General features: G+C 51.5%; 219 protein-coding genes, 2 pseudogenes, 1 CRISPR repeat array, 4 riboswitches and 1 other annotated feature (2 of these 227 running past the window's edge). Of the genes and pseudogenes, 73 read left to right on the top strand and 148 right to left on the bottom strand.

The features are described 5' to 3' along the window. Positions 1-187: the end of a YgzB family protein gene (locus AAFJ72_RS04595; RefSeq protein ID WP_432776234.1), read on the top strand. The gene continues 188 nt to the left of window position 1, outside the view; only the last 187 of its 375 coding nucleotides appear in the window; the start codon falls outside the window, past its left edge; it ends in the stop codon at positions 185-187. Positions 188-264: 77 nt separating this feature from the next. Here the strand turns inward: AAFJ72_RS04595 and AAFJ72_RS04590 are convergent, their stop codons facing one another. From AAFJ72_RS04590 to nth, 3 genes are all read right to left on the bottom strand, one after another. Continuing rightward, entirely contained in the window at positions 265-2,016 is a 1,752-nt protein-coding gene (locus AAFJ72_RS04590; RefSeq protein ID WP_122906719.1) for a glycosyl hydrolase family 18 protein, read from the bottom strand. A 257-nt stretch (positions 2,017-2,273) separates the two neighbouring features. Continuing rightward, complete coding sequence (gene perR, locus AAFJ72_RS04585; RefSeq protein ID WP_122906720.1) at positions 2,274-2,708, bottom strand: peroxide-responsive transcriptional repressor PerR; 435 nt, start codon at positions 2,706-2,708, stop codon at positions 2,274-2,276. 144 nt (positions 2,709-2,852) lie between these two features. Then, entirely contained in the window at positions 2,853-3,578 is a 726-nt protein-coding gene (gene nth, locus AAFJ72_RS04580; RefSeq protein ID WP_122906721.1) for an endonuclease III, read from the bottom strand. A gap of 127 nt (positions 3,579-3,705) precedes the next feature. On the opposite strand from nth, the gene AAFJ72_RS04575 reads away from it, so the two are divergent. Then, positions 3,706-4,611 (top strand): complex I NDUFA9 subunit family protein, encoded by a 906-nt coding sequence (locus AAFJ72_RS04575; protein WP_432776233.1) that lies wholly within the window; start codon positions 3,706-3,708, stop codon positions 4,609-4,611. A gap of 89 nt (positions 4,612-4,700) precedes the next feature. Here the strand turns inward: AAFJ72_RS04575 and AAFJ72_RS04570 are convergent, their stop codons facing one another. Genes AAFJ72_RS04570 through bcp form a run of 4 tightly spaced genes read right to left on the bottom strand, consistent with a single transcriptional unit; the run spans position 4,701 to position 7,619 of the window. Then, positions 4,701-5,249 (bottom strand): cob(I)yrinic acid a,c-diamide adenosyltransferase, encoded by a 549-nt coding sequence (locus AAFJ72_RS04570; RefSeq protein WP_432776232.1) that lies wholly within the window; start codon positions 5,247-5,249, stop codon positions 4,701-4,703. A 36-nt stretch (positions 5,250-5,285) separates the two neighbouring features. Next, positions 5,286-6,047: a class I SAM-dependent methyltransferase gene (locus tag AAFJ72_RS04565; protein ID WP_432776231.1), complete on the bottom strand. Its 762-nt coding sequence runs from the start codon at positions 6,045-6,047 to the stop codon at positions 5,286-5,288. Positions 6,048-6,056: 9 nt separating this feature from the next. Further along, complete coding sequence (locus tag AAFJ72_RS04560) at positions 6,057-7,109, bottom strand: M42 family metallopeptidase (RefSeq protein ID WP_432776230.1); 1,053 nt, start codon at positions 7,107-7,109, stop codon at positions 6,057-6,059. 39 nt (positions 7,110-7,148) lie between these two features. After that, positions 7,149-7,619 (bottom strand): thioredoxin-dependent thiol peroxidase, encoded by a 471-nt coding sequence (gene bcp / locus AAFJ72_RS04555; RefSeq protein ID WP_122906726.1) that lies wholly within the window; start codon positions 7,617-7,619, stop codon positions 7,149-7,151. 148 nt (positions 7,620-7,767) lie between these two features. On the opposite strand from bcp, the gene AAFJ72_RS04550 reads away from it, so the two are divergent. Then, positions 7,768-8,400, top strand: coding sequence for a winged helix-turn-helix domain-containing protein (locus tag AAFJ72_RS04550; RefSeq protein ID WP_122906727.1), 633 nt, complete (start codon positions 7,768-7,770; stop codon positions 8,398-8,400). A 138-nt stretch (positions 8,401-8,538) separates the two neighbouring features. Here AAFJ72_RS04550 and proS read toward each other — a convergent pair whose 3' ends face one another. Both proS and AAFJ72_RS04540 read right to left on the bottom strand, forming a co-directional pair. Continuing rightward, positions 8,539-10,005, bottom strand: a complete 1,467-nt coding sequence (gene proS, locus AAFJ72_RS04545) for a proline--tRNA ligase (RefSeq protein WP_432776229.1) — start codon at positions 10,003-10,005, stop codon at positions 8,539-8,541. Between the two features lie 317 nt (positions 10,006-10,322). Continuing rightward, the gene (locus AAFJ72_RS04540; RefSeq protein WP_432776228.1) at positions 10,323-10,931 is read right to left on the bottom strand and encodes an ECF transporter S component; all 609 of its coding nucleotides are present in this window, start codon (positions 10,929-10,931) and stop codon (positions 10,323-10,325) included. A gap of 255 nt (positions 10,932-11,186) precedes the next feature. After that, positions 11,187-11,343, bottom strand: a riboswitch (FMN riboswitch). Positions 11,344-11,572: 229 nt separating this feature from the next. On the opposite strand from AAFJ72_RS04540, the gene AAFJ72_RS04535 reads away from it, so the two are divergent. Beyond that, positions 11,573-11,668 carry a putative holin-like toxin gene (locus AAFJ72_RS04535; protein WP_246005879.1) on the top strand — a complete coding sequence of 32 codons (96 nt, stop codon included), beginning with the start codon at positions 11,573-11,575 and terminating at the stop codon, positions 11,666-11,668. Between the two features lie 202 nt (positions 11,669-11,870). Here AAFJ72_RS04535 and AAFJ72_RS04530 read toward each other — a convergent pair whose 3' ends face one another. The 3 genes from AAFJ72_RS04530 to AAFJ72_RS04520 are packed head-to-tail and all read right to left on the bottom strand — an operon-like array spanning position 11,871 to position 14,469. Next, positions 11,871-12,668: an ABC transporter permease gene (locus AAFJ72_RS04530; RefSeq protein WP_432776227.1), complete on the bottom strand. Its 798-nt coding sequence runs from the start codon at positions 12,666-12,668 to the stop codon at positions 11,871-11,873. 3 nt (positions 12,669-12,671) lie between these two features. After that, a complete protein-coding gene (locus AAFJ72_RS04525; RefSeq protein WP_432776226.1) occupies positions 12,672-13,466 on the bottom strand; it encodes an ABC transporter permease in 795 nt (264 codons plus the stop codon). Continuing rightward, positions 13,459-14,469 carry an ABC transporter ATP-binding protein gene (locus AAFJ72_RS04520; RefSeq protein ID WP_432776225.1) on the bottom strand — a complete coding sequence of 337 codons (1,011 nt, stop codon included), beginning with the start codon at positions 14,467-14,469 and terminating at the stop codon, positions 13,459-13,461. Before AAFJ72_RS04520 ends, AAFJ72_RS04525 begins: the two co-directional genes overlap by 8 nt. Before the next feature lie 174 nt (positions 14,470-14,643). Here AAFJ72_RS04520 and AAFJ72_RS04515 point away from each other — a divergent pair, with 174 nt between their 5' ends. From AAFJ72_RS04515 to AAFJ72_RS04495, 5 genes are all read left to right on the top strand, one after another. After that, positions 14,644-15,936, top strand: coding sequence for a glutamate-1-semialdehyde 2,1-aminomutase (locus AAFJ72_RS04515; protein WP_432776224.1), 1,293 nt, complete (start codon positions 14,644-14,646; stop codon positions 15,934-15,936). Positions 15,937-16,057: 121 nt separating this feature from the next. Continuing rightward, positions 16,058-16,198: a hypothetical protein gene (locus tag AAFJ72_RS04510; protein WP_170163492.1), complete on the top strand. Its 141-nt coding sequence runs from the start codon at positions 16,058-16,060 to the stop codon at positions 16,196-16,198. Between the two features lie 231 nt (positions 16,199-16,429). Then, entirely contained in the window at positions 16,430-17,110 is a 681-nt protein-coding gene (locus tag AAFJ72_RS04505; RefSeq protein ID WP_432776223.1) for a zinc metallopeptidase, read from the top strand. Positions 17,111-17,210: 100 nt separating this feature from the next. Beyond that, entirely contained in the window at positions 17,211-18,044 is an 834-nt protein-coding gene (locus tag AAFJ72_RS04500; RefSeq protein WP_122906735.1) for a pyrroline-5-carboxylate reductase family protein, read from the top strand. A gap of 6 nt (positions 18,045-18,050) precedes the next feature. Beyond that, positions 18,051-18,914: an NAD(P)-dependent oxidoreductase gene (locus tag AAFJ72_RS04495; RefSeq protein ID WP_432776222.1), complete on the top strand. Its 864-nt coding sequence runs from the start codon at positions 18,051-18,053 to the stop codon at positions 18,912-18,914. A 145-nt stretch (positions 18,915-19,059) separates the two neighbouring features. Here the strand turns inward: AAFJ72_RS04495 and AAFJ72_RS04490 are convergent, their stop codons facing one another. The 6 genes from AAFJ72_RS04490 to AAFJ72_RS04465 form a co-directional block, all read right to left on the bottom strand. Then, a complete protein-coding gene (locus AAFJ72_RS04490) occupies positions 19,060-20,283 on the bottom strand; it encodes an MFS transporter (RefSeq protein ID WP_432776221.1) in 1,224 nt (407 codons plus the stop codon). A 23-nt stretch (positions 20,284-20,306) separates the two neighbouring features. Further along, a complete protein-coding gene (locus AAFJ72_RS04485) occupies positions 20,307-22,094 on the bottom strand; it encodes an ABC transporter ATP-binding protein (protein ID WP_432776220.1) in 1,788 nt (595 codons plus the stop codon). Positions 22,095-22,244: 150 nt separating this feature from the next. Continuing rightward, a complete protein-coding gene (locus AAFJ72_RS04480) occupies positions 22,245-22,781 on the bottom strand; it encodes a DUF402 domain-containing protein (protein WP_122905101.1) in 537 nt (178 codons plus the stop codon). A 49-nt stretch (positions 22,782-22,830) separates the two neighbouring features. Continuing rightward, entirely contained in the window at positions 22,831-23,244 is a 414-nt protein-coding gene (locus tag AAFJ72_RS04475; protein ID WP_432776219.1) for a GNAT family N-acetyltransferase, read from the bottom strand. 110 nt (positions 23,245-23,354) lie between these two features. Beyond that, entirely contained in the window at positions 23,355-24,113 is a 759-nt protein-coding gene (gene fabL / locus AAFJ72_RS04470) for an enoyl-[acyl-carrier-protein] reductase FabL (protein ID WP_122905103.1), read from the bottom strand. A gap of 271 nt (positions 24,114-24,384) precedes the next feature. Then, entirely contained in the window at positions 24,385-26,352 is a 1,968-nt protein-coding gene (locus tag AAFJ72_RS04465) for a methyl-accepting chemotaxis protein (protein ID WP_432776218.1), read from the bottom strand. Between the two features lie 502 nt (positions 26,353-26,854). Between AAFJ72_RS04465 and AAFJ72_RS04460 the strand changes: the two genes are divergently transcribed. Beyond that, a complete protein-coding gene (locus AAFJ72_RS04460; protein WP_432776217.1) occupies positions 26,855-27,007 on the top strand; it encodes a hypothetical protein in 153 nt (50 codons plus the stop codon). A 140-nt stretch (positions 27,008-27,147) separates the two neighbouring features. Next, positions 27,148-27,306 (top strand): YrzI family protein, encoded by a 159-nt coding sequence (locus AAFJ72_RS04455; protein WP_432776216.1) that lies wholly within the window; start codon positions 27,148-27,150, stop codon positions 27,304-27,306. Positions 27,307-27,451: 145 nt separating this feature from the next. On the opposite strand, the gene mutY is transcribed toward AAFJ72_RS04455, so the two are convergent. Both mutY and AAFJ72_RS04445 read right to left on the bottom strand, forming a co-directional pair. Then, a complete protein-coding gene (gene mutY, locus AAFJ72_RS04450; protein WP_432776215.1) occupies positions 27,452-28,567 on the bottom strand; it encodes an A/G-specific adenine glycosylase in 1,116 nt (371 codons plus the stop codon). A gap of 21 nt (positions 28,568-28,588) precedes the next feature. Then, the gene (locus AAFJ72_RS04445) at positions 28,589-28,882 is read right to left on the bottom strand and encodes a hypothetical protein (RefSeq protein ID WP_432776214.1); all 294 of its coding nucleotides are present in this window, start codon (positions 28,880-28,882) and stop codon (positions 28,589-28,591) included. A 156-nt stretch (positions 28,883-29,038) separates the two neighbouring features. Here AAFJ72_RS04445 and AAFJ72_RS04440 point away from each other — a divergent pair, with 156 nt between their 5' ends. Next, entirely contained in the window at positions 29,039-30,034 is a 996-nt protein-coding gene (locus AAFJ72_RS04440; RefSeq protein ID WP_432776213.1) for a metal-dependent hydrolase, read from the top strand. Between the two features lie 160 nt (positions 30,035-30,194). Further along, positions 30,195-30,740, top strand: a complete 546-nt coding sequence (locus tag AAFJ72_RS04435) for a pyridoxamine 5'-phosphate oxidase family protein (RefSeq protein ID WP_432776212.1) — start codon at positions 30,195-30,197, stop codon at positions 30,738-30,740. Positions 30,741-30,841: 101 nt separating this feature from the next. Here AAFJ72_RS04435 and AAFJ72_RS04430 read toward each other — a convergent pair whose 3' ends face one another. The 4 genes from AAFJ72_RS04430 to AAFJ72_RS04415 form a co-directional block, all read right to left on the bottom strand. Further along, complete coding sequence (locus AAFJ72_RS04430) at positions 30,842-31,288, bottom strand: carboxymuconolactone decarboxylase family protein (protein WP_432776211.1); 447 nt, start codon at positions 31,286-31,288, stop codon at positions 30,842-30,844. Between the two features lie 83 nt (positions 31,289-31,371). Next, positions 31,372-32,238: an RNA polymerase sigma-70 factor gene (locus AAFJ72_RS04425; protein WP_432776210.1), complete on the bottom strand. Its 867-nt coding sequence runs from the start codon at positions 32,236-32,238 to the stop codon at positions 31,372-31,374. Positions 32,239-32,250: 12 nt separating this feature from the next. Continuing rightward, on the bottom strand, positions 32,251-33,045 hold the full coding sequence (locus AAFJ72_RS04420) for a dioxygenase family protein (protein WP_432776209.1): 795 nt from the start codon (positions 33,043-33,045) through the stop codon (positions 32,251-32,253). A 221-nt stretch (positions 33,046-33,266) separates the two neighbouring features. Next, the gene (locus AAFJ72_RS04415; RefSeq protein ID WP_122905114.1) at positions 33,267-33,875 is read right to left on the bottom strand and encodes a superoxide dismutase; all 609 of its coding nucleotides are present in this window, start codon (positions 33,873-33,875) and stop codon (positions 33,267-33,269) included. A gap of 192 nt (positions 33,876-34,067) precedes the next feature. Between AAFJ72_RS04415 and AAFJ72_RS04410 the strand changes: the two genes are divergently transcribed. Continuing rightward, the gene (locus AAFJ72_RS04410; protein WP_432777145.1) at positions 34,068-34,838 is read left to right on the top strand and encodes a TSUP family transporter; all 771 of its coding nucleotides are present in this window, start codon (positions 34,068-34,070) and stop codon (positions 34,836-34,838) included. 81 nt (positions 34,839-34,919) lie between these two features. On the opposite strand, the gene AAFJ72_RS04405 is transcribed toward AAFJ72_RS04410, so the two are convergent. Together AAFJ72_RS04405 and AAFJ72_RS04400 are read right to left on the bottom strand one after the other, a co-directional pair. Then, complete coding sequence (locus tag AAFJ72_RS04405; protein WP_122905116.1) at positions 34,920-35,105, bottom strand: hypothetical protein; 186 nt, start codon at positions 35,103-35,105, stop codon at positions 34,920-34,922. An 18-nt stretch (positions 35,106-35,123) separates the two neighbouring features. Further along, entirely contained in the window at positions 35,124-35,354 is a 231-nt protein-coding gene (locus AAFJ72_RS04400) for a YneF family protein (RefSeq protein ID WP_122905117.1), read from the bottom strand. A 153-nt stretch (positions 35,355-35,507) separates the two neighbouring features. On the opposite strand from AAFJ72_RS04400, the gene AAFJ72_RS04395 reads away from it, so the two are divergent. After that, positions 35,508-36,305, top strand: a complete 798-nt coding sequence (locus tag AAFJ72_RS04395; protein ID WP_432776208.1) for an N-acetylmuramoyl-L-alanine amidase family protein — start codon at positions 35,508-35,510, stop codon at positions 36,303-36,305. Between the two features lie 5 nt (positions 36,306-36,310). Here the strand turns inward: AAFJ72_RS04395 and AAFJ72_RS04390 are convergent, their stop codons facing one another. After that, positions 36,311-37,132, bottom strand: a complete 822-nt coding sequence (locus AAFJ72_RS04390) for a metallophosphoesterase (protein WP_432776207.1) — start codon at positions 37,130-37,132, stop codon at positions 36,311-36,313. 414 nt (positions 37,133-37,546) lie between these two features. Between AAFJ72_RS04390 and AAFJ72_RS04385 the strand changes: the two genes are divergently transcribed. Continuing rightward, positions 37,547-39,031: an IS1182 family transposase gene (locus tag AAFJ72_RS04385; RefSeq protein ID WP_432774196.1), complete on the top strand. Its 1,485-nt coding sequence runs from the start codon at positions 37,547-37,549 to the stop codon at positions 39,029-39,031. 126 nt (positions 39,032-39,157) lie between these two features. Here AAFJ72_RS04385 and AAFJ72_RS04380 read toward each other — a convergent pair whose 3' ends face one another. From AAFJ72_RS04380 to AAFJ72_RS04355, 6 genes are all read right to left on the bottom strand, one after another. Further along, positions 39,158-39,787: a response regulator gene (locus tag AAFJ72_RS04380; protein ID WP_122905120.1), complete on the bottom strand. Its 630-nt coding sequence runs from the start codon at positions 39,785-39,787 to the stop codon at positions 39,158-39,160. Between the two features lie 7 nt (positions 39,788-39,794). Beyond that, positions 39,795-40,943, bottom strand: a complete 1,149-nt coding sequence (locus AAFJ72_RS04375; RefSeq protein WP_432776206.1) for a HAMP domain-containing sensor histidine kinase — start codon at positions 40,941-40,943, stop codon at positions 39,795-39,797. Between the two features lie 13 nt (positions 40,944-40,956). Continuing rightward, on the bottom strand, positions 40,957-41,841 hold the full coding sequence (liaF, locus tag AAFJ72_RS04370; RefSeq protein WP_432776205.1) for a cell wall-active antibiotics response protein LiaF: 885 nt from the start codon (positions 41,839-41,841) through the stop codon (positions 40,957-40,959). A 14-nt stretch (positions 41,842-41,855) separates the two neighbouring features. Beyond that, on the bottom strand, positions 41,856-42,434 hold the full coding sequence (locus tag AAFJ72_RS04365; protein WP_432776204.1) for a class I SAM-dependent methyltransferase: 579 nt from the start codon (positions 42,432-42,434) through the stop codon (positions 41,856-41,858). 104 nt (positions 42,435-42,538) lie between these two features. After that, positions 42,539-43,222, bottom strand: coding sequence for a PspA/IM30 family protein (locus AAFJ72_RS04360; RefSeq protein WP_432776203.1), 684 nt, complete (start codon positions 43,220-43,222; stop codon positions 42,539-42,541). Positions 43,223-43,288: 66 nt separating this feature from the next. After that, on the bottom strand, positions 43,289-43,693 hold the full coding sequence (locus tag AAFJ72_RS04355; RefSeq protein ID WP_122905125.1) for a LiaF transmembrane domain-containing protein: 405 nt from the start codon (positions 43,691-43,693) through the stop codon (positions 43,289-43,291). Between the two features lie 307 nt (positions 43,694-44,000). Continuing rightward, positions 44,001-44,139, top strand: a riboswitch (cyclic di-AMP (ydaO/yuaA leader). A gap of 4 nt (positions 44,140-44,143) precedes the next feature. Between AAFJ72_RS04355 and AAFJ72_RS04350 the strand changes: the two genes are divergently transcribed. The 3 genes from AAFJ72_RS04350 (at position 44,144) to AAFJ72_RS04340 (ending at position 46,957) form a co-directional block, all read left to right on the top strand. Then, the gene (locus AAFJ72_RS04350) at positions 44,144-44,662 is read left to right on the top strand and encodes a C40 family peptidase (RefSeq protein WP_122905126.1); all 519 of its coding nucleotides are present in this window, start codon (positions 44,144-44,146) and stop codon (positions 44,660-44,662) included. 207 nt (positions 44,663-44,869) lie between these two features. Further along, on the top strand, positions 44,870-45,589 hold the full coding sequence (locus AAFJ72_RS04345; RefSeq protein WP_122905127.1) for a response regulator transcription factor: 720 nt from the start codon (positions 44,870-44,872) through the stop codon (positions 45,587-45,589). Continuing rightward, on the top strand, positions 45,590-46,957 hold the full coding sequence (locus AAFJ72_RS04340; protein WP_432776202.1) for a sensor histidine kinase: 1,368 nt from the start codon (positions 45,590-45,592) through the stop codon (positions 46,955-46,957). Positions 46,958-47,112: 155 nt separating this feature from the next. Here the strand turns inward: AAFJ72_RS04340 and AAFJ72_RS04335 are convergent, their stop codons facing one another. The 3 genes from AAFJ72_RS04335 to AAFJ72_RS04325 form a co-directional block, all read right to left on the bottom strand. Then, entirely contained in the window at positions 47,113-48,456 is a 1,344-nt protein-coding gene (locus AAFJ72_RS04335; RefSeq protein WP_432776201.1) for a cytochrome P450, read from the bottom strand. 116 nt (positions 48,457-48,572) lie between these two features. Then, positions 48,573-49,136 (bottom strand): biotin transporter BioY, encoded by a 564-nt coding sequence (locus AAFJ72_RS04330; RefSeq protein ID WP_432776200.1) that lies wholly within the window; start codon positions 49,134-49,136, stop codon positions 48,573-48,575. A 79-nt stretch (positions 49,137-49,215) separates the two neighbouring features. Then, the gene (locus AAFJ72_RS04325) at positions 49,216-49,779 is read right to left on the bottom strand and encodes a hypothetical protein (RefSeq protein ID WP_432776199.1); all 564 of its coding nucleotides are present in this window, start codon (positions 49,777-49,779) and stop codon (positions 49,216-49,218) included. A 178-nt stretch (positions 49,780-49,957) separates the two neighbouring features. Between AAFJ72_RS04325 and AAFJ72_RS04320 the strand changes: the two genes are divergently transcribed. Further along, positions 49,958-50,263, top strand: coding sequence for a hypothetical protein (locus AAFJ72_RS04320; RefSeq protein WP_432776198.1), 306 nt, complete (start codon positions 49,958-49,960; stop codon positions 50,261-50,263). A gap of 114 nt (positions 50,264-50,377) precedes the next feature. Here the strand turns inward: AAFJ72_RS04320 and yhfH are convergent, their stop codons facing one another. The 3 genes from yhfH to AAFJ72_RS04305 form a co-directional block, all read right to left on the bottom strand. Beyond that, on the bottom strand, positions 50,378-50,539 hold the full coding sequence (yhfH, locus tag AAFJ72_RS04315) for a protein YhfH (RefSeq protein ID WP_122905133.1): 162 nt from the start codon (positions 50,537-50,539) through the stop codon (positions 50,378-50,380). A 182-nt stretch (positions 50,540-50,721) separates the two neighbouring features. Beyond that, a complete protein-coding gene (ilvA, locus tag AAFJ72_RS04310) occupies positions 50,722-51,969 on the bottom strand; it encodes a threonine ammonia-lyase IlvA (RefSeq protein WP_122905134.1) in 1,248 nt (415 codons plus the stop codon). 89 nt (positions 51,970-52,058) lie between these two features. After that, positions 52,059-52,324, bottom strand: a binding site (T-box leader). A 136-nt stretch (positions 52,325-52,460) separates the two neighbouring features. Continuing rightward, complete coding sequence (locus tag AAFJ72_RS04305) at positions 52,461-52,802, bottom strand: hypothetical protein (protein WP_432776197.1); 342 nt, start codon at positions 52,800-52,802, stop codon at positions 52,461-52,463. A gap of 164 nt (positions 52,803-52,966) precedes the next feature. On the opposite strand from AAFJ72_RS04305, the gene rlmD reads away from it, so the two are divergent. From rlmD to AAFJ72_RS04290, 3 genes are all read left to right on the top strand, one after another. Next, positions 52,967-54,358: a 23S rRNA (uracil(1939)-C(5))-methyltransferase RlmD gene (gene rlmD / locus AAFJ72_RS04300; RefSeq protein WP_432776196.1), complete on the top strand. Its 1,392-nt coding sequence runs from the start codon at positions 52,967-52,969 to the stop codon at positions 54,356-54,358. A 373-nt stretch (positions 54,359-54,731) separates the two neighbouring features. After that, positions 54,732-55,277, top strand: coding sequence for a hypothetical protein (locus tag AAFJ72_RS04295; RefSeq protein ID WP_432776195.1), 546 nt, complete (start codon positions 54,732-54,734; stop codon positions 55,275-55,277). 437 nt (positions 55,278-55,714) lie between these two features. Further along, positions 55,715-56,605 carry an AAA family ATPase gene (locus AAFJ72_RS04290; protein ID WP_432776194.1) on the top strand — a complete coding sequence of 297 codons (891 nt, stop codon included), beginning with the start codon at positions 55,715-55,717 and terminating at the stop codon, positions 56,603-56,605. A gap of 457 nt (positions 56,606-57,062) precedes the next feature. Here the strand turns inward: AAFJ72_RS04290 and AAFJ72_RS04285 are convergent, their stop codons facing one another. After that, entirely contained in the window at positions 57,063-57,623 is a 561-nt protein-coding gene (locus AAFJ72_RS04285; RefSeq protein WP_432776193.1) for a GrpB family protein, read from the bottom strand. Between the two features lie 266 nt (positions 57,624-57,889). On the opposite strand from AAFJ72_RS04285, the gene AAFJ72_RS04280 reads away from it, so the two are divergent. The 3 genes from AAFJ72_RS04280 (at position 57,890) to AAFJ72_RS04270 (ending at position 59,512) form a co-directional block, all read left to right on the top strand. Then, positions 57,890-58,483 carry a YdeI/OmpD-associated family protein gene (locus AAFJ72_RS04280; RefSeq protein ID WP_432776192.1) on the top strand — a complete coding sequence of 198 codons (594 nt, stop codon included), beginning with the start codon at positions 57,890-57,892 and terminating at the stop codon, positions 58,481-58,483. A 390-nt stretch (positions 58,484-58,873) separates the two neighbouring features. Then, a complete protein-coding gene (locus AAFJ72_RS04275) occupies positions 58,874-59,212 on the top strand; it encodes a hypothetical protein (RefSeq protein ID WP_432776191.1) in 339 nt (112 codons plus the stop codon). A gap of 27 nt (positions 59,213-59,239) precedes the next feature. Further along, a complete protein-coding gene (locus AAFJ72_RS04270) occupies positions 59,240-59,512 on the top strand; it encodes a hypothetical protein (RefSeq protein ID WP_432776190.1) in 273 nt (90 codons plus the stop codon). 374 nt (positions 59,513-59,886) lie between these two features. Here the strand turns inward: AAFJ72_RS04270 and AAFJ72_RS04265 are convergent, their stop codons facing one another. Then, positions 59,887-59,973 (bottom strand): putative holin-like toxin, encoded by an 87-nt coding sequence (locus AAFJ72_RS04265; RefSeq protein WP_425455805.1) that lies wholly within the window; start codon positions 59,971-59,973, stop codon positions 59,887-59,889. A 263-nt stretch (positions 59,974-60,236) separates the two neighbouring features. On the opposite strand from AAFJ72_RS04265, the gene AAFJ72_RS04260 reads away from it, so the two are divergent. Both AAFJ72_RS04260 and AAFJ72_RS04255 read left to right on the top strand, forming a co-directional pair. Then, positions 60,237-61,112: a radical SAM/SPASM domain-containing protein gene (locus AAFJ72_RS04260; protein ID WP_122905143.1), complete on the top strand. Its 876-nt coding sequence runs from the start codon at positions 60,237-60,239 to the stop codon at positions 61,110-61,112. 34 nt (positions 61,113-61,146) lie between these two features. After that, the gene (locus tag AAFJ72_RS04255) at positions 61,147-61,674 is read left to right on the top strand and encodes a DinB family protein (RefSeq protein ID WP_432776189.1); all 528 of its coding nucleotides are present in this window, start codon (positions 61,147-61,149) and stop codon (positions 61,672-61,674) included. Between the two features lie 48 nt (positions 61,675-61,722). Here the strand turns inward: AAFJ72_RS04255 and AAFJ72_RS04250 are convergent, their stop codons facing one another. Then, on the bottom strand, positions 61,723-62,646 hold the full coding sequence (locus AAFJ72_RS04250) for a GNAT family N-acetyltransferase (protein ID WP_432776188.1): 924 nt from the start codon (positions 62,644-62,646) through the stop codon (positions 61,723-61,725). A 151-nt stretch (positions 62,647-62,797) separates the two neighbouring features. Between AAFJ72_RS04250 and AAFJ72_RS04245 the strand changes: the two genes are divergently transcribed. Next, a complete protein-coding gene (locus AAFJ72_RS04245) occupies positions 62,798-63,421 on the top strand; it encodes a hypothetical protein (protein WP_432776187.1) in 624 nt (207 codons plus the stop codon). Between the two features lie 71 nt (positions 63,422-63,492). Here the strand turns inward: AAFJ72_RS04245 and AAFJ72_RS04240 are convergent, their stop codons facing one another. From AAFJ72_RS04240 to AAFJ72_RS04210, 7 genes are all read right to left on the bottom strand, one after another. Further along, the gene (locus AAFJ72_RS04240) at positions 63,493-63,978 is read right to left on the bottom strand and encodes an RrF2 family transcriptional regulator (RefSeq protein WP_432776186.1); all 486 of its coding nucleotides are present in this window, start codon (positions 63,976-63,978) and stop codon (positions 63,493-63,495) included. A 19-nt stretch (positions 63,979-63,997) separates the two neighbouring features. Continuing rightward, positions 63,998-64,720, bottom strand: a complete 723-nt coding sequence (locus AAFJ72_RS04235; RefSeq protein WP_432776185.1) for a DsbA family oxidoreductase — start codon at positions 64,718-64,720, stop codon at positions 63,998-64,000. Positions 64,721-64,852: 132 nt separating this feature from the next. Beyond that, complete coding sequence (locus AAFJ72_RS04230) at positions 64,853-65,494, bottom strand: ABC transporter ATP-binding protein (RefSeq protein ID WP_432776184.1); 642 nt, start codon at positions 65,492-65,494, stop codon at positions 64,853-64,855. Continuing rightward, positions 65,491-67,146, bottom strand: a complete 1,656-nt coding sequence (locus AAFJ72_RS04225; RefSeq protein ID WP_432776183.1) for an ABC transporter permease — start codon at positions 67,144-67,146, stop codon at positions 65,491-65,493. Before AAFJ72_RS04225 ends, AAFJ72_RS04230 begins: the two co-directional genes overlap by 4 nt. Before the next feature lie 3 nt (positions 67,147-67,149). Continuing rightward, entirely contained in the window at positions 67,150-68,259 is a 1,110-nt protein-coding gene (locus AAFJ72_RS04220) for a Fe(3+) ABC transporter substrate-binding protein (protein ID WP_432776182.1), read from the bottom strand. 117 nt (positions 68,260-68,376) lie between these two features. Then, the gene (locus AAFJ72_RS04215; RefSeq protein WP_432776181.1) at positions 68,377-69,801 is read right to left on the bottom strand and encodes an ATP-binding protein; all 1,425 of its coding nucleotides are present in this window, start codon (positions 69,799-69,801) and stop codon (positions 68,377-68,379) included. Beyond that, positions 69,798-70,475 (bottom strand): response regulator transcription factor, encoded by a 678-nt coding sequence (locus AAFJ72_RS04210; RefSeq protein WP_432776180.1) that lies wholly within the window; start codon positions 70,473-70,475, stop codon positions 69,798-69,800. Before AAFJ72_RS04210 ends, AAFJ72_RS04215 begins: the two co-directional genes overlap by 4 nt. 160 nt (positions 70,476-70,635) lie before the next feature. On the opposite strand from AAFJ72_RS04210, the gene AAFJ72_RS04205 reads away from it, so the two are divergent. Further along, a complete protein-coding gene (locus AAFJ72_RS04205) occupies positions 70,636-71,160 on the top strand; it encodes a superoxide dismutase family protein (RefSeq protein WP_432776179.1) in 525 nt (174 codons plus the stop codon). A gap of 220 nt (positions 71,161-71,380) precedes the next feature. Here AAFJ72_RS04205 and AAFJ72_RS04200 read toward each other — a convergent pair whose 3' ends face one another. Continuing rightward, positions 71,381-72,226: a 1,4-dihydroxy-6-naphthoate synthase gene (locus AAFJ72_RS04200; RefSeq protein ID WP_432776178.1), complete on the bottom strand. Its 846-nt coding sequence runs from the start codon at positions 72,224-72,226 to the stop codon at positions 71,381-71,383. Between the two features lies 1 nt (position 72,227). Continuing rightward, positions 72,228-72,887, bottom strand: coding sequence for a futalosine hydrolase (locus tag AAFJ72_RS04195; protein WP_432776177.1), 660 nt, complete (start codon positions 72,885-72,887; stop codon positions 72,228-72,230). 225 nt (positions 72,888-73,112) lie between these two features. On the opposite strand from AAFJ72_RS04195, the gene AAFJ72_RS04190 reads away from it, so the two are divergent. From AAFJ72_RS04190 to eutH, 3 genes are all read left to right on the top strand, one after another. Beyond that, on the top strand, positions 73,113-73,712 hold the full coding sequence (locus AAFJ72_RS04190) for a nitroreductase family protein (RefSeq protein ID WP_432776176.1): 600 nt from the start codon (positions 73,113-73,115) through the stop codon (positions 73,710-73,712). A gap of 281 nt (positions 73,713-73,993) precedes the next feature. Next, the gene (locus tag AAFJ72_RS04185) at positions 73,994-74,194 is read left to right on the top strand and encodes a cold-shock protein (protein ID WP_122905157.1); all 201 of its coding nucleotides are present in this window, start codon (positions 73,994-73,996) and stop codon (positions 74,192-74,194) included. A gap of 390 nt (positions 74,195-74,584) precedes the next feature. Further along, positions 74,585-75,865, top strand: a complete 1,281-nt coding sequence (eutH, locus tag AAFJ72_RS04180) for an ethanolamine utilization protein EutH (protein ID WP_122905158.1) — start codon at positions 74,585-74,587, stop codon at positions 75,863-75,865. A gap of 98 nt (positions 75,866-75,963) precedes the next feature. Here the strand turns inward: eutH and AAFJ72_RS04175 are convergent, their stop codons facing one another. Further along, positions 75,964-76,071, bottom strand: a complete 108-nt coding sequence (locus AAFJ72_RS04175) for a hypothetical protein (protein WP_432776175.1) — start codon at positions 76,069-76,071, stop codon at positions 75,964-75,966. Positions 76,072-76,362: 291 nt separating this feature from the next. Between AAFJ72_RS04175 and AAFJ72_RS04170 the strand changes: the two genes are divergently transcribed. After that, on the top strand, positions 76,363-77,244 hold the full coding sequence (locus tag AAFJ72_RS04170) for a YitT family protein (protein WP_432776174.1): 882 nt from the start codon (positions 76,363-76,365) through the stop codon (positions 77,242-77,244). Positions 77,245-77,424: 180 nt separating this feature from the next. Here AAFJ72_RS04170 and AAFJ72_RS04165 read toward each other — a convergent pair whose 3' ends face one another. Continuing rightward, positions 77,425-78,138 (bottom strand): HAD family hydrolase, encoded by a 714-nt coding sequence (locus AAFJ72_RS04165; protein WP_432777144.1) that lies wholly within the window; start codon positions 78,136-78,138, stop codon positions 77,425-77,427. 141 nt (positions 78,139-78,279) lie between these two features. Here AAFJ72_RS04165 and AAFJ72_RS04160 point away from each other — a divergent pair, with 141 nt between their 5' ends. Beyond that, positions 78,280-78,696, top strand: coding sequence for a hypothetical protein (locus AAFJ72_RS04160; protein WP_432776173.1), 417 nt, complete (start codon positions 78,280-78,282; stop codon positions 78,694-78,696). A 31-nt stretch (positions 78,697-78,727) separates the two neighbouring features. Here the strand turns inward: AAFJ72_RS04160 and AAFJ72_RS04155 are convergent, their stop codons facing one another. Further along, positions 78,728-79,159: an acyl-CoA thioesterase gene (locus AAFJ72_RS04155; protein WP_432776172.1), complete on the bottom strand. Its 432-nt coding sequence runs from the start codon at positions 79,157-79,159 to the stop codon at positions 78,728-78,730. A 275-nt stretch (positions 79,160-79,434) separates the two neighbouring features. Between AAFJ72_RS04155 and AAFJ72_RS04150 the strand changes: the two genes are divergently transcribed. Beyond that, positions 79,435-80,343, top strand: coding sequence for a DMT family transporter (locus tag AAFJ72_RS04150; RefSeq protein WP_432776171.1), 909 nt, complete (start codon positions 79,435-79,437; stop codon positions 80,341-80,343). 577 nt (positions 80,344-80,920) lie between these two features. Here the strand turns inward: AAFJ72_RS04150 and AAFJ72_RS04145 are convergent. The 6 genes from AAFJ72_RS04145 to AAFJ72_RS04120 form a co-directional block, all read right to left on the bottom strand. Further along, on the bottom strand, positions 80,921-81,316 hold the full coding sequence (locus AAFJ72_RS04145; protein ID WP_432776170.1) for a hypothetical protein: 396 nt from the start codon (positions 81,314-81,316) through the stop codon (positions 80,921-80,923). Between the two features lie 146 nt (positions 81,317-81,462). Beyond that, positions 81,463-82,914, bottom strand: coding sequence for an ATP-binding protein (locus AAFJ72_RS04140; RefSeq protein ID WP_432776169.1), 1,452 nt, complete (start codon positions 82,912-82,914; stop codon positions 81,463-81,465). Continuing rightward, a complete protein-coding gene (locus AAFJ72_RS04135; protein ID WP_122903308.1) occupies positions 82,914-83,609 on the bottom strand; it encodes a response regulator transcription factor in 696 nt (231 codons plus the stop codon). The genes AAFJ72_RS04140 and AAFJ72_RS04135 overlap by 1 nt, the downstream gene beginning before the upstream one ends. Before the next feature lie 218 nt (positions 83,610-83,827). Continuing rightward, positions 83,828-85,183: a branched-chain amino acid transport system II carrier protein gene (gene brnQ / locus AAFJ72_RS04130; protein ID WP_432776168.1), complete on the bottom strand. Its 1,356-nt coding sequence runs from the start codon at positions 85,181-85,183 to the stop codon at positions 83,828-83,830. A 117-nt stretch (positions 85,184-85,300) separates the two neighbouring features. Next, positions 85,301-86,230, bottom strand: a complete 930-nt coding sequence (locus tag AAFJ72_RS04125) for a DNA-3-methyladenine glycosylase family protein (protein WP_432776167.1) — start codon at positions 86,228-86,230, stop codon at positions 85,301-85,303. Positions 86,231-86,338: 108 nt separating this feature from the next. Continuing rightward, positions 86,339-87,259 carry a proline dehydrogenase family protein gene (locus tag AAFJ72_RS04120; RefSeq protein ID WP_432776166.1) on the bottom strand — a complete coding sequence of 307 codons (921 nt, stop codon included), beginning with the start codon at positions 87,257-87,259 and terminating at the stop codon, positions 86,339-86,341. Between the two features lie 237 nt (positions 87,260-87,496). Between AAFJ72_RS04120 and AAFJ72_RS04115 the strand changes: the two genes are divergently transcribed. Genes AAFJ72_RS04115 through AAFJ72_RS04105 form a run of 3 tightly spaced genes read left to right on the top strand, consistent with a single transcriptional unit; the run spans position 87,497 to position 91,667 of the window. Then, entirely contained in the window at positions 87,497-89,227 is a 1,731-nt protein-coding gene (locus tag AAFJ72_RS04115) for a sigma 54-interacting transcriptional regulator (RefSeq protein WP_432776165.1), read from the top strand. Then, positions 89,218-90,360, top strand: coding sequence for a winged helix-turn-helix domain-containing protein (locus AAFJ72_RS04110; RefSeq protein ID WP_432776164.1), 1,143 nt, complete (start codon positions 89,218-89,220; stop codon positions 90,358-90,360). The genes AAFJ72_RS04115 and AAFJ72_RS04110 overlap by 10 nt, the downstream gene beginning before the upstream one ends. A gap of 59 nt (positions 90,361-90,419) precedes the next feature. Beyond that, the gene (locus tag AAFJ72_RS04105) at positions 90,420-91,667 is read left to right on the top strand and encodes an MFS transporter (RefSeq protein ID WP_432776163.1); all 1,248 of its coding nucleotides are present in this window, start codon (positions 90,420-90,422) and stop codon (positions 91,665-91,667) included. Here the strand turns inward: AAFJ72_RS04105 and AAFJ72_RS04100 are convergent. Both AAFJ72_RS04100 and AAFJ72_RS04095 read right to left on the bottom strand, forming a co-directional pair. Next, positions 91,639-92,772 (bottom strand): PQQ-dependent sugar dehydrogenase, encoded by a 1,134-nt coding sequence (locus tag AAFJ72_RS04100; RefSeq protein WP_432776162.1) that lies wholly within the window; start codon positions 92,770-92,772, stop codon positions 91,639-91,641. The genes AAFJ72_RS04105 and AAFJ72_RS04100 overlap by 29 nt on opposite strands. A 131-nt stretch (positions 92,773-92,903) precedes the next feature. After that, a complete protein-coding gene (locus AAFJ72_RS04095; RefSeq protein ID WP_432776161.1) occupies positions 92,904-93,524 on the bottom strand; it encodes a PilZ domain-containing protein in 621 nt (206 codons plus the stop codon). Positions 93,525-93,642: 118 nt separating this feature from the next. Here AAFJ72_RS04095 and AAFJ72_RS04090 point away from each other — a divergent pair, with 118 nt between their 5' ends. Beyond that, entirely contained in the window at positions 93,643-93,816 is a 174-nt protein-coding gene (locus tag AAFJ72_RS04090) for a DUF5325 family protein (protein ID WP_170163359.1), read from the top strand. A 12-nt stretch (positions 93,817-93,828) separates the two neighbouring features. On the opposite strand, the gene AAFJ72_RS04085 is transcribed toward AAFJ72_RS04090, so the two are convergent. Continuing rightward, complete coding sequence (locus AAFJ72_RS04085) at positions 93,829-94,884, bottom strand: tetraprenyl-beta-curcumene synthase family protein (RefSeq protein ID WP_432776160.1); 1,056 nt, start codon at positions 94,882-94,884, stop codon at positions 93,829-93,831. A 62-nt stretch (positions 94,885-94,946) separates the two neighbouring features. After that, a complete protein-coding gene (locus AAFJ72_RS04080; protein WP_432776159.1) occupies positions 94,947-95,879 on the bottom strand; it encodes a response regulator in 933 nt (310 codons plus the stop codon). Positions 95,880-96,192: 313 nt separating this feature from the next. Between AAFJ72_RS04080 and AAFJ72_RS04075 the strand changes: the two genes are divergently transcribed. Genes AAFJ72_RS04075 through AAFJ72_RS04065 form a run of 3 tightly spaced genes read left to right on the top strand, consistent with a single transcriptional unit; the run spans position 96,193 to position 99,617 of the window. Continuing rightward, the gene (locus tag AAFJ72_RS04075) at positions 96,193-97,137 is read left to right on the top strand and encodes a TAXI family TRAP transporter solute-binding subunit (protein WP_432776158.1); all 945 of its coding nucleotides are present in this window, start codon (positions 96,193-96,195) and stop codon (positions 97,135-97,137) included. Between the two features lie 6 nt (positions 97,138-97,143). After that, complete coding sequence (locus AAFJ72_RS04070; protein WP_432776157.1) at positions 97,144-97,677, top strand: DUF1850 domain-containing protein; 534 nt, start codon at positions 97,144-97,146, stop codon at positions 97,675-97,677. Further along, the gene (locus AAFJ72_RS04065) at positions 97,674-99,617 is read left to right on the top strand and encodes a TRAP transporter permease (protein ID WP_432776156.1); all 1,944 of its coding nucleotides are present in this window, start codon (positions 97,674-97,676) and stop codon (positions 99,615-99,617) included. Before AAFJ72_RS04070 ends, AAFJ72_RS04065 begins: the two co-directional genes overlap by 4 nt. Positions 99,618-99,692: 75 nt before the next feature. Here the strand turns inward: AAFJ72_RS04065 and AAFJ72_RS04060 are convergent, their stop codons facing one another. Further along, positions 99,693-100,604: a CvfB family protein gene (locus AAFJ72_RS04060; RefSeq protein WP_122903295.1), complete on the bottom strand. Its 912-nt coding sequence runs from the start codon at positions 100,602-100,604 to the stop codon at positions 99,693-99,695. A gap of 192 nt (positions 100,605-100,796) precedes the next feature. Here AAFJ72_RS04060 and AAFJ72_RS04055 point away from each other — a divergent pair, with 192 nt between their 5' ends. Continuing rightward, the gene (locus AAFJ72_RS04055; protein ID WP_432776155.1) at positions 100,797-101,576 is read left to right on the top strand and encodes an undecaprenyl-diphosphate phosphatase; all 780 of its coding nucleotides are present in this window, start codon (positions 100,797-100,799) and stop codon (positions 101,574-101,576) included. A gap of 50 nt (positions 101,577-101,626) precedes the next feature. Here the strand turns inward: AAFJ72_RS04055 and AAFJ72_RS04050 are convergent, their stop codons facing one another. Together AAFJ72_RS04050 and AAFJ72_RS04045 are read right to left on the bottom strand one after the other, a co-directional pair. Continuing rightward, positions 101,627-101,833: a hypothetical protein gene (locus AAFJ72_RS04050; protein WP_432776154.1), complete on the bottom strand. Its 207-nt coding sequence runs from the start codon at positions 101,831-101,833 to the stop codon at positions 101,627-101,629. Between the two features lie 81 nt (positions 101,834-101,914). After that, complete coding sequence (locus AAFJ72_RS04045) at positions 101,915-102,253, bottom strand: toprim domain-containing protein (protein ID WP_432776153.1); 339 nt, start codon at positions 102,251-102,253, stop codon at positions 101,915-101,917. 152 nt (positions 102,254-102,405) lie between these two features. On the opposite strand from AAFJ72_RS04045, the gene AAFJ72_RS04040 reads away from it, so the two are divergent. The 4 genes from AAFJ72_RS04040 (at position 102,406) to AAFJ72_RS04025 (ending at position 105,935) form a co-directional block, all read left to right on the top strand. Then, a complete protein-coding gene (locus AAFJ72_RS04040) occupies positions 102,406-102,564 on the top strand; it encodes a hypothetical protein (protein WP_170163358.1) in 159 nt (52 codons plus the stop codon). 244 nt (positions 102,565-102,808) lie between these two features. Beyond that, on the top strand, positions 102,809-104,143 hold the full coding sequence (locus tag AAFJ72_RS04035) for an ammonium transporter (protein ID WP_432776152.1): 1,335 nt from the start codon (positions 102,809-102,811) through the stop codon (positions 104,141-104,143). After that, the gene (locus AAFJ72_RS04030; RefSeq protein WP_432776151.1) at positions 104,037-105,206 is read left to right on the top strand and encodes a DUF294 nucleotidyltransferase-like domain-containing protein; all 1,170 of its coding nucleotides are present in this window, start codon (positions 104,037-104,039) and stop codon (positions 105,204-105,206) included. Before AAFJ72_RS04035 ends, AAFJ72_RS04030 begins: the two co-directional genes overlap by 107 nt. Positions 105,207-105,218: 12 nt before the next feature. Beyond that, the gene (locus AAFJ72_RS04025; RefSeq protein WP_432776150.1) at positions 105,219-105,935 is read left to right on the top strand and encodes an exonuclease domain-containing protein; all 717 of its coding nucleotides are present in this window, start codon (positions 105,219-105,221) and stop codon (positions 105,933-105,935) included. Positions 105,936-106,079: 144 nt separating this feature from the next. Here the strand turns inward: AAFJ72_RS04025 and AAFJ72_RS04020 are convergent, their stop codons facing one another. The 12 genes and pseudogenes from AAFJ72_RS04020 to AAFJ72_RS03965 form a co-directional block, all read right to left on the bottom strand. Further along, complete coding sequence (locus tag AAFJ72_RS04020) at positions 106,080-106,565, bottom strand: YbaK/EbsC family protein (RefSeq protein ID WP_432776149.1); 486 nt, start codon at positions 106,563-106,565, stop codon at positions 106,080-106,082. A 33-nt stretch (positions 106,566-106,598) separates the two neighbouring features. Beyond that, entirely contained in the window at positions 106,599-107,318 is a 720-nt protein-coding gene (locus tag AAFJ72_RS04015) for an MOSC domain-containing protein (protein ID WP_432776148.1), read from the bottom strand. 22 nt (positions 107,319-107,340) lie between these two features. Next, a complete protein-coding gene (locus AAFJ72_RS04010; protein ID WP_122903287.1) occupies positions 107,341-108,138 on the bottom strand; it encodes an NAD kinase in 798 nt (265 codons plus the stop codon). A gap of 34 nt (positions 108,139-108,172) precedes the next feature. Beyond that, positions 108,173-108,355, bottom strand: coding sequence for a hypothetical protein (locus tag AAFJ72_RS04005; RefSeq protein WP_246005724.1), 183 nt, complete (start codon positions 108,353-108,355; stop codon positions 108,173-108,175). 195 nt (positions 108,356-108,550) lie between these two features. After that, positions 108,551-108,949: a YugN family protein gene (locus AAFJ72_RS04000; protein ID WP_122903286.1), complete on the bottom strand. Its 399-nt coding sequence runs from the start codon at positions 108,947-108,949 to the stop codon at positions 108,551-108,553. A gap of 148 nt (positions 108,950-109,097) precedes the next feature. Next, positions 109,098-109,988 (bottom strand): hypothetical protein, encoded by an 891-nt coding sequence (locus AAFJ72_RS03995; protein ID WP_432776147.1) that lies wholly within the window; start codon positions 109,986-109,988, stop codon positions 109,098-109,100. Positions 109,989-110,067: 79 nt separating this feature from the next. Further along, positions 110,068-111,204, bottom strand: coding sequence for a glycine oxidase ThiO (thiO, locus tag AAFJ72_RS03990; RefSeq protein WP_122903285.1), 1,137 nt, complete (start codon positions 111,202-111,204; stop codon positions 110,068-110,070). 122 nt (positions 111,205-111,326) lie between these two features. Then, a riboswitch (TPP riboswitch) is annotated at positions 111,327-111,443 on the bottom strand. A 78-nt stretch (positions 111,444-111,521) separates the two neighbouring features. Beyond that, complete coding sequence (locus tag AAFJ72_RS03985) at positions 111,522-111,740, bottom strand: excisionase family DNA-binding protein (protein ID WP_342771456.1); 219 nt, start codon at positions 111,738-111,740, stop codon at positions 111,522-111,524. Between the two features lie 21 nt (positions 111,741-111,761). Further along, positions 111,762-113,111 (bottom strand): annotated as a pseudogene (locus AAFJ72_RS03980) (glucose-6-phosphate isomerase); the annotation flags it as partial. A 188-nt stretch (positions 113,112-113,299) separates the two neighbouring features. Further along, positions 113,300-113,476, bottom strand: coding sequence for a hypothetical protein (locus tag AAFJ72_RS03975; RefSeq protein ID WP_170163357.1), 177 nt, complete (start codon positions 113,474-113,476; stop codon positions 113,300-113,302). A 50-nt stretch (positions 113,477-113,526) separates the two neighbouring features. Beyond that, complete coding sequence (locus tag AAFJ72_RS03970; RefSeq protein ID WP_170163356.1) at positions 113,527-113,673, bottom strand: hypothetical protein; 147 nt, start codon at positions 113,671-113,673, stop codon at positions 113,527-113,529. Then, complete coding sequence (locus tag AAFJ72_RS03965; protein ID WP_122903283.1) at positions 113,673-113,942, bottom strand: YqkE family protein; 270 nt, start codon at positions 113,940-113,942, stop codon at positions 113,673-113,675. The genes AAFJ72_RS03970 and AAFJ72_RS03965 overlap by 1 nt, the downstream gene beginning before the upstream one ends. A 95-nt stretch (positions 113,943-114,037) precedes the next feature. On the opposite strand from AAFJ72_RS03965, the gene sspK reads away from it, so the two are divergent. The 5 genes from sspK to AAFJ72_RS03940 all read left to right on the top strand — a co-directional run bounded on the left by sspK (position 114,038) and on the right by AAFJ72_RS03940 (position 117,755). Beyond that, entirely contained in the window at positions 114,038-114,169 is a 132-nt protein-coding gene (gene sspK / locus AAFJ72_RS03960) for a small acid-soluble spore protein K (protein WP_007783429.1), read from the top strand. Between the two features lie 71 nt (positions 114,170-114,240). Then, complete coding sequence (locus AAFJ72_RS03955) at positions 114,241-114,594, top strand: DUF3905 domain-containing protein (protein WP_122903282.1); 354 nt, start codon at positions 114,241-114,243, stop codon at positions 114,592-114,594. 104 nt (positions 114,595-114,698) lie between these two features. Then, entirely contained in the window at positions 114,699-115,001 is a 303-nt protein-coding gene (locus AAFJ72_RS03950) for an iron-sulfur cluster biosynthesis family protein (RefSeq protein ID WP_432776144.1), read from the top strand. 61 nt (positions 115,002-115,062) lie between these two features. Beyond that, positions 115,063-116,178: a site-2 protease family protein gene (locus tag AAFJ72_RS03945; protein WP_432776143.1), complete on the top strand. Its 1,116-nt coding sequence runs from the start codon at positions 115,063-115,065 to the stop codon at positions 116,176-116,178. Between the two features lie 236 nt (positions 116,179-116,414). After that, entirely contained in the window at positions 116,415-117,755 is a 1,341-nt protein-coding gene (locus AAFJ72_RS03940; protein WP_432776142.1) for a hemolysin family protein, read from the top strand. Between the two features lie 86 nt (positions 117,756-117,841). Here the strand turns inward: AAFJ72_RS03940 and AAFJ72_RS03935 are convergent, their stop codons facing one another. Both AAFJ72_RS03935 and AAFJ72_RS03930 read right to left on the bottom strand, forming a co-directional pair. After that, entirely contained in the window at positions 117,842-118,156 is a 315-nt protein-coding gene (locus AAFJ72_RS03935) for a DMT family transporter (RefSeq protein ID WP_432776141.1), read from the bottom strand. After that, positions 118,153-118,506 carry a DMT family transporter gene (locus AAFJ72_RS03930; protein ID WP_432776140.1) on the bottom strand — a complete coding sequence of 118 codons (354 nt, stop codon included), beginning with the start codon at positions 118,504-118,506 and terminating at the stop codon, positions 118,153-118,155. Before AAFJ72_RS03930 ends, AAFJ72_RS03935 begins: the two co-directional genes overlap by 4 nt. Before the next feature lie 110 nt (positions 118,507-118,616). Then, positions 118,617-118,719: riboswitch (guanidine-I (ykkC/yxkD leader) on the bottom strand. Between the two features lie 190 nt (positions 118,720-118,909). Between AAFJ72_RS03930 and AAFJ72_RS03925 the strand changes: the two genes are divergently transcribed. Continuing rightward, a complete protein-coding gene (locus AAFJ72_RS03925; RefSeq protein ID WP_432776139.1) occupies positions 118,910-119,371 on the top strand; it encodes a low molecular weight protein-tyrosine-phosphatase in 462 nt (153 codons plus the stop codon). A gap of 36 nt (positions 119,372-119,407) precedes the next feature. On the opposite strand, the gene AAFJ72_RS03920 is transcribed toward AAFJ72_RS03925, so the two are convergent. The 5 genes from AAFJ72_RS03920 to AAFJ72_RS03900 form a co-directional block, all read right to left on the bottom strand. Further along, positions 119,408-120,217 (bottom strand): alpha/beta hydrolase family protein, encoded by an 810-nt coding sequence (locus tag AAFJ72_RS03920; protein WP_432776138.1) that lies wholly within the window; start codon positions 120,215-120,217, stop codon positions 119,408-119,410. Between the two features lie 210 nt (positions 120,218-120,427). After that, a complete protein-coding gene (gene motB / locus AAFJ72_RS03915) occupies positions 120,428-121,234 on the bottom strand; it encodes a flagellar motor protein MotB (RefSeq protein WP_432776137.1) in 807 nt (268 codons plus the stop codon). Next, complete coding sequence (gene motA, locus AAFJ72_RS03910; protein ID WP_432776136.1) at positions 121,227-122,042, bottom strand: flagellar motor stator protein MotA; 816 nt, start codon at positions 122,040-122,042, stop codon at positions 121,227-121,229. Before motA ends, motB begins: the two co-directional genes overlap by 8 nt. 105 nt (positions 122,043-122,147) lie before the next feature. After that, a complete protein-coding gene (locus tag AAFJ72_RS03905) occupies positions 122,148-122,879 on the bottom strand; it encodes a ZIP family metal transporter (RefSeq protein WP_122903272.1) in 732 nt (243 codons plus the stop codon). Positions 122,880-123,036: 157 nt separating this feature from the next. Beyond that, positions 123,037-124,764 carry a methyl-accepting chemotaxis protein gene (locus tag AAFJ72_RS03900; RefSeq protein ID WP_432776135.1) on the bottom strand — a complete coding sequence of 576 codons (1,728 nt, stop codon included), beginning with the start codon at positions 124,762-124,764 and terminating at the stop codon, positions 123,037-123,039. A 277-nt stretch (positions 124,765-125,041) separates the two neighbouring features. On the opposite strand from AAFJ72_RS03900, the gene solA reads away from it, so the two are divergent. Then, positions 125,042-126,175 (top strand): N-methyl-L-tryptophan oxidase, encoded by a 1,134-nt coding sequence (solA, locus tag AAFJ72_RS03895; RefSeq protein ID WP_432777143.1) that lies wholly within the window; start codon positions 125,042-125,044, stop codon positions 126,173-126,175. A 66-nt stretch (positions 126,176-126,241) separates the two neighbouring features. Here the strand turns inward: solA and AAFJ72_RS03890 are convergent, their stop codons facing one another. From AAFJ72_RS03890 to AAFJ72_RS03860, 7 genes are all read right to left on the bottom strand, one after another. Further along, on the bottom strand, positions 126,242-127,072 hold the full coding sequence (locus AAFJ72_RS03890) for a protein-glutamine gamma-glutamyltransferase (RefSeq protein ID WP_432776134.1): 831 nt from the start codon (positions 127,070-127,072) through the stop codon (positions 126,242-126,244). 102 nt (positions 127,073-127,174) lie between these two features. Beyond that, entirely contained in the window at positions 127,175-127,873 is a 699-nt protein-coding gene (locus tag AAFJ72_RS03885) for an LrgB family protein (protein WP_432776133.1), read from the bottom strand. Continuing rightward, positions 127,851-128,240 (bottom strand): CidA/LrgA family protein, encoded by a 390-nt coding sequence (locus AAFJ72_RS03880; protein ID WP_432776132.1) that lies wholly within the window; start codon positions 128,238-128,240, stop codon positions 127,851-127,853. The genes AAFJ72_RS03885 and AAFJ72_RS03880 overlap by 23 nt, the downstream gene beginning before the upstream one ends. A gap of 98 nt (positions 128,241-128,338) precedes the next feature. Then, the gene (locus tag AAFJ72_RS03875; RefSeq protein WP_432776131.1) at positions 128,339-129,223 is read right to left on the bottom strand and encodes a LysR family transcriptional regulator; all 885 of its coding nucleotides are present in this window, start codon (positions 129,221-129,223) and stop codon (positions 128,339-128,341) included. 204 nt (positions 129,224-129,427) lie between these two features. After that, on the bottom strand, positions 129,428-130,342 hold the full coding sequence (metA, locus tag AAFJ72_RS03870; RefSeq protein ID WP_432776130.1) for a homoserine O-acetyltransferase MetA: 915 nt from the start codon (positions 130,340-130,342) through the stop codon (positions 129,428-129,430). Between the two features lie 247 nt (positions 130,343-130,589). Beyond that, positions 130,590-131,849, bottom strand: a complete 1,260-nt coding sequence (locus AAFJ72_RS03865; RefSeq protein ID WP_432776129.1) for a Glu/Leu/Phe/Val family dehydrogenase — start codon at positions 131,847-131,849, stop codon at positions 130,590-130,592. Positions 131,850-132,035: 186 nt separating this feature from the next. Then, complete coding sequence (locus tag AAFJ72_RS03860; protein WP_432776128.1) at positions 132,036-133,484, bottom strand: nicotinate phosphoribosyltransferase; 1,449 nt, start codon at positions 133,482-133,484, stop codon at positions 132,036-132,038. A gap of 141 nt (positions 133,485-133,625) precedes the next feature. On the opposite strand from AAFJ72_RS03860, the gene AAFJ72_RS03855 reads away from it, so the two are divergent. Next, positions 133,626-134,297 carry an MOSC domain-containing protein gene (locus AAFJ72_RS03855; protein WP_432776127.1) on the top strand — a complete coding sequence of 224 codons (672 nt, stop codon included), beginning with the start codon at positions 133,626-133,628 and terminating at the stop codon, positions 134,295-134,297. Next, complete coding sequence (gene rluF / locus AAFJ72_RS03850; RefSeq protein WP_432776126.1) at positions 134,287-134,976, top strand: 23S rRNA pseudouridine(2604) synthase RluF; 690 nt, start codon at positions 134,287-134,289, stop codon at positions 134,974-134,976. The genes AAFJ72_RS03855 and rluF overlap by 11 nt, the downstream gene beginning before the upstream one ends. A gap of 98 nt (positions 134,977-135,074) precedes the next feature. On the opposite strand, the gene AAFJ72_RS03845 is transcribed toward rluF, so the two are convergent. Continuing rightward, entirely contained in the window at positions 135,075-136,499 is a 1,425-nt protein-coding gene (locus tag AAFJ72_RS03845; protein WP_432776125.1) for a PLP-dependent aminotransferase family protein, read from the bottom strand. Between the two features lie 112 nt (positions 136,500-136,611). On the opposite strand from AAFJ72_RS03845, the gene AAFJ72_RS03840 reads away from it, so the two are divergent. Further along, a complete protein-coding gene (locus AAFJ72_RS03840) occupies positions 136,612-137,541 on the top strand; it encodes a DMT family transporter (RefSeq protein WP_432776124.1) in 930 nt (309 codons plus the stop codon). An 84-nt stretch (positions 137,542-137,625) separates the two neighbouring features. Here the strand turns inward: AAFJ72_RS03840 and AAFJ72_RS03835 are convergent, their stop codons facing one another. Further along, on the bottom strand, positions 137,626-137,952 hold the full coding sequence (locus AAFJ72_RS03835; RefSeq protein WP_432776123.1) for a DUF1904 family protein: 327 nt from the start codon (positions 137,950-137,952) through the stop codon (positions 137,626-137,628). A 214-nt stretch (positions 137,953-138,166) separates the two neighbouring features. Here AAFJ72_RS03835 and AAFJ72_RS03830 point away from each other — a divergent pair, with 214 nt between their 5' ends. Beyond that, on the top strand, positions 138,167-138,997 hold the full coding sequence (locus AAFJ72_RS03830; protein WP_122903258.1) for an undecaprenyl-diphosphate phosphatase: 831 nt from the start codon (positions 138,167-138,169) through the stop codon (positions 138,995-138,997). Positions 138,998-139,122: 125 nt separating this feature from the next. Here AAFJ72_RS03830 and AAFJ72_RS03825 read toward each other — a convergent pair whose 3' ends face one another. Then, positions 139,123-141,171, bottom strand: coding sequence for an ABC transporter ATP-binding protein (locus AAFJ72_RS03825; RefSeq protein ID WP_432776122.1), 2,049 nt, complete (start codon positions 141,169-141,171; stop codon positions 139,123-139,125). Between the two features lie 5 nt (positions 141,172-141,176). Next, positions 141,177-142,928, bottom strand: a complete 1,752-nt coding sequence (locus tag AAFJ72_RS03820) for an ABC transporter ATP-binding protein (protein ID WP_432776121.1) — start codon at positions 142,926-142,928, stop codon at positions 141,177-141,179. 523 nt (positions 142,929-143,451) lie between these two features. On the opposite strand from AAFJ72_RS03820, the gene AAFJ72_RS03815 reads away from it, so the two are divergent. Next, positions 143,452-144,810, top strand: a complete 1,359-nt coding sequence (locus tag AAFJ72_RS03815; protein ID WP_122903254.1) for a TrkH family potassium uptake protein — start codon at positions 143,452-143,454, stop codon at positions 144,808-144,810. 64 nt (positions 144,811-144,874) lie between these two features. Here AAFJ72_RS03815 and AAFJ72_RS03810 read toward each other — a convergent pair whose 3' ends face one another. The 3 genes from AAFJ72_RS03810 to AAFJ72_RS03800 form a co-directional block, all read right to left on the bottom strand. Further along, positions 144,875-145,195, bottom strand: coding sequence for a YciI family protein (locus AAFJ72_RS03810; RefSeq protein WP_122903253.1), 321 nt, complete (start codon positions 145,193-145,195; stop codon positions 144,875-144,877). Positions 145,196-145,199: 4 nt separating this feature from the next. Further along, positions 145,200-145,661 carry a DUF6884 domain-containing protein gene (locus tag AAFJ72_RS03805; RefSeq protein WP_122903252.1) on the bottom strand — a complete coding sequence of 154 codons (462 nt, stop codon included), beginning with the start codon at positions 145,659-145,661 and terminating at the stop codon, positions 145,200-145,202. Positions 145,662-145,823: 162 nt separating this feature from the next. Then, positions 145,824-146,801, bottom strand: a complete 978-nt coding sequence (locus AAFJ72_RS03800; protein ID WP_432776120.1) for a LacI family DNA-binding transcriptional regulator — start codon at positions 146,799-146,801, stop codon at positions 145,824-145,826. Between the two features lie 204 nt (positions 146,802-147,005). Here AAFJ72_RS03800 and AAFJ72_RS03795 point away from each other — a divergent pair, with 204 nt between their 5' ends. Next, positions 147,006-147,641 carry a YczE/YyaS/YitT family protein gene (locus AAFJ72_RS03795; RefSeq protein WP_432776119.1) on the top strand — a complete coding sequence of 212 codons (636 nt, stop codon included), beginning with the start codon at positions 147,006-147,008 and terminating at the stop codon, positions 147,639-147,641. A gap of 352 nt (positions 147,642-147,993) precedes the next feature. On the opposite strand, the gene AAFJ72_RS03790 is transcribed toward AAFJ72_RS03795, so the two are convergent. From AAFJ72_RS03790 to AAFJ72_RS03780, 3 genes are all read right to left on the bottom strand, one after another. After that, positions 147,994-148,659: an Imm3 family immunity protein gene (locus tag AAFJ72_RS03790; RefSeq protein ID WP_432776118.1), complete on the bottom strand. Its 666-nt coding sequence runs from the start codon at positions 148,657-148,659 to the stop codon at positions 147,994-147,996. Positions 148,660-148,677: 18 nt separating this feature from the next. Beyond that, entirely contained in the window at positions 148,678-150,267 is a 1,590-nt protein-coding gene (locus tag AAFJ72_RS03785) for a deaminase domain-containing protein (protein WP_432776117.1), read from the bottom strand. Positions 150,268-150,628: 361 nt separating this feature from the next. Continuing rightward, positions 150,629-151,003, bottom strand: coding sequence for a transposase (locus tag AAFJ72_RS03780; RefSeq protein ID WP_432776116.1), 375 nt, complete (start codon positions 151,001-151,003; stop codon positions 150,629-150,631). Positions 151,004-151,140: 137 nt separating this feature from the next. Here AAFJ72_RS03780 and istA (AAFJ72_RS03775) point away from each other — a divergent pair, with 137 nt between their 5' ends. From istA (AAFJ72_RS03775) to istB (AAFJ72_RS03765), 3 genes are read left to right on the top strand one after another with little or no spacing between them, the layout of a single operon-like run. Further along, a complete protein-coding gene (gene istA / locus AAFJ72_RS03775; protein WP_432776072.1) occupies positions 151,141-151,728 on the top strand; it encodes an IS21 family transposase in 588 nt (195 codons plus the stop codon). 20 nt (positions 151,729-151,748) lie between these two features. Further along, positions 151,749-152,648, top strand: coding sequence for a Mu transposase domain-containing protein (locus AAFJ72_RS03770; RefSeq protein ID WP_432776073.1), 900 nt, complete (start codon positions 151,749-151,751; stop codon positions 152,646-152,648). Next, the gene (istB, locus tag AAFJ72_RS03765; RefSeq protein WP_432776074.1) at positions 152,645-153,388 is read left to right on the top strand and encodes an IS21-like element helper ATPase IstB; all 744 of its coding nucleotides are present in this window, start codon (positions 152,645-152,647) and stop codon (positions 153,386-153,388) included. Before AAFJ72_RS03770 ends, istB (AAFJ72_RS03765) begins: the two co-directional genes overlap by 4 nt. On the opposite strand, the gene AAFJ72_RS03760 is transcribed toward istB (AAFJ72_RS03765), so the two are convergent. The 13 genes from AAFJ72_RS03760 to AAFJ72_RS03700 all read right to left on the bottom strand — a co-directional run bounded on the left by AAFJ72_RS03760 (position 153,363) and on the right by AAFJ72_RS03700 (position 163,778). After that, positions 153,363-153,737 (bottom strand): DUF4372 domain-containing protein, encoded by a 375-nt coding sequence (locus AAFJ72_RS03760; protein ID WP_432776115.1) that lies wholly within the window; start codon positions 153,735-153,737, stop codon positions 153,363-153,365. The two genes, istB (AAFJ72_RS03765) and AAFJ72_RS03760, sit on opposite strands and share 26 nt — an antisense overlap. A 115-nt stretch (positions 153,738-153,852) precedes the next feature. Continuing rightward, positions 153,853-154,134, bottom strand: a complete 282-nt coding sequence (locus AAFJ72_RS03755) for an SUKH-3 domain-containing protein (protein WP_432776114.1) — start codon at positions 154,132-154,134, stop codon at positions 153,853-153,855. A gap of 11 nt (positions 154,135-154,145) precedes the next feature. Then, positions 154,146-154,505: a hypothetical protein gene (locus AAFJ72_RS03750; protein ID WP_432776113.1), complete on the bottom strand. Its 360-nt coding sequence runs from the start codon at positions 154,503-154,505 to the stop codon at positions 154,146-154,148. An 81-nt stretch (positions 154,506-154,586) separates the two neighbouring features. Continuing rightward, on the bottom strand, positions 154,587-154,709 hold the full coding sequence (locus tag AAFJ72_RS03745) for a hypothetical protein (protein WP_432776112.1): 123 nt from the start codon (positions 154,707-154,709) through the stop codon (positions 154,587-154,589). Continuing rightward, entirely contained in the window at positions 154,702-155,178 is a 477-nt protein-coding gene (locus AAFJ72_RS03740) for a hypothetical protein (RefSeq protein ID WP_432776111.1), read from the bottom strand. The genes AAFJ72_RS03745 and AAFJ72_RS03740 overlap by 8 nt, the downstream gene beginning before the upstream one ends. A 170-nt stretch (positions 155,179-155,348) precedes the next feature. Then, complete coding sequence (locus AAFJ72_RS03735) at positions 155,349-155,801, bottom strand: SUKH-3 domain-containing protein (protein WP_432776110.1); 453 nt, start codon at positions 155,799-155,801, stop codon at positions 155,349-155,351. Positions 155,802-155,815: 14 nt separating this feature from the next. Next, a complete protein-coding gene (locus AAFJ72_RS03730) occupies positions 155,816-158,302 on the bottom strand; it encodes an HNH endonuclease (protein WP_432776109.1) in 2,487 nt (828 codons plus the stop codon). A 23-nt stretch (positions 158,303-158,325) separates the two neighbouring features. After that, the gene (locus AAFJ72_RS03725) at positions 158,326-158,721 is read right to left on the bottom strand and encodes a DUF4280 domain-containing protein (protein WP_122903010.1); all 396 of its coding nucleotides are present in this window, start codon (positions 158,719-158,721) and stop codon (positions 158,326-158,328) included. A 2-nt stretch (positions 158,722-158,723) separates the two neighbouring features. Then, positions 158,724-159,260 (bottom strand): hypothetical protein, encoded by a 537-nt coding sequence (locus AAFJ72_RS03720; RefSeq protein WP_122903009.1) that lies wholly within the window; start codon positions 159,258-159,260, stop codon positions 158,724-158,726. Positions 159,261-159,262: 2 nt separating this feature from the next. Then, entirely contained in the window at positions 159,263-159,889 is a 627-nt protein-coding gene (locus AAFJ72_RS03715) for a hypothetical protein (RefSeq protein WP_432776108.1), read from the bottom strand. Then, positions 159,886-161,298 (bottom strand): phage tail protein, encoded by a 1,413-nt coding sequence (locus AAFJ72_RS03710; protein WP_432776107.1) that lies wholly within the window; start codon positions 161,296-161,298, stop codon positions 159,886-159,888. The genes AAFJ72_RS03715 and AAFJ72_RS03710 overlap by 4 nt, the downstream gene beginning before the upstream one ends. After that, complete coding sequence (locus AAFJ72_RS03705) at positions 161,295-161,894, bottom strand: hypothetical protein (protein WP_432776106.1); 600 nt, start codon at positions 161,892-161,894, stop codon at positions 161,295-161,297. Before AAFJ72_RS03705 ends, AAFJ72_RS03710 begins: the two co-directional genes overlap by 4 nt. A 300-nt stretch (positions 161,895-162,194) precedes the next feature. Beyond that, on the bottom strand, positions 162,195-163,778 hold the full coding sequence (locus tag AAFJ72_RS03700) for a M4 family metallopeptidase (protein ID WP_432776105.1): 1,584 nt from the start codon (positions 163,776-163,778) through the stop codon (positions 162,195-162,197). Between the two features lie 282 nt (positions 163,779-164,060). Between AAFJ72_RS03700 and AAFJ72_RS03695 the strand changes: the two genes are divergently transcribed. Then, positions 164,061-165,701 carry a peptide ABC transporter substrate-binding protein gene (locus AAFJ72_RS03695; protein WP_432776104.1) on the top strand — a complete coding sequence of 547 codons (1,641 nt, stop codon included), beginning with the start codon at positions 164,061-164,063 and terminating at the stop codon, positions 165,699-165,701. A 156-nt stretch (positions 165,702-165,857) separates the two neighbouring features. Here the strand turns inward: AAFJ72_RS03695 and AAFJ72_RS03690 are convergent, their stop codons facing one another. The 3 genes from AAFJ72_RS03690 to AAFJ72_RS03680 all read right to left on the bottom strand — a co-directional run bounded on the left by AAFJ72_RS03690 (position 165,858) and on the right by AAFJ72_RS03680 (position 168,675). Beyond that, on the bottom strand, positions 165,858-167,246 hold the full coding sequence (locus tag AAFJ72_RS03690; protein WP_432776103.1) for an L-cystine transporter: 1,389 nt from the start codon (positions 167,244-167,246) through the stop codon (positions 165,858-165,860). A gap of 190 nt (positions 167,247-167,436) precedes the next feature. Beyond that, positions 167,437-167,685, bottom strand: a complete 249-nt coding sequence (locus AAFJ72_RS03685) for a hypothetical protein (protein WP_122903002.1) — start codon at positions 167,683-167,685, stop codon at positions 167,437-167,439. A gap of 192 nt (positions 167,686-167,877) precedes the next feature. Then, entirely contained in the window at positions 167,878-168,675 is a 798-nt protein-coding gene (locus AAFJ72_RS03680; protein ID WP_432776102.1) for a carbon-nitrogen hydrolase family protein, read from the bottom strand. 262 nt (positions 168,676-168,937) lie between these two features. Between AAFJ72_RS03680 and AAFJ72_RS03675 the strand changes: the two genes are divergently transcribed. Then, positions 168,938-170,686, top strand: coding sequence for a hypothetical protein (locus tag AAFJ72_RS03675; RefSeq protein WP_432776101.1), 1,749 nt, complete (start codon positions 168,938-168,940; stop codon positions 170,684-170,686). A gap of 93 nt (positions 170,687-170,779) precedes the next feature. Here the strand turns inward: AAFJ72_RS03675 and speD are convergent, their stop codons facing one another. After that, the gene (speD, locus tag AAFJ72_RS03670; RefSeq protein ID WP_432776100.1) at positions 170,780-171,592 is read right to left on the bottom strand and encodes an adenosylmethionine decarboxylase; all 813 of its coding nucleotides are present in this window, start codon (positions 171,590-171,592) and stop codon (positions 170,780-170,782) included. A 252-nt stretch (positions 171,593-171,844) separates the two neighbouring features. Between speD and AAFJ72_RS03665 the strand changes: the two genes are divergently transcribed. Continuing rightward, on the top strand, positions 171,845-172,204 hold the full coding sequence (locus AAFJ72_RS03665; protein WP_122902998.1) for a DUF805 domain-containing protein: 360 nt from the start codon (positions 171,845-171,847) through the stop codon (positions 172,202-172,204). A gap of 58 nt (positions 172,205-172,262) precedes the next feature. Here the strand turns inward: AAFJ72_RS03665 and AAFJ72_RS03660 are convergent, their stop codons facing one another. From AAFJ72_RS03660 to AAFJ72_RS03645, 4 genes are all read right to left on the bottom strand, one after another. Beyond that, positions 172,263-172,862, bottom strand: a complete 600-nt coding sequence (locus AAFJ72_RS03660) for a response regulator (RefSeq protein ID WP_432776099.1) — start codon at positions 172,860-172,862, stop codon at positions 172,263-172,265. Beyond that, entirely contained in the window at positions 172,859-173,995 is a 1,137-nt protein-coding gene (locus tag AAFJ72_RS03655; protein WP_432776098.1) for a histidine kinase, read from the bottom strand. Before AAFJ72_RS03655 ends, AAFJ72_RS03660 begins: the two co-directional genes overlap by 4 nt. Positions 173,996-174,061: 66 nt before the next feature. Next, positions 174,062-175,141 (bottom strand): fatty acid desaturase, encoded by a 1,080-nt coding sequence (locus tag AAFJ72_RS03650; protein WP_432777142.1) that lies wholly within the window; start codon positions 175,139-175,141, stop codon positions 174,062-174,064. 138 nt (positions 175,142-175,279) lie between these two features. After that, a complete protein-coding gene (locus AAFJ72_RS03645; RefSeq protein ID WP_432776097.1) occupies positions 175,280-176,014 on the bottom strand; it encodes a hypothetical protein in 735 nt (244 codons plus the stop codon). A 226-nt stretch (positions 176,015-176,240) separates the two neighbouring features. On the opposite strand from AAFJ72_RS03645, the gene AAFJ72_RS03640 reads away from it, so the two are divergent. Further along, on the top strand, positions 176,241-176,414 hold the full coding sequence (locus tag AAFJ72_RS03640) for a hypothetical protein (protein WP_432776096.1): 174 nt from the start codon (positions 176,241-176,243) through the stop codon (positions 176,412-176,414). Positions 176,415-176,433: 19 nt separating this feature from the next. Beyond that, positions 176,434-176,565 carry a hypothetical protein gene (locus AAFJ72_RS03635; RefSeq protein ID WP_432776095.1) on the top strand — a complete coding sequence of 44 codons (132 nt, stop codon included), beginning with the start codon at positions 176,434-176,436 and terminating at the stop codon, positions 176,563-176,565. 29 nt (positions 176,566-176,594) lie between these two features. Here the strand turns inward: AAFJ72_RS03635 and fhuB are convergent, their stop codons facing one another. From fhuB to AAFJ72_RS03615, 4 genes are all read right to left on the bottom strand, one after another. Further along, positions 176,595-178,619, bottom strand: a complete 2,025-nt coding sequence (gene fhuB, locus AAFJ72_RS03630) for a Fe(3+)-hydroxamate ABC transporter permease FhuB (protein WP_432776094.1) — start codon at positions 178,617-178,619, stop codon at positions 176,595-176,597. A 68-nt stretch (positions 178,620-178,687) separates the two neighbouring features. Beyond that, entirely contained in the window at positions 178,688-179,725 is a 1,038-nt protein-coding gene (locus AAFJ72_RS03625) for an ABC transporter substrate-binding protein (protein ID WP_432776093.1), read from the bottom strand. 179 nt (positions 179,726-179,904) lie between these two features. Further along, positions 179,905-181,782 carry an FtsX-like permease family protein gene (locus AAFJ72_RS03620; protein ID WP_432776092.1) on the bottom strand — a complete coding sequence of 626 codons (1,878 nt, stop codon included), beginning with the start codon at positions 181,780-181,782 and terminating at the stop codon, positions 179,905-179,907. A 12-nt stretch (positions 181,783-181,794) separates the two neighbouring features. Further along, entirely contained in the window at positions 181,795-182,559 is a 765-nt protein-coding gene (locus AAFJ72_RS03615) for an ABC transporter ATP-binding protein (RefSeq protein WP_432776091.1), read from the bottom strand. 346 nt (positions 182,560-182,905) lie between these two features. Here AAFJ72_RS03615 and AAFJ72_RS03610 point away from each other — a divergent pair, with 346 nt between their 5' ends. Next, positions 182,906-183,355: a MarR family winged helix-turn-helix transcriptional regulator gene (locus AAFJ72_RS03610; protein ID WP_432776090.1), complete on the top strand. Its 450-nt coding sequence runs from the start codon at positions 182,906-182,908 to the stop codon at positions 183,353-183,355. Then, complete coding sequence (locus tag AAFJ72_RS03605) at positions 183,352-185,013, top strand: MDR family MFS transporter (protein ID WP_432776089.1); 1,662 nt, start codon at positions 183,352-183,354, stop codon at positions 185,011-185,013. The genes AAFJ72_RS03610 and AAFJ72_RS03605 overlap by 4 nt, the downstream gene beginning before the upstream one ends. Positions 185,014-185,530: 517 nt before the next feature. On the opposite strand, the pseudogene AAFJ72_RS03600 reads toward AAFJ72_RS03605, so the two are convergent. Beyond that, a pseudogene (locus AAFJ72_RS03600) lies at positions 185,531-185,681 on the bottom strand (IS3 family transposase); the annotation flags it as partial. 140 nt (positions 185,682-185,821) lie between these two features. Beyond that, entirely contained in the window at positions 185,822-186,580 is a 759-nt protein-coding gene (locus AAFJ72_RS03595) for a prepilin peptidase (protein WP_432776088.1), read from the bottom strand. Positions 186,581-186,836: 256 nt separating this feature from the next. Here AAFJ72_RS03595 and AAFJ72_RS03590 point away from each other — a divergent pair, with 256 nt between their 5' ends. After that, positions 186,837-187,961 carry an NAD(P)/FAD-dependent oxidoreductase gene (locus AAFJ72_RS03590; protein WP_432776087.1) on the top strand — a complete coding sequence of 375 codons (1,125 nt, stop codon included), beginning with the start codon at positions 186,837-186,839 and terminating at the stop codon, positions 187,959-187,961. A gap of 354 nt (positions 187,962-188,315) precedes the next feature. Here the strand turns inward: AAFJ72_RS03590 and AAFJ72_RS03585 are convergent, their stop codons facing one another. The 11 genes from AAFJ72_RS03585 to AAFJ72_RS03535 form a co-directional block, all read right to left on the bottom strand. Continuing rightward, entirely contained in the window at positions 188,316-188,807 is a 492-nt protein-coding gene (locus tag AAFJ72_RS03585) for a GNAT family N-acetyltransferase (RefSeq protein ID WP_432776086.1), read from the bottom strand. 744 nt (positions 188,808-189,551) lie between these two features. After that, positions 189,552-191,064: a CRISPR direct-repeat array (repeat unit 32 nt; unit sequence ATTTCAATCCACGCATCCGCGTAGGATGCGAC). Positions 191,065-191,231: 167 nt separating this feature from the next. Further along, positions 191,232-191,522: a CRISPR-associated endonuclease Cas2 gene (cas2, locus tag AAFJ72_RS03580; RefSeq protein ID WP_432776085.1), complete on the bottom strand. Its 291-nt coding sequence runs from the start codon at positions 191,520-191,522 to the stop codon at positions 191,232-191,234. Between the two features lie 9 nt (positions 191,523-191,531). Next, a complete protein-coding gene (cas1c, locus tag AAFJ72_RS03575) occupies positions 191,532-192,563 on the bottom strand; it encodes a type I-C CRISPR-associated endonuclease Cas1c (RefSeq protein ID WP_432776084.1) in 1,032 nt (343 codons plus the stop codon). Then, positions 192,560-193,219: a CRISPR-associated protein Cas4 gene (cas4, locus tag AAFJ72_RS03570; RefSeq protein ID WP_432776083.1), complete on the bottom strand. Its 660-nt coding sequence runs from the start codon at positions 193,217-193,219 to the stop codon at positions 192,560-192,562. Before cas4 ends, cas1c begins: the two co-directional genes overlap by 4 nt. Beyond that, a complete protein-coding gene (cas7c, locus tag AAFJ72_RS03565) occupies positions 193,209-194,069 on the bottom strand; it encodes a type I-C CRISPR-associated protein Cas7/Csd2 (RefSeq protein ID WP_432776082.1) in 861 nt (286 codons plus the stop codon). The genes cas4 and cas7c overlap by 11 nt, the downstream gene beginning before the upstream one ends. A gap of 15 nt (positions 194,070-194,084) precedes the next feature. Next, positions 194,085-195,995, bottom strand: coding sequence for a type I-C CRISPR-associated protein Cas8c/Csd1 (gene cas8c, locus AAFJ72_RS03560; RefSeq protein WP_432776081.1), 1,911 nt, complete (start codon positions 195,993-195,995; stop codon positions 194,085-194,087). Further along, complete coding sequence (cas5c, locus tag AAFJ72_RS03555; protein WP_432776080.1) at positions 195,992-196,711, bottom strand: type I-C CRISPR-associated protein Cas5c; 720 nt, start codon at positions 196,709-196,711, stop codon at positions 195,992-195,994. The genes cas8c and cas5c overlap by 4 nt, the downstream gene beginning before the upstream one ends. A 97-nt stretch (positions 196,712-196,808) precedes the next feature. Next, positions 196,809-199,238: a CRISPR-associated helicase Cas3' gene (gene cas3 / locus AAFJ72_RS03550; RefSeq protein ID WP_432776079.1), complete on the bottom strand. Its 2,430-nt coding sequence runs from the start codon at positions 199,236-199,238 to the stop codon at positions 196,809-196,811. A gap of 306 nt (positions 199,239-199,544) precedes the next feature. Then, complete coding sequence (locus tag AAFJ72_RS03545) at positions 199,545-200,579, bottom strand: hypothetical protein (protein WP_432776078.1); 1,035 nt, start codon at positions 200,577-200,579, stop codon at positions 199,545-199,547. Between the two features lie 126 nt (positions 200,580-200,705). Further along, positions 200,706-201,602: a hypothetical protein gene (locus AAFJ72_RS03540; protein WP_432776077.1), complete on the bottom strand. Its 897-nt coding sequence runs from the start codon at positions 201,600-201,602 to the stop codon at positions 200,706-200,708. Between the two features lie 824 nt (positions 201,603-202,426). Further along, complete coding sequence (locus AAFJ72_RS03535; RefSeq protein WP_432776076.1) at positions 202,427-202,837, bottom strand: hypothetical protein; 411 nt, start codon at positions 202,835-202,837, stop codon at positions 202,427-202,429. A 391-nt stretch (positions 202,838-203,228) separates the two neighbouring features. Between AAFJ72_RS03535 and AAFJ72_RS03530 the strand changes: the two genes are divergently transcribed. Then, the gene (locus AAFJ72_RS03530; protein WP_432776075.1) at positions 203,229-203,897 is read left to right on the top strand and encodes a hypothetical protein; all 669 of its coding nucleotides are present in this window, start codon (positions 203,229-203,231) and stop codon (positions 203,895-203,897) included. A gap of 276 nt (positions 203,898-204,173) precedes the next feature. Here AAFJ72_RS03530 and istB (AAFJ72_RS03525) read toward each other — a convergent pair whose 3' ends face one another. The 7 genes from istB (AAFJ72_RS03525) to AAFJ72_RS03495 all read right to left on the bottom strand — a co-directional run. Continuing rightward, entirely contained in the window at positions 204,174-204,917 is a 744-nt protein-coding gene (istB, locus tag AAFJ72_RS03525; protein ID WP_432776074.1) for an IS21-like element helper ATPase IstB, read from the bottom strand. Beyond that, entirely contained in the window at positions 204,914-205,813 is a 900-nt protein-coding gene (locus AAFJ72_RS03520) for a Mu transposase domain-containing protein (protein WP_432776073.1), read from the bottom strand. Before AAFJ72_RS03520 ends, istB (AAFJ72_RS03525) begins: the two co-directional genes overlap by 4 nt. Before the next feature lie 20 nt (positions 205,814-205,833). Beyond that, positions 205,834-206,421, bottom strand: coding sequence for an IS21 family transposase (gene istA / locus AAFJ72_RS03515; RefSeq protein ID WP_432776072.1), 588 nt, complete (start codon positions 206,419-206,421; stop codon positions 205,834-205,836). A gap of 711 nt (positions 206,422-207,132) precedes the next feature. Further along, on the bottom strand, positions 207,133-207,783 hold the full coding sequence (locus AAFJ72_RS03510; protein WP_432776071.1) for a hypothetical protein: 651 nt from the start codon (positions 207,781-207,783) through the stop codon (positions 207,133-207,135). Positions 207,784-207,815: 32 nt separating this feature from the next. Beyond that, positions 207,816-208,763, bottom strand: a complete 948-nt coding sequence (locus AAFJ72_RS03505) for a hypothetical protein (protein WP_432776070.1) — start codon at positions 208,761-208,763, stop codon at positions 207,816-207,818. A 329-nt stretch (positions 208,764-209,092) separates the two neighbouring features. Next, positions 209,093-212,245 (bottom strand): type I restriction endonuclease subunit R, encoded by a 3,153-nt coding sequence (locus AAFJ72_RS03500; protein ID WP_432776069.1) that lies wholly within the window; start codon positions 212,243-212,245, stop codon positions 209,093-209,095. Positions 212,246-212,261: 16 nt separating this feature from the next. Further along, positions 212,262-212,914: the 3' portion of a restriction endonuclease subunit S gene (locus AAFJ72_RS03495; protein ID WP_432777141.1), read on the bottom strand. The gene runs 571 nt beyond the window's last position; 653 of the gene's 1,224 nt are visible here — the last part of the coding sequence; its start codon lies beyond the right edge, outside the window; it ends in the stop codon at positions 212,262-212,264.

The following is a 212,914-nucleotide window of genomic DNA, read 5'->3' as shown; positions in this document are numbered from 1 at the left end:
CTTTATCCTGACGATGGGCAGTACGGTCCTGTTCATGATTTCCGGCATGGTTTCTACCTCGGCTCCCCAGGTGGAGTGCCCTTCATGCCAAAAAGTAACGAAGATGCTCGGAAAAGAAGATGCCTGTATGTTCTGTGGACAGCCGTTGCGTTTGGAAGACGGAGAGCCGCAGCAAAACCAGACATGATCGGTTCCTCGACTTTTCGATACACAAAAAGCCACCTGCACAAAATCCCGTTCTTCGGGCAGCAGGTGGCTTATTTGTTACTGAGCCGTTATAGCGCTTTTCAAGCCTTCTTCGATGGTCGGCCAAATCTGTGGTTCTTCAAATCCGCGCCGCCACGAAGCGACTCCGGCCAGATCGTATTTTTTGACCAGTTCGATCCGCTTTTTCATGGAAGAGACGTCCTCCAGCCACATCTTGTAAACATTTCCGTCTTTCGGATCACGATATTCCACGTAATGCTGGCCGGATGCCTCGTCGAGAACGGGAGTCAGCTTTCGCTCCTGCACCCATTCCTGCGCTCTTGGCATGGACAGCGCCTTGGAGCTTACTTTGACTGTACCGTCAGCCTGCTTCGCTTCCGTCCACAGTCGGGTGTAAAAAGGAACGCCCAGCAGCAGCTTTTCGTTTGGGACTTCCTCAAGCACACCTTGCAAGCCTGCTTCCACCCAAGGCAGCGATGCTACAGAACCTGCTTTTGGACTCGCCGCCCAATGCTCGTCGTACGTCATGACCGCCATGTAGTCAACCACCTGGGCAAGTGCCCTGCGATCCAAAAACATGGACCACGTCTTCGCATTGGACTTGATGGTCACATCCATTGACACGGTCAAGCCTTGCTGGTGCAAATACGGTGTCAGCTCGCGCACAAACTGGACGAGTCGCTCCTTGTCTTCGTAGTACACATTTTCAAAGTCGATATTAATGCCGTCCAGATCGTACAGGTGCGCGTAGTGAATGAGTTGCGCGATCAGCTTGTCTCGTTTGTCGTAGCTGCCGAGCACTGCCTGGGTCCAGTCCGGGTTGAAGCCGTTTGTGACCAGCCCCCACACCTGATAGCCGCGCTTATGCGCCCATTTTACATACGCCGGGTCAGCCCTGTTCAAAAGCGTCCCTTCCGCATCCTTCAGTTCAAACCAGGTGGGCGAGACGACATTGACGCCAGGCAAAGCCCCGATCTGGGCGACATTCGGATTTTTATTGACAACGTGCTCCCAAACGAGGTTTACCTTTTGCCCATTCGGCTTCCACGCAGTTTGCCCCTCGGAAGCAGTGGCGTGCTGCAAGCTGACTTTTCGCTTGCTGGTCATCTCCAGACTCTTCTCCGGGAGATAGCCTGCGATTCCGGAAGCGGTCAGCACGCGGTAATATCCTTCCTGCTGGCCGAGTACATCAACCACCTCTCCAGGGGATAACTCGGCAACGATCGGAGTGCGATGGGAAGCGCCAACGCGAACGGGCTCCTTTTCCTCGTCACTGATAACGTTTGCCTGGCCGATTTCGTATCCTTCCTGCTCCACCGTCAGGACGCCTGTGTCGGCTTTGCGCTCAAAAGCGAAAGGATACAGCTTTTCCAACGGGTCAAGCGGTACGTAGCGAGTATTGCCCACTTCCTTGACGGGAACCTGCAAATTGACTGGCTGCTTGTTCAGATGGGCGACTACCTCGCCGCTCTCCATTCGCAGCACCTTGTCCTTCGTCGTCACGATTACCGACTTGGTAGGCTCATCCCAAAAGATCGCCGGGTCGATTTTTTCCTTGATAAAATCAAAAGGAAGCAAGATTTGCTCAGCCTCAAGCAAATACGAGGCATCCGCCCGCTCTCCTTCAAAAACGATGACTGCTTTGTCGCCGCCGTACGGCTGGACGTGCTCGGTCGAAGCACGGAGCACGAAAAACCAGTAAATCCCGCCAAAAATCGTCAGCAAAAAAAGCGTGAGCGCAAAAAGTCTGCGCAGCGCCCTTCTCCGTCTACGCCTGGGGCGAGGTGCCATTCCAAGCTGCGTGTTCATGGCCTGATCCTCCTCCCAGCCAAACAAGCCCGCATGCGGGCCAGATCATATTCATGTGCCTGTCATTTCGATCGTAACGTGGATACAAACGATTCACAACCTTTTGTATACTGGAAAAACGAGAGACAAGCTCAAGCTCTCCCCCAAAGAAGACGTTTGATCTGTCAAAACGTTACACCTTTCAACAGAAAAACACCTTCCGCCTCAACTCGTCAGCTTTTGTTGAAGCAAAAGGTGTTCGTCCGTACAACTCATGTTTAGTGGGTGCTCTTTTGACAGGACTCGCAGATGCCATATACTTCCATGCGATGTCCGGTGACTTTGAACCCGATGTCTTTCGCGGCAGCTTCTTCCGCCTCCCGCAAATACGGAAAGTGAAAGTCGCGAATCGCTCCGCAACTGGAACAGATCGCGTGGTAATGATCTTCCTCTACATTGGCATCGAAGCGGCTGGACGAGTCCCCGTAGGTAAGCTCAATCACCAGGCCCGCATCTTTAAAAACCCGCAGGTTGTTGTAAATCGTTGCGACGCTCATGTTAGGAAACTTACCTTCGAGAGCTTTGTATATTTCGTCAGCCGTCGGGTGAGTCATCGTCTCCAGCAAGTACGTCAAAATGGCATGGCGCTGAGGTGTCATCCGAACCCCGGTGTTTTTGAGGATTTCTACAGCTTTTTCCACACGCTGTGTCATAATTTCACACCCCACAGTCTTCGCAAGACAAAAGATCAGTCAATCCTGTCTGTCATTGATTAGAATTACTTTAAATAAGTGTACGTCTATTCGGCGAAAACTGTCAATATCCATTACGCTGAATTAAGGAGAAAGAAGTGGAAATCACGTTTCCGCTTTCGTTCTGGCCTTCGCTTTCGGCTTTGCGGCTTGCTTGCCTGCTTGCCTCGCCGTCGTTTTTTTCTCCGCTTTTTTGGCCTCCGCCAAGGCGTACTTGCACATGGATTGCAGCGGACATTGATCGCACTTCGGATTGCGCGCCGTGCAGACTCTTCTGCCGTGCCAGATCAGCCAGTGATGGGCATCCGACCACTTTTCGCGCGGGATGCGCTTCATCAGCTGACGCTCCACTTCGTCTACATTGTCGCTTTTGGCCAGACCGAGGCGGTTCCCCACGCGAAATACGTGCGTATCGACTGCAATCGCCGGAATGCCGAACGCATTGGAGAGGACTACGTTGGCAGTCTTTCTCCCTACACCCGGCAGCGCTTCCAGCTCGGCATGCGTTTGCGGCACCTCCCCGTTGTACTTTTCGTACAAGATTCTACAGGTCTCCAAAATGTTTTTACTCTTATTTTTATACAAGCCCAGACCTTTTATATGCTCTTCCATTTCTTCCTGGGTCAGGTGCAGGTAGTGCTCCGGCCGGTTCAACTGCTTGAACATCGGCTCGGTAATTTCGTTCACCCGCTTATCCGTGCACTGTGCCGAAAGAATGGTTGCAATCAACAGCTCAAACGGGGTTGTATAGTTCAATTCGCAGTGGGCATCCGGGTACATTTGCTGAAGCGTGTCCAAAATGTCTGCGACGGGTACTTTGCGTTGTGCCATAAATATATCCCCCTTTTTCCTACATTATACCGATCCTGATCGGCTCGGCAATTGTCGCAAGCGATAGCAGTGACTGCTATGCTGATGTTAAAATGGGCTTGGAAAGATGTAACGGGGGCGATACATAATGAAAGTTTTCCTGACGGGAGCTACCGGATTTGTCGGAAAAGGCGTGCTGCAGCGGCTGCTTGCAGATGGCCACGATGCTGTTTGCTTGGCACGCCCCGGTTCCAAAGACAAGCTGCGCGCAGAGCGTACCGGGCCGGGACGTGTCTATCTGGCGGAAGGAGACATTTTGGACGTCGAATCGCTGAAAAGCGCCATGGCAGGCTGCGAGGCGGTCATTCATCTGGTCGGAATCATTCGCGAGCAGCCGGGCAAAGGAATTACTTTTTCCAAAATTCATGTCGAAGGGACAAAAAACGTCCTGGAGGCGGCGAAGCAGGCGGGCGTGCGGCGCTTCATCCACATGAGCGCACTCGGCTCCCGGCCAAACGCGACAAGCGCCTACCACCGCACGAAATACGAAGCCGAACAGCTCGTGCGGGCAAGCGGAATCCCTTACGTCATTTTTCAGCCATCGGTCATCTTCGGCCCTGGCGACGAGTTCGTCAACATGCTCGCCGACCTGGTGCGCATGCCGGCCACGCCTGTGATCGGGGACGGCTCCTATCCTTTACAGCCCGTGGCGAGAAAAACAGTAGCGGACGTGTTTGTCCAGGCTTTGAGCCTGCCTGATGCGACGAACCAAACTTTCGAAACAGGCGGCCCTGATCGGCTCACCTACGCGGAAATACTCGATGCCATCGGCGAGGCAATCGGCAAAAAGCGGGTTCGCAAAATTCACATCCCGCTCGCCCTCATGAAGCCTGTCGTCAACATGCTGGGGGGCTTCTCGTTTTTTCCGATCACCAACACGCAGTTGACCATGCTGCTCGAAGGCAATGCCTGCCGCGACGGTCAGCGTCTATACGACACTTTTCCTACCGAAAAAATTCCGTTTCGTTCGGGCATCTCCACCTACCTCCGATAATTTTCGGCGAAGAGCTGGAGACTATTCAAAAGCAAAAAGGGGCGTTCTCCCGGTCGGATCGCCGACTTTTTGGGAAAGCCCCTTTTGCTTTATTCATGCAGCGTTTTTTCCACGCCGCCTGTCTCTTTGTTCACGTGACGGGCGACGACGAAGAGATAGTCAGACAATCGGTTGAGATATTTGACGACCGCCGGGTTGACCTGCTCCTGCTGCGCTACATGGACGGCTTTGCGCTCTGCGCGTCTGACAACCGTGCGGGCGACGTGGAAGGCAGCAGCTGCGGGATGGCCGCCTGGCAAAATGAAGTTGGTCAGCGGTGGCAGCCCTGCATCCAGCTTGTCGATTTGCTCCTCCAGGAAGGTCACGTCCTCTTCCTTGATCGGCCAGCCTACTTTTTTCCCTTCCGGTGTGGCCAGCTCTGCGCCGACATGGAACAGCTTGGTCTGAATGATATGGAACACATCCTGCAGTTCCTGCCAAGCATCCGTCGCGGGGAGAAGAGACAGGGCCAGCCCGATCTGCGAATTGGCCTCGTCGCACGTGCCGTACGCCTCGACGCGATCTGCGAACTTCGGCACGCGCACTCCCGCCACCAGTGAAGTCTCGCCTTTATCCCCTGATTTTGTGTAAATCTTCATCTGTACCCCCGCCTTTTTTCTTTTTCTGAAAAAGTGCTACAACGCCTCGCAAACGACAATCAATTCCGTACTGCTCGCATCAAAAGGCGCTTTGGCAAAGTTTCCGTACCGCCGGGTCACTTTCAGCCCGTTCAGGCGCAACAGATGGTGGAGCTCGGTCGGAAAAATATAGCGCAGCACAAACCGTCCATTCACGCGCTCAACCACAGTACCCCGTGCGTCTGTGCGTTCGTACGTGCGGGTCACTTCGCACAGTTGCTGAAAGTGGTCGTAGCGGGTGTAATCCCACATCAGCACTTCTCCCCCGGACGGCAGTGGGTACGTTCCGCGCAGCGACATCTTTTCATTTTCTTCCTGAAAATGATTGATTTTGGGCACAAACACGTTCAGCGCGAGCTTTCCGCCAGGTGCCAGGTGCTTGCGAATGCACCGCAATGCTTTCATCTGCTCCTGAATGTGCAAAAGGTGCAAAAACGAGCGGAACGGGATCATGATGAGGGAAAAAGTCTCCCCGAGATCGAAGCTGCGCATGTCTCCCTGGAGCAGTGTAAGCCCTGTGGTCACGCCTTGCTCTTTCGCCTTTTTCTGTGCACGCGCCAGCATGTCCGGCGACAAGTCAATGCCCGTCACCTCGATCCCGGCCTGGGCGAGCGGAATCGCGATTCTCCCGGTGCCGCAAGCAAGATCGAGCACTTTGCCGCCAGCCTGCTTCGCTTCTTCCAGGTAAAACTCGACGTCGCCCGCAACCCCGCGCTGTGTCAAGTCGTAATAATCGGCCCATTGATACATATTGCTCATGCCGTCCTCCTATGCTTGCATTTCCTCCGAGGTCAGGTAAGCCATGACGAGTTTCGCCGTATTTTCCAGCGCTTCCTTGTGCGTGCGCTCGTGGGAGTGGGAAGCGTCTACGCCTGGGCCGATCAGCCCGTGGACGATGTCATGGCCTGCGCGCAGCGCCGCGCTCGCGTCTGAGCCGTAATACGGGTAAATGTCTACCGCGTAGTGCAAGTCGTTTTCCTGGGCCAGCCGGGTCAAATGGCTGCGCAGTCCGTAGTGGTACGGCCCGGAGGAATCTTTTGCACAAATGGAGACGCAGTATTCGTCTGTCGTCTGGCCGTCGCCAATTGCGCCCATATCCACCGCCAAATACTCCACGACGTTTGCCGGAATGCTGGAATTGCCGCCGTAGCCGATCTCTTCGTTGTTGCTGATAAAAAAGTGCGTGGTGTAAGGCAGTTGTTGTCCGGTTTCGCGAAGCTCCTTCAGTACGCCGAGCAAAATGGCGACGCTCGCCTTGTCATCAATGTGCCGGGACTTGATGAAGCCGCTGTCGGTTACGGTCACACGCGGGTCGAAGGAGACAAAATCCCCGACGGAAATGCCCAGTTCCTGCACTTGCTCCCTGTTTGTCACTTTTTCATCCAGGCGCACTTCCATGTTGGCGTCTGTTCTTTCTTCCTTGCCTGCACTGCGGCCGTACACGTGGACCGAAGCCTTCGTGGACAAAATCGTTCCGGTGACGAGGCGGCCGCTCGCGGTTTCCACCGTGCAGTGTTCCCCTTCAATTGCATTGAACTCAAAACCGCCGATCAAAGTCAGTTTCAGACGGCCGTTGCTTTTGATTTCCTTGACCATCGCGCCAAGCGTATCGACGTGCGCTGTCAGCAAGCGCGCCTTGTCGTCACGTGCTCCTGGCACGGTTGCGACAATCGCTCCCTTGTTCGTCCGCTTGTACTCGACTCCGAGCTTTTCCAGCTCCTGGGCCACCCACGCCATGACTTTGGCTGTATTGCCGGACGGACTCGGGATGTTCGCCAACTGGCAAAAGGACTGAACCACATACTCTGTAGACACACTCATGGAATGCTCCTCCTCTATGTATCAAACCTGCCTTGCTTGTCAGTCTTGCAGTTCTTCCTTGATGAACTGCAGCACTTCCTGCACGTGCCCTTTCACCTTTACTTTTGGCCAGACCTTCGCGATCTTTCCTTCCTTGTCGATCACAAAGGTCGTCCGCTCGATCCCCATGTACTCGCGGCCATACATTTTTTTCAGTACCCACACTCCGTACGCCTCTGCCACCTTGTGCTCCGGGTCTGCCAAGAGCGGAAACGGCAGTTCGTGCTTGGCGCTAAACTTGTCATGCGATTTGACCGAATCCGGGCTGATCCCGAGAACGACCGTATTTAGCTCGGCGAACTGCGGATGATAGTCCCGAAAATCGCACGCCTCAGTCGTGCAGCCCGGCGTCATGTCCTTCGGATAAAAATAGAGCACCACATTTTTCCCGCGGTATTGGGAAAGCGAGATTGTCTGATCCTGATTGGCCTGCAACGTAAATAACGGCGCGGCCTGTCCGCTTGCGATCATGCTCATCCCTCCGTAAAAATCACTCGTCTCATTTTACCACAAGCGTACAGGCACTTCATCCGCATATACGTTGCGCTTTCAATCAGAAAACGCTAGAATTAATTAAGAAAAATAAAACGGCCTAGTCATTTGGATGGTGAGAATTGGCATGAAAGAGTTTTTTGAAGTAACCGATCCAGAAGCGCTTAAATCCCTTGCCATAGCAGAACGGGTTAAGATTCTTGAACTCTTCGAAGATTTGGAGCCGCGTACGGCCAAACAAATCGCTACGGAACTAGGCGAAAATGCAGCACGCCTTCACTACCACGTGAAGGAGCTCGTGCGTGTCGGTTTGCTCGAACAGGTGGATACCCGCGTCAAAGGGTCCATCGTGGAAAAATATTACGAGCCAGTCGCCAAGGTGATTCAAGTCAAGCTTCAACTTATGATTGAAGAAAACGCACAGCAATTGAGTGAAGTCATGTTCACTCCGTTTCGCACCACGGAAAAGGATCTCATGAGAACACTCAACCGCCTGGTCGCAAGCGACCCGGATGTACGCAAGGAATACCAGAACACGTTTGCCTTTAACCTGACCGAATTTTACTTGAGCCAGGAAGAGCGCAACCAACTGGTCGACGAGATCAGCGATCTTTTGCAAAAGTACAAAGGCCTTAAAAACGAGGCGGGACGACGCAAATTCAAGTTCTTCGACGTTCTGTTCCCGTTGACGCCTGCTGACCCTGCCGACGACTCGGATGAACCGTTTGAGGACACAGACGATCAGGTCAAACCTCTGTAAAAAGCAGAACATCGCACCAGGAAAACCATCAAAAGAGATGGTTTTTCTTAGTTTTTCAGACAAAAAGGGAGTGCCCTCTTCTTTACGCGATGGGCACTCCCTTTTCTTCGTTTCAGCCGTATGCGTTACCAGAACCGCCTAGTACGCCCGCCCGAACCAGACTGTATGCTTCGCCTCTTTGCCACAGCAAATGCAGGCTGCTTTTTGGGCAGGCGGATCGAACGGTATGTTGCGGGACGTGAATTTGGTTTCTTCCTTGACCTTGGCTTCGCAAGCGTCGTCTCCGCACCAGCCGCCCAGCACCCAGCCGCTTGGGCGGTTTTCGCTCTCACAGTTGGCAATGTGCGCAGCCAACTGCTCCATGGTGTCGATGTGCAGATGGGAATGAGCTTCCCGGAAAGCCAGTGCTTTTTGGAACATGTTTTGCTGGATGTCTTCGAGCAGCTTGGCAATCGTCTGCGCAATTCCGGAAAGCGGCACGGTCACTTTTTCGCCCGTATCGCGGCGGGCCAGGATCGCCTGACCGTTCTCCACATCGCGCGGGCCAAGTTCCAGGCGCAGCGGCACCCCGCGCATTTCCCATTCGTTGAACTTCCAGCCCGGCGTCTCTTCACGCAGGTCGGCACGCACGCGAACCCCTGCCGCTTTGATCTCGTCGAAAAGCGGATCGAACGCCTCCATCACTTTTTCGCGCAGCTTCATCGGCCCTACCGGAATCATGATGACTTGCACAGGCGCCACCCGTGGCGGCAAAGCCAGGCCGCGGTCGTCGCCATGCACCATAACCATCGAGCCGATGAGCCGTGTCGAGCTGCCCCACGAGGTCGTATGCACGTACTTGAACTGATTGTCGCGGTCGAGAAACTTGATCTCGAAGCCGCGCGCAAACTTGTCGCCCAAATAGTGCGAGGTGCCGGCCTGCACGGCTTTTCCGTCCTTCATCATCGCCTCGATGGAGTACGTGTCCACCGCACCCGCGAAGCGCTCGCTCGGCGTCTTTTGCCCTTTCCATACCGGAATCGCCAGCTCCTGCTCGACTACTTCGCGATAAATTTCCAGCATCTGCATCGTTTCCTGGCGTGCTTCTTCTTCTGTCGCGTGGGCGGTGTGGCCTTCCTGCCAGAGAAATTCCGAGGTGCGCAAAAACGGCAGCGTGCGCTTTTCCCAGCGGAACACGTTGGCCCACTGGTTAATCAGGATTGGCAAGTCGCGGTAGCTCTGAATCCACTGGCTGTACATGTGGCCGATGATCGTCTCCGAGGTCGGGCGCAGAGCGAGCTTTTCCTCCAGTTGTTCGCCGCCCGCTTCGGTCACCCATGGCAGTTCCGGGTTGAAGCCCTCGATGTGCTCTTTTTCTTTTTGAAAAAACGACTCGGGAATCAGCATCGGGAAGTAGGCGTTGCGATGTCCGGTTTCCTTGAACCGTTTGTCCATCGCCTCCTGAATCCGCTCCCACAGCTCGAAGCCGTCGGGCTTGAAGACGATACAGCCGCGCACCGGGGTGTAGTCCATCAAGTCCGCCTTTTTGATCGCATCAATGTACCAGCGTGAAAAATCTTCCGACTGCGGTGTAATTTCTTTTACAAACGCTTTGTCCTCTTTCATCCTTCTACGCTCCTTTTTCCTTATATGAAAATGCAAAAATCCCCCATCCCACATAGGGACGGAGGATTGACTTCCGCGGTACCACCCTGATTGACCATGGCCTGGGCCACAGTCCTCTTGTTAAACCCGATAACGGCGGGCAACCGGACCAGCTCGTCGCTGGCGGCTTCAGGATGGGGTGCAGGTATGCCTCGTATCAGCCTTCCAGACTCGGGCCGACTCTCTGGAACAAGGGAAATAGCTGCGGGTCCTTTCATCGCCTTTTTGACAAAAATGCTTCGTTTAAGAACATATCTTAGCAACTCGAAAGACTGATGTCAATTTGAGGTACGCAGGGCCAAACGAGCGCCCAGCTTGGCGTATACAGGATAGGCAACCAAGGCGAGCACGACGCCTTTGAAAATGTTGAACGGCACGATACCGGCCAGGACAAGGGACCAAACGCTGGTCGCATGGAACATCGCAAGCAGGTCTGCCATCGGCATCTGGTAAAGCGCAGCGTAAGCCGGGAGCAGGACGTATGCGTTGGCGACAGCCATGACGACCGTCATCAGCAATGTGCCGAGCGCAAGGCCCGTCAAAAAGCCTTTTTTTCCTTGGCCGTTGCGCTGGAGCAGGATAGCCGGCAAGATGAAGCTGGCCCCTGCAATCACGTTGGCAAGCTCGCCAATCAACAGTCCGTCTGTATTTTTCAACAGCATGTGCAATGTATTTTTCAAAACTTCAATGATGATTCCGGCCACCGGACCGTACATGAGTCCGCCGATCAGCGCTGGCAGCGTACTGAAATCAAGCTTCAAAAAGCTCGGCATCAGCGGAACGGGAACCTCCAGATATTGCAGGATAAAGGCAACGGCGGCCAGCATCGGAATCGTCACCATCCGCTGGGTTGCTCTGCGCGAAGAATGCAAGGCTGTTTCTTTCATGTGTACCATCTCCTCTTTGTTCTCCTTCTTTGAGGAATGGCAACAGTGGTCGTGCCACACGTGTTGTTCTCATATGCTTTGCCTGCGCACACGCAAAAATACCCTGAGAAAGATTCTCAGGGCAATTTACAGGCGTATGACAAAGCATGTGCATAAAAACAGGTTCGCGAAACAAAAGGAACTGATCCTGCATGCCCCTTTTGCAGCTATTCCCGTTTGCACAGGCAAACAAGCACGTGTAGAAAACGTACTGTCGTCATCCTTCTCCCATCCAGACTGTACTGTCGGCTCTGGAATCTCACCAGATCCTGCACTCCGTCGCTTGCTTGCAAGCTCAGGAGGCTCGCGGGCTTAACGTACTCGCGGTACGCTCACCGCCGGTCGGGAATTGCACCCTGCCCCGAAGGAATTGTGTAGTTGTATATTGCATATTATACTGCGCTTTTTTGATTTGGCAATAGAGGAAGCGGGTAAACCGACACTTGTGGTGTTTTCCGATGGGCTTAATGCGATTTTGATTTTTCACAAAAAAAGGGCTTCCCAGCCTAAAGTCGCCCTGTGCTATAATCTGCCTGTACAAATGAAAGCTCGGCTCCTCAAGGGTGGTCGCGGCTCATCCCCATTAGAAAGGGGGTGAGGCTATGGTGACGAACGAAACACTCGGACTGCTATTCCAGTTTGGGTTGTTCCTGGTCGCTTTGATCGGGTTGGTAGTTACCTTGACCAAAAAGAGATAGACCGCCCTTGAGTCCCAACTCCAGCGGTCTATTCTTCCAGAATTTTTGAGCCGGCCCCCTTGAGGGAAAGCTTCCATTGTACAGACCGTCCGTTTGCCGCCGGACGGTCTTTTTTAGCTTGTTACCTCTAATGTTACCATATCGGGTCGCAAATAAAAACAATATCCATTCGGTTTCTTCAGCACGAATCACGCCGCAACTGCTACGAGCCTGCTCCCCGATATTTGCGGACTCCCCAGTTCCAGACGAACAGGCCAAGGCCAAAGAAGACGACTGCCACGAGCGGAGTAAACGCGGCGTAGGTGTACCAGACTTCCTTGCGCAAAAAGTAGGCAGCCGGATAGACGCCGACGAAGGCAAACGGCAGTACATAGGTCAACACGATGCGGATCGCTTTGTTGTACACATCCACCGGATAGCGGCCGTACTGCTGAATGTTGTAGATCATCGGGGCAATTCCCGTCCGTGAATCGGAGAAAAAGCTGACCGCCGCAATCGCTGTGTACACTCCACCGTAGATGAGTGCGCCGCTCACGACCAGCACGATGAAGATCAGCGGGTCGTACCAGTGAAACGACAGGTCGAGCTGGATCGCCGCATAGCCCATAATAATCAGACCTGTGATAATGCCGAAAATGCGGTCCGGCGCGATGGATTCCAGACAAACCTGTGCCAGATTGTGAATCGGCCGGGTCAGGATGCGATCCATCTCGCCGCGGATGATGTAGCGTTCGTTGAAGTCCCAAAAGCCGAAAAACATCGAGAACAACGCATACGGCACCAAAAAGAACCCGTAGATGAAAATGATCTCGTCCCGCGTCCAGTCTTTCATCAGCGGGACGTGTGTGAACACGACGATGATAAACACGAGGTTAATCAACTCGGAAACGAGGTTGGACGCAAGCTCCCCGAGAAAATCAGCCCGATAGGCAAGCCGCGTCTTGAAATACTGGCCCAGGTAGTCGGCAAAAATGCCGAAAATATGTTTCATGTTTTGCATACTCTACCCTCCTTGCACGACCAGCCGGTTTCGCGCCATCCGCCACAAAACCAGAATAGGAACCAGAATGACAACCATCCAGATCGCCTGAAAGCCGATCAATTCCCAGGCGCGTCCAGGAGTAATCGCTCCGGTAAAAATCAAGCTTGGATAGTAGTTGACTGCCTGAAACGGCAGAAAGCCCATGACGGTCTGCGCCCAGCCCGGAAAAAAGCTGATCGGCAGCACAAGGCCGGACATCAGATCGACCACGACCCGCTTCGCCCGCATCATCCCGTCGTTGCGGAACAGGAAAAACGTGAACAGACCCGTCAACAGGTTAATCTGCGTATTGATGAGAAAAGCAAACAGCAAACTGAGCAAGTACAGTCCCCAGTCAGTCGCGGTCGCCGGAAAGTGAAAGGGAATAATCAGGCTGATGAGGAAAATCCCCGGCCCCGCGAAAAACAGGAAGCGGAAAATCCCTTCCCCGAACGCCTGCGCCGTTTTTACGGACAAGTAGTTGTAGGGACGGATCATCTCGATGGCGACTTTGCCCTCCCGTACGTCCTGGGCGATCTCCATATCAATGTTGTTAAAGTAAAAAGCACGCGACATCCAGGCGATTGCCACGTAAGAGGTCATCTGCTCGACTGACAGCCCGCCAAGCTGCTGCTGGTCGCCGTAGATCGCTCCCCACAGGAAGTAGTAGGCGCCGATGTTGATCGCGTAGATGATAATGCCGCTGTAGTAGTTCACGCGGTAAGCGAGCATGGTCAAAAAACGCATGCGGATCAGTTCCATGTAGAGCCTATGCATGGTCCCGCACCTCTGTATCAGCCTGGTAAATGTTGCGGACGATGTCCTCTGTGCTCGTCTCCAGCATTTTCACATCGCTGACCTCAAACGACGACATGACGGTAGACAGGACGAACGGCAGCATTTCCTGGCTTTGCTGCACCTGAACGCTGAGTGTGTACTCGTTTTCCTGCGTGATCTTGCATGGCATATCGCCCAGCGCCTGGCGCAGCTCGTCAGCTGTGGTGCGCTTTTTCATCTGGAAGGAAACCTCTGTACCATTGCCCCACTTTTCCTTCAGATCGCTGAGCAGGCCGTCGAAGATCAGCTTGCCTTTGTCCATGACCAGCACCCGTTTACAGAGCGCCTCGATGTCGGAAACGTCGTGGGTCGTAAGCAGAATGGTCATGTTTTCCGTCTCGTTCAGATTGCGCAAAAACTCGCGGATTTTTTGCTTCACCAGCACGTCCAGCCCGACTGTCGGCTCGTCGAGGAACAACAGCCGCGGCTTGTGGATCAAGGACGCCGCTACCTCGCAGCGCATCCGCTGGCCAAGGCTCAGCTTGCGCACCGGCTGGCTGACGAACGAGCTGATTTCCAGCTCCTCGATCAAGCGTGTGAGCCACTTTTCGCCCTCTGCCTCATCGACCTTGTAGACGCTTTTGAGCAGGCGAAACGACTCCAGCGGGGACAAATCCCACCACAGCTGCGAACGCTGCCCGAAGACGACGCCGATGGAGCGCACGTATTCCTCGCGCTGTTTGAACGGAACGTAGCCGTTAATGACGATCTCGCCGTCGCTCGGGGTCAAAATGCCCGTCAGCATCTTGATCGTCGTCGATTTTCCAGCGCCATTTTCCCCGATCAGGGCAAACATTTCCCCCTCTTCCACCGTGAAAGAAAGGTCATCCACCGCTTTTACGGTCTTGTACTCGCGGCTGAACAAGTCACGAAAAGCACCCTCAAGCCCGGATCTGGCCTGGTGGATGCGAAACTCCTTTTGCAAATGGTTCACTTGGATCATGGAAAACCGTCCTTTTTGTCTTGCTTCAAATAACAACTGTTAGTGTATATGAGCTTGTGAAAATGTGCAAAAGGGAAACTGTAGAAAACTGTAGCTCCCCATCCATATTCAGGTGTCTTTGGCTGTGTTAAGATAATGAGGGACTTTTTCGATAAAGAAAAGAGGGAAAAACGCATGAAACGTGAACGATCCGCACAGCTGCACGAACAAGCCATGGATGTCATTCTCGGTGGGGTAAACAGCCCTTCCCGTTCTTTCAAGGCCGTAGGCGGGGGCGCTCCCGTGACGATGGAGCGTGCCCAGGGTGCGTATTTCTGGGACGTGGACGGCAACCGATATATTGACTATTTGGCGGCGTATGGCCCGATCATTACCGGCCACGCCCATCCGCACGTAACCAAAGCGATCTGCGAAGCGGCGGCAAACGGCACGCTGTACGGGACGCCGACTCCGTGGGAAATCACTTTTGCCAACATGATCCGCAAAGCGATTCCTTCGATGGAGCGCATTCGCTTCAACAACTCCGGTACAGAATCTGTCATGACGTGCATTCGCGTAGCTCGCGCCTACACCGGGCGCGTGAAAATCATCAAGTTCGCGGGCTGCTACCACGGACACTCCGATCTCGTGCTCGTCGCGGCAGGCTCCGGCCCCTCGACGCTGGGCATTCCGGACAGCGCCGGCATTCCGCAGAGCATCGCCAACGAAGTGATTACCGTTCCTTACAACGACATCGCAGCGTTTGCCGAAGCGATGAGCAAGTGGGGCAGCGAAACAGCGTGCGTGCTGGTCGAGCCAATCGTCGGCAACTTCGGTATCGTCACGCCGGAGCCAGGCTTTTTGGAAGAAGTGAACCGCATCACGCACGAGGCAGGTGCGCTCGTTGTGTACGACGAGGTCATTACCGCATTCCGCTTCTGCTACGGCGGGGCGCAAAACTTGCTGGGTGTAGCGCCTGACCTGACCGCGCTCGGAAAAATCATCGGCGGCGGCTTGCCGATCGGCGCGTATGGCGGACGCCGCGATATTATGGAACAGGTCGCACCGCTCGGTCCAGCCTACCAGGCAGGGACAATGGCGGGCAATCCCGCTTCCATCCGCGCCGGAATCGCTTGCCTGGAAGTGCTGAAGCAGCCTGGCGTGTACGATGAGTTCGAGCGACTTGGTGCGCTTTTGGAAAAAGGCATTCGCGACGCTGCGAGCAAGCACGGCGTCACCATTCAGCTCAACCGCGTCAAAGGAGCGATGGCTGTTTACTTTACGGACAAGCCTGTCCGCAACTACGAGGACGCGCAAAAAGCCGATGGCGAGCTGTTCGCCCGCTTCTTCCGCCTCCTTTTGGACGAAGGCATCTGCCTCGCCCCATCCAAATACGAGGCGTGGTTCATCACGACCGCGCACACGGAAGACGATATTCGGGAAACAATCGCGGCTGTCGACCGCGCTTTCGCACAGTTGAAGGCGTAACACAGCCGCACGGGTGAGCATGACGCTCTTGCTGCCGAGACAAACATTGCCAAGTCCGCTCCCTTCCTTTTTGGAGATACTAACGATGGCAAGTGAGTATCATCGCGAGGAGGAGATTTTCGTGTCAAAAGGCGAAAAAACGTATCCGCAAGCTCCGGAAAAGACGCTGGATCCCAAAGAGAGCAGCAAAATGATGGAGGTCGTCGGTTTCCAAAACCCGCGCAAAACCGAGCATCACAAAACGCAAAACCACGATCGCTAGACGTGCCACGCAGACACATTCCCGCTAGAGGGTGTGTCTGCTTTTTTGCTTTTGCCCGCGTGGTCCACCACATATAAACCTTTGATGATATTGTCAAGGTTGGTCAGAGATTGTACAATAAAAATAATGAAACTGCCGTGACACTTATTCGTATACATGGATATGGGACAAAATGTATATGGAACTGCTATTGTGCATATTTCGTAGACAAAAACGAGGAGTGAGTGCTCAATGTTTTTTCACCCGATGGACTTTCTGATTTTCATCGCATTCGGACTGTCGCTCTGGGCTCAATTCCGCGTAAAGGGAACCTTTAACAAGTACGCGGAGGTCCCTGCTTCCTCCGGCCTTACCGGGGCCGAAGCGGCGCGGCGGATGCTCGATGCAAACGGCTTGACCAACGTACCAGTCGAACATATCCCAGGCACGCTGACCGACCACTACGATCCGATGGACCGCGTCGTTCGCCTGTCTGATCCTGTTTACTTCGGCAACTCCATTGCATCTTTGTCCGTTGCTTGTCACGAAGTCGGCCACGCCATTCAGCACAAGGTTTCGTATCCGATGCTGGTAGCGCGCCACCGCATTTTCCCGGTCGTCAATCTGGTATCCGGTGTTGCGCCGCTCCTGCTGCTCGCAGGCTTCTTTTTGAAGATGGCGGGTCTTTTGTTGATCGGGATTATTTTCTTCTCCGGCGCTGTTGCCTTCCAGCTCATCACGCTGCCAGTCGAGTTTAACGCGAGCAGCCGTGCCAAAGAGTTGATGCTGAAAATGGGCTTCATCCGCAACGAGGAAGAACAGGGAGCGAGCAAGGTACTGGGTGCTGCCGCTCTGACTTACGTAGCTGCCGCTCTGATTTCTGTTCTGGAGCTGGCCAAATACATCATGATTTTCCGAGAATCTGAAGACTAATCGTCTTTTCACAGCCAAAAGCAAGGTACAGCCTCTTACGCTATGGGGGCTGTACCTTTTTATATGGACTTGCGATACAATGGGACGGGAGGTTGTGTACATGCGCATCGGGATTATCGGATTGGGAAGTATGGGGCAAATGCTCGTGAAGTCGTTTTGCAAAAGCGAAGTGATACTACCGGAAAATGTGCTCGTCTTCAACCGGACGCAAGCAAAGGCAGACAAGCTGCAAGCAGAATACGGCGTGGCCGTCGCGGCAACCACGCAAGCGCTATGCGAGCAGGCTGAGCTGATTTTCCTTTGCACGAAGCCGTTGGACATCTTGCCTGTTTTACGCGGGCTGTCGGTTGCTGCCGACAAGCATATCGTCTCGGTCGCCGCCGGGGTCAGCATTGCCGATTTGGAAACCGTCCACTCCGGGCCGGTCAGCAAAGTGATTCCGACTGTCACTTCCTCAGAGTTGCACGGGGTATCGCTGTTGACAAACAGCAGCAAAGTCAGCGCCAAACAAAGGGAGGATCTGCTGGCGCTGCTGTCTGCCATTGGCGAGGTGCAAGAAGTTACCGAGAGTGAGATCGAGACAGCGACGATTTTGAGCAGCAGTGCGCCTGGACTGATCGCCGGGATTCTCGATGCTTTTGCCCAGGCGGCTGTTCGCAAAACACCGGAATTGGGGATCGAAGCAGCCCGCAGCATTCTGGTGGAGACGATGCTGGGAACGGCTTTGCTTTTGAAAAATGAGCAGCTTGGCTTCGACGAACTGATCGAGCGCGTCGCCACCAAAGGCGGAATTACCGAGGAGGGGCTGCGCGTCCTCGACAAAACCTTGCCGGGCGGCTTTGACGAGCTGTTTGCCATGACAGCGTCCAAGCATGCCGCCTTGAAGGAGCTTGTACAAAAACAGGTCGGAGAACAACAAGACGAAAAGGAGTAATCAGACATGATCGTAGGTTGGATTGGCTTGGGCAATATGGGCGTACCGATGGCAGGCAATCTGCTTGCGGCAGGCTATGACGTGCGCGTCTGGAACCGCACCCCTGACAAGGCGGCTCCGCTGGTCGCGCTCGGTGCGAAACAGGTGACGTCGCTGCCACAGCTCGCAGAGGAATGCGATGTGCTGTTCACAATGGTCAGCGACGACGATGCAGGAAAAGCAGTCTACACAGGAGCAGATGGCGTGCTGTCCGGGCGAGTATCCGGCAAGCTGGCGATTGACATGAGCACAGTTGCCCCGGAGACATCCCGCTTTTTGGCGGAGCAGGCGAAAAAAGCCGGGCTGCGTTTTCTCGACGCCCCGGTTTCAGGCAGTGTCGGTCCGGCAAAAGAAGCTCAACTCGTCATCATGGTCGGCGGCGAAAAAGCGGACTATGACGAAGCGAAACCGCTATTGGACAAGCTCGGCAAAACCGCGATTTACTTGGGGGCAAATGGCGCGGGCACCTCTGCCAAGCTGGCGATCAATCTTTTGCTCGGCATCACGGTGCAAGGCGTCTCGGAAACGCTGCTGTTCGCCCGCTCGCTCGGGATTGAGACGGAGCAAATGCTGGAGATTATTTCGCAAAGCGCTGTAGGCACTCCGCTGATTCGCGGCAAAGCGGCCTCGATTCTCGCAGACGACTATCCTGCAGCCTTTGCCTTGAAGCATATGGCAAAAGACCTGCGCCTGGCCCGCGAGGCCGGCGTGTCTACGCCACTGGCGGAATCGGTGCAGGCAACCTATCGCCAAGCGCTGGAGGAAGGGCTTGGCGAGTTGGATTTGATGGCGATTTTGCGGCATTTGAGAGGGGCTTCTCTTGTAAAATAGCCGTTTTGAGCAGGAGGGGGCGGGTGTGTCCCGTCCTCTCCCATCACTATTCATGCGGGGTCGAGTTAACTTAGTATGCTGCACGTAATCTGGCATCTCCCGATTACGATAGCTTCCACTCCTACACCTCGTTTCGCTAACCATCTTATTCCACTCCAGAAGACCCTGTAGACTGTACAGATTTATTGCGGAAAAAGCTATAGTACACCCACCCCGCGTTGATGAACAAAAAGGCGCTCGTCATGAAAAAGACGCCGTTGATGCTCACATACCCGGCCATAAAGCCGCCGATCATCGGTCCGAGCATGCTCCCGATGCTGACGAAGCTGTTGTTGTAGCCGTAGACCCGGCTGACCATATGCGCAGGTGTTGCGCGGCGCAGCAGCGCGTTGACCGAAGGCAGCAGCCCGCCTAGCGACAGCCCGAGCAGAAAGCGCAAGACGACCAGTTGCCACACCGTCCAGACCAGCCCTTGCGGAATAAAGAGCAAGGCCGCCGCAAGCAAGGCGAACAACAGCACTTTTTGCGAGCCGAAGCGGTCCCCAAGCCGTCCCAACTGCGGAGAGGCAAACACATTCGCTATCCCCATCGCCGCCTGGACTATTCCCGCCCACAGCGCGACCTTTTCCCCTTCCGAGCTTACCAACTGTGAGATGTAGATCGGCAAGACAGGCACGATGCTGAACAGCGCAAACTGGATCATCACGGTTACAAAAAAGAGCGCCGGCAGTTCTTTGGACGAGAAGATCATCTGAAAATCTTCCTTCAAGCTGGAGCGGTCCTTTTTTTCGGGCGGAACAAAATTCTCTTTTACCGTAAACGTAATGACCAAAGTCGCGAGCAGCAGCAGGCTTCCTGTAATGACGAAGATCATGCGGAAGCCGATTCTCTCCGCCAGCACTCCGCCAAAAAGCGGCCCCATGATTGTGCCTGCCGTGACAAACGACTGCAACAATCCTTGTGCCCAGCCGATCTTCTCTTTCGGCACCGAGGAAGCTACGAGGGCCGTGCTGGCCGGGATGATGCCGCCGACAAGCCCGTTAATCAGGCGCAGCGCCAGAAGCTGCCAAAGGCTTCCGGCAAAGCCCGTCAACGCAACGGTGATCGACATGAAGTAGCCGGAGCGCAAAATCATGATTTTGCGCCCGTGCTTGTCAGCCAGATTGCCCCAGATCGGGGACACAAGACCTGCCGTCAAAAAGTTGGCCCCGAAAATAATCCCCGCCCACGCCGTCACCTGATGCGGGTCGTCAATCCCGAAGTCTTGCTGAATGTAGAGCGGCAAAAACGGCATAATCATGCTCATCGCGACCATGACGACAAACAGCGATCCACACAGCACGTATAAATTGCGTCGCCATATCTCCATCAGATTTCCTCCATTCCCCCTGGTCAATCACCTTGCGGGCCTGCCTCTGACGCTGTTCCAAAGTCCTGGACGCTCCACAGGCTATGGTAGACTCCTTTTTGCGCAAGCAGTTCTTCGTGCTTGCCTTGCTCCACAATCTGCCCCTCGCGCATGACGACGATTTTGTCCGCATGGGTTATCGTGGACAGGCGATGCGCCACGATAAGCGTCGTCCGGCCTTTCGTCAGGCGTGCCAGCGACTCCTGAATCATGTGCTCCGACTCCAGGTCAAGCGCAGAGGTCGCCTCATCCAAAATGAGAATCCCCGGATTGCGCAGAAAAACGCGCGCGATGGCAATCCGCTGCTTTTGCCCCCCAGACAGCTTCACGCCCCGTTCGCCCAGCTCTGTGTCGTAGCCCTGGGGCAGTTCGCTAATAAATTCATGCGCGTTGGCAGCGCGTGCCGCTTCCTCGACGGCTTGCTGATCGGCCTCTGGATTCCCCATCAAAATATTTACTTTGGCAGATTCACTAAACAAAATATTGTCTTGCTGAACCAATCCGATATGATGGCGCAAATTTTGCTGCTTCAGATCGCGAATATCAATGCCATCGATTGTAATTCGCCCTTCTGTCACGTCCCAAAAACGCGGCAACAGACTAATCAGGGATGACTTGCCGCCGCCAGACATCCCGACAATGGCCACAGTCTCGCCCGGCTTTATCGTAAGATTGACGTCCTGCAAAACGAGGGGGCCGTCTTCCCGGTAGCGAAACGAAACATTTTCAAAGCGAATTTCCCCCCGGATTCGTCCCGTCGCCGGATCAACGGGCAGTTCGCCAGCGTGGGGGCTGTCCACGATGTCATAGGACTCATCGAGAAACTCGAACATCCTGTCCATCGAGGCGATCGCTTGCGTCAGCACAGTGCTGGAGTTGACCAGACGGCGCAGCGGCGTGTACAGACGCTCCAAATAGGCGTAAAACGCCACCAAAGTCCCTACACTCATGCTGCCGCCGATCACCTGGTAACCGGCATAGGCGATGACGAGCAGCGGCGCAATATCCGTGACTGTATTGACGACAGAAAACGTCCGCGCATTCCAGCGCGTATGCTCCAGCGCTTTGTCCAGAAACTGGTTGTTCTCCTTGGCAAAACCTTTGCTCTCGTGATTTTCCAGCGCAAAGCTGCGGATCAGCGACATGCCGTTCACGCGCTCGTACAAATAGCCTTGCAGCCGGGCCAACGCCGCAGAGCGCTCTTTCGTCAGCTGGCGCAGCCTTTTGTAAAAGTATTTGACGGAAAAACTGTACAACGGAAACACGACGATGGCGACAATGGTCAGCTCTACATCCATGGAAAACATAATCAAAAGCGTCAGCCCGATCGTAATCAAATCGAGCCACAGATTCATCAGCCCGGTTTCCACAAAGCTTTTCGTGGATTCCACATCGTTAATGACCCGGGAAATGACCTCGCCCGTCTTCGTGTTGTTGTAGTAGCGCATCGAAAGACGCTGCAAATGGACATACAGCTGATTGCGAATATCAAACAATATTTTGCTGGCCACCCACTGCGCGAAATACTGGCGTATGTACTCGACAGGCGCACGCACCACTGTAAATAGCAAAAAGGCGGCAAGCATCAGCCAGAAAAGCTGCGTCAGCTTTTCCTCGCGGGGCAACGGGCTGGGCAGCAGGTCGTCAATCACGTATTTGATGAGAAGCGGCAGAACAAGCGGTATGGAAAATTTGATAATGCCTATGAATATGGTGCCCAATATTTGTTTCCAATAAGGCATGACATATGCCAAATAGCGGCGTATGCTCAACCAGCATACCTCCTTTACATAGAAACTTGGCTGTGCCCGATTCGTTCAGGCACAGCCAAATTTGCACGTATGCGATCGTGCTTCGTCTTATTCGATTTTCACACAGTACACAGGACAAGGAAATCCCTCCCCCGAATTACGGGAAAGGGATTATTCCGCATCGTCTCGCACTAAAAGATACCGTTCGTACCAGCGTTGCACAAAGCCGTTCTGAAAAGGGCCGCGGCGCGCTCTTACCCAATCCAGCACTTCTCGCAGCGCTGTCTGTACTTTTTCCACGACAAACGGAGGGTAGTTCATCTGTTTGCTGTGCAACAGAAACTCCTCTTCATCAAGAATCGAGTAAGTCATGTCGGGAAACACCTTTACATCGAGATCATAGTCTATGTAGCTGAGCAGTTGCCCCTTCAGGCTGAATGGCGAACCAATGTTGCAGTAATAGTAAATGCCGTCGTCGCGAATCATGGCAATGGTATTGAACCACTGCCCCCGGCCGAATGTACAAATGGCCGGCTCGCGCGTGCGCCACTCCCGCCCGTCTGCTTCTGTCACTTTGACCCGATCATTTCCCCCAATCACCACCGCATCACTGGTATGAATCAGCGTGGATTTGTCCCAGATACGGTGGAGTGAATGGTCGTGTTTATAGCTTTCAATGCGGATAGTGGAGCCCGGAGTTGGTGACATGACTCTCCCCTTTCTTCTCTTCTCTATTTGAATGGGGACAAGCCTCCTTTTAGGAAGAGAGCTTTTTGGAAAGCGTAACAAATTTTTGTACTTCATAGCCAAGCGAAAGGTAAAACGGAAGGACTTCCGGATTCGCCTGATTTACCATAATCAGGACGTTGTTGACGCCTCGCTGTTTGAAGCGCTTCTCGATGGCAGCCACGAGTTGGCGGCCAATACCGGTGCCTTGCATCTCGGGAAGAACAGCCAGCCGGTAAAAATAGGCGCGTGTCCCGTCGATGGTGCCGACCACGACCCCTACAACTCTGCCGTCTTTTTCTGCCACCATAACCAAATCGCTGTCCCATGCCAACTGTTGGGCCAAATCGTTCAACGACTCCGCGTCCGATTGGTCCAAACCCGTCTGTTGCCAGATACTTGTGATAGCCGAATAGTCACCGAGCCGAAACGGACGAATCAGCATACGTTGCCTCCTTCGTAACCTTCTTCCTCTATTGTACAACACATGGACAACTTTGTCTTGTTTAGTGAGACGTTAAAGTCGCCAACTCCTGGGAACCGCATCCACCCAGACTAGGTCAAAAGAGAAATGCCGCCATCCACAATCAAGGTTTGTCCGCGTACCATCCAGGCTTTGTCGGAGATCAAAAACATAACCGCATTCGCCAAATCTTCCGGCTCGACAATCCGTCCTGCCGGTGTGCGTTGTGCGGAGCTGCTGAGCAACTCTTCGCGATTCGGGAAGTGCTTGAGCGCATCAGTATCGACAGCGCCGCCGGAAACAGCATTGACAACAATATTGTGCGGTGCCAGTTCGACTGCCAGGTAGCGCGTGATCGCTTCTACAGCCGCCTTGGAGACACCAACCGCAGTGTAGTTGTCCAGCACGCGGATGGAACCAAGGCTGGAGAGGCTGACGATTTTCCCGCCGTTTCCGCCTTTTATCATCAGTTTTGCCGCTTCTTGCGCACAGAACAACAGTGCTTTGCTGTTAATTTCCATCGTCCAGTCCCAATGACTTTCTTCCAGTTCCATCAACGGACGCAGAACGCCGGAAGCCGCGTTGTTGACAAGAACGTCCAGACGACCGAATTCCCGGTCGATTTCCGCGAACAGTTCCTTGATTTTCTCTACGTCACCTACGTTTGCTTTGACCAGGTGTACGCGCGCTCCCTTTGCTTCCAGCTCAGCAGCGGTTTCTCGCGCGGCAGAACGGTTGCGCAAATAGTTCAAAACCAGATCGTAGCCTTGTTCAGCCAACTGCAACGCAATCGCTTTGCCGATCCCGCGCGTTCCGCCAGTCACCAACGCCACTTTTTTTGTCGTATTCATAAAAGCAATGCCTCCTACACACCAACTATTAATAGCAGGTACTAATAAGTCAAAATCACTTTTTCATTATACAACTCCCCTCCTGCTTTTGCTACCGGGAGCAAAAATCTCCTTTTGACTTAGCCTTGCCGCAAACAGCCGTACTTAACACGCGAAAGCCTGCCGAGCGGGGCTGGATGATGCCGCCAGGCCGCTTTACACTTGCGCGCATTTTGCAAAAAAACCCGGCTGCAAGGCAGACAAGTAGTCTCTTGCACCGGGTTTTTTGCCTTTAAATCTTGAATTTGCCGATCTGATCCTGAAGACCTTCTGCCAATCGCTCCAGAGACATCGCGGAGGACGCGATTTCTTCCATGGATGCGAGCTGCTCCTCTGCTGCTGCGGATACGCTCTGCGTGCCGTCCGAAGCCTGCATGGTCACATCGGAAATATGGTTGATGAGCTCGACGACAAGCTGGGTCTGCTCGGAAATGTCTTGCGAGGCCTGGGAAACCTGGCCGATTTTAAGTGCCACATCTTCGACCGCAGACTGGATTTGTTCAAACGAATGTCCAGCCTCGTATACTTTTTCGATTCCCTCCGTCACTTCCCGCTTGCTCTTTTCCATGACCTCAACGGCAAGGACTGTCTCCTGCTGGATCGCCGCAATCAATTGGCTGATCTGCTCAGCCGACGCAGAGGACTGCTCAGCCAGCTTTCTCACCTCGTCTGCTACGACCGCAAATCCGCGGCCGGACTCGCCTGCCCGCGCCGCCTCGATGGCCGCGTTCAGCGCCAGCAAATTGGTCTGGCTTGCAATCGTGGTAATGACATCGACAATTTTTCCGATTTCCTGCGAGCGTCCTCCCAGGCTGTCCACGACTTTTGCCAGAGTCAGGATGGATTCGCTGGAAGCATTCATTTGCTGCACCGCCGCTTGTACAGAGCGGTTTCCTTCTGCCGCAACGGCTGCTGTCTCTCTTGCCGTCTCGGATACTTCCTGCGTATAGTTGGCAATTTGGCTGATCCGCTGCGACATTTGTCCGACTGCCTCGGTGCTCTTTTGGGTATGCGACACTTGCTGCTCTGTCCCTGTCGCCATGTCCTGCATCGTCGTTGCAATCTGCTCGGTTGCCTTGCTCGTCTGGTCTGCGCTTGCCGAAAGCTGCTCGGCGGATGCAGCCAGCTGCTGGACAGAATCATTTACAGAGTAAAGCAGGGAACGCAGCGATTGAGCCATATGGTTGAACGAATTGCCCAGCACGCCAAGCTCATCCTGGCTTCTGACTTCCACCTGCTGGGTGACATCACCCTGGCTCATTTTTTCCGACGCAATTGTCAGCTGTCGCAGCGGGCGCAGTAACGAGCGCAAAATGCTGAACACGATACCCGCTCCAACGGCGAGCGTGATCGCAATGACCAGGATCGTTCTGGAAAAGATTGGGCTTGCGGCCATCTCTGCTTCTGTGCGGTACATGACGCCCATCAGCTTCCAGCCTGTCTGCTCATTGGTGACAAAAGTCGCTTTCGCGTCATTTCCGTCATCACTGAAGCCAAATACCCCCACTGCCTGGGCGTAAAGGTCTTCCACCCACGGCAGCGTCACATCAGAACCTGGAGTTCCTGTCGGATGGATCAGCAGCTTGCGGTTTGCATCGAGAATGGACAAGTATCCTTTGCTGCCTATTTTCGCTTGCTTCACGGTTTCATTGAGTGCGGTCAACTGAATGTCGATTCCAAGCACACCAGATCGGTCATTCAACGCTTTGGCCAAACCTACGACGACGTTGCCCGTAACCGCATCAATATACGGTTCCGTAATGATCGTCTCGCCTGGCTTAGCCATTGCTTCCTGGTACCAGGGGCGTTTACGCGGATCGAAGTCGGCAGGCAGCTTGGCGTCTGTCGACATCAACATCTTGCCGTTTTCCTCTCCGATGTACACCTCTCCTATATCCGGATGCAACTTGTGGAAGGTTTGCAGCTTAGTGCGGGTCAGACTTCTCATCTGCTCCGTCAGCTGATCTCTCCCTACCTCTGCGGCAATCAGCTTCAAATCGCGTGATTGAGCCTCCAGCGTGCGATCCAGAAGCTCGTCCACCAAGCGAACGTTCTCGGCGGCTGTCATCAGCAGCTGCTCCTCCAGACGGTCCTTGGCGCTCTGATAGGAGAGCAGGCCAAGTGTGAGCACAGGAATAGTCAAGATGAGTGAGAACGATGCAATCAGCTTTGCTCGAACCGTCAGTCTTGGCAATTTCATCCTAATTCATCACCTTTTCGCATATTTCTCATTGTCTGATATACTTACCCACTATACCACGCTGACTAAACTAATAATCGCACATCACTTTACCTTTTATTATATTTTATTATTTTCAGAATTGACTTACTTCAGAAAATAGGTAAAAAGTGCTTTACAACAAGAAAAAAATGTCATATCCTAAGGCTATGTTTTACGACACTACTACTTTTCAAAGGAAGGAGGCTACAACATGATGACCGCACTTGCTTTTTCAACTGCATTCACTGATCGTCTGTTGTTCGTTGCCAAAACTGCATATCACAACGCCTCCTGGGCCTGCGAATTGTAGATGAATTCGTGTCTTTCGCATTCTCTTTCGTCAATTACCAGACCATGGGCGTTGTAGCTTGTGGTCTTTCGTTTTCTTCGTGACGCCAAAAGACCGCAGGCAGTAAGCCCGTGGTCTTTTTCTTGGCGATGCATATCCATTTTTTTCCATATTGAGAGGAGGTGATTTGACATGGTACTGAACTTCTTGTTTTTCACTGTCAAGATCGAGCGCAAACCGGTTAGCCCCGAACAACGCCAGGCAGCTTATGCCCGCGCCCGCTATCTGGAAGAACGCGCTGAGGCTCACGCTTTTGAAGCCGCACAATTGGTTAGCCGCATCTAGTTTTTGCATGTCACATTCTACACTTGGAGGGATGTTTTTATGAAAAACAGACAAAGACGTCAGATGATGAGATTCACAGGAGTCAAAGCGATAGACGGCGGCTGACTGCACAACAAAAAAGGAATGGGAGGTGGACCTTCATGTACATTCCAATGATTTTCTTCACGATTATCATCGAGAAACGGAAACTGACCCCTGAACAGCGTGAAAAACGGTATTTGCAGCAAAAAGCGATCGCTGAATGGGAAGAGCAGAAGCATCAGATTGCGATGCAGTTTCCGGAATTCCTCTACCGATAAACCAAACGATCACATTCAGGAAGATCATGCCCGATGCGGCGTGGTCTTCATTTTTTGAAAAACATACCAAGCACAAGCCGCCTGCTTGGAAAATGTAGAAAAAAGCTGCCGGGAGAACCTCGACAGCCTTTTCAAAAGTGGGACGTTATTTCGTTTTTTTCCCGAGCAGCTCACGAATTTTGTGGTGGGCCATCGGGAACGTGTACGCATCCAGCTCGCTCCAGGCGGAAAAGCGTGCATGGCCCGGCAGCTCGCCGCCCTCAATCCAGTCGCAGGACCAGACCTGCATGTTCCACTGCAGATGGGAAAAAACGTGCTGCACCGCGCCGAGCGGCTCCAGCACCTCGATGTCGATTCCGAATCGTTCGCTGATTCCACACGCCAGCGCCTCTGCTTTGGCCGTATCGTTTTGCTGCTCTGTTTCCACCATGGGAAACTCCCACATGCCAGCCAAAAGCCCTTGATCGGGGCGTTTGTTAATCAGCACCTTGCCGTCGCGTTCGATGATCGCCACCTGCAGGTCGACAGGACGGGGCGGCTTCGCCTTGCCTTTGATCGGCAGTTCCTCCTGCACGCCTTCCCGCCGGGCGATACAGTAATCGAACACCGGACAGGTCAAGCACTGCGGCGTACGCGGCACGCAGACCATCGCCCCCAGTTCCATCAGCGCCTGGTTGAAATCGCCAGCGCGACCTTCCGGGATCACCTGACGCACGAGATGCTCGATCTTGATGCGGGTAGCGGGCTTCGCGATGTCATCCGTCAAGTACAGCAGACGGGAAAAGACGCGCATGACGTTCCCGTCCACGGCAGGCTCCGGCTTTTCGTAGGCAATGCTTAAAATCGCCCCTGCCGTGTACGGCCCCACGCCTTTTAACGTGGCGATTTCCTCCGGCGTGTCCGGCACGACTCCCCCGTAGCGAACCGTCACCTCGCGCGCTGCCGCCTGCAGATTGCGGGCGCGGGAATAGTAGCCAAGTCCTTCCCACGCTTTTAATACTTCCTCTTCTGGTGCATTTGCCAAATCAACAACCGTCGGAAATTTCTCCATGAAATTCGCATAATAAGGCTTAACGGTCTCTACTCTCGTCTGCTGCAGCATGATTTCCGACACCCAGACCCGATACGGGTCGCGATTGATCCGCCACGGCAGATCGCGCTTTTGCGAGTCGTACCAAGCCAGCAAATCCTGGGAAAAGCCGAAAACGTGAAACTCTTCGGGGAGAGTGTACCGCAAGCCGATTTCTTTTTTCCTTGCCATTTCGTTGTCGTCTTGCTCCTTTTATTGTGGTAGCCCGGCTGGACGAAACGCCCAGACGTGCAGCTTGTCCGCTCCGCCCGCTACGCAGTCGCAAAACGCGCGGTCCGCCAAACGGTGTGCCTTGATTTGCTCGTATTCACGCACGGTCGCAACCTCAAAGGCTTCGACAAACAAGCCCGGCTGATCCAGTCCCTCCATGCAGCGGTACTGGCGCGCGCCCAACGCTTCCATGCTCTCAGCCATGGATGCGATCAGCCGCAGGGCCTGCTCCCGTTTTTCCGGTTGCAGCTTGTATTCGATAAACACGGTTAGCATGCGACATGTCCCTCCTTGATCTTTTCATCATACCCTGTTTGCAAAAGCGGGAACAAGCTCACAATTTTTTTCAGCAGATAAGGGAATTATGTCGCCTCACACGCTATAATAAACAATAACGACAGCCTGGAAGGAAAGGAGGAAGACAACGATTCCATGGATACTGCCACACACTTTGCCATGGGCTTCGGATTGGCCGGGCTCGCCTACCTCGATCCCGTCGTAGCTTCTTCTCCCTCGCTTGCCGAAGCCGTCATGATCGGTACGGTCATCGGTTCGCAAGCACCCGATTTGGATGGGTTGGTCCGCCTCCGCGGCACGGCTGCCTATATACGCAACCATCGGGGCGTTTCTCACTCCGTACCAGCCTTGTTTTTATGGACAGGAGCCATTTTTGTGCTCATTCAGGCATTGATGCCGCAGACCTCCTGGCTGCACCTGCTGGGCTGGATCTTTCTGGCCGTCTGTCTGCACGTTTTCGTCGATTTGTTCAATTCCTATGGGACGAAGGGCTTCTATCCGTTTCGCGATAAATGGGTCGCCCTCAACGCCATTTTCATTTTTGACCCGTTCATTTTTGCCGCACACCTCGTCGGCTTCATGCTCTGGGCAGCGGGCGCACACCCCGGACGAAGCTTTCTCTTGATTTACCTCGTAATCGCCGTGTACTACTACTGGCGCATCCAGGTGCAAAAGCGGACGACAGAGCTGGTGCGCGCACGCATCGGCAAGCCTGGCATGTACACGATCATCCCTACCCTTTCCTGGACGCACTGGACGTTTGTCGCCAAAACCGAGCAGCACTGGTACGTGGGCGAAGTGCACTCCGGCGACGTAGTCATTTTGGACACTTTCACCATCAAGCCTGAAACAGAAGTGATCGCCGCTGCCAAAAAAAGCAGCAAGGTCCAATCCTTCCTCTCCTTCACGCACCACGTTCACGTAGAAACGAAGGAACGCCCCTTCGGCTACGAGGTAAAATGGATTGACCTGCGCTACCGCTCCCGTTTTCAAGGAAAAAGCCACTACATGTTCGTTGCCGTCGTCCATCTGGACTACGAATTGAATATCCGGGACTCCTTTGTCGGCTGGATTCACCGCGGAGAGGAACAGCTCGCCAAAAAGCTGGACTCCAAGCGACAGCCCGGATAGCCCGCAAGACAAGACTGACAACCGCTCTTTTGGGAAAAGGGCGGTTTTTTTGCATCTGACCTGCTCATTTTGCTGTAAATTGCACCTTTTTACCAAGTCAAAAACCGACTACGATCAGGCTACACCAAAAAACGCTGAGCTGTCAGACAGGAGGGTTTACATGATACCGATTCGCTATTCCAAACGCACGATTACGGACCAGGAGCAGATCAATCAGTTTTTGCAGCAGGCCAAAGTCGGTCATCTCGGACTGGCCAATGAACGCGAGCCGTATGTGTTGCCGCTCAATTTTGCCTGGTGGAACGGCTGTATTTACTTTCACGGCGCGGACTCCGGTCGCAAGGTCGAGATGATTAACGCCAACAGCCGGGTCTGCTTCAGCGTCTGCGAAGAGTACGGCACAATCGCAGCACCCGTGCCGGCCCATGTGGATACGGCGTACATGAGCGTCTTTCTGTCGGGGACGATTGAACGGGTGCAGGAGCCGTCCGAAATGCGCGATGCGATGCAGGCGCTGCTGGACAAATACGTGCCCGGCTACTTTTCCGAGCCGCTGTCTATGCAGCACGTGCTCAAATACCGCTCGTCCATGGGCAGCACGACCGCCATTTTCCGCATCACGCCGGAGACTGTCACGGCCAAAGGCAACCCGCTTCCCGAGGAAAAGCTTTTTTATCCGGGACGCAAAGTGGAAATGGACGTATAGCGCCATTAGACGCATTGAGCAAAGCGAAAACGACACGCCCCTTTTCACAGGTACGTGTCGTTTTCGCATTCAGTGGTCGCTCGCCGATCCGGCCGCCTGCCTTAGCGGTTGTACGGAGCAGACATGCCTGTTGCAATCGCAAGCCGGTTCCAGCTATTGATCGTGTTGATCGCCATTAACAGGTTGACGTACTCTTTCTCGTCAAAATGTTTTCGCACTTGCTCGTAGAGGGCATCGGAAACGCCACCCTTCGAAATCTCCGTCACTGCCTCGGTCAAGGCCAGAACCGCACGCTCCGCTTCCGTATAGACAGCAGCTTCGCGCCAGACGTTCAGCAGGTAGATGCGCTGCTCCGTCTCACCGAGCTTGCGCGCATCCTGTGTATGCATATCCAGACAAAAGGCGCATCCGTTGATTTGCGAGGCGCGAATTTTTATCAGCTCGATCAGCTTCTTGTCGAGCCCGCACTCGTGAACGAATTTTTCCAGTTGCAGCATGGTTTGGAACGCTTGGGGGGCGGCTTGGCGGTAGTTGAATCTCGCTTGCATGTTTATCTTTCCTTTCCACTCGAATTTGGTCTTTCAACCTCAAAGACGAGTGGCCTCCCGATTTTGTGACCGATTGCGGCAGGTTATTTTTGCAGATGCGCCAATTTTTCCGGATTGACGATCATGTACATCCGTTCGATCCGGTCTTTCTCCTGACTCAGACGGAGTTGAATGGTCACTTTCAACTCGCCTTGCGAATAAACCGCGATGCCATCCTCCCCGTTGATGGAGCGTATCTCGATCGCGGAATGCTCTGCCCATTTCGGCCAGACGCCGAGCCAGAACGCCGCCACCCGCTTGCCGGAAAAAATCGGACGCAGGGCCGCTCTGGCTTTTCCGCCGCCGTCGCTGATGAGGACGGCATCCTCTGTCAGCAATTGCACCAAAGCTGTAGCGTCCGCTCGGGAAATCGCCTGGATCAGCTGCTCGATGAGCTTGCGCGACCGGGCAGGCACCGTGTTTTGCGGCAAGCCCGATGCTTTCAGCCTTTGCTGGGCGCGACTGTACAGCTTGCGGCAGCTCGCCTCTGTTTTGTCCAGCATCTCCGCAATCGCGCGATACTCCAGGTCGAGCGCCGTCCGAAGCACATAGACGGCTCGCTCTGCTGGAGAGAGCGTGTCCAGCAAGACGAGCAGGCTGTACGATACCGACTCCTCTGCGATGACCGCTTGCAACGGATCATTGGCCCCGCGTTCGTCAAACAGCGGCTCGGGCAGCCATTCTCCCACGTACTGCTCGCGCTTCCAGCGGGCTGATTTCAACGTGTCCAGGCAGCGGTTTGTCACGGCTTTGCACAAATAGCTTTTCACATGCAAAATATCGTTGATGTTGGCATCAGCCAGGGCGACAAACGTTTCCTGCACGATGTCCTCTGCTTCCGCCACAGAGCCCGTCATCTGGTAAGCGAGCGAAAACATCAGGCCTTTGTACTTACGGTAAACTTGCTCCATGCTCTCCTTCATTTATCTGGCTTCACCAAACTTCCAGATCGTATGGCTCAGGCTGCCGTAGCGAAAGCTCATGTGCAGCCGCTGCGCTGTTTGCTCATCGTCTGCTGCTCCCATCACGTACACGAGCGGTACAAAATGCTCGCTTCCGTATACAGGCACCGCTTTTTCCGCATGCGGCGCCAGCTCGCGATAACGCGCCAAATCCTCGACCTTCCACGCGGTCAACGTCTGTTGCAGCCAGTCTTCAAACTGCAAGGCCCAGTCGAAGGCGCCTTCCGATGTCTCGCGCATGTTGAGGTAGGAAAAGTTATGGATCGTGCCGCCAGAGCCGACTATCAGCACGTCTTTTTGCCGCAGAGGGCTGAGTGCCTTGCCGATCATGTACTGCTGCATGACCGTCAGATTCGGATTGACGGACATAGCCACGACAGGCACATCCGCTTGCGGGAAAATGTGGCGCAGCACGACCCAATGTCCGTGATCGAGCCCTCTCGTCGTGTTCAGGCCGACAGGCACGCCTGCGTCGCGCAGCAGTTGCACCGCCTCCCGGGCAATCGCTTCGTCGCCTTTTGCCGGGTACTGAATCTCGTACAGCTCTTGCGGAAAGCCGCCAAAGTCGTGAATCGTCGGAAACGTCTCCATCGTCCCCACCAACTGGTCAAAAGCTTCCCAGTGAGCGGAAAACATCACGATCGCGCGCGGACGGCGCGGCAGTTGGCTGGCCAGTTGATTCAATGCCTGTGTATAGGAATTGTTTTCAATCGCAAGCAGTGGAGCGCCATGGGCAACGAACAAAGATGGCATCATGGGCAAAAACCCCCTCTATATTTTTTAAACCAGGTTACTTTTAGTAAGTATTATAACCGATCTTTGCCCGTATTACTATCCTGTGGAAAAAATTAAGCATGCACACCCGAAGCTTTGCGCGATGCGTCGACACAGTAGCAGTATTGCGCTTTTTGACACGAGAAAAAGGCTTGTCGCCCCCAAAAGATGCAACAAGCCTTTATGATGGCAAAAAGCCAAGATTACTTCGCAGCGGCAAAACGCTTGCTTACTTCATCCCAGTTTACTACGTTCCAGAATGCGTTGATGTAGTCAGGGCGTTTGTTTTGGTAGCGCAGGTAGTAAGCATGCTCCCAAACGTCCAGGCCAAGGATAGGCGTTTTGCCTTCCATGATTGGGCTGTCCTGGTTAGGAGTGGAGGAGATTGCTACCTTGCCGCCTTCAGCAGTCAGCCAAGCCCAGCCGGAGCCGAAACGGGTAGTTGCCGCTTTTGCAAATTCAGCCTTGAAGTTGTCGAAGCTGCCAAAAGCCGCGTTGATCGCGTCAGCCAGTTCACCAGTTGGTTGGCCGCCGCCGTTCGGGCTCAGGATTTCCCAGAACAGGGAGTGGTTTGCATGTCCGCCACCGTTGTTGCGAACTGCAGTGCGGATGGACTCAGGCAAAGCGTCGAGATTGCTAATCAGCTCTTCTACGCTTTTTTGTTGCAGTTCAGGATGTGCTTCCAGAGCTGCGTTCAGGTTGTTCACATAAGTAGCATGGTGGCGTCCGTGGTGGATCTCCATGGTTTGCGCGTCGATATGAGGTTCCAGTGCGTCATGTGCATAAGGCAATGCAGGAAGTTGATGTGCCATTGTAACATTCCTCCTCAAAATATGTATAGGTCAAGCTACGCCCTTATTATACTGCAAGACACCCACTTTTACAACAAATCGGTATGCAAAGTATATTAATCTAGCAACACATTTTCAACGATTTCCAGCTTGCAATCAAAAGGGAGAGTGCTAGACTTGGATTATTACATACTTGGAGAATCAGGTGATTTCATGGAAATGGACTTCGTGACCGTATTATTTCTCGCTTTTTTCGGATTTGTCGCCGCTTTCATCGACAGCACGGTCGGTGGTGGCGGTCTGATCTCCCTGCCTGCCCTGCTCGGTCTGGGCATGCCGCCGTATTTGGCGCTCGGCACCAACAAGCTGGCCGGGACGATCTCTTCTGCGACCAGCTCGTTCACCTTTATCCGCTCAGGCAAATACGACAAGAAGATGATGCTCATTCTCTTCCCGGTTTCGCTCGTGGGCGCTTATTTCGGAGCCAAAACGGTGCTGTTCGTTCCCCAGGAGTTGCTGAAGGTGCTCGTCATCATCATGATGGCGCTGATTTTTGTCTATACCTTGTTCAACAAACGGTTCGGTCAAGACTCGAACTACAAAGGGATGACCAAGTTTACCCTTGGCCTTGGCATTCCTTTTACCTTTTTGATCGGATTTTACGATGGCTTCTTCGGACCGGGTACCGGTTCTTTTTTCGTGTTTTTGATGGTGCTGCTGTTCGGCTATGACTTCGTGATCGCGGCAGGAAACGGCCGGATTTTGAATCTGGCCAGCAACATTTCTGCGCTGTTCGTCTTTTGTGTGGAGGGCAAAGTCATTTTTCTGACCGGGCTTGTCATGGGGGTGGCCATGCTGCTCGGTGCCAGCATCGGTGCCAAGGTCGCCATCAAAACCGGGGTCCGCTACGTCCGACCGCTGTTTTTGATCGTGTCGATTACCCTGATTACCAAAATGATTTACGAACTGATTTTTACCCATTAAAAAAGGGCGACCAGCCGAATTGCTTGCATGGCGATCCGGCTGGTGCCCCAAAACAAAAAGCCTGGCAAAAGCCAAGCTCCCCTACTCTTCTTTTCCTTTTCGTTGCTTCATGCGCAATATGATGCCGTCGATGAGAAGACCGATACCCGCTCCGTAAAAAGGTGCTGCGAATCGGATTCCTTCCCCTATAGGCAAATCTTTCAAATACACGATCAAGACTCCCGCAATAAAACCGATCATCGTGTAGCGCAGACGGGTCGGTCCCATCACGACACCCCCTTCGCACTACTTTCCGAATTTATTTGGCATTTTCATATTTTTCATGGTACGACTCATTTGTTTCAGCTGTTTTTGGTTAAGATTCATCCCCATAGAACGGGCCATGGCTTGCAGCTGTTTTTCGTCCATCTGCATGTTGGACAATTGTTTTTTCAAGTAATAGGTGCCTCCGGCAAAACCGCCCACGAGGCCGAGTAACAGTGTAACGATCGGGATTACCCAGTTGTACCAAGCCATCAATACATTACCATCCTCTTTTTCGTAGTTACGAACTCCTTCATTGTACCATAGATGGGCATTCTGTACATGATAACCCGCGAAATTGATGAGACTGTCCCAAGCCATCTTGGCCAACCTGCGCATATTCTGACAGCAAGAGGTGAAGCACAAATGGCTCCTATTCTGATCGTGGACGCCGGCCACGGTGGATCTGATCCAGGCGGCGGCAACAATACGCAGTTTCTCGAAAAGGATATGACGCTGCAAATTTCTTTGTATCAGTTCAATCGTTTCAAGGAACTGAACATTCCGGTCGCGATGACGCGAACAAACGATACGACGCTTTCCAGCGATGCGCGGGCAGCGCTTGTGCGAAACAGCGGCGCCCGCTACTGCATATCCAACCATATCAACGCAGGTGGCGGCCGAGGCTCCGAGGTCATTTACTCGATCTATGGCTCCGCTACTTTTCCCGGCATCATCCAAAAGGAGCTGGCAGCGGAGGGAATGCCCAATCGCCGGATTTTCACCCGGACGCTCCCGAACAATTCCAATCTGGATTACTACTTCATGCACAGGGAAACCGGCAGTGTCGAAACCGTGATTATTGAGTACGGCTTCGCGGACAACCCGCTGGACGCCGACAAACTCGCCAAGGATTGGAAAAAGCTCGCCGAAGCGGTCGTCCGCGCTTTTTGCGAATACACCAAGCAGCCTTACCGTCCTCCGGCCACACCAACACTTGCTCCGACCCAGGCCCCTACTCCCGCTCCCACCCCTTCGCCAACGGCCAGCCCTGGAAACGGAGGTGGCGGTACGTTGCCGGATTGGAAGCAGGAAGGAATCGACTGGTTGTTTGAGCAGGGGCTTTTAACCAGCGAAGATTGGCGCAGCCAGGCTGACAATCCTTTGCCGCTCTGGGCCGAGGCCATCATCCTGAAGCGCCTGTACGAGTTGTTGAAAAAATAAAATGCTCAATCGGCCTTATAACGAGTCAGCGGCGTATCCGCCAGGCCTGAATAATTTTTCTTGGCCGGCACACTCAACACCTCGTCCTCCGGAAAGCGATAGGCGGTTAGCATTCCGCCAAACACGCAGCCCTGGTCGATGTTGATCGTGCCGTTTTTTCGTTTTGGCTCCGGATGGGGATCGTGCCCCCAGACGATGATCGGGCTTGTCACTTTCCGTTCCTTCGCCCACTCTCTGCGGATCGGACGGCCATCAGGCCCGGTCCCGGCTACGTCCCCGTAACGGCAAAACGTATAGACAGCCGGCGATTCCATCCCGATGTAGTCATCTCTGATTCCGGCGTGAACGGCAACAGCTTCCAGCTTGTCATGGCGGCGGATCAGCATGTGCGAGGGCGAGGAGAACAGCAGGCGTCGACTCTGCTCCCGCAAAAGGGACGTTTTTTTCGGTCCGAACTCTTGCAGGTAGAGCCGCAGTTCCTCCTCCACCTTTTCATCGCCGTGCGCCAGGGTAACAGGCCTTCCGTCCAGCCAGCGAGCAATCTTCCAGCCGTGATTGCTGTCCACCATCTCTGCCAGTCCGGCTGTGACGTGAAGGTGAAAAAATTGCAGCATCTTGATGGAATTCGGCCCGCGACTTGTGATGTCTCCAAGGGAAAGGAGCTTTCGTCCCTGAGGGTGACGATAGGTGCCGTCCTTACTCCGTTCGTACCCCAGAAGCTGGATCAATTCTATAAATTCGTCATAACAGCCGTGGACATCTCCGACAATATCCACGCCATTGTCCGCCGAAAGCACCTTGGAGCGTGTCTGAGGTTTGTGCCTCATAGCCCGTCCCTCCTTTCCCGGTCTATTACTTACTATCTTTACCACATCCGCAAAAAAAACTCAAAAAAAGCTCCCTGTCAGAGAGCACTGCAAAACACTTCCTTTATATGGAAAGTGAAGGCGTTTCTTTGCTTCGCTTCGTTGCCAGCCCACTATGGGGCTTATCTGTCCGTTCCGAGACGTTTCACGGGGCGGGGGCTCAACATCTGGGTTTCACAATGAAGTGAGACTAACGCCCCCTTCATCCCCGTGTCCACGTCTCTACGCTGGAAGGCTGGCAAAGGCGCTCCGCAAATAAAACGCCTCCTATTCCAAACTCCATCAGCTTTTTGGCTTTGAATGATTGCCAGCACCTCGCGGTGCTGGTTTTTCGCTATAATCAATATTAAGAAAATGTTCAAAGGACATGTTGCCATGCTATCTGCTGACAGACAATTGAAAGCCTCATTTCATTCAGAACTTTACAATTTAATTCCCGAAGACCATCTTCTTCGAAAAATCAACGAAGCTGTGGACTTTTCGTTCATTTACGAGTTAGTTCGTCCATCTTATTGTGAATATTACGGAAGACCAGCGAATGAACCGGAACTTCTGTTTCGTCTTTTATTTCTGCAGTATCTTTATGGCTTATCCGATGAGCGAATGATTCAAGAAGCACAAGTAAACCTCGCGTATAAATGGTTCTTGGGGTTGAATCCTGAGGATACTTTGCCCGATCCGTCACAATTATCCCGATTTCGGAATCATCGCTTAGGTGCAAGCCAGATTAACGAAATCTTACAAGTGCTTGTAAAACAGTGCGTAGAAGAAGGCTTGATTAAGTCAAAAACACTCATTGTCGATGCAACACATACTGTTGCTTCCACTCAAAAGAAACGGCCTTTGGACGTGTTGCAGGAAGCCGCCAAACGGCTCGTACGAGCCGTACTTAAAAAGCATCCAAAGCTGGAGAAGAAACTTCCTCGTCCTCCGAAGTGTATGCAAGGCGATGTCGATGCGGCAAAAGTGATGCTACATTACCTCGCTGAACTGGGAGAAACGGTAGAAAATCTCCTTCCTGATCATGAAGGGGCCATCTCCGAAAAACTCAAGCACGCAAAGCAAATCGTGGAAGATGAACGGTTACTAGCAAACAAAGGCATCATGTCTGCGATTGACCCAGACGCGCGTTTTGGCTGGAAAAGCAATACCCTCTCCTTTTTTGGCTACAAAGAGCATGTAGCGATGACAGAAGAAGAGATCATCACTGCGATTGAAGTTACGGGTGGAAGTGAAGATGATGGCAAACAACTGCCAAAGCTATTAGAGCAAACAGAAAAGACAGGTATGAAGATTGAGGAAGTCATCGGAGACACTGCTTACTCTGGAAAAGACAATTTAAATCTCCTTGCCTCAAAAGACATTCAACCGATAGTCCCCTTAAACCCAATTGTCCATTCCGGAGGAATGAAACAGGAAGGCTTTACATACAACAAAGACGCCGACTTTGTCATTTGCCCAACCGGAGAGCACAGTATACGAAAAGCGGTACAAGGGAAGAAAAAATCCGGGCGCAGCCGTTCTCTTGTCTTTTACTTTGATGTGGAGAAGTGCAAGACATGTCCACTTCGCGAAGGATGCTACAAGCCTGGTGCCAAAGCAAAGACTTATTCCATTCGTATGGTGGCGGAGCACTATCAAGAGCACATGAGGTTTGAGGCAAGCACCACCTTCAAAGAGCGATCGAAGCGTCGCCGGATCATTGAGCACAAAAATGCTGAATTAAAAAGATTTCATGGATTGACCAGGGCAAAATACCGTGGTTTATTTGGTATGCGGATACAAGCATACTTAACGGCATTCGTTGTAAACGTAAAGCGAATGGTAAAGCTAATAAAGCAAATGCAGCCAGCTTCGTAAGAAGTAAGGCTGCATTCTTTTTGATGCCGTCGGCATCAATTATTGACATGAACCCATTATTAAAAACCGAGAGAGCACTTTTGCAGTGCTCTCCTGTCACAAGGAGCTTTTCGCTTTTTTACCGTATTAGCCTAGATTGTGCGTGTGTACGTAAATGGCCGCCTGTGTGCGGTCCTCGACATTCAGCTTGGCGAGGATATTGCTGACGTGCGTCTTTACCGTTTTGATCCCGATAATCAGCTCATCGGCAATTTCCTGATTGGACTTGCCCTGACCGATCAGCTTCAAAACCTCCAGCTCGCGCGGGGTCAGCTGCTCATGCGGGTGCGATTCCTGTCCATGCCGGAAACGGGCCATGATTTTTCCTGCCACTCGCGACTCCAGTACAGGCTCTCCGGCTGCAGCCGCGCGAATCGCCCTGGCGATTTCGGCCGCACGCGAGGTCTTTAGCAAATAACTGAAAGCGCCCGCTTCGATGACCGGATATACTTTTTCATCGTCAATAAAGCTGGTGAGGACGATGACCTTGCTTGCCGGGCAAGCTTCGCGAATGCGCCGGGTCGCTTCCACACCGCCTATGCCCTCCATGACCAAATCCATGAGCACGACATCCGGCCGCAGTTCGACTGCCATCCGCACGCCTTCTTCTCCGCTGCCCGCTTCTGCTACCACCTCGATGTCATCCTCGGTCGACAGGTAAGCAGCCAGCCCCATCCGCACCATCTCATGATCGTCTACCAGTAATACGCGAATCACAAAATTTTCACCCTTCCCGTTCCGGCTGTGACATCAGGGGAATCCGCACTTCGATTTGCGTTCCCTTGCCGACTGCTGAATAAATCTCCATCGAGCCGCCTACCTCGGCTACCCGCTCCTGCATGCTGCGCAGGCCGTACGACGTCATTTTTTCTCCGTCCGGATCAAAGCCGACACCGTCATCTGTCACCCGAAGCCGCACCTGCTCCTGCAAGGTAAACAGCTTGACCGCTATCTGGTTGGCTTTGGCGTGCCGCAGCGTATTGGACAACGACTCCTGCAAAATCCGGAACAGATGATCCTCAATGCCGCTCGGCAAGCCTTCGACGTCCTCAATCTCCCACGTCAGCTCCATCGCATTTTTCCGTTCCAGCTCATCCAAAAGTTCGAGGATCGCTTCCTTCAGCGTCTTGTTTTGCAGCGTGGCCGGACGAAGATGCAAGAGCAATGCCCGCATCTCCGCCTGTGCCGCCGCTGCCATTTCCTCTACCAACTCAATCTGCTGGGCAGCGCGCTGCGGATTTTTTTCCACGAGCCGCCGCATCGCCGCCGTCGTCATGGCGATCGCAAACAACTGCTGACTGACCGCATCGTGCAGCTCGCGTGCCAGGCGCTGCCGTTCCTCTGTCACGGCTGCCTGCTTTACTTGCTCAGCCAGGTCCGCATTGTGATTGGACAGACGCTGCAAGGACGCGACCTGTTCCTCCCACTGTGCGGCCAAGCGGTTCAATTGCCAGCCCAGCTCCCCGACTTCATCGACTCCCAAATCCGGTACACGGTAGGAGAGCATTCCCCGTCCGAGCTTCATCGCGGCTTCCCACAGCACACTGAGCCGCTTTTTCAACAGGTTTCCGACAATATAGGATATAATCAGCGCGACCAGCACACCGACCGGAAGCGCGACGACAAAAGCCGCCAGCTGCACCAGCCCGCCAGGCTGTGCAGGCAAGGTCAGCCCCAAATATTGTTCTACCCACAACACTACCTTCGGATTGCCGATCAGGCTGCTATACCAACTATGCACCTCCGGCATATCCTTCCACACGAAATAGAGCCAAAAGAAACAAATAAACGAAACGATCACTGCACTTCCGGCAAGCAGGACGCCGTAGCGCACATATTGCCACTGAATACTCGCCAATCGCTGTCGACGCATCTGCCAGTACCTCCTAGATGTACTTGACTTTTATATCGCCGACTAGCAGCGAGATATGCACATTCACTTTTTGAGCCGCCTCTTCGTATTGATCGGAGCGAATGATGATACTGCGGTTGATTCCTCCCTGGCGGTGGCTCAGCACTTCCAGATCGCCCAGACTCAGCTCGGCGTTCACGGAAACCGGGAGATCGACCGGAACGTAGATCGTGACATCTCCCACCCAGCCTTCCACAATCAGCATCGCTTCATCCTGCGTCAGCACTGCGCGGGAAAGGTCAATGACCACATCCCCGATCCCGTGCCAGACATGCAGGGCGCTCAGCTCAAAACGTCCAGAGGTCAAATGGTAATCCCCGATCAACGAGCTGCGGGAATCTTTGGGCAAAATCCGTTCACGGTAGACAGATGCTCCCTCCTGCCCAGGGAGCTTGCCGCGTGAAGGTTTCCATTTGTTCAAGCTGTCCAGCCATTGGGCAGCTTCCTGACGTATCCCGCCCGATTGATGATCCCTCCCCCTGCCCATGGGGGGAGCGGTCATCTCGTCCTGAGCCGGAAACGGCGGGAGGGGTGGACGGTTGCCTTTTTCTCTGGTCTTGCCGCGAATCAATCGAAAGCCAAAATAAATAAACAGGATGGGCACAGCGAGCCGGAACACATCGTCTACGCCGATGCCAAACCACATATCGAGTGCAATGATAAACCCTAAACAAAACAGAATGCCGCCTCTGATCCGTTTGTTTTTTCCCCACAGGCGAACGCCGAAGTAGACGAGCACCATCGGCCACAGATCAAACAGATCAAACGAAATGATATGCAAACTGTCTAATAACAGGCCGATTCCTGTCAAAATAATCAGGACGCCAGCCAACATTGTGTGCAAGCGGGACAGTTTCACAAAAGTCTCCTCTCTTACGCCCCATGCTGATCGTTTTCACTTCGTCCGTTACGACATGTATAAATGAATGCAGGTGGGATATTCAGCAAGGTGAAGTCTGTCTCTACCAAGGAAAAACGCGCCTGCAGCTCAGCCTGGAGTTGTAACGAATATTGGAATGTAATGAACAGACCGCCTGGCTTCAATGCCTTTTGCACTTCGTCCAGGATCGCTGTTCGCAACTCTGACGGAAAATTGGCAAACGGCAGGCCGGAAATGATGACATCTGCCTTGCCAAGCTCCAGCTCTTCCAAATATTGTCCGAGTCTCGTCGCTTCTTCCCTGACAGGCAGATCAGGAAATCGTGATTGAAGGATGGATCGAAACTGGCTGTCACGCTCCACAAGCACATAGTCGGTACCAGAATTGATATTTTGATAAATGGTTTGGGTAAAAGCGCCCGTGCCAGGTCCCAGTTCCAAAATGACATCTGTTGAATCCCAATTGACGTTCTTCAACATTCGCTCACATAAAAACCGCGAACTGGGGATCACGCTGCCTACACGCCCAGGCTCAGCGATGAACCTTCGCAAAAAGACCATGAAGTCTGCCAAGAATCGTACCTCCTAGGGGAAAAGCAGCCTGCTAAACAGGCTGCCTGATTGACACACTCTATTCTACAACCGCTCCCCCAGTTCCTGTCCAATCAAGATTGTTGCTACTGGGCGGACGCTGTTTTTTTCTCCTGCAGCGATGCCTTGATGCTTGCAAGCTCCGCATCCAGATCGCCTTTTTCCAGCTCAGACAACGCCGTTTCCCAGGCGAGGTTCGTATGGCGCCATTGGCCGCTCATTTGTGCTTCTGCCTCCATGCGCAACACTTTTTCTTCCATCCGGGCGAACCCGCGGCCTGCTGACTGATTGCCAATCCCTGCTACCGCTTGATTTACCTGCTTTTGCGTGCGGGCTACCTGTGCCCGTGCCATCAGCGTGAATTTTTTTGCACGCATTTTATAGAATTCTTCCTTCAGCTCGGCCAGCTTTTCACGCATTTGTGCAGCGGCCTCGGAAGCTGCCAGATAGAGGGTTTCGTACTCGGCTGCACGAGCTTCGAACTGCTTTTTGTCCGCGAGAGCGCGGCGGGCAAGCTCGTCTTCCCCTTCTGTCAACGCGAGCTTCACTTGGCGGTCGCGCTTTTCGATCAAAGCGTTTGCTTCATCCAGTTGCTGGCGGAACTTCTTTTCCAGTGCTACCTGGCGGGCGACAGCCACTTCGACTTGTCCGATTTCCACTTCCATATCCCGCATGTATTGATTCAGCATGACTACCGGATCTTCCATCGAATCCAGAACATCATTCACCGAAGCTACTGTCAGGTCACGCAGACGTTTGAAAATACTCATTTTTAAATTCCTCCTCATCATATCACATCGTGTCATTTCATCCAAAAACTGTTGCGACATGGCTGCTTATGGCTGGCGGCGGGTCACTTCTTTTTCCCACGCGTCCAGCATGTCTTCCTTTAATACCTTTTGTGCCCACTGACGTTCCCAGGCTGGTGGCGCTTCCTTGGGGACATGGCCGGGGCGCAGTAAGCGATACCCCAGATAAATCACACCAATGGCCAGTAAGCCGTGAAACAGCAGATGGAGCTTGCCGATCAGCATCAGGAACCCGAACAGGAAGATCACGATTCCCCAAAAACGCGAACCGGATTGTCCCATGATTTTTCGAGCGCCGTACAGCATGATGACCGCGGGAATCAAAATCCCGATCAGATCACCAAGGTCGATTCCGATTAAATCCAGGAGAACCAACCCGCCGACCAGCAAGAGAACCAGTCCGAGCAAAAACTTTCCAGACCGTTCGCTCATGCTCGCTTACCTCCTATCATCTCTTGCGTGTGGTGCTTGTTGAACCTTATGGCATTATTGTAGCCCCCCGCATAGGCTCCCCATAACGGGCGTGCGGTTGGTTTTTCCCTCCGTCCCTGGACGGAGAGCATTTCCTGCCGTAATCGGACGAGCCTGGTCCCCTCTTTTTCGCCAGCCAGCGCTTGCATTGTCGAAGCAAGACGTTACACCATTTGGCGAAATTTTGTGACAAAAAAGTGAACAAGCGGTCAAAAAAGAGGGAAAACGGGAAAAGCGTAGAATCTTCGTAAGGTGCGTGTAAAAAAACATCGAAAAATAGCCGAATTCCGTATGACGGAAGCGGGGGAACCAGTTTTTTTGGGGTGAATGATTGCCAGCTGGCAGTCTAGGGCGTCCTTTCGACCGAACCCTTCAGCTAACTTCGTAGGCTCACGAAAGGAGCAGTTTCTTTTGCGCAAGGTGGTAATGTCTTTCGTTATGGCTGGAATGCTTGTGATGGGGGCCGGCGCTGCACATGCGGCAGAGAGTGCAACACTCCAAGACGTAGTCAGCGAGCTGTATGGCGTCCCTTACAAAGCATCTGGCACGTCCAAAAAGGGCTTTGACTGCTCCGGTTTCACACGCTACGTATTTGATGCGTTAGGTGTAGACCTGCCTCACAATTCTGCCGCCCAATATGAATTGGGGACAGCGGTTGCCAAGAAAGACCTGCAGCCTGGAGATCTTGTGTTCTTCAATACAAACGGACGCAGCATCTCACACGTAGGCATCTACATCGGGAATGGCACATTCGTGCATTCGGAGACTGGCCGCGGCGTCGTCAACACCAAGTTGAACGACCCATACTACTGGAGCAAGCGTTATGTTGGCGCCAAGCGCATCAGCATACCTGCTTTGGAAGCGGCAGCCCCGAAAAAGGAAAACGCGGTGCAAGCAGCATCGTTGCCGGAAAATCAAGCACAAAAGTAGTAGTTCGGCAAAAATAAGAGCCAGGGACACAGCGTCTCTGGCTTTTTCTGACGAAATTTAGGACCAGGTCTAAAGAGGTGGCCCTACTTATAAGTAATCATGCATGAATAGAAACGGATATTTGCCTTTCTTGCGCGAAAGCATGTTATGATAGACACGATAGTACCTTGTTCACCTATTATATAGAAGTAACTGGGGGTAATTCCGGTGAAAGATCATATTTTAATCGTTGATGACAATCAGGAGATTATTGAGCTGCTTGAAGATATTTTGGAAAACGAAGGCTTCCGGGTTTCTTCGGCGGAAAGTGGCGAGGACGCGCTTGCCCTGCTCAATCAGGGCGAGCGGCCCAATCTCATTTTGCTCGATATTATGATGCCGAACATGAGCGGCTATGAGCTTTGCTCGCAAATTCGCCGCGAGTGGGATTTGCCGATTCTTTTTCTCAGCGCGAAAAGCAAGGCGGTAGACAAAGTCGTCGGCTTCGAAATCGGCGCTGATGATTACATTACGAAGCCGTTTGACACCGAAGAGCTGCTGGCTCGCATCCGCGCCCATCTGCGACGCTACGAGCGCATCCGCAAGCATACCGAGGAGCAGCCGGAAAAAGAGACGTCCAGCTCCCCGATTACCGTCCTGAAGTTCAAGGATTTGGAGATCCACAAGGAAACGTATTCGGTCTACGTCAGCGGCAAAAAAATTGAGCTGTCCACGAAGGAGTTCCAGCTGTTGACGTTCCTCGCAGAAAATGCTGGAATCGTTTTCACGAGAGAACAAATTTACGACCGCGTCTGGGGATACGGCTACGGCTCCCTCAACACGGTGACGGTCCACATCAAAAACTTGCGTGAAAAGCTGGAGACAGAGCGACAGTTCATTAAAACACAATGGGGGACAGGCTACGTATTCATCGGGGAGAAACTGTAGATGAGTCTGCGCAACAAGCTTTTTCTATCCTTTATCGCCCTGATTACCCTCAACATCCTGCTGTTCAAGTTCGTCTTCCAGGACATCATCATCGAGCAGTTGAAAGACGACCGTCACAACCAGTATCAAGCTGAAAAGGACGCGGCAGAAAAGGTCCGGCTCAACCAGTTGCTGCTCTCCGGCAACTTCAGGGACCCGATCGAACGCCAGGAGTTGGAGAGACAGCTTCCAGAAGACGTCATGTACCGGATGGTCGTGACGGACGCGAACGGCAACACGATTTACCACAGACCGTCACATGCCTACTCCTTGAAGCTGTCGCTCCCTTCCAGCACGAAAAGCGACCTGAAAGTCGTGGCAGAGTACCATTTTCAGCAGGAGCCTCCCCGTGAAGGTGAAATCGTCGTCTACTTTTACACGGACGAATACGACATGATGGCTACGAAGGGCGTCTCGATGATGCTCTGGTTTATTTACGGCAGCCTCGTCCTCGTCGGTCTGCTGCTGCTCGCCCTGTTCGTCCGCTGGATTTTGCGCCCGGTCAACGAGCTGGCCCGCGTCACACAGGAAATCCGCGAAGGCAAACGGCTTGTGACGTTTACGTATCGCTCGCATGATGAGTTCGGGCAGTTGTTCCGCTACTTTGGCGACATGGTCGACGAGCTGCGCTTTTCCGAAGAAAGGCAGTCAGAAATGATCGCCTCCATCGCCCATGATTTTCGCACGCCGCTGACCACGATCAAAGGCTACGCTTCCTACATCGGCTCCGGCCGGGTCACAGACTTGGCGCGAATTCAGAAGCAAATGGGCAAGATCGAAGTGAAAGTGAACGATCTGGAAAAGCTGCTGGACGAGTTGCAGGACTTTACCATGCACAACACAGAAGAGGTGCGACTCAACATCAGCCGCATTCATGTGAAAGGATTTTTGAAAGGAATTATCGAGGACTACCTGGCGCGGGTAAAGGAAGCTGGCCTGGCGTTTCAATGGAAGCTGCGCGTGTCCAATGAACTGCACATCGAAGCAGATGAAACGAAGCTGCGCCGCGTCATGGAAAACTTGCTGAACAACGCGATTTATTACAACAAGCCGGATGGCTCCATCCTGGTTACTTGCGACCAGCGGGAAGGACATGTGCTGTTTTCCGTCATAGACAAAGGGGAAGGAATCGCAGCCGAAGATTTGCCCAAAATCTTCAACAAGTTTTACCGTGCGGAGAAGTCCCGCAACCGCAACAACGGCGGCACAGGGCTTGGGCTGACCATCTGCCAGAGCATCGTGCGCCGCCACGGCGGAGAACTCACGGTAATCAGCGAACAGGGAATAGGAAGCAGCTTCTCCTTCACCATTCCCTTTTATCACCGTTAAATTTATATAGGTTTATTCACAGTTAATTTATTTTTTATATTTCTCTGCTAAGGTATTTATCATAAGCATGTTGCTTTCAGTGATAAATAACCCCCAGTTCGGTATCTGAGACATCACGGTGAAACCGTAGTGCAAGGATGCCTCTTTTTTTTGCCTTATTCCCGCTTTTCCAGGCGCATCGGCAGTCCGTTTTTCGGACGCAGTGTAACGAGCGGCTCCGGCTCCACTACTTGTCCAGGCTGTGCCAGACGCAGGCGGTAGCGCTGCGCGATCGTCGCCAAAAGCAGGGCAGCCTCCATCAGGGCGAAGTTGTTCCCGATACAAATCCTTGGCCCTCCCCCAAACGGAAAATAGGCATACGTCGGGATGCGTTTCAACAGATCGCCCGCGAACCGCTCCGGAACAAACTCATCCGGCTGCTCGTAGTAGCGCTCCAGTCGATGCATGACAAACTGGCTCATCATCAGCGTATCGCCGGGCTGGTACGTATACTCGCCGATTGTCACCTCTTTTACCACTTCCCGATTGATCGTCCAGGCTGCCGGGTACAGTCGCAGCGTTTCCGAGATGATGAGGTTCGTGTAGGGGAGCTTTGGCAAATCTTCAACCGTAGGCAGTCTGCCTGCCAATACCGTCGCAAGTTCCTCGTGCAGCTTGGTCTCAACCTGCGGATGAGTCGCCAGCAAGTAGAATATCCATGACATCGTGTTCGCTGTCGTCTCGTGACCCGCCACGAAAATCGTCATGACCTCGTCCCGCACCTGCTCGTCTGTCATCCCTTGGCCGTCGTCCTCATCCCGCGCCGCGAGCAGCATTCCCAACAAATCGTCCTGCCTGCCGTCCTGGCATTTGCGCCGCTCTTCAATCAGGGAAAAAATCGTTTTGTCCAGCGTTTCATTCGACTCCAGAAACTGTCGATTGCTTTTTGTCGGAACCGACAACGGAATGTCGATAAAGGAGGAAGCTTTGTTCGCCACATATTTCAGTCCGACGTCGATCGCATGTCCGATTTTGTCGGCCCCCTCCTTGATGCTTTTGCCAAACATCGTTTCGGTAATGATCGCCAGCGTCACCCGCATCATGTCGTCGTGGATGTCGCGGACTTCTCCTGCTTTCCACTCCTCCATCAACTCGACAGCCTGGCGCACCATCACCTGACCGTAACTGGCGATCCGCTCCCGGTGAAAAGCCGGCTGCATCAGTCTGCGTTGGCGCATGTGTTTCTGGCCTTCGCTGGTAAGTATCCCGTCACCGACTACGGCCCTAGCGACCTGCAAGCCTTTTCCCTTTTTGAAATGGTCTTGCTTGGTTACGAGCACTTCCTTGATCTGGTCGGGATTGGTCAGCAAATAAACATGCCTTTTCGGACCAAAGCGAAAGTGAACGACATCGCCATACTCGGCAACGGCGTTGCGGAGAAACTGCAACGGGTCTTTGCGAAAAGCAAGCATATTGCCGGAGATCGGCAAACCGCGTGGTCCTTGAACTGTCACACTCATGGAACGAACTCCCCCTTATGTGCTTCGATTGGATTACCGATAGTATCCGGCATGAAAAGGAGTTTATGCGAAAAAAGCCACCCGACAGCATCAGGTGGCGAAAAGGTGTACCGTTGTTATCGTGCGACAGGCTGCTCCACGCGCAGCAGGCGAGAGGCGATCAACCGCTCCCGGACTTTGATGCCGATCAGCGCGGCGAGCACCGCCTTGATAACGCCTACGACCAAAAATGGCGTAGCGCCGAAGGCAATCGCTTTGTCCCACGGAATATCCAGCACGTATTTGAGCTGGACACAACCGAAGACGAGCGTCACGAACATGCCGATGATGTTGGCGACGACCGCATGCTTCAACGTAAAGCCGAACTTTTCCAAATAAAGGCCCGTCACAAAGGCAGTAGCGATGAAGCCGAAAATGTAACCGCCTGTTTTGCCGACCAAGACTTGCAGCCCGCCGCTCGCTTCGGAAAAGACAGGCAAGCCAACCGCTCCAAGCAGCACGTAAATCAACAGAGCGAGTGTACCGTAGCGGCTGCCCAGGATCGTCGCGGTCAAGCCAACCGCAAGCGTCTGTCCGGTGATCGGAACGAGCGGCAGCGGAATCGTCACCTGGGAAAGCACAGCCGTGACAGCGGCAAAAATGGCAGAAAGCAAGAGCCATCTCAAACGTTCGTTTCTCATGCGTAATAGCCTCCAATGTTAACTAAAAATATAATAAGGTTAACAAAATGATAATACGCATGAGTCTAAATGTAAATCCCTATGTTTGATCGACGTAGTTTTGCAGACCAGCAAGCGATTGAATCGTGTGCTCAATCAACAGCCGCAGGTCTTCGATGTTTCCTTCGTCGATCTTGCGATGAAAGTCAAGCGTCACACGGTTTTCCCAGCTTTGCGGCGGCCATTCGATCCGATGCTCCGGCAGCTTCGCCGACAGTGTCTGGGTAATGAACGGACGCTGCCCCCAAATGTCGTTGAGAATTGCGGTAATTTCTTTTGCCCTGTCTGGAATGTCGCCGGGACTTTCCAAGTGCATATAAAAATGAATGCAGATCGTGCAGCCGATATGCTCCACGAGCGGCGTTTCCAGTTGTTCTGCGGCTATGTCGCCGAGACTCGTGCGCAATTGCATTTGCGCCCGCACAGCACGTTCGTTTTCCGCCTGCCCGGCCAGCTTGAAGTCAATCTGGAACAAGCGTTGGAACGTCGCCATATCCATGACGTCCGACCGATTGGTAATCGTAATCGCCCCGTCAAAATCGCGGTCGTACACCGCGCCTTCCAGCACCACTCTGATATTGTCAAATACCAGCGGATGAAACATGGGGTGCCCTCCTTTTGTTCTCACTGCCTGAACCTGTGTTATGACAGGCCCCGTTTGGTTTTCTGTCACTAGCATGCCTGCTTTTTTTCGCATTTGCAAGCAAGAACAGACTTCCCCATAGCGAAAAGCGCTCCGGGAGTGGTACCATGGGAAGGAACCAACGTCAGAGGTGACAAACATGTTTCTCATCGGAATTTTAGTCGTGGTTGCGATTTTTGCTGAAATTTTTCACCGCTTGAACCCGTGGAAAAAGCCGGAGCCTGCCTACGAGGAGCTGGTCGCGCAAATCAAGGAAGCGGATTGGTACAGAGAGCTTGCCCGCGACGAAGCATGCCGCCATGTGCTGGAAAACGATCCGCACGTCCAGGCCTACTACGCCAGCACCTACGAAGCCCAGCGCTTGCTGACACAGGAGGGCTTCCAACTCGGCCTGATTGACTACGTCAAGGAACAGGCTGCCAAGTCCCAGGCCAAATCACATTGAACGGCGAAAAGCCGCTGCTTTTCTGGCAACGGCTTTTTTGGTGTGAAAACAAAAAAGGCATACCCACTGGCTGCAACCGTTTTGGTATACCTGTTTCAAACTGTATTCATCTGCTTACCGTTTTTTGTGGTAGTGTTTGTAGGCGTCGTAGGATGCCTGCTCCTGGCAAGTGAAGCATTCGGTCGCGTAAGATTCAGCCTGCTCGTTGATGATCTGGCCGCAGGCAGCGCAGCATTTTGCTTCGAGATTGCGGAAAAAAGTAGTGATTGGCGTCATGATTATAACCCCCCGTGTGTTGTTATCTGTATTGTATTACAACAGAACCTGTTTTATAAAAGTTTGTTATAATACATTACGCCGCACTATCTCCTTCTCTCGCTCAAATGCTCCTGAATGCTCCCTTTTTCGCTGTATTCATACATTTTTGCAAATCCATCATCTGTTGTAACACAACGTTCTTAAATCAACAGGTTAAACAAATACGGATCGTTGGTGATCTCGACATAGCGGATGCCGTGCTGCTTCATCCGGCTAATCAGCGGCTGGTAGTCCTCCTGGCATTTCATTTCGATGCCGACGAGCGCCGGGCCGTTTTCCTTGTTGTTTTTCTTCGTGTACTCAAAGCGCGTGATGTCATCATGCGGGCCGAGCACCTTTTCCATGAACTCGCGCAAAGCTCCGGCGCGCTGCGGGAAATTGATGATGAAATAATGCTTCAAGCCTTCGTGCAGCAAGGAGCGCTCCTTGATTTCCTGCATCCGGTCAATATCGTTGTTTCCGCCGCTAATGATACAGACGACGTTTTTGCCCGCGATCTGCTCCTTGTAGTAGTCGAGCGCGGCAATCGACAGCGCCCCGGCAGGCTCGACCACAATCGCGCTGCTGTTGTACAGCTCCAGAATCGTCGTACATACTTTGCCCTCCGGCACCAGCACGATGTCGCTCAGCACGTCGCGGCAAATGCTCATCGTCAACTGCCCGACTTGCTTGACTGCCGCTCCGTCCACGAACTTGTCGATCTCATCGAGCGTCACCACATCATCATTCTCCAACGCTGCTTTCATCGAGGCTGCTCCCGCTGGCTCCACCCCGATGATCTGCGTGTCCGGGCTGATCCCTTTTACATACGTACCAACCCCTGCCGCCAGACCGCCGCCGCCGATGCTCATGAACACGAAATCGGCAGGCTCCTCCAGATCGTTCATGATTTCCAGCCCTACTGTCCCCTGCCCTGCTACCACCAGCGGATCGTCGAACGGATGGACAAACGTCCGGTCTTCCTGGAGGCAATATTTCATCGCTTCTGCGTAGGAGTCGTCAAATGTATCCCCGATCAGCACGACCTCCACATACGAGCCACCGAAGCGTTTTACCTGGGAAACTTTTTGGCGCGGGGTTGTCGTCGGCATGAAAATCGTGCCCCGGATTTGCAAATGCTGGCACGAATACGCGACCCCTTGCGCGTGGTTGCCCGCACTGGCACACACCACGCCGCGCTCGCGCTCTTCTGCGGACAAGCTGCGGATGAAATGGTACGCCCCGCGAATTTTAAAGGAGCGGACGACCTGCAAATCCTCCCGCTTCAAATAGACGTTGCAGCCGTAGCGCTCGGACAGCACGTTGTTTTTTTGCAGCGGTGTCTTCTCCACTACGTCTTTCAATCCGTGGTTGGCCACCACAATATCTTCTACTCTCACTGTATGCATAGCTCTCTGGCTCCTCCCAAACGTTGGTTGTCTCTTTTTTATGAAAAAAAGCCTCCGCCTCGCCAGCAGCGCTTGGTTTGCGCACGGCTGGCTGAGGCGAAGGCATCGCGGTACCACTCAGCTTCTCTGTCTTCCTCACGAAAAACAGACTTGAGAGAAGTTCCACATGGGAACTCCCGTCCGGTAACGGAGACGAATCCGTTGTCCTCTACTCACAGCCCGGCAATGGGGCGGCTTTCAAGAACACTGCTCCAAGGTGATTTTCAAAACAGGCTGGGCGACCGTTCTTTCAGCACGGGGAACGGCTCTCTGCACGCTGCTCTCTGCTTCTACTCTTCCTTTTCAACGCAATGAATAACAAACTATTCAAATTATTAGTTACAAATTATAATGCGACTCTGTTTTCTTGTCAAACGTACTCTTTTCGCCTAGCAAAAAAGAGAAAGCTCACACTCGGGTGACTTTCTCCTGCTTTTTGCTATGTGGCAGTTTTAAACCGCTTCGTAGATCGCTTCGTAGCGCTTGCCAATCTCTTCGTCGGTCAAACCAGCTTCACGCAGACGGACGATCAGCGCATTTGCCCAAATCTCGGAGCGTTGCGCCATTTTCGCATATTTTTTCGCTTCCTTCAATTTGCGCTTGGCACGATCCTCGCCGTTCGATTTGAGGTTGTCGAGGATAAACAGCATGTGCATCGTGTCATTCTCGTTCAGCTCTTTCCAGTTATCGTTCAGAAACGCGACTACTTTTTTGTAGTAGCCATCAAACTCTTCAAAAGAAATTTCGGTATCCATGTTGAGGTATTCTTTCATTTTGTCAAATAGCTCTTGCATCTAGCGTCACAACTCCCTCAGTATTCTCCGCACTATTATAACAAAAACAAGGCTGCACAGGAAGTTGCCATTATTTGTGAGCGAAAGCACCCGGCCCCCCATGCAACAAGTCTCGCAATCAACTATAATGAAAGGATACTGAAACACCCTGAGGAGAACAAAAGATGCCAACACACAAAAAGGAACAAGAAGCAATGATACGCGTCGGCCAGCAGATGACGCTCACCATAAAAAGTCTGGGAATCAACGGCGAAGGAATCGGCTACTTCAAACGGAAGATCGTCTTCGTCGAAGGCGCTCTCCCCGGCGAGGTCGTCCATGCCGAAGTGACGGAAGCGCGGGAAAAGTATGCAACAGCCCGCCTGCTGCGCGTCGTGGAAAAATCCTCCTCGCGCACCGTCCCGCCCTGTCCGGTCTACAAGGAATGCGGCGGCTGCAGCCTGCAGCACATGGACTATGCGGCACAGCTTGCCAGCAAGCAGGAAATTGTCATTGAGTCTCTGCGCAAATACGCCCGCCTGTCCGATCCCCCCGTCGCCCCGACCATCGGGATGGACAATCCGTGGTCGTACCGCAACAAGGCGCAGTTCCAGGTGGGCAAGCAAAACGGCAAGCTCATCGCCGGACTGTACCAGGCAGGCAGCCACAGGCTCGTCGATCTGGAAGGCTGCCTGGTGCAGCACGAGGCGACGACCAAAATCGTGCAAGCCGCGAAAAAAATTATCGAGGAACTGGGCATCCCTGTTTACGACGAGCGCAAACGTACAGGTGTCATTCGCACAATCGTGGCGCGGGTGGCTTTTGCCACAGGGGAAACACAACTGACACTGGTAACAGCTACCAAGGAAATTCCTCGCGTCAAGGAACTGATTCTGGAACTGCGCACACGCCTGCCGGAGCTTGTCAGCATCGCGCAAAACGTAAATCCGCAAAAAACGTCGATCGTCTTCGGCAACCAGACGATCTCCCTGTGGGGCAGACCTTCCATCGCGGAAAAGCTCGGGGAGCTGTCGTTTGATTTGTCGGCACGCGCCTTTTTTCAACTGAACCCAGAGCAGACGAAAAAGCTGTACGACGAGGTGAAAAAAGCCGCAGCCTTGACGGGCAAGGAGCTCGTCCTCGACCTGTACTGCGGCACGGGCACGATCGGCCTGTGGCTCGCGCCCTACGCCCGCGAAGTACGCGGCATCGAACTGATCCCGGAAGCCGTCGAGGACGCAAACCGCAACGCGGCACGCAACCAGGCGACAAACGCAAGCTTCCACACAGGCCGCGCCGAGGTACTGATGCCAAAATGGGCCAAGCAAGGCACGCGCCCGGATGTCGTCGTCGTCGACCCGCCACGCACCGGGCTGGATGATGCGCTGATTCGGTTGCTTTTGGATGTGCAGCCGAAGCGGATTGTGTATGTGTCGTGTAATCCGTCGACATTGGCGAAGGACGTGGCGAAATTGTTGCAGCGGTATGAGGTGGTTAGTGTGCAGCCGGTGGATATGTTTCCGCATACTCAGCATGTGGAGTGTTGTTCACTGTTGGTGAGGAAGGACCAATTCTGAGATATATTGCGTAATTAACGAATAGAGGGGAATATCCCCTCTATTTCTTTGTCTAGAGATGCAAATCAAAAAATGTCATATCCAATAGACCATTATGACGGGCAGCCATTTACCCTCGGCAGGTTTTCGCATGAAACGGTAGAAGCAATAAACAAACAAGCCATAAAACAGCGGCAAACCACACTTCTTCAAGGCCGGGGGTACGGATACGAAATGGACTCTTTTTTTGGTGCCTTTTAAGAGCAACCTGCCTAAACCGTATTTCATGGCAAATTTCGAGCTTCTTCTGCAACGGGATGGAGGATTTCCCTGTTACACCAAGAATAATGTAACGCTACCATTTGAAAATCTCACCATGAGTATGGAGGTCGCAATGGAGAATCAACTGAATCGAGTGCATTGGTTGGCTGCGGTCGCTGCTTTTTGTTCTTTCTGGTTTTTACTGTGGTTCACTTTGTTCATTATGTTTCTGCTTGAACTTATTACTCTTACTGAGGGACATGAGGACTTGACCTGGTATTCCGTCTGTCTTGTCCTGTTTGGCATTTTTACGCTAATGACAGCTTTCAGGGGATGGAGTCGCCTACAACTGCTTAGGCATGGACGGCGCGTTACAGTGGGTCTTGACACAGAAGAATATGAGGTTTACGACGAACACACAACGATTAGGAACAAAAGATACCATTATCAATTCAAAGCGAAGGGGAAGACGTACAAAAACACGATTTATTTCAGGCCGATACGCAAAGGGGCAATCGAAATAATCTATAACGTAAATAAACCAGAAGACAATGCGCCCATTTTCCATCTCCCCGTTTACTTCAACGCTTCGAAGAATGCATGGTACGCGTCGATATGGCGCGTTGTCTTGCGATTAGCGATTTTAGTTGCCATTTTCGTATATGTTTCAATCGCCTGACTTTGATGAGTTGCTCAATGGCAGGAATAATATTTATTTATTTTTTGAGAAAATGCAAAGAGGGGCTCTCACCCCTCTTTTAATAAGCAATCGCTTGAAATTTTTATCTCAATATTCTTAATTTTATGTTTTATGTAACGTCCCCCGACATATAACTTAACTGTAATCTTCAATTAATGATATTTTACCTTCTTTCAATTCAAATACTGACTTTCCTTTTAATTGCAGTGTATCTCCAGCTTTTAATCCATTTGGCAAATCAACAGCCAATCTGCCTTCATATTCAATTTGTACTTCTACTTTATCACCTAGAGCACTATATCCCGTAATGGTTTGACGACGATTAGAGAAAATTTTTGACGACTTTTCGGCGAGTTCTCTGAACTCTTCTGTTCAATGTTTTTATTGGCGAGAACGGAACAGGAAAAACGCATGTCATGAAAGTATTGTACAGCGCTTGTCAGGCTGTGAGAATTGACGTTTCTTTCAGTCATAAACTTGTGAAAGTATTTAAACCGGATCAATTAAAAATTTCGAGACTAATAAGAAGAAAAAAAGGAAACAACCGCTCCAAAATTGTTGTTGAGTCGGAACAAGCTCAGATTTCTGCCGAGTTCCATCTGAAAACTCAAAAGTGGGACGCTGAAATAAGCGGGGAATTCAAGTGGGAAAGAGAATTATCTTCGTTAACAAGTACTTTTATACCCGCCAAAGAAATATTGTCAAATGCTTGGAATTTGGAAGCAGCGGTAGATAAAAACAATGTTGACTTTGATGATACTTACGTAGATATTATCACTTCTGCCAAGATAGATATTTCAGCCGGAAAAGATAATAGTGAGCGAAAGAAGTATCTTAACATTCTCCAGAAGATAACAACAGGAACCGTGCTCGTTAAAAAAGATAGGTTCTACCTGAAAAACAAAGGTAAAATTGAATTTTCACTTGTAGCCGAGGGTATCCGAAAGATCGCGTTGCTTTGGCAATTAATCAAAAACGGTACTCTTGAAAAGGGCTCCATCCTGTTTTGGGACGAACCGGAGGCCAATATAAATCCTTGCCACATTCCTGTCTTGGTTGAAATGTTGTTGGAGTTGCAGCGTAGCGGCGTACAAATATTTGTATCAACACATGATTACGTATTTTCTAAGTACTTTGAAGTGAAACGTACAGAGAACGATATTGTTACATTCTATTCATTCTATAACACTGATGCAGGAGTGAAGGTGGAAACCAATGCATACTTTAAGGACTTGAAAGAAAACGCTATTGTGAAGACTTATGACCAGCTTCTAGAAGATGTTTTTAATAGAAATTTGGGGGATTAAGTTGTTGTGGAGCGCATATTTGTAGAGGAGAATCGGAACTATCAGTTTAACTTTGTCGCGGCGAAATGGGCAACAGATCATCGAGGAATGGAATAACCACCCTCTATATGGCCAGTTTCCTATTAACAAAATAAAAGGTAGTGAGGATTTATCTTTAACTTCTGAGTAAATAGATTTTCATAGAGTAAATTTTTTGAGTAAATGTTTTTTTACAAGGCTGATGATTTAAGTGGACAGCTTTACATGGAGGAGGGGCGGGCATGATAGACTCGTTTGCCATGCGATGCATGGTCTACTGGCATCACCCCATTGCAAAAAATAATGCCCGCACAGTTCCATGTAAAGTCGCTCCAATTGCTGGGTAATGCGGACAGTTCGCCTTTTAACTGGTCTCCAAAGCAAAATATACGTTCAGTTCAAGCCAGTTGCTTTCCCAAGTGCTTACGTCAATCCTTCGCTAACCATTTCCTCGGGCTCCCTCTTTCTTGTCCCTTCTTCCAGACGCCCATTCCATTGCCTTCCTTACCATTTCGGTGCAAAAAGCTTCTTTTCCATCTTGATAAACATGAACATTGTCCGGTGATTGTTTGGCCAAGTGTAATTTCAATTCCCCGTATGCTTTCGCTTCATCAGGATGATTCATCAGGTATTCTTTGAAGTTCAGATGATACTCGATGTTGATATTTCCGACCTCGTAAATATGTACGTGATGAGTTCTTTGGTCGCCACCTTTTGAAAAATATCGCCGACCAGCAATTCCTTGTTCCCCTCGTGGTTTATAGCCTTTAAGAATCATTTGTTCGTTATACTCGTCTACCTTGAGAATATCCTTGACGACAATGAGCATATCAATAATGGGCTTTGCAAATCCAATCTGAGGAACGGAAGTGCTTCCAATATGATGGATTTCAAGTAACTCGTCCGAAAATATGGATTGTAACAAAACTTTTTCTTTGCGGTATAAATCAAGCCATTTTTCCGTCCAGGGAGCAATCTCAGTTCTTCTCAAAATGAACACCCCACTTCAACCAATTATTGAAAGCAAGAAAAATAACCTCGCATCTTTTGGCACCCTCAAACTCAAGGAATCCGAAAACGCGACGTCGAATAAAAAGTACAAGCACGTCTTGTCTGTGCATACTGTTTTCTGTCAAGGATTACAAATGTAGTCTTCCAAGGATAGCTTACTGCTGAACACAAGTAAAGCCAGATGATTTCAGAAAGAACGGGAGAACAGCTATTCCCGACTGTTACCCGATGAACAATTAGTGAGGAGTGTCCTTGATGACAAAAAGCGAAAAGAACCCCAAGGTCGATGAATTTTTGAGCAAGGCAAAAAAATGGAAAGCAGAATTTGAAAAGCTAAGAGACATTGCTCTGGACTGTGGACTGACCGAAGATTTCAAGTGGATGCATCCTTGTTACACGCTTGACAATAAAAACGTCGTGTTGATCCACGGATTTAAAGAATATTGTGCGCTTCTGTTTCACAAAGGGGCTTTGCTGCAAGATCCTCACGGGATTCTCATCCAACAGACGGAGAACGTACAGGCGGCACGCCAGATTCGTTTTACCCATGTGAATGAAATCGTGGAAATGGAACCCATCCTGAAAGAATACATTCAGGCCGCGATTGAAGTTGAAAAAGCTGGCATGCAAGTAGAATTTAAAAAGAATACGGAAGACATCATTCCGGAAGAGCTCCAAACCAAATTCGCGGAAATCCCTGCCTTGAAAACGGCTTTTGAAGCGCTGACGCCGGGACGGCAACGGGCATACATCCTTTATTTTTCTCAACCCAAGCAAGCCAAAACCCGGGAGTCAAGGATTGCAAAATATACGCAGCACATTCTTGAAGGAAAAGGATTGCATGATTAGTCTATGGTGAGAAGACGCATATATCAAGCTTTACGAGTTTACTCTCTTTGCGTTCATCCTAACTTCTTCCCCCTGGCAACATTCACTCACAAATGTACAAAAGGCTATATCCTAGAAATATACCGGATTTAGCCTTTTTACGTTTGTTTGAGCGGGTAATAATATTGGGCTTGTAATAAGAGAAAAATTGGTCTTAATCCCTACATAATCGGGGAGTAAAAAAATTTTACACAACTTTACTGCAGGTGCAAACATTAGTTACATGCGCAAAAGATTATATGCAAAATATTATTTTTTTACTGAATATAAAATAAATCCCGCAGTATATTTGAAAATATATCCTTTAACGCTAATATTTGTTATGTACCAAATATTAGGGGTGATGGAAACATGTTTAATAAAAGGTCAATTGCCGTTTTATGCGCATTAAGTCTACTGGCTGCAGTGCCATCCGTTTCGTTTGCAAAAGAAAATAGTAAAGAGTCACTGAAACTCCTTGACGCCGAAAATCAAGAGGTCGTTGTAAACATCACCGAAGAAGCCCAAGGCATGGTCGCCCAAGAGGAAATCGAACAAATCGTACAGCAAGCTGGAGACGCTACAAGCATCACTATTCATAAAGTTAGTAAAAAAGCTGATGACAAATTAAAGCCGATGTTCCTCTCTGGTGTGTTAAGCGGATGGAAAGCTTTTTGCATGAATTCATTTGCATCTGTTTGGAAGGAATGATTTGCTTTCATACAAAGGAGGGTATCTATGACCAAGCTGCAAAAAGTTTTGTTGATCGTATCGGCTTTTGTTGCCGGTTCTTTCACTTGGGCAATAATTCCTACAGCCCAAACAAGTGATTCTCTAAAGGACTACAGGATCTTTTTCAGGGATGAAATCGGGAGCGGATTAGTCCACGTCAAAACTACTCCCCAAGGGGACCTCTGGATCTACAACGCAGGTGATCAGTCAATCTACTACATAGAAAATCCGAAAGAATCACAACAGATAAACATCCTAAAGAAGCAAATCCAGCCCTAAATATTTTGACCAATCAGTCGGAATCCTGTACGCGATTCCGTTTTTTCTTTATAGAAAAGTATATTAGAAAATAAATAACCAGCTATCTCTGAACTCTTCCGGCGGATGCCTGTGAAACATGACTCCCCAATAATCTCGTCCAATCTGCCAAGTCAAATCCCCAAGCTCCCTCCCCTCTTTTGGTTTACCATTCAAAAATTGACAAATATCGCAAACTGCACTATCCTAAATTTAACAGTAGATGCATATACTACAAAGAAGACCGTCCCGGCGGCAACCGGAACGGTCTATGCAATAGCTTGAACCCTGAAAAGGGAGCGGCTCCATTCGCTACACTTAGGAGTAACCGCCAGAGTTGGTAGCTCAAGGGGCGGTTACTTCTTCTTTTTGTCGAAGGACAAAATCAACACGATCAACGTTGCGAATGAAATCATCAACGTCAGCGCTTGATATACCTCCATGTTCTCCCTCCTCACTGTTCGGGATAGAAAGTGAGCCGCCGCCCCTTGGGAGCCTATACTGTTGTGTGTAAGGAATATTGTACCATATTTTTTCAGAAAATTCTATTACTAACATTTTATCTCAAAATATGTAAATTTTGTATAAGACAACGGTCATGCAACTGCCGTCCCACTTCATACACCATTACCCTTCCCCCGCCTCCTATGGTACTATGTGAGGTATATTCGCACTTCAAAAGGACATCAGGAATGGGGACAAAATTTTGAAAACGTTTAAAAAAGTTTATATAGAGATTACGAGCATCTGCAATCTCGCCTGTACATTTTGCCCGCCGACAGAGCGCAAGGCTACGTTTATCTCGGTGGAGAGCTTCGCGAAGCGGCTGGATGAGATCAGGCCGCACACCCGGCATATTTATTTGCACGTAAAAGGTGAGCCGCTGCTCCATCCGAAAATCGACGAGCTGCTCGACGTCAGCCATGAAAAAGGGTTCAAGGTCAATATTACGACAAACGGTACATTGATCGCGAAAAATCGACATAAATTGCTGGGGAAGCCAGCGCTGCGGCAGATGAACTTTTCCCTGCACAGCTTTGACGGCCATCTCGGTTCAACCGACCGTGAAGGCTATCTGCGGGACATTCTTTCCTTTGTCCGCGACGCCCAGGAGCACAAGGTCATCTTTTCCTTCCGTTTGTGGAATTTGACGCAGGATAACATTACGAACATTCAACAAAAACGAAACCGCCAAACACTTGCGATTATCGAGAAGGAATTCGCTCTCGATTACCAGATCGAGGAAAAGGTCGTACCTGGCAGCGGCGTGAAGATCGCCGAGCGCGTCTACTTGAACCAGGACCATGAGTTTCAGTGGCCGAGCATGACAGCGCCACGCGACGATGGCCGCGGCTTTTGTCACGCACTGCGCAGCCAGGCTGCGATCCTGGTTGACGGGACAGTCGTTCCGTGCTGTCTGGACGGGGAAGGTGTTATCAACCTGGGCAATATCCAGCAAACGTCGTTTACGGACATTGTGGAAGGCGAACGGGCTAACGCGATCGTCGACGGATTTTCGCGCAGAGAGGCTGTCGAGGAATTGTGCAAAAGGTGCGGGTATCGCCAACGTTTTGGCAAGTAGTCAATCATCTGAATGGAACGAGGGGGCGGTCACAATGAATTTCGCCATGCATGAGGCTGTAGAGGTTTTGGAGCGCACACCATTGCTCCTGCAACATTTTTTATCCGGTCTTGCAACAGGGTGGCTCACCTGTAACGAGGGCGAGGATACGTGGAACGCAGTGGAGGTTGTGGAGCATCTGATCGAGGCGGAGCGAACAAACTGGATACCGCGGCTGGAAATAATTTTGCAGGAAGGCGAAAGCAAGCCGTTCCCTCCTTTTGACCGCTTTGCGCACCTGAATGGACACAAGGAACAGTCGCTGGCGGAGAAGCTGCAAGAGTTTACAGCGATTCGCCAGCAAAATATCGCCAGGCTGAAGGAGTTGATCGACCCGGCGCTGCATCTGGAGCTGACTGGCCTGCATCCGGCATTCGGCTCGGTAAAAGCGCGGGAGCTGATTTCCACCTGGGTCGTCCACGACTTGACGCACATCGCGCAAATCGTGCGAGTCATGGCCAAACGATACAAAACAGATGTCGGGCCGTGGAAAGCGTATTTGGGCATATTGCAAGACAGATGATGCCTTTGGGCAAAAACGTGAGGGGGACGGCCACCCCCTCTTTTTCTTTTAGGGCAGCTCCGTAAAATACCTGACCTCTTCACTCTCCACATAAAAGCCGACCGATTTGTAAAGGGACAAAGCCGACTGATTGGTCGTCAGCACTGTCAGGCAGGTGTACGGCAGTCCATGTGCGTGCAAGTATTGAAGTCCCTGCGTCAGCAAAAACTTTGCGAAGCCGCGCTGTCTCCACGGTTCGCGTACGAACACATCCTCGATTACCCCATGATCCTCTTCCTGCCACGCCATTAACCCGGCTGCGAGCGTACTCTTGTCCCGGATGACGAGCGATGTCCAGAGTGGCTGCTTTTTGTATTCGGCCAGCCTTTCTGCCCCGAGCGGCGTATCCGGCCAAATCTCCGCTTCCACCTGCAAATATTGCCGTTCCTCTTCAAGCGTCTCCATCTGCCACGGCGAAAACTGAAAGGCTTCATCCAAAGCCCTCTCGCCAACGGGCTGATCGAGCTCGCGACGCATCCGAAACAGGCTGTTTAGGTGACGGAAGCCTTTTTCGATAAAAAAGCTGTTGTTGGCCGCTTCCGTCGAGTCGTTGCCCACGCACAAAGTCGTGCCGTACTCCTGCGGCAAATTCTGCTTTAGCTCGCTAGCCTTTTGATAGAGCAGACGGTACAGCTTTTCCAGCAATTCCTCGTCGTGCTCCCGCTCCGGTACGGTTTTCAGGTTGACGTAGATGGCATGCTTGTTTTCCGGTGGCCTGCCGGGTGGTACGACATTGACGACGCTTACCTGTCCCTTGGCAACCATCCTGTCGCCTTCGAATGCGCAGTAAACATTGCCCCAGTTCTCTTCGTCGCCGACCCACCAAAAAGTGGCGTTTTTCTTTGCCGTCACAGACTTGTACAGTTCGCCAAGCGACGGCATGTCTTCCTTTTGAAAATGGCGGATGGTCGTATCCGTGAATGGTTGGCTCAAGTCGGATCACTCGCTTTTCTTTTCATTCCTCCTACTTTACCATAGTTTCCTGAATATTTTCTATTATTTCATGATGCCTTGTGCTGTATGATAAAATGCTATATGCCAAAATGCTTGGCCAAAGCGATTTTCAACTCAAGGAGTGCCGCCTGTGAAAAAACTGGCCCAACTGCAGCTTGAGCATTTTCAACAGATGGAGCAGCTTGAGCTTCAATACTATAGCGCCGACTATATTACGCCCAGCCAGGAAAGCTACAACTGGTACCATTTCCGTCCGGACAGCATCGTCGCGATCGAGGCGGATAACCGCGTCGTCGCCTTTATGAATTTGCTCCCCGTAAAAAGGCATGTCTACGAGCAGATCGTAGCAGGCCGCTTCAACGACAGTCTGATGACGACCGCAGATATTGAAGATTTTAAGCAGCCTCCGGATTGTGCCTATTATTTTTTGTCCTGTGTAGTCGTCGCTGACACGTACCGGAAAAGCGCTGCCCTGCCCACGATGCTCCACCATTATCTCGGTGTGCTGGACAGCGTGGCGAAAAGCGGCATTCGCATCCACTCCATCGTGATGGAGGCGGTGACTGCGGCCGGCAATCGGTTTGCGAAGCGGCTCGGCATGCGGCTTTTGGGTGAAAGCAACCATGATTCACACGTCTACGAATGCGACTACGCGACTTTCAAGCGCCATGTGCTCGTCCGCTATCCGCTGCCTGATGCTCCACTCAAGCAAACGAAGAAAACAGACAGCCATGCTGCCGATGACCCGCAATAGCCAGCCAAGAGACGGCGGGTTGCTGCTACCGCTTGCATACAGCTTGCATCCAAAAAGAAAACCGACTCCTGCTACAAGAGTCGGTTTTCCTGCTTGATCTCCAGCAGTTCCTCGCTGGGGCCGATCTGCCCGATGCCGATGCTGTCCATTACATCCGCAAGTGTGTATTGCCCGAGAAACCGTATCAGTTGCCGCTCAGCCTGATTCATCAACGCCTCCAGATGGCGATCTAACTGTGCGCCGACCTCGCCGCAATCCAGTTCCTCTTGCCTGTCTTCCTCGCGCTCTTCCGGAAGGGCGCGGTAAATGTCGGCGAGCGTCAGCTCTTTCGGGCATCTCGTCATGTAGTAGCCGCCGACGCGTCCTTCCTTCGCCGCGACGATGTCGGCGCGGATCAACTGGGCCATGACCCGGCGCAAAAAAGTGGCATGCGTTTTCACCTGTGCGGCAATGGCGGCGCTGGACAACACGCCGCCGCTTTGCGCCAGCCAGACCAGTACATGCACGGCAATCCGAAAGCGCGGCTTGGCAATCTGATCGATTCGATTCAGCTTCATGCAACCACACCCTCGCCGTTTACAGCTTGCAGGAACCGTCCGCGCAGTTGTCCCCGTCTGTCTGTTCCTTTTCCTCCTGATCGACAAGTGTCAGAGGGGCAGCTGCGTTTTCTTCTTCCCACACTTTTGCCAGCACACTGAAAAACACTTCCCCCGGCTGGGCGCCGGAAACCGCGTATTTGTTGTTGAACACGAAGAACGGCACGCCTTTGATGCCGATTTCCGCAGCTCTGCGCTTGTCTTCCTGTACTTTGTCGCCGTACTCGCCGCTTTTCAGCATGGCGAGCGTCGCCTCGCGATCCAGCCCGACCTCGGAGGCGAGCTGCGCCAGCACCTCGTGATCTCCCAGATGTAGCGACTCGGTGAAGTACGCTTTCAGAAGGCGCTCCTTCATCTCTGTCATTTTGCCATGGGCAGCGGCAAAGTGAGCCAGACGGTGTGCGTCAAACGTATTCGTCGGAATCATCGTGTCGAAATAATAGTCAAGGCCGACGCTTTTTGCCTGCTGGGTCACACGCTCATTCATGCTTTTCGCCTGTTCCAGCGGCATGCCGTATTTGGTAGCAAGCACGGTGTGCATGTCCATATCGGTATCGCGCTCCATGGTCGGATCGAGCTGGAAGCTGCGGTAGACGACCTCTACCTGATCCCTGTGCGGGAATTGCGACAGTGCGCCTTCCAGATGGCGCTTGCCGATATAGCAAAACGGGCAGGCAAAATCAGACCAGACTTCTACTTTCATGTTTGTATCCTCCTCTTGTTCAGCGGTCAAGCCGCAATCGCGCAATCCATAAACTGCAATCGTTGCAAGCACATTATACACGATGCGGGAAAACGTTGCTGAACTTTTCAGGAGGAAACGACACTTTGCCCGTCAGCGAGCCATGCGGATGATGCGGTCACAGATCGTCTCCGCGTCCTCCCTGTCATGAGTGACCAATATCGTCGTAATGTGCGCTGCCCGCAGCAGCGTCTTCAATTCCTCGCGTATTTTCTGTTTCAGATCTGCGTCCAGGTTGCTGAACGGTTCATCCATCAACAGAATGGCGGGACGAGGGGCCAACGCCCTGGCAAACGCCACCCGCTGCTGCTGTCCGCCGCTCAGCTCATGCGGGTAGCGCTTGCCGAAGCCTTCCATTTGCACCAGCGCAAGCATTTCCCGCAGCCGCACTTCCCGTTCTTTTTTCGGCAAGCGATGCAGACCAAACAAAATATTTTGCTCGACCGTCAAATGCGGAAACAGCGCGTAGTCCTGAAAAATCATTCCGACTCCGCGGTGTTCAGGCTCGACGAACTGCCGCTCATCGACCAGCACCCGTTCGCCGATGCGGATTCGTCCGCCTGCGGGAGCCTCCAGTCCTGCGATCAGGCGCAGCAACGTACTTTTTCCACAGCCGCTGCTCCCCAGTATCCCGACGATCTCGCCCTGCTCCATGCGCAGCGAAAAATTGCGCAAGACAGGCCCGCTCCCGGCTCCGTAGCCAAACGTGACGTTCTCCAGTTGAAAAAAGCTCATTTTGCCTGTCTCTCCCCTACCCAGTGATAAAAATAGACGGAAATGATGCCGACTGCGATGATAAACAGCGACGGAATCGACGCTTGCTGGATTTGTTCATCGCTGGCGTACTGGTACGCCTTCGTCGCCAGCGTTTCGAAGTTGAAGGGACGAAGCAGCAAAGTAAGCGGCAGCTCCTTGACAATCTCCATAAACACGAGAATAAATCCGGTGATAACCGCCCCTTTGATAAGCGGCAAATCTACCTTGAAAAAAGTCCGGGTCATCCCCATGCCAAGCATGCGCGCCGCTTCAGCATAACGGTTGCCCGTCTTCTCAAAGCCAGCCTCGACCGCGTTGTAGCCGACGGCCAAAAAGCGGATGATATACGCAAAAACGAGCATGAACAGCGACATGCTAAGCACCAGCTTGCCTTCCGAAAAGCCCAGCCAGACGTACAGCGGGCCAAGCTCTTTGTCCAGCGAAATCATGACCGCGAGCACACCAATCGACAGCACCGCCCCCGGAATGGAGTACCCCATGGAAATCAGCCGCGTCATGACCATGGCGAATACGGAAGTGCGGGAGTAGCGAATGACGTTGGCTACCGTGACCGCAAGCAGCATCAAGAGCGTGATGGACACAACGGAAATCGACAGCGTATTGGTCAAAAGCTGTACGAACCGCTCGTTCAGCACTTCCTCATAGGTCCATGTCGCCCAGACCGAAAGCTGCACCACGGGAATAAAAAAAGAAAAGGAGACGATCAGCATACAAAAGCACAGCGCGGCATACATGGGCAGACCCGTCAGTTTCCTTCTGCGCAGCGGCGTAACCCGGTTCGTCGGCGAGCTGAATTTTTTGCGTTTGCGCACCAGCCGCTCCACGACAAAAATGCCGATAATCAGGCTCATCAGCCAGGCAGCCAGACGAATCGCCGAATCGACGTCGTACATGCCAAACCACGTTTTGAAAATGGCCGTGGTAAACGACTGAATGCCAAAATGGTTGGTCACGCCAAAGTCGTTCAGCACCTCAAAGGCGACCAGGCTCGCCCCTCCGGCGATGGCAGCCTGCGAGAGCGGCAAGACAATGCGAAAAAAGATGTGAACCGAGTTTTTCCCGAGCAAACGGGCATTTTCAATAAACGCCGCACTCTGCTTCTCCAGAAACGTCTTCGTAATCAGGTACACGTACGGAAACAGAAACAGCGTGAAAATAAAAATGGCGCCCTTCATGGACATAATGTCAAAATAGCGCTGATCCAACGTCCAGCCTAAACTGTTTCGCAAAAAGGTTTGAATGCTTCCGGTATAGCTCAGCATGTTGCCATACGTGTACGCCGCAATATACGGCGGAATCGCCAGCGGCAGGACGAAGGCAAACGCGAAAAAACGGCGCAGCGGAAAATCGTAGGCAGCCACCAGCCAGGCGAGCGAAACGCCTACGATGATCGTACAGGCTCCCGTTCCCAGCACGAGCCACAGCGATTGCAGGGCGTAATCGAGCAGCATGTACTCCTGAATGTGCTGCCAGTTTTCATTGGTGTGCGCAAACAGGCCGAGCAAAATATAGAGAGACGGAAGAAGGGCCAAAAAGGCCCCCATCACGCTCAGCGCTACCCACCCGTTCAACTTCCGTTTCAGGTTTCTTAGCAACGCAGCTCCCGTCATCTTTTATTTCCACCCTGCTTTGTTCATCAGCTCAACCGCTTTTTTGTTGTGCTCGCCAAGCTTGGCAAAATCCAGCTGCTGCGTTTTGAACTCGCCCCACTCTTTCAACAGGGCAGGCTTTTCTGCCTCCGCATTCACCGGGAATTCAAAGCTGCCTTGTGTCAGCATTGTTTGCCCTTCCTTGCTGGTGATGTATTCGATCAGCTTGACAGCGTTGTCCTTGTTTTTCGCATGCTTGGTCAAGCCGATTCCGCTAATGTTCACATGCGTACCTGTCGTGGTTTGGTTCGGGAAAAAGACGCCGATGCTTTCTGCGACTTTCACTTCTTCCGCATCTTTGGAATGGAGCATTTGCCCGACGTAGTACGTGTTCATGATCGCGACATCCCCGACTTTGGCAGCGATTGCTTTCGCCTGATCGCGGTCTCCGCCCTCCGGCTTGCGCGCCATGTTTTTCGCGAGTCCCGTTGCCCATTCTTGTGCAGCCTGTTCGCCATTCAGCTCGATAAAGGACGCGACCAAAGACTGGTTGTACAAATTGGAGGAAGAACGGACGAGCACTTTGCCCTTCCATTTGTCTGTCGCCAAATCTTCATACGTGGACAGTTCTTCCGGCTTCACACGGTCTTTCGCGTAGACAATCACGCGCGCGCGGGTCGCCATGCCGATCCAGTGGTTTTCAGGATCGCGCCATTGGCTCGGCACATTTTTTTCCACCTCTGGGGAGGAAACTGGCTGCAGAACGCCGTTTTGCTTGGCATAGTTCAGCACGCCGCCATCCACGGTGATGAACAAATCCGCCTCGGAGCTTTCGCCCTCACGCTTCAGGCGTTCCACCAGTTCCTCGGCTGTGCCTTTTACTTCATTGACCTTGATCCCTGTTTGCTTGGTGAACTCGGCAAACAGCTTGCTGTCGATCTCGTAGTGCCGTGCGGTAAATACGTTGACGACCTGGTCCTTGTCCTTAGCGGCTGTCTCCTCCGCTTTTGGCGCGGCAGTGCCGGCTTGCGGCTGGCTCGCGCTGCTGTCTCCCTGGCCAGCTCCGCAGCCCGCCATGAATGGCACAGTCAGCATCGTAAAGAGCATGAGACTGAGCATGCTTTTTTTTCTCATTCTGAATCTTCCCCTTTTCCTCTCATTGTTTTGATAATGAATATCATTTCCAATCGACAAGGCTTATTCTAGCGAAGCAAAATGAGAAAACGATGAGAAAAATGAAAAAAATATTTGTCAGATGCCCTCCGCGTCAGAGCGGATCGGCAAAAAGACTTTGACCGTGGTGCCTTCATGCTCGACGCTCTCGATAGTCAACGCTCCATGGTAGCGCTCTACAAGCCGCTTGGCGATGGACAGCCCCAGGCCGTTGCCGTCCGCAGCTCCGTTTTTTCTGTTGCGCGCTTTGTCCACCCGGTACAGGCGATCTGTGACATACGGCAAATCTTTTGCCGGGATGCCAATCCCCGCGTCGCTGATTTCCAGACAGACCCGCTCCTCTATAACCGTTGCCCTTACCGCGATTTTTTTTCGTTCCTGCGAATACTTGACCGCGTTGTCCAAAAGAATCAGCAAAATCTGCTCCAGATGCTCAACCGAAATGGCCAGACACACTCCTGAGAGCACCTGCAAATCACGCTCGATATGGAATGCCGGGTGCAGCACTTTGACATTTTTGATCGTTTGCGAAATGACCTGTTCCGGTTCGCATACCGCGACTGCTTCATCCAGTTCCAGGTGCTCTGCCCGCGTCAGCACGAGAAGCTCCTCTACCAGCGCTTTTAGCCTGGACAGCTCCTCCATGGAAATTTGCAGCGATTCCTCCAGGACGGCGGGATCGTGCTTGCCCCAGCGGCGCAGCATGCCCAGGTGGCCTTCGACGATTGCAATCGGGGTGCGCAATTCGTGGGAAGCATCCTCGACGAACTGCCGCTGCTGCTGAAAAGACCGCTCCAGCTTGTCCATCATTTCATTGAACATGTTCATCGTCGTGGCCAGCTCATCGTGATTGTCGTAAAACTCTACCCGCTCGGACAGGCCCTTTTGCTTCACGTTTTTCATCGTCTGGTTCATCGCCTGCAGCGGCTTGACCAGTTGGCGGGCCAGGAGTCTTCCGCCGAGTCCGCTAATGATGACCGCCACAAGACAGCCGACCGCCATGAACCGGAACAGCGCTCCGCTCAACTGCTCGAATTCCTGGATGTTTTTCACGATTTCCACCGTGCCGTCAAACTGAAAAATCGTGATCGGCCGCTCCATCAACAGCAGGTTTCCGCTGATGTGCGCACTCTGCCATGGCTCGCGGGGTACGCTTGTGATCGCGGCAGCCATGCTGTCCCCAATTCCGTCCGACACGGCGGCAACCGGCACGCCTTGTTCGTCAAGGATGCGGATTCGCTGATTGTGCTGATTGATTTTTTGCAAAAAGCTGCGCATTTCGTCGAGATCGTCTCCTGCGAAGGTGCTTTCCCTCTCCAGGGCAAAGTTGAGAATCTCGCGCATCGTCTGCTCGGCGGCTTGCTCCTCCTGGCGCATCATCCACTTTTCTACAAAAAAATATTGCACGGTATTGTAGGCGATGAACACCAAAAAGAGCAGCACCGACGACCAGAGCGTCAGCTTCCATTTGATCGGCAGTCTGGACGGGGCGTATCTTTTCATTTTCGCATCGCGTAGCCGATCCCGCGAACGGACTGAATATAGCTGCGCTCATCGGGCGCATCGATTTTGTTGCGCAAATACCGCACATACACATCCACGACGTTCGTCTCGACGGCAGACTCGTATCCCCACACCGTATCGAGCAGCACGTCGCGCGGCAGGACGCGGTTAATATTTTTCATGAACATCACGAGCAGATCGTACTCCCTTTTGGTCAGTTCGAGGCTCTGCCCCGCTTTTGTCACTGTCCGCGCCTCCAGATCAACGGTCAGCTCGCGAAAACCAAGCTTCGAGCGCAGCGCGTCTGTCTGCTCCTCCTGCCTGCGAAACACGACGCGCATCCGCGCCAGCAATTCCTCAATCGCAAACGGCTTGGGAATGTAGTCGTCCGCCCCGCTGTCCAGACCTGAGACGCGATCATCCACGCTGTCTCTTGCTGTCAGCATGATGATCGGCGTTTTTTTGCGCTCGCGAATTTTGCGGCATACTTCCAGCCCATCCATTTCCGGCAGCATCAAATCCAGCAGGATGAGGTCCCATTCTTCCTTCAAGGCAAGTTCCAGCCCTGCTTTTCCCTCATCGGCAACCGCCACGAAAAACGACTCGTGACGCAGCTCCAGCTCGATGAACCGCGCCATATTTTTTTCATCTTCAATCAGAAGCACTCGTTTCATGTTTCCTCACCTTTTGTCCCAGGGGGAGAAGTCCATCTGATTGTAGATGATAATAATTATCAACGTCAATATAAGCCGCCGCAAGAAAAATGAACCATCCGCCCAGTCGCTACATAGGATGAACATCGTAACGACCACGAAAAGCGAAGGTGGAGTGAACATGAACGGATATTTTCCCTATTTTTACGATGCGCGGATGATTTCTTCCCACTACGTGCACACCCCGACACAGGCTTACGCCCAGATTCAGGGCGGCCCGCTGGCTCCGAATCTGAACGGCTACATCGTCTTTACCGATGTCCCCTACGGAACAGAGGTTTACGTGGAAGTGATCGGCTTGCCTCCTTACAAGCCCGCGACCGGCAATCAGCAGCCGATCGGACCTTTTGGCCTTCACCTGCATGAACACGGCGTCTGCGCCATCGGCAATCCGGACGATCCGTTCACCGCAGCAGGCTCCCACTGGAATCCGACCAACCAGCCGCACGGCAACCACGCTGGCGACTTCCCTGTCCTGTTTTCCAACGACGGATACGCGCGGATGAGCTTTTTCACCAACCAGTTCCAGGCGGCAGATGTCGTCGGCAAATCTGTCATCATCCACCAAAGCCCGGACGACTACCGGACGCAGCCTGCGGGCAACAGCGGCAAGCGGCTGGCCTGCGGGATTATCCATCCTGTGTAGCGACCGCGCCATTTGGCTATGCGCCATGCCAATCCATCAGGCGAGAGCGGGAGACAGCCCGTTCCGCGGGATCGCTTCAACCTCTCCAGTTGGCTGCCGTGGCAACAAAAAAGCACAGCGACGAAAGGCCCCTGTGCTTCCTACGTGTTTTGTTGTGGGCAAAAAGTTGCAACGGCAGCAAAAGTCCGTTCCTTCGCTTGACCGCCCTGCTTGTTGCCCGTTATCCGCGCAAAAGCGACAAGTCGAAGCGTGGGACAAGCCCTTCCTCGGCTGCACGCCCCAGCAAGGCGGTGATGGCAGCGTAGCCTTCCTCGCCGAGATTGCGCGTAAACTCGTTGACGTACAGCGCAATATGTGCCTGGGCAACCTCGAAGGACAGCTCCTGGGCGTGGCTCATGATGTACTCCTGCGAGGCGGCCGGATTGGCCCAGGCGTATTCTACCGACGCGCGCGTCCAGTTCGCCAGCGCTTCGAGATCCATTGATCGTTTCGCAATGATTGCCCCGAGCGGGATCGGCAAATTGGTGTCTGCTTCCCACCAGTTGCCGAGATCGGTCATGAGAGACAGCCCGTAGTTTTGATAAGTAAAACGCGCTTCGTGAATGACCAGTCCTGCGTCGATTTTGCCGTCGCGTACGGCAGGCATGATTTCGTGGAACGGCATCACGACGATCTCTCCTACTCCGCCGGGGACGTTTTGCGCGGCCCACAAACGGAACAGCAGGTAAGCTGTCGAGCGTTCGCTGGGCACGGCCACCCGCTTGCCGGAGAGCCTAGCCGGATCGCTGGCGCTTGCTCCTGCATCGCCCTGTGTCAGCACGAGCGGCCCGCAGCCTCTGCCCAAAGCTCCGCCGCAAGGAAGCAGCGCGTATTTTTCCAGCACCCACGGCAGGGCCGCATACGAAATTTTCATCACTTCCGGCCCCTCCGCACGAGTCGCCAGCGTGTTGGTAATATCAATATCAGCGTACATGACATCCAACTCGGGCGCACCTGGAATCAGCCCGTGCACCCAGGCATGGAAAACAAACGTATCATTTGGACACGGTGAAAACGCCATTTTCATCCTACAGCACCTCCCGCAATACTGTGCTTGCTTTTTGCAACGACTCCAAAGCGTCCTTGATCCGCCACGCCGCTTTGTTGCGCGGACCGATCGCGTTGGAAACGGTTCTGATCTCCAGCACAGGCACGCCAGCCGCTTGCGCTGCGACCGCAACACCGTATCCTTCCATGGCTTCCGCAAGCGCCTCTGGCATCCTGTCGGCCAAAGCCTGCGCCGTTTCTGCCGTTCCCGTCACCGTAGACAGCGTCAGAATCGGCCCGCGGCCAACAGGCAATCCCGCGCTTTGCATGGCGCGCTCCACCTGCTTAGCCAGCTCGCCTGGCACGGGAACACGCGCCGAGCCAAAACCGAGCTCGTCCACGCTGCAAAAGCCATCCGGCGTCTCAGCCCCCAAATCTGCGCACACGATCTCACTTGCAACTGCAATCGAGCCGACCTCAGCCCGTCCGACAAAGCCACCGCAAATTCCCGCGCAAATCACCAGATCATACCGCGACTCTGCCAGCGCCCGCGCCGTACTGGCAGCCGCCGAAGCAGGGCCAACCCCTCCAACGATAACCGTAAACCGTTCATCCGCGCCCAGTCCTTGCAAGACCGCATCCCGCTCCGCCGCAACCGAAGTCACGACCAGAATGCGCTGCTTGTTTTGTCCATCAAGCATTTCCTGCCTGCCCTCCTCTCCTTCTTTTTCGTACAGCTATCCTAAAAGAGTTTCCTCCTCCACGTTATCGTTACTTGTCCTCCGTGTAAAGAGTTTGGGTGTTCGTCAAACAAATCGCCTGCCTGCTGCCATCTGCGCGAACACTTTGGTCAGGTCAATACCCATGCATAAATTTTTCCTTGTACATGCATCCTGTTAAGGAAAAAGTTGCTGGAGGTATGCATCATGGGTAAAGATTTTTTAACAGCCGTAAAAGACAGACGAACCTATTACGGAATCAGCAAGGAAGCCGTAGTCTCTGACGAACGTATTCACGAGCTTGTGGAGGAAGCCGTAAAACATACACCATCTGCTTTCAACTCGCAAAGCGCCCGCGTCGTTGTGCTTCTGGGTGAGCACCACGACAAGCTGTGGAACATCACCAAGGAAACACTGCGCAAAATCGTGCCAGCCGAAAATTTTGCTTCGACCGAAGAGAAAATGAATGCGTTCGGCAATGGCTACGGTACGGTCCTGTTCTTCGAGGATCAAAGCGTCATCAAATCTCTGCAGGAAAAATTCGCTGCCTACAAAGACAACTTCCCGATCTGGTCCGAGCAATCGTCCGGGATGCTGCAATTCGTTGTGTGGACAGCGCTGGAGATCGAAGGCTTTGGCGCATCGCTGCAGCACTACAATCCGCTGATTGACGAAGAGGTTCAAAAAACATGGAACCTCCCCAGCGAGTGGAAGCTGATCGCCCAAATGCCGTTCGGCAAGCCAACGGCGCAGCCAGGCGAAAAACAGTTCCAGCCGCTCGAAGAACGTGTGAAGTTTTTCTCCTGATCTTCCAAGCAAGTTCCTCCATTTTATTAAAAAGGGCGGCGTAAAACCATTTCCGTCTTCTCGCCGCCTTTTTTCTCTTTTGCTGAACAAATGTAAAAGGAATTGATTGCTTTCCGCTCCTGCCTGTGATAGTATTAGTTTAAACAAAAGAAGTTTTTAAAGGTGTTCACATATTGTAAAGGGTTTACAGTTATGTTTGAACCTTTTACAATGTGTGAATTTTTATTTTATCCACAAATAAAAGTTGCATATTCATTTTAATTTTGTTGGAGGTAACACCCATGCAAACAGGTACAGTAAAATGGTTCAACGCTGAAAAAGGTTATGGCTTCATCGCAGTTGAAGGCGGAAACGATGTATTCGTTCACTTCAGCGCAATCGTTGGCGAAGGCTTCAAAACTCTTGAAGAAGGCCAACGCGTTGAGTTCAACGTGGTAGAAGGCAACCGCGGACCACAAGCTGAGAACGTAGTAAAACTGTAATAGACTCACCAAGCTGCCCTTGCTTGATCGCAGGGCAGCTTTTTTTACACGCTCGCTCTGGTCCGCACAGCCATTTTTTGCCAATCATTGTTCATCCATCCGGACTTTGTTCCTAAAAGAGCAGTTGACAACAGGCCAAGCTCCCCCATATAATCACGTTATAATGCAGCGAAAAGCAATGGCGCTTTCGTGCATGAATGTTCACACAGCAAAACAAGCAAAGGCATCTTGTAATCTCGTTTGAAAGCGGTTCCAGACGATTCTCATTTTTCGACCTGTTTCAACAAGTCCATACATGAATAAGCAAAGGCGCTTAGGACAAATTCCTGGTTTGCAGGGAGATCCTGGGCGCTTTTATTGTTTACATCTTTTAAAAAGGTGGGGTTGTCCATGGAGCACATTGGAAGTGTCATCATTTACATCATTATGCTATGCGCAGTCATCGGTGCTGTCGCCGCAATCCGCAACAGCGATGAAGGGCTTGGCAAAGAGTTCATGGAAGGGATTCACTCAACCGGTTACATCTTCGTTCCCGCAGCCGGGATCATGGCCTCCCTCCCTTACATCTCGTGGTTCGTGGAAAAAGCAGTCTCGCCGGTCTTCCACAAAATCGGCGCTGATCCTGCCCTCGCGGCAACGGCCATTTTGGCTTCCGACATGGGTGGCTACCAGTTGGCGAACATCTTGAAAAGCTCGACAGAAGGCTGGGTAATGGCCATGATTGTCGGTCTGATGGCTGGGGCCACGATTGTCTTCTCCATTCCCATGGGACTGGCCATGCTCGACAAGCGCGACCATAAATACATGGCGCTTGGCGTCATGTCCGGGATTTTGACTGTTCCGATTGGCGCTTTTATCACCAGTGCCATTCTCTCTTTGACGAACGCCCAGGTTCGTGCTGAAATCTCGACAAACGGTGACTCTACCTATGCGTTTGCCATCGGAATCGGCCAGGTGCTTTTGAACCTGTCTCCTATCCTGATTTTTGTCGTAGCGATTGCCGCTGGTCTGCGCTTCATGCCTGACCTGATGATTCGCGGTTTCATGATCTTCGGTAAAACAATGGACGCTGGCATCAAGCTCGTTCTCGTGTTCTCGATTGTGGAATACTTTACTGGTCTTTTCTCTACGGTATTTGGCTCGTGGGGATTCGATCCGATCATCGCCGACCCGACAGACCAATACCGCGCGCTGGAAACAGCCGGTTACATCGGTATCATGCTCTGCGGTGCGTTCCCCATGGTTTACCTGCTGCGCAAATACGCGGCAAAACCACTGGAAGCACTGGGCAAAAAGCTGGGCCTGAGCCCTACAGGCAGTGCGGGGCTTTTGGCAACTGTCGCCAACATTTTGGCCATGTTCCGCCTCGTGCGCTCCATGCCGCCAAAAGACAAAGTTATCAACATCTCCTTCGCGGTATGTGCCGCCTTCCTCTTGGGCGACCACTTGTCCTTCTCCGCGAACTTCCAGCCTAACATCATCTTGCCGGTGATGCTTGGCAAACTGGGGGCAGGTGTGATTGCGATCGCTCTCGCCTACTGGCTCTCCGTGCCAAAAGCGCTGGAGCTGGAGAAAAAAGACCGTGAAGCTGGCATCATCGGCCCTGACGAATATTTGGATGCGCATGGTGAGCAAAAAGCTTCTTCTGAAGTAGCGGCTACCAAAGAGTAAGGCGAAGTATCGCATTTACGCAAAACGAAAAGGCTGTTCCTGGTGACAGCCTTTTTGCTTTTGCCCCTATCCTTGTCTGGGTGCCCACAAGATCCCGCTCACGCCAACCAGACAGATGAGCGCTGCGCCTCTCTCAGCCAGACCAGGTATCCTCCGCCGCTCTCGGCCAATCCCGCCAATAGAAACAACACCATAGAAACTGCCATCGCATCCCTTTCCCAGCTGACGTCTAAGTTTTGCCATGCGGCATGAAAACAAGCAACACGTCTCAAAACGCTCTGCGGTACATAAAATTTTTGATAAACGCAACAAGAAGGTCGTTTCCGGATGAATGTCCCTGTCTGTTTGGGGAATAATCGGTTTTTGCTTCCTTTGCCGTATTTCGTTATTCATCTCAGATTTTGCTATTATTTTCGCATAATGTGCAATTAAGCAGTAGCCAATGAAAAATGAGTGTTATAATAAGAGAGTAAAAATTCACAATGGGGAGAGAAAAGATGGAACAACAAAATGCACAAGCCACTCATCAAAAATTACCCATTGGAAAGTTGCTCAAGAGAATTTTCTTTATTCTCGTCGGTGCTTTCCTTGTATCAGTAGCGTTGGAGATTTTCCTTGTACCGAACAAGATCATCGACGGGGGTATTGTAGGTATCTCCATCATCGCCTCACATCTCACCTCTCTATCTCTTGGCATTTTCCTGTTCTTGCTTAATCTGCCTTTTCTCATAATCGGGTATAAGCAAATCGGAAAGACGTTTGCCATTTCCACACTGTTTGGTGTCAGTGTCATGTCCGTAGGTACGTCGCTTTTGCACAAGGTACCTGGCCTGACGGACGATCCGCTGCTGGCAGCCGTGTTCGGCGGCATTATTATGGGGATTGGCGTAGGGCTTGTTCTGCGGTACGGCGGCTCTCTTGATGGTACGGAAATTATTGCGGTCTTGTTTAACAAAAAGACTCCGTTCTCCGTTGGTGAGATCGTCATGTTTATCAACCTATTCATTTTGAGCAGTGCCGGATTCGTATTCGGTTGGGATCGCGCGATGTACTCGCTGATCGCCTATTACATTGCTTTCAAAATGATCGATCTGACCATCGAAGGCTTCCAGGAATCCAAGTCCGTGTGGATTATCAGCGATAATCACAAGGCATTGGGAGACGCCATCGTTGCCCGTCTGGGACGCGGTATCACCTACCTGAAAGGTGAGGGCGGCTACACTGGTGATGACAAGAAAGTCATTTTTTGCATCATCACTCGTCTGGAAGAGGCCAAGCTGAAACTGATCGTGGAAGAAATCGATCCGAATGCCTTCCTGGCTGTCGGCAACATCCACGACGTACGCGGCGGACAGTTCAAGAAAAACGCCATTCACTAGGCAACTCACAAAAAGGTGTCGTCTGCAAAAGCAGCGGCACCTTTTTATGCTTGTTTCTTCGATTGGGGAGACTCGCGGGCGGATGGTTGGCACGCCGGCTGCTTGCAACACACCGTCGCTGCTGCCATACGTTACTACAGGCTGCTTTCGCTTCGACTTGTCGCGATCGTCTGCCCCTTGCTACAAATACGCTGGCAGTTGCTCCAGCCGCTCAATCACAGCCAGCGGCTTGTGGGCAGTCGCAGCCTTTTTCCCACGCGGATTGAGCCAGACAGCGGAAAAGCCCGCATCAATCGGTCCGGCAACATCAGCTTCCCACGTATCGCCAACAAACAGCACCTCGCTATTGGAAACGCCAAAGCGCTCTTGCGCCGCCGCATAAATTCGCGGGTCAGGCTTATGGTAGCCGAGCAGTTCGGAAATCACCACCCGCTCTTGCGGGAAGTAGGCCGACAGCCCCAAACGTTCCAGCTTGATAAAAGCCATATCTACAGGGCCGTTGGTGACGATGCCAAGCTGATACTCTTCTGCCAGCTTCGCGATTACAGTCTGTACGGCCGGATCAGGCTGGACGGCATCGAGGCAGGCTGCCTGGTAAACGCGCTGAAAATCGTCAGCCTCTTCTGCTGCGATCGTGCGGTTGAAGTCGGCCATGGCCCGCTGCAAGCGCAACTGGCGATACTGCGTAAAATCGTACTTTTTCGCTATGACATCTCCCCACAGGTCATCACCGTGGCGACGCAACGCCGCGAGCAACTCTGCGCCATCCAGGCCAGACGTGAGAGCATGGGTGGCAATCGTCTGCTGCATCCCTTTTTCCCAGCAAGCGGAAAAGTCAAACAGCGTATCGTCGAGATCAAACAAAATCGTGCTGAACAAAGACAATATGGTCACTTCCTCTTCCCTTTTTTCCGCCATTTTTCCTCTGAAAAAATATCTGCATAAGTCTCTGTCTTTTGCTAAGATCATTGTAACGGATTATAGGTGCCACCATCACGAATTTGGCACATTTTGCGAAAAAGGAGGCTGGCTTTTATGTCAGAAGCGAAACTTGACCAGCTGCTGGAAGGAATGAACGAGCTTCGTCTGGTTACCAGAGCCATTTTGGACAGGCAGGACGAAACGGACGCCAAGCTGGAAGCTTTAACGCTGGAGGTTCATCAGCTTAAAGGTGAAGTTGCCGAACTGAAGCGCGATGTTGCGGTATTGAAGCAGGATGTCGCCGAACTGAAGCAAGACGTTGCGGTATTGAAGCAGGAAGTTGCCGTGCTAAAGCAAGACGTTGCGGTATTGAAGCAGGAAGTTGCTGAACTGAAGCAAGACGTCGCCCAGCTTAAACAAGACATGGCAGAAGTCAAGGACGGACAGGACCGCCACGAACGCGTACTGGAGACACTGGCCCTGCGAGCACTGGAGTGGAATGCGTTTCGTCTCGACCATTTGCGCAAGTAACCGTGCCCGCAAGGCAAAAGGCCTGCTTGCCTCATTTCATGGCATCGGGAAGTGATGAGGATGCCAGTTCTTTTTCCAGTGCGGCTCTCAGTTCTTCCGGCAATGCGACAGAGCGTCTTGTGTTCGCATCGATCATGACCATCGTGACGTCGGCGTCAGCGACGAGCACGTCGTCCTTGTTGTATAGCTCATGGCGAATCGCGAAGCTTTTTTCTCCAACCCGCAGCACAGTCGTAAGCGCGTATACCTCTTCGCGCATGCGCAGCTCTTTCCGGTAATGAATGTTGATATTGACCACAACAGGCAATACGGCCCGCCGCTTCAACTCATCGAGCGTAAATCCAAGCTGCCAGATCCAGTCAAACCTCGCCCACTCCATGTACTCCAAATATTTGGCATTGTTCACATGACCGATAACATCAAGATCCGTAGATTGCACGGTAAACGCAAAGCGATGGGCCATCTTTCTCACTCCTTGGGATTGTTTTTCTCCAGTATAGCGAATCTCAGCTACTGAGTGAATATTCATTCAAAATATTCCGAACGATTCTGCTGGTCTTTCTCTCTGTTTCTCCTATAATAAAAAGAAAAGAACAAGCGAGGTGAAACGCAATGAATCGTCACCTGTTCGAATGCGATGTACCTGTCCTCGCCTAGTCGGTGAGGAAGCGTTTTTAACGGCCTCCCGGCTAACAAACCAGCCTGTACGATTCAGATCAATTCCGGGAGGGACTTATCATGTCGCAATCACAATGGAAGCAATCGTTATTTGGGGCCATCTGCCTGACGCTGGCTGCTGCAATCTGGGGTGGCGTCTACGTCGTGAGCAAGGTTGTGCTCGATGTCATTCCGCCGTTTACGCTTTTGATCCTGCGTTTCGGCATCGCGCTGATCGTTTTAGGGGCTTTTGTTCTCGCGCGCCGGGAAACCGTCCTGAAAAAAGATTATCCGCTGCTGATGAGCATTGCTTTTGTCGGAGTCACCATCTCGATTGCCGCCCAATTTCTCGGCACGAAGCTCTCGACTGCGCATATGGGGGCACTCATTACTTCAGCTTCTCCAGCTTTTATCGCCATTTTCGCGGTCTGGCTGCTGAAAGAAAAAATCCACTTCAAGCAGGCAGCCGGCATCTTGCTGGCAACTGTGGGCGTCATCATCGTCATCGGCGTACCGGATCAGGCGGACGCGGAGTCGTCGCTGACAGGCAATCTGATCCTGCTCGTAGCAGCAGTAAGCTGGGGACTTTACACTGTCCTCAGCAAAAAAGCGACGCAGCGCTATTCTTCCTTGCTCGTCACAACGTATGTCGCCTTGTTCGGTCTTATCTTCACCAGTCCCGTGATGGTCTGGGAGCTGTCGGTCACACCTGTCTCCTGGCAGTTTGGCTGGGAGATTTGGGCAGGAGTGCTGTACATCGGGCTCATCTCGACAGCCGGGGCGTTTTACCTGTGGAACAAAGGCTTCGAGCTGATGCAGGCAGGCAGCGGAGCAGGCTTCTTCTTTGTCCAGCCAATCGTCGGCGCTTTTCTCGGCTGGCTCCTGCTGCACGAGCACCTTGGCATCAGTTTTTTCGTCGGAGCCGCCTTTATTTTTCTCGGCGTAGCTCTGTCGAACTTGAACAAGCGTGAAACGTCGGAAAGCAATTGACTTTTCAAGCGGTGAGATCGTTACCAACCTGAGTAAACATGACTTCACCCCCTTTTTACGCGGAGCCCTTCAATTCTCTTGTCCGTGCACAGCGCGAACGAACATTTCTAAAACCGTATTTCGTTTAAATTGAAAGGGACTGTCCAAAAAGGGTAGTTTCCCAATCAGAAACATGGCCATATCAACGTTTCTGACAGACAAAAGGGGCGTCTCGAAGTCGAAATAGCGACTTTTGAGACAGCCCCTTTCTATGCCACTAGCGACCGCTGCTACGGACAAAAAGTCTGCGTCACGTATTAGGTATTACTTGTCAGGCGCGCTATCTCGTAAGCACTTGCTCTATGCGAAGCCAGAAAGTGAACATAGGCCTATACAACACTACGCATCCCTATCCCTGGCTGAAAACTATTCACATTACCACCGATTTGGAAATAATTCCAATTCCGACACTTTTCACACAGAAAGCCCCGATCACACAAAAAAAAGACGGCCTAAAGCCGCCAAATATATATAAAACGGGAGGGAAGTAGAGGAGTTTCAACAAACCTTAACAAACGTGTTTCCGGTTAGCGAATCGTTACTGCTTGCTCGCGTCAGTCGCAGTGGACTGATCGGCAGATTCGCTGCTTTCCGTTCCGGTGCCAGTTGTGCCAGCCGAGCTTGCGTCAGACTTGCTGTCCGCGCTGCTGTCACTGGCTGGTGCATCTGCGCTTGCCGGAGTATCAGAAGATGTGCTATCCGAACCACCTGTGGTCGTATCGGAGCTGTTTGCCGATGCGTCAGGTGTCGATTGGTTTTGCGAATCCGAGCTGTCCGCTGATTGTCCATCAGAAGAAGCCGGGGTTGTTTGGCTTGTGCCCTCTTGCTGCGTCGCAGGTTCAGGCGTCCCTGTTGTGCTGGAGCAGGCTACCAGGCTTCCAGACAGGAGCAATGCGACAGCTGCAATGGAAAACCATTTTTTATTCACGTTCATTCTCCTTTCATCCTTGGCTTTCGTGACCTTCTCGCCGTCACAAGTACATCGTACCGGGGAAAGATAACCATTCTGTAAGGAGAATCGGAAAAATTCATGATCCAAATATGAAAAAAGTATGACCATGACACGGGACGAGCCACGCATCATGGTGTTTGCTTGGCTTGTGGCACCGTCATTTTTGGCAGCAAAATGGTAAACGTGCTTCCCTGTCCCGGCACGCTTTCCACGCTGCACTCGCCATCGTGCAACTCGACCAGCTCTTTGACGATGGCCAGGCCAAGACCTGTGCCTTTGTTGTTTTTCGAGCGGCCGCGATCCACCTTGAAAAACCGCTCCCAAATCCGGTTCAGATCGTCTGCGCCAATGCCCATGCCCGTATCCTGCACCTGGATGCACACCCATGGGTCTTGCAGCTTGGCTGTCATCCGGATTTCGCCTGCTGTCGTGAACTTGAGCGCATTTTTCACCAGGTTTTTCAAAATTTGCGCCACCCTGTCCTTGTCCGCATAAATGCGCGGCAGCTCCTCCTCGACCTCCACTGTGAGCTGAAGTCCTTTTTCCTCGGCCTCCGGGCGGAAGGAAAAAGCGACCCGATTCATGACCTCTGCGACATCGACAGGAAACTTCGCGAGATTGACCTCTTTGTTTTCCAGCTTCATCAAATCCATCAGGTCATCGACCAACCGATTGACCTGCATCGTTTCTGAATACATGACGGCGTAGTATTTTTGCCGGGCCTCCTCATCCTCTACCAACCCGTCCTGCAGCGCCTCCAGAAAGCCTTGGATTGCGGTGAGCGGCGTGCGCAGCTCGTGGGACACATTGGCGAGAAAATCGTTGCGCACCTGCTCCAGATGATGCCGTTCCTGCTCGACCTTTTCCAGCTTTTCTGCCATCGTGTTGATCGTCTGCGCCAAATCGGCGATTTCATCTTGCGTGTCTACCTGGACACGCTCGGCGTAATTGCCCCTGCCGATCTCCGCCGCCGTCCGCTCGATTGTGCGCAGCGGCCGCGAGATCGACCAGGACAGGTAGGAAACCATTGCTGTAGATAGCACAACGCCAAACAGCGTCGCCCACAAAATCGTCTCGCGCATTTGTCCAAATGTTTTTTCAATCCCTTCGATGGGGGCGTGCAGGATGATTCCGCCGTACACCTTTTCACCCTCGCCCCATGGAACGGAAACCGAGAGCATCGGGTCTTCCAGCCCTTCGATTTTCAGCTCGGAAACGGCATTTTTGCCTTCCAGCACGTTGTCGGCTATCGAAACGGCCACCGACTTTCCGGTGAACACCTCGTCCTTCATGGAGGTCGCAACGATTTTTCCTTCCTTATTGAACAGCCAGATTCGCGTGTCGAATGACTCATCGAGCATTGCCAGCTTGTCCAGAAGCGCTTTGTTCACTTTATTGCTGTCGTGAATGGCCGCGTTCACTTTTTTCGCCATCCGCAAAAGCTCTTCTTCCTTGGAGTTGTAAATATACTCCCGTGCGAAAAAAGACAGCAGGATGCCGGAAATGCCCAGGCCGACCAGAACAGTCGCCAAAAAGCTGAACAGCAGGCGGCGGAAAATGCTTTTGGAAGTACCGAGCATCAGGCTTCCACCCCAAACTTGTAGCCGATCCCCCAAACCGTGTGGATGCACTCGTAAGGAAGCTTGTCCAGGCGTTGTCTGATCTTTTTGATATGGACATCAATCGTGCGGACATCCCCGAAGTAGTCGAATCCCCACACCTGCTCCAGCAATTGCTCGCGCGACCAGACGCTGCCCGGCGATTTCACCAGTTGCACGAGCAGATCAAATTCCTTCGGGCGAAAGCTGACCTTTTCTCCCGCGACGATCACCTCGCGCTTGTCCAGGTCGATCGTGAGCTGATCGAAGCTGAAAATGCGTGGCGCATCTTCTTCCACCTTTGGCTTCGGCTGCAGGCGGCGCATGATCGCCCGGATGCGCGCCACCAGCTCGCGCGGGCTGAACGGCTTGGTTACATAATCATCCGCTCCCAGCTCCAGGCCGAGTACGCGGTCAAATTCCTCGTCTTTTGCCGTTAGCATAATAATCGGGGTATCCCATTTTTTGCGAATTTCCCGACAAGCTTCAAAGCCGTCCATTTGCGGCATCATCACATCCAGAATCAGCACATCCGGCTGCTCGGTCTCTACAAGCGCAAGAGCTTCGCGCCCATCCTTGGCGACGACTAGCTCAATCTGTTGTTTTTCAAAATATAGGCGAATGATCTCGCGTACATTTGGATCGTCATCAGCAACAAGGACCTTCATTTGGGCCATGGCTAACAACCTCCCTTCCTTTGAACGGCATGGGAAAAAAGTGCCGTTTGTGACGCTACAGCTTTTTCCCATGGTAACACAGATCGCAAAAGTTGTGGACGGATAGAAGTCCTAGCTGGCCGGGAATAGCAGGAAGCATACGACAAAAACATGCAAAAAAACGTGCCGTTCCTCAAGAGAGGCGGCACGTTTTTGTTTGTTTCCCTTATCTGTAATGTCTACACTTTGCCGAGCTTTTGCTCCAGTACTTCTTGCTTGCCTTTTCGTCCAGGACGCAGGCTGCCCCAGAGGAAGCCGATCAGCGCACCGGCAATAGCCGGAAGCAGCCAGCCGATGCCTTCCTTGTACAGTGGCAGTTGCTCCAGAAGCGGAGCGATTGCGGCAATCTTGATTCCCGCCGTCGCGAATCCATCCGGCAGGCTGATGAGAGCCGTTGCGATGATCGCACCCCGGTAAACAGCGGCGTATCCTTTGAACCATTTATGGAAAAACGATACGAGCATCAGCACAATCGCCACAGGGTAGATCGCCATGAGCACCGGAACGGAAATGGCAATCAGTTGCGTCAGGCCTACGTTGGCAACAGCCGCGCTGAACACACTCAAAATAATCGCCATCACCTTGTAGGAAACACCCGGAATGTACTCGGAGAAAAAGCGGCTGCATGCCGTTACCAGGCCGACAGAGGTGGTCAGGCAAGCGAGTGTGACCGCCCCGCCAAGCAGCAGCGTACCGAGTGAACCAAACAAATGCTGGACAACCCCGGTCAAAATTTGTCCGCCGTTAGCGGACTGTCCGAGCGAGTAACTGGTGGCTCCCATGTAGCCAAGTGCCAGATAGACAAGCCCCAGGCCGATGGCGGCAATCACCGCTGCCTTGATCGTAGTCAAGGTCAGTCTTTTCGGATCGGTGATGCCTTTTTCCCGTACGGAAGCAGTCACGACGATCCCAAAAACCATGGCAGCGAGCGCGTCCAAGGTCAGGTAGCCTTCGACAAAGCCTTTGAAAAACGCTGTGTTCTGATAATCACCTGTCGGCTGTCCCACTTCGCCAATCGGATGAAACAGCGAAGTGAAAAACATGACGCCGATAATGATAAGCAAGGCTGGCGTCAATACTTTACCGATCCGGTCGACCAGCTTGCTCGGATTGAGTGCCAGCCAAAACGTAAGGGCAAAATAAACAATCGTGGTGATGAGCAAAGGAAGCGAACTGGCTTTCATCGACTCAGACAAAAACGGCAGAACGCCCATTTCATACGTAACTGTACCTGTACGTGGAATTGCCATGAATGGCCCAATCGACAAATACACGATGAAAGTAAATACAGTGGCAAATACGGGATGCACTCGCCCTGCCAATGCTTGCAGATTCCCCCCGCCCAATCCGACGGCGATTACGCCAAGGAGCGGCAAACCGACACCCGTAACGACGAAGCCGAGCATCGCGATCCAGACATTTTCTCCCGCAGCTTGTCCAAGCGCTGGTGGAAAAATCATGTTTCCTGCTCCAAAGAACAGGGCAAACAGCATAAGGCCTACAGTAATGATTTCTCTCGTTGAAAGTTCTTTCATGTTGATCCTTTCTATATGGGTTGTTTTTTTAAAATTTCCATTAGTATAACTTAATATTTCTTCACTTTTCAACGGTAAATTTGTTTAAAAGTAAAGAATTTTTGGCGAACTGGTAAACTATTCTTCCCATCTCTCTTTTCGCTTCACCGCTCCTACCGCTTCCCAAATATAGAGAGAATAAATGCTGCGCCACGGCACCCAGCGCTCGCCGATCCGGCGAATTTCCTCCTCGTCAGGCTTCGTGTCCCTGTTGTACACGAGCCAAATCCCGTTGCGCAGCCCGATGTCCGCTGCCGGCAGCAAATCGGGGCGGCCCATTCCAAACATCAGCATGCACTCCACTGTCCAGCGGCCAATGCCGCGCAGAGCAGTCAAATGCGCAATAATCTCCTCGTCCTCCATCGTCCACAGCCGCTCCAGATCAACCTTTCCGTCCACAATCGCCCGCGCGTAATCAATGATATACTCCGCTTTTCGCTGGCTGAACTGCAACGGACGCAGCTCTTCCGGCGACAGTCTCGCCACGGCCTCGGCAGTCGGAAAGGCGAGAAATTTTACGCCGTTTTCATCTTCCACCTCATCGCCAACCAGCGTCAGCAAACGCTGTGTTAAATTTGCCGCAAAAGTCAGATTAATTTGCTGACCAATTATCGTCTTGACCATCGACTGAAAAAGATCAGAGTCGTGCATCAGCCGCAGACCGCAAAAACGCTTGACAAGCACAGCCAGTTCCGGCTCTTCTCTCATCTGCTCGTAAATCGGCAAAAGATCCAGGTCTGCGCTGAAAACGTGGCGAATCGTTCGCTCCAGCTCTTGCTGTTCCGCTGCCGAGAGGCTAGAGGATGTCTCGATTTGCAGGGCAGGCTTTTCAAGCTCGCCCACGAATTGAACGCGGGTCAAAACAGGCCGCGTTCCGACCCGAAAAACACGCCGCAACAGCCCGTTCTCCGGCTGTACCTCCAATTGCGGGTCAGGGTGGGTCTGCAGACGCTGTAGCAGCCGCTCGAAGGAATACGGAGGTGTCAGTGGAATGGTGAATGTGCGCACGAAAAATTGCCCCCTTTCAACCTGAAGGAACCTTCCTGCTACATTCTAGCATAAACACCTCCGAATTCTCTTTCGGAGGTGTCATTTAGTATGCCTAGTATGCCCGCCTTACTTGGTGAACATTCCTTTGAGCACGAACTTCACGTTTGCCGGGCTTTCTGCCAGGCGGCGCATGAAATAGCCGTACCAGTCGTTTCCATATGGGACGTACACGCGCATTTTGTACCCTTCACGAGCGAGGTCGATCTGGGATTGAGTGCGGATGCCGTACAGCATCTGGAATTCAAACTGGGTGCGCGGAATGTTGTATTCCTTTTCGAGCTGTTTGACATAGGCGATAATGTTGTCGTCGTGCGTTGCCACCGCAGCGTATCCACCGTTCAGCAGATGCTGCTTAATGATTTTTTTGTAGTTCTCGTCTACATCCGCCTTGTTCGGGTACGCTACTTCCGGGGATTCCTTGTAAGCGCCTTTGACCAGGCGGAGGTTCACCTTTTTGTCCTTCAGGCTGTCGATGTCGTCGGATGCCTTGTACAGGTACGCCTGGATGACAGTTCCTACGTTATCGTACTCTTCCAGCAGTTCGTTCAAAATTTCCATCGTTACATGGTTGTGCGCGTAGTCTTCCATGTCGATGCGCACGAAAATGTTGCCGTTTTTCTTCGCGGTGTCGAGAATGCGGCGCATGTTGGTCATGCACAGGTCACGGCTGATGTCCAGACCGAGCGAGGTCATTTTCAGCGACAGGTTGCAATCTACGCCGGACTGGTGAATCGCTTCCAACGTTTTGATGCAGTAGTCAGCGGATTCGTTCGCTTCTTCCAGGCTGTAAACGAATTCACCGAGATGGTCGAGCGTGCACACGAGACCTTGCTCGTTCAACTTACGAACAGCGGCGATTGCTTCTGCAATGGTGACACCGGATACAAAGCGACCCGCACCGAAACGCAGACCCCACTTTTTAGCAGCCGCGTTCAGTGCTTTATTTTTGGATAAAAATAGAAAAAAGTTTTTCAGGGCTTGTTCCATCGTTGACTGTCTCCTCCTCAACGTAACTCTGCGTCGTTTGTACTAGCATGAACCGTGCCAACACATTTTAGCAAGCCGTATCCTGACTTTACGGAAGATTCCCGATCACGAGCATTGTACATACCTTTTAACACATATGTACATTTCGTGTTTATTCTTGTACACTTCTGATTAGATACTTTTCGTACAGGCAAGAGCAGTTCCGTTTACCTGTTAGTTTGGATAGGAAGTGATGATTTGAAACCTCTCTTCTCACTGGATAGTGTTGTCTCGGACTTGGCCGCTCCCGTCGATCCTGCTGATGTCAAAATACGCGCAGGCGAAAAAGAAGGTGTGTGGCAAGAGGGCGAACGTGCCGTCAAGGTGCTTGTCGTCTCCCGGACAGCTACGCTTGCGCAATGTCTGGAGCAAATCCGTCAGTCGCTCGCATCCGCCCAGTTGCCTGCGTTGGCAGTCGTCGATGAAGCTGGACGCGCAACCGGCATTGTTTTGCCCCATCAGCTTCTTGAAGCTTTTACCAACCTGGCGCAAAACCAGTCCGTCCTGCTCAGCACATTGATGGATACCATGAGTGAAGCGATTACGATTGTGGACTCCAATAACATCGTCCAGTACTGGAACCGGGCAGCCGAAACGATCTACGAGATCGACCGGGCACAAGTGCTGGGCACTTCTCTCGCCGAGCATTTTGCCAGCGAATCCATCCGCCTTCTGGACGCCTTGCGTCAAGGCACGTCGGTTCAACGGGTGTACCACATTCCCCGTCCGGACAGCCACGTCCTGATTAACGCCGCCCCCATTCGCCAGGGGGAAAAGATCATCGGGGCCATCTCCATCGAGCAGGATATTACAGAGCTTGTCCGTCTTAATGAAGAGCTGGCACACACGACCGCTCACCTGCACAATTTGCAGCAGGAAATGAGCAGGTTCCAGGCGGCGGACGATCCTTTTTACGCGATCAAGGGACATTCCGCCTCCATCCAGGCTGCCATCAGTTCAGCGAAAAAAGTCGCGCAGACCGATGCGACCGTGCTCATCTACGGCGAAAGCGGCGTCGGCAAAGAATTGTTTGCCCAGGCGATTCATCAGGCCAGTCGGCGTCGAGAGAAACCGTTTGTCGCCATTAACTGCGGAGCGATTCCGGCTGCCCTGTTCGAGAGCGAGCTGTTTGGCTATCAGGGCGGAGCTTTTACGGGTGCCAAGAAAACGGGCAAGCCGGGCAAGCTGGAGCTGGCGCATGGCGGCACGCTTTTCCTCGACGAAATCGGAGAGCTGCCTTTGGAGCTTCAGGTCAAGCTGCTTCGCGCCCTGCAGGAGCGGCAGTTTTACCGTGTCGGCGGAACCGAGCCGATCACCGTCAATACCAGGGTCATCGCGGCGACCAATCGTCAACTGGAACAGATGGTGGCAGACGGGCGTTTTCGCGAGGACCTGTACTATCGGCTCAATGTCTTTTCGCTGGAAATTCCGCCGCTGCGTGCCCGGCGCGAGGATTTGCCGGAGCTGGTGCAAATTTTCATCCACGAGTATTCCGTCGCGCACGAGCAAGCTGTCCCTCGCATTCCGTCCGAAGTCATGCAGGCGCTGTTCGACTACAGCTGGCCCGGAAACATCCGGCAACTGCGCAATGTCATCGAACGGCTGACCATCCTGCAGGAGAACGGCGTCATCTCGCCGGAGCATTTGCCAAGCGCCATTCGCTTCCAGCCAGAACCGCTTGCCCCCGCTGCCTTCGCCTCGCCGGGCGGTGAGTATTCTGCACCTGCTGCGCTGCATCCGGGCCCGACCGCTCCGTTTACACTGCACCATCCGGCAGGCCAAACGGAGAAAGACCGGATCATCGCCGCTCTGGAGCGCACGTACGGCAACAAAAAGGCGGCAGCCGAGCTGCTCGGCATCTCGCGCGGCACACTTTACAATAAAATGAAAAAATACGGTCTTGATGGGGAGTCGTTCCGATGGAATTGATCACTTGGGAGGATGACAAACTGGAAGTTCGCTACGGCGGGGAAAGCATCGTGCTTTTGCCGAAGGAATACGCCTTGCTGAAATTTATGTACACGTGGAAAAACCGGACCTTTTCCCGGGAAAATCTGCTCGACAGCGTATGGCCGCTGGAGGCCCCGACTGACCGCACGATTGATGACCACATTTACCGCCTGCGCAAAAAGCTGCAAAAATGGTCGCACCTGTTCACCATCGACACCGTGCGGGGAGTGGGCTACCGCCTGAGCTGGAAACAGCATCAGTCGCCCCGGCTGCAAGTATTGAAGCAGGACTTTTCGGAAAATATTCGCAGCATGCTGTCCACCTACCATGGAATGGGGATGGGTGCGGCCCTGCAAACACTCGCCGCCCACCAGGAGGTGCTCGGCTTTCAGCTTGATCCGTTCTACGCCACCTACATTCGCTTTGTCACGGGCGATTTCGCCTGGTTTGTCGCCGACGACGACACGCCTATGGGGGAAAAGCTGTTTTACCTTTTCCATTTGTACCATATGACCGAAATGGATGCCTGGAAGACGATGCAAATGTTCCAGACGGTCGTCAAAAACCAGTCGTCCATGCCGCAAGTTTTTCAGGACGAATTGCAGATTAACGCAGTCTCCCTCTATGCGAACATGGGCGAGTGGGAGCTTTCGCAAAAGCAGGTGGCACACGCCCGGACAATCGTGGAAAAAATGGATTCGGACAGCTTCACCCTCTTTTTGCTGGCAGGCGAAACCTGGCTGGCGCTGTTGTCCGGCTCGGTCGAAAAGGCGGAGGAACTGCTACAGCAAGCTTCGGCCATCCTGCAACGGCTGCCGATGCAGCGGGAGGTGGGCAGCTTCATGATGCTGCAAGGGCTTTGCCACTACCGCCGCCAGGAGATCGCCAAAGCCCGACGGCTGGTCGATGAAGGCCTCGACGTCATTTTGGCTACGCAGTTTGTCCCACATCTGATCTACGCGGTACACAACACCCTGCTGTTTTTTCGCCATGTCCCCTGTGATGAAAAATGGCAGAGCCGCTTTGAAAAAAAGTGGGACAGCCTGGCCGAGCAATACCAATTCGAGCATCTGAAAAAGGCGGTCGTCCGCAAGCTTTCTGCCCTCTTATGATACGCCTCTGACAAATCCCTTTTATCATCGAAGCAGTTCGAAATGATGGAGGGATTTTTTTGCTTACGAAAAACAAGACATTTCGCACTCTGCTTTTCGCTTACGGGCTGGCTACGCTGGGTGACTGGTTCGATTTTATCGCGGTCGCCATCTTTCTCGGTTACGTCTGGCAGGTCGATCCGATGACGATGGCGCTTTTGCCGATCGCCTATGCCGCTCCCGGCATTTTGCTTGGGCAATTGGCAGGGGTGCTGGCAGATCGCGTCCACAAAGTCCGAATGATGATCGCGGCGAATTTGGTTCAGGCGAGCCTCACCCTGCTTTTGCTCGCCATGCCTGATCCGCTCTTGTTCCTGCTCGTCATCGCCCTGCGCTCCTGCGCTTCCGTCTTCAACGATCCGGCGCAGCAGACGTTGACGCGGCAGATCGTCGCCCCGGAACATCTCTTGCAGGCGACTTCGCTGAACGGAGCCATCTTCCAGGGCGGAAAACTGATCGGGCCGCTGATCGGCGGGATGGTCGCCGCCATGGTGACACCAGCGCTCTGCCTCATCATCAATGCGGTGAGCTATCTGCTCTCCACGCTCTTGCTCCTGACCATTCGCCACGTGGAGAAAAAACTTCCCCGGCCCGCTTCCAGAGAGAAAACAATTTCGCTTCGCCTCGCCTGGAAGGAAGGCTGGACTGTCTTTTTGCAAAATCGGGTGTTGCTGTTAAGCTCGCTCTTTTCCCTGCTGGCGATGCTGGCGATTCAACTGGCCGACGCACAGCTTCCTGTCGTGTTCAGGGAAAAGGTTCCGGATCATCCGGAGGTTGTCGGATACTGTGTCAGTGTCATCGGGCTTGGCGCCTTGCTCACCATTACCTGGCTGCATCGGCGAAAAACCATTCGCTCGTACGGATGGGTACTTGGGGGAGGCGTGCTTTTGATCGGCACGTGCTTTGCCTGGATCGGTCTGTTCCAGCCGGGCGACGGCATCCACTGGCTGCTGGCGGCTTCGCTGCTCGCTGGCATCGGGACGGGGCTGACTACGGTCGGCACCAACTACCTCGTACAAAAAGAAACGCCCCCACACGCACTTGGGCGAGTAAGGGGCATTATCGATTCGCTGTCCAGCGCGACCTTTATTGCAGCGCCTTTACTGGGCGGCGTCCTGATGACCTGGCTCGGACCGGCGCAGACCTTTTTGTCGGTCGGCTTGCTGGTCGCAGCCGTCGGTGGGGGAGTCATTTTCTTGCAGCGCTGGATTTGGGGCAAGCCCGACGCCGCGGTTGCCGCTACTGCTGCTGCGGAACAAGCCGGATGATCCGGTCATCCCCGTCTCGCGGCACGCCACGCCCATCGCGGTTGTTGGTCAAAAGGTAGAGTGATCCATCCGGGCCTTCCACAACATCGCGAAGACGGCCTGGCTCATTGGCAAACATCGTGGACAACTCGGCGACGACATCCGCACGGGCAGGGTCCAGTTTCACACGCAGCAGTTGCTGACCGCGCAAGTTCGCGATGAGCAACTGCCCTGCCCACGGCCCTTTGCTGACAAAGGCCATGCCAGACGGTGCCCATGTCTCGGCTTTGCTGTGCCAGATCGGAGTGCGCATCCCTTGCTGCTCCTGATCGCCCGTAATGACGGGCCAGCCGTAGTTTCCTTTTGGTTCGATCCGGTTCAGTTCATCGTGCGCCGATGGGCCGTGCTCGGAGCTGTACAGCGTCCCCGTAGCCGGATTCCAGGCCAGCCCCTGCGGGTTGCGGTGACCAAGGCTGTAGACGGGAGAGCCGGGAAACGGGTTGTCCTGCGGAATCGTCCCGTCCAGATTGAGCCGCAAAATTTTTCCGGCGAGACTGTTCATGTCCTGCGCCAGTTCAGGCTCGCTGGCATCTCCGGTTGTGATGTAGAGCCGCTGGTCCGGGCCGATTCTCAGGCGGCCGCCATTATGGATAACACTTCCAGGGATTTTGTCGATCAATACCCGGTCGACCTCGGCCCGGTTGTTTTGCTCGCGCAGTCGCAGAACGCGATTGTAGGTTTGTTGTCCGTCTTGGTAAGTATGGTAGACGTACAAAAAATGGTTGCGGGCAAATTGCGGATCGAGCACAAGCCCCAAGAGCCCTCCTTCGCCCTCGCTGACAAACGGAGCCGGAAACGAGATGAGCGGTTGTTCCAGCAGCTTGCCAGCCTGAATGACTCTCACCCTGCCTGGCCGCTCTGTAAAAAAGAGGCGACCGTCTGCGGCAATATCTAGCGCCCACGGTACATCGAGCTGATCTGCCACCACTTCTGTCCGATACGGGAGCTCCTGCTGCACAGGCCGCCCCAGTGCGGTGTCGTCTGCCTCACAAGCCAATGCCGGCAAACTCAAAACTACACTCAGCACGACCAGCATCCAGCTTTTCCACGTCACGATTCCTTTCATGTCCACCCTCCTTTGATTCGGTCCAATGTGAATCAGGCAGCACTTTTGCCCCAAAAAAGCTCCATCTCCGGCAAAATCAATGTTTTTTATTTGTAAAAAAAATTGGTCCGGCTGACCAATTTGTGAAAAAGTTATTCGATTACCACTTGCCTGCGTTCCTCGATTTGCCTGTGCAGAATGTACTTGCGCAAATTGTGGAAATGCCGGGCACTGATTGATTGGATTGTGCAGCCGTAAAAGTAGTGCGGGCCTTCAATCCGCTCGTGGATGACGTTCAACTCTGTTTTCACGACGCCGTCCGGCCTGTTTCGTCCGTACAGCTCAAAGGAAAACACAATGCCCTGGTCGACCGGAACGGGCTTGTCAACCCGAAACGCCAATCCTCCGATACTCATGTTCACCAGATAGGCCATTTGACTGTAAACGGAAAAAAGTGAATCCGGCTCCTGGGTCGGATATTGCACCCAGCCTTTTACGTCCATATCGAAACGCGGATAACGCCTGCGCTGCTCACGGAACTCGCTGATCGTAGGCGAATGGAACAAAAACAGCCGATTTTTGTCCTTCGCCACCACGACAGCCTCAAAGTTGCTGATGGTTTCAAAATCACCGATTAACAGGCAAGGAATCTGATCTCCTACAGTCACTTCCAGTTGCTGGGGGAAGACGGCCTCGATCAAGTCTCCTTCTCCATAGGTCACTTGGCCTTCCACCACTTGATTCCCTTTTCTAATTTGTATAATACTTTCCATCTACGTTCTCCACCACTTCGTACAATAATTTACTAGGTTTTCCGCCTTCTTCCCTGGATGCTTTTCGCGGAAAATAAGGGTATAATGGGAACATTGACAGATAGGAGGTTACAAACCGATGACTCGTTATCAAATGGTAACACTGGCTTTGGCATTTTGCGTAACCGCCTGTCTCATCGGAGTTGGCATTTCCATCGGGGAAAAAAGCCCCCTTGGCATCCTTGGTTGTATCGTCGTTGCCTTCTCATTGATGGGATTTGGCTTTTCGTACAAGCGCAAGCATATGCGCTAACCTCTTCTCCGTTTATCGCCGTACAAGCAGGCTGTTTAAGTAAAACAGAACGGACGGCAAGCCTTTTGCCTGTTTCAACAGTTGTCTAGCAATCGTATAAATGCGTGGCTGGCTGCGGTTTACTTTGCGATCTGCCAGGTAAAATGCGACCAGCCCGTCAACGATCATACGGTGAAATGCAGGATTTGGCAAGCGTTTAACGCTTGCCTTTGCTTGTTTGATGAAAAATTGCAAGCGCTCCGTCGCCTCCTGCTCGGAATCGTAGTAGCTCACGAAGTTCAAATCCCCGCCCAGTCTGTCTTCCTCCAGGTCAATCAAGTAATCGAGCAATATATGTAATCCGCAAAGCCATGGAAAATACGCTTCGCTGACCGTGTCGATAGTCTGTTCGCTGACATGTTCCTCTGTCGCCAGGCAAAACAGGGCAAAAATCCCGATTGTCGAGCCTGTTACGGCTGCAAACTCCTGCCACTGCAAATAGTCGTAGCGCTCCTTGTACTCATCCCACCAGGCTAAAAGCTCGCCCTCGCGCAAATGCTGGGCAATGTGCTTGTACACTTGCAAATCGCTGTACAAACAGGAGAAGTGCAGCACCTGCGGCTGTATCTTGCTGTAAGCGGGCAGCTGTGCTGCATAGCGCTGACAGGTTTGCACCAAATCCGCCAAAAAGCCACCGTCATCCTTGTCCTCGCGGTAACGGTAGTAATCGCGTAGCGGCGCACCGGGTGTCAGCGCATCCTGCATCGAAAAATGCAGCTGCCGAAAATCCTGTGGGTCCAGTGAAGTGCTGCGATCACACAGATTGTCCAGATAGTCGCTGATCGTCTGGTAAGCCACGATCAAAGGTACGATCGTCTCCACGTGCGGGATGACCTGCGCGGCGTAGACGCATCCTCCCTGGCAATGAAATTTTTTGGAGTTCATGCTGTCCTGCGCCTGCTTCCTGAGTTCCGGGTTGGGAATCGCCCGGGCTTTTTCGTACCAGGCCGCAAACTCCCGCTCCAGAACAGGTTGAACATGACGATAGACCCGATATAGTAACTGCCAAGGACTGCGTAGTTCGCTCACATGCTTCCCTCCCAAAACAACAATAGAAATATCTTACCACATTTGCATGCGCACTCCAAAAGTCACCCGTGCAATACCCCAAGTCTTCTTTTGGCTTCCATATAGAGAACATAGATGAACTTTTTCATGTGGATGCGCGTGGGAGGAAGCGACGCCGCCACCTGGTTTTCAAGCTCGCGCATGCGCTTGCGTACTTCTGTAAAATCAAAAAACAGAGCGGCGTAGCTTTCGAACTTCGGGTGGCCAAAATCGGTCAGCCCGAGAGAAGCGAGATGCGTCAAGGCTTGGTAGATGACCCGTCGCACGCGCTGCTCTGCGGCCTTGCTCTCTTTTTGGATCAAGACAGCCGTCTCCGTTCCCAGCTTGCGCCTGGCCACAGCGGCAAAAATGTCGCGCAGCGAAGGCAGCTTGGCTTCGGTGCCATTGTCCTTCTCCCAGCGGTGCAAAAGCTCCATCATCGCAAGCAAGTCCTTGCTTCCTTTTTCGCTGATGACGCCAAGCTCTGTCAAAAGGAAGGCAGCCGAGGACAAAAGGCTCTGCTCCGAATAGCCGTACTCGACAGGACGGGGAGAAGGCGTTTCTGCCGTCAGCACACGCAAGGAGCGCTGGATGCCCTCGATTGATTGCTGCATCAGGATTCGCTCCCGCACTTTTTGCAAGACGCTGATGATCTCCCGCCGATTTACGGGCTTCGTCACGTAGTATTCAACCCCCAGCGAATACGCCTCTGCGATCAGCTCTTTCGTCTCGACCTGGGAAATCATGACGATTTTGCCCGTGTAGCGATCCAGCTGCCGGATTGTCTCCATGCCATCCCGTTTCGGCATCAGCATGTCAATCAGCAAAACGTCCACCTGCTTCCAGCTCAAAAAATCATGGTCAACGAGAGAGCCGTCCTCCGCTTCCCCGCACACCTCGCCCAAATCGGCATCCTCAATGATTTGAGCGAGCATGAATCGCACAGCAGAATCGTCGTCCACGATGAAGTAGCGCATCCGTCCACCCCTTTTTCGAATCAAACTCGCGACTGGCAAAGCAGTGCAGTTGTTTTCCTGCAAATGGCCGATGATGCATCACGTGAAAGAGCGAAACGAAAAAACAAAGCTGGCAAGATCAAGGTATGTGAATTTTTCGCAATAGAAAGACAATTCCCCTTTGTCCAGTCTTCCCGAACAAGATACATGAGTGTATGCACTGTTTTCCTATTTTACTATATATTTTTGCAGGTTTTCGTAGTTTTTTCTAGTCGACCCTTTACAATGCAAAATGAACGTTATATACATAATTTTCCGACAAGGAGGAATTACTTTGAAGAAGAGCTCGTTTCTGATCTCGCTTACCTTATTCCTCTCCATGACCTTGCTGACCGCATGTGGCAGCAGTCAGCAGCTCGTGATCGCTACCGGCGGCACAGGCGGCACGTACTATCCGCTCGGCGGGGGAATGGCCGACCACATTACAAAAAACGCCGGAGTGACGGCCACCGCCCAGGCAACGGGCGCTTCCGCCGAAAACATTCGACTGCTTCGCGACAAAAAAGCAGATATTGCCTTTACACAAAATGATATTGCAGAATACGCTGCGGCTGGCACGAACATGTTCCAGCAGGATGGCAAAATCGACTCGTTCCAGGCTTTGGGCGCTCTCTACGACGAGACGATCCAGATTGTCGTCTCGGCAGACAGCAACATCAAGAGCGTAGCCGATTTGAAAGGAAAGCGCGTCTCTGTCGGCGCGCCCGGCAGTGGTACAGAGATCAACGCCCAGCAAATTTTGGAGGCGTACGGAATGACGTTCGACGATACGCAGTTGCAGCGTCTCTCGTTTGCCGACTCGGCCAAGGCGATCCAGGACGGAAAGCTCGACGCGGCGTTCCAGACTGCCGGTACGCCAACTGCCGCCATCACCGAGCTGGCTGCCACGACAGGCGTGAAAATCATCCCGATCGACAGCGACAAGATCGACGCGATTATCGCCAAATACCCTTACTACGTCAAAACAACCATTCCGGCGAATACGTACCAGACCGTTCCCGAGGAAGTCACGACCGTGTCCGTCAAATCCATGCTGCTGGTCCGCTCCGATCTCAGTGAAGACCTCGTGTACAAGGTGGCAAAGGCGATTTTTGAAAACACCGACAAGCTCGGCCACGCCAAGGCCAAGGAAATCAAGCTCGACAGCGTGCTCAGCGGCGTCAGCATCCCGATCCATCCAGGCGCGAAAAAGTATTTTGACGAAAAAGGCGTGAAGTAACAGCGTATGACGGAAATCCGGTCTGCGGTTTATGGAGGGAGGCGGAATCTGTTCCGCCTTTTCTCCTTCCTGGCTTTGCTTTTGCTCGGCAGTGTCGCTGTCATTCCTTTGTTTCCTGTATTGGTGGTGCGCGACAGCACGAGCAACGAGGTTCTCTGGAGCCACCGCATCGCACACGACGGCTCCTTTGGCATTCGCTGGACTCATTCTATCCATCGTTCGGACATTGAAGAGCACTACCGTCTGGAAGCCGGGCAGATCGTCCTCACAAGGCTCCGCTTTCACGACTACGGCATCGGCATGGAAAACGAACTGGCCGCAGGCGAGGAGCTGGTGCTCGCAGACGGACAGTTCGAAGTGCGCAACATGCACCGCGTCTTCCCCGCGCTCCACCTGTTTATCGGACAGGTTCGGGCGAATCATACGTTGCTTTTCGCTGGACAAGAGCTGCCGCTTCGCACGATTGGCAAGCCCGGAGAGGCTGTCGTCATACAGGCGGAAAAACGATCCATGTTAAGCGAGTTAGGAGGGTACGAATGAGTACGACGAACATCAACCAGCAAGAAGTGGGAAAGCTCATCGCGCAATACGACAAGGAAGCCGCCACACGCCAGCTCGCCGGACCGATGAAATGGATCACCTTTTGCCTGTTGGTCCTCTTTTCCCTCTACCAGCTTGCAAGCACGCTTTTTTTCGTCCTCCCGCCGCAAATTCATCGGCCGATCCACCTGGCGTTCGGGCTTTGTCTCGTCTACCTGCTTTATTCGGGAACCGCCAAGGGCGGCAAAGGAAAAGTCGGGGTCGTAAACATCATTCTCGCTCTTTTGGGTGTAGCCGTCACCATGTACTGGGTGATTGATTACGAAGGACTGGTTACGCGGACAGGCAACTACACGACACTGGACATGGCCGTAGGCGGTATCGCCATCCTGCTCGTGCTGGAAGCGGCGCGGCGCGTGGTCGGCATCCCGATCACCCTGATCGCGACCATTTTCCTTCTCTATACGTATCTCGGCCCGTACATGCCGGGCTTTTTGCAGCATCGCGGCAGTGATCTCGACCGGATTATCGGTCATAGCTACTACACCTTGGAAGGGATTTTGGGCACGCCGCTCGCCGTTTCGTCCACGTTCATTTTCTTGTTCGTGCTGTTCGGCGCGTTTCTGGAAAAGACAGGGGTCGGCGAGTATTTCAACGATTTGTCGCTCGTCATTGCCGGCAGACGTATCGGCGGCCCGGCCAAGGTAGCGGTGTTTTCCAGCGCGCTGCAGGGCACGATCAGCGGCAGCTCCGTCGCCAATGTCGTCACCTCTGGCGCCTTCACAATCCCGATGATGAAGCGGCTTGGCTACCGCCCGGAATTTGCCGCAGCCGTTGAAGCGTCCTCCTCCACAGGCGGACAAATCATGCCGCCTGTCATGGGTGCCGCCGCCTTTTTAATGGCGGAATTTATCGGCGTGCCGTACCTGGAGATTGCCAAATCTGCCGCTTTGCCCGCCATCCTGTTTTTTGCAGGGATCTGGATCATGACGCACTTCGAGGCGAAGCGGCTTGGCCTGCGCGGTCTGACGCAGGAAGAGCTCCCAGACAAAAAGGCTGTGCTGCAAAAAATGTACTTGCTTTTGCCCATCGTCATTATCATCGCTGCCTTGATGATGAATATTTCCGCCGAAAATTCCGCCATCATCGGGATTGTCTCCACTGTCATAGTCGGCGCTTTTCGCAAAGAGACGCGCATGTCGGTTGCCGACATCCTCGAAGCGCTCGCCACTGGTGCCCGCGTCGCTCTCGGTGTCGTGGCGGCAACGGCTTGCGCCGGAATTATCGTCGGCACGATCACGCTCACAGGCATCGGGCTTAAACTGGCGAACGGCCTGATCGACCTGGCAGGCGGGCAGTTGTTCCTCACGCTGTTTTTCACGATGATCGCTTCCTTGATTCTGGGCATGGGGACGCCGACTACCGCCAACTACATTATCACCTCAACCATTGCCGCTCCTGCGCTGATCCAGTTGGGTGTACCTGCAATCGCTGCCCATATGTTCACGTTTTACTTCGGGATCGTAGCTGACATTACGCCGCCTGTCGCACTGGCCGCCTTCGCCGCGTCAGGCATCGCCAAGTCCAAGCCGATTCTCACCGGCGTAGAGTCCACGCGACTCGCCATCGCCGCCTTCATGGCTCCCTATATTTTCGTCGTTTCGCCCGCGCTTTTGCTGATTGACACGACTTTTGCCGAGTCGCTCTGGGTGTTGTTTACTTCTACCGTCGGCATGATCGGGGTCGGGACAGGGCTGATCGGATACTGGATGGCAAAAATGAATCTGCTGGAGCGGCTGCTCGCGGTCATAGGCGGAGTGCTTGCCGTCATCCCCGGCCTTGCGACAGACATCCCTGGCTTCCTCCTGCTCGGGCTCGGTTTTGGCTTTTCCTATTACAAAAGCCGCAGGCATAAGCAGCAGGTGCAAGTCACTCCCTAGCCGGACGGCTACAAAAAATCCCTCCCGCCGCATCCCTTTGCTTGCAGCAAGCGAAGGGCGCGGGGAAGGGATTTTTTATTTTTCCTCGCCGTGGCGGATGATTTTGGTCCAGCCGTCTACCTGCTCCACGCGGCGCTCCTTCATGAGCTTGCCAAGCGCGCGCTTGAAGCTGGACTTGCTCATCTGGAATTTTTCGCGGATAATATCGGCTTCCGTGCTGTCCGAGTAGGGCATCGACCCGCCGCGGTCAATCAAATAGCGCAAGAGCTTGTCTGCATCCTCGCCGTACTGCACTTCCTTGCGCTCCCTCATCGAGCCGTTCAGGCGACCGTCTTCGCGCACGTAGCTGATGCGGCAGCGAATCGTCTGGCCCAGACGCAGGCGACCCACCATCTCGTCGCGGTGGATAAACAAAATATGGTCATCCTCGGTCAGCAAAAAGGCCCCTGCCGCAATGACCTTGTAGACGGTGCCTTCTACCTGCCTGTTTCGCATACTGCTGTCAGCGGGAACCGCTATTTTCGTCACTTCCGCTTCTGTCACAGGCTTGGCGAGCAGCCGTCCGAGCTTGTCTCGCTTCAGCGTCACCAACAGTTGATCGCGCGGGCGCGGCCATTCATCTGCGAGCTTTGGCAGGTCATCGACAAACAAAAGCAAATCTTTTTTGATCCCGTTGTCCAAAAACACGCCCATCCGCGGCGAAACATCCACGACCTCCAGCCAGCCGTACTCTCCCATGCTGACATATGGCATGTCCATCGTCGCTGCCAGCCGATTTTCGTGGTCATGGTACAAAAACACTTCTACTTCATCGCCCACATGCAGCCGCTCGTGCGCTTCCTTTTCATGCAAAAACACTTCATCGTTGCCCGCGCGCAAAAAATAGCCGATCTCCGTTTTGCGCGCCACTGTCATGGCAAGCGTCATGCCCGCTTGCAGGTTTCCCGTTGCAGCCAGTTGCGGCTCGCGTTTTTTCTTTTTGTGCATGTTTGTTTCTTCCTCACTCTCTTCCTGTATGCACACTAACTATACCCATCCCGGACGGGAAAATACCACCATTTTTTTATGCAGACCGTCCTTTCAAAAAGGCAAGTCTTGTCTTTGCGAACATACATATGACAGTAAGGCCCGGCTTGTACCCGGTTTCATTTTGCCAACAGACAGGAGGGACCTATGTCCATGCTCGTTCTCTTGGAACACATTTTCCTTGGAATCGTCCAGGGATTGACGGAGTTTTTGCCGATCTCCAGTACAGGCCATCTCGTCTTGTTCCGGAAGCTGTTCGGCATGCAGGAGGTCGGTCTGCTCTTCGACACGATGCTGCATTTCGGGACGCTGATCGCTGTCGTGATTGTATTTTGGCCGCAGATTCGCTACATCGTCCTGCACCCGTTTTCCCGGCTGACGAAGCTGCTCGTCGTCGGCACGATTCCTACGGCGTCGATTGGGCTTTTGTTCGAAGACTACTTCGAGGAGATTTCGCGCACCGGAATCACCATCGGCTGGGAGTTCCTCGCCACAGGCGCCATTTTGTGGGCCGTTGAATCCATGCGGCGGGGCGAGCGCAAATTTGACGACATTCGCTACACGGATGCGCTCATCATCGGCACGCTGCAAGGGGCTGCGATCTTGCCCGCGATTTCCCGTTCTGGGCTGACGATTGCCGGAGCGCTCATGCGCGGAATCGACCGTGCCGACGCCGCCCGTTTTTCTTTTTTGATTTCCTTGCCTGCCATTCTGGGGGCATGCGTGCTGCAATCCGCCAAGCTGGCGGCTGCTCCGCTCGATACCGCGCTACTGATCCCGATGCTCGTCGGGACGATGTGTGCCGGACTGGCCGGGTACATCGCCATTCGCTGGATGCTGAAAATTGTCAGCACAGGCTCGATGAAGGGCTTCGCTGTCTACGTCTGGGTATTGGGCGCTCTGATTCTCGCCCTGCAGTTTTTCGGCTGGTAGTCAGGTGAAACGTAGAATATGGAAAAAGCCGGCTGCGCCCAAGCCGGCTTTCATCTGCTTTCTTCCTTGTCAGGGTAACGGCTGGCGACCAGTTTGCCTACGAGCAAAACAATGCCGTAGAAGGCTGTTGCCAAGAGGGAAGTTGCCAGCCAGGTCGCTGTCCCCAGGGCGAGATAGAGCAGCGCATGAGCAATGAAAATGCCCAGCAGCCACATCAGGATGTTCATGCGATTGAAAAAGTTCATCAAGCGACGCAATTGCCTTGCACCTCCACCAATCCATCTACTACTTGTTATAGCCGATGGCGAGGTGTTTTATCCCCTGACTGCCTTTTGGCATCAGGAATCGAAGCTTTTCACGGCAAATCCGGCCCGCTCCAATATTTCCGCCAACACAGGCAACGGCGTGTTCGCCACTTCCCTGTACATTCTGGGGGTGTAGAGATGCACCGCGTGCGGGAAATCGTCGGACAAGCTCGCCCGCAGTTTTTTGCCGCTGTCATCTTCATCCGTAAACAGGTACACTTCGTCTGCCGATTCCGCTTGCGCCAAAAGCTGCTCCCCTTTTTCCTGGCTGTAGGTGCCGTATGTGCAGTAGATGGTCACAGGCTCTGCCAGCACGCGGAGCAGTCGCTCCTTGTCTGTCTTCCCTTCCACGATGATGACACATCCTCCCATGCCATCCCCCTCCTTAATCCACAAGCCTTTTTTCTATAGTACATCTTACACTGCCACATAGACAGCCTCTTTCCGGGAAAATGTGGGACGATTACTTCTGCCGCTGGCAAGGCATCGTAAAAAAGAAACCAGATGATGAAGGAGGAAGCACCATGTCCAAATTCAAAAGCGCGAAAAACTTGAACCAGAAAGGTCTGGCTGTATCCGGGCTGACCAGCAGCACCGTTGCGGACGACACGCATACCGAAAACAACCAGGGCTCTTCTCGCCAACAGCAGCACAAAGAGCAAAACAACAGCACTCAAGGGTAATTTTTTCTCAGCGGCTTCTTTTCCGAAAAAGCGGACCAGTGGAACAGCTCTTCCTCAGCGGGCTGTTTCTCGCCGTGATGGATATGACAGGCTTGCCAACACCAATCCGCCTTTTGTGTAGACAGAAGGGATTGGTGTTTTCTGTTTTTTGTGAAAAAAGCATTGCATTCCCCTTTTTCATGTCATATAATCTGACATAAATAAAATAAATGTCAGAATACCTGACACAAAAGGAGTGGAACGAATGGAACCAACTCTCACTGAACTGTTGTCCGCCATTGATGCCACATGGGTTATGGTCTCGGCCATCCTGGTCATTCTCATGCAAGTAGGGTTTGCCTTGCTTGAGGCCGGATCGACCCGGATGAAAAACGCTGGCCACGTCGCTGGCAAGACCGTCCTCACCTTCGGCATTTGCTCCATCGCCTTTTGGGCGCTCGGCTTCGGCCTGACTTTTGGTGACGGCAACTCCTTCATCGGCTTATCCGGATTTTTCTTCGACGGCTTGCAAAAGGACGCTTTCTCCGCTTTTTCGGCCGCGACCGTTCCGATTTCGATTCTCTTCCTCTTCCAGCTCGCATTCGCGGCGGTTTCACTGGCAATCGCCTGGGGCGGTTTTGCCGAGCGAGCCAAGCTGTCCGTTTACTTTATTTTCAGCGTATTGTTCACTGTCCTCATCTATCCTGTCGTCGGCCACTGGGTCTGGGGCGGAGGCTGGCTCGCCCAGCTCGGCATGCAAGACTTCGCTGGCTCCACGGTTGTCCATCTGCAAGGCGCTATCGTCGCACTCGTCGCTACCGTTCTGTTGAAGCCGCGCATCGGCAAATACAACCGTGACGGCAGCTCCAACCTGATCCCCGGTCACAACCAGGTGTACTCCGTGCTCGGCGTGCTGTTTCTGTGGATCGGCTGGTTCGGCTTCAACGCAGGCTCCACCCTTGGCAGCACCTCCGGCTTTTTCGGCTATGTCGCCGTTACAACCAACCTCGCTACAGCAGCAGGCGCTGTCGCCGCCCTCGCCATTTCCTGGATCGTCATGGGCAAAGCGGACATCCCGAGCATGCTGAACGGCGTCCTGGCCGCTCTCGTCGCCATCACTGCTTCGTGCGCATTCGTCGAGCCGTGGGCGGCTGTCGTAATCGGCGCTGTGTCAGGTATTCTTACATTCTACACCTCCATCTGGTTTGATCGCATGGGAATTGATGATCCGGTCTTCGCTTTTTCCGTTCACGGCGTGGCCGGAATCTGGGGCACGCTGTCCACTGGCCTGTTCGCTACACCTGAGCTTGCGGAAAAAGTCGGGGTAGGCGGTGCCGGACTGTTTTACGGCGGCGGGCTGCACCAGCTCGGTGTGCAGGCGCTCGGCCTGGCAGGCTCCATGGCTTATGTGTTTGTTGTAGCGTACATCGTTTTGTCCATCCTGAAAGCGACAATCGGACTTCGCGTCACTGAAGAAGAAGAGGTGGTTGGCCTTGACCTTAGCGAACATGGAGGATACGGTTATCCGGAACTACTGCAGCCTGAGACCATTCGCCCCGCTGCGTCCAAGCAAAGCAGCACCTCTCACACTCTCGCCTGAGCAGGTAGCGCGCATCCAGCAGGCGGAATCGTTCGCGGAGCTTGCGCAGCTTCGCCAGGAATTGCTCGACCCGGATCCCTTGCGCGAATTGAACCGCGCAGGGGAGATGGCCCCTTTTTCCATCGTAGTAAATCTGATTCACGACAACCTGATCCGCCAGGGCGTTCTGCTTGCCGTAGACGCTCTGACGAAAAGAGGGGTAGGCGAGCCGCCCGTCCCGTTTGCCTTTTTGCAATTCGGTAGCGGCGGACGTTTTGAGCAGGCCATTATCAGCGACCAGGACAACGGGCTTGTCTATTCGATCCCCGAGCACCTCAGCGAAAGCGAGCAGGAACGGGTTCACGGCTATTTTCAACTGCTGGCTGCGACCATCGTTTCCGGTCTGGAGGAAGCAGGCTATCCGCCTTGCCAGGGCAATGTCACCTGCCTCTCTCCGAAGTGGCGCGGCAGCGTCGATCAATGGATCGACCAGTTGGACAGATGGATTTCTCACCCGGTCTGGGAAAACGCCCGCTATTTGCTTTTGGCAAGCGACGTGCGCGTCCTGTACGGGGAATCGGCCATTTTCGCTCCTGTGCTCGACCGCTTTCGGCAGCTTTTGGCCGGGAATACGTTTTTGCTCGATCGGCTGGTCAGCAACACTTTGCATTACCGCGTGCCGCTCGGCCTGTTCGGAAGAGTGCTGCCCGAAGTCACTGGGCGGTTTCGTGGGGCCATCAACATCAAGTACGGCGTCTATTTGCCGATCGTCAACTGCGTGCGGCATTTCGCCCTGGCGCACGGCATCTTCGTCAACTCCACGCTTGAGCGGCTCGGTGAGCTGGCGGAAAAAGGCGTGTGGAGCAAAAGCTTTTGCGACGAAATAGCCGCGCATTTTCGGCTGATCCAAGGGCTGCGCCTGACCGCCCTGCTTCATTGGGAGGACGGACATTACACGAGCAACAGTTACATCAAGCTCAACAAGCTCTCGCCTGATTCCATCACACAGGTGCGCGAAGCGATGAAGCTCGCAATCCGCCTGCAAAAAATGACGGCGAAGCTCCCGTCTACCTTCAAGGGATAGGAGGAGACGCGTTTGGCAAAATGGGACTTCATCGGCCGCTTGTGGAACATGAACCGCGGCGACTGGAAGGGGGGGCTTGGCGACGACGACAAACAGCACCAGGCTTATCTTCGCTCCATCTCCAAGGAAGCAAGGCACGTTGATTCCAGCGAAAACATACCGCTTGCCGATCTGGAGGTCGTCGTCGTCGATCTGGAGACGACCGGCTTTTACCCCGATCACGGAGACGCGATCATCTCTATCGGCGCGGTGGCAATGCGCGGGGAAAAGCTGCTGCTCGGAGATTCGTTTTACACGCTGGTCAATCCGGGGCGCACGATCCCGCCCCACGTCCGCTCGCTGACCGGGATTACCGACGAGATGACGGCGGACGCGCCGGATCTGCCGGAAGCTCTCTCGCGGTTTTTCCGCTTCGCGGGGGATCGTCCACTCGTCGCTCACCACTCCCGGCATGAACGCGAATTTTTTCGCTCGGCCCTCTGGAAAACAAGCCGACGACCGCTGACCCACCGGATACTCGACACGATGCTCCTGATTCGGCTGTTGAGCAACCCGGTCGGCAACGGCTCGCTGGACGTCCTCTGCGCCCAGCACAACATCCCGATCTCCCGCAGACACCACGCCTACTGTGACGCGGTGGCGGCCGGGACGCTGTGGTCGAAGTATTTGAAAAAAGCGCAGCAGGCCGGATATACCAATCTGCGGGAGGTGTACGAGGCGCTGCGGTAGAACAGGCGAGGAATCGCTTGGGGAGCGTGAAACTTCCCCTGTGCAAACGAACAAAAGCCGACAATTTACGCTGTTACGCGGATTGTCGGCTTTGTTTTTGGGAAAACGGCTTGTCTGCTTGCGGCTTGCAAACGGTCATGTTTTTTACGAAGCCGGCGCATTAGCCGCATCGATCTCGACGGCTTTGGTCATGGCAAGCAATGCTTCATAGGTGACGGGCAACATCGATTCGGCAACGCCTGCAGCCGTATGGACGACAGGAAAGCGCCGCAGGGAGGTGTCAACGTAGACGGGAACCTCCTCCTGCAACGCAAACGGACAGACAGCACCTACGCGATAGCCTGTCACCTTTTCCACTTCTTCCGGGGAAGCCATTTTCGCCTTGCCCGAGCCCAAAGCAGCCTTGACCTGCTTGGGATGAATCCTGACATCTCCCGCTGCGACAAACAGCGCGAACTGGTCGCCCACCCGAAACAGAATCGACTTGGCGATTTGTCCCACCTCGCAGCCCAGCGCTTCGGCGGCTGCCTCAGATGTCGGAAGCGGCTGCTCGAACAAAATCGGCTCGATTGCAGGATCGTACTGCTGCACAAAAGCCTTCACTTTTTCTAAAGGACTCATCACGGTCATCCTTCGCACCTCCACTAGCCAGTTGCCAAGTCCCTACTCCAGAAGAAACACCTCGTCGCCCTGCGACACCGTACCTGTCGTCACCACAGAGGCGTACACGCCAAAGCGGTTTTCATGGCGCTTCACACATGCTTTCAGCACGGCCGCGTTCATTTGCAGCGTATCCGGATCGACATTTACGTACATGCAACGCTCGCAATGCTTGTTGACCTGCAGCGTCACGTCGTTGATTTGCAGCTTTTTGCCCAGCCATTTGTCTTCTGCAAACGGTTCGTCGTCTTCCAGCACGACGATGAAGTTTCCGCGAAAACGTCTCGGGTCAATCCAGTCGCTGCCGATCACCCGGGCCAGTTCGCGCAGGGAGGCGTCCGTCACCAGCAGAATGTGATCCTCCCAGTTTTTCCCTCCCTCTGTCGGGAGACTGCGCATCGGTGTCACTCTTCTTTTCGCTGTCTGTGCGACATGGGCGAACAACGACTCTCCCCACGTATGTACGCTGCCGTCACGCGCTTCGATCTCAACCTCGGGGTATGCATCTTCGCCCGTCTTTTCTCCCAGGCGGGCATGGTAGCCGAGCAGCGCCGGAACGACGTCTGCACTCAAATATTTGCCGCCGCGAGAGTCGTCCAGAAAGTAATAAGCCCGATCGCCGTACAGGCCGAAAGCGTCGACCTCGGACGTCACCAACTGCTCCCCCTGCATCGCTTTTACCGGATGACGGAAAATGCTTTGCAATGTTCCTATCTTTTTCACGGGAACCCTCCCCCTCTCGTCTCTATCCTTTTATAAACGAATTGCGCACCCTGCTCCAGAACGTCAGCCGCTTGTAGCGGGCGAATTTGACCTTGCCTTGCCCGACGCGGCACGTAATGGAACGTACGCCCCTCCACACCGCCTGTTCGCGGTCGAGGCCGATCATGATCTCCGGGTTCATGACGATCAGCTCGACTTCGTGATGCTTGGGCAAAACGAGCGAGCTGTTGATCGTCCGGTACGCCTGGTTGTTGATGGAGGCGATTTCGGACAGTTGGATCGCCTCGATGGACGGATGCACGATGGCTCCATCCACGGCTTTGTTGTAGGCTGTGCTCCCCGATGGCGAGGAAACGATCAGCCCGTCGCCGCGAAACGTCTCCAGCTCGTCCCCGTTTATGTAGACGCAAGCAACCAGTGTCGAGAGGGATGCGTTGCGCAGGACCAATTCGTTCAACGCCCATTTTTCGTGTTGCTGGCCATCTGTTGTATCAATGCGGCACTGGACCGTCGGATACTCGACGATCGCCGGTTCGGCGTGCAGCAGCCGGTCGACGAACTCATCCAGCTCCTCCGGCCGCCAGTCGGCGTAAAAACCAAGGTGGCCCGTATGAATCCCGACATAGGCAGGTTCCATTCCGTATTGATGCACCGCCTCCAGCAGCGTCCCGTCCCCTCCGATGGAGAGCACCATGTCAGGCTTGGCCTCTGTTCCGTTCACAAACGTGTACGGACTGCCTGCCTCGCGCAGCTTTTCCTTCAACAATTGTTCTACTTCCCGTGTATAATCGTCATTTCGCAGTACAGTCGCAATCTTCATGCTGGTCTGCCCTCACTTTTATCCTTCGAAGCGGTCAAGCACGCTCGTTGTTGTTGATCTCACTATAACACATGGGAGAAGCGGTTGCATGAAAACGGCAGAGGTGTGCCAAATGAAGGACGCCTTTTTGTTCGTCAGCCACGATGAGGCGCACTCCGAGAGTCAGCGGCTTGCGGATTTTCCAATACCATTTCGCTATCGCATGATACAACGCCATGTGGTCGCCTCCTGTTTCCTGACTGGACGTCGGTTTGCACGGGTGGTCGGTCGTTTTGCTGTTAGGGAAATATTACCTGACGGATAGTGGAAAAACAAATCTTTGTGAGAAAGGAAAAAATGAAAAGCCCTTCCTCGCTGGCTTTCAGCGAAGCAAAGTGCAACAAAAAAAGCAGGCCTGCCCAAGGCCCACTTTTCACCCGAAACGACTTTCCAGTTCTTTGACGATTGCTTCGGCCTTGCGAATCCAGCGGGGGTCGATCTCGGCGTCTTTGTCGAGCGGTTCCTGGAACTGGTTCATCACGGCTGAAGCGACGGGGGCGTAGTAGCCGATCTCTTCCTCTACGCCTGTGTTGTAGACGTGGCGCAAAACAAACGGTTCGCCCAGCTCCAGCCAGGCATCGGGGCTGTCCAGCTCGCCCTGCAAAACTTTTACCGGGATGCGCAGGTACACCGTGTTTTTGTCGTCAAGGCTGCGGTCGAAATAGCCGTGCTCGTAATCCCAGTTAGCCAATGTAAAATGCGGCTCAAGCGATTCGCGAAAATACCCGAATGTCGCCTTCGTCCCTGGTAAGCTGCTTTGGATTTTCTTCATTTGTATCCCTGCCTTCGTTACATGCTACTGGTAGTGTGCGCCGAAACAGCAGGTTGTACTCACAGGCGAGGGCAGGCAAAACGAGCAACAAGCCTCGCTGCCGGAACTGCGGTTGGCAAGAGGCTTGATCGCTCGATGCTTTCACGTTTTAGAGCAGTGCGATCGTCAAAAGCGTAAACAAGGCGAGTGGGATGATTTTTTTGCCTCTTCGGCACGGACGGCGGCGTTTTTTCCTTGGCACGACGACTGCAGCCGGAGGTGGCGGCGGCGGTGGTGGAAACGGGTAAAACGACTGCGGCGGGTAGGGCGGGAACGGTGGGAATGGCGACATGTACGGATTGAATCCGGAATACGGGCTGACGAAAGGAGCGCCCTCGCCATACGGACTCACCTGGCCATACGGAAAGCTGGGACTGCCAAACGGACTCACTTGCCCATGCGGCTGACCCGGACTCCCAAACGGGCTCACCTGCCCATACGGCACACCTGGGCTGCCAAACGGACTCACCTGCCCATACGGCACACCTGGGCTGCCAAACGGACTCATTTGCCCGTACGGCTGGCCTGGGCTGCCAAACGGGCTTACCTGCCCATAGGGATGTGTCGGACTGCCGAATGGGCTGATCGGAGCGTATGGATAGCAATCTTCCGCGTAAGGGCTGACTTGACCGGCAGGAGGCCGATTGGGCTGGCTGCTGCTGCCAAGCGGACTGACATCGCCAAACGCCTGATACCCGCCATACGGATAGCCATAGGGAGTCCAATTCGGGTACCCGTCCCAGTCTCCATGCGATTTGCGGCTGGCTACCTCTTCGATCTCGTAGCCGTCTTCCTCTGCATCGGGATCGTCCACTTCCACGTATACGTTCTGATCGTCAATATCCACGATCACCCCTTCAAAAACCTGGCCGTCAATCGCTTCGATGCGCACCTTTTTTTCGATGTGTTCCTTGCATATGTTTTGCACATTTTCACGCATATCTTTTATCAAGCTGACCGTCTGGACGTCAGCCTGGTACAGCTTTTTCTCAGACTGCATGGAAACTCCTCCCCTTCTGGTGTTTCTTTATTACCATATACAGGTGCCCATGGGGAGGTGTACCGGTTTGCAGTCCGGACTAGCCCATTTTGTGCTGCGCTTGGTCTGTTTCCGCGAGAAAACGGGAAGGCAAAAACGGTGTCAGGCGCTCCGTCTCGCCTTTTTCCAGGTAGTCCGCCATCCATTTCGCTGTTACCGGGGACAGCAGGATGCCGTTGCGGAAATGCCCGCCGGCAATGGAAAGCCCGTCCCAACCGGGCACAGGACCAAGCAGCGGCTTGCCATCTGCCGTAGCGGGCCGCAGTCCGCCCCACGCCTCCAGAAAAGCGGCACTGTGCAAGGCTGGCACATACGGCATGACGCCGTTCAGGACGCTGGCCAAGCCAGCCAATGTGACCTCGCGCTGAAAGCCGCTTTCGTCTTCGGTCGCGCCGATGACGATTTTGCCGTCCTTTTTCGGGGTGATGTAGCCCGATGTGCCAAAAATGACGGTGCGCAGCGGGATGCCTGCGGAGGAAACGGCCGCGATCTGGCCGCGAACCGGGCGAACGGGAACCGATACGCCGAGCATTTCCAGCATGATGCCCGCCCACGCGCCTGACGTGATGATCGTTTGCGTTGCCCGCAGCGGCCCAAGCGAGCTCTCCACGCCGACTACCCGGCCGCCTTTTACCGCTATGCCGCTCACGACACAGCCTGCGTGCAGCACGACGCCTTGCAGCCGACACGCTGTCACAAGCGCGCGCAGCAGCATGCGGTTGTTGATATGACCTTCATACGGAGAGTAAATGGCTGCCTGCGCCTGTTCGGTCAAAAGCGGCTCCACCTCAGCCAGTTGCTGGCGTTCCGTCAAAAAGTGAACGCTGTACCCCGCTTCTTTTTGCCAAAGGTACTTCGCCAAAAGCTGTTCCTGCTCGTCATCGTTGAGCGCAACCGTGAGCAGCCCTTCCAGGCTGAGCTGGACGTCCCCTCCGGTAAACTCCTCCAGTTCGGCTGCCCACTGTGGATAACAGGCCAGGGACGTCATGCCCAGATCGAGCATCGGGCCTGGGGCTGCAAACTCCTTCAAGGGCGCAAGCATCCCCGCCGCAGCAGAAGACGCCTGACCGCCCCATTCGTCCTGCTCGACCAGCGTTACGCTCATCCCTCTTCGTGACAGCTCATAAGCCAGACTTAATCCGATAATTCCTCCACCCACTACGAGACAATCGCTCAATTTGTTTCTCTCCTCGCTGTTGTAATCTCTGCGGGGCCATTTCCTAAAGCAAAAAGAAAAAGCCCTCCCTTTCCTTCGCAGGAAAAGGCGGGCTTCATACGCATGTAAACCAAGAATAAAGCGCTGTTTGCCGGCAACCGTATCCCTGCGCCGGCATGATCCGGATCAGGTGCAATGGGTCGACGGTCGTTCGCTTCCGTCCTCTCAGCCCCGCATGAAGGACTCCCCGAGTTGCTTGATCTTTTATTTTCGTTCACCCACCAAGTATAGTCCTCTTGGCTGTGATCTGACAAGATGCTCTCTCTTCATCCTGCTCCCTAGTCTTCGTCTTTTACATCGTAGCTTTCCGGAATCGTCTCGTGACGCTCCGCTTCCTCGAACTCGCGAAGCTTGCGTATTTCCTCCAGATGGTGGTTGAACTGCTCCTTGTTGATGATATACTCATTTCCGTCGTGGAGAGCGCGGATTTTGCCCTGATGAATTTTTTCCAAAATAAACGTTTCAGGAAGCTCCAAATACGCCGCCGTCTCCTCCACAGTCAAATACGTTTTGTTCTCGCGCAATCTTGCCTCCAGTTCCGCTTTCTGCTGCTCGAATCCAGGTTTTCCCAGAAGGGCGAACATGTTGGCCTTGTACGCCTCCACCCCGGGCTGATCGAACGGGTTGACTCCTAACAAATAGCCGCTGATCCCGCACGCCTTTTCAAAAAAGTAAATCAGGGCACCAAGGTGATACGCTGTCGCCTCTGGCATTTCCACAAGCAGGTTCGGTACGCCGCCGTCTACATGGGCCAGTACCGTTCCCTCGAAAGCCTTTTTATTGACAAAACCCATCCGCTTGCCGGACAGGAAGTTCAACCCGTCCACATCCAGCGGGTCCTCCTGTACGGTGACGTCAACGGCGGGCTTGTTCACGGTTACAACGGTTTCAAACAACTGCCGCATGCCGTCCTGTATGTACTGCCCCAACGAGTGCAAGTCCGCGGAAAACTCGGCGGACGCGGGAAAAATTCCTTTGCCGTCCTTGCCTTCCGACTCCCCGAAAAGCTGCTTCCACCACTCCAAAAAATAACGGAATTGCGGTTCGTAGCTGACCAGAAGCTCCACGGTTTTGCCTTTGCGGTACAGCGCATTGCGAATGGCCGCATACTGGTAGCACGGATTTTCGTACAGATCCATGACCTTGTAGCGCTCGCACGCGTCCTGCGCTCCCTTCATCAGCGCATCCACATCTGCTCCGCTCACTGCGATCGGCAACAGTCCAACCGCAGTCAACACGGAAAAACGTCCGCCTATATCGTCCGGAATGACAAAGCTCTCGTAGCCTTCGTCCTCGGCAAGTTTTTTCAGGGCGCCACGCGTTTTGTCCGTCGTAATATAGATGCGCTTCCTCGCCTGTTCGCGTCCGTACTTGTTCACAAGCCAGTTGCGCAGCAGCCGAAAAGCGATCGCGGGCTCCGTCGTCGTGCCCGACTTCGAGATGACATTGATGGACACATCTTTTCCTTCGATCACGTCCATCAGATGAGAGATATAAACCGGGCTGATGTTATTCCCGACAAAATAAATTTCCGGAAAACGCCGCTTCGACTTCGGCAATAAATTGTAAAAACTGTGGCCCAAAATGTCCAGTACAGCTTTTGCCCCTAAATATGAACCCCCGATTCCAATTACCAAAAGCACATCCGAATCAGCCTGGATACGTGCCGCCGCCTGGCGAATCCGCTCGTACTCGTCGCGGTCATACCTCTGCGGCCAATCAACCCAACCGAGATAGTCCCTGCCTGGACCCGTTCTTTTGTGCAACATTTCATGCGCCTGCCCGATTGCTGGTGCAAGCTGTTCCCATTCATGCTGTCTCACAAAAGGGCGTGCATTAGAGTAATCAAATCGAATCGCTTGGTTCATGGCTTCCCTCCCAAAGCACATCATCTATTTCCTTCATCTTATCACGTCAGAAGCCGGAAAGTGATTTTCCGTCAAAATATCACAAAAAGCGAGAAAATTGTGTATAATTCGTCAAAAACAAACAAAAACCGCGCTTTGCTGCGAATAAAAAACATGCACCTGTGCAGCTTGAAACAACAGGTGCATGTTTATGTTGGATACGTATCTGTCATCAGCTTTAAAAGAAAAAAGAGCGCAATCCCGACACTTGCGACTGTCCACCAGAGCGTTTTGCTGTCACCCTTGTCTGCCTTGTAGATACCGCTCAGCTTCCAGGTGCCTACCGCTACACAGAGGAGACTGAGCAGGAGCAGGATTGTCCCCATGATCTCCCTCCTTCCCCTCTCCTAGCTATATGGGGAAGAAGGGGAAAAAATCACTCCTTGGGCTGCTTTTTCCCTAATCGGCCAAGCACTTGCCGGCTGCGCTGCTTGATCGACTCATCCTTGAGTGCGAGCTGCCGCTTTTTCATCAGGCCGTTTTTCGACGTATCCGGTCGATCCGTCTGCCGTTCTTCGCGCATTAGCTGTACTTGCCTCCGCCTTTTTTCTCATATTCATCCAGCAGTTCGGCAAAGCTTTTGTTGCGCTCGCGCTCTTCCTGCTCGCGGCGCTTTTGCTCTGCTGCTTCCTTCGCCTTGCGCTCGCTTTCGGCCTTCATTTCTTTTTCCAACTGCTTCAGCTTGGCCAAAGCATCGGCATTCACCAAATCCTTCAGGCTGCCGAGAGAAGTTTTCGCTTCTGTCGCTGTAGTCGCGTTTTGCTGTTGCTGCTTTTGTTTTTTCTTCGCCATGTGAACTGCCATCCTTTCCCTATCAAATTCACGCCCATTCTCCAGCGCCTTTTGGTCATACTATTTTCAGCTTCGCATGAAGAGGAGGACGAGACATGGTACGCAATAAAGCAAAAGACTTTGGAAAAACCGCAGAAATCCGTGGCCCCAAGGCACAGTCGGAAGCCGTCCGTTCCAACGGTTCCATTAATAGTGAACCACAAGAGCGGTTAAAAGAAAACCGTTAGGCACAAAAGGACACTGATGCAAAAGGCGAGCAGGCAAACATATCGGCTGTGTGGATAAGGAGGTCCAACAAATGGACAACGACGAAAAAAACAACGGGCAGACGAAGGATATTTCCCTCGATGGAACCTTGCCGCATCAGATCAGCGCGCCTGACTTCAAAAAATCGTCCCGCACGATCCAGCGGCCTTTTGTCAACGAGTTTGGCGTGGTGATCGGCGACAGCCATTACGATTCCGAAGAGTCCCCGTTGAACAACTGGAGCACAGACACAGACCCTTCGATCATGGCAGGCGACCAGTGGGTGCATCCGACCAACGACATCGGCTGGAACTCCTACGAAAACAAGGAGCTTTTGGAGGACAAACCCATAGGCAATGCCCGCTTCATGCATCCGACAAAAGACGTCAGCAAAGGCAGGGACTAACCGCTGCCCGTAAAAAAGACTGCCCATTCGGAAAAGATCGCAGCCGAATGGGCATTTTTGCTTTGTGTTACAATGGGCTTGAAAAGATGGAAAGGAGCTTGCCCATGAGCATCACCCTTGCGATAGAGCCTGCGTTCTCTCTCGCCTACCAGCGCTATGCGGAATTTCGTCCTGGCGATACGCTGCGGCTGTACGTACGGACAAGCGGACCCGGAACGGGCGGACTGTTTTACGCGATTGAAAAAGACGAAGCCATGCCCGGTGACGCCGTTTTCGAAGTGGAGGGCTTGCGCTTTGTAATCCGGCCCGCTGATTTCTGGTTTTTCGATGGCGGAAAACTCGCCTTTGACCCTGCATACGGAGAGTACGGCTTTCGCTTCTCGAACCCGCGACTTGCGGACCAGTAGAAACTTCCCTGGGCGTCATCCGTATGAAAGAAAGACTGCATGACGTATGGGAGGAGCTTTGATGAAAAAAAGTCGTTCGGTCCTCTTGGCCATCGGTGCTTTCTTGCTGGCCAATTTCAAATGGTTGCTCAGCATTCTCAAGTTTTCCAAATTCGGCACAACCTTGTTGTCGATGGCGATCAGCCTGTGGGCGTACGCCATGTTTTACGGCTGGAAATTCGCCGTGGCGCTCGTCTACCTGATCTTCGTCCATGAAATGGGGCACGTCATCGCTGCCAAACGAAAAGGCATTGCAACTTCGCCAGCCGTCTTCATCCCGTTTGCGGGTGCTTTTATATCCATGAAAGACATGCCGCGCGATGCCAAAACAGAAGCCTATCTCGCCTACGGCGGACCGCTTGCCGGCATGATTGCCTTTTTGCCTGCGCTGCCGCTGTACTGGTGGACACAGGACCCGTTCTGGGCTTTGGTCATTTACCTTGGCGCCTTGCTCAACCTGTTCAATCTGCTGCCTGTCTCTCCGCTTGATGGCGGGCGGATCGTCTCTGTGCTGTCCACAAAAATCTGGTTTTTCGGACTGGTCGCACTGGGCATCATGCTGTTTGCCAATCCGGGCCCGATCATGGTGTTCATCTTCATCGTCGGCCTGTTTACGTGGTGGAGTCGGCTGCGGGAAAGCTACCAGCACCAGGTGCTGCAATACGAGCGGGAAAAAATTATCGACTTTTTGCAAAGCATTGCCGATTGGCCCAAGCTGGAAACGACCTGGGACACGCGCGTCCGCCTGAACGAAGAGGTCTCGGCACTCAACCAGGCAGAGCCGGACAAAGGCTTCCTCGTCCCTTTTCTCCAGGACGAAAAACGCCTCATCCGCGACCGGAAACGTCTGGACAAGGTGTACATGAACAGAAAATGGGAACTGTTCAAGCAATGGGAGCGCGAACCGATCCTCTTCATCGACTCGGACCCACTGCGCCCTGCCCCTTCCGAATTGCTGCGCGAGGCTGAGCAAGCGGCTCGCCAGCGGCTGACGGAAGTCGAAGAGCAAATGCATCGGCTGTCGACGTACTATGTAGCGCCAACGGCAACCAAGTGGAAAGTGCTGGCCGCCTACCTTGGCCTGGCCGCTGTCCTGTCGGCCTTCTTCGTCTACGGACAACAGATTTTGCACAGGTAGCGCAAGCTTTTTCACCCCCGGTTCAGCCGGCCCGGACAGGACAGTTTGACCTTCTGTGACCTTCTGCGGCCTTCTGTGGGCGCAAAATCGTGCGCTACGGACACCTGAAGGTCGCTCTTCCCCAGCAAGGGGGCAGGAACGCTCGCTACGGTGATTTATCGCTTTTGAGAGTTACTGGCAAACAGAGTAAAATAGAAGCATACATTTATCATTTTTCAGAGAGGATGACTTTTTACTTGGACACCGTCCCGATAGTGCTCAACCTGCTGCTTGTCTTATTTCTTGTTTTTCTAAACGGCTTTTTCGTCGCCGCAGAATTCGCTCTCGTCAAGGTGCGGCAAACGCGCCTGACACAGCTGGTGAACGAAGGAAACAAACGCGCTGTGTACGCCCAAAAAGTAACGCAAAAGCTCGATGGCTATCTGTCTGCCTGCCAGGTCGGGATTACTCTCGCCTCGCTTGGACTGGGTTGGGTCGGGGAACCGGCGATCGCCCACATGATTGTCGAACCGCTGCTTGGTTCAACAGGATTGCCTGACTATGCGATTTCTGCGATCTCTTTTGGTATTGCGTTTGCGATCATTACCTTCCTGCACATTGTTTTGGGGGAATTGGCGCCGAAATCATTGGCCATTCAAAAAGCAGAAGGGACTTCGCTGTGGGTTGCCGCGCCATTGATGTTTTTCTATAAATTGCTTTACCCGGCGATCTGGTTTTTGAACGGAACAGCCAACGCCTTGATGAAGCGCCTGGGTTTTGAAGCGATTTCGGAGCATGAAGCGGCTCATACAGAAGAAGAAATTCGCATTCTCGTCAACCAGAGCCACCAAAGCGGCCATATCGACCAAACCGAGCTGGCACTGGTGGAACACGTTTTTGACTTTTCCGAAACGCTTGCCCGGGAGACGATGATCCCGCGCATTGACATGATTTGCTTGTATAGCACGAACACGTTTGAAGAAAACCTGGAGATCATCAGCACCCAGCGACACACCCGTTTCCCTGTAGCGGATGATGACAAAGACAACATCATCGGCTTTGTCCACGCGACCGACTTTTACCTCGCCGCCCTGCAAGACGGGCACGTCGAGTTGAAATCGCTGCTCCGCCCGGTTCTGACTGTTCCGGAAACGATGGAGATCAGCACGGTGCTGCGCCTGATGCAGAAAAAACGTTCGCAGCTCGCGATTGTCATCGACGAGTACGGCGGCACAGCCGGTCTTGTGACCATGGAAGATATTTTGGAGGAGATCGTCGGCGATATTCAGGACGAGTTCGACGAGGAACGACCGGAGATCGAAAAGCTGGAAAACGGCCTCTCCGTATCCGGCATGCTGACGCTCACTGACTTGAACGACCACCTCCCGTTCAAGTTGGAATCAGAGGACGTGGATACGATCGGCGGCTGGCTGTACAGCCAACTGGAAGAAGAGATCGCGGTGGGCGCAACGGTAGAATGGGAAGGCCACTTGTTCATCGTCAAGCAGATGGATCATCACCGCGTCACACGCGTGCTGATTACGCCAATAAAAAGCGATGACGCACAGACGACGGAAGAGTTTATGACCGTTTCCTGATCGCTTCCGCGTCGCAACCAATAGCGAAAGCCCCTCACCTTGCAGCATCAGGTGAGGGGCTTTTCCTGTTAATTCGCCGCGTGCCTTTATCCCAGCAGCTTCAAGCCTGCCACTGACACGATGACCAGGCCGATGAACAACAGGCGCAGCCCGTCCTTTGGCTCCCCGTAAAACAGCATTCCTGCCAAGACGCTGCCGACCGTACCGATACCCGTCCATACCGCATACGCCGTTCCCATCGGGATTTCGCGCATCGCGACAGACAGCAGGAGAAAGCTGAGCGAAAATCCGCCGATCAGCACCGCCCAGGAGCGCAGCGACGGCTTTTGGTTCACCTGCGAAATTCCCATGACGCCGACCACCTCAAACAGTCCGGCACAAATCAAAGACACCCATGTCATGCGACTTCCCCCTTCCTGTGCGAATCTTCTTCCTGCTCATGCGTTACCAGCTTCAAGCCAATAATCCCGGCGAGCAAAAGAGCGATCAGCCCGATCTTGGCCCAGCTGAACGGCTCTTGAAAAACCACCATCTCAACGATCACCGTCCCCGCCGTCCCCAGTCCGACAAAAACGGCGTATACCGTACTGGTCGGCAGGCGCTTGCCTGAGTAGATCAATACCGCGAAACTAACCAGGATAGCGATTACGGTCATCAACCACTCCCAGAAGCTGTCGGCACTTTTCAAGCCCACTACCCACATCACTTCAAACAGAGCGGCAATCACAACCAGAAGCCAGTTTTTTCCCACCGCGATTCCTCCTTTTCTTCCTCGTTCCCCAAGTGCATCTTGTGCGCAGTCACCCGGAGCCATTTTTTCACACAAGCAAAAAAAGCCACAGGCGAATACCGTCACAGATATTCTCCCGGGCTTTTGTCCCTCCGTGTCACGACCGCAGCCGTGTGTTTTCTCTCGGACCAGTCCGGCCAGCCTGCTGACCGCGGAACCCTAGAAAACAGCAAATATGCAATTGGTGCATGAGATAACTCGCGCTTATTGTAGCAAAAGCTAGGCGATGATGGCAAGAGCAGGACACACCTGCAAGCAGCCCCGCCCTTTCGTGAATCGTTTTTTCAAAATCCGCTTCCTGTGCTATTCTAGCATACAGAAGGATCGTCCCAAACCAACCAGACGAGTGAGGAGGAGAAAACCGATGACAAGCGTCTTGTTTGTCTGCCTGGGCAATATTTGCCGCTCTCCCATGGCAGAAGCCGTTTTTCGCCATCTTGTGGAGCAGGAAGGCTTGGCCGGGGAAATTTCCATTGATTCGGCGGGGATCGGCGGCTGGCATGCCGGTGAGCCACCGCACAAGGGTACGCAAAAGGTTTTGACGGAAAAAGGCATCGCCTTCGACACGCTGCGCGCCCGCCAGATTACCCGCAATGATTTTGCCGAGTACGACTACATCGTATGCATGGACGAGGAAAATTTGGCGGCGCTCACGCGAATGGCTCCCGCAGGCAAAAAAGTGTACCGCCTGCTCGATTTTGCGCACGCCGTTCAGGAGCAAAACGTGGAAGACCCTTATTACACGGGGCGCTTCACCTACGTCTACGACCTGGTGGAAGCTGGCTGCCGCGGTCTTTTGGAGGAAATCAAAAGCAAAAAGGGATAGCCTGCTGCTCCGGGCATCCCTTTCTTGTTTATCTGGCTATACGGCTACCGTCTTTTCCTCCCACAGCCGTGTCAGCCAGCTTATCGTACTGCCAATCAGCTTGCTGTAGCTGTCCGCCGAGGAAAACGTATGATCCCCGCCTACAATCACTTCTGTTTCGCACGCACCTCTTCTGCGCAAATGCAGCTCCCGCTCATAATGGAACATCGCATCGACAGGAATCACATCGTCACGATTGCCATGCAAAATCAGGACGTCCCCCTCAAACTGCTTGGCATGGCGCAGCGGCTGGGCTCCGTGCAACGACTGGAAAAACCGCCCTGTGAGCAAATAGCCATTGTGATCCGTGTTCCCTAATGTCAGCGCGTCCTGGTACTCCTGTTCCCCGACAATCCGCACGATGTCGTCAAAGGGCTGTGCTACAGGAGCCCACAGCGCAAGCGAGTGAATCCGCTTATCCTGGCTTGCCGTCAGGACGGAAACAGCTCCTCCAAGGCTATGTCCAATGAGCGTAATCCGCTCCTGATCGACATGCTCTAGCCCGGCAACGTAATCCAGCACATCGCGCGTCTGCTTCAACAGTACATCAAGCCCGCCAGCCCCGTAGTCGCCGTCGCTTTCCCCGCAGCCGCCATAGTCGAAGCGCAATACGCCAAACCCGCTCGCGGCGAGCTCTCTGGCTGCCTTTACAAACAAGCGGTTGACGCCAACCCGACTGCCGATGAAGCCATGGCAGATCACAACCAATGGGTATTTGGCAACGATCTTGCCGTTTTGCTGCTCTGGCTCATGCAGCGTAGCCGTCAACGTAACTGTATCGCTTGGAATATGTAATGTCCGTTCCAAAGAGCTCACCTCTTTTATCTAAAGTATTCCGAGTAGTTTACTTTGTTATGAGGTTTATTATCCCCTTTTTCCACCAAAATGTCAAGTGTGCTTGGCTCGCAAATCACCATCGAACGAAAGAATCAGCTTTGTCGAGAAAGCAGAAAAAAGCAGCGAAAGCTTCCAAAAATAACGAAGGATAGCACCTGAATCCGGCGCTATCCTTTTTGCTTATGGATTGACACTGTTTTTCGGCGGGGTAGCCAGATCACGCAAAATCGCTACTTCTACCCGTCTGTTTTTCGCCCGACCCTCGGCTGTCGTGTTCGGTGCTACCGGGTGGTACTCGCCCATCCCTGTCGCGCTGAATTTGGTCGGGTCCAGATTTTTGTTTTCCAGAAGCACCTTCAAAAAGTTGACGGAGCGCTTGGCGGAAAGATCCCAGTTGGATGGAAATTCCGGACGATGAATCGGCACGTTATCCGTATGTCCGGTCACTGTCACTTTTTTCGGATGAGGTACGAGCATCGCCGCCATTTCGCTTGCCAGCTTTCTCGCTTCCGGTTTCAGCACCGCGCTGCCGGAGTCAAACAAGGCGTTGTCCAAAATCGTAATCAGCAGCCCTTCATCGGTCAGCTTCGTCTGGAGCTTGTCCTGCAGCTTGTTTTGCTGGATGTAGCCTTCCAGCTGTGTTTGCAGCTTTTTTAAGTCCTCTGTCTCTTTACGGACGGCTTCCTCCAGCTTCTTCTCTTCTTCTGTCTTCTGCCTTTCCTCTTGGGCACCTTTATGGATCGACTGCTGCATCAGGTTCGGGTCAAGCGGGATCGGGCTTGGCTGGTCCAGCACACCCACTCCGCCGTTCAGCGCAACGTTAAAAGAGCGAACCATCTGATCGAACTTTTTGGCGTCCATTTCGCTGGAGGCAAACAATACGATAAACAAAGCAAGCAGGAGGGTAAGCAGGTCCGCGTACGGAATCAGCCAAGACTCGTCCATATGCTCTTCGTGCTGAGCATGTCTCTTTGGTCGCTTAGCCATTTACCGCAGCTCCTTCCTCCCTTTTCTCTTCCTTCTCTTCTTCCTTCATCTCGGCACGCTCGTTGTACGGGATGTACACCAAAAGCTTTTGCTCAATGGCAGCAGGAGAAACACCCGCCTGGATGGACAGAAGTCCTTCTACCATAATTTTTTTAATCTCGATTTCCTGTTTGGATTTTCTTTTCAGCTTGGTAGCAAACGGGTGCCACAGCACGTACCCGGTAAAAATACCGAGCAAAGTCGCCACAAACGCTGCCGCAATCGAAACGCCGAGCGCGTCGATGTCGCTCAGGTTGCCGAGCGCCGCAATCAGACCGACTACCGCTCCGAGTACCCCAAGAGTCGGAGCGTAGCTGCCCGCCTGGCTGAACACCAGCGCGCCAGCCTGGTGGCGTTCCTCGATGGCGTGAATTTCTTCATTGAGCACGTCGCGGACGAATTCCGGCTCTCCCCCGTCGATAATCATCTTCATGCCGTTGCGCAGGAATGGGTCCTCGATCTCATCGGAAGTGTTTTCCAGCGCGAGCAACCCTTCACGACGGGCGATGGAAGCCCAGTTCATGAACTGACCGATCAATTCCCTTTTGGCAGGGAGTTTTTGCTCGCTAAAAATAACCTTGAAAAGGGCAGGAATCCTCTTGATTTCCGACATGGGAAATGCGTTGAAAAGGGCGGCGACCGTACCTACGATGATAATCATGAACGCTGCCGGATTTAGCAGGGAAGAGAGGTTCGCGTGTTTGAGAACCATCCCGACCACTACTGCAACAATACCTAGTACGATACCTATCAAGGTAGACTTTTCCATCGTGACACTCCCTATTACCATAATCGAAATCTATCTATATTATGGTTTCGGTTTTTTTCGCCGCTTTTGTGAGAGAATTTGCTTATTCTTTCGCAAAAAACCCGCTCATCCGAAAAACTGTACCAGCCCGATCATGACCAACAGGCCCAAAATAAACGAAAAAGTTGCCGAGCGCGCATGACCGTCCCCGTGGCTTTCCGGGATCAGCTCCTTGTAGACGATAAACAGCATCGCGCCCGCTGCAAACGCGAGGCCGTACGGCACCAGCCCTTCGACTACTGCTGTGAGGTAATAGCCGCAGATTGCGGATACGATTTCCACCGCTCCCGTCATCGTCGCCAGGAAAAACGCTTTGAGCCGGCTGACCTTTTGATTAATCAGAAACAGGGCGACGAGAAAGCCTTCCGGCGCGTTTTGCAGACCGATGGCAAACGCAATCAAGCCGCCAAGCTCCGGCTGCTCGCTTGAATAGCTCACCCCGACGGACAGCCCCTCCGGAATATTGTGCAAGGTAATCGCCATTAAAATCAGCATCGCCTGCGAGTCCATCGCGATGTTGACTCTGGTGTGCTCCAAATCAATATGTGGAATCACGCTCTCCAAAATGGTGAGAAAAAGCGTCCCGGTGAGCACGCCCAGACAGACAATCGTAAACGAGGCGTTGGCCATCGCCTGCGGTATCAGGCTGAACGTCGCTGCCGCCACCATGATGCCGGCGGTAAAGGCCAGAAGAATATCCCGCCACCGGTGCGTGACCGTGCGGAAAAAAAGAATGGGCAGAGCTCCGACACCCGTTGCCATCGCGGACAAAAAGCTCCCCATCAAAAGCTGTTCCATGCAAGTTCCCCCACGAATATGTTATGTTGCATTCATTCGTCCAAATACAGGAGGCAAGATTGTCCCTTCTGTTAGCTTATAATAAAACAAGGCGGAACATGTTAAAAATTTGAGCGCGATGGCAACAAAAAAAACGCCAGAGCGACTGGCGTTTTCCTTACACTTTGAATCGGCTAATCATCTGCTGCAGTTCCTCCGCCATATTGGAGAGTGCTGTCGCCGAAGAAGTAATTTCCTCCATCGCGGCGAGCTGCTCCTCCGTAGCAGCGGAGACGTTTTGTGTACCGTCGGCTGCGACCTCCGACACCTCGCTGACAAGCTCGATCGCTTGCACGACTTGCTCGGAGTGCGCGGATACTTCCTGCGCGGCTGCCGACACGTCCTGGATCTGTTCGGCCACGGTTGTGATCGACAGTTGAATCTGTTCGAACGTCTCTCCCGCGTGATTCACCACAAAAATTCCTTCCTGCACTTCTCTTGTTCCCGACTCCATTGATTCCACAGCGAGCTTCGTGTCGGCCTGAATGGTCTGAATCAGTTGTCCGATTTGCTGTGCCGACTGGGACGACTGCTCGGCCAGTTTGCGCACTTCGTCTGCAACGACGGCAAAGCCCCTGCCGTGCTCGCCTGCCCGTGCTGCCTCAATCGCTGCATTGAGCGCAAGCAGATTGGTCTGCTCGGCAATGCCGGTAATCACCTCGATAATTTGCCCGATCGCCTGGGAGTGGTTGCCCAATCCATCGACGACCCCGGCCAGCTCGCGTATGGAATTGTGGATGGCGTTCATCTGCTGAACGGCTGCCTGGATCGACTTGTTTCCTTCTCCCGCCATCGACGCCACCTGAACAACCATGCTGGATGCCTCTTGGGCGTTGGCCGCGATATGGCGGATTCCCCTGGACATGTCGTCGATTGCTTTTGCCCCTTGCTCCACGCTCGCCAACTGACGCTCCGTACCTGCTGCAACCTCCTGGACCGTAACCGCGATCTGCTCGGTCGCCCGGCTCGTCTGCTCTGCGCTGGCAGTCAGTTCCTCGGCCGATGCCGCTACCTGATCCGATGTCGTGCCAACCTGGCGAATTACCTCTTTGAGGCTTTGCGTCATCTCATTGAAAGATTGGGCCAAATCGAACATCTCATCCCGGCTTTTGACCACCAGCGGCTCCACGCGCAAATTTCCGTCTGCTACTTTCTTCATTTCCGCCACCAGCCGCAGGACCGGGCGGCGAATGCTTCTCGTCAGCCAGAGAGCCAAAAGCAGGCAACCCGCGATGGAAACGACGAGTGTAATGAGATTGTCCCGCTTGAGAGCCGCGTAAAGCTCGGCGCTTTCCTTGCCTGCCCGTTCCGTTCCCATTTTGTTATGCTCAATCATGGCATCGATATGATTCATCCGCTCCACAAACTGCTCGGTCGCTTTTTGGCGCACGCGCGAAAGCTCAGCCAGCTCTTCCGGTGTCGCGGCGCGCCTGATGTCCATCTTTTTGCCGACTTCCACAAATTCCTGGTTGAAAATTTCGTACTGCTTCATCGCTTCCTTCAAGCTGTTGAAGTGCTTTCGGTTTTCCTCATCTACAATCGTTTTTTCATAGCTGGCCAGCAATCCGTCGATGTATACGAAGTTTTCATCAATTTGTCCGGCGTATCTGTTCTTTTCTGCCAGCGATTCCGTGTTCAGGATCGTCTGATTCAGGCCGTAGATCGTTTCCAGCGTCGAGTTGATTTTCAATATGACTTCCAATCCTGGTTGCCACACGGTCTTCATTTCTTCGACTTTGCTGTTGATGAGGCTTGTTCTATATGCACTCATGGCCCCCATAAACGCAATCACCAGAAGAATCAGGGCAAACGCGCAACCCAGCTTTTTTCCAATCGTCCATCTCATAGAAACACCACTTCTCTCCACTTTGTCATGATATTAATTATTATTTCAGAGCGTATTCCCTTTGCAAGATCAAGGTAAACCTGCTCGAGACAAATTGTACTCCCTGCCATAAATAACAACAACTAACATTTATAAAAAATATCGTTATCAGAATTTTCATCAGATTGATTGCTACGAGAAAAAAAGAAACTCTATAATGGGGAAAAGAGTTTGGAGGATGCTTCGCGCTTTTTCGCAGCAAAAACAGGCAGCCACGATCAACGGGGAGGAGTCCATTATGCAAACATACGAGGTAATCATTGTCGGCGCAGGCTCAATGGGAATGGCCGCCGGGTACTATTTGGCCAGACGGGGGATCAGCACGCTCCTGATTGACGCTTTTGATCCGCCGCACACGATGGGCAGCCACCACGGAGACACCCGGATCATCCGCCACGCTTACGGAGAAGGCAGGCAGTACGTGCCTTTCGCCTTGCGGGCACAGGAAATGTGGGCCGAGCTGGAGCAGGCTTCCGGCGTGAAGCTGTTCAACCAAACAGGCGTGTTGAGTGCAGGAGCGCACGATTGCGCCTTTTTATGGGAAGTGCGGGAGAGCGCCGAGCGTTACTCGCTTCCGCTCGAAGTGCTCACCGCCCAACAGGTGCGCGAGCGCTGGGCAGGCATCGAGCTGCCCGATCACTTTTACGCTTGCCTGGAGCCTGCTTCCGGCGTCCTCTATCCGGAAAAGGCCATTCACGCTTATCGCAAGCTGGCCACAGCCTCTGGCGCAACACTGCTGACAAACACAAAAGTAACCAGCCTGCAAATGGACGGGGAAGAAGTGGTCGTGCACACTGACTCCGAGAGCTATCGCGGTCAAAAGCTTCTCGTCTCCGCCGGGGCATGGAACGCACCGCTGCTGCAAGACCTTGGCTTGTCCGTTCCGCTTGTACCCACGCGCAAAACCATCGCCTGGTTCGGAGCAGATGAAAGCTTGTACGGCGCGGATCGGTTCCCCGCCTTCGTCTTCCATCTCGACGATTCGATGTTCTACGGCTTTCCGAGCATCGACGGGGCAGGCGTGAAAATCGGCCGCCATGACGGGGGGCAAGTAATCGATCCAGACACGCTGGAGCGAACCTTTGGCTGCTATTTGTCGGATGAAGGCGATGTCCGTTCGTTTTTGGAGACGTACATGCCACAGGCGGCAGGAGGGCTGCGCCAGGGCAAAGTCTGCATCTATACGATGACGCCCGACGAGCATTTTATCATCGACCGCCATCCGGACAGCCCGCACATCGTCTTTGCCGCCGGCTTTTCCGGACACGGCTTCAAGTTCGCGAGCGCCGTAGGCGAAGCAGCCTGCCAGTTGCTCATCGACGGGGAATCCAAGCTTGATTTGTCCATGTTTTCGCTCAGCCGTTTTTCCTGATTGCTGTCAAACTGCGATCAGCAAAAAGCCTCTCGCCAGTCCATCGGCCCAGAGGCTTTTTCATCTTCACCATTCCCAATAGAGCGAACCGATCTGAGCCGTGATCCGGCTGCCCATGTCTGCTGCTCGCTGCTCAAAGCGCACCTGCGGACGCCTGTTGTCGTACGGAAACAAATAGGCGAAGCCGGGACGTGTCGCCTGGGGAACAAGGTACGCGGACCTGGTTGCCCCTGGCCTGCGCTGTTCGTTCAAAAACGCGATCATCGACTCGGCATTCCGAATCCCCGCTCCGTGCCCGTAGTACAGCCCTCTGCCCAGATCGACCGCATTTTCCCCTTGCCATTGCGGCTTGTCGGGATTGTAATCCGGGTTGGCAAAATACAAAATATCGCCCGGCAAAAACGTCGTCGTCCGGACTGTTTGCAGATCGAGATCCTGATCGTAGCGCCAGTCGTAGAGCAAAATATCCGCGAACAGCCGCTCGAAATCTTCCCTGCGGATCGACTGGAGAACAGCGTGGTACAAAATGGCGACCATCGCTGTCGCGCACTCTGTCGCATATTTTCTGCCTTCCTGAAAAATGTTGTTGATTCCCTGCGAGGGCAACACTCCCGGTCTCAGCCGAAAGCCGCCCAGCTCGGTGCGCTCCCAGTACGCTTCGTTGGCCCGCGATTGTTCAAAAGTGGAAAAAGCGATTCCGCTCGCATACAGTGCCCTTGCCGAGCGCACCAGATGATCCCTCATCTTCAGTTCGAACTGCAGCAACTCCGGGGATGGGTAGGAAAACTCCTCCTGGCTCTCTGCCATCCGCTCCACGACTTCCCGCTGCACCGGGTTCAATCCCCACTCCATGGCCAAAACGTCGGGATTTGCCCGTCTGCCACTGATGATTAACATAGACAACCTCCTCTGCACAACACCGTCCCTGGTATGTGTATGCAAGCGCCCATGTCCATGTGCAGAAAAAAAGAGCTTGCCAGGAAGCTCTCCCAAATGAACCTAACCAGCAAGCCAATACAAGATCAGAGGCAACAGCGTGAACGCCCACACGACCGTAATCATCGCCCCGGCAATCACCGCCAGCGTCGCACTGCTCCCTTCGGTGTCGCCCCGCTCGAACGCTTTGACCATTCCGAGCATATGCGCCCCCATGCCGTACATCAGGCCGATCGACACCGGATGGCGCAGCTTCATTTTTTGGATAATCCGCGGTGCCAGAAAAACGCCTGCAAAGCTGGTCAGCATCCCGAATATCGCTGTCATCGTCGGGAGGCCGCCAATCGCCTCCGAGACGCCAAGGGCAATCGGCAGCGTGATCGAACGAGGAATGACGCTGATCGCCGCCGCCTTGCCCAGCCCGACCAGCATAACTGTCGACACGCCCGCGATAATCGCAATCAGGGAGCCAGTGGCGAGACTCAGCAAAATCATCCGCTTGTGCGCCATCAAGATAGACCAGTTGCGATACAGCGGCACGGCAAACGCAACCGTCGCCACTCCCATCAGCTCACTGATCCACGCTGTCGCTTCACTGTAGACAGCATACGGGATGTCCGCGAGCAAAAGAAAGACGATCAGCGCGGCTGGCACAAGTACAGCCGGGGAAAACAGGAGGCTCGGCCGCTTTTTGTTGATCCGCTTCGCCATGTAGAAAAACAAAATCGTCAGGACTACGCTACACGTTTTCCACAGGATCAAGCTGCTTCACCTCGCCTCGTCTGAACAACCGCTCAGCAACAACGCCTGTCGAAACCATCACGAGCGCACAACCGGTTGTGACGACCAGCAAAACGAGCAGTCCTTTTCCTCCGAGCAGCCAAGGATACTGCATCATGCCGACCAGAGACGGCACGAAAAACAAAATCATTTGCGAAAACAAAAGGGTGGCTCCCGCCTCTACCCACTGCAGGCGCACCCAGCCTTTGTGCAGACAAATGAACAAGAGCAACAGCCCGATCAGGCTGCCGGGGACAGGGACAGGCAAAAACGAAGCGATTCCTTTACCCAGCCAGGCGAATCCATACAGGAGCAAAACTTGTCCAAGCAGCAAGCACCATTTTTTCATCGAGACCACTCCGGTTCCTTCATGTTGGTACCTTCATTCTAAAGCGTCCCGATACCATTCGTACAATACATAAACATCATGATTTCTATTCCATTTGGTTATGGCGACAAATGCTGCCGCACAAAGTCGATGAAGGCTCGCGTCGCATGGGACAGGTAGCCGTCCTTGCGGTAAATGAGGGCGTACTGCCAGTCGATCGCGGGAGACGAGATGTTTACCGAATATAGCTGGTCGTTGTGCAGGCGTCTTACAATCGAGCGCGGAAGCAGCGAGATGCCGAGCTGTGTCGCCACCATTTCCCCGACAAAGTCCCACAGCGAGCTCATATAGGCCACTTTTGGCTCAAAGCCGCTCATTCTGCACGCCTGGCGAACGACATCGTGAATCGCGTACTCCTCTGTGAACAGAATAAAGTCCTCGTCCCGCAACTGCGCCAGATTCACTTCGTCTGCGCCTGCCAGCCAATGCTTTTGATGCACGATCGCGACGAGGTCTTCTGCCACCAGCGGAACTGCGGAAAACTTTTCCTCATCCGTCGGCAAAACCGTCAGTCCGAGATCGACGCTCCCCTGCTCGACCTGAATTTCCAAGAGCTTGGCGCTGTACTCCTTCATTTCGAGCTCGATGCCCGGATATTGCTTTTTGAACATGGCGATCACATTCGGCAGCAAAAAAGAGCCGACGGTCGGCATCATGCCCATTTTCACCCGCCCGCGCTCGATATTGCGGATTTGCGCGATGGATGAGGTCATCCCTTCCAACAGTTGCAGCACTTTTGTCGCATACCCGTACACCAGCTCGCCCGCTTCCGTCAGCTCCATTTTCCGCTCCGAGCGGTCCAGCAGCACGACGCCAAGCTCTTCCTCCAGCGCTTTCATCATCTTGCTGATCGACGGCTGGGAAACGTGAAGCGTGTTGGCCGCTTTTGTAAAATTTTTTTGTTTGGCTACTTCCACAAAGTATTGCAGTTGTCGAATATCCATCTGCTAACTCCACCTGCTCCGTTCGCGTTGATGCTTGTCCTCTCTCCAGCTTACCACAGCCTTTACGCCGCTGAAAAAGCCAGGACGCATCTGCCGCCCTGGCTTGTGACCTGCTTTTTATTTGACGGTGGCCTGGATTGTCGCCTGCTTGCCGCCGCAGGAAGCGGTAATGGTCGTGCGGCCTGCTGTTCCGGCTGCTATCTGCTAACGGTTGTTCAGATCGTACGGTGTCTCCTGGTAGACGTAATAGTTGAGCCAGTTGGAGAACAGCAGATTGGCGTGCGCGCGCCAGGTAACGATCGGCTCGCGGCTCGGATCATCGTCGGGATAGTAGTTGCGCGGCACGGCGATGTCCAGCCCTTTGTTTCGATCCCGCTGATATTCGTCCTGCAAAGTGGTCGGATCGTACTCGGAATGTCCAGTCACGAAAATTTGTCTGCCATCCTTCGTCGCGACGATGTACACACCTGCTTCCTTGGACTCGGACAAAATCTCCAGTTCGGGTACTTTTTCGATGTCCTCCCGGCGATTTTCCGTATGACGGGAATGCGGGACGTAAAAGCAATTGTCAAAACCGCGGAACAGCTTTACATTTTTCTTGTTCAATGTATGCGGGAAAACCCCAAACATCTTTTCCGGCAACGGATGCTTGGGCACCCCGAAGTGATGGTACAGTCCGGCCTGCGCCCCCCAGCAAATATGCAGCGTAGAAGTCACATTGGTGAGCTTCCAGTCGAAAATCTGCTTCAGCTCTTCCCAATACGTCACTTCGGAAAATTCGAGCTGTTCGACAGGCGCTCCCGTAATCACCATGCCGTCGAAGCGCTGGTCCTTGATTTCCTCAAACGTTTTATAAAACATCGACAGATGCTCTTCCGATGTGTTTTTGGAGGTATGGCTGGACATGTGCAACAGAACGATTTCCACCTGCAGGGGCGTATTCCCCAGGAGGCGAAGCAACTGTGTTTCCGTTGTTTCCTTCAAAGGCATCAGGTTCAGGATGACGATTTTCAGCGGCCGGATGTCTTGCGTGAACGCACGGCTTTCTTTCATGACAAAAATATTTTCATGGGCCAGCACTTCCACCGCAGGTAGCTCGTCAGGCAGTTTGATTGGCATAATGCTCCCCCTTTCCACTATTTGCAAAGCAGGTAAAAAACACTAATCCGACAAATTCGACAAAAATACTTGGTTTCCTGCTTCAAACAGAAAGTATCTATCTAAGTTTCGTTATTCCGCCAATTTTTCGTCAAATTATTATACCTTTCTTTCAACCAAAATAGCAGGTCTTTTTCTGGAGTGGCGATATGAGCGAAAAGCCCCTCGCCAACAGCTTGCGAGAGGCTTTCATTGTATTCCCTGTTTGTCAGATCCAGCCACGCGCTTCCATGGCTTCCTTGATGCGCAGCAGCGAGATCATGTACGCGCCTGTGCGCAGGTCGACGTTGTATTTTTTCGCAAGCTCCGCCACTGCCCGGTATGCGTTGACCATTGCGGTTTGCAGCTTCTCGTTCACTTCCTGCTCGGACCAGTAATAGTGCATCAGGTTTTGCACCCATTCGAAGTAGGACACAGTCACTCCGCCCGCGTTGGCGAGAATGTCAGGGATGACCACGACTCCTTTTTCACGCAAAATCGCGTCGGCATCCGGAGTCGTCGGACCGTTGGCAGCTTCTGCAATCCACTTGGCCCGGATGCGCCCGGCATTCTCGGCTGTAATCACATTTTCCAGTGCAGCCGGAATCAAAATGTCAACTTCCAGCTCCAGCAGCTGTTCATTGGTAATGACGGTTGCCCCCGGATAGTCCAAAATCGTGGATGTGTCCTTCAACTGCCCGACTTTCGGGATATTCAAGCCTGCACGGTCGTAGATGCCGCCGCGCGAATCGCTGACAGCGACGATGCGAAAGCCAAGCTCTGTCAGCAGTCTGGCTGCAATCCGCCCTGCATTGCCGAACCCTTGGATCGCGACTGTCGTCTCCGCTGGCTTGCGGCCCGAATCTTTGAGCGCCTCCAAAATCGTGAAGACACATCCGCGGGCAGTCGCTTCATTTCTTCCTTTGGAACCGCCAACTGCAATCGGCTTGCCTGTGATGACGCCTGGTGAATACGCGCCTTTCAGTCGGCTGTAAGTATCCATCATCCAGCCCATGATCTGCGGTGTCGTGTACACGTCCGGCGCAGGAATATCCGTGTCAGGTCCCACAATGTCCGCGATTGCTTCCATAAAACCGCGGCTGACGCGCTCCAGCTCGCCTGGGCTCAGCTCGTGCGGGTCGCAGATGACGCCGCCTTTTCCTCCGCCATACGGCAGACCGACGACACCGCATTTGAACGACATCCACATCGAGAGCGCTTTTACCTCATCCATTGTGACGTCAGGATGGAAGCGGATGCCTCCTTTTGTTGGCCCCACCGCATCATTGTGCTGGGAACGAAATCCTTCGAATACGCGAACACTGCCATCGTCCATTTTGACCGGAAAGCTGACGGCAAGCACCCGCTTCGGTCTTTTCAAGATTTCGACTGCATGGCTTGGCAACTGAAGCAGCGCTGCTGCCGCGTCAATCTGCCTTTGGACAATCTCGTATGGATTCAGGTTTTCTTTTTCTACTGTCTTTTGCATGCTTGATCCTCCCCACCTATCTTGCATCACCCTAGCACAGGACTAAAGGATGAATGCAGTTATTATACTACGAATTTTACAAATTCAGGCGATTTATTTTTGTTTTTTCACACAATTGCAGTTATTTGTTCTTCTGCATAAAAATACACCTGCCGCATCTTCACGACACAGCAGGTGTATTGCGCTTTATTTTTTCATATAAGCCTGCATCAGCGCGGTTTTCGTCTCCCACACCTTCTCGCTCACATGCAGGCGATAGTGCTCAGGGTTGAGCATCCGCAAATATTCCGGCCAAAACTGCTTGAGCTGCTCGCGGTGGTAGCGGCGAATCTCCTCCAGGTTGGGCAACTGGTACACCAGCTCTCCGTCGACAAAAACCGGGATCAGCAACGCTTCTGCCCGGTAGCGGGTTAGCTGCTTGTTCAAATATGGATGGCTCGGGTTAATCAGATTGACCGGAGCACCTTCGGCAATCGTCGTTTCCTCCGGGAAGCACAAATAGTCGGCAATCGCTTTGCCCGTATCAGGATCGATCAGTCGGTACATGTCCTTGATGCCGGGAGTCGTCACTTTTTCCGGATTGGCCGAAATCTTGATCGTCGGCTGATAGACCCCGTTCGCGTCCTGGCGAGCGACCAGCTTGTAAACACCACCGAGCGTCGGTTGATCCGCTGCCGTAATCAGTTGCGTGCCCACTCCCCAGCTGTCGATCTTCGCCCCCTGTACTTTCAGGTTCATGATCGTATGCTCGTCCAGATCGTTGGAAGCGACGATCTTCACATCGGTAAGCCCCGCTTTGTCCAGCATTTCGCGTGTTTTGGTGGACAAATAGGCGAGGTCGCCGCTGTCCAGCCGCACAGCGATCAGCTTTTTGCCTTCCCGCTCCAGTCTTTTCCCGACGGAAATGGCATGGGGAACGCCGCTTTTCAGCGTATCGTACGTATCTACGAGCAGCGTCACCTGGTTCGGCAGGGCATCGGCAAAGCGCTGGAATGCTTCTTCCTCGTCCTCAAAGCTCTGCACCCACGAGTGTGCGTGCGTTCCTTTTGTCGGGATGCCGAACATTTTTCCCGCAAGCATGTTGGAGGTCGCGTCAAAGCCGGCCAAATACGCCGCTCTCGTTCCCCACAGGGCAGCGTCTGCTTCCTGCGCCCGTCTCGTTCCGAATTCCATCAGGATGTCGTCGCCCGCCACGTTTTTGATTCGCGAAGCTTTTGTCGCAATCAGCGTCTGGTAGTTCATGTAGTTCAGCAGGGCGGTTTCCACCAGTTGCGCCTCCATGACGCGGCCTTCCACGCGAATCAGCGGCTCGTTCGGGAACACCATCGTGCCTTCCTTGACGGAGTAGAGCGAACCTTGGAAGCGCAGGTTGCGCAGTTCCTCCAAGAAGGCCGGATCGTAATTTTCCTCCTGCTCCCGCAAATATTGCAGGTCGCTTTCTTCAAACCGCAAATTTTTTATATAATGAACGATTCGCTCCAGCCCCGCGGAAACTGCGTACCCGTTGCCAAAAGGCAGTTTGCGGAAATACGCTTCGAAAACCACCCGCTGGTTGTGCGTCCCGTTTACCCAATGCGCGTACATCATGTTGATCTGATATTTATCTGTGTGCAATGCCACACCATATGATTGCATATCGCATAAGCCTCCTGTGGATTCCTTTCCAACATCATACCAGAACTGTCTGCCCGTGCCCATCTGCGGTGGAGCTTCGAAAGATTGATGTGATAATATGGATTCATAATTGGCAAGAATGACACACAGGGAGTGAAAAACATGTCCGACAGAAAAATCGTTTCCTTATTTAAAGGACTGCCGAAAAACCTGAGCTACAACGGCAAAGAAGTGCTTTCCAGCATAGGTAAGGACGAGGCCAGCGAATTGGTCGTTCGCTCCCTAAAAATTGATGACGACGACGTAGCGTTTCATGCCTTTCACGGCGGGCCGGATCGCGTCGTCTGCGCGTACCCATTTGAACATTATGCGTATTGGGAAAAGAGATTCGGCCAGCCCTTGACGCCTTCCGCTTTTGGCGAGAATCTTTCGCTTTTGGGCATGACCGAAGAACAGGTATGTATCGGGGATGTGTACCAAATCGGAGATACGATTCTCCAGGTGTCGCAGGGCAGAATTCCCTGTGGGAAGATCAACATGCGCAACAAGAACAACCTCCTGCTCAAAGCTGTCGTGGAAACGGGCTTCACCGGGTACTTTTTCCGCGTCCTGCAGGAAGGCACGATCCGACCAGACTCTGCAATTACGCTGCTTGAGGCCCATCCCAAGCGCGTAACGGTCGCTTCACTCCACCACCTGTATTACCACAACCAGTCGCTCTCGCATGAGACGATTGCGTACATGCTGGAGGTCGAGGAACTGGCTGAACCGTGGAAAAACAACCTCCTGGAAAAACAACAACAACTAGAAAAAGGAAGCCTCCATGCGAATTAACAAGTTCATCAGCGAAACCGGCATCTGCTCGCGCCGCGAAGCAGACAAACTGGTCGAGGCCAAACGCGTAACCATCAACGGCGTGCCTGCCGAGCTGGGCAGCACTGTCGCACCTGGCGACGACGTGCGCATTGACGGCAAGCCGCTCGGCCAGAAGAAAAAAAGCATCTACATTGCCCTCAACAAACCTGTCGGCATCACTTGCACCACCGAGTTGCACGTCAAAGGCAACATCATCGACTTCATCAACCATCCGGAACGGATTTTTCCCATCGGCAGACTGGACAAGGACTCGCAAGGTCTCATCCTGCTGACCAACGACGGTGACATCGTAAACAAGATTTTGCGCGCGGAAAACAATCACGAAAAAGAATACATCGTTACTGTCGACAAGCCTATCACCGCCAATTTTTTGCACGGCATGGCGAGCGGCGTACGCATACTCGGAACCGTGACCAAGCCTTGCAAAGTCACCAAAGTCAGCGACCGCGTCTTCAACATCATCCTGACGCAAGGACTGAACAGACAAATCCGGCGCATGTGCCAGGCGTTCGGCTACCAGGTGCAAAAGCTTCAGCGCGTGCGGATCATGAACATCAAGCTGGGCAATTTGAAGATCGGTCAATGGCGCAATTTGACCAGTGAAGAGTTGCGGGAATTGAAAAAAAGCCTTTCGTAAGACCGTGAGGCGCTACGAAAAAACAGACTCCTTTTTAACCAGAGTCTGTTTTTTGTATGCAAAGGCAACGGCAGCAAGTCGGCATAATGACGCACGAGCTATTCGCCCCCCAAAGCAAGCACCTGCCCCACAAACTTCCTGATCCCCTCCCGAAGCTGCTGCTCATTCAAATACGAATAGCTGAGCCGAATCCACGTGGCAAGCTCTCGCCTGGGATCGCAAATCGTGCCGGGGACAAATGTAATGGACTGCTCCATGCACGTACCGAGCAGCTTTTCCATCGGGGTCGAGTCCGGCAGCTTGATCCACAGGTTGAATCCGCCAGTCGGGCTGCTCCATTCCCAGTCTGTTGCAGCCAGCTCCTCCTCCATGATGTCCCGGCGGATGGCGAGCGCCGTGCGCAGCTTTTGCAAATGCTGCTGCATCCGCTCGGAAAAGAAATAGTGCAAAAAGATTTTTTGGTTCAATAACGGCGTTCCGCTGTCAGACAATGCCTTGGCACTGAGAAGGTAAGCCATGAGCGAAGGGCGGCAGGCGATCGTCCCGATGCCGAGACCGGGAGCCACGTATTTGCTGAAGCTGCGCAAGTAAATGACATATCCGGCCGTGTCATAGGAAAAAAGCGGCAGGGGCGGCTCTTTGGCAAAGTAAAGATCCCGGCATGGATCATCCTCGATCAGCAGACATTGATACTTCTCGGCCAGTTCCACCAGCCGCTTGCGCTGTTCACGCGAAACCGTGTAGCCCGTCGGATTGTGAAACGTAGGGTTGAGATAGAACAGCCGCGGCTTGTGCGTCTGCATGAGCCGCTCCACCTGTTCCAGGTCATACCCGTGCTGCCGGATCTCGACCGACAAAATGTGCGCGCCCTGCCGGAGAAAAACGTCAATCGCTGGGCTGTAGGTTGGCCGCTCCAGCAAAACCACGTCTCGCGGTTTGACAAGAACACGGGCAATCAGGTCGATTGCTTCCTGGGAGCCGGACGTGACCATCAGCTCTTCCGGGGTCAAATAAAAACGGAACCGCTCCGTATAATAGCGGCACAAAGCCTCGCGCAGCTCCTGATCCCCCTGCGTAGTCGAGTAGGTGCCCAGCACTTTCGGATACAGGTCAAACACTCTCTTCACGTATTCCGAAAAGTACAGGTTGGGCAACAAATTCGGGTCGATCAGCGCCTTGGAAAACTGGTAGGTCGCCTGAACCTGGTGAATTTCCGAAAGGTGGCTTTTCTGGACGTAAGCCGAAACAATCGGGTCGTTCCACGGGCCAGCCGGCAATAACTCGCTCGGCTGAACGAAATAGCCGGATTTATCCTTGACGTACACATAGCCGTTTTGCTTGAGCAACTGGTACGCCTTGAACACCGTCAGGCGATGCACGTTCATCTCCAGCGCCAGCGCCCGGACAGACGGGAGCTTTTCATGCGTCTTCCAGTCTCCGCGCCTGATTCCCGAAAGCAAATAGTCATAAACCTGTTCAAACAGCTTCTCGGCATGAATGCTGGACAAGCCATGTCGTTTCATGCTGGCTTTCCCCCTTCCTTCTCCATCGTAGCTGACAGCCTTACTATCTGTTCTATTCGATTTCATCTGTTCTGTTCCTCTCCCGTTAAGATAGGGAAAAGGAGGAATCACCATGGTATTTGTCAATTACTTCGTGATGTGTCTGATCTTCGGAACGACGTTTTTAGCGATTAAAGTAGGAATTGACGCGGGAGCACCTCCCTTTTTCTCGGCAGGGGTTCGCTTTTTTCTCGCGGGCCTGGTCTTGTTTGCCGTCATGGCCTGGAAAAAGCAAGCGTCCCTCTCCATCCTGCTGCGCAAAGAGATGGCCATCACCGGAATTTGCCTGACGTATGGCGTATTTGCCACCTTGTATTGGGCAGAGCAGTATTTGAGTTCTGGCATTGCGGCGGTTTTGTCAGCGACCGCTCCGCTGATGGTCATGCTGCTGCAGACCGGGCTTTCGCGCCAAAAGCTTTCCGCCAGTTCCTGGGCAGGTTGCCTTATCGGATTTGTCGGTGTCGTCTTGCTGCTTTTGCCTGGGTTGACCTTTTCGATCAGCATGCTCTGGGTCGCTGGCTGTGTTGCCGTCCTGTTCGGCCAACTGTTTTATGCCGCAGGTGCTGTGTACTCCCGTCACGTCTCTCAGCAGTTCAAGGAGGTGTCGCCGATCACGTTAAACGCGGCGCAAATGATGTACGGAGGCATTCTGCTGCTTCTCACCTCCGCCTTTACCGAGCAAGTGCACATGGAGTTTCTGCTTTCATCCCAGTCCGTCTTCGCGCTGCTTTACTTGACTTTTGTCGGCTCGATGATGGGGCACACCATCTTTTACTGGCTGGTAGCGAAAACGAACCCGCTCTTTCCTTCTACATGGCTGTACATTTCACCGCTGATCGCCCTCGCTCTCGGGGTTGCATTGTACCAGGAGCCGCTCTATTGGTCGTCGCTGGCAGGGGGCATCGCGATTATCGTCGGGATCGTCATGATTAACCTGAAAACATTAAAGCAGTTGGTCGCCAAAAAAGCGCCGCTCCAACATGCAGAAAGCCCAACAAAGTAGCCTTGTGCTCTTTGTTGGGCTTTTTTTGCGCCTGTCGAATCGTCCATTTCTTTCCCGGGAAATCGACAGCGGCTGTCGTTCTTGCTAGAAATGCTCGCCGTTGGCATAATAGCTTTCTTTTTGATAGGCGACAAAGGCCATCTCTACTTCCGGTATGCCGAGCGAGAGGACGTGCTTGGTAACAATTTTGGCAAACTGGTCGCGGGTTTCCTGTCCTCGCTCAAACCAGCCTACCTCGATAAATGGAAAAGACGCTACTACCTCTCCGCCAAAAACGCCTGTCGTCTGCAAGCACTCGATGGTGAAATTGTCTGTCCCGCACTGGCAGAGAGCGGCAAGTTCTTCTGTCAGCGGCTCGCTGATCGTTGCCATTTGCTCGGCCTGTATGCCGCGAACGATGAGATGTGGCATGCTCGAACCTCCTGTTGGTCAAAAGCTTTATTTCTATCATCTATCATACCGCTTGGCAGGCAAAAAGAGTAGGTGGCGGGCTTGGAAGAGCTTTCGTCAAGACACCCCCGAACCGATGGCAGCATGTTGCTATTGACATAACTGTGAAAGTATCGCAAAAATAAAGGGTCAAGAACCAAAACATACCGCACGCCAATCGGAAAGGTGAGTACATATGGATTTGTGGAATATTTTCGTGGCCTTCGTGCTCGGTCTGGTAGAAGGTCTGACTGAATTTGCGCCCGTCTCTTCGACCGGGCACATGATTATTGTCGACGATACTTTGCTGCACTCAAAAGAGCTGTTTTCTCCGGAAGTCGCCAACACGTTCAAGGTCGTGATCCAGCTCGGCTCAATTCTCGCTGCCGTGATCGTGTTCAAAGACCGTTTTTTAAGTTTGCTGGGCTTGAAAAAAATGTCGCCGGATGGCAACGGCCCAGGCCACAAGCTCCGTCTCTCGCAAGTGATCGTCGGGCTGTTGCCTGCCGCTGTGCTCGGGCTGATTTTTGAAGACTACATTGACGAATATCTTTTCTCCATCCATACGGTGCTGATCGGACTTGTCGCCGGGGCGCTGCTGATGATCGCCGCCGACTGGTTCAGACCAGGCCGCCCGAAAGTCACCACCGTTGACCAAATGACGTACAAGCAGGCATTTTTGATCGGGCTGTTTCAATGCATCGCCTTGTGGCCTGGCTTTTCGCGCTCCGGCTCGACCATTTCCGGCGGCGTGCTGCTGGGGCTCAGCCACAGAGCGGCGTCCGACTTTACGTTTATCATGGCCGTTCCCGTCATGGCGGGCGCCAGCTTTTTGTCGCTGTTGAAGCATTGGCAGTACATCACCGCCGATTCCTTGCCGTTTTTCATCGTCGGCTTTATCAGCGCCTTTTTGTTTGCCTTGCTTGCGATCCGCTTCTTCCTGAAGCTTATCAACCGAATCAAGCTCGTTCCGTTTGCCCTGTACCGCATCGCGCTTGCTGCGGTCATCTACTTCTTCATTTTGTAGAACAGCCTTTGCTAGGCACATTCCAAGAAAAAAAGCTGCCTTTGGCCGTTGAAGCGCCCCTGAATGCCTGTCACAACCAGCGCGGGGGCAGCTTTTCTTTTGGACAGGCAGCTTTTTCTTTGTCCTCAAGCCGTGGAAACATCCCCTTGCAGAGCGCTCGCAACCAGCGTATCCTTTTGGCCGTGCTGGAGCTGGTACATTTGATAATACTTGCCGCGCTTCTCCATCAGTTCTTCGTGCCTTCCCCGCTCGACAATTCTCCCCCGATCCAGCACCAAAATCTGATCGGCGTTTTTGATCGTCGACAATCGGTGAGCGATGATGAACGTCGTTCGGCCTTTTTTCAGCACTTCCAGCGCGTTTTGGATGATTCCTTCCGTCTCCGTATCAATGTTGGCTGTCGCTTCGTCCAGGACGAGAATCGCCGGGTCGAACGCCAGCGCCCGGGCAAACGAAATCAATTGGCGCTGGCCGAGCGAGAGCGTGCTGCCCTTTTCGATGACAGGCTCGTCAAAGCCGAGCGGCAAGGTGCGCAGGAGCTGATCTGCGCCGACGTCGCACAGAGCCTTCTCCACTTTTTCCGGAGAAATCGCCGGATCGTCCAGGCTTACGTTGGAACGGATCGTCCCCGTGAACAAAAACGGGTCCTGCAGCACGATCGCCATATGCTGGCGAATGTGCTGCTTGGGCATCTCCATGACGTTTTTCCCGTCAATGGTGATCGTCCCGCTGTTGGCGTCGTAAAAACGAAACAGCAGGTTGATGATCGAGCTTTTCCCCGAACCGGTATGCCCGACCAGTGCCACCGTTTCTCCCGGAGACGCCGCAAATGAAATGTTTTTCAGCACGTACTGGTCATCCTGGTAAGCAAAAGAAACGTTGTCAAAGCGGACACTGCCCTGATAGCGCGGGATTTTGCCTGCATCGACCTCGATCCCTTCCTCGTCGAGCAGCTCGAACACGCGGTGCGCAGCCACCAGCGACTGCTCCAGATTCGCCAGTTGATTCACAATTTGCGTAATCGGCTGGAACAGGCGGTTGAGGTAATCGACAAACGCGTACAGGACGCCGAGCGAAAACAGCGTGCCCACCCCAAGCGACGCCCCGCCGAAATACCAGATGAACAGCACAAACGCCGCGTTGCGCACGAGTTGCACCAGATTGAAGGACGCGGTGGCATTGAGCCGCAGCATTTTGTTTTGGTAGGTGAACAGTTCTTCGTTCAGTTCGCCAAATTCCCGCATCGTCTCTTTTTCCCTGCGAAACGCCTGGATGATCGGCATTCCCTGGATGGATTCGTTAATCATGCCGTTGATGTCGCTGATGCGCGCGCGAATGACGTGGTTAAAGGCAGAGGCGCGTTTGCGGTAATAGACAATCCAGACTGCCATGATCGGCAAAATCGCCAGACAGACGAGCGCCAGGCGGACATCGAGCACAAACAGCGCAACGAAAATCCCGATCAAGTAAATCCCGCTGGTGAAAAAGGAGGCGAGCACATTGGCAAACAGCTCGCGAATCGCCTCAGTGTCATTCGTCACACGGGCGACGATTTTTCCCGCAGGCAGGTTGTCAAAGTACGTGATCGGCAGCCGCTGAATATGGGCGAACACGTCCATGCGCAGCTTGCGGATTACCAGATTGGCCGCTTTTTGCAGCAAATACTTTTGCCCGTAATGAAAAAGTCCGGCAGCCACCAGCAAACCGAGATAAGCCGCTGCCAGGACGAGCAAGCCGCTCGTCTCCGGGCGGAAAAATGCGAACAGCTCCTGATTGGAAAGCAGCACAGCCGGATAGACCGCCTGCCGCGAGCCGCTCTCAATCGTCAGCTTTCCGTCGGCAACGGTTCGCTCTCCATCAAAAGCAAGCGGCTGGCCGATGAAGTAAAAGTCCCGTCCGACCTGCAAAATCCGCACTTGCTGGCCCGCGCGCTCGTCTGCCGCCAAATGGTCCTCCCGCGTGTACCACTTCTCCCTATACAAGACAGAATCTGCCTGTTGTTCGGTCTCGTACCACGGAAACTCAATGCCGAGTATGTGCGTGTCGATCATTTTTTTCGCCAAAAACGGCCCTGTCAGCTCCGCGCCAACCGCAGCGGACAGCATCAGGAGAGCGAGCACAATCGTCTTTTTAAATAACCAGGCATAACGAAACAGCCTTTTTCCCGTACTCATCCTCATCACCCGCCTTCTGTCAACTGTGCTTCGATTTGCTGCTTTTCAAACTGCTCCTTGTACCAGCCGCCGCGCGCCAGGAGCTGGTCATGCGTTCCTTCCTCGACCACCTTTCCTTCATCCATGACGAGAATCCAGTCGGCATGGGCAACGGCAGACAGGCGATGGGTGGCAATCAGCGTCGTTTTGCCTGCCCGCTCCCGGCGAATGTTGGCGATCATTTCCGCCTCCGTCTTGCCGTCAACAGCTGACATCGCATCGTCGAGAATCAAAATTTCCGGGTCAACCATCAGCGCCCGGGCAATCGACACCCGCTGCTTTTGCCCGCCTGACAGCGCCACTCCTTTTTCCCCGACCAGCGTGTCGAGTCCCTCCGGCAAAAACTGTACGTCTTTTGCGAACGCTGCCAGCCTAAGCGCGTTTTGCAACTGTTCCTCGCTGCCGTCCTTTTTGCCGAACAAAACGTTTTCCCGCACGGTCCTGGAGAACAAAATCTGCTCCTGCGGCACGTAGCCGATCCAGCTTTTGATGTTGTCCAGCTTGATCTGTTCCAGCGGGACCCCGTTGATCGTAATCGCACCTCTCCCGAGCGGAAATTCCCGCAGCAACTGCCGAAGCAGCGTCGATTTGCCGCTGCCGGTTCGCCCGACGATCCCAAGTGTTTGCGAGCGGTGCAAAGTAAAAGAAACGTCCTGCAACTGATCCTGGTTCGTCCCCGGATAGCGAAAACTCACCCGCTCGAAGCGAATCGTCTCCGGAACCGCAAGCTGCACCGGATGCGCGTGATTGGTTACGTCTGCTTCGTACGCCAGTGTCTCGTTGACCCGATCAAGCGAGGCACTTCCCCGCTGCAAGACGTTAATCAGCTCGCCAATCGCAAACATCGGCCAAATCAGCATCCCCAGGTAGACGTTGAACGCCACCAGCTCGCCCAGCGTCAGCTCCTGCCGGAACACCAGATAGCCGCCGTAGATCAAGCCGATCATGTAGCTGATACCCACCAAAATTTTCACGGTCGGTTCAATCAGCGAGTCGACTTTGGCTACCTCGATATTTTTTTGGTACACCTCACCCGTTTTGCTTGCAAACCGCTCCTGGTCCGCCGTCTCCTGCACGTAGGCGCGAATCACCCGGACGCCTGCGACGGATTCCAGCACGCGGTCGTTCAGCTCGCCAAACGAATCCTGTGCACGGGAAAAGCGCTCGTGAATTTTTTTGCCGTACTGGTTGATCGCATACGCCATGAACGGCAGCGGAAGAATCGCCGCCAGCGTCAGCTTCCAACTGATTAAAAAGCCCATCGTCACAATGATGACGCCTGTGAAGCTGACCGAATCGACCAGTGTGAGAATGCCGAACCCCGTCGTCATCGAGACGGCTTTCAGATCGTTCGTTGCCCGGGCCATCAGGTCCCCGGTGCGATTGCGTTGATAAAACGTCGGCGTCATCCGCAAAAAGTGCCTCATCAGCTTGGAACGAAGCGTCCGCTCCGCCAAAAAAGCGCCCCCGAACAGCTTGTAAATCCAGACGAAGTTGACGCCATACGTCGCGACAGCCAGCACCACATAAAACAGCAAAATGTGCCAAAGCCGCTCGCCTGTCAATGTCCCCAGCTGAATCTCGTCGATGGCCACCCCGATGATTTTCGGCGGGATAATCTCCAGGATGCCGCCCAGGATCAGCAGCAGAATCGCTGCTGTGTAACGCTTCCAGTGCTCCTTGAAAAACCAGTCCAGCTTTGCAAAAACCGAAAACATCTGCCGCTCTCTCCTTTCGTCCCAACCGGGCGTCCTCTTACTAGGAATTTGGAGGCGAAAAAAGGCATATCGCCGCTTGGGCAACATGCCTTTTTATCTGCATCCTAAGAATCAAATAAAAAAGCGCAGGCTACAAAGACAGTAACCTGCGCCATTTGACGGAGTCGGGAAACACTACACAGCGTGCATCAAAGGAGGGGTTACGTCATGTATGCAGTTGTGCATTTTGTTCATTACACTGCTTTTCATGACAGTCCCACCTTTTCGTAAAATTTTGTTTTCCAAATAATACATTTTGAACTTTACCATTGATTTGCCGGAATTGTCAACAAATTATTTTCCACTGCACGCACGGACGCGAATCTGATATTGCCTGCAATGATTTTCCCGCATCATTCCTTACGGGTTACCTTCTCTCGCCCCCCAAGTTCTTTGCCCTCTGTATAAGAAACAAAGCATTTTTGCTCTCTAACTTTTTTTGGTATGATTACCTTCATGAAGTTTATTCGGGAGGCCATTCATTTTGTTATCTTCCAACCAAAAACGTCGCTTGACTTCCGTGCAAATTATTGTATTTTCCTACGTTGCGCTGATTCTGGTCTCGGCGGTTCTCTTGTGGCTGCCGCTCTTTCACAAGCAGGGCGTGTCGATTTCCTTTATCGATGCACTCTTTACCGCAGCGAGTGCGATCAGCGTCACCGGGTTGACCGTGATTACGATTCACGAGGTGTTCAACCAAGGGGGCATTTTGTTTCTGACCTTGCTCTTTCAAGTGGGCGGGATCGGAATCATGACGCTCGGGACATTCATCTGGCTGCTGATGGGCAAACAGATCGGTCTGGAGCAGCGTATCTGGATTGCCACCGACCACAATCGCTCCACGCTGTCCGGCCTGGTTAGCCTGATGCGCAACATTCTCGCCATGGCGCTCATCATCGAGCTGATCGGGACGATACTGCTGGGCGCGCACTTCTTGCTTGCAGGCTATTACACCGATTGGTACGACGCGTTTTATCACGGCTACTTTGCCTCGGTCAGCGCCTTTACCAACGCCGGCTTTGACCTGCAAGGCAATTCCATGCTGGATTATGCGCACGACTATACGTTTCAGCTCATTGTCATGCTGTTGATTGTTTGCGGGGCGATTGGCTTTCCCGTTCTCGTCGAGCTGCGGACGTACTTCTCCTATCGCCGGGCGAAGGCGCGCTTTACCTTCTCGCTGTTTACCAAGATTACGACGCTCACGTTTTTTTCCTTGGTGGTGGCCGGAGCCATCTTCATTTACGTGTTCGAGCGCCAGCATTTTCTGCTGGATAAAACGTGGCACGAAGCGCTGTTCTACTCGTTGTTCCACTCCGTTTCTTCGCGGAGCGGCGGCTTGTCCACACTGGACATCAGCCTGTTTTCTGCCCCTACGCTGTTCATGCTCTCTGCGATGATGTTTATTGGCGCATCGCCAAGCAGTGTGGGCGGGGGGATACGCACGACGACGTTTTTTGTCCTGCTCGCGACCGTATTTGCCAACATGCGCGGCTACAAAGACGTAAAAGTATTCGGCCGGGAACTGGTGGACGAAGACATCATGCGGTCGTTTGTCGTCTTTTTCATCGCCATCGTGCTTGTGTTCATCGCTGTCATCTTGCTCGTCTGGCTGGAGGATCTGCCGTTCCAGCATATTTTGTTTGAGGTATGCTCGGCTTTTGGTACGACCGGATTGACTACCGGTGTTACCGAGCATCTGGGAACGCCTGGAAAGCTCATCCTGATTTTTACGATGATGATCGGGCGGATCGGGATTATCAACCTGCTCCTGTTCCTCAAGCGCGACGATCGAATCATGCGCTACCACCATCCGAAAGAGCGGATCATCATCGGGCAGTAACCATAGACGGCGTCAAAGCAAAAGAGCCTTGTGCGTTTTTCATGCACAGGCTCTTCGTCTTTTTTCACTTCCACTCGCTGTTGTACAGGGCGACGCGATACGGGTACAGTTCGGCTGTCATCACGTTTTGCCGGACAGCAGGGTCATTTTCCATGACGTGTCGTGCCGCTTCCTCTGATTCCGCGAGAAAAATCACAATGCCAAATGTCGTCGCGTCCATGTTCTGCGTGCGGCCCGCGAGGATCAGCCTGTTGTCTGCGAGCAGCTTTTGCAGGTAGCGAAAATGCTCTCCGACAATCTCTTGCTCTTTGTCCGTCCAGTTTGCAGAGTCCAGCAGCCGCGGAACAAGCCTGATTTTGTACAAAAACTGTTGGAGTGCCTCCATGCTCTCATCCCTTTCCGATTTCCTGTCTGTTTGCCACAGCCTGGTTCAGCTTTTGCAGCATATAGCCGATACCCTGGCAATCCGCGAGCGGAAAGCTGCTTTTTTCCTCGCCAAACACAGCGTGGATGATGCTCCTGAATTTCTTTCCGCCGAGCATGACGACTTCCTCCACCCCGTCGAGCTGCTTGTCCCGCGCTTGCTGGATCAGGCGGTCGAGCGGGATGATTTCCGCGTTTTTCGTGCCAAAAGCGACATCGTAATTTTCCGGCACCCGATCATGCGGCAGCAAAAAGCCGTGCTTGGCAGACAAAATCGCCCACTCGGAAAAAAACGTCCGGGCATATGCCTGACTCGCCTTGTGAAACGCGCTTTGATAAACGTACTGCGCCTCTGTCGCCCCCGCCTCCGGGTGTACATCCCATATCTTTTTCGCGCCACAGGCGATGATGCACAATCGTCGTCTCACTTCGTAGTATCTCCTTCCATCTGCGTCCGGCTTTTCCTGCCTGCTTGTCCTACATCCGGCATGATCCATTTTTTTGCACATTCAATCCGTACTTCCATTCTCCGCCTCCTGCCCGGTTGCCCTGATCTCTACACTGTGGCAGGATGCCTGTCCCGTCGGACGTCACGTCGTTCCCCTCTCTACCAGAAGCGGCGGCAGCTCCCTTTCTTCTTTTTCCTTGTGCTGGTGGACAATTCGGTCGTACAGCATTTCAAAGGCGTATTTCCCCATCAAGCTGCTCGGACTAGATACGGTCGTGATCTCCAGCAGTTCGCCGACCGGCTGATCGTCACAGCCGACAATCGCCAGGTCTTCGGGGACGCGCAGCCCCAATCTGCCTGCTTCTTTGACGATCCCCGCCGCAATGTGATTGCAGGAGACGATCAATGCAGAAGGCCGCTCGTTCATTTGCCAGATGCGGTGAGCGATGTCTTTGCCGTCCTGCACGGTCAGACAGTTTTCAAAAGCCCATTCGGGTGCGGGGGTTACACCTGCCGATTGAAGCATGTCATGGTAGGCCCGTTTGCGGTGCTGGCTGTTGAAGCTGTTTTTTCTGCCTATGCAATAGCCGATTTTCCGGTGGCCTTTGCCGAGCAAATACTCCATCCCGATCCGAAAGGTCTGATAATGGTCGATATGAACGCTCGACACGAAAGCAGCCTCGTTTGCCTCGCAGGTGATGATCGGGCCGTATTGGGCGTACTCGTCAATCGTTTCGCAGCCATTGGCCCGGGAGCACATGATGAGGCCGTCCATTTTCTTGTTTTTCAGCAGGCGCAAAATGCTCTGCTCCTGCTCGGCGCTGTTGTTGGTCTGGCACACCATCAGGTTGTACTGATGCCGGGCTGCTTCTCCGGCAATGCCTTCGATGATCGAGCTGTAATATTGATTGTTGACGAGCGGAAGCGTCACGCCGACCACCATCGTTTTTCCCGTCGACAGGTGGACAGCGTTGCTGTTCTGCACGTAGTTTCGCTCCTGGATGATCCGCATGACTTCTGCGCGTTTTTGTTCGCTGACATACGGATGGTTGTTTAAGACACGCGACACGGTGGAGACAGATACTCCCGCCAGTTTCGCAATTTCTCGAATGTTAGCCAAGCCTGATTACCCCTCTGTTTTATCAAAATCCGTCATCCTCTTCCATAGTAACGGGAAAGGCCCCCTTTTCTCCAGTTGAAAAACATACCGTGCAAATGCGAAGGACAGGAAGCTCATTCATTCGGCACATTTTTTTCTTGCTATGAAAAGCGTTCCACACTTTATCCTGTTGCCGATGGAAAGATGAAAGGAGTCGTGCTGTTCGTGTTTCGCTTCAAATTCGAATACGTCCTGTTTATCACGGGTCTGCTCATTCTCGCACTCGGCATCAACATGATGACGACGATTACCTCGTTTGGCCTCAGCCCTTATGACTCTCTGTTTATTGCCCTGTTTCAAAATTTCGGCATATCCATCGGCTTTTGGATGTTTGCGATCAACTTCACTTTTGTCTGCATCGTATTACTCATGGATCGCAGCTACATTACGTTTGGAGCCGTAGTCGTAATGGTGCTGATCTCCGTCTTTGTCGACCTGATCGGCTCGATTGACACCCTGATGGCCGGCATCCGCTCGCTGCCGCCGCTCTTGACCCTGGTGCTCGGCAACCTGTGCATCGGCAGCGGCATCGGGCTGTACGTGTGCACGCAGGTGTGCACAGCACCACAGGAAGCATTCGTGCTCGTCGTCTCCAAGCGGATGAAATGGACGTTTCGCCGCACGGAAATTTCGCTTGCCTGCCTGTTTCTGACCTTAAGCTTTTTGCTCGACGGGCCGATTTATTACGGGACGATTGTGCTGTCGTTTACGACTGGGTACATTATTCAGGCTGCCATCCACGCGGGGAACAAGCTTTTGTCGCTCGTCAATCGGGAGACGGAAGCACAGGTGCAACAGTAGCTCCCTGGATGTGTGGGAAAAAGGGATCACGGTTAAAATGTCGCTATACTGGACGGTGGAAAATCGGTGGGAATTTTTGGGGGCGGCGGTGGGATCTTTTCTATCTCATCTCGCCTCGTTGCTGGCAGTTGCAGGTTGTGCTCACGCGCAACGGCTGTTGTAGTTTCGGGCGTTGTTTAATGCCTGAGCAAAAAGGCTTACTCCTCCTCATATTCCAGGGGAGTAAGCCTTGTTTGAATGTTTATCGAGCGTACTTGTCAAGTTTTTTTGTACTTGGTTTGTTGGTTCAATTTTGCGATTTTATTAGTGTACACAAAATATTTTACAGTCCCTGGACAGACCCTGATATGGGTTAGATGCATGCTTTAATGCGCAATAGTAGATCTTTTTTTTCGTCTTCAGATAACTGCTGCCCCAACTCATCAACTTTAAATTCTTTTAGTTCTTTTACTATTGGTTCTAACTTTTCTTTTTCTGTCACCTTCCCCATTAAAGATTCAATTAAAGTTGTTTTAATAATAATGTTCTCACCTATAGTATTCTTACAGTCCCTTTCAAATCTTTTTAAGACAACTGAAACAAGATCATTACTACCAGCTTCTTGAAGTTTCTTGTTAATAAAGTCAACTACTTCTTCCGTTATTTCACGATAATACCATCTAGCCACAGGATATTGGTCTAACGGTTTACTCTCTAATTGTTCGAGAACTTTACTCCGTCTGGCAAGCAGTTCTTCCATCTGTTCTTCATCTAATACAGATTGAAGTTTGGCTAAATCTAAGGTATTCAAAGCATCCAGAGTTAATTTTTTTGCATTAGTAAAAATCTTCTCCTGCAACAACAACTTCTCTCCGTAAGCAACATAAATTACTGCCTTCTCCATTTCTCCACGGTTAATGACATTCTCGTATTCCCCCCATGTTCTAGCAAGAGATTCCCATGGACTGAAGTTTTCACTTCTGTAATTCATATAATCTTCGTTAAAAGCTTCAAATAACTCTTCATATTCCCAATCCATACCAATGTCTCCTTTTTACTAGTTGTTAAGGTCAATAGGCTTTCCAGAATTATGGATCACTTCGATGTCGATATTATATGTTTCAGAAAAATCTTTTATTATTTTACTACAACTTCCGCAGGTATCTTTTTCTGTAAACAGTCTTATTTTACCTCCTGATATATTTACACCTTCATTTTTTAATTTTTCTATTCTCTCAGCAATATCATTTAATATTTTGTATTCAGTATCTGCGTCTCTCTTATAAATCACCCCTGCAGAATCGGGTGCATGAGTAGACTCAAACTTAGGATTATCTGGTTTCACAGAAAAACCCTCGTAATTTGGATTCCCTGAGGTTTTGTGTAAGCTGCTGTATGAATAAAAATCCTTCTTTTCGATACCTGGTATGTCAACGTCAGCAAATGCAAAATTCCCATCTTTTTTTAGAAGAGTTTTTGAAAGTTTACTTTTGTACTCTATTACTTTGTCAATAATATAGCGATCTCTATCTACATCCACCTGTCTTGTAGGATATACTTTTTCATAGCTTACCGTTTCAACACTCTTTGGTATATCACTACCTTTACTAGTCCCCTCAACCTTCGAACTCGCCCCCCGCTTCAACGCCCCGCGAACCCTCTCAGCACCTTTCGCCAACCAGGACGTCCCTACGGAAAAAGCTCCTCCGAGCGCGGCCCCAAACGCAAACGACTCCAACGCCTGACCTCCATCCGGCGTCCGCCCGTCCCACAGTTCCCGCAGCGAATAATCAATATATCCCGAGGTTCCCCCCATAAACATGACCGAGCCAAGCCCTACGGTCGTTTGTCCGCCTGTCAGCGGCACAACCGCTCCTCCGCCGATCCCTGCAACGGGGCCGAAAATCGCTCCGCATACCGCGCCGATCACGGCCCCTTGGGCGGCGCTTTTGATATACGCGGACGGACTGCTCGCCTCCCCGTTGATGAGATCGTTCGAGGCGGTCATGACCACGCCGCCTATCGCTCCCAAAGCTGCCCCCACTGCCGCCGCTCCAATCACCGCACCCGCACCAAACGTCGCTACCGTCAATGCCACGGCCCCGACAATCGCCACGGCTCCTAACACACAAAGAGCCAGCTTTCCCCAATCAAACGGCGGTTCCGGCGGTGGGGGTGTTCCTTGCTTCGGCTCGTCGTCAAACGCTGGGAACGTCGTCCGGTCCCGTCCTTCCACATGAACAGCAGTCCCCAGAAAGTGATACTCACTCTCCAACGCAAATCCGCTTGGCGCATTCGTTTTCTTGGCGAGAATCTGGCTTTGCGCCTGGATGACAACCCGCTTTGGCGTGTAGAGCGAGATTTCTTCCTTCGCGTTCAGGGTCAGCTTTTTATGGCTGGTCAGGGTAATCCCGACGTGATCGTCCAGCGTTATCTTCAACGGTTCCTTGCATCCGCTCACAATCGAAAGGACGGTAGGCGCAAGCTCCAGCTCGCTTCCGTGTTCCGTGCCGAAATACCGGATATTCGGGTTGGCTGTCTTCGCGCAACTGGCGCTGTCTTTACGGACGCAGCCAAGCACCACCGCCCGCTTTCCTGTCTCATCGGGGAAGTACAGGCTGGCGTTCGTCTGATTTTGAGCATACAAAAAAGCTCATTCCTACTCATAAATCAAAATAGGAGTGAGCTTTTGAAAGTTTATCTAGTGTTGGGTTTGTTGGTTCTATTGTACGATCTTGTTAGTTTACACAAAATATTTTACAGTCTCAAACTGATTCGATAAAACGATTCATTAACCATTCATCATAGTTTTACAGCTATTTACTTGAAATGAAAATATATTTATTCACTAGCGTTGCATAAAAATCGCCAGGATTAATAAACTGATTTTTCTGAACTAAATTCCACTTCCAAATGGCTAAAGAACGGAGTGACCCACAAAGGTAGTTCCGTCCATTCGGCATTTATATACACTTAAACCAGATGCTACACAACCGTTTCCTTCCTGCTTATGGATCAGGCTTTCTTCGTTTCGAGGTTAATCGCTCCCACCAGATTCGGCTATCCTCCCAGAGCATCACACGTAACCACCGATAGATTTGCAACAAGCTTTCTTGGCAAGCAGAGAAGATTTTGGCCAAGAGAAGTAAGCAAAAGGCGATCAGGGCAATGAACACTTGGTTCAGAACCGCTTCTTGGCTTTTTCCGTAAAACGAAGTGATTTTCACGTGTTGCTTCAACCATTTAAAGAAGATTTCAATGGCCCAGCGACTCCGATACATCTCGCTGATTTCTTCGGCAGATAACTCCCATCGATTCGTGATCAGCAGGAGGGGATTTCCCTGTGAATCGGTTGTCTCTATGAGGCGAAGGACATGTTTCATTCGCTTTTGCTGTGTGTGAATGCTAATCTAATAATTGACCACCTAGTGGTACATCGCTCATAAAAAAGTTGACCACCTGAGCACCTCTTTCCTGTATCTTGTAGTTGTCTAGACAACAAGATATAGGAGGAAAGGAAATGCTTCAGATGGCTAATTATGAGTTTATCAGGAAACAACACTTTCTGCTAGGGAAGTCGATTCGTCAAATTTCTCGCGAAACTGGCTACTCGCGTCAAGTGATACGAAAAGCCTTGACATCAACGGAAATCCCTGTATATCAGCTTTCAAAACCGAAACCGAAGCCAGTCATTGATTTTGTCAAGCCCATCATCTTGGAATGGCTGCGTCAAGATGAACAAACTCCCCCGAAGCAGCGTCATACTGCCAAACGTATCTACCAGAGACTCGTTGACGAACATGGATTCACCGGCGGTGAATCTACTGTACGACGCTACGTCAGAGAGTTGCGCGTTTCTCCTCCTAAAGCATTTGTCCCTCTTGATTTCCCGCCAGGGCGATTTGCTCAATTTGACTGGGGTGAGGTTACGGTTCATTTACAAGGGAAACAAGTGAAGGTTCAAGTCTTTTGTATGCGTTGCACGTACAGCAGAAAGATTTTCATCAAGACATTTGCTCATCAGAAGCAAGAGGCTCTTCTCCAAGGTCATGTAGATGCTTTTGAATTTTTCGGTGCAGTTCCCCAAGCATCACATACGACAACCTGACAACAGCCGTTAAGAAGGTATTGGAAGGCAAAAATCGCGAGGAACAAGAGCGATTTATTCAGCTACGTGCGCACTACCTGTTTGAAAGCTATTTCTGTGATCCGGGAAAAGGGCATCAAAAAGGCCAAGTGGAGAACCTCGTACAGTTTGTCCAGAGGCAATTTTTTACACCTGTGCCTAGTGTTTCTTCTCTGGAGGAGCTAAATCAAATCCTCCTCGAAAAATGTATCTCTTACGAGAATACAACCGTTCCCCGGTCTTCCCTAACGGTTGGAGAAGCATTTGTTCAAGAGTTGCCCATCATGCTTCCATTGCCTCCACGGCCATTGGATTGTTTCCGTGTTGTACCCGTGAAAAGCAATACGCTATCCATGATCCACATTGAAAAAAATGCCTATTCCGTCCCGGTTTCCTATGCATCGACCCAACTTACTTGCCGAGTATTTGCTGAAAAAATTGAAGTGTATCACGGAAAAAGCCTGATTGCGACGCATGAGCGGTGCTTGGAAAAAGGAAAGGAGATTTTGCAATACGATCATTATCTGGATTTACTTCTTATTCGCCCAGGAGCAGTTCTTTATGCTAGACCATTGCATCAGGCAGGATTACCCGCCATTTACCAAAAGTTCTTGGACAAGTGCCGTAACCGACCGGGAGGGATGAAGGAGTTTGTTCGTCTCTTGCTTTTGCACCGTGAATTCGATACTTCTCTCGTCGAAGAAGCACTGGGGGAGGCCTGCCAAAAAGGGATGTTCCAGTATGATGCCGTAAGGCAATTATTGCTTCAGCGAACATTGCCGGAACACCGTTTGCCCCAACTCTCGTTGGCGGAGGATAGCTCTGTTCCACGTATTCAGGTAAAGGCCCCAGATCTTAGCCAGTACAATCGTTTGTTACAGAAAAGGAGTGTGGTTCATTGAGTACGAGTTTCCTGCTCGAAACCTACGCGAAACGCCTTCGCTTACCTGCGATTAAACGTGTCTATAAGGAAATCGCCCATGATGCTGCTGAACGGCAAATTCCTTACGAGGAGTTCCTCTTAGCCCTACTAGAGCAAGAAGTTCAGCAAAGGGATGCTAACCAAATCGCGAGTCACATCAAGCACGCCAAATTCCCTTCCATGAAAACGCTCGATCAATTTGAATTCTCGGCGATTCCGTCCCTCAATAAGCCCAAATTGCTTCAACTGGCTCGTTGTGAGTACATCGAAAAGGCAGAGAACATCATGTTTATCGGAAACTCTGGCACTGGCAAAACTCATCTCTCCATTGCACTCGGGAAGGAAGCTTGCCATCATGGCTATTCCGTTCAGTTTTGGACTGCCGCTAAAATATGTAACGAGCTTATGGAAGCTCAGTCCCAAAAGCGAATCCTCCAGCTAGAGAGGCAATGGTTGAAAACGGATTTGATTATTTTGGATGAAGTCGGGTTTGTCCCTCTGAGTCGGACCGGGGCGGAGTTATTATTCCAATTTTGTGCGGCCCGCTATGAGAAAGGAAGCATGATCATTACCAGCAATCTGGAATTTACGGAATGGACACAGATTTTCAAAGATGAGCAAATGACGTCAGCCCTGGTTGATCGACTTACCCATCGTGCCCATATCTTTGCAATGAATGGAGACAGTTATCGCTTTAAGCAGAGCATTCAAAGATCGTGATCATGAAAAAGTTACCCACCCGACGGGTGGATTGATTTTTGCCATGGTGGTCAATTTTTTGATGAGCACGGTGGTCAACATTTTGATTGACATTCACAAGTTGGGAAGGACTGATCGAGGTAAAGCCAAGTTCTTGTTGAAATTTCCTTCCTAACGCGTCATCTGCAATCGCCCGTAATCCTTCTCGCTGCTGAAGGTGAGCATGCAGAAACAACAGGAGATAGGCGGAGGTCGTCAGCTTTTTGACGTACTTGTCGTGATCACTAGAAGCCAAATCTTCAAAAAAACGTTTCGAAAAAATAGGCGAAACCCATTTACCAAATGACGAAAATAAGGTATTCTTGTCCATACATGTAATCCTTTCAGTGGATTTGGACAGAAACTACCTGACCATTCCATTGTAAAGGATTTTTTTGTGTCTTCCATATTCAACATAAAAATACTGAATATTATGTTTGTTCTGGTTATATTAATGCAACGCTAGTGACTTCAAATCTTTTATAATGTCTCCTGTCTAAATCCCCTAACCCTTCCTTCGGATCTATTATGAAATCCTCTATGTTTCCATTATCTTCATACGTGAACTTTAAACCATCAAATTGCTCTAGTACATCTTTTACACAATCGAAAACTGCATAACCTTTATCTTCTAGATACTTTATTTGTGAACTAATATCCTTTTTTCGATCTGGTGTCCACCCGGACTTCTCTAATATTTTTTTGGTTTTTATTGATAGTCTTTCCACAAATAAACACCTCATTTTTTACTAAAAGGGATATCAACAATAAACTCCTCAAATGTCACTTTACAATTCTTGCACATCTCCTTATATTTTCCATCCTTTGTAGAGATGGTGCTCAAAATAATATCTTCAAGCTTAGCTCCTTCCTTAAAAGCTTGATTCACGGCTTGAATTTCAGCACAGTTTTCTACTTCCCATCTTTCAAAACTGTTCTTACCAAGCTTTTCCAACGCTCTTTGTTTAGTTTTTTCGATTAATTTTTTAGTTTCATCGTGTAAGTCCGATGCTGTCGGATTAAATCTAGGTTTACCCGTTCTAAAATCTATACCGACACCATTATCGCTTTCAGACGATTCTCCGGCTTCTGTCTCCATTTGCGCCGATACTCACGTTCGTATTTTCTTCTGTATTCTCGACGTACTTCCAATGCTTCGGGGCTTAGTTGTTCCATTCGTCTATTCCTCCATCACCAATTCAATAATGTCCTCGTCATCTACAATTTCAATGATTCCTTCCTCGTTTGCCGACTCAATAATCTCCTCTAGTGGTTCAAATTCTTTTATCAACTTCCTACTCAATTCTGTTCCCCTCCAATTCTGTCAGCTTTGCTCGTTGTGACTCCAATAGCTGTTCCGTTTCCTGTATTTGTTCCTTTGCTCGTTTTACCATTAACACAGCTTCTCGTTCTGTCTCTTCCAGTTCCATTTGTTGACGAGCTAATACATTTTCATTGTGCTGGACAGTCTCCCGCAATCCAGATGCTTCTCGTACCAAGCTATCTATACGGCGCAGGATTTCCATTCTTGGGTGTCCAGCCTTCTGATCTGCTAAATGGTTATAATAGTCAGCATGTTCCAGTAGCTTGCTTATCTCTGTTGCTACTTGAGGGTCGTTACTACCAGATCGTCTTAACTCGTCCACCTGCTGCCGTAACGCTCTTGCTTTCTGACAAAAACCTCTCACTTCTTCTACGATTGCCTGATACTCTGCTTGTGTCTGAGCAATTAAGCCCAATGTTGTCTCTACTTTTTGTGCCTGTTTTGCCATTTTCCTTTTCCTCCTTTGATTTTGAGCATGCAAAAAAAGCTCATTCCTACTCATGGTTCAAGTGGGAAAGAGCTTTTGAAAGTTTATTAAGTGTCTGAATTGGTTTAGTGTTTGGTTTGTTGGTTGTATTGTACAGTCTAAGCTTTAGATTGTAAATCCACTATACGCTCTTATTCATCTTCAACAGTGATAACATCCAATTTGACACCGCTAACTATATTGTGAAGTGCCTGACAAAAATCATCTCCTAGATGAATAAGAAAATCATCGTTTCCACCGTAAAAAGCACCTGATGAAGAAATATACCAAGTCATTTCCATAAGCGGAATTTCTCCAACAATAACAAATGACTCGTTGCAATATCGTTCATATCTCTTCGATACTTCCCGAAAAATCGAGCTTGCTGCATCAATTGGGTTAATATTTAAAGTTAAATAGCTTCCTAATCTTTTTGGATTTTCAAATTGGATTATCAAACCGCCATATTCTTTAAAAAAGTCAGTCGCACCTTTAAAAATATAATATTCTTCATCCTTCAAAAAATCCAAGTATTGACTAATATCCACTTCTCGCCCTTTAAACCATCCTGCTTTTTGAAGTAAATCTCGCACCTTATCTTCCATGATTCCACTCCTTGTTATTTAATAATTTCAACCAATTTACTATACATTGAATCACAGTTCAGACACATTGCTCTAAACTCACCAGATTTAATGTTGATCGTATACAGTTTCAGATCGGTAATTTTGTTTCCGTTGAATAATGCACGGTTAATTGCATTAAACTCTCCACAGTTATCTAATGGATAGTTCGTTTCGGATACCCCTTTCCGATCAATAATTTGCTGTAAATCTAGATGTGTTTCATTTAACCTAGTTGGGTTATTTTTTGATCCACTTATTCCATAAAACATCTCGCCTGTTTTTTTATCTACTGCAACAGTTAACACTTTTGCATCAATCTTACCGCCTGTTGTCTTCTTAATTGTTCCATTAAGGATACCATCTCTCAAGCTAGACGCATATTGTTTTGCAGCCTCATCTACATTTTTTAGATTTATAACTTGTGAACTAGCTTTTGAATTTGGATTAGGTATGGGTTTACCCGTCCCCTCAACCTTCGAACTCGCCCCGCGCTTCAACGCCCCGCGAACCCTCTCAGCACCTTTCGCCAACCAGGACGTCCCTACGGAAAAAGCTCCGCCCAGTGCTGCCCCAACCGCAAACGACTCCAACGCCTGGCCTCCATCCGGCGTCCGCCCGTCCCACAGTTCCCGCAGCGAATAATCAATATATCCCGAGGTTCCCCCCATAAACATGACCGAGCCAAGCCCTACGGTCGTTTGTCCGCCTGTCAGCGGCACAACCGCTCCTCCGCCGATCCCTGCAACGGGGCCGAAAATCGCTCCGCATACCGCGCCGATCACGGCCCCTTGGGCAGCGCTTTTGATATACGCGGACGGACTGCTCACCTCCCCGTTGATGAGATCGGACGAGGCGGTCATCACTATGCCACCTATTGCTCCGAGAGCAGCCCCCACCGCTGCCGCTCCAATCACCGCGCCAGCGCCAAACGTCGCTACGGTCAATGCCACAGCCCCAACAATCGCCACAGCCCCTAACACACAAAGAGCCAGCTTTCCCCAATCAAACGGCGGTTCCGGCGGTGGGGGTGTTCCTTGCTTCGGCTCGTCGTCAAACGCTGGGAACGTCGTCCGGTCCCGTCCTTCCACGTGAACAGCAGTCCCCAGAAAGTGATACTCACTCTCCAGCGAAAAGCCGCTTGGCGCATTCGTTTTCTTGGCGAGAATCTGGCTTTGCGCCTGAATGACGACCCGCTTTGGGGTGTAGAGCGAAATCTCTTCCTTCGCGTTCAGTACCAGCTTTTTATGGCTGGTCAGCGTAATCCCGACGTGATCGTCCAGCGTGATCTTCAACGGTTCCTTGCTTCCGCTCACAATCGAAAGGACGGTAGGCGCAAGCTCCAGTTCGCTTCCGTGCTCCGTGCCGAAATAGCGGATGTTCGGGTTGGCTGTCTTCGCGCAACTGTCGCCGTTTTTGCGGACGCAGCCAAGCACTACTGCCCGCTTTCCTGTCGCATCAGGGAAATACAGACTGGCGTTTGTGCCCACCTGCGGCATGCAGTACATCACATTGCCGGTAGGCGGGGCAAACGGAAACCAATACGCCGTTTCCTTGGGCTGCTGCTCATCTATCTCCAGATGAAGCTTGACCTGCTCGCCCTTGACCGCAAGCACCTTGCCTTCCAGCGAGACACCGGAGAGCTTCGTGTTGTGGATCGGCTCCTGCCGTATGCCGTCTATCCGGGACAAACGATACGTATAAACAAACAGCCCCCGCTCCATCCGGGCCCTTACTTCGCTGACGACCATCCGCTTGTTGCGGAACCAGATTTCATCTCCAATGGTATACCGCTCGCCGGACTCGATTTCGTAGGTAAAAAAATCGGTATCGTGCAAGCCGGCTGCATCGCCGCCCGCTTTTTGGTACGCCAGCAAATCCTTGCTCGCCGTATACGCCACATCATCTGACAGCGTATAGCTTTTCCCTTGCGGCAGTCCAAACGAAAACCGTGGTGTTGCCTCCATAATATCACTGACGAGAACACCGTGAAAATGGCTGGCCAGCCGCCTGAGCAGCTCCCAATCTGTCTCGTCGTACTGGATGATCGGCTCGCCGATCTGGACGCCTTCCCCGATGCTTACATTCACATTGTAGCCGGGATACGTCTTGATGATTTCCTGGACCAGCTTAGGATAGGTCATGTCTGCCTGTTGGAAGGAGCGGCGTTTTTTCGTTACATCGAGCTGGAAGCTTCCGGACTGCCCTTCCAGTTCAATCGCGTAAACGCCTTGCCGATGCGCGATTTGAACAGAGGTCACGACTCCCTTGAAAATCGTGGTTTCGCTTTCGCCATCCGTGTCATACAGGCGGATTTCATCGTCGGAGGCGGCTTGCAGCACGGCATTTACCGTTTCGCTGTCGTCCACGATGCCCCGCAGGTACAGCCGGGCGTGTTCGTTCGGTTTCCACTCCATTCGTACGTCTTCGATTCGTTTGATCCGGTACGGCGCTGTTACCCGGATCCGTTCATACCCTGTCATCCCTCATTTGCCTCCGTTTGGATCTATTCGTCATGCTGCCCGTCTGTGAGAAACCGGATGACGCCCTGGTAGCCACAGATGAGCTGGGAATCGGTCGTAAGTGCTGCTTTGCCTTCTACTCTCGTCTCTTCCTTCGCCTGGAGCCAGGGAGCGCAGATGAGAGGCGTGCATGGCTTACCCGCAATGTTTTGGCCGTCTTCGGCGATCAAGTAGATGGTGGCGTTGCTTGGATTGGACGGACTTGAGCAAATACCGAAATGGGCAATATTTTCTCCCGCTTTGTAATCTTCACTGTTCATCATCGGTTTTCCGTTCACATACGAGCCGTGGCTGACGGGCAAGTTAATCCGCCTGGCGTGGCTGCCGCAATTGCAGCGCATTTTCGCCCCTCTTACCACGTAGCGCGTTCCTCCCTGCATCATCAGTACCCCCTTTCTTCCACTGGCACTCGTTCCAGCCGAATCCCTGTCAAATCCCGCCGCAAAATACTCTCGGCCACATCCAATCGGACGACGATCAGCGGTTTTTCGCTCTCTTTGAGCCGGACGATCTTTTTCCCGCGCAGCTTTTCTTCCAACAGCACCAGCCTTTTAATCACACTTTTGTCGAGGTTGAATTCGCTTCGGGGGCTGACGGCTTCCACTTCTTCCAGGATCGGCAGATAGTAGTTGTTCTGGCGGTGGCGGGAGAGGTCGATCAGCGGCACCAGCTTGAACAGCGTGTCAGGTTCGTACGCTTCCACCACCCGCTTCAGCTTGTCCGACAGCAAAAGCAACTGGCGATCCATTATGTCGAGATAGCTGCTCTCTTCTCCCGCTTTGACATGGAAAATCAGCGGGTCGGCGATTTTATAAGCGCGTGTGGGATGAATATCCCGCGTGTCGATTTTTTTGTGGACATCCAGTAACAACGGCACATCCGTATACCGTTCGTCTTGTTTCAGCAAAAAATAGTCCATGCTTACGCTCCCTTGGTTTGTTTCTCTGCCGGGCCGGGGTGAGCGTACAACACTTCGGCCTGATCCCGGAATTCCCCGGCCAACAGGCAAATCTCCGGCGATTTGGCCATCTGACAGTAGCCTTGGCACTCCAGGAGCACGGGCACCATGCTTTTTACAAATTCCACCGTCAGCAAATGGTACTTGATCGCTTCCATCAGCTTGATCCGCTCGATGTCCATCGACGTGATCTTTCTTGCGTAGCTGGACTTGACCGTCTCCAGCTCCGCCATCCGCCGGAACAATGGAGCAAAGATGAAGTCCGCTTCCCACACCACAGAGCATTCCGTCCTGTCCAGAAACCAGTTTTCATCGTAGGCGTCCAGACGGTACGCGGCCCTGTTTTCCAGGATGCTTGTCCGCAAAAAAGAAAAGTAGATGGTGCAAATCTCCCCCTTTTCCCCTTGCTCCTGCTGTCTGGCTGCCTGTGCGCACAACGCATGGAAAGTGTCGAAAAGGCCGCTCTCGATGCTTCCCTTTTGCTCGCGATACCGCTGGTCAATCTCGATCAGGTCGTGCTGCCACCGATCCTTCACATGAGTCAGCCAAAAATCATGGACGGCCGCCTGCTTGTCCATCTGCCCGCTCATTCGATATTTACCTTCGCGCCGCTTAACGTCACATCGTCGACGATGCTCAAGGTAGCGTCGGCCTGCTTCATGTCTACGCCTGCTTCGCCATGGATGACCACTTTGTCGCCCCCGATGATTTCAATATCCTCCTGGGCAGTGAGGGTGATTTTCTTGTCGCTGTTGATCTCGATGCCGCCCGCATCTGTCAGGCGCATCAGCAGCTTGCCGTTTCCAATAATCTCGATGGCTCCCGGCCGGAAAATGATTTGCTTGCCATATTTCGTGCTGATGCTCTTGACTGCGGGATCGCTGCGCTTTTGCGGATCGGAGGAAAGCAGGTCAACTGAGCTTGCGGCAAAAGCATGCTGCTCTTTTGCATCTGGAAAATACAGACGTACCTCATCTCCGATTTCCGGCATGCAGTACCAGCCGCTGCCATCGGGGGAAGAGTAGACCGTCGAGTAGGCAAACCAGATGGCTTCGTCAACCGGCTGCTTTTTATCAATGTGCAAATGCACTTTTACCGTATCTTTGGCTACATCCAATACTTTGCCGAACAAAGAAGAGCCAGCCAATTCAGGAGGAAACAGGGTAGGAAAGCCTAACCCTTTCTGATCGCGCAAGACGTAGCGATGGACCAGAATCCCGTGTTCGATCCTCGTTTCGGCCCTGTATACGTAAAGCGTGCGCCGCAAAAAGGCAACCGGGCTGCCCAATTCCAATATTTTGTTGCTGGTGACTTCATAGCTGATGGTGTCTTGCTCCGTAATCTCCTGCTTGTCGTTTTCTGTTTTCAGCTTGTATTCCTTCAAATTTTTTTGAATGGTGTAATTGTATTCCTCCAGCTTTTGCGGCTCGCCCAGGTCCGGGATTCCGACAAAATACCTCAGCCCCTTTTGCGTGCAGACGGGCACCAATGGCGCGTGAAAATGAGAAGCAAGCCGCTTGGCAAACGCCCAATCGGTTTCCTTGTATTGCACCAGCAAGCCACCGATCTTCCGTCCACCTGATGCTTCATCGACCACCTGGGCGCCAGCATACGCTCCGGTGATCTGGGCAAACAGGTCGCGATAAGCCAGGTGCTTGTTTTGGAAGGAACGGGTTTTCCTTGCCATATCCATCTGGAGAGTCGTGCTGTACGCCTCGATGTCGATGTACCGCACACCTCTTACGGCACGGACAGACAGTTTGGTAACGATGCCTTGAAACAACACCCGTTTTTGCGCACCGTCCTGAACAGCCACCTCTATGCTCTCATTCTCATCTGCCTGCTCGACGTACTGGTCCAGCTTTTCTTCGGGCACAATTCCGCTTACCGTGAGCTTGATATGATCGTTCATCTGTTTAATCAGGTGCAACTGTGTAATCGTTTCAAATGGATAGGGCGAGACGAAAATGTCGGTATACGTATGGACAGATTGGCTCATCCTTGCTCCTCTCCTTTGTTCTCTTCCGTTACGCTTACGGTTCTCATGACCTGAAAGGCAATCTCCCGCCACTCTTCATACTCGGCAAACGGGCAGCAAAACGTCCCCATGACCATTTTTCCTTCCAAGGCAAGGAAAAACATGAGGTGATACAAAAAGCCGTCCAGTGCCGGGCTTTTAAAGTCGAAGTAGCCAACCTGCTTTTCTCCGACCATTTCTCCCCCTTCTGTATAGAAGACATTTGCTGGATTCGCCCTTTTGATCGTCGCTTTCATTCCTGCCGTCAGTTCTTTGACCCACTGGTCCTGCAAGTCTTGCTCGACCCTGCTCAGCGTAATATTGATGCCGCCCGTCTCATCGCATTTGATGATCTGCGGCCGCTGCTGGTACGGGTATTTGACCGCCCGCAAATGCTCGGGCATGTCCGCAAAATCTTTTGGGATGTACAGGCAAAGCTTGTTGTCCCAAAATGCTTGCTGTTCAAACTCGTAAAAGCGGCTTCCCACCCTGACAGGTCCGGTGCAAATGTTAAGGGGAACGCTCGTTTTTTCCGATTCATTCAATAGGGCCAGTATCTTTTCATCCATATGCTCCATAGCTTTGTACCGCCTTCTTCGTTTTATCAACATCCTGAATAATACAAATTTCCCATATTATTGTACAGGGAGCCTTTTCCATTTATCGGAACTTTCCCCCCTTCCTTTCACCCCCAAATGACAAACAGAAAAACCGATCCTGGACTTGAATGGGCGTTACCTTGCATGATCGAACCCGGAAAGCCGTGATAGCCCCGTCATGCCGCGCCTAAATAAAAAAAGCAACCACCCATGCGAGTGGCTGCTTTCTTGTTATTCAGTTGCAGCAAAACGGTCCCCTTTGCTTCGTCAGGTGATCGTTTATTTTACGCCTACAGCGTCATACGCTGCATTAACAGCTTGAACCTGACGGGAGTTTGCACCGAACAAGTCAGTAGCGGACAGCACTGCTGCACGGCGCATAGCGGAGAAGTTGGAGTAAGGTGTCAGGTAATGCGTCAGGGCATGGTAGTAAATTTTCGCTGTATCTGTGCGGCCGATGCCGTTGACGCGTACTCCGTAGTGCGTGCCGCCTTCTGCCAGCAGGTACGCTGCCTTGTTGTTGATTCCGCTGTTGGTGTGGACACCGCCGTTATCCTGGGAGCCGGTGTAGCGCTTGCTGTAGTGATCCGGGTCGCCATACGCTGCCGGGTCCTGCAGGGAGCGCAGTGCGTCTCCGCTTCTACCTGGTGTGTAGATGTCCTCGCCCATCAGCCAATCGTCGTTGTCAACCATCGCGCCGAAAATGTCGGACATCGATTCGTTCAACGCACCGGATTCATTTTGATAGACCAGTCCTGCTGTCCTCTCGGTAACGGCGTGGGTCAGCTCATGCGCTACTACGTCCAGCCCGCCGGACAGTGGCAGGAATGTAGTGCCGTCTCCATCTCCATAAACCATCTGGCTGCCGTTCCAGAAGGCGTTATTGTATCTCGTGCTGTAGTGAACGGTGGAGCGGATCACGGCGCCGTTTCCATCGTAGCTGTTGCGGTTGTGGACGTTGCGGAAGTAGTCGTACGTCTTTTGCGCATGGGCGTGTGCATCGACTGCAGCCCCATCTGTCCAATAGTTGTCGCTGTCGGTCATAAGCGTGCCAGGAAGCGAAGTGCGGTTATTGGCCGTGTATGTCTCGATGCCTTTTCCGCGCGTCGTGTCTTTCAACACGTACGTGCTACCTTGCTTTGTGGTCTCGAACTGTTTCGTATCGCCCAGTACCCCTTTTCCGGTTGCGGTCACGTGGTCGAGCATATTGTATTTGTTGATGACATCTCCGCTATGGGCGTCGATGAAGTACATCCAACGGCCTGGCTCCGGATCGAGGAAGTTCAGCTCGACTGCATACGCCAGATAAGATTCATCCTCATGCACGTAAATGTACAGCTTCGCCTCTGGGTCCTGGATGAAATCCGGCTTTTCGCCCACTTCGCCCTCAACGTCCTTGATCGCTTGTTTCACTGCTTTTTGTTCATTGAGCTTCGGCTTCTTTTTCAACTGCTTGTTGGAATCGAGATCGGGAATGAATTGGCCCAGAAAAGACGTGACATTGCCGTCAGCATCTATGTGAACGGTTTGCTGGAAGCCGTAAATCGGAATTCCGTTGTAGACTTCCTGCAACCGATAGTGCTTCGTATCCGTTTCTTTGTTGCGAGCCTCATTCACAATTTCGAAGTGGTCCTCCACATTTCCTTGAATACGGAACTCGTCTTTGTACTTTTCGAGGTATGACCAGACGACGTCATCCCCCTTTGCCCCTTCTGGCTCCCATACTTCACCGATATACTGCGGTGTGTCCCACTGTTTGTGGTAGTCGATCTTCGTTTTGGCGAAAGCAGGCACCGACGTAAATCCCGACACACCTACGGCAATACTGAGAGTAAGGCTGGTAGCAAGGTAAGACTTTTTCATTCTAAAAAATTCCCCCAATCAAAATAATGTGAATGTGTGAAACATTTTATACTATTTGATATTTCTGGTAAAAATCCCTTTTTTTACAGGAGATTTTCTGTCGACATTTTCTTCTCTTCTTCAACAAATTGTGACAATCTCGTGTTGACTGGCTATTCCCATTAGCATCCGGGCTCAGCACGATTTGAATTTGCAAAGGAATTAAAAAATTTTACCTTTGCGAAAATAACCGAAAACGCCTACTCTGAATATATGTTTTTATCATTTTCAAGGGGGATGCACATGAAAAAGGGCATTGCGCTGGCAACCTGTCTTACCTTGCTGTTCGGGGTAATCACAGGCTGTACGAACTCGACAACCACTTCCCAACCCGAGGACCAATCATCCGCCGCACCGACAGAGGCGACAAAGACAGAACCGATGGTGCTGCGCTGGAGCATCAACAGCGAACCGCCTTCCATGGACCCCGGCATTGCGGTTGACGCCGATTCGTTTGACATGATTTACGCTGCTTTTGAAGGCTTGACCAGCTACGACCTGAACGGACAACTGACCAACGCCACCGCAGAAAGCTTCACCAACACGCCGGACTACATGAACTACACGTTCAAAATCCGCAAAGACGCCAAGTGGAGCAACGGCGATCCTGTCACCGCCCACGACTTCGTCTATGCGATCAAACGCAACCTTGATCCGCAGACAGCGTCCGAGTACGCCTATCAGCTTTACTACATTAAAGGGGGAGAGGAATACAATACGGGGAAAGGAAAAGCCGAGGACGTAGGGGTAAAAGCACTCGACGACTACACCGTTGAATTCAAACTGAAAGCGCCTACGCCGTTTTTCCGTGAGCTGACCTTTTTCCCGACGCTCTTCCCGCTGCACCAAAAAACAGTGGAGGGCAACCCGCACTGGGCGGCCGAAGCGAAAACAATCGTAGGCAACGGGCCGTTCATCATGGACACCTGGGAGCACAAAAGCAAGATCGTCTTCACCAAAAACCCGCACTACTGGGACAAGGACAACGTGAAGCTCGACCGCCTGGAAATCTCGATGATCGAAGACAACAACACAGCTTTCTCCATGTTTGAAAACGGCGATATTGACTGGGGCGGCTACCCGGCCTCCACGCTGCCGCCAGATGCCATCCAGTCTCTGAAGGATGCGGGCAAGCTGATGGTGGCAGACAATCCCGGCACGCAATCCGTCGTGTTCAACACGAACAAGCCGCCTTTCAACAACAAAAAGATCAGACAAGCCTTTTCCTACGCCATCAACCGCCAGGAAATCATCGACAACATCCTGCAAACCGGCGTACCGGCCGCTTACGGATGGGTGCCGGCCTCGATGGGCTTGAAGCCAGACGGCTACTTCAAGGAGGACGCAGAAAAAGCGAAGCAGCTTTTGGCAGAAGGGATGCAGGAGCTTGGCCTGACTTCCTTCCCGACCGTCACCTACACGTACGACACGACCGACACGAACAAAAAAGTAGCGGAAGCTTTGCAGGACCAGTGGAAAAAAGTGCTCGGCGTCGATGTCAAGCTGTACAATGCAGAGCTGAAAGTGTACCGCGACTTGCGCTCCCAGGCCAATTTTGACCTGATCCGCTTCCAGTGGGGCGCTGACTTCAACGATCCGATCAACTTCCTCGAAATGTTCCGCGACAAGACAGGCGGCAACAACCACCCGGATTGGGAGAACGCCAAGTTCAAGGAGCTGATCGACAAGAGCTACCACGAGCCTGACCTGGAAAAACGCAAGCAAATTTTGCTCGAGGCCGAAACCATCCTGATGGACGAAATGCCACTTGCGCCGATCAACTTCCGCGGAAACCCGTACGTGAAAAACGACAGGGTGAAAGACTTCATCATCTTCCCGCTCGGGGGCGCGTACTTCAAGTACACGTCAGTGGTGACGCAGTAGCCACGTCATACGCATACAGCAGGCTGTACCTGTCAGACAAAGACGGTACAGCCTGTTCGTTGCTTGCCTAAAGTCTCGCTCCAGCAAAAGACAACAAACCCGGCTGCTCTGCCAGACAGGCATAACGGCCGGGTTTGTTTTTCGCGTCTTTTCGTTTTACACCGTCACAGACTGCTGCTGAACTCCGTTAAACACTTTTGTATCCAGCTCTTTGGTCGCCCGGCTCGTCAACAGCCCGGCCGTCATGCTGCCGCTCACGTTGAGCGCTGTGCGGCCCATGTCGATCAGCGGTTCCACGGAGATAAGCAGCCCGACAATTGCGACCGGCAGGTTCATCGTCGACAGAACGAGCAACGCTGCAAAAGTCGCTCCGCCCCCTACTCCGGCAACCCCGAAGGAACTGAGGGCAACCACGACGATCAACGTCAGGATGAACGAAGGAGTCAGCGGATCGACCCCGGCCATTGGCGCTACCATGACGGCCAGCATCGCGGGATACGTGCCCGCGCAGCCATTTTGGCCAATCGACAGACCGAAGGAGCCGGCAAAGTTGGCGATTCCTTCAGGCACACCCATGTCTTGCGTCTGTGTTTTCACGTTCAGTGGCAATGTCCCAGCACTCGTGCGGGAGGTAAAAGCGAAGGTCAGGACAGGAAACGCCTTTTTCAAGTACGTGATCGGGTTCAGTCCGGCAAAAGCCAGCATCAAAAGATGCACGACAAACATGAGCACCAGTGCCACGTACGAAGCGATGACGAACTTGCCGAGCTGCCAGATCGCATTGTAGTCGCTCGTCGCAGCTACGCGCGTCATGATCGCCAGCACCCCGTAAGGCGTCAGGCGCAAAATCAGCGTCACCACACGCATGATGATGGCGTGCAGCGCGTCGACGATTTTCGCGAACAATTCCGCTTGTTCAGGACTTTTCTTTTTCACGCCGAGATACGCGATCCCGATAATCGCAGAGAATATGACAACCGCAATCGTGGAGGTAGCCCGCTCTCCCGTCAGATCGAGGAATGGATTGGCCGGAAGCAGCTCCAAAATTTTTGCGGGCAACGTCATGTTTTGAATGTCGCCCAGCCGTTGCTCTACCTGTTCAATGCGCGCCGATTCCGCTTCTCCCTGCTGGAACTGGCTGCCGTCCAGATGGAAGGCAAACGTGGAGGCGATCCCGATGGCAGCGGCAATCGCTGTCGTGCCGACCAAAAGCCCGATAATCAGCGAGCTGATTTTGCCGATGTTGTTGGCCAGCTTCATTTTGGTAAAAGCGGCAACAATCGAGATGAACACCAGCGGCATGACGATCATTTGCAGCAGCTTCACGTAGCCTTTGCCCACGATGTTGTACCACTCGATTGAGTCTTTCAGGACGTCTGATTTGGCTCCATAGACAAATTGCAGGATGAGTCCGAAAACAATCCCGATTCCGAGACCGACAAATACCCGTTTGGAAAAAGAGACATGTTTCTTCTGCATAGCATACAAGCCGCCAATGAATATGAGCATGAAAATGATGTTGAGGATCGTAAGTAGCGTTGACATAGTTTTCTCTCCCTTTCTCCTCTGAACTCGTACTGTTTCTCTTTGTCAGTCTACATATAGTTATATTACCGACAATACCTACTGGTCAAGTAAGAATTATAAAAAAGGCCGCCTCGAACTCTGCACGAAAAAAAGGAACCGCCGCCGGGACGATTCCTTTCTGCTTTTTGCCTAAGTTTGTGCGTGTGTACTATTTGGTTTGTTTGGAGATCAGATGCCACAGCCAGGTGAGCAAAGCCGCTCCGATCACCCCGGCAATAACGTTGAAGCCAGCCCACATCCACAGCCAATCGCCCAATACCAAATCTCCAAGCCAGCTGCCCAGAAGCGCAGCGATGAGCGAAGCCCACCAGTTTGTTCCTGCCGCTTTTCCTGTCAAGATCATGTTCATTGCCCACCAGACAACGACGCCGACGACAGCCCATACGAACCAGAACATTCGCACACACTTCCTTTCTCATGATAGTAACGCTTTCATAAGGGCTCGAAAGATGAATGATATGTACTATAATCCTATGACGAAAAAACAAAAAAGTGCCTGGCCACTTCCTTTTTCCCAAACATAATACAGTCAGCCGCCCGTTTGCGCAAGCGGGGCGACTGACTGCTTTTTTACCAAAATCCCATGTATTTAATTGGTGTACAGTTCTGCCCGGCGGTTGGCTACACTCGGCAGCTTGCCGCGCACGCGTTGAATCCGCTCCAGATCCAATTCCGTTACCAGCAAAGTTTCTTCTTCTCCCGCACTGGCAATGACGACGCCCATCGGATCGACGATCATGCTGCGTCCCGCAAAAATGTTTCCAACCTGGTCAGCCGCGCATACAAACATCGTGTTTTCGATCGCCCGCGCGCGAACCAGCGTCTCCCAATGATCCTCCTTCATCGCGCCCGCTACCCAGCCAGCGGGTACGAACAAAATGTCCGCTCCTTGCAGGGCAAACTGCCGCGCGATTTCCGGGAAGCGCACCTCGTAGCAGACCATCAGCCCGATTTTGCCAAACTCCGTTTCCACTGCGCGATACGGATTGTCGCCAGGCGCAATAAAGTCTGATTCGATATAGGAAAAAGCGTCGTACAAATGTGTCTTGCGGTAGGCGTGAATCAGTTCACCCTCGCGATTGAGAAAGACTGTCGTATTGTAGGCGCGATTTGCATCCCCTTCAATCGATTCAAACACGCCGCACACCACGTAAATGCCATGCTGTTTCGCTGCTTCCGCCAGTCCGGCAACAAACGGGCCGTCCAGCTTTTCCGCTACCTCTGCTGGTGTCACTCCCGACTTCGGCGTGGCAGGAGTGCTGTACATCTCGGGCAAAATGACAAAGTCTGCCCCGGCTTTTTTGGCTCTGGCGATATAGTCTTGTGCTTTTTGCAGATTCAGGCCCTTGTCCATCGTCGCTGTCAGTTGTGCAATCGCTACTTTCATCTTCCATCCCCCATCCTTCCCATACGTTCAAACTCTGCTCGCTCTTATATGCTAGTATAACGGAATTTCGCCCAGTTCCAAGCCATATTGCTTCCGCGCAAGCACTTGACAACAGCTAACTTTCCTGTCCTCTTTTTCGTGCCGACCTCCAGTCCAAAATACTCTGTCAGTCAAAACTTTTTACCAATTTGCGCGTATCATACTACTATATGGAATATTCACCTGCATATGATTGAACTTTTCGTACAGGAGTCGGCGTTTCATGAATCCTTTTGCTTCCGTATCCATGCTGGAAACAGCCAAGCCCATCCGCAAGGCGTCACCAGGCCTCGATCCTCATATCGAAATGTACAAGCTCTTTCTCACCGCAGAAGAGGCGGTAGAAATCCATATCAGCAATTTGACACACCCATCCTCTGCCATTGATGTGTATGACGTACACGGAACAAAGCTGAGTGAGGCCCGCTTTGCTTCCGATGGCACCATCATCCTGCCCTTTTTCCCCCGCGAAGACGGCTTCTACTACATCAAGCTGACGATTGGGCCAGACCCTGACCCGCAGCACGCCTGCCAGCTGCATGTCGACAAATACGTTCGCCTGAGCGGCGCGATTGACAGCAACCGCGTGTTTACGGCCAAAGACGGCCCTTACCTGATCGGTCCTGAAGACGCGATCATTCCTGCCGGCGTCTGTGTCAGCTTCGAGGCCGGCACCTCCATCAATGTCCGCTGCCAGCACAAGCTCATCGTCCAAGACAACGGCTCCCTCTCGTTCAATGGCGAAGCCGACAAGCCTGTCGTCATCATCGGAGCCATTGACGACGGCAGCTCTCACCGCTTGCGCCAGCTCGTCCTCGCTCCGCTGGCCAAAACCAGCTTCGCGCACATCCTCGTGCAATACGACCATGACGAGGACGGCGTTGACTTTTTGGCCACCTCGTCGCCGTTTGTCGAAGGCGCTACAACGCTGGAACAGTTTCAGGCCGATATGGCGCATACAAGCTATTTGGAAAGAGCGATTGTCGTTCCGCCTTCTGCCCGGCTCGCCTTCATCAAAACATGGTTTCAGCAAACCAGCCCGTACCGCTTCAACCTGTTTGACGACCTGCTGCCGTCAGAGCTGTACTTCGGCATAGACGTCACGACATTTGCCCACTGGGAGATGGAAACAAAGCGGATCGACGAGCAACGCTCCCAGGCTCAAGACGTGAATTACTGGGATTTCGTCAACGGCAACTTCACGGCCGATCTGCTGGAAGCAACCCACCTGTTTGCCAGCAACCAGCAAAGCTCCGAGCCGCGCCTGCAGCGCCTGATCGATTTTTTGCTGATCGCCCAAAAATGGCGCAAAAAGCACGGCTATTTCAAATGGTATGACTTGATCGACCCGTTCAACGAGCACGACGACGAATTTTTCAAGACGTTTGAAGAGATGTCCTCTGCCTTCTGGCTGGCGCACAACACCTCGATCATCTACTGGGATACAATCGCCCGCGATCTGGGCATCTGGCAAAAGGAAAGCTTCTTCGAGCGGCAATTCATCAACTCGGTCATCGTGCGCCTGCATTTCGCTGCCGACCTGCCGTTTTCGCTCCCCGGATACGGGAACAACATTCCGCCCGTCGGCTTTTTGGGCATTTCCATCCACTACGGACCGCTGCGCTATCCGCAGCAATACCCTGCTCCCGGACCGGAATCTGCGGTAAATTACGGCCCGCTCTCCACAGCGGAATATTTGAAGTTCCTCCTGGTGTCGCTGGTAAAAGGCAAAACCAATCCCGTCTACACCTGGTGGATTCCTACGCAGGCTGACAAAGAACTGTTCGAGATTCTCAACGAAAAAGGCGTCTCGCTCGAATCGCCGCCGGAAGACTGGGATCGTGAATTTGTCCAGCCTGCGCAAAAGACACTGGAGGAAATTCGGGCGCACTACCTTGGACCACTGACGCTGCGGCCGAGCAGAAGCGCAAATGGCTATTTGCCAGCGCAAAGCACCCTGGGCACGACCTGACTGAATGGAGTAGAGCCGGAACGCAAAAAAGCTGCCCTTCCTCGAAGCGCTGTCCTCGTCATCTTGCGCGGACCCGCTTCAAGGGAAGCAGCCTTAGTGGCGGACGATATTTTTTCCGTAGTAAATCTCGTCCATCTCCATTTGCAGCCGCTTGGTGATTTCCGCTTGCTCCGCAGGCGTCAGCTTGTCTTTTGTGTAGCCAAACAGGTAATTGTTGAGATCGAACTGCCTGCGCTTGCATTTGGTGTGGAAAATATTGTCCTGGTACACGTTCACGTCGATCATGTGAAACAATTCTTTGATTTCCTCGGGAATATAGTTTTGAATCGAGCTGATGTCGTGGTCGATAAACAGCTTGCAGCCGTGAATATCGCGGGTAAAGCCGCGCACCCGGTAATCAATGGTCATCAGGTCGGTATCGAACGAGCGGATCAAATAATTGAGCGCCTTCAACGGGGAGATCTCGCCACAGGTCGATACGTCAATGTCTGCGCGAAACGTGCTGATCTCCTCATCGGGATGGTATTCCGGGTACGTATGAACCGTAATGTGGCTTTTGTCGAGCTGTAGCACGACATTTTCCGGCAGCGGACCAGGCGATTCCTCATACGACTCCGTCGGTACCTCCACGACAGGGCCTTCCGAAACAAGAAACGTCACGCTGGACCCTTGCGGCACGTAGTCCTGCTGCGCCACATTCAATACGTGTGCCCCGATAATCTCGGAAACATTTTTCAGGATGCTGGTCAGTCGGGCAGCGTTGTACTGCTCATCTATGTATTCAATATACGCCTTTCGCTCCGCTTTCGTTTTGGTGTAGCAAATGTCGTACATGTTGAAGCTGAGCGTTTTCGTCAAGTTGTTGAAGCCGTGCAAGGTTATGTGCTGATCTTTCGTCGATTCCAAGTCGCTTGTCCTCCTCTGTGATGAGTGAGTCTTTCGCCATGGTTTTCCTTTTTTCATGGTGCCCATTCCGGGCAAAAAAATGAGACAGACAGAAAAATGATCCAGCATCATTAGCCATTACTTTTTGCTCATTCACACCTGATGCAAAAGTACCGAAAAGCGATGAATCCGTCTTTTTTTCTTACTATCTTTTGGAAAACGATGCTAGAATAGGATTGCATACTAATTTTTAATAGAAAGGAGAGTGAGGACATGGAGTGGTATGTGAAAGTTTTGAAAAACTATGTCAATTTCAGCGGTCGCGCCAGACGCAAAGAGTATTGGATGTTTACACTGTTCAGTGTCATCATTTCATTGATTCTCGTAATCATCGAATCCTTGATTGGTCTGCCGCAATCCTTGAGTACGCTCTACTCGCTGGCTGTCATGCTGCCGGGTCTGGGTGTATTTGTCCGTCGCATGCACGATACAGGAAGAAGCGGCTGGTGGATTCTGATCGGGCTGATTCCACTAATCGGTTCAATCATCCTGCTTGTGTTCTTGTGCCAGGATAGCGCCCCGGATAACGACTACGGTCCAAATCCGAAAACAGAAGGAAGCCTGTCAGCGTAACACGCGAAAGCCTCTCCCCATTTTTTTGCGGGAGAGGCTTTTTCATTTTACTGCTTGGCTACTTGAACCAGCCTTTTTCCTTGAACCGCATGATCGCCTCGATCCGGTTGCTCACGCCGAGCTTGTCGAGAATGACGGAGATGTAGTTGCGCACAGTGCCCGTCGTGATGAACAGCTGGCTGGCGATTTCCTTTGTGTTTTTGCCGTCCGCGATCAGCAGCAGCACTTCCTTTTCCCGCTCGGTCAACGGATTTTCCTGCCCGTATGCCTCATCCACCAGCTCCGGGGCGTAAATCCGCTTGCCCGCCATGATGCTGCGTATGGAGCTCGCCAGCTCCTCGCTGGGGCTGTCCTTGAGCAGATAGCCGTGTACTCCGGCCTTCAGCGCCCGCTCGAAGTAGCCGGGACGGGCAAAGGTGGTCAGGATCATCACCTTGCAGCCGCCGCCTTTCAGTTCCTCTGCGGCATCCAGCCCGCTTTTCACAGGCATCTCGATATCCATGATGCAAATGTCGGGCTTGTGCAAATGCACCAGCTTGACGGCATCCTCGCCGTTGCCCGCTCTCCCGACGACCTGCATGTCTTCTTCCAGATCGAGCAGCGAAGCCAGAGCGCCAAGCAGCATCCGCTGATCCTCTGCAATGACGATGCGAATCATGCTCCCGCCTCCTTTTCCGGTTGTTGGAAGGCATTCGGCACCCGAAACACAACCTGGGTGCCAGACTCCGACGACTGAATGTCCATGCTGCCGTTGACAAATTCCAGGCGCTCGCGCATCCCGCGCAGCCCGTTCCCCCGGCAGGCGGCTCCTTCTGCCATCCCGCGGCCGTTGTCGATGACGCGCACGATCAGATCAGTCCGGGCTGGCTCGATGACGATGGAGCATGCCGTGGCGTTGCTGTGCTTGACGACGTTGGTGACGGCCTCCTTGAGACACATGCTGAGCACGTTTTCCGCCATCAGGGAGGTGTGCTGCAAATCCGGATCGCCTTCCAGGGAAAAGTCGATTTCCGCCGCCTTGAAAATTTGCTTGATGCGGAACATTTCCTCCGTAAGCCGTGTCCCCCGCATCTCTGTCACCATTTCCCGCACCTCCTTCAAGGCGCTCCGGGCTGTCTGCCTGATTTCTTCCAGCTCGCTCTGCGCACGGGCAGGGTTTTTCTCGATCAGCTTTCGGGCCAGATCGCTTTTCAGCCCGATCAGGGACAGCTTCTGCCCCAGCGTATCGTGCAGGTCGCGGGCGATGCGCTGCCGTTCCTCCAGCTTGACCAGCTCGGAGATTCGCCTGTTCGCGTGGTTCAGCTCTCCTTGCAGCTTTTCCCGCTTGTTCCGGTTGTACGTCGTCACCGGCAGCAAAATGACGGCGATCAGGCTGACGAGCACAAACGGCAGCTGGCTGAAAAACTGCGCGTTTCCCGAAAGAAAGCCCATGTTGATCGTCACGACGGTACTCGTCAAATGAATCGTGTACAAGGTGATGAAGCCGATCTTGTTCTGGATATTGCCGATGAAAAACGCCAGAAACAGCGAGAAGTACACATAGCCGAACATGACCGTCATCGCAATCGAGATCACGATCTGCAAACTGGTCCAAAAGTAGATCAGCCAGCCCTTCGCAAGAAACGCCAGGACGTAGCAAACGAAAAACAGAATAATCATCGCGATTCCGCTCACAACTTCGTACGTGGAAGACGAGCGAAAGATGAAGTAGAACGGCAGGATGTAGAAAACAACCCACACATACGGACTCAGGCCCGTGTTTTTATGGAGAATGTGATACCACTTTTGCATGGATGCCCACCTTTTTTGTTGGCCACTACTTCTCAGTGTATCGGAATGCAGGGGATTCGGGCAGGCTTATTTTCCTTCCAGACCGGCTTTTTTCCTGTGCAGCACGTCGATAATCGCCTCAGCCGATGCCGGCATTTGCTTGACTGGCTGCTGGTTGCGTTCCGTGATTTCCTTGAAGCTGACAAAGCGCTTGCTCTCTTCATCCCACAGACGGAAGCGCAATGATTTCAGACTGGTGGACAGCGTAATCGTCGTCGCCATTTGCAGCGGCGGCGTCTCGTTGTGCGCTTTTTCCAGATGGTAGTTTGGCACCTTCGGACTCAGATGATGCACGTGGTGGAAGCCGATGTTTCCCGTAATCCACTGCAGCAGTCTCGGCAGCTTGTAGTAGGAGCTGCCCTCTACGGCGGCCTTCACGTAGCTCCACTCTTCCTCTTTTTCAAAATACGAATCCTCGAATTGATGCTGCACGTAAAACAGCCAAATGCCAAGCATCCCGGAGATCAGAAAGACGGGGCCTTGCACAAGCAAAAACGCTTGCCAGCCAATCGCCCAGATCAGAAGCGTATACAGGCCAGCCAACAGGACATTGGTCAAATACGTGTTCAACCGCTCTTTGTGGCGGGCTCCCTTGCGATTGAAACGGTACTGCAGCGCAAACACATAGATCGGACCGATTCCGAACATGACAAACGGATTGCGGTAGATGCGATAGGCGATTTTTTGCCAAAGCGGAGCTGTGACATATTCCTCAACGGTCAAAATCCAGATGTCGCCGACACCGCGCTTGTCGAGGTTGCTGCTCGTCGCGTGATGAATGGAATGGCTTTGCTTCCACTGTTCGTACGGAACGCATGTAAGCACACCCGTGATCGTACCGAGAATGTCATTGGCCCGGCGGCTTTTGAAAAAAGACTGATGACAGCAATCGTGAAAAATGATGAACGTGCGGATGACGAAGCCCGCTGTCAGGATCGCCAGCACAAGCGTCAGCCAGTACGATACGGACAGGCTGAGATAGGCGGCATACCAGAGCAAAAGCAGGGGAAGAATCGTGTTGACCATCTGGCGAATGCTCGACCTGGTGTCTGTTTTTTCAAAGGGGGCCACATTCTTTTTCAGCTGGGCGATGTTCGATTGATGTATCAATTGGTACCTCCTCGATTGAACCGCGCGGATGCCTTGGGCAACATCAGACGCAATTTTCTATCTTTATTGTAAAAAATGCGCGCTGCTCCCTGTAGTCATAAACGTCAAGTCGAGGGTATGACAAATGTCATGGTATCACGAAAAATACTCCAACAAATAAACCGTCTGCTCCTGCGGCTTCCACAGGGCAAATACCGTCCCGCCGCCGAACACGGACATGAAGCGAAAGCGTTCGGTCGCTGCGCACACCATGCTTTTGTCGATTCCGTAATCGTACTTGACGTTCCATTGCAGGTTCAGGAAAAACTCTTCGCTCAGCTCCTGCGCCGTCTCCTGGTCGATCAGCACAGGCGAGTCGTCATGGTCACAGCCTTCGGTCAGTTCGGAGACATGGCGGAATTCGCCAGTCCGCTCATAGTGGTATTTCGTAAACTCATAGCTGTAGAACGCTTCGGCATAGTAGTCCACGTCAAAATCGGCCACCTCCGCCAATTCGTCAATGAGCCGCTCCTTGTATGCCTCCACCGTTACTTTCTCTTTCCAGTATGCTTCCTTGTTTTTCGCAAAATCGGCCTGCAATAGAGCGTAGACCTCCTCTACGTTGCCCCCGCCAAACACGCCCAGATCGCCGATAAACTCGTACTTGCCCGCCAGGTAGCGAAATCCGAAAAAATTGTTCTCCGCATAGCGGTACTCTCGCTCACAGTACAACCCATCCGTCCCGAGCAAATGAAACGTGTACGCGCTGCCGTCCTGCCTACAGGCAAAGCTGAGCAGCGGCCTGAAATAGCAAGCGAGCCTCTCGTCTGTAAAAACGTCGCTTGCCTTCGGATACAGAATGACTCCGTTTTCCTGCCATTTTTTCACCATGTTTCTCTCCTCCTCTATCTCTACAGCCACGAGCCGAAGAAGGCTTGTACCGCCTGTCTGGATTAGCCGGGCATTAGCGGATCATTGCCTCCAGGACACTTGTTCGAAATTTCTCACATCGCATTCCCGTTTTTTCCCTTTCCAGGACTTACGAGAAATATTTTCCTGCTGTATGATAAAAAAAGAAACAACAAAATTGAATTTGATCGAAAAGGAGTTTTTCTCTTTGAAAAAATGGGCCTGTTTTCTCGCAGGCTTCCTTGGAGCGGCCGTCCTTTTGGCAGGAACACCCGGCCTTGCCAAAAGTCTCACGCAAAAAGTAACAGCTCGTTTTGCCAATATCCAGCTTGTCGTGAACGATCAGGTCGTGAAAACAAGCGCCAGAGCCATTCATCTATAACGGCAGCGTCTACGCTCCTGTGGCGATTGTCGCCAATGCGCTCGGGATCAAGCAGGAGTGGGACAACCAGACTCCAGCGGTTCGCTTCTCCACCTCCACCGCCTCTCTGCTTCCTGCAGACAGCACAAGACCTCATCCCTTGCCCGGATGAGGTCTTGTGTGTTGCGTTGCAATCTGTATCTACGATTGTCGTACTTTTGCCGCGCGGAACATCAGCAGGAACAAATACGGCGCCCCCAACAGCGCGACCACGATGCCTGACGGGATGTCTTTTGGAATCATCACGACTCTCCCGATTAAGTCGGAGGCGGCCAAGAGAACCGCGCCCAACAGGGCAGAGACGACGACCGCCCTGCGGTGATGCGCCCCGACCAGCAAGCGTGCCGCATGCGGCGCGAGCAAGCCGATAAACCCTACAGCCCCGACGCTGGCAACAGCCGCCGAAGCAAGCAAAACAGCAATGACCGCTACAGCAAGGCGCGTCCGGCGAACCTGCAAGCCCAAGCCAATCGAGCTTTCATCGTTAAAAGCGAGCAGATCCACACGCCGCCCCAGCCACCACGCCAGCGGAGCCAGTACAATGACCGCAGGCAGCAGTCGGCTTATTTCCGTCCAGCCGCGTCCGTAGGTGCTGCCTGCCATCCAGGCGAGCGCTGGTGCGGCCAAAAGCTGTGCTTTTACGATCAATATATTGATGAAAGCGGCACCCGCTGCGGCCACCGCGATCCCGACCAGCGTGAGAATGATCGGGTTCAAGCCTCTTCGCCACGACACTGCATACACAATCGTTGCGGAGACAATCCCTCCGAGCATGGCTCCGAGCGGCATCCACGCGGAAAACTGCGGGAACACGAGCAGCAAGAGGATGGCTCCCACGCCCGCGCCGCTGGTCACTCCGACGATTTGCGGATCAGCGAGCGGGTTGCGCACGGCACTTTGCATGAGGCTGCCGCTGATCGCCAAGGCCATTCCCGCCAGCATCGCGGTCAACAGCCGCGGCATCCGCAGCTCGAACAGAAGCTGGCTGTACATCTCGTTTCCTTGCCCCAGGAAAACGGCGATGATTTCCGCCCAAGGCAAGTACAAGTTCCCGATTGCCAGGCCGTACATCCAGACGAGGACGAGCAGCACGCACAAGATAATGACGACGATCGGATACGGAACTTTGCGCTGCCAGCCGCCTACGCTCATCGTGGTCTGCGCCCCGGAACCCACACCTCCGCTCAGCTTGCGGGATACCCGCATCGCCAGCCAGATCAGCCACGGCCCGCCAATCGCCGCCGTAATCGCACCTGCAGGCAGCTCGCCATAAGCATTGATAAACGTGCGTGAGATCGTGTCAGAGGCAACGAGCAGCGCCGCCCCCCAGATCGCACTGATCGGCAACAGCCAAATGTGTCTTGTCAGCCTGCTGAGCCGCACCAGATGCGGTGCCACCAGCCCGATAAAGCCGATCGGCCCGACTACGCTGACGCTGACAGACGTAATCAAAATCGCAATGAGCATGGCGACAAGCCGCGTTTTGCCGACCTTTTGCCCAAGCGACTGCGCTGTTTCCTCGTTAAAGCTGAGCACATCAAGCTGTCTGGCCATCAGGCAGCTTGTGAATACCCCGAGCAAGATCAGCGGCCAACTGAACTGCACGCCTGTCCAGTCGTTTTGCTTCAACGAACCGGAACCCCAGATGAAGATCCCTTGTGTCGTTTCTTCATGAAACAAAATAATGGCACTGGTCAGCGAAGAAAACACGAGGGTCACGATCATCCCGGACAAAGCTACGCGCACGGGCGTTCCTTTTCGCCCGCCTGCCATGTAGTAAACGGCAGCAGCAGCCAGAATCCCTCCCGCCATGGCAAATGGCAGCGGGTACTGGTGCAGGATCGCTGGCCAAAAAACCATTCCAAAGACGACAAACAAGTAGGCTCCGGCATTGACGCCAAGCGTCGTTTCCGAAGCAAGCGGATTTCGCGTCACCGTCTGCATGATCGCGCCTGCAACCGCCAAAGCCGCGCCGGATAACAGCCCCATCACCGTCCGCGGCAGACGGACGCCGTGAATCATCTGATGGTCGGCAATCTCTTGTGGCGAGAGGATCGCTTCGATCACAGTACGGACCGAGATGTCAGCCAGTCCTTGTGTCAGGCTGACAAACGTGAGCAGCACCAAGAGCACGATGCCGCCAAGCAGCATCCATAACGGCCGCAAGCCTCCTCCTAAAGAAGAAGGGGCTTGATGGATGCCGCTTGGGGCATGGCTTTCACGCTTGGCCAGACTCATTTCGCCAGCAGATCAGCAGCTTTTTTCGCCATGAGCTGTGCGGACAAAGGACCGCCGTATGGCCACATGTCGCCGCCCAATGCGTAAATGCGATTTTCCTTGACAAATTTGAGGCCGTTCCAAACCGGGTTGTTTTTCAACTGGTTCTCGATGACGTTGTCATCCTCCTGAATGATATGCAGGAAGTTGGCATCCTGGAGCGCAGGAAGTGCTTCCACGTCTGTCGTCGTCATTCCGTTTGGCTCAAACTTTTTAGGTTTGTAAGCGTTGGTCAGTCCGACGCGGTTCAAAATCTGGATCGCGGTAGAGTTGTCTGTGGACAGACGGAATTCCACGGCGTTCTGGTTGCTGTAACCCATGGCGAGGACGATTGGCGTTTTGTCCATGCCAGCTTTGACGATTCGCTCTTTTGCTTCTGCATAGGTTTTGTCGAGCTCTTTCAGCACCTTTTCTGCTTCCGCATTTTTGCCCAAAATATCGGCAATTTCTTTAAAAGTGTCAATCATTCGGGTATATTGATCGCCCTGGCCCTCTTGCGGATAGGCATCAAACGCGATGGTCGGCGCGATTTTGCTCAGTTCGTCGTAGTTTGCTTCCACGTTGCGCTTCATGCCAATAATGAGGTCAGGCTTGAGCAGCATGATCGATTCCAGGTTTGGCGCGACGCGGCTGCCCACGTCCACTACATCCGGAGCAATTTCTACAGGAAGCTTGACCCACTTTTTCATATTGGGAATATCGGCAATACCTACAGGCTGCATGCCGAGAGCCAGCACATGCTCAGCACTGCTCCATTCCAGAGCGACAACGCGCTCGGGAACGCCTTTGATAATCGTTTCTCCCATCAAGTGCTTGACCGTGCGCACTTTTTCTTCCGCTGCCTTGTCCGCCTCTGGCTGCGCAGATGCCGCCGGCTGTGCCTGCCCGGAACCGGATTGGGCGTTTTGAGTAGCTGTCCCTCCGTTCCCGCACGCTGCCAACAGAAGCATGGCAGACAAAAAGACGAGCAGGATTGGTAACTTCATGATACGCATGTTATGACTCCCCCTTTTTTTCGTTGCAACACGCGAAAGATGCGTAGTGTTGGTCATGCTTTCCATCAATGATGATAATGATTATCATTTTCTTTGTCAACATGCGAATTTGCGAATGCTTTCCGTTTCCTTGTCCAACAAAAAATCCCCCTCATGCGAGGAGGACTTTTTCGCTATAATTACGCTTCTTTCGGCAACACAATTCCCCGATATAGCCGAACCGTGATGAGGTAGTAGATCGCGTACACGGCAACAAAAATGGCAATCGGAAGCCAGATGTTCACATACGGGTTGAGCAGGATAACCGAAAACATTTTCATCCCTACCAGTACATGCAAGAGGCCCAGCAGCGCAGGGAAAACGAATACGACAAACAGCTCCTTGTAGATCGAGCCAACCAACAACTCCTTGCGCACGCCGATTTTTCGCAGCATGCTGTAGCGGCTCTTGTCGCGGGTAGCGCCGGACAAGATTTTGAACATCAGACAGCTTGCCATCATCGCCAGGAACGCGATTCCCAGGAAAAAGCCCATGAACAGCGTGCCGCTGGTAAAAGCGTAAACCTGCTGATAGGTGCTGTATTTCGAGTTCAGGTAGACTTCCTGGTCGTCCTGTTGCCCGGACTTGAGCAGTTGCATTTGGCGCTCATCCATCGCTTTCAAGTCGTCCTTGTACTTGAGAAAATCATCCACCTGTGCTACGAGAACCTTGTGCTCACTGCCCTTGATTTTTGCAAACGTTTCCCGATCGACGATTTGCACGGCGCGGTCCGCGAGCATCTCGTAGCTGCTGATGAACTCGCGGGAAATCGCTTGGCCCCACTCTTCCGGCACACTGGCGAGCTTCGCCTCTTCGTCCGGATCGTTATCCATGATATACGCCTTTTCCGGCAACGGCTGCGTTACGCGCTTCGGCTCGTTATCCGGCGAATACGGCTCCATCGTGTTTGTGGAGATAAGCGGAGGATGTGCCAGCAAGTCATCCTTGGTGAAGTAGTAGGCTTGTTCGTCCTTCTTGTAGCGATACGTATTTTGCTCCAGCACTTGCATATGGGCAAGCGCCTGGTAATCCTCAGCGACCGGATCGTGCAGCGTTATGTCGTAAATGCGCCCGATGCTCGCCACCAGCTCAACATTTTGCTGGAAGGCCAGCCCGCCCGCCATCGCGCCGACGCCCAAGGCGATCAGCATCGCGACAGTTCCCAATATTTTCGTCAGATTGTTGATGCGAAAACGAAGCTGGGCCAAAGTGAAGGCATTCAGTTGACGGTCGTTCAGCTTCTTGTTGTTTTTCAACATCTGCACGAATACAGGCAGCAGCGAGATGAAAACGAGATAGGTCCCAATCGTCGTCACTATGGCTCCGACGATGAAGCCTAAAGCAACATATAGTTCGAGATGCGTCAACAAGTAGTAGCCGAATGCGATCAGCAAAATCCCAAGGATGGCGACCACCATCGTGCCGATGCCTTTTGCCTTGATGTTGTCATTTTGCTGCTCGGCAGAAATAAGGTCCAGCTCTGTCGCTCGCGCCAGACGAATGGCGTTGATCGTCGCCGTCATCAGGAACAACACGAGGAAAAAGCCCCACGTCATCCATAAAGCCGGCAAGTAAAACGGATCGTACCCGTCAGCGGAAATGTCCAGTACGCCCATCAGCAATTGCCCGATTCCGCTGGACAGCACAATCCCGACAAGGCTGCCGATCACAAGGGAGACAACCCCCATCAGCAACGTTTCCCCGAACAGCATCTGGCTGATCCTGGCTTTTTTCGCCCCGAGCACCATGTACATCCCCAACTCTTTGCGTCGGAGCGAGAGCAAAAACGAGTTTGCGTAAAAGATGTAGAAGATCGTAATGAACGCCAAAAGAAACGCCCCTACATTGAAGACGATCCCGATCGAGCGAATCATCGAGTTTGCTTTCACATAATCGTCATTCATGCCCAACGTCTGGAACATGTAAAAAATCGAAATGGAAATGACCAGGCCAACCAGAAGCACCAGGTAGTCCTTCATCATTTTCCGCATACTCGATAACGACAACTTCAACAGCATGAAAACTTCCTCCTAGCCATCATGAGATGCACCCAGCTCAGCCAGTACATCCAAAATTTGTTTGAAAAATTGCGGGCGGTCGGTTGTGCGGTGAATTTCGGTGTACAAGCTGCCGTCCTGGATGAACAGGATGCGCTTGCAGTAGCTCGCGCTAAAAGCATCATGCGTGACCATCATGATTGACACCTGGTGGTTTTCGTTCAGGTCGGCCATCGTCTCCAGCAAGCTTTTCGCGTTTTTCGAGTCGAGTGCCCCCGTAGGCTCGTCCGCAAGCAAAATCGCCGGTTCATGCACCAGGGCGCGCGCTGCGGCAGCACGTTGCTTTTGTCCCCCGGAGATTTGCACCGGATACTTTTGCAAGATTTCGCTGATGCCAAGCGTCTGCGCGACCTTGTTTACCTTGTCGCTGATCTCTTTGGAAGGCACGCCTTGCAGCGACAGCGGCAGTGCAATGTTTTCGTACACTGTCAAATTTTCCAGCAGATTGAAATCCTGAAAAATGAAGCCGAGCTTTTGCGAACGGAAATCGGCCAGTTGGTTTTGTTTCATTTGGGTAATGTCTGTTCCGGCGATCTGGATGAAGCCCGCCGATGGCCGATCCAGTGTGGAGATGACGTTCAGCAGTGTCGTTTTCCCTGATCCAGACGGGCCCATGATTCCGACGAACTCTCCTTTTTCAATCGTCAGCGATACGCCCTTCAAGGCGTGGGACTGGCTCTCTCCCTTTTTCCCGTATATCTTTTGAACGTCCTTGACTTCCAAAACGGCTGTACTCACTCGTTGTTCCTCCATTCGTTTGTTTGTGGCATTCGGCTGCCTTCCGAGCTTCTCTTCGCTATTTACTGTAACCCGTTTCCAGATGGGGTGCTATTGATCTACCTTACAGTTTGCTTTCGTTTTTGTAAGGTGTGGGCTTTGCCAGGAGCTTTGGAACGCAAAAAACCATCCTTCTTCTCCGACTTCAGCGTGTGCTCTGCGGCTTTGCCACTTTTTCCCTCCCCTTTTTTCATTTGGTAAAAGGTAGATTTGACATCCCCGCACATAACATTTACACTAATTAATATTTCAAGTGATTAACTATTAATCAAATATATTATTTTACACGTAAAACAGGAGCGATAACATGCCGAGCCAATCCGGTCTTACTGAATTCGAACAGCTCTACATCCAGGTGCAGCGAAGTGTCTCCGCCAAATGGCACAAACGGCTGGACCCGCTCGTCTCCGCCTCGCAAGCCATGCTGCTGCGAATGCTGGACAAACACGGGCCGTTAAAGGCTTCGGCACTCGCCGAGCTTTTGCAGATCACGCCCGGAGCGGTGACCAGTCTTTCCGATAAATTGATCGCCTGCGGTTATGCCAGCCGCAGCCGGGTCAGCCACGATCGCCGGGTCGTCTGCCTGAACATTACCGAGAAGGGAAAAGCGATTTTGCAGCAATACAAGATCGAACTCAAAAGAACCATCGGGGACTTGTTCGCCGGGCTGTCAGAGGAAGACCTTGCGCACTTGAATCGGATCTACCGACACGTTTTACACAACATCGAACAACAACGAGAGGAGAATGACGCGTGAACGGGTTAACCGAAAAAAAGAAAATCACCATTATGATCGCGATTATCACGGCCATGTTCTTTTCCGCGATCAACCAAACGATCATTGGCGTTGCCATGCCGCGCATTATCGCCAAGCTGGGAGGCATGGATTATTACTCCTGGGCCATTACCATTTACTTGCTGACTTCCACCGTTGCTTCCGTCCTGGTCGGAAAGCTGTCGGACATATACGGACGCAAGCCGTTTATTTTGGCCGGGATCGGACTGTTCAGCATCGGGGCTTTGCTATCCGGCTTTTCCGGCACGATTTTTCAGCTGATCGCCTATCGCGCCATTCAAGGGGCCGGTGCCGGGATTATCATGTCCACCGCCTTTACCGCCATGGGCGACCTGTATGAACCCCGCGAGCGAGCCAAATGGACCGGGGTCATGAGCGCCGTATTCGGCGTTTCCAGCGTCGCGGGTCCGCTCTTGGGTGGATATATCGTGGATCACCTGGACTGGCATTGGGTATTCTGGATTTTCTTGCCAATTGGACTGATCGCATTCACCTTGATCTGGCTTCATTTTCCGCAGGTGGAAAAACGTCAGGGCGAATCCGTCGACTACTTCGGCTCCCTGTTTTTGACGACGACCATCGTTCCGATGCTGCTCGCTTTTTCCTGGGCAGGAGAAGGGCAAAACCAATACGCCTGGGGCTCCTGGCAAATTCTTGGCCTTCTGGCTGTCACGGTCGTGTCCTTGCTCGTGTTCCTCTGGGTGGAAACGCGGGTAAAAACACCTGTACTGCCGCTCAAGCTGTTTAAAAACAGCATTTTCACTGTCTCCAATCTGGTCAGCTTTTTCCTGAACGCCGGGATGATGGGAGCGATCATCTACGTTCCGTTTTTCGTCCAGGGGGTAAAAGGAATCTCGCCTACCATGGCCGGCTACGTCGCCATGCCGATGTCGATTGCCATGCTTGTGACGTCTGCGCTCGCCGGACAATGGATGACCAAGACAGGCAAATACAAAAAGATGGCGATCAGCGGATTGCTCGTCATGACAGTCGGCATGGTGCTGATGTACTTCATGGTGCCGACCACGCCGATTTACTTGCTCGTCCTGTACATGATCGTGCTCGGCCTTGGCATGGGCATCGCGATGCCCGTCTTCTCTCTGACCGTGCAAAACGCAGTCGCTCCGCAGGAACTGGGGGTCGCCACCGCTACCTCCCAATTGTTCCGCAACCTGGGCGGTACGATTGGAATTGCCGTCATGGGCAGCGTCATGAGCACCAGCATGTCCACGAAAATGAACCAACTCTCGGCTGACATGAGCCAGAGCGCGGCCTCGGTGGCTGCTGATCCGGCGTTGGCTGAAAAGCTGTCGCTGTTCACCAATCCACAAAACTTGCTCGATCAGCCCAAAATCGAAGCAGCGCTGCACAGCTTGCCGCCGGAGTCGCAGACCGTGTTTGCCCACATGCTCGACACGATCCGCGAAGCGATGAGCTACGGCATCACCACCACCTTTTTGACCGGAGCGATTGTGGCTGGCTTTGCCGTTGTACTCGCGCTGTTTTTGAAAGAAATTCCGCTGCGTGGTCAAAATAAGCCGGGGCAAAAAAAATCGTCCCAAAAGCAGACAACAGATGCCACTGAATGGGACGGTGCGCAGGCTGCGGGAAAAGCTTGAGAGTAAGATTATGAAAAAAAGGGGAGCACATCGACGTGCCCCCTTTTTTTGCTGCTCGACATTTCGGTCACTCTGCTCGTTTTACAGCCGCACTCTCCCTGTCCGAATCGCGTGGACATAGTTCCTGCGGCCGACATCCTCTGCGTGGCAGCAGAACCTTGCCATGCTTGCGGACAAAGGAAGCTAGATTCTGTTGCATGGTAGAACTATTACTTTGAAACAGAACATAAGCCCTGTCCCTTTTTAATTCCATTTATGATAAATTTATCATGGATTTTGTTGCAAAGAGAATTTTATAAATGGGGTGACGAAGATGAACCTGTTAAAAAGCTTTCTGTTAATATTGTTGATCTTGGTGGGAATTGGTGGATGTGGGGGGGCCACTGACAATCGGGAAGAAAATAGCGGTGCAACTGAAAATCCAATTAGCAACCAGGGAAATGTAATGAGCTTATAAAGACGATAAGGAATATCCATTTGGATTTGTGATAAAAACAGATTCTTACTAATGTTTTTGAAGTGAAATTTGTTCCTCAGTTCGGTTGTCTTTTTCTTTGAAGAATCTGTGGTACTACTCTGTTTGATCCAACGGTCAAACGCAGATGCACGCAGAGCGTATTCTCTCAAATATATGCACGCGGTTTTCCATTCTCATAAAGTTGAACCATCTGCTGCTAAAACTTGTCTGTAAATGACCGACGCTCACGTTTCTCCATAGCATTCTCTTCCCTATCGATTTGATCTCAGTATAGCCGATCCACTCTAAATCTCAAAAGGCGGATGCCCCCATTTTTTACAGCTCCAATGATTAATAGAAGGCCAAATACCAGTTTATATCCGAACCGTACAAATAGGCTGTAACAGCCCCCAGCGCCATAAACGGCCCAAACGGAATCATCGACTTGCGCGTCGCTCTCTTGCTCACCAGCAGAGCAAGCCCATACAAGGCGCCAAATGCCGAAGAAAGAAACACCGTCAAAATGAGCAACGGCGGCGACAGAAACATCCCGATCACCGCAAACAGCTTGACATCGCCGCCCCCCACCCCGCCACGCGTGATGAGCGCAAGCAGGAAAAACAACAAAAAGCCTGCCGCCATCCCGATCAAATGCGCTGCATAGCTGGCGTCGCCATAGGGCCAAAAAAAGCGCCCGACGAGAAAAAGCAAAAAGAACGGCAGCAGCACTCTATTCGGAATCAGCCGATACGCCAAATCCGCCACCGTAATGATCGCCAGCAAGGAGACAAACAAGACCCCGAGCAACGTCTCCCAGGTCAGATCGTACCGCAAATAGACAAGGACAAAACCAAGCCCCGTCAAGCCTTCCATCACGGGATAGAGCGGAGAAATGGCTGTCTCACAGCCCTTGCATCTTCCTTTTGCGAGCAGATAGGAAACAACCGGAATGAGTTCTATGGGCAATAACCGCCGCTTGCAGGTCGAGCAATGCGACGGTGGGTGAAGGATAGACTCTTTTTTTGGCACTCGCAGCCCGACTGTGTTGTAAAAGGAGCCAAAGAGAAGGCCAAGGAGGAAGAAAACGATGGAGAGTGGCAGTTGAAGCATTTCTTCACCTCTGCTGGGAGTATCACTGCGAATTTTTTCCTAATATTAGCAATTCCAACATACCACAACCGCCTTTATATCGTCTATTAAAGAGAATTGGCGAATAACCGAACAGCTGAGCTTATGCCCTTTGGCGCCCTTCTCTGTTCACCAAGTTCACAAGCTGTGATTCGTCGCAGACATACCTTTTCTTGCTCCATTGGTTTATAGTTAAAAAGGATAACATCGTACACCCTCATGGAAAAGGATGCGAACCATGCAAAAAATCATTGTTGTAGGTGCCGGAATTTTAGGTGCTTCGACGGCGTATCAGCTTTCAAAAAGAGGCGCAGAAGTCATCATTGTGGATCGAAAACATAAAGGCCAGGCCACCGATGCTGCCGCAGGGATTATTTGCCCGTGGCTGTCGCAAAGGCGCAATAAGGCGTGGTACAAGCTGGCGAAGGAGGGCGCGCGTTTTTACCCCTCGCTGATCGCCGAACTTGAGCAAAGCGGCGAGACGAACACCGGATATGCCCGTGTCGGCGCACTCAGTATTCACAAAGACAGCGAAAAGCTGCTCGCACTGGAAAAGCGGGCTCTCACGCGCAGGGAAGACGCGCCGGAGCTGGGCGACGTCACCGTGCTTTCTCCTGACGAAACAAACGAGCTTTTTCCTCCGCTCGACGCGGAGTACGCCGCTGTGCATGTAACAGGAGCGGCGCGCGTGGATGGCCGTGCCTTGCGGGATGCTTTGCTCCGAACTGCGCAAAAAAACGGAGCCGTTCTATTATACGAGGAAGCAACCCTGCTGCATAACGGAACACGGATCACCGGCGTACGTGCAGGCGCTGAAACGATCACCGCCGATGCTGTCATCGTCTGTGCCGGAGCGTGGGCGAGCGAAATTCTCCAGCCGCTTGGCGTCCAGTTCAAAGTCACCTTCCAAAAAGGGCAAATCGTCCATCTGGAATATTCAGACTTACACACAGGCAACTGGCCAGTCGTGATCCCCCCCAACGATCAGTATTTGCTCGCCTTCGATGAGCAAAAAATGGTCATCGGAGCCACGCACGAAAACGATGTCGCGGGCTTCGATACACGGGTAACATCAGGCGGCTTGCATGAAGTGTTCACAAAAGCGCTGGACATCGCCCCCCGCCTTGCCGACAGCACATTCGTGGAAGCGCGAGTAGGCTTTCGCCCGTTCACGCCGGGATTTCTTCCTGTCTTCGGCCCGCTCCCCGGATGGGAAGGGATTTTCGTTGCCAACGGCCTTGGCGCGTCCGGCCTGACGATGGGGCCTTTTATCGGCGATCAAATGGCCAAGCTTGCCCTTGGCCTGGAGTTGGATATTCAGTTGGAGCATTACGCTGTCTCAGGCGCGATTGCTGCTGAATGAGAATGATTTTGCAAAAGTGAGGTCTTGTCCCTTTGCGGGGCGAGCCTTGTTTTTGTTTTCAGGTTGGTTGTCGGTTACTTTCGCTGACATTGTCGTGTATCGAGCGAAGGAAAGCCGTTGTAGTCTGGCGTAACAAACGGATTTTGTATGGCAGAAAGGCAAAGTACGTCTAGGGTTGGACTCCTAGGATCGGACTCAGTTTAAGGTTGATCGCATCGGTGCGACAGCTGGTATTCAAACTGGCGCTTGAAATCCGGTGAATGCGCGACATGCGAGAAGAGCCGGGAACCCCTTACCGATGCAGGTTCCCGGCTAGTTTCGCACCCCCGCTGTCTGCTGGTACAGTGGTGGCGATTATCCACATTCTTTTGGCAACGGCAAACAGTAAACAAACTGCTCGCCGAGCGGCCCCATTTTTCTTCGCCCGGTATCTTCAAAACCCACTGCCTCATACAGCCGCTGGGCAGGGATATTTTTATGGTTCACAGCCAAAACAATTTCCGTACAGGCAGGAAACTCGTTCCGGATAAACTCCGGCAAGAGAAGCAGTCCTTGCTTCGCATAGCCTTTGCCTTGCTGTGCATGGTTAATGGAAAAGGAAGTGAGCAGCATCGCGTCGGGGTTCGCGGAATACTCCTTTACTCGCTCTGTCGAATGCAGCAAAAAGAAGCCCACAGGTTCCTTTTCGCTTACAATCACAATCGGGTATTGGCCTTCTGTTACCGCCAAAGTATTGACTGGCAATGACGTAAACTGTTCCTGCTCCTTCGGGAGTTCGAACAAACTCAGCCCTGGCAGATGTTCGATGGAATATTGCGTCAATTCAACGTGAACGGGTTTGTTCATTGGAGTGTAGCACCTACTTTTTTCTTTTTACAATAGCACAGGAACGTATGTTTGTCAGCGGGTAAAGCGTGATTGTAAATGGAGGATAAGTTGTATGAGGGAATGGTCTTAGAGTCCGTCCGGGATAGTTACCGGTGCTACCATCATTGACGCAGTGCGCATCATGGCATTTCGCCGAATGGTTTTGTGCTCAAGATCGTCTCCCTGAAGGTCAGCGCGTGGCTCTTTGTTTTTTCTTCCATAAATCCACAAGGATGATGAAAGCCAGAATCAAAAGGGAGTGCTCGAAAGGCTTCAGGACGCTGGGATCGTCGTAAATAAAGCAAGCCACTATAAAGTTCAGGGCAAACGTGATGAAGTATCCAAACATTTGCTCACCTCTTATTAGAATTGGATTCGAATTGGGTGGATTTACTAATGTTGGACTGCGCAGTTTATTCATAATGTAGCCGGAGAAACAAGCTTGTACACCACGATCTGGCGACTTGTTTCAGTTTCCCGTTCCTTGGGTTATTATAGTTCAGATAGATGATCGGGGCCACCCCTGCCGCAGTGAGGGGAGCGGTGCGGTCTTTTTGGGGGAATGCGAACCTATGGTAGAAACGCTCTGCTTTTGCAGGGGGAGCATTATTGCGAAGTCGTAGATACTGGGCACGGTGATGTACGCCCTCGACAGCACTGTATGGTCGGCTCGCTAATCGCCTTTTTGTGTCGTACAATCCCGCGTTTTCCGCTCCTGACGATATTTCAATCCACACATCCGCGTAGGATGCGACCTTATGCCTAAGTCTGACTTCGCCTCCGAATGAAATTTCAATCCACGCATCCGCGTAGGATGCGACACAAGTGCGGTGCCTGCTCATGCAGCCAGGTCATATTTCAATCCACGCATCCGCGTAGGATGCGACTAGGTATGCACCATGACAAAGTTCGGCTGGTACGTATTTCAATCCACGCATCCGCGTAGGATGCGACCCGCGAAGAGTCGCTTTAACCCGGTAAACACCAATCATTTCAATCCACGCATCCGCGTAGGATGCGACCTGAGTTTTGGGGATGATTTTCTGCCCGAGCTGGATCATTTCAATCCACGCATCCGCGTAGGATGCGACGCAAATACAGACTGTACAAGTACCTCACCTTTGATATTTCAATCCACGCATCCGCGTAGGATGCGACCATATGATTTGATGCAATTCACTGGCCTACATGACAATATTTCAATCCACGCATCCGCGTAGGATGCGACGCCTGCAAAAATCCAAAGATTGCATCAACGTTGTGGATTTCAATCCACGCATCCGCGTAGGATGCGACTAACATTTCCGGCTGCATCCATAACGTAGACGTAATTTCAATCCACGCATCCGCGTAGGATGCGACTCCGAGTATTGGGCGGCGGCTGGCGCGATAGACGAATTTCAATCCACGCATCCGCGTAGGATGCGACTTGCCCGTGTCCGGGTCGTACGCAACGTGACACTTATTTCAATCCACGCATCCGCGTAGGATGCGACCGTTAATCAATGGCGCTTTCCTAATGCAATCAAAACATTTCAATCCACGCATCCGCGTAGGATGCGACCGTCGTATGCAATAGACGTCATATGACGAAACGTGACATTTCAATCCACGCATCCGCGTAGGATGCGACTTCGCTACTCGCTCGATCTACAATTTTTCAGCGAAATTTCAATCCACGCATCCGCGTAGGATGCGACTGAGATCACTGGGTGTCCCCAACTATTTGAAAAACCATTTCAATCCACGCATCCGCGTAGGATGCGACGATTTCGACAACTTCGGCAAAGACGTTCGACATGGATTTCAATCCACGCATCCGCGTAGGATGCGACCTGGTCACCAATGCCGAAGAGTTTAACGAGTTACTATTTCAATCCACGCATCCGCGTAGGATGCGACGGTTGTTTGTCCTCCTTTTCTTTTCCTTCTTCGCTATTTCAATCCACGCATCCGCGTAGGATGCGACGGGCGATCACCGCACAAGAAGCCAAAGCGGTTGCGATTTCAATCCACGCATCCGCGTAGGATGCGACAAACGAGGATGGTTTTGTGTTTACTTCTCACAAGGGATTTCAATCCACGCATCCGCGTAGGATGCGACAAAAGACCACGAAGAAGTACGACATTCCTGTCTTATTTCAATCCACGCATCCGCGTAGGATGCGACCCTACCCGATTGCGGGCGCGGGCGAAGCCGTGATATTTCAATCCACGCATCCGCGTAGGATGCGACAGCGAATTTTCACTTCAAATATACTTTATTTCTATATTTGTAATAAAAATACGCCTTAATTCATTTCATACGTTAAAACAACTGAGAAAAACAGGAAAAACCCGGAATTTCATCGCGTTTTTCAGGTGCGAATCCCCCTGGAAATTCGTGTGCGCTACACATTCGCACTAGAAAATCAATGGCCCCTCTAAATCAATCGAATCTTTCACCCCCAAATGCTCTACCTTATTCTTATAATGATTGCCTAGTTGATAAATACGGAGGCTATCCTGATCTTGATTGATGATCGAGAGCAACTCTAGTTTCAATGAAGTAAGCTGCGTGGAATCCACAATGCATTCAAACACGGAATTTTGGACACGTTGACCGTAGTTTTGACATATTTTCGCGACACGGCGAAGTCTTTTTTGCCCTGCACTGCTGGCTGTACTCACATCATACGTAATCAATACCAGCAAACCATTCACCTACTTCCACAAGAAGGGAGGATACTCATCCAAATCATTACGTAAAAAACGGGCTAACAATAAAGCTTGTGCGTGCGGAACCAGGCCCCAGGAAATTTTCTCCCCAAGGTAAGGATGAGTAATTTTCTCCTGTTTTTTATTTTGCCATGCCGTTAGGAACTTCTTTCTCGCTTCATCCCCCATAATTACGGCACCATTTTCTTTTACTAAAAAATCCTCATTGCTCACAATCTTTTTGTTAATTAACGACAGCACAAACCTATCTGCAAAGACTCCTCGCAGTTCCTCCATCACATCCAGGGCCAGAGAGGCCCTCCCTGGCCGATCTCGATGCAAAAAACCAACATATGCGTCTAATCCAACACCCTCCAGTGCCGCCGCCATATCAATTGCCAATAGAGAATAGGCGAATGACAGCATTGCATTCACGTTATCCAGCGGAGGTCTCCGTGAGCGACCACGAAAGTAAAAACTCTCTTTTTGCTGTAAAATCATGGAGTCAAATATTCTATTGTAGCAAATAGCCGCCTGACCTTCCAGACCCCTTAGCCTCTCCAGATTTTCGCATTTCCTCACATCCAAAAGTAAAGAGGATAACTGCTTGGACGCATCCTTAAATCGGTCTACATCGATCCGCAAAGGATAGTCTCTTGTCATTCTCTCAATCATCCATTTATGGTTGTAAATCTTGCCTAATATAAAATTACGAGCAATTTTTGCGGAAAGAACTTCATCCTCTGACACCAAATACTGTTTTTTTCTCAGGACGACATTTCCCTTGCTTTCCCCAATCACTCTGGCAAGAAACCGGCCATTTCTCGTGAAAAATGTCAATGAAATATTTCGCTCAGCGCAATATCCCATCAAAGCCGGACTGGCACCGGTGTAGCCAAATGAAATGATCGATTCCAAGTTGTGTAATGGCAGCCTTCCCAGCTTCTCCTGATCCTTTAGGAGAACAATATTATCACCATCTAGCGATAAATACACATCTGGCTGTGTAATAAACAACGTATTTAGCAGTTTCTTCATTCATTGATTTTCCCTTCAATGTAACTTTTTACGGTTCGTTTGTTCATCAGCTCCGGCAAACAAATATTTTGAAGGGAACAACTTCGACAGAAGGACCCCGTCTTCACTCTCGGAGTATGTCTGCGAGTATAGTAGTCTTGCATTTCAGCAACAATCAACTTCACCTTTGCTTTTAAATCTGCCGTTAGTGGGACCTCGACTCGATGCTTGATTTCATCGTAGTAAATATAGCCGAGGTCTATGTCGCACAACAGCATTTCCTCAAGACAAATCGCTTGGGCAGCTAATTGTACGACATCCTCTTCTCCACTTTTCGGCTTTCCGCGTTTATATTCAATCGGATATGCGGCGTATTTGCCTTCAGCCCCATTGATTTCAACGCCGTTATCGCTTTTTACAAACTCCACGACATCACAGACACCTGTAATTTTGAGGCTTTTCGATTTTACAGGCATTGCTCGAACGATTAGTTTGTCCCCTCTCTTTTCTCTGGCAAACGGTTGATCTGCCTTCCGATGAAGATGTACGCCCTCGATCGTTCTGACATTCTCCTCCCACTGCTGTTCAATGTGAATTAATGCCCACTGCCGTTTGCAAAATTGAAAATGCTGAATGCCGGACAAAAGTAAATAATGATCGTCTTCATTAAATTCCATCCAAAATCTCTACTTTCAATCCATCCAATGGTTGTACAGAGAACATGTAGTCTTCAAATTTTTTAGGCTCTTCTACAAGCCTTTCGATCAGTAACGAGCGATGTACCTTTGCAGAGGAATATTGGCCCAACTTGGACTGATGTTCCCACCAATACACCTTGTGAACTTCCATACTTCCTTCCGGGCGGGCAGAAGACGCATCATTTTCAAACAAGGTCACTAGTGCCCTCTTGATTTTCTCGGCGTCTTCGTTTGTGAATCCCGTTTTTTCGGCGAGTTGGGTATTGATACTTCCATAAAAAATATAGACACCTGAGTCGACTCGATGCTTCATTCCCATCGTATCAGAGCCTCTAGATGCTCCAGGCTCTGAATTCACGCTTTTGGTAATCTGGACGCTGGAGATGTCAATAGGATCCAGGCTGGTTGCGGTGTGAATGGAAACTGGTCCCCTTACTCCAACAGATACACCGGATCCCTTTTCAGCTTTGAATGCAAATACTTGACCAAAGCTTCGCACGTCGATCCATTCCTGGCAAGCAATTCTGGCAAACTCATCACTGGAGACGTTTTTGGACTTTAATACCTTCTCCAACTCGGGATTGGCATCTGCGCGCTCACGGAGGCTTCCATATGAATCCGCTTTGCGATCATTGGACTGTACAAAAATGGATTCGCCCATATCCTGCAGACGATTTCGAATCTTCCGTTTCAATGCGACATCAGAAATTTCTCCATGACCATCATAGTTTTGACGCGGACGATTGCCATTTAGCGGGTCCCCGTTAGGATTGGCCTTGGTCACTGACAAAACGACTGCAAAATCGATTTTATGATCCAGAGTTGTCATAGTGTTCTCTCCTTCTTAATTGTTTGTTTCCGTTTCCTCTGTGTCATTCGTTCCCTTTTTGGTATACAGGTCGTGCCTTTGACTGTAGAATCCAAGCAAAAACTTGCCGGATAATGGCTTGTTATTGAATTGTTCAATCGGAATACGCGATCCAACTTCATCAATAATCCGGTTGTAGTAGAACGCTTGTCTGCCCAGTCTGGCCTGATAAGGCTGCAAGCAAGCCTGAATCGTCCGCCAGGTTCGCTCCGGATGCCTTGAAAACTCATTCATGTAGCGGACTGCATTGCTGGCGCGATCCTCGGCCCCCAACGCTCGTCGTTCCAACACATCTGCCACGGCCAACAGACGGCCGAATAAATAATCACGGTCATTGATGCTTTCATCCAACGCCACTTTGAATCCCTCCTGTTCTTCCTGTTTGTTAATCAGCGCACACGCGATGCTCAACGTCTTCTCCCACTCCCATTTTTCCATGGAAACAGGATTGGCTGCGCGTCGGCAGGAACTCGTTATGATATCCAATGGAATTTTTCGGCCATCCAGCACACAAGGCAACATTCGCTCCATGACACCTTTGACCACTTTCTCGCTTGCCCGTGGTCCGTATGCAGCAAATGCAATATCCTTCAAGGCAGGTGCTCCAATAAACTGCACAAAGTCTCCGTTGTCATTTTTGCGGTATTTATGCAACCAGGTGCAAGTCGAATGCCATTTCACCAGCTTGTCCAAATACTGCTCTTTGTCCATATTGCGGTAATACAATACCGCCATGCGCCCCGTCGTTGCCGAATCGAGAACCAAAATATTCACATCTTCTTTTCTGTCGGACAAACCTGACAGTTTGTTGCGATACCCGTCCAGCGCTTTCGCTACCTCTACAGCCAATTCTTTATTGGTATATGCAATTTTGTCTTTGGTAGAGTCCGAAGTAGAATCAATTGCAAACAAATCCTCAGTAACACCGGGAATATCCAGTTCCTGATTGCTCCAGACAAGAAACACTCTCTGATCGATAATTTTTCCTTGGCGATTGATTAGCCACTTCAATGCATTATGCGCTTTCTGGGATACCTCGTAGCTGATGCTTGCCGCCTCGTGGCTTTGTGCAAACCGCCCTCTGAATGTAAAGCCGCTGTTGTCATTAGCCGAGATCAGCTTGGCTTTGTCTGCTGCATTCCTGATTTTGTTGGCATGCTTGTCTGTTGCAGGCAGCTTCTTACCCGTTACGTAGCAGAAATCTTCGCCACCTAGCTTGCTGCTGTAAAATTGAATGAAAGAATCGTATACCTGCTGATCGTTCCACACCTTCGACAGTACCTTTGTGGGAGAGTAGACGTTAAATCTGACAAACGCGCTTGTCTGCTCACCAGCAACGACCGAAAAGATCGGTGGCTTGGCTCCGTAACGAGCTTCGGCATTTTTATCCCATTTGCTCAACAATCGCTGATTTTCGTCTACATATAAAATCCCATGCGCAACTAAATCCTGAATCAACCGCCCCTTGCGCAGGTAGCGGTAGATGCTTTTCACCTTGTCGACAGCGTATGGAGAATTTGCCCACTCTTCCAATTGCTTGATATAGTGCGGAAAGGGCTCTTCCTTTTTGACTTCTCCACCATAGGCTTTGTAATCTCCCGCTACATAGCTTAATTTGTCATGCAATGGATAAGGGGCGATCTTTGTACCTGATCGACTGGCGGAATCTTCTGTACATGGGATGACTGTGCTTGCATCGTTTTTCTCAACTACTGTCGCAAAATGAAACTCTCCATCTTCCGTTACATCCACTTCGATATGGGCATTTTGCGTAGTATGCGAAACAGGCAGCAGCATGTACTCCTGGTCGTTGTACTTTCTCTCAATCTTGCCGACAAACTCCAGATTCGCTTCGTATGTTTCGTACAAATTCAATAGCCAGCTCATCGCTTGTCCACCTCTTCCAGTTCGGCAAACAGATCATCCACGGAGAGTAGGTTAGTAGAGTCGAAATGCTTTGGCTTCATACTAGAAATCGGTCGAATTTGCGTGCACTGCTCTGGTCTAGGAAAGCGGATAACCCCGTTCTTCATTACAGGATTCCATAGACGAACTTCCATCTGATTCCGCCCGGTTTCGTCTGGATAATTGATGCCATGCACCATCGTTCCCAGATGAATCTCCCCGTATTTGTCATAAAATCCGTCTCCCTCGCCAAACACGCATGGCTCGACATATGCCTGACATTCCCGCGTGCCAAGGAAGATGTCTCTTCGTCCTCCAGCCCGAAGTGAGCGTTTTAAAATGTTGTGATGCTTAAATTCGTTTCGATCATACTCCAGTTCCGGGCGATTCATATTGAACTCGAAATGGGCTCGCACCTGGTAGCGCACATCTCTCAAATACGTGTAGTTGGCAAGCGTATTCCCTCCGCCGTATTCGATTGGACGAACGCCTTTGGACTCCATGCGGATTGGGTTCATGATCCGCACTTCATCTACGATCATCACCAATGTGGGCTTCCAGTAAATGGACTCCACTACGCCCTTTAGAGCCTGGTAGGTGGGAACTTGGTAGGATAACTTTTCACCGCCAAGTTTTGTTAAAGGGTCTGTGAATAGCGCATAAGGCCCGAATACTTCAAACTCGATTGCGTTTCGCATAGCATTACCTCCCTTCTCGTATCGATTCAATAGTTCAATAATACCATTTATGAGAGCGATTGGTAAGCATTGGTGTACTTATAGGTTCTACTCCCATTCAAAACATACTCATTTCAAACTTGCTGTCATTCTCAACATCCAGACCATATTCCTCGCTGTACGCCGATTCCTTCAACGCCAGTATTTTTCCGTCCATCAAGCTTACGAGCCCATCGTTTTTACTCAGTTGCTCCCGTTCATTCGCAAACAGACTGATCGTATACTGCTGTGCCTTTCGCAGTAGCATCGACAGGTTCTCGATCGTTTCATCGCCATTTAGTTGCGCAATAATCTCTTTTCCTTCCTCTCCGTACGGCACAAGAACGGCTGTTGTCTGGTCATCGATCACCTGAAAGTAATCTGCCGCCGTCCTGTAGCTGTTCACGAGAAATAGCGGCAAACTCTCCCTTTTTGATTCTTTGTATTCAAGGTTATACGAGCTGTTGTTCCTGTTTGCCATCAGCAGCTCTGTCATGTCCTTCTCTAGCTCGCGAATAAAATAGTTTAAAAGCGAACGCGAACTGAACTCCGTATAAAATTTTCTAAAATACTGCTCCATCGCCTGAACGGACAATAGATTGCCGCCGTGCTGATTGGGATCCTTTTTGAGGTCAATAAGCATTCGCTGCACCAGTTGTTTGCCTACCTTGATTTCCTGCAAATGCTTCAAATTCTCCTCTGCATGGTCAATGATATATACCTGCTGAATTTCCTTTTTCCCGTGGCGATTGCATCTGCCGGCTGCCTGTGCAATCGAATCCAGTCCGGCCAACGAACGTATCACACAATCAAAGCTGACATCCACGCCTGCTTCTATTAGCTGCGTACTAATGCATACCACTTTTTCTTCACGCTGCAAATGTCCCCTCACTTGCTCAAGGATGCGGTTTCGATGCGCCGCACACATCGACGTACTCAGGTGATAAAGAGGAATATCGAGCGTCTCCATTTGCCGATACAATCTCTTAACAACCGTTTTTGTGTTTAGGACAACCAGAATACTATGGACCTCTTCCATTTTCTCGGTAATAAAATCAGCCAGCTTGTCCGTGTCAAAGGTTTCCCCCGTTGCTTTATCCACAATTTCCACCCTTTTGAAAGCCTCAATGACCTGATCTACGTTTTGGATCATTTCAGCGTCAGCACTGATTTCCAGACGGCGCTCTACAAAATCAAGAGCTGGCTGGGTAGCGGTACAAAGAATAAGGCTGGAATGACCATACGCTTTCAAAAAGTTCAGTGCATGATTAAACAACGATACACATGAAACCGGAACTTTCTGTACCTCGTCAAAAATAATGACCGACTCGCATAAATTGTGAAGCCTTCGTATATACCTGCTTCCCCGGGCGTAGAAGACATTCAGAAACTGAACCATCGTCGTAAAAATAATCGGTGAATCCCAGTTATCCTTGGCCAGCTTCAGCTTTTGCTGTGCATTCATCATGCCATCTTGGGCCTCATCGTCATCGCGCATATCGTCTATGACGTTGGAATGATGCTCCAAAATATGCTCGTCGTCCATGAGAATTTTACGAACTTCTTCTGCGTTCTGTTCGATAATCGTTGTAAACGGTACTACATAAATAATGTGCTTCTTGTTCTCCCGAATGGCATGCTTGAGCGCGTAGCGCAAACTTGCCAAAGTCTTTCCGCCACCAGTCGGGATGGACAACGTATAGATACCGGACGGCTTCTCCGCAAAATTGTCGCATTGATCTGACAATTCCTTCCTCAACTCGTTGATCCGTGTCTTTGCATCTTCTTTCTCTTGATAAGAGTGAAGCTTTTGCATAAGTCTCTCATAGTATGTATGAAACAAGGCTTGGCGACATGGAGTGGTTTCCTCTTGTTTGTTTTCCTCAAACAACCTGGTGTTCGTACGATCTGCATCAATTAATGCACTGAACACAAACTTGCTCAGAAACATCAATTTGCTTTCGCTGTTCTCTACAGAAGGTTTGCTGAGATAGGCTTCCAGTTCATCGATTGCTCGTAATACATATTGTTGAAACGCTTGCTCACTGATTACTTCGGCAAAAAAATGCTGCATCGACTTGTCGTATTCTTTCAACGGTTTGTCCCGGACACGCTTCAAGTATGGAGATTCCAAGTCCTCATTTAAAAAATCATGGAGGTAGGAGTGGTGAGAAATAATCGCATTTCCGACGACCTCTGCGAGAATCCAGCTTCCCCTGGAAGGATGCCCTGTATGATATTTCTGGTATAATAGCCTGCCACCCGCCGTCGAATGATCGACACTTCCTCTTTTCGGCGCATCTCCCGGGTTTTCCACGGCTTTTATAATGTAGTCTTTGAACTCATCGGTATACTTTCCCATGTCATGAAGCATCCCGGCTAACCCTGTGATATGCTTGACGCCTATCTTCTCGCCGATCGACTCCGCCAATGCTTTTACTCCCAGCAAATGCTCCGCAACACTTTGAATCTGTTTATCGCTTTCACGAATATGCGCGATAAAATTCATGATTTACCGCCTCCTTTTTATCATTCAGCGAGTATCCATGCCTGACGCATCCTGTACCTGGTTGTTTGTTTTTTGTAGAACGCTGTCAAAATTAATCATATAACATTTTGGCAAAAAATATATGAATAACTCATAACTTGACATTCTTTTTTGACTTTAAGTGCTAAACCAAAGCTGATGAACAACCGAAGCCAGCATGTACAAAAGTATTTCCAGTTAATATACACAACCTGCTCCCGATGTTTAGACGAGCTTGCGATATTTTCCTTTCGCAAAAAAAATCCCCGCCAAACACACGGCAGAGATTCATTCCATACTATAAACAAAGTCGACCAAACTGTATTGATCTTTTGGAAGCGGGTAATTCTCAAATACATTACTTAAATTCTTTGTAACCATGTCATAATAAAAAAGTCCATATTGATTATTGGTATCCCTTCCTAAAATAAACACCCCCTCTGCATTAGCCCTCGGGTAAAAAGATTTCACTTCCTTAATGCCCGGAATATCAAAATCTTCGACCTTTTGACTGTCAATATACAACATCTTTAATGTCCTCGGCTTGGGTGAACCCATAAATGGGTCGTATGTCATTAAGATTCTATTTGCATCAAGCTGTCTGGTCAGTCTGATCTCAAATTCGTCCGTGTGGTAGATGGGCTGATAATTTCCAAAATCCGAATCCATCAAATAAAGAGTTTTTGGTCTAATATGTGTAACTTCCGTAACTTTGGGTGTCCTCATTTCGGAATCGGAAGCAGTAAGGCTCAGTAACTTTTTTGTCGCGTAATTATAGGACAATGAGAAACACCAGGTGTCATCGTCGCTTGGATTTAGATAAGTGAATTTTTTCGTTGTCTGGTCAAAAATGGCCGGTTGAGTAACGGTAGCGAATTGCGGTGCAACGTTTGTAATCACCTTGTTATCTATGACAAACAGATCATTAAAAAGAAATTTCCCAAAGGTTAATTGTTTTTTTTCTTTTGTTTTTAGATTATATTCATATAAATTATCAACGTCGTCACCTGAAGCGCTATCACTAAAATACACTTTATCGTTTGGAAGATCGGCAAAAGCCACCGGATATCCAGGATCTACGGGAATCCTCAAGAGTTCCGATATTTTTTTATCTGGAATCGAATAATGGTACAATACTAATGAAATCCCGTCAGCATCGTTTTTTCCATTATTATAAGCGGTAGCTGTTATATGTAAATGTTCTTTCCATTCTCCTTTTGTGCTACTCTCTAGTGTATGTTGATTTATACTTATACTAATGATAGCCAAAATAACAACAGCGATGATGCTGCCAAATGTTATCATTATCTTTTTCATAGTCATACGATACTCCTAAAGCTATAGATTTTGAATAATATCGCTGTTGAAGGTATACGCCGTTTACTTCTAAAAAATATTTTAAAAGAACAGCGTATACCAATGATTTACATATGCTTAACGATAAAAAATTTATTTTGTTGGTATGCTCTGATCCGAAAATCTCTTATGGTAATACCTTACATTAGGCACAGAAGTAGCAGTTGTATTCCCCGCAACTGTTTGCAAATTGCTTTTTCCCCAAATATCGATAATAGCATCAGGCAAAGTTCCTACATCTGCCTGATAAAAAGTAAATGTCTTATTTGTATCTAAATTTCTTAATGTAATATCCTTATCTCCCTTTTTGGAATAATCATATTTCTTCTGAGTTGCGCAATCATAATTTTTCAGTTTATTATCTCTATTGCCGGTTGTACCCGTATAATAAGTCGCTCTGCCTGTCCCTAAAAAACTATCGTCACTAGCCTGATACGTCAACACATTTCGATTATTCGTCCCCCATTTCCACTGGACATCGCCAGTAGCAGCCTGAATTACTTGTCTCGATTGTTCATTAAGTTCCCGTTCTGTAACCGGCTCATTATGAAGGGAATAACCAGAAGGATCGTTTTCATCCACATAATAAATGTTGTTTAGTTCGCCTGTAACTTCGTCATAAACTACTTTCATTCCAGGATATATTTTAGGTGGAGGCGCTTGAATATAATTGCCCTCCTTACTCATTTCAAATGCTTTTATTGCCAATTTATTCTCAAGTTCAATCTGCCTAGCTTCCTCTTCTGTAGCATCTTCAGGAACATTCACTATATACGGCCTATCAAGTCTCCTGGAATCTTGGCTAACAGCGAATTTGGCATGCCCACCTTTTTCTATAACCATCTGGAGATTATCATCATATTTCAATACTGTGCCAGGCAACATGTTCAGCGGAATCGTATTGTCCTCACTCGCGGATACTTCAAAGGAATTCAAAAAGAAAGACGCCGACATGCCAGCAACTAAAAATGCATATAACTTTCTTTTCATAACAAACTGATCTCCTTTCTAAAAATCCGCACTCACTGCTGCCTAAGTAGACAAAACGATGAAGTCACATCGTCGATCCAGCAAAAGTTCCACTCCACTCCTTTCCCCCATTTGTGTTGATGCAGTGTATACTCGTACGTCTACCGTACGATTTGAACATTCATACGGTCTTTCGTGTTTGGAAGTCGAAGCACGACAAAAACGAAGCAAAGACTACGGCTTTTGCTTTTCTAACTCTAAACAAAGTATCTCCAAAAGCTGGACGATCTCTGTATTCCTTTCTCATGGTAAGTGTCTACTCTACCAACTGGCGAGCGAAGCCGCCCACTACTATCGGAATAGCAGCAATCATGTTGAATAGCTTTAGGTGACTTAGCGGAAATTACTAAAATTTTATATAACTGATTTTAATGTAAAAAAACCGAAAAGTAAACCCAATAATTTACTTTAACCACATATATTTACATCTATGCGCATTTCAATACCTCTCGTGCATCTATGAGCCCTACCATAAAAATCCCTGAATAAATAAAAGCTTTCTTGGCAAGCGGAGAAGATTTTTTCCAAGAGAAGTAAGCAGAAGGTAATCAGGGCAATTCTCATTGCTGAAGTTGGGCATGCAGAAACAACAGGGGATAGGCTGAAGTCGTCAGTTTTTGACGTACTTGTCGTGGTCACTGGAGGTCAGATCTTCCGATTTTAGAGCGGTATTCATCAGAAATAAGGACAAAATTTTATGCTAATGCCCAGTTATTCGGTACGACATTCCCCGTCATGATCCGTATCTCTCCGATAAATGGTTCCATGAATGTGATTCCTCCTTCTTACGGTCGTGTGGTAGGCAGAATCCCTTTTACTGCGATATGCTTGATGCCAAACAGTTGGCTATGTTCTTTCGGCAGCTTTATCTGCAGCCGATAAGTAGCATACCCTGTCCCTTCTCCATCGTTAACATCTTCCCATGGATTGGGCACATGAACATATTTCATCTCCCTCAGCTTGTCGGCACGATCCGTCGTCTTGAAATCCTCGGGAGTAAGCAGTTGCTTCCGGTAAAACTCCCATTCTCCTTCCAAACGGATGACTCCATCTGTTGCAAAGTTCCAATCTGATGCGTCCAGAACCCCTCTAACCGCTTGCGGCCCTGATTTTGTCGATGAGGGAAAGAGAAATATTGCTGACAAAACCAGCAGGGCAAGCATAAGGGAAAGCGCAATCATTCCTATTTTCCGCATCCGTTTTCGTTTCTCCTTAGTTCCATGGGGGGATCATTCCTTGACGAAAAATGAAAAGGCCGTATGTATAGTCAGCCTTCTTCACCAAAAAAAGCTTCGACTTTGGTATTTTGCACCATCTCAACCTAACGTCTGTTTGTAAAGTCTATTTTTTCGCAGTCCCCATCGAATGAGTAGTCACTATAAACGATCTGATGCGCAACTGGCAGTATTGTCACCTATCTCCCATGATTACGGCAACGCTGCTCGGGTCTTTGATCCGAAAGCGCTTTTTTCATATCTTGAAATTCCTCATCACCATTGGCGTTATGACCAATTTTTTCTCATGAGTATTTTTGTCCAATCTTTCATCTCTGGTTCGGAATATGTTATCCCATGGAGGTGATTTAAGTTGGGTGAAGAAAAATCGAAGGATAGACATCACGATCACGACAGGTATTCAAAGGAAACGAGTTCTCATGATAAGCATAAACAGGCTTACGCTGATATGAACGATTTAAATAATGCAGCAAGCGCTTTTTTCCGAATCCCTGTTTTTTTCAGCCATCAGAACTTGTTTACTCTCGGACCATCGCAACCCCCATTTTCGCAGGAGCAGCAATTTATCATTCGAATGTTTAAGGAAATCAAGAAGGTGCTTCTTTTTCCTAGAACGCTACCGAATACCGACCAGTACCCGAATACTACCCTGGAAAATATCCGCACTATGATTAATTCGAGCTACGGCACGGCAGCAGTCCTATTGAAGCCAACAAGGTCAACTTCTCAAGGCGAACCATATTCTCCTTTCTTGCAGATTGAACCTACAATGGCATTCCAATACGGACTTCCATTGCTCCTGGTTAAGCAAGATACCATTGCGGCAGGAGGAGTTTGGGGCGACGCGGGGCCGCTGGCTCCTTTTACTCCATTAACATGGTTCTCTTCATCTGGAGTAACAGTGGATGAGTTTTTTGACAGTGTTCAGTGGAAAGAAGCATTGCAGAACTGGGCAGGACAAGTGAGAAGTGGTTACTTTATTCAGACAGGTCCTGAATTTAAATATACTTGTAACGACTGATCGCAATGGGAATGTTGGTGAAGCTTTGCTTAATTGTCCCCGGGTTAATCCCCGGGGTTATTTGTTCACTGAGTAAAAAACATTCTATTTTCTACGTTACACAGCTTGTAAAATTATACTTCAACAGGCTTCATTCGCGCATGCATGGCTTTCTTTTTCTCTTCTGACCGACAAGGCGTGTGAATGTCAATCAAAATGTTGACCACCGTGCTCATCAAAAAATTGACCACCATGGCAAAAATCAATCCACCCGTCGGGTGGGTAACTTTTTCATGATCACGATCTTTGAATGCTCTGCTTAAAGCGATAACTGTCTCCATTCATTGCAAAGATATGGGCACGATGGGTAAGTCGATCAACCAGGGCTGACGTCATTTGCTCATCTTTGAAAATCTGTGTCCATTCCGTAAATTCCAGATTGCTGGTAATGATCATGCTTCCTTTCTCATAGCGGGCCGCACAAAATTGGAATAATAACTCCGCCCCGGTCCGACTCAGAGGGACAAACCCGACTTCATCCAAAATAATCAAATCCGTTTTCAACCATTGCCTCTCTAGCTGGAGGATTCGCTTTTGGGACTGAGCTTCCATAAGCTCGTTACATATTTTAGCGGCAGTCCAAAACTGAACGGAATAGCCATGATGGCAAGCTTCCTTCCCGAGTGCAATGGAGAGATGAGTTTTGCCAGTGCCAGAGTTTCCGATAAACATGATGTTCTCTGCCTTTTCGATGTACTCACAACGAGCCAGTTGAAGCAATTTGGGCTTATTGAGGGACGGAATCGCCGAGAATTCAAATTGATCGAGCGTTTTCATGGAAGGGAATTTGGCGTGCTTGATGTGACTCGCGATTTGGTTAGCATCCCTTTGCTGAACTTCTTGCTCTAGTAGGGCTAAGAGGAACTCCTCGTAAGGAATTTGCCGTTCAGCAGCATCATGGGCGATTTCCTTATAGACACGTTTAATCGCAGGTAAGCGAAGGCGTTTCGCGTAGGTTTCGAGCAGGAAACTCGTACTCAATGAACCACACTCCTTTTCTGTAACAAACGATTGTACTGGCTAAGATCTGGGGCCTTTACCTGAATACGTGGAACAGAGCTATCCTCCGCCAACGAGAGTTGGGGCAAACGGTGTTCCGGCAATGTTCGCTGAAGCAATAATTGCCTTACGGCATCATACTGGAACATCCCTTTTTGGCAGGCCTCCCCCAGTGCTTCTTCGACGAGAGAAGTATCGAATTCACGGTGCAAAAGCAAGAGACGAACAAACTCCTTCATCCCTCCCGGTCGGTTACGGCACTTGTCCAAGAACTTTTGGTAAATGGCGGGTAATCCTGCCTGATGCAATGGTCTAGCATAAAGAACTGCTCCTGGGCGAATAAGAAGTAAATCCAGATAATGATCGTATTGCAAAATCTCCTTTCCTTTTTCCAAGCACCGCTCATGCGTCGCAATCAGGCTTTTTCCGTGATACACTTCAATTTTTTCAGCAAATACTCGGCAAGTAAGTTGGGTCGATGCATAGGAAACCGGGACGGAATAGGCATTTTTTTCAATGTGGATCATGGATAGCGTATTGCTTTTCACGGGTACAACACGGAAACAATCCAATGGCCGTGGAGGCAATGGAAGCATGATGGGCAACTCTTGAACAAATGCTTCTCCAACCGTTAGGGAAGACCGGGGAACGGTTGTATTCTCGTAAGAGATACATTTTTCGAGGAGGATTTGATTTAGCTCCTCCAGAGAAGAAACACTAGGCACAGGTGTAAAAAATTGCCTCTGGACAAACTGTACGAGGTTCTCCACTTGGCCTTTTTGATGCCCTTTTCCCGGATCACAGAAATAGCTTTCAAACAGGTAGTGCGCACGTAGCTGAATAAATCGCTCTTGTTCCTCGCGATTTTTGCCTTCCAATACCTTCTTAACGGCTGTTGTCAGGTTGTCGTATGTGATGCTTGGGGAACTGCACCGAAAAATTCAAAAGCATCTACATGACCTTGGAGAAGAGCCTCTTGCTTCTGATGAGCAAATGTCTTGATGAAAATCTTTCTGCTGTACGTGCAACGCATACAAAAGACTTGAACCTTCACTTGTTTCCCTTGTAAATGAACCGTAACCTCACCCCAGTCAAATTGAGCAAATCGCCCTGGCGGGAAATCAAGAGGGACAAATGCTTTAGGAGGAGAAACGCGCAACTCTCTGACGTAGCGTCGTACAGTAGATTCACCGCCGGTGAATCCATGTTCGTCAACGAGTCTCTGGTAGATACGTTTGGCAGTATGACGCTGCTTCGGGGGAGTTTGTTCATCTTGACGCAGCCATTCCAAGATGATGGGCTTGACAAAATCAATGACTGGCTTCGGTTTCGGTTTTGAAAGCTGATATACAGGGATTTCCGTTGATGTCAAGGCTTTTCGTATCACTTGACGCGAGTAGCCAGTTTCGCGAGAAATTTGACGAATCGACTTCCCTAGCAGAAAGTGTTGTTTCCTGATAAACTCATAATTAGCCATCTGAAGCATTTCCTTTCCTCCTATATCTTGTTGTCTAGACAACTACAAGATACAGGAAAGAGGTGCTCAGGTGGTCAACTTTTTTATGAGCGATGTACCACTAGGTGGTCAATTATTAGATTAGCATTCACAAAGGCGACTTACAACTGTAAACCTTGGTACCCGGTTCTTTACGCATGATGCTACCTGCGGCGTCTCCCATTTGTACTGTTCCGCGGTCGGTCTCGATGGCCACCTTGGCTCGTCACGTCGATCCAAGGCAGCTCGTTTTCGTCCCGATCCACATCCGTCCATCCAATCGGAAAGCCCATCAGGCACTAGGTGGGGGTATAACAAAGGACGACTATGAATAGCCGCCCCTAATCGAACTTATAGTAAAAAAAAGAAGCGGGACAATGCCCGCTCCGTTGCTGTATATGCCAATACACCTCAACTATTAGTCCTTCCTCACCAACAGCGAACAACACTCCACATGCCCCGTATGCGGGAAGCGATCTTGTTACCGCAGTGTATGTTATAATCGCTTAAAACCGCATAAAGTCAACCTTTTTGTCGTGAATACTTGTAGTATTCTTTTGCCTTAGTAGACTTTAGCTTTAATTTTTGCGGCAGTTTTGCGGCAATCATAATCTAATCGCTTTCTTCTTTCTCACATCATACAGACCAAAGCAAAACTAAGTGAAACGGACCTCAAACGCACACAACGACTAGAACCCTACCTCACTCTTCATCTTGTTTTTTTAACAACTCAATTGCTTTTGAACCAGCATGCGCATTAAATAATTGAAACATATTATATACAAAACTTTTCATTTCCCACAAAATTCGAAACATGTACAAAAAATAAATCCAAATTAATATTGCGGCCATCGTATTATTAATCGTGTTATTCAGAGGGAGACAAAAATCCTTGGGTAAGCTCCCTATTACCAACAGTAACAAAACATTAATTACTATTGCTGAAATAATGCTCATCATTAACTTTATGAAATACTCATTGCTCTCCTGCAACTTACTTCTTCCAGCATTATCGTCCCCAGAAACCTTTCGACTTTTTTTAGCGTCTGCTATTAATAACCTTCGCAACAAATCATTATTTACTAATGCTTGAAATAATGCATAACCAGTAAAAACAATAGCGAATAGAGCTAAAATAATACTATTAAGATTTGAGACTGCCTTATAAGTTAACTCCACTGTGTCTTTTGAAACACCTATTAATCCGGCTGGAATAATCGAAATAATTCCAAATACCAAAATAGATGATCGCGAATCTTTCTCAGTTAAGATATCAATTAACGCTTCCTTAAACAAAGTCCAGGATGAACGGCTAGAAAACAATTTTTCAATTTTTTTAACATCAATTGCCATAACCATTCATCACCTTCTAGAAAAATAGATTTCTAATTTTTCCTTTTTACAAAAGGTATAATATTCGATTTATTAACCTCGTAAATTTTCCTATTCCCTTCACTAACCATTGAAATACTCTCAATATCCTTAGAGATGCTTATAATTTCTAACACTGACTTTTCTAATGATGTTTCTTCGATACTAATATCCAAGTTTTCAGATAGTGTACCATTACGTATCTTCCCTTTACTTTTATCTGGATATGTCACCTCAAATACTGGTTCAATTGTACCTTGTGCAGCAGTTAAGATATCTATTATCCCAGACTTGGAAGTTGGTGAATTTAACACTACTAATCCAGTTTTACTACCAACTTTTTTCCTTAGATCTGATGTCATTCCCTCAAATAAATCACTAAAATCAATATCTCCATTTAATGGATAGAATCGTAGTGTGAGCTTGTTAATTTTCAAGACCCTATTCAAAGCTTCATCTATTGATTCCTTCATTGGAATACCAACGACATTCACAATTGGATAAGGTAAAGGATCTTGCTCTGTTTCTCTACGATATGTATTTTCTTGTCTAATATAATTATTTAATACCTGTTTAAATGTTGAAGAGAAAGACTTAATATCCGGGCTGCCTTTTTGATTTTTCACTAACACCATGCGGTGATTTTTCAAAAATATTAAAAATATTGAATACGGTGCAGAAGGAATTGATTCATTGGCCTCAACCAAATTCCCATGTTCATCTATCTTTGATAGTACCTCCAATGTAGTTTTTTTTACGATAATTCCAGTTAAGACAAAATCGCCTTTTCCGGAATCAATAACCTCTACATTAAGAAACTCAAATCCTTGTTCACCTTTTTCTTTCGTAGTTTTATCCAGCAATGCCGGCATAATAATTGTATCGAAGTAATTCAATAAAGGCTCTTCATTATTTCCAAAAACAATATTAAAGTTTGCAACTGTCATTTTCTTTTTACCCATTAACAGTCCCCTCCGAATTGCCTCAATTTCATAGGTATATATACCCGCATGGTAATGTCTAAATTGTTCGACATTACTCTCCAAAATCCTTCAATAAATTACATAAAATACTTATTATTTCGATAATATTAGATATCAATATATATCAGGTTAGATTTTTCTGCCATTATACATCAACCAATATTGTGTCAAAGGATGTATGTAGGCATAAAAAATCCTCCACACGGGAGGAAAAAGCTTTAGAATATTTATCCTGGAATCAATTCTCGTTACCCATCATCTGATTTAGTTCTAGATATTGAAGAGAAATAAAGTTTAACCCGAAATGTTTATTCTACTGGTTCTTCAATATCGAACCCACCTTTAAGAATGAACTCTTGTAGCAAATTGTGTACTTTTATATTGATTTTAAAAAGTGGAATTGTTACGTTCTCCAGTTTTTCGAAATATTCCTTTGCCTTAGCTTTGTCTACAGAAGATTTTAAATCGTCAAAGCGACCGAATTCGTTGATGTTTGCCGCAGTAGCATTAGCAACCATGAGATTGCGAAGTTTCTTTTCATCTAATCCTAAAAATTGTACAACACGATGAATTTGCTTGTTTTTTCCTTTTGATTGGTACTCAGTAATGTACTCTCTGAAAGTTTTGCCGCTTTGCAATTTGACATTTCCACTTTGCACGTCATGGAGGAAGATATTAGCGTACTTTTGTTCTTCTTGCGTCAATCTGGCGAATGACTTATGCAAATCATTTAGTGTCTCCTGCATTTCAGTTTCATCTATATGATCTTGTGTAATGATTTTCAAAAACTTCTCAAAGCGTGAGTTCATATAATCAGAGTCGATTTTCCCTGTATCAATCTCCGTTAGGTAACTATCAATTTCAAAAGGTACGTCGTCTTCTCCACTTCCGCCGCTACCACCGAACAATTCTTTATAACGCATTGCTAGAACCAAATAAGTATTTTCGTCTATTTTCATATCAACTTTTGTCTTTGGTTTTCCACTACCATGACTGAATGAATATGTTGACTGATTCCATGTAAAGCCTTGAATCTTTGCAGCCTCCAGATAGTTATTGAATGATTTGAATAGAGACGCAAATTTTCCACGCTCTGCACGGTCATCCGGCAACTTTTCAAAGTTCGGAATTCCTGAATGGAGGAATAGCTCGCTGATGTCATCAAAAATTGAATTCAGCTTCTGTAAATTGTACTCAAGCTTTTCTACAAATAAACCAATAGGCTTATCACCAGAATATAACTTCACAGCTTTTGCGATGTTTTGTTCCATCGTATGTGGATATCTGTAATATCGAATTGTTCCGAAAGGCTTGTCCGGTCCAAACAGACGATTTGTGCGCGAGAATGCCTGGATGATATTTTCATATTCAAGCACTTTATCCATATAAAGCGTATTAATCCACTTGGAATCGAAGCCTGTCAGCATCTGATCGACTACAATCAAAAGATCGAGCTGCTTTTCCGGTGTTCTTTCTACCAATTGATATGGCATTTTGTGAGCGAGTCGCGTAGCAATGTCCTTTTTGAACTTATCGTAGTTCTTTAGACTAAAATCCTGTCCATATCTGGCGTTATAATCCTCGATTATTTCAACTAGACCGTCCTCTTTAAAAGCTACTCCACCATCGTTATCAATACTTGGATCAAAAAGGCAGGAAATTTTTAATGTGGGCATGGCATTTTTTATCAACCGATAATAGCAAATCGCATCCGGAATACTACTAGTAGCAAAGATAGCATGGAACTTCCCGTTACGACTTAATCTTAACCAGTTATCAACAATGTCTTGTACAACCATATTCTTATGTTTTTCAATTTCATATTGGGACTTCGGCAAATAGTCCTCAATACCTTTGACATACTTACCATCCTCACCAATATATCCCGCCATTTTTACTTGAGAAGAATCCATGTATTTGTAAAATACTTCACTCTTCTTAGGATCCGCAAGAGCCTCTTCAACGGTTGTAGCTCGTGCTTGTTCTAAAGCAACAGCTTGCCGAACATCCTTATCTTTGTAGGTCAACACTTTGTATGTGTCAAATCCAAGAACATTCTTATCACGAATACCATCGGCAATGCTGTATCTGTGCAGCTCGTTGCCGAAAATAGTTGATGTGGTATTCATTTTCTTTTGGTTTTCTTCATGAATCGGTGTTCCTGTAAATCCGAAGAAAAGAGCTGATGGGAAAGTTTTCTTTATATTCCAAAGCATATCTCCGAAGGTAGAGCGGTGCGCTTCATCTACAATAAAGACGATTCTCTTGGAATTCATTATCTTAATATCATGAGAGTTCAAACTACCATCTTCGTCTTTGATATTACTCATTTTCTGAATTGAAGTGACTATAAGCATATTTGACGGGTCGTCGCTTTTTAGTTTTGAGATTAACGTAGCAGTATTCTCCGTTGCTTGAACGGACTCATTTCCATCTGCAAAACTGCGATACTCTTTCAAGGACTGCGTTCCTAGTTCAATTCTGTCCACTAGGAAGATAACCTTATCGGCATCTTTTGAGTTAGCAATCAGCTGGGCCGATTTGAAACTTGTCATCGTCTTACCGGAGCCTGTGGTATGCCATACATAACCTCCGAGCCTATCTCTGCCATCCCAGTTAGTTTTGGAAACACGGTCAGAAATAGCGTTTGCTGCATAATACTGATAGCTGCGCATAACTTTCAGTTCACCTTCTGCATCATCTGCAACGGTGTAAAAGCCGATAAGTTGATGTGCCATCGGAATTGAGAGCAGTGATGCGGCAATATCTTTCCAGTCGTTGATAGGCTCGTTATTAAAATCTGCCCAGTGAAAATAGAAATCCTTATTAAAATTTCCATCAATTCCTGGATTGGCGAAATAAATGGTTTCTGATGGTTCCATAGCAACAAAAACCTGTATCAAAGAAAATATTCCAGTAAAAATACCCTCACGAGAATATTTTTCTATCTGATTATATGCTTGGCTAACCGAAACGCCACTGCGTTTCAGCTCGATATGAATAACTGGCATGCCGTTAATTAAGAGCATTAAATCGCCGCGGCGATCATTTAGTATTTTTGACTTGCTTTTAAATATCGGCTGCTGAGCAATCTGATAGCGACTTTGTCCAGCAGCAATTTCACCTCGATCATAAATCTTTAAGCTAATCTCTTTCCCAAAGTGTAGAGTATCATTGGGATTATCGCGGATAATAGATACAGTTCTTCCGTTGATAAAGCCGTTTAATCTTAAAGGTGTCCGTAATGTAGTGATCTGCTCCATAATTTGCTGCATCTCACCATTTGTCAAAGGATAATCATTCAAACGGTCAATACCACGGTTATTTTCAAAGAGAATGTCCGCCCAGTTTTTTAACAAATCTTCTTCTGTGGGAAATTTCAGTATCTCAGGTTCCCAGCCTTTATGAGTGAGTGCCTCAATCAAGGCTTCTTCAAAATCAGATTCTTTAGCAAAAACCATTGTGCGTTCACACCACCTATACAAACATCTTTTCTAGCATAGTCTTTTTGATATTTTTCAATTTGTTCAACTTACGCTTTTGAAGATTAATGAGATTGTCGAGTACCTTAAAAAAGTTACCAATTTTCTTTTGTTCGTCTTCACTTATAGGCACGAAAATACTCTTTTCAAGAAGTTCATTTTTAGTAATTCCTTTGATGGATGTTCCTTGTACTTTATGTAATTCACTTTGCAATTTTTTATAACATGCGTATACCCCGAACCATGGGTCAATATTAAGTCCACTTAACGATAAAAAATCTTGGCTTGTAGTATAAGCAAACGGTATTATAGCGAGTTTTCCAACTCCTACACGCGTAATAATAGCAATAGAATCTTCGGGTATTAATTTTGTTGCAGAATTCCTTAATCCCGCCTCGGAAATATATTTTCTTGGTGAAACTCCGAACACTTCATCTTCAGTCAAATCAGATGATTGTATCCATGGTATATTGCCATTCCAATATTCTTCATTGCTTGTTGCCGGTGTCCCTCCACCGTAGGTACTAGTCGCAATACTTCCCAACTTACGCTGTTCCCAAGCATCATTAAATCCGGCAAAACGGAATTCCGGAACATTGGCTCCATCCTTCGGAAACATTTTTCCAAGCATAGATTTTTTGAAGTTTA

The sequence above is a fragment of the Brevibacillus gelatini genome, from assembly GCF_050920745.1.
Taxonomy (GTDB): Bacteria; Bacillota; Bacilli; order Brevibacillales; family Brevibacillaceae; genus Brevibacillus; species Brevibacillus gelatini.
Note: the sequence above shows the minus strand (reverse complement) of the source record. Positions and strands in the feature narration are given on the sequence as shown.

What these genes read in the sequence shown, in the direction of transcription:
- cas3 (WP_432776079.1), bottom strand. Translation starts at nt 199,238, where the DNA reads ATGAATTTTATCGCGCATATTCGTGAAAGCGATAAACAGATTCAAAGT.
- AAFJ72_RS04375 (WP_432776206.1), bottom strand. Translation starts at nt 40,943, where the DNA reads ATGCGTCGACAGCGATTGGCGAGTATTCAGTGGCAATATGTGCGCTAC.
- AAFJ72_RS03710 (WP_432776107.1), bottom strand. Translation starts at nt 161,298, where the DNA reads ATGAGCCAATCTGTCCATACGTATACCGACATTTTCGTCTCGCCCTAT.
- AAFJ72_RS04420 (WP_432776209.1), bottom strand. Translation starts at nt 33,045, where the DNA reads ATGATGCCATCTTTGTTCGTTGCCCATGGCGCTCCACTGCTTGCGATT.
- solA (WP_432777143.1), top strand. Translation starts at nt 125,042, where the DNA reads ATGCAAACATACGAGGTAATCATTGTCGGCGCAGGCTCAATGGGAATG.
- AAFJ72_RS04055 (WP_432776155.1), top strand. Translation starts at nt 100,797, where the DNA reads ATGCTCGTTCTCTTGGAACACATTTTCCTTGGAATCGTCCAGGGATTG.
- rlmD (WP_432776196.1), top strand. Translation starts at nt 52,967, where the DNA reads ATGCCAACACACAAAAAGGAACAAGAAGCAATGATACGCGTCGGCCAG.
- metA (WP_432776130.1), bottom strand. Translation starts at nt 130,342, where the DNA reads ATGCCAATCAAACTGCCTGACGAGCTACCTGCGGTGGAAGTGCTGGCC.
- AAFJ72_RS03955 (WP_122903282.1), top strand. Translation starts at nt 114,241, where the DNA reads ATGGACAACGACGAAAAAAACAACGGGCAGACGAAGGATATTTCCCTC.
- AAFJ72_RS03995 (WP_432776147.1), bottom strand. Translation starts at nt 109,988, where the DNA reads ATGCAGTCTGAGAAAAAGCTGTACCAGGCTGACGTCCAGACGGTCAGC.
- AAFJ72_RS04100 (WP_432776162.1), bottom strand. Translation starts at nt 92,772, where the DNA reads ATGAAAGGAATCGTGACGTGGAAAAGCTGGATGCTGGTCGTGCTGAGT.
- cas5c (WP_432776080.1), bottom strand. Translation starts at nt 196,711, where the DNA reads ATGCGAAACGCAATCGAGTTTGAAGTATTCGGGCCTTATGCGCTATTC.
- AAFJ72_RS03695 (WP_432776104.1), top strand. Translation starts at nt 164,061, where the DNA reads ATGAAAAAGGGCATTGCGCTGGCAACCTGTCTTACCTTGCTGTTCGGG.
- AAFJ72_RS04480 (WP_122905101.1), bottom strand. Translation starts at nt 22,781, where the DNA reads ATGTCACCAACTCCGGGCTCCACTATCCGCATTGAAAGCTATAAACAC.
- AAFJ72_RS04360 (WP_432776203.1), bottom strand. Translation starts at nt 43,222, where the DNA reads ATGAGTATTTTCAAACGTCTGCGTGACCTGACAGTAGCTTCGGTGAAT.
- AAFJ72_RS04445 (WP_432776214.1), bottom strand. Translation starts at nt 28,882, where the DNA reads ATGCTAACCGTGTTTATCGAATACAAGCTGCAACCGGAAAAACGGGAG.
- AAFJ72_RS03740 (WP_432776111.1), bottom strand. Translation starts at nt 155,178, where the DNA reads ATGGCAAAACAGGCACAAAAAGTAGAGACAACATTGGGCTTAATTGCT.
- AAFJ72_RS04135 (WP_122903308.1), bottom strand. Translation starts at nt 83,609, where the DNA reads ATGGCCCAAATGAAGGTCCTTGTTGCTGATGACGATCCAAATGTACGC.
- AAFJ72_RS04290 (WP_432776194.1), top strand. Translation starts at nt 55,715, where the DNA reads ATGAAAGTATTGTACAGCGCTTGTCAGGCTGTGAGAATTGACGTTTCT.
- AAFJ72_RS04400 (WP_122905117.1), bottom strand. Translation starts at nt 35,354, where the DNA reads ATGGCTTGGTACAACTGGGTAATCCCGATCGTTACACTGTTACTCGGC.
- cas7c (WP_432776082.1), bottom strand. Translation starts at nt 194,069, where the DNA reads ATGACAACTCTGGATCATAAAATCGATTTTGCAGTCGTTTTGTCAGTG.
- motB (WP_432776137.1), bottom strand. Translation starts at nt 121,234, where the DNA reads ATGGCTAAGCGACCAAAGAGACATGCTCAGCACGAAGAGCATATGGAC.
- AAFJ72_RS04475 (WP_432776219.1), bottom strand. Translation starts at nt 23,244, where the DNA reads ATGCTGATTCGTCCGTTTCGGCTCGGTGACTATTCGGCTATCACAAGT.
- AAFJ72_RS03945 (WP_432776143.1), top strand. Translation starts at nt 115,063, where the DNA reads ATGAAAAAAAGTCGTTCGGTCCTCTTGGCCATCGGTGCTTTCTTGCTG.
- AAFJ72_RS04010 (WP_122903287.1), bottom strand. Translation starts at nt 108,138, where the DNA reads ATGAAGATTGCGACTGTACTGCGAAATGACGATTATACACGGGAAGTA.
- AAFJ72_RS04390 (WP_432776207.1), bottom strand. Translation starts at nt 37,132, where the DNA reads ATGAGGCACAAACCTCAGACACGCTCCAAGGTGCTTTCGGCGGACAAT.
- AAFJ72_RS04295 (WP_432776195.1), top strand. Translation starts at nt 54,732, where the DNA reads ATGGAGAATCAACTGAATCGAGTGCATTGGTTGGCTGCGGTCGCTGCT.
- AAFJ72_RS04265 (WP_425455805.1), bottom strand. Translation starts at nt 59,973, where the DNA reads ATGGAGGTATATCAAGCGCTGACGTTGATGATTTCATTCGCAACGTTG.
- eutH (WP_122905158.1), top strand. Translation starts at nt 74,585, where the DNA reads ATGGAGCACATTGGAAGTGTCATCATTTACATCATTATGCTATGCGCA.
- AAFJ72_RS04455 (WP_432776216.1), top strand. Translation starts at nt 27,148, where the DNA reads ATGTACATTCCAATGATTTTCTTCACGATTATCATCGAGAAACGGAAA.
- AAFJ72_RS04040 (WP_170163358.1), top strand. Translation starts at nt 102,406, where the DNA reads ATGTCCAAATTCAAAAGCGCGAAAAACTTGAACCAGAAAGGTCTGGCT.
- AAFJ72_RS04425 (WP_432776210.1), bottom strand. Translation starts at nt 32,238, where the DNA reads ATGGAGCAAGTTTACCGTAAGTACAAAGGCCTGATGTTTTCGCTCGCT.
- AAFJ72_RS03865 (WP_432776129.1), bottom strand. Translation starts at nt 131,849, where the DNA reads ATGCAAAAGACAGTAGAAAAAGAAAACCTGAATCCATACGAGATTGTC.
- AAFJ72_RS03645 (WP_432776097.1), bottom strand. Translation starts at nt 176,014, where the DNA reads ATGGTGAAAAAATGGCAGGAAAACGGAGTCATTCTGTATCCGAAGGCA.
- AAFJ72_RS03655 (WP_432776098.1), bottom strand. Translation starts at nt 173,995, where the DNA reads ATGCAAAAGTGGTATCACATTCTCCATAAAAACACGGGCCTGAGTCCG.
- AAFJ72_RS04215 (WP_432776181.1), bottom strand. Translation starts at nt 69,801, where the DNA reads ATGAAAAGATACGCCCCGTCCAGACTGCCGATCAAATGGAAGCTGACG.
- AAFJ72_RS04305 (WP_432776197.1), bottom strand. Translation starts at nt 52,802, where the DNA reads ATGCAAGAGCTATTTGACAAAATGAAAGAATACCTCAACATGGATACC.
- AAFJ72_RS04490 (WP_432776221.1), bottom strand. Translation starts at nt 20,283, where the DNA reads ATGGAGATATGGCGACGCAATTTATACGTGCTGTGTGGATCGCTGTTT.
- ilvA (WP_122905134.1), bottom strand. Translation starts at nt 51,969, where the DNA reads ATGCATACAGTGAGAGTAGAAGATATTGTGGTGGCCAACCACGGATTG.
- AAFJ72_RS03730 (WP_432776109.1), bottom strand. Translation starts at nt 158,302, where the DNA reads ATGACAGGGTATGAACGGATCCGGGTAACAGCGCCGTACCGGATCAAA.
- AAFJ72_RS04515 (WP_432776224.1), top strand. Translation starts at nt 14,644, where the DNA reads ATGAAACGTGAACGATCCGCACAGCTGCACGAACAAGCCATGGATGTC.
- AAFJ72_RS03965 (WP_122903283.1), bottom strand. Translation starts at nt 113,942, where the DNA reads ATGGCGAAGAAAAAACAAAAGCAGCAACAGCAAAACGCGACTACAGCG.
- AAFJ72_RS04005 (WP_246005724.1), bottom strand. Translation starts at nt 108,355, where the DNA reads ATGGCGTTGTATCATGCGATAGCGAAATGGTATTGGAAAATCCGCAAG.
- AAFJ72_RS03825 (WP_432776122.1), bottom strand. Translation starts at nt 141,171, where the DNA reads ATGAGTACGGGAAAAAGGCTGTTTCGTTATGCCTGGTTATTTAAAAAG.
- AAFJ72_RS03700 (WP_432776105.1), bottom strand. Translation starts at nt 163,778, where the DNA reads ATGAAAAAGTCTTACCTTGCTACCAGCCTTACTCTCAGTATTGCCGTA.
- AAFJ72_RS04090 (WP_170163359.1), top strand. Translation starts at nt 93,643, where the DNA reads ATGACTCGTTATCAAATGGTAACACTGGCTTTGGCATTTTGCGTAACC.
- AAFJ72_RS03510 (WP_432776071.1), bottom strand. Translation starts at nt 207,783, where the DNA reads ATGGCAATTGATGTTAAAAAAATTGAAAAATTGTTTTCTAGCCGTTCA.
- rluF (WP_432776126.1), top strand. Translation starts at nt 134,287, where the DNA reads ATGCGAATTAACAAGTTCATCAGCGAAACCGGCATCTGCTCGCGCCGC.
- AAFJ72_RS04495 (WP_432776222.1), top strand. Translation starts at nt 18,051, where the DNA reads ATGATCGTAGGTTGGATTGGCTTGGGCAATATGGGCGTACCGATGGCA.
- AAFJ72_RS04540 (WP_432776228.1), bottom strand. Translation starts at nt 10,931, where the DNA reads ATGAAAGAAACAGCCTTGCATTCTTCGCGCAGAGCAACCCAGCGGATG.
- AAFJ72_RS04465 (WP_432776218.1), bottom strand. Translation starts at nt 26,352, where the DNA reads ATGAAATTGCCAAGACTGACGGTTCGAGCAAAGCTGATTGCATCGTTC.
- AAFJ72_RS03925 (WP_432776139.1), top strand. Translation starts at nt 118,910, where the DNA reads ATGACAAGCGTCTTGTTTGTCTGCCTGGGCAATATTTGCCGCTCTCCC.
- AAFJ72_RS04225 (WP_432776183.1), bottom strand. Translation starts at nt 67,146, where the DNA reads ATGACGGGAGCTGCGTTGCTAAGAAACCTGAAACGGAAGTTGAACGGG.
- AAFJ72_RS04255 (WP_432776189.1), top strand. Translation starts at nt 61,147, where the DNA reads ATGAATTTCGCCATGCATGAGGCTGTAGAGGTTTTGGAGCGCACACCA.
- AAFJ72_RS03790 (WP_432776118.1), bottom strand. Translation starts at nt 148,659, where the DNA reads ATGGATTGGGAATATGAAGAGTTATTTGAAGCTTTTAACGAAGATTAT.
- AAFJ72_RS04355 (WP_122905125.1), bottom strand. Translation starts at nt 43,693, where the DNA reads ATGAGCGAACGGTCTGGAAAGTTTTTGCTCGGACTGGTTCTCTTGCTG.
- AAFJ72_RS04385 (WP_432774196.1), top strand. Translation starts at nt 37,547, where the DNA reads ATGCTATCTGCTGACAGACAATTGAAAGCCTCATTTCATTCAGAACTT.
- AAFJ72_RS03840 (WP_432776124.1), top strand. Translation starts at nt 136,612, where the DNA reads ATGGTATTTGTCAATTACTTCGTGATGTGTCTGATCTTCGGAACGACG.
- cas1c (WP_432776084.1), bottom strand. Translation starts at nt 192,563, where the DNA reads ATGAAGAAACTGCTAAATACGTTGTTTATTACACAGCCAGATGTGTAT.
- AAFJ72_RS04230 (WP_432776184.1), bottom strand. Translation starts at nt 65,494, where the DNA reads ATGAGCTTTTTTCAACTGGAGAACGTCACGTTTGGCTACGGAGCCGGG.
- cas8c (WP_432776081.1), bottom strand. Translation starts at nt 195,995, where the DNA reads ATGAGCTGGCTATTGAATTTGTACGAAACATACGAAGCGAATCTGGAG.
- AAFJ72_RS04080 (WP_432776159.1), bottom strand. Translation starts at nt 95,879, where the DNA reads ATGCGCTACTTCATCGTGGACGACGATTCTGCTGTGCGATTCATGCTC.
- AAFJ72_RS03720 (WP_122903009.1), bottom strand. Translation starts at nt 159,260, where the DNA reads ATGGACTATTTTTTGCTGAAACAAGACGAACGGTATACGGATGTGCCG.
- AAFJ72_RS04120 (WP_432776166.1), bottom strand. Translation starts at nt 87,259, where the DNA reads ATGGAACAAGCCCTGAAAAACTTTTTTCTATTTTTATCCAAAAATAAA.
- AAFJ72_RS04170 (WP_432776174.1), top strand. Translation starts at nt 76,363, where the DNA reads ATGGAACAACAAAATGCACAAGCCACTCATCAAAAATTACCCATTGGA.
- nth (WP_122906721.1), bottom strand. Translation starts at nt 3,578, where the DNA reads ATGGCACAACGCAAAGTACCCGTCGCAGACATTTTGGACACGCTTCAG.
- AAFJ72_RS04270 (WP_432776190.1), top strand. Translation starts at nt 59,240, where the DNA reads ATGACCAAGCTGCAAAAAGTTTTGTTGATCGTATCGGCTTTTGTTGCC.
- AAFJ72_RS04590 (WP_122906719.1), bottom strand. Translation starts at nt 2,016, where the DNA reads ATGAACACGCAGCTTGGAATGGCACCTCGCCCCAGGCGTAGACGGAGA.
- AAFJ72_RS03585 (WP_432776086.1), bottom strand. Translation starts at nt 188,807, where the DNA reads ATGAACAAACCCGTTCACGTTGAATTGACGCAATATTCCATCGAACAT.
- AAFJ72_RS03875 (WP_432776131.1), bottom strand. Translation starts at nt 129,223, where the DNA reads ATGGATATTCGACAACTGCAATACTTTGTGGAAGTAGCCAAACAAAAA.
- AAFJ72_RS04530 (WP_432776227.1), bottom strand. Translation starts at nt 12,668, where the DNA reads ATGCAAAACATGAAACATATTTTCGGCATTTTTGCCGACTACCTGGGC.
- AAFJ72_RS04160 (WP_432776173.1), top strand. Translation starts at nt 78,280, where the DNA reads ATGTCAGAAGCGAAACTTGACCAGCTGCTGGAAGGAATGAACGAGCTT.
- AAFJ72_RS04155 (WP_432776172.1), bottom strand. Translation starts at nt 79,159, where the DNA reads ATGGCCCATCGCTTTGCGTTTACCGTGCAATCTACGGATCTTGATGTT.
- AAFJ72_RS04190 (WP_432776176.1), top strand. Translation starts at nt 73,113, where the DNA reads ATGGGTAAAGATTTTTTAACAGCCGTAAAAGACAGACGAACCTATTAC.
- AAFJ72_RS04550 (WP_122906727.1), top strand. Translation starts at nt 7,768, where the DNA reads ATGAAAGAGTTTTTTGAAGTAACCGATCCAGAAGCGCTTAAATCCCTT.
- istA (WP_432776072.1), top strand. Translation starts at nt 151,141, where the DNA reads ATGCTTCAGATGGCTAATTATGAGTTTATCAGGAAACAACACTTTCTG.
- AAFJ72_RS04320 (WP_432776198.1), top strand. Translation starts at nt 49,958, where the DNA reads ATGTTTCTCATCGGAATTTTAGTCGTGGTTGCGATTTTTGCTGAAATT.
- AAFJ72_RS03690 (WP_432776103.1), bottom strand. Translation starts at nt 167,246, where the DNA reads ATGTCAACGCTACTTACGATCCTCAACATCATTTTCATGCTCATATTC.
- AAFJ72_RS03665 (WP_122902998.1), top strand. Translation starts at nt 171,845, where the DNA reads ATGGAGTGGTATGTGAAAGTTTTGAAAAACTATGTCAATTTCAGCGGT.
- AAFJ72_RS03540 (WP_432776077.1), bottom strand. Translation starts at nt 201,602, where the DNA reads ATGAAAAGAAAGTTATATGCATTTTTAGTTGCTGGCATGTCGGCGTCT.
- AAFJ72_RS04500 (WP_122906735.1), top strand. Translation starts at nt 17,211, where the DNA reads ATGCGCATCGGGATTATCGGATTGGGAAGTATGGGGCAAATGCTCGTG.
- AAFJ72_RS04280 (WP_432776192.1), top strand. Translation starts at nt 57,890, where the DNA reads ATGACAAAAAGCGAAAAGAACCCCAAGGTCGATGAATTTTTGAGCAAG.
- AAFJ72_RS03595 (WP_432776088.1), bottom strand. Translation starts at nt 186,580, where the DNA reads ATGCTTCAACTGCCACTCTCCATCGTTTTCTTCCTCCTTGGCCTTCTC.
- AAFJ72_RS04520 (WP_432776225.1), bottom strand. Translation starts at nt 14,469, where the DNA reads ATGATCCAAGTGAACCATTTGCAAAAGGAGTTTCGCATCCACCAGGCC.
- sspK (WP_007783429.1), top strand. Translation starts at nt 114,038, where the DNA reads ATGGTACGCAATAAAGCAAAAGACTTTGGAAAAACCGCAGAAATCCGT.
- yhfH (WP_122905133.1), bottom strand. Translation starts at nt 50,539, where the DNA reads ATGACGCCAATCACTACTTTTTTCCGCAATCTCGAAGCAAAATGCTGC.
- AAFJ72_RS03820 (WP_432776121.1), bottom strand. Translation starts at nt 142,928, where the DNA reads ATGTTTTCGGTTTTTGCAAAGCTGGACTGGTTTTTCAAGGAGCACTGG.
- AAFJ72_RS03900 (WP_432776135.1), bottom strand. Translation starts at nt 124,764, where the DNA reads ATGAGATGGACGATTGGAAAAAAGCTGGGTTGCGCGTTTGCCCTGATT.
- AAFJ72_RS03680 (WP_432776102.1), bottom strand. Translation starts at nt 168,675, where the DNA reads ATGAAAGTAGCGATTGCACAACTGACAGCGACGATGGACAAGGGCCTG.
- AAFJ72_RS04065 (WP_432776156.1), top strand. Translation starts at nt 97,674, where the DNA reads ATGAGTACGACGAACATCAACCAGCAAGAAGTGGGAAAGCTCATCGCG.
- AAFJ72_RS04575 (WP_432776233.1), top strand. Translation starts at nt 3,706, where the DNA reads ATGAAAGTTTTCCTGACGGGAGCTACCGGATTTGTCGGAAAAGGCGTG.
- AAFJ72_RS04195 (WP_432776177.1), bottom strand. Translation starts at nt 72,887, where the DNA reads ATGCTTGATGGACAAAACAAGCAGCGCATTCTGGTCGTGACTTCGGTT.
- AAFJ72_RS04565 (WP_432776231.1), bottom strand. Translation starts at nt 6,047, where the DNA reads ATGAGCAATATGTATCAATGGGCCGATTATTACGACTTGACACAGCGC.
- AAFJ72_RS04000 (WP_122903286.1), bottom strand. Translation starts at nt 108,949, where the DNA reads ATGAAGAAAATCCAAAGCAGCTTACCAGGGACGAAGGCGACATTCGGG.
- AAFJ72_RS04535 (WP_246005879.1), top strand. Translation starts at nt 11,573, where the DNA reads ATGGTGACGAACGAAACACTCGGACTGCTATTCCAGTTTGGGTTGTTC.
- AAFJ72_RS04045 (WP_432776153.1), bottom strand. Translation starts at nt 102,253, where the DNA reads ATGGGAGGATGTGTCATCATCGTGGAAGGGAAGACAGACAAGGAGCGA.
- AAFJ72_RS03780 (WP_432776116.1), bottom strand. Translation starts at nt 151,003, where the DNA reads ATGAAACATGTCCTTCGCCTCATAGAGACAACCGATTCACAGGGAAAT.
- AAFJ72_RS03950 (WP_432776144.1), top strand. Translation starts at nt 114,699, where the DNA reads ATGAGCATCACCCTTGCGATAGAGCCTGCGTTCTCTCTCGCCTACCAG.
- AAFJ72_RS03735 (WP_432776110.1), bottom strand. Translation starts at nt 155,801, where the DNA reads ATGGAAGATAAGGTGCGAGATTTACTTCAAAAAGCAGGATGGTTTAAA.
- AAFJ72_RS03725 (WP_122903010.1), bottom strand. Translation starts at nt 158,721, where the DNA reads ATGCAGGGAGGAACGCGCTACGTGGTAAGAGGGGCGAAAATGCGCTGC.
- AAFJ72_RS04060 (WP_122903295.1), bottom strand. Translation starts at nt 100,604, where the DNA reads ATGCACAAAAAGAAAAAACGCGAGCCGCAACTGGCTGCAACGGGAAAC.
- perR (WP_122906720.1), bottom strand. Translation starts at nt 2,708, where the DNA reads ATGACACAGCGTGTGGAAAAAGCTGTAGAAATCCTCAAAAACACCGGG.
- AAFJ72_RS03545 (WP_432776078.1), bottom strand. Translation starts at nt 200,579, where the DNA reads ATGACTATGAAAAAGATAATGATAACATTTGGCAGCATCATCGCTGTT.
- AAFJ72_RS04240 (WP_432776186.1), bottom strand. Translation starts at nt 63,978, where the DNA reads ATGAAGCTGAATCGAATCGATCAGATTGCCAAGCCGCGCTTTCGGATT.
- AAFJ72_RS04340 (WP_432776202.1), top strand. Translation starts at nt 45,590, where the DNA reads ATGAGTCTGCGCAACAAGCTTTTTCTATCCTTTATCGCCCTGATTACC.
- AAFJ72_RS04430 (WP_432776211.1), bottom strand. Translation starts at nt 31,288, where the DNA reads ATGCAAGCGAGATTCAACTACCGCCAAGCCGCCCCCCAAGCGTTCCAA.
- AAFJ72_RS04325 (WP_432776199.1), bottom strand. Translation starts at nt 49,779, where the DNA reads ATGTTTCATCCGCTGGTATTTGACAATATCAGAGTGGTGCTGGAAGGC.
- AAFJ72_RS04220 (WP_432776182.1), bottom strand. Translation starts at nt 68,259, where the DNA reads ATGAGAAAAAAAAGCATGCTCAGTCTCATGCTCTTTACGATGCTGACT.
- AAFJ72_RS04525 (WP_432776226.1), bottom strand. Translation starts at nt 13,466, where the DNA reads ATGCATAGGCTCTACATGGAACTGATCCGCATGCGTTTTTTGACCATG.
- AAFJ72_RS03855 (WP_432776127.1), top strand. Translation starts at nt 133,626, where the DNA reads ATGTCCGACAGAAAAATCGTTTCCTTATTTAAAGGACTGCCGAAAAAC.
- AAFJ72_RS03830 (WP_122903258.1), top strand. Translation starts at nt 138,167, where the DNA reads ATGGATTTGTGGAATATTTTCGTGGCCTTCGTGCTCGGTCTGGTAGAA.
- AAFJ72_RS04210 (WP_432776180.1), bottom strand. Translation starts at nt 70,475, where the DNA reads ATGAAACGAGTGCTTCTGATTGAAGATGAAAAAAATATGGCGCGGTTC.
- AAFJ72_RS04330 (WP_432776200.1), bottom strand. Translation starts at nt 49,136, where the DNA reads ATGAGAAACGAACGTTTGAGATGGCTCTTGCTTTCTGCCATTTTTGCC.
- AAFJ72_RS03890 (WP_432776134.1), bottom strand. Translation starts at nt 127,072, where the DNA reads ATGTTAATCATCAGTGGCAGACGGGCAAATCCCGACGTTTTGGCCATG.
- AAFJ72_RS04415 (WP_122905114.1), bottom strand. Translation starts at nt 33,875, where the DNA reads ATGGCACATCAACTTCCTGCATTGCCTTATGCACATGACGCACTGGAA.
- istA (WP_432776072.1), bottom strand. Translation starts at nt 206,421, where the DNA reads ATGCTTCAGATGGCTAATTATGAGTTTATCAGGAAACAACACTTTCTG.
- AAFJ72_RS04505 (WP_432776223.1), top strand. Translation starts at nt 16,430, where the DNA reads ATGTTTTTTCACCCGATGGACTTTCTGATTTTCATCGCATTCGGACTG.
- AAFJ72_RS04200 (WP_432776178.1), bottom strand. Translation starts at nt 72,226, where the DNA reads ATGAAAATGGCGTTTTCACCGTGTCCAAATGATACGTTTGTTTTCCAT.
- AAFJ72_RS03675 (WP_432776101.1), top strand. Translation starts at nt 168,938, where the DNA reads ATGAATCCTTTTGCTTCCGTATCCATGCTGGAAACAGCCAAGCCCATC.
- AAFJ72_RS03660 (WP_432776099.1), bottom strand. Translation starts at nt 172,862, where the DNA reads ATGATTCGCATCGTCATTGCAGAGGATCAGCGGATGCTGCTTGGCGCT.
- brnQ (WP_432776168.1), bottom strand. Translation starts at nt 85,183, where the DNA reads ATGAAAGAACTTTCAACGAGAGAAATCATTACTGTAGGCCTTATGCTG.
- AAFJ72_RS03935 (WP_432776141.1), bottom strand. Translation starts at nt 118,156, where the DNA reads ATGACATGGGTGTCTTTGATTTGTGCCGGACTGTTTGAGGTGGTCGGC.
- AAFJ72_RS04395 (WP_432776208.1), top strand. Translation starts at nt 35,508, where the DNA reads ATGGCTCCTATTCTGATCGTGGACGCCGGCCACGGTGGATCTGATCCA.
- AAFJ72_RS03860 (WP_432776128.1), bottom strand. Translation starts at nt 133,484, where the DNA reads ATGCAATCATATGGTGTGGCATTGCACACAGATAAATATCAGATCAAC.
- AAFJ72_RS04440 (WP_432776213.1), top strand. Translation starts at nt 29,039, where the DNA reads ATGGATACTGCCACACACTTTGCCATGGGCTTCGGATTGGCCGGGCTC.
- AAFJ72_RS03625 (WP_432776093.1), bottom strand. Translation starts at nt 179,725, where the DNA reads ATGCGTATCATGAAGTTACCAATCCTGCTCGTCTTTTTGTCTGCCATG.
- AAFJ72_RS03880 (WP_432776132.1), bottom strand. Translation starts at nt 128,240, where the DNA reads ATGAAAAAATGGTGCTTGCTGCTTGGACAAGTTTTGCTCCTGTATGGA.
- AAFJ72_RS03715 (WP_432776108.1), bottom strand. Translation starts at nt 159,889, where the DNA reads ATGAGCGGGCAGATGGACAAGCAGGCGGCCGTCCATGATTTTTGGCTG.
- AAFJ72_RS03535 (WP_432776076.1), bottom strand. Translation starts at nt 202,837, where the DNA reads ATGCGGAAAATAGGAATGATTGCGCTTTCCCTTATGCTTGCCCTGCTG.
- AAFJ72_RS04020 (WP_432776149.1), bottom strand. Translation starts at nt 106,565, where the DNA reads ATGACCGTGATGAGTCCTTTAGAAAAAGTGAAGGCTTTTGTGCAGCAG.
- AAFJ72_RS03590 (WP_432776087.1), top strand. Translation starts at nt 186,837, where the DNA reads ATGCAAAAAATCATTGTTGTAGGTGCCGGAATTTTAGGTGCTTCGACG.
- AAFJ72_RS03760 (WP_432776115.1), bottom strand. Translation starts at nt 153,737, where the DNA reads ATGGACAAGAATACCTTATTTTCGTCATTTGGTAAATGGGTTTCGCCT.
- AAFJ72_RS03620 (WP_432776092.1), bottom strand. Translation starts at nt 181,782, where the DNA reads ATGCTGTTGAAGTTGTCGTTATCGAGTATGCGGAAAATGATGAAGGAC.
- AAFJ72_RS04410 (WP_432777145.1), top strand. Translation starts at nt 34,068, where the DNA reads ATGGAAATGGACTTCGTGACCGTATTATTTCTCGCTTTTTTCGGATTT.
- AAFJ72_RS04560 (WP_432776230.1), bottom strand. Translation starts at nt 7,109, where the DNA reads ATGAGTGTGTCTACAGAGTATGTGGTTCAGTCCTTTTGCCAGTTGGCG.
- AAFJ72_RS04140 (WP_432776169.1), bottom strand. Translation starts at nt 82,914, where the DNA reads ATGCTCGGTACTTCCAAAAGCATTTTCCGCCGCCTGCTGTTCAGCTTT.
- motA (WP_432776136.1), bottom strand. Translation starts at nt 122,042, where the DNA reads ATGGAAAAGTCTACCTTGATAGGTATCGTACTAGGTATTGTTGCAGTA.
- AAFJ72_RS03975 (WP_170163357.1), bottom strand. Translation starts at nt 113,476, where the DNA reads ATGGGGACAATCCTGCTCCTGCTCAGTCTCCTCTGTGTAGCGGTAGGC.
- AAFJ72_RS04275 (WP_432776191.1), top strand. Translation starts at nt 58,874, where the DNA reads ATGTTTAATAAAAGGTCAATTGCCGTTTTATGCGCATTAAGTCTACTG.
- AAFJ72_RS03505 (WP_432776070.1), bottom strand. Translation starts at nt 208,763, where the DNA reads ATGGGTAAAAAGAAAATGACAGTTGCAAACTTTAATATTGTTTTTGGA.
- mutY (WP_432776215.1), bottom strand. Translation starts at nt 28,567, where the DNA reads ATGGCAAGGAAAAAAGAAATCGGCTTGCGGTACACTCTCCCCGAAGAG.
- AAFJ72_RS03685 (WP_122903002.1), bottom strand. Translation starts at nt 167,685, where the DNA reads ATGTTCTGGTTCGTATGGGCTGTCGTCGGCGTCGTTGTCTGGTGGGCA.
- AAFJ72_RS03845 (WP_432776125.1), bottom strand. Translation starts at nt 136,499, where the DNA reads ATGAAACGACATGGCTTGTCCAGCATTCATGCCGAGAAGCTGTTTGAA.
- AAFJ72_RS03500 (WP_432776069.1), bottom strand. Translation starts at nt 212,245, where the DNA reads ATGGTTTTTGCTAAAGAATCTGATTTTGAAGAAGCCTTGATTGAGGCA.
- AAFJ72_RS04405 (WP_122905116.1), bottom strand. Translation starts at nt 35,105, where the DNA reads ATGGGACCGACCCGTCTGCGCTACACGATGATCGGTTTTATTGCGGGA.
- AAFJ72_RS04185 (WP_122905157.1), top strand. Translation starts at nt 73,994, where the DNA reads ATGCAAACAGGTACAGTAAAATGGTTCAACGCTGAAAAAGGTTATGGC.
- fabL (WP_122905103.1), bottom strand. Translation starts at nt 24,113, where the DNA reads ATGAATACGACAAAAAAAGTGGCGTTGGTGACTGGCGGAACGCGCGGG.
- AAFJ72_RS04235 (WP_432776185.1), bottom strand. Translation starts at nt 64,720, where the DNA reads ATGAAAGTAGAAGTCTGGTCTGATTTTGCCTGCCCGTTTTGCTATATC.
- AAFJ72_RS03610 (WP_432776090.1), top strand. Translation starts at nt 182,906, where the DNA reads ATGCCGAGCCAATCCGGTCTTACTGAATTCGAACAGCTCTACATCCAG.
- AAFJ72_RS03905 (WP_122903272.1), bottom strand. Translation starts at nt 122,879, where the DNA reads ATGGAACAGCTTTTGATGGGGAGCTTTTTGTCCGCGATGGCAACGGGT.
- AAFJ72_RS04205 (WP_432776179.1), top strand. Translation starts at nt 70,636, where the DNA reads ATGAACGGATATTTTCCCTATTTTTACGATGCGCGGATGATTTCTTCC.
- cas4 (WP_432776083.1), bottom strand. Translation starts at nt 193,219, where the DNA reads ATGGAATTTAATGAAGACGATCATTATTTACTTTTGTCCGGCATTCAG.
- proS (WP_432776229.1), bottom strand. Translation starts at nt 10,005, where the DNA reads ATGAAAGAGGACAAAGCGTTTGTAAAAGAAATTACACCGCAGTCGGAA.
- AAFJ72_RS04110 (WP_432776164.1), top strand. Translation starts at nt 89,218, where the DNA reads ATGGAATTGATCACTTGGGAGGATGACAAACTGGAAGTTCGCTACGGC.
- AAFJ72_RS04435 (WP_432776212.1), top strand. Translation starts at nt 30,195, where the DNA reads ATGATACCGATTCGCTATTCCAAACGCACGATTACGGACCAGGAGCAG.
- AAFJ72_RS04460 (WP_432776217.1), top strand. Translation starts at nt 26,855, where the DNA reads ATGGTACTGAACTTCTTGTTTTTCACTGTCAAGATCGAGCGCAAACCG.
- AAFJ72_RS04035 (WP_432776152.1), top strand. Translation starts at nt 102,809, where the DNA reads ATGGAACCAACTCTCACTGAACTGTTGTCCGCCATTGATGCCACATGG.
- AAFJ72_RS03705 (WP_432776106.1), bottom strand. Translation starts at nt 161,894, where the DNA reads ATGGAGCATATGGATGAAAAGATACTGGCCCTATTGAATGAATCGGAA.
- AAFJ72_RS03970 (WP_170163356.1), bottom strand. Translation starts at nt 113,673, where the DNA reads ATGCGCGAAGAACGGCAGACGGATCGACCGGATACGTCGAAAAACGGC.
- AAFJ72_RS04070 (WP_432776157.1), top strand. Translation starts at nt 97,144, where the DNA reads ATGACGGAAATCCGGTCTGCGGTTTATGGAGGGAGGCGGAATCTGTTC.
- AAFJ72_RS04150 (WP_432776171.1), top strand. Translation starts at nt 79,435, where the DNA reads ATGTCGCAATCACAATGGAAGCAATCGTTATTTGGGGCCATCTGCCTG.
- AAFJ72_RS03750 (WP_432776113.1), bottom strand. Translation starts at nt 154,505, where the DNA reads ATGGAGACAGAAGCCGGAGAATCGTCTGAAAGCGATAATGGTGTCGGT.
- AAFJ72_RS04335 (WP_432776201.1), bottom strand. Translation starts at nt 48,456, where the DNA reads ATGAGTGTGACAGTTCAAGGACCACGCGGTTTGCCGATCTCCGGCAAT.
- AAFJ72_RS03810 (WP_122903253.1), bottom strand. Translation starts at nt 145,195, where the DNA reads ATGGAGGCACTCCAACAGTTTTTGTACAAAATCAGGCTTGTTCCGCGG.
- AAFJ72_RS04175 (WP_432776175.1), bottom strand. Translation starts at nt 76,071, where the DNA reads ATGGCAGTTTCTATGGTGTTGTTTCTATTGGCGGGATTGGCCGAGAGC.
- AAFJ72_RS03835 (WP_432776123.1), bottom strand. Translation starts at nt 137,952, where the DNA reads ATGCCACATCTCATCGTTCGCGGCATACAGGCCGAGCAAATGGCAACG.
- AAFJ72_RS04145 (WP_432776170.1), bottom strand. Translation starts at nt 81,316, where the DNA reads ATGAACGTGAATAAAAAATGGTTTTCCATTGCAGCTGTCGCATTGCTC.
- bcp (WP_122906726.1), bottom strand. Translation starts at nt 7,619, where the DNA reads ATGATCGCAAGCGGACAGGCCGCGCCGTTATTTACGTTGCAGGCCAAT.
- AAFJ72_RS04570 (WP_432776232.1), bottom strand. Translation starts at nt 5,249, where the DNA reads ATGAAGATTTACACAAAATCAGGGGATAAAGGCGAGACTTCACTGGTG.
- AAFJ72_RS04095 (WP_432776161.1), bottom strand. Translation starts at nt 93,524, where the DNA reads ATGGAAAGTATTATACAAATTAGAAAAGGGAATCAAGTGGTGGAAGGC.